This window comes from Streptomyces sp. NPDC004609 (assembly GCF_042873655.1).
Taxonomy (GTDB): Bacteria; Actinomycetota; Actinomycetes; order Streptomycetales; family Streptomycetaceae; genus Streptomyces.
This window is the reverse complement of the sequence record NZ_JBIALS010000002.1, coordinates 56,799-287,484: the sequence shown is the minus strand read 5'-3', so window position 1 is coordinate 287,484 and position 230,686 is coordinate 56,799. Positions and strand designations below refer to the sequence as shown.

The following is a 230,686-nucleotide window of genomic DNA, read 5'->3' as shown; positions in this document are numbered from 1 at the left end:
CTCAGGTCGGCCGCCCGGATGAGGTAGCGGACGGCGCCGACCGCGTCGCCTCGGCGCACCGCCGCGTGCCCGGCGTCCTGCAGCAGCCGCGCCACCTGCTCGTCCGGCGCGATCGTGGCCTCGGCCAGATGCCAGGCCAGGCGCTCGGGCCGGTCCGGCAGAGCCGAGGCCAGCGCCTGGTGGGCGGCGTGGCGTTCGGGCAGGGTGGCGGCCTCGACGGCCGCGGAGCGGATCAGCGGGTGCCGGAACGCCAGTCGCCGGGTGGCGGTGTCGATCCGTACGAGACGGGCGTGCTCGGCGGAGGCCAGCGCGGACAGCGCGGCCGCGTCCTGACCGGCGGCGGAGAGCAGGACGCCGAGATCGCCGGTACCGTCGAGAGCGGCGAGCAGCAGCACGCGGCGCCCGGCCTCCGACAGAGCGGCGACGCGCCCGACGAACAGGTCCCGCAGCCGCTCGCCCAGCGGGAGCAGCTCCGGCAACTCCTCCTTCGCCGCCCGCTGCGGTCCCGTCAGCTCCGCCGAGAGCTCCAGCAGGGCCAGCGGATTGCCGCGGGACTCGGCGACCACCCGGGCCCTGACCCTGGCCGCCATTCCCGGGTCTCGGGCGGAGAGCAGCAGGTGCGCCGAGTCGTCGTCCAGCGGCCCCAGTTCGTACTTCTCCAGTCCGCCGTGGTCGAAGACGCTCTCCAGGCCGGTCCGCGAGGCGGCGAGGAAGGCGACCCTGCTGCCGTGGAGGCGCCGGGAGACGAACCCGAGGACCACGGCACTGGCCCGGTCCAGCCACGGCAGGTCGTCGACGATCAGCAGCAGCGGCGCCCCGGCCGCGGCCTGCCGCAGCAGAGCCAGCGTGGCGTTGACCAGCAGCAGGCGGTCCGGTGCGGGGCCGGTGGCGAAACCGAGGGCGACCAGGAGGGCTTCGCGGTACGCGGACGGCAGCTGCCCGGCTTCGTCCAGTACGAGCGTCAGGATCTGGTGCAGCCCGGCGAACGGGATGTCCGCCTCGAACTCGACGCCGTCGGCGCGCAGTACCCGCGTGCCGGCCTCCGCCACCGCGTCCGCCACCGCGTCGAGCAGCGTCGTCTTGCCGACGCCGGCGTCCCCGACCACGTGCAGCCCCCGGCCGCGGTCGGATCCGGCTTCGAAGAACTCGCACACCCGCCGCACGTCCTGGATCCGCCCGACGATCTGCGACCCCCGGCTCCACGGCCCGCTGCCGCTCATCACTCTCGCCCTCCTCCGCCGCCCGGCCGTGCACGCCGCCGGCTCCTGCCCGAGCGCGGTGAGCGGCAGCCGCATCGGCCAGGGTGCCCAGCCGCACCCCGGCCTCGCCCCAGTAGGAGTCCCTGGCCTCACCCCGGGTCCGCCGGGCGAGCCCGGGCCGATCGCAGTCGGATGACCGATGTCACCCCGGCCGGGAGACGGACAGGCTGGACGCGCGGCGGGATCCCCCGCCCGTTCCCGTACGACCAGACCTCCGCCCGAGGGATCGCCATGCCCTACGTCACGATCGGCCACGCGAACGGCGGGGTCGTCAACCTCTCTTACGAGGACCACGGGACCGGACAGCCCGCGGTCCTGATCCACGGCTACCCGCTCGACGGCCGCAGCTGGGACAGACAGGTCCCGGCGCTGCTGGCCGCGGGCTACCGGGTGATCACCTACGACCGCCGGGGGTTCGGACGCTCCTCGCACCCGGCGGACGGATACGACTACGACACGTTCGCGGCCGACCTGGACTCGGTCCTGGTCCAACTGGACCTGGCCGAAGCCATCCTGGTCGGCCACGCGACGGGCACCGGCGAGATAGCGCGCTACCTCGGCACCCACGGCTCGGCGCGGGTGGCCAAGGCGGTCTTCGTGGCCTCACTGCCCCCGTTCCTCCTACGGACCGACCGGACGCCGCACGGCGTCGAGTTGTCGTACTTCGACGCGCTGATCACCAAGGCCCGCCAGGACCGGCCCGCGTACCTCGCCGAGCTGTGCCGCATCCTGCTCGACGGCGACGAGCACCCCGCGCCGGGGCCCGACGCCGAGACACGGGGCAGGTTCCAGGAGATGGCCGCCGCCGCGTCCCCGCGGGCCTGCGTGGCGGTCATCCCGACCTGGATCACCGACTTCCGCGCCGACATCGCCGCGATCGACGTCCCGGTGCTGATCGTCCACGGCACCCGCGACCGGTTCATGCCGATCGACGCGACGGGCAGACAGCTGTACGGACTCCTGCCGCAGGCGTCCTACGCCGAGGTCGCCGACGCGCCGCACGGCCTGCTGTGGACGCACTCCGAGGAGATCAACCGGATCCTGCTGGCGTTCCTCGCACGCTGAACGCGGGGGACGGGGAGGAATGCGGCCACCCGTTCCTGTCGTCCTCTTCTCGCACGCGTGGGTGTCAATGAGCGTGGTTCGAGCGCCGATATGGCTGTTTGGCACGTGACTGCGGGGGTCGGGAGCGGTGGGGAATCGGCCGAAGCGTGTGCTTTCGCAGGTGGACGATGGTGACCGGGATCCGGTCGGCGGGCGTGAGCTCGGGTTTGCGGCCGCCCGAGCGACCGCACGGAGGCCCCCGGGGCCCGCTGCCGAGCCGATCGCCGTGGAGCGGTCACGGCGACCCGGCCACGGCTCCGGGCTCACCCACCGGTGGCGTGCGGGAACGCTCCCGCGCCGCACGGCGGGCCTCCGGCGACGGTACGGGGCGGGGCCTGCGCCGGTGAGAACGCTCTCATGGATCACTCACCGACGACTCACGGCACGGGCGCATGCTCCGGGCCGGGACTCCGCCCCGGAGTCCCGGCCGTCCCACCCGGACGGCGCCCCCCGACCCACGCACCGGTCCGCCGCACGGACTTCCCCCCGGGCTCACGGCCGGCCGGATGTGGTGGAAGGAACCACCTTGTCGTCTGAACGAACACGTCCCGGTGCGGGGCGTCACGCCAAACGGAGCAGCGGCGGCCCCTCCGGGAAACCCGCTGGAGCGTCCTCCCGCTCCGGGTCCATCGGTACCGACGTCGTCGCGTCGGTCGTCGTCTTCCTGGTCGCCCTGCCCCTGTGCATCGGTGTCGCGGCCGCCTCCGGCGTCTCCGTGTCCCTCGGCATCATCTCGGGCATCGTCGGCGGCCTCGTCGTCGGCTTCCTCCCCGGAAGCACCTTCCAGGTGAGCGGTCCCGCCGCCGGACTCGCCGTCCTCGTCCTGGAGTTCACCACCGAGCACTCGGTGGCGCTGCTCGGTCCCGTGGTCCTGATCTCCGGCCTGCTCCAGATGGGGCTCGGCATGCTGAAGATGGGCCGGCTGTTCCAGTCCATCTCGCTCTCCGTGGTGCAGGGCATGCTCGCGGGCATCGGTCTCCCGCTGATGCTCAGTCAGACCTACGCCCTCGTGGACTCCAAGCAGCTCGGCACGGCCACCAAGAACATCGCCGGTCTCCCCGATCTGGCCGCGGATGTCGTCGGCGATCCCCACAAGGTCGCCGCGCTCGTCCTCGGCACCATGAGCGTCGTGCTGTGCTTCCTGTGGAAGAAGGTCCCCGAGCCGCTGGGCAAGGTGCCCGCGCCCCTGCTCGCCGTGATGCTCGGCTCGATCGTCGCCGCGCTGCCGGTGTTCGACATCAACCGGGTGAAGGTCGACGACCTCACGGAGGCCATCGACTTCGTCGGTCCCGCCGACCTCGGCCATCTCCTCGACCCGGCGGTGCTGATGATGATCGTCACCTTCACCATCATCGCCTCCGCCGAGAGCCTGTTCAGCGCCGCGGCCGTCGACCGGATGCACTCCGGTGAGCGCACCGAGTACAACAAGGAACTGTTCTCCCAGGGCGTGGGCAACACCATCTGCGGATTCCTGGGCGCCCTGCCCATGACCGCCGTCATCGTCCGCAGCGCGGTCAACGTCCAGGCGGGCGCGAAGACCAAGGTCTCCCGCATCCTGCACGGCGCCTGGCTCCTCGGCTTCGGCCTGCTGCTGCCGGGGCTGCTCGGGCTCATCCCGGTGACCGTGCTGGCGGGCATCCTGCTCCACGCCGGGTGGAAGCTCTTCAACCCGCCCGCGTTCGTGCAGATGTGGAAGACGGACCGCGGCGAGGGCATCGTCATGCTGATCACCACGGGCGCCATCGTCCTCGCCAACCTCCTGGAGGGCGTGCTCGCCGGCCTCGCCGTCGCCATCGTCCTCACGGCCCTGCGCATGTCCCACATGACCATCCGCAAGACGACGGACGGAGACAGCGCCCGCCTGGTGATCAAGGGCAGCGCCACCTTCCTGAAGATGCTCAAGCTGATCGACGCCCTGGAGTCCGTCGCCGACAAGCGCCGGGTCGTGGTCGACGCCCGTGCCGTGATGCATCTGGACCTCGCCTGCAAGGCCCAGCTGGAGGAGTGGGCGGACGCCAGGCGGAAGGCCGGTGACGAGGACGTCGAGGTCCTGCTCCCCGGCCACCGGCCCGAGAAGAGCCCCGGCACCACCGCCCCGGCGGCCACGCCCGCACCCGCGCCGTCCGCCTCCGATACCACCGTGACGGCCACCGCCCAGAACCCCGCGCCGCCCGTGCCGGAGCAGCTCCAGCCGGAGACCTTCCGGCCCTATGTGCCCCAGGCGCAGCAGGGTTACGGAGTCCCGCACCTGGCGGCCCAGGGCTACGCCCACGGTCATCTGCCGCACGGCAGCCCGTACGCCCGGCAGCACCAGCACACCCAGCAGCACCAGCAGCAGTACGGCATGGGCGGACAGGTGTACGGCCGCGCCGCGTATCAGCAGCAGTCCACCCAGCAGTCCCAGGTGCACCTCCCGCACCCGGCCCACAGCCACCAGCACTTCCAGCAGTATCCGCAGTACCCGCAACCGCAGGCGTACGGCCCCGACGGCACCCCGCCCCAGGGCATCCCCGTACAGGGCCCCGGACAGCCGCAGGGCTACGGGCGGCCCCCGGGGTACGACGAGCAGCAGTACGGCCTTCAGCAGGGGTACGACCCCTCGGTGGAGGGAACCTGGGCCGCCGGGGACGACTGGGCCGTCAGGCGCTACGACCAAGGCAACCCGGGCTGATCTCCCGCGCCCTTTTCTTTTGCCCATGAATTGCAGACTTCTGCAATTCACTACATGACGGATTGGCTGTGTCCGCAAACAGTCGCGGACACAGCCGCCGGCAGGGCTTTCTCAGGCTTTCCCGAGTACCGGGCTCGGCCGCCGTGATGTCGCCACAATGGCGCGATGGCCGATGATGTCCTCGTGACAGTGGTTTCTGAGGGGATGTGGGGCATGGAGTGCGCGGGGCGGCTGACGTCCGGCCGGACGCCGGGGCGTCGGGGCGCGGGGCCGGTCCGGTGACCGCGCCGCTGTATCAATTGAAGGCCGAGTTCTTCAAGACGCTGGGGCATCCGGTGCGTATCCGGGTGCTGGAACTGCTGAGCGAACGTGAACACGCCGTGTCCGAAATGCTGGCCGAGGTGCGGGTCGAGCCCGCCAATCTCTCCCAGCAGCTCGCGGTACTGCGCCGCGCGAATCTGGTGGTGACCCGCCGGGAGGGCTCAGCGGTGCACTACGCACTGGCGAGCCCCGAGGTCGCCGAACTCCTGCGGGTCGCCCGCGGCATCCTCACCGGCGTTCTCACGGGCCAGGCCCGCCTGCTGGAGGACCTGCGCGCCACCGACCAGGAGCCCACCCCTCACCGCCGCCCCCGGTCCCGCTCGACCCCCGGCGCGTAGCGGGGCGGGGTGATGTCGCGCGGGGTGGCCTGGTGTGCGGGCCTTGCGCGGCTGCCGGTTGCTCGCGGGGCTCTGCCCCGCGCCCCGCTCCTCAATCGCCGGAGGGGCTGGATTTTTCGGCCCTGGCCCTGAAGCACCGGCCAGGCCGGGTTGTTCAGGCCTGCTCCTGAACCGCCGGAGAGGCTGAGGTGCCCGGGCCCTCGAACGAGCCCACGTGAGAGGCGGTCCTGCTCCTCCACCGCCCCCTTCACCCCGTGGTCTCGGCGGGTGACCTGATGGCTACCTGCACCTCTCCCGCTCACCCGGTGGGCCCGGTGGGTGAACGGAAGGGTTTCCTGCACCCTCCCCCTCACGCCGTGTGCCTGGTGAGTGCCCCGAAGGGCGCCGTACCTGTCGAGCCCGCCTGTCCCACCCTGGTTCCGGCCGCCTCCACCGTCCCCCTCACGCCTTGTGGCTGGTGAGTGAGCCGAAGGGGGCCGTGGGTGTCGAAAGGGAGAACGCGCGGAGGCCGCGAGGGACGAGCGGTCGAGCACGGTCGACCGTCGACGCACACTGAAGGCCCCCGGTGGGGGTCCCCCCGGACGGAGTCTGGGGGAGAACCGAACCACAAAACAAAAAACGCCCGTCGGCCTGTACGGGAGTGGCCAGGCCGACGAGCGGTCCAAGGGAGAGCCGGCGCCATGGGCCGCGACGGCTCTCTATCTCGGCAGCAATGTGGTGCCGGTTCCCAAGGATCTCCTCGACACGGCCGGGAGGCCCGGACGAGGCGGCTTGGGAACCCTGCGCCGCACCGCAGTAATCGGCGAGATTAGGAGGACGCCGACAGCCGGGTCAACGAATATGGGTGGACTGTCATGTGATGAGAGCGCTTCTCATCGTTCGACAGTCGCCCTGACCCCACCGGTACCGACGCCTCAACGCTCAGCCCCGCCCCCGACACTCCCCCCTGCCCCCGACGCTCCCCCCTGCCCCCGAGGCTCACCCCCGCCCGCGGAGCAGGCGGGTGACCGTCTGGGCCTTCGGCGCGTACGCGAGTGGCAGCCGCAGTCCGGAGTCGAGGGCGTCGACCACCCGCTTCTCCGCCCGGGTGTACTCCTCGGCGTCGGCGAGCAGCTCCGCCGCGTCGTCCATGTCCAGTGCCACCGCGCCGCCGTCGTCCAGGAGTACGGGCGAGCCGTCCGTCACCGTCACGCCGCCGATCGTCACCGGGCCGCCCAGCTCGGCGACGTGCACCCCGGTCCCCGGGCCCGCCGTGGCCTCGCCCAGGGCCCACACCGGCAGTGCCAGGCGCTCCAGAGCCGCCACATCCCGCACCTGCCCCTCGACGAGCGCCCCGACCGCACCACGGGCGAGCGCGGCCGTCGTGAGGATCTCGCCCCAGACCGCCCCGGGCACGCAGTCCGCACCGGCGATCACCAGCACCTGCCCGGGCAGGCTCTCGCCGAGCAGCGACCGCAGCGGACCCAGCCCGTGGTCCCCGGGACCGGCCGCCATCCGTACGGTACGGGCCGCACCCAGGACGGGTACGGGTCCGCCCCGGCGGAACGGGCGCAGCGGCGGCGTCAGCCAGCCCGTACCACCGCGCAGTTGCAGGACGTCGGCGAGCGCGGTCGTCGCGGGCAGCCGCTCCGGTACGGCGAGCCCGGGGAAGGGGAGGTGCGGGGGCGGGGTGGTCGTCATGCGCGGGACCTCTCGGTGAGCTGGAACTTGCGGATCTTGCCGACCGAGGTGCGCGGCAGTTCCGGCACCCGCTCGTACCGCACCGGGCGCTTGGACTTCGCCAGCCGCGCGGCGCACCAGTCGGCCAGATCGTCCAGGGCGTCCGGGGCGGCCCCGGGCGCGGGCACCACATAGGCGACGGGCACCTCGTCCCGTACGGGGTCGGGCTCGCCGACCACCGCGGCCTCCAGGACCGCCGGGTGGAGGGCGAGTACCGCCTCGATCTCGATCAGTGAGACGTTCTCGCCGGAGACCTTCAGCACGTCGCCGCGGCGGCCGGCGAAGAAGAACCTGCCCCGGGCGTCCGTGGTCGCCCGGTCGCCGGTGGCGAACCAGCCGTCGCCGAAGGGGTACGAGGCGGCCGTGGTCGCCGGATCGTCCAGGTAACCCGCGAACAGCGTGGTCCCCGGTTCGCCGTGGACGAACACCTCGCCCTCCTCGCCGGGCGGTGCCGCCCGCCCGGTCCCGGGGTCACGGACCTCGACCCGGCAGCCGAGGGTCACCACGCCCATGGAGGACGGTTCCGGGGCGACCGCGCGATTGGTGAGCACGGCGGGCACGGTCTCCGTCATCCCGTACAGCTGGCGCGGGCGGCAGCCGATGAGGCCGGCGAACCGCTCGTACTGCTCGTCGGTGATGTTCTGCGCGTACCAGCAGTGGGTGATCCGCAGTCCCGGCACTTCGGCGGCGCCCCGCGCGAGGACCATCCGGATCGGCGCGGCGAACAGACTGAGATGGGTCGCCTCGTGGCGGGCCGCCTGGGCCAGCAGGCCGCTCGCGGAGAAGCGCGGCATCAGGACGACGGCCGCGCCCACGGCGATCGCGGGCGCGAACGAGTAGTACTGGGCGTTCGCGTGGAAGAGCGGCAGGGCGACGAGCTGACGGTCCGCCGGCCGCAGTGCGCTGGCGGACGCCATGACATCGCCGGCGAAGGCGTAGTTGGCCTGGGTCACCACGACGCACTTGGGCTCGGCGGTGGTGCCGGACGTGAACATCAGCCCGGCGGGATCGTCCGGCAGGGCCCGGACACCGGACACCGGGGGGCCGCTCAGCGAGGCCAGGCCGGTGTCGGTGACCTCGACCTCGATCACCTCGGCGCCGGTCTGCGCCGCGGCGGCCCGGTACTCCGCGGCCAGGCCGGGCGCGCAGAAGCCGAGCCGTGCCCCGGTGCGGCGCAGATGGGCGGCGAGTTCGGGGGCGCGAGCGGACGGGTCGGAGCACACCATCGCGGCGCCGAGCCGGGCGAGCGCGAGCCAGAGGGCGACGTACGCCGGGCAGTTGGGCAGTGCGATGCCGACCCGGGACCCGCGGGAGACCCCGCGCTCCACCAGCGCGCCCGCCGTCCGGGCGACCAGGTCGTCGAACGCGCCGTAGGTCCAGCGGGTCACCGAGCCGTCCGGTGCCTCCCAGACGAGGAAGGCCGCCCCGGGGACGGCGGCGGCGGTGTCCGCCCAGCGGGCCGCGAAGGTGGGTGGTGGGATCGCCATGTCCTGCCTCCGAATCAGATCGGGTGCCGCGGCGGGCCGGGGGAAGTACGGCCCGCCGCGGGCGGGAGAGGGGGCTCGGGGGCAGCAAACCCCCTGTGACGGAACGTCCCGCACCGCAGCGCGCGGGCTGCCCCGCCCAGCCGCCCCGGTCGGCCGGACCAGCGCGCGGCCGCAACGGCGCGACATCCCGTCACGGAACGCCCCCTGCCGTGAGGTACACGGGTCGTAACGGTCCAGGCCCTTCCCCGGCCGGCAGGCCGCCGCACATCCGTACAGGGGGCCACAGCCCCCGGGGCAGCGGACCCTGCGCTGGACGTCCCGCACCACAGCGCGCGGGCTGCCCCGCCCAGCCGCCCCGGGGCGGGTGGGACCCGCCGCGCACGCACGCCGGGAGCTTCTCTGCGACGGAACGTCAGACCACGGCGGCCGGAGCCGCGGAGGGCTCCGGCTCGCCGTAGCCACCGCCGCCGGGGAGTTCCAGCCGTACGACATCACCCGGCTGGAGGGTGATGCGGGCCTGGGTGCGGACCGGCTCCCCGTTGACCAGGAAGCGGCCGGTCGCCCCGGCTCCGCCGCCGAAGACGCCCTGCGGGCCCCGCGCGAGACGGCTGGTCACCGCGTTGAGGACCCAGGGCGAGGGGGAGTCGACGGTGAACTCGATGGTCTGCCCCATCCCGCCCTCCTGCGCGCCCTTGCCGCCCGAGCCGCGGCGCAGTTCCTTGCGCAGGAACCGGATCGGCGCGGACGCCTCCACGACCTCCAGCGGCACGGCGGAGACCCCGGTCGGATACGAGGTGGTCGACAGCCCCGGCTTGGTCGCCCGCGCGCCCACCCCGCCCGCGTAGGTGAACATCGCCGTGATGAACGGCTTGCCCTCCGCGTCGTGCCCGCTGACCTGCATCGTCCACACGGCGGCCGAGCCCTCGGCCATCACCGCGTCCGGCAGCGCCTGGGACATCGCCTGGAGCAGCGGCATCGGCAGGAACATGCCCACCACATGGCGTGCGGTGCAGGGCGACGGCGGCACCGCGTTCACGATGCTGCCCTCCGGGGCCTCGACCAGGATCGGCGCGAGCGAGCCCGCGTTGTTCGGGATCTCCGGATTGAGCAGGCTGCGCAGGGTGAACGTCGTGTACGCGTGGGTGTAGTTCTTCACCACGTTGATGCCCCACGGGCTCGCGCCCGACGACCCCTCGTAGTCGACCAGGATCTCGCCCTTGTCGGAGTCGACGGTCACCGCGACCTCGATGGTGATCTCCGAGCCGTCCGCCAGGTCGAGCACCGACGAGGCGCGGTAGACACCGCCGGGCAGTTCACGGATCGCGCGCCGGGTGGCGTCCTCGGAGCGGCGGATCACCTCGTCCGCCAGGTCCTCGATGTCGGGCAGGTCGTACGAGTCCAGCAGAGCCTGGAGCCGCCCGGCGCCGACCTCGCCCGACGCCATCTGCGCGTGCAGATCGCCCGCCATGTGCGTGGGCTGGCGTACGTTCGCCAGGATGAAGTCCCAGACCGGCTCATTGCGCCCGCCCGCCGTCATCAGCTTGCTGATGGGGATCCACAGGCCCTCCTCGAACACATCGCGGGCGCCCGCGCCGATGCCGTACCCGCCGACGTCGGTGTGGTGGATGGTGGAGCCGAAGAACCCGATGGCCCGGCCCCCGCGCCACACGGGCACCAGCACGGTCACGTCCAGCAGCTGACCCGCCGTCTGGTACGGGTCGTTGGTGATGAGCACATCACCGGGGGACAGCGAGTCGACCGGATGGCGGTCCAGGATGTTGCGGCAGGCGATCGCGAGGGAGTTGATATGGCCGGGGGTGCCCGTGACGGCCTGGGCGACCATCCGGCCGCGCCGGTCGAAGAGCGCGTTCGCGAGGTCGCCCGCCTCCCGCACGATGGGGGAGAAGGCGGACCGCTGGAGCGCCTTGGCCTGCTCGTTGACGGTCGCGACGAGCGAGCCCCACAGGACCTCCAGCTCGATCGCGTCGAAGGTGCGGCTCTCAGGGCTCACGGGGAGACCTCCTCGGTGATGGCGGTGGCGATGATCGAGCCGTCGGCCGCGACCTCACAGCTCCAGCCGCCGGGGATGACGGATGTGGTCTCGCGCTCCTCGACCAGGGCGGGCCCCTCGAAACGGTCACCCGCGCCGAGCGCCGCCCGCCGGTACACGGGTACGGGCACGGGGTCCTGGCCCCTGCGGAAGCGGGCGTCACGGTGGCGGTCGGGCACGGGGGTGCCGCCGCCCTCGGCCACGGCCGGCACTTCAAAGCCGGGCGCGTCCGACCAGGCGGCGACCCGCCAGGTCACGACCTCGACCCCGACATCGGGAATCCGCAGGCCGTAGATCTTCTCGTACTCGCCGTGGAACAGCTCCAGCGTCTCCTCCAGCGTCGCCGGCCAGGAAGCGCCCTCGCCGACCCAGAGGGTGATCTCGTTGCCCTGGCCCTCGTAGCGGGCGTCCAGGCCGTAACGGAACCTCACATCGCCCGCGGCGGCTCCCGCGGCGGCCAGAATCCGGCGGCCCTCCTGGCGCATGTCCTCCAGCAGCACATCGCGGTCGGACGCCACCCGCCCGTCCAGGGACCGCACCATGGACCGGGCCAGGTCGATCCGTACCGGGCTGACCAGGGTGCCGAACGCGGACAGCACACTCGCGTTCACCGGGAAGATCACCCGGGGGGCCTCCAGCAGCGACGCCACCCCGCAGGCGTGCACCGGGCCCGCACCGCCGAACGCGATCAGCGACACACCGCGCAGATCGATACCGCGCTCCACGGCGTGCATCCGGGCCGACGCGGCCATGTTCTGGTTGATCACCTCGTACACCCCGACGGCGGTGTCGTCGGCCGAGGCGTCCAGAAGCTCACCCAGCGGCGCGAACGCGGCCCGGGCCCGGTCGAGGTCGAGCGGCATCTCGCCGCCGAGGAAGTACGCCGGGTCGAGCAGGCCCATCACCAGATCGGCGTCCGTGGTCGCCGGGACCGTACCGCCGCGCGCGTAGCTGACCGGACCGGGGTCGGCGCCCGCCGAGTCGGGACCGGCCTTCAGCAGACCGAGGTCGTCGACCCGGGCCAGTGAGCCGCCGCCCGCGCCGATCTCCACCAGGTCGACCGACGGGATCGAACAGGGGTAGCCCGAGCCCTTCTTGAAGCGGTAGACGCGGGCGACCTCGAACTCGTTCGTCAGCTCGGGCCGGTAGTCCTCGATGAGACAGGACTTCGCGGTCGTGCCGCCCATGTCGAAGCAGAACAGCCGCTCCTCACCCAGCCGCCGCGCATACCAGACACCGGCCAGCGCACCGGCCGCCGGGCCGGACTCGACCAGCCGGATCGGCACCCTGCGGGCGTCGTCGGCGGAGACCACGCCGCCGTTGGAGAGCATCATCAGCACCGAGGCGCCGAACCCCGTCGCCGTCAGCCAGTCCTGGAGCTCCTTGAGATACGGGCCGATGACCGGCATGGTCGCGGCGTTGCAGACCGTGGTGATCATGCGCGGGTACTCACGGATCTGCGGGGTCACCTCGTGCGAGGCGCAGACCGGCACACCGAGCCGCTTGGCGAGCCCCTCGGTGACCGTGCGCTCGTTCTCGGCGTCGGCGTAGGAGTTGAGCAGGCAGACGGCGACCGCCTCGACGTCGTGCTGCCGCAACTCGTCGGCGAGCGCGTCGAGTCCGGCCTCGCTGGGCCGGACGAGTATCTCCCCGGTCGCCGAGGTGCGCTCGTTGATCTCGAAGACCAGATCCCGGGGAATCGGCGGCGCCGGGAACTCGATCTGGAGGTCGTACATGTCGTAGCGGTGCTCGCTGCGGATCTCCAGGGTGTCGCCGAAGCCGTCGGTGGTCACCAGCGCGGCACGCCCGGTCTTGCCCTCGATGAGGGCGTTGGTGATGAGGGTGGTGGCATGGACGATGGGCCGGGTGATGTCGCCGGGGGCGATCCCGGCCTTGTCCAGTGCGGACAGCACACCGGTGCGTACGCCGCCGAGCGGCGCGGACGGAGTGGTGAGCGTCTTCTCGACGACGACACGGCCCGTGTCGGCGTCCAGGAGGACGACATCGGTGAAGGTGCCGCCGATGTCCACGGCAAGGCGCCAATCAGTCACGTCTGGCCTCTTCTCTGATCTCGGTGGGAAGGGTGGTCTCGACCGGGTACGGGGGCGCGCCGGCGGGTTCCGGGGTGCCGGGGTCATGGGGTGTCGGAGGTGACGGGCAGCCGGGCGACGTCCCGGTGGTCGGTCACCGGGCCCGCGCCGGGTTCCTCCTGGTGTCCCGCCAGCACCTCGGTGGCGGCGGTCAGATGCCACAGCCACTCCGCGGGCAGACTGTCGGCGGGGTAGATGGCCTCCACCGGGCACACCGGCTCGCAGGCGCCGCAGTCGACACAGTCGTCCGGGTGGATGTACAGCATCCGTTCGCCCTCGTAGATGCAGTCGACGGGGCATTCGGCGATACAGGTGCGGTCTTTGACGTCGACGCAGTTCGTACCGATCACATAGGTCATGGACACCTCCCGGAGGGAAACGGACAGAGGGGGCTGAGGGGAGAGGGGCTCATCCGGCGCTCCAGGTGTCGCGCCCGGTGAGCAGTGCGTCCAGATCGCCGGGCCCCCCGGTGCGGGCCGCCTCCCGCAGCTGGTCGGTGACCAGCCGGTCGTACGAGGGCCGTGCCACCGAGCGGAACACACCGATCGGGGTGGGGCCGCCGTTCTCGGGCAGCCGCGAGAGCGCGAAGGCGACGGCGGGATCGGGTGCGCCGGCGTCGTGCACGGCCTCGCCGCCGACTGCCTCGCCGCCGTGTGCCGTACCGCCGGCTGCCGGGTCGCCGTGGGCCGTACCTGCGGGTGCCGCGCCGCCGTCCGCCCTCGCACCGGCGTCCGCGTCCGCCGTGAGGGCGGGGCGCAGGGACCCGGAAGGACCGCGTACGACCGTGCGCTCGCCGTCGGCTCCGTACCGCAGCGGCCGGCCGTGTTCGAGACGGAGCAGATGTCCGTCCCGGGTGGCGGGATTCTTGAGGACCTCGAACGCGCCGTCGTTGAAGATGTTGCAGTTCTGGTAGATCTCCACCAGCGCCGTGCCCTCGTACGCGGCCGCCTCGCGCAGTACCGAGGTGAGGTGTTTGCGGTCCGAGTCGACCGTACGGGCGACGAAGCCGGCCCCGGCGCCGATGGCGAGGCTCACGGGGTTGAACGGGGTGTCGAGCGAGCCCATCGGCGTCGACTTGGTGATCTTTCCGGGCTCGGAGGTCGGGCTGTACTGGCCCTTGGTCAGGCCGTAGATCCGGTTGTTGAAGAGCAGGATCTTCAGATTGACGTTCCGCCGCAGGGCGTGGATCAGATGGTTGCCCCCGATGGAGAGCGCGTCGCCGTCGCCCGTGACCACCCACACCGACAGATCGTGCCGGGAGACCGACAGCCCGGTCGCGATGGCGGGGGCGCGGCCGTGGATGGAGTGCATCCCGTAGGTGTTCATGTAGTACGGGAAGCGGGACGAGCAGCCGATGCCGGAGACGAAGACGATGTTCTCCTTCGCCAGACCCAGCTCGGGCATGAAGCCCTGCACGGCGGCGAGGATCGCGTAGTCACCGCAGCCGGGGCACCAGCGCACCTCCTCCCCCGAGCGGAAGTCCTTCGCGGTCGGCGCCAGGGGCGCGCTCGTCACGGGCACGCCCGTCGGGGCGTCAGACATCGGAGATCACCTTCTCGATGGCGGTCCGCAGATCGGCGGCCTTGAACGGCGCTCCCCGCACCTGCGTGACGGAGACGACGTCGACCAGATAGCGGCCCCGCAGCAGCAGGGCGAGCTGACCCAGGTTCATCTCCGGGACGACCACCCGGTCGTACGCGGTCAGGAGGACGCCGAGGTCGGCCGGGAACGGGTTGAGATGCCGCAGATGGGCCCGCGCCACCGAACCCCCGGCGGCCCGCACCTGCGCACACGCGGCGGCGATCGGCCCCGCCGTGGAGCCCCAGCCCAGCACCAGCACCCGGGCGTCACCGCCCGGATCGTCGACGGCCGTCGGGGGCAGCTCCGCGGCGATGCCGTCGACCTTGGCCTGCCGGGTACGGACCATGAACTCGTGGTTGGCCGCGTCGTACGAGATGTCCCCCGTGCCGTCCGCCTTCTCCAGCCCGCCGATACGGTGTTCGAGACCCGGGGTCCCGGGCACCGCCCAGGGCCGCGCCAGGGTGACGGGATCCCGCAGATAGGGCAGAAAGCGCGGGGAGCCGTCCGCGGCCGTCCCGTTGGGGCCGGTCGCGAAGGAGAACTCGGCGGCCAGGTCGGGCAGCGAGTGCGCGCGGGGTATCCGCCAGGGCTCCGAACCGTTGGCGAGGTATCCGTCGGACAGCAGTACCACCGGGGTGCGGTACTTCAGTGCGATCCGTACCGCCTCCAGGCAGGTGTCGAAGCAGTCGGCGGGCGAACTCGCCGCGACGACGGGCACCGGCGACTCGCCGTTGCGCCCGTACAGCACCTGGAGCAGATCCGCCTGCTCGGTCTTCGTGGGCAGCCCGGTCGACGGCCCGCCGCGCTGGATGTCGACGACGACCAGCGGCAGTTCGAGGGTGACGGCGAGACCGACGGCCTCCGCCTTGAGCGCCATCCCGGGGCCCGAGGTCGTGGTCACCCCGAGCGCGCCGCCGAAGGACGCGCCCAGGGCCGCGCCGACCGCGGCGATCTCGTCCTCCGCCTGGAACGTCGTCACACCGAAGTTCTTGTGCCGGCTCAGCTCGTGCAGGATGTCGGAGGCCGGAGTGATCGGATACGACCCGAGGAACAGCGGCAGCCCGGCCCGCCGCGCGCCCGCCACCAGGCCGTACGACAGGGCGAGGTTCCCGGTGATGTTCCGGTACAGCCCGGCGGGCGCGGGGGCGGGGGCGATCTCGTACGAGACGGCGAACGCCTCGGTCGTCTCACCGAAGTTCCAGCCCGCGCGGAAGGCGGTGACATTGGCCCGCATGATGTCGGGCTTCCCGGCGAACTTCGCCGTCAGATGCGCCACCGTGTTCGCGGTCGGCCGCTGGTACATCCAGCTCAGCAGCCCGAGCGCGAACATGTTCTTGGCCCGCTCGGCGTCCTTGCGCGACAGCCCGGAGTCCTTCAGGGCGCCCACCGTCAGGGTCGTCAGCGGAACCGGCCGCAGGGTGTACGAATCCAGCGAGCCGTCCTGGAGCGGATCGGCCGTGTATCCGGCCTTCGCGAGATTCCGCGGAGTGAACTGGTCGCAGTCCACGATGATCTGGGCCGCTGCCCGCAGATGCCCGAGGTTGGCCCTGAGCGCGGCCGGGTTCATCGCGACGAGCACATCGGCGCTGTCACCGGGCGTGGAGATCCCGTGCTCCGCGAAGTGGAGCTGGAAGGCGGACACGCCCGGCAGGGTGCCCGCGGGGGCGCGGATCTCGGCGGGGAAGTCGGGGAGGGTGGCCAGGTCGTTGCCGTAGGCCGCGGTCTCGGCGGTGAACCGGTCACCGGTGAGCTGGATGCCGTCGCCGGAGTCACCGGCGAACCGGATGACCACCGAGGGAACGGCAAGGACCTGCTTGGACATGATCACGACTCCTGGTCGCAGGGGCGGCTCGCGGGCTGTGGTCCGGGTGGATGGCGGGCGGGATGCCGTTCGCAGGGATGCGCCGGACTCCGGTCGGTGGTGGGCGGGTGAGCGCGGACGGCGTTCCGGCCGCGGCTCCGGACCGTGCTCCGACCGGTGGCGGTGGACAGCGGCCCGCTCCGGGCGCCGGCCCCGGGGGCGGTGACCTCGCTGCGGTCCGGTCGAGGGCTATGGGTACTGCGGTCCCGGCGGTGGACCGTGGCACCGGTGGTGGATCGTGAACCCGCGGTGCCGGCGGGCCGTCGACCCGTGCCGGTGCCGGTGCCGGTGCCCGATCCCGGTCGGGAGCCGGGCCGTCCAGCGGGGGGTCCGATCCGGTGGGTGATCGCCGTCCGTGACCCGCCCGGTTCGTCCGGGGGACTGCGGACGCTGCTCCGGTGGCCGGCCCGCCGTGGGCCGGGCCCTGTCGGTGGCGTGGACCGCGGTCCGTCCTCCCGAGGCGCCCGCGCCCCGGTCCCGTACCGGATCGGCCGAGGGCCGGCGGGGGCCGTGCTTCGCAGGGCGTCGGGCGGCCCGTTCGGCGACCGGCCGGTGACCGTGCGGAGCCCGCCCGGTGGACGGACCCGTGCGGACGGCGGGCGCGGACCGGGCCCCGGCCGTCGGCCGGAGGCCACCCGGTCACCACCGCCGACCGGTACGCCGCCGGGAAGCGGGTCCGCCGGGAGCCGGGTACGGGGAGTGCGGAGCCCGATCGGGCCGGGCCCGCGCCCCCGTATCTTCGGCCGGTCGCCCGGGGCGCTTCCCGGGGCCGGAGCCCCGGAGGTCGCGCGCAGGCGCGCGGTGCGAACGCGGCCCGGCTCAGGCGCCGGTGCCGTGGACCGCCTCGCGGAGCCGGGCGACGAGCTTGTCCGGCTCCGGCGAACCCCACACATTGCGGCCGAACGCGACACCCGCGCCACCCGCGTCCACCACACCCTTGGCGAGCGCGACCACATCGTCCTCGCTGTCGGTCTTGGGGCCGCCCAGCGCCACCACGGGTACCGGACAGGCTGCCACGACCTCCGCGAACTCCGCGGGCGGCCCGGGGCAGACGGTCTTGATGATGTCCGCGCCGAGCTCCGCGCCGATCCGTGCGGCCCGCGCCACGTTCTGCGCGGTCCACGGCACGGCCTTGCCCCAGCCGCCCGGGATCATCTCGCCCATCACCGGGAGCCCGAGCAGCTCGCACTCCGAGGCCAGCCGCGCCAGCCGCTTCAGCGACAGATCCTCGTCGGGCGCGCCAGGGAAGGCGAGCACGACCAGACAGTCCGCGCCGATCCTCAGCGCCTGCTCCGGCAGATGCATGATCTCGTTGACATCGCTCTGAGCGAAGTCGCCGATCTCGGACGAGCCGCCGTCCACCCGCAGGACCAGGCCGGAGCCGGCGAAGACGTCGGCGTAGGCGCGGGCCAGATGCCAGGTGGCGAGCACGGCGTCAGGCCTGCCCGCCGCGATCCGCGCCATCGGCTCGCCGAGCGGCGGGCCCTCACCCATGTACGCGGCGTGGTCGATGGCGGCGAAGACGGCACGTCCGTCCTCGCCGAACATACGGCGCATCCGCCGGAGCTTGCCCGCCCCGAGGGCCGAATGGGTCTGCACAGTGGTTCCTTTCATCGCTGGCTGCGCTGCTGCTGGTCTGCTGTCGGCCGGTCGGCCGTTCGCCGGACGGCCGTTCACTGCTGTGCCGTCCCGCCGGTCTGCCGGTGGAACTCCGCGCTGTCCCAGTAGTCGGTCCGGTGCGCCACCGCCCCGTCCCTGACCCGGAACCGGAACACGCCCCGGATGTGGATCTCCGGACGGTGCGCGGCCCCCGCCCAGCGGAAGGTCATCCGGTAGGCGAGCGCCGCCCGGCCACCGTCCACCAGGAGGTCCTCGGCCGTGTACCGGAGCTCCTGGAACTCGGCGAGGAAGGCCGTCAGGCGCTCCCGGTAGGCGGATCTGCCGTGGACGCTCCGTCCCAGTGCCGAGGTGTGCTCGTTGTGGAAGTCCTCGGTCACCCGGGCGGCGATCCGGTCGGGGTCACCGCTGTTGAGCGCCGCGAGATAGCTCTCGACGGCCGCACGGGTGGCGTGCGCGGTCTCCCTGCCGTGCGTCACTGCTCCGCACCGGCTCCCCAGAGGGTGCGGACCTCCTCGAAGACCTTCTGGTTGTGGGAGATCTCGACGACATTGCCGTCCGGGTCGGTCAGGGCGCAGATGTAGCCGACCGGCGGGGGCAGCTCCATCGGCTCCCAGTGCAGACAGCCGGCCTCCCGCGCGCGGGCCGCCGTGGCGTCGACGTCCTCCCGCTCGGGCACCTCCATGCCGAGATGCGCGAACGGGCTGAGCTGCGGCTGCTTCTTGCCCTTGTCCTTGTTGAACCCGACCAGGACCAGGACGAACGGTGTCTCCACCTGCCCCTGGTTGGACAGCCAGACGTTGGCGCCGTCGGCGTCACTGTGCCGGGCGACCACCACCAGCGGGGTGAACGAGGTGTAGAACTCGATCGCCGCCTCCAGATCGCTCGTCGGCAGGGCGATATGGGTCCAGCGTGCCTCGGTGAGCTTCTTGTCGAGCACGAGTACTCCTCTCCTTCGGTTCTCGGTCAGCGCTCGACCGGGCCGTCGAACTCGTCCGGCGCCAGCGGAGTCGCCACGTCCTCGCGGATCTGCCTCATCATGTGCCGGGCCCGGCCCTCCCAGGCGCTCGGCGGGCCGACGCGGTAGAACGGCGAGCGCAGGTTCTCCATCAGGACGGTCACCATGTCGGTGTCCTCCTTGTTGGTCAGCTCCAGATTGACCAGCTCCCGCTCCTGGAGCTCGATGTCGTCGGACAGCCCGTAGATCCGGGAGACCAGCCGACTGGAGTCCGGGGCGAGCGGATCCACCCGCACCATGATCAGCTGGGCGCCGTACGGCAGGGGCGTGAGATTCGGGTAGATGAACTCGGCGTAGCTGCCGCGCAGATCCTCCTCGTTCAGGTCCGTACGGCCGAGGGAGAGGTCGAAGCTGTCGCTGTGCGGCTTGTAGCCGCTCGTGGTACGCCCCTGGAAGCGCACGACGGTGTCCATCTGCTTGCGCACCTTGTTCAGCCGGCGGTGCACGAAACGGACGTGGTAGTCGTCGTTGGAGTTCTCGACGAAGACCTTCCAGTTCATCGGATAGATCTCGTCCAGCTCGCGGTGGTAGCGGTGGTAGTCGCCGATCCGGTACGCCTCGTACCTCGGCAGCAGCGGCGCGATCCACTCCTCGAACGTCGGCGCCTTGCGCGAGAGACAGCCGAACACCAGCTTGTCGAAGGCGATGTGGATACGGATGGGGACCAGCCCGTACTCCTTCATCGGGAAGTCCGGGCCGTACATCCGGTCCTTGTCGGGGATGGACAGCAGCGTGCCGTCGAGACCGTACGTCCAGGCGTGGTACGGGCAGGCGAACGCCTTGCCGCAGTTGCCCGCGGGGTCGAAGGCCACGCCGGAGGCGCGGTGCCGGCAGTTGTTGAGGAAGCCCTTGACCGAACCGTCGCGCTGCTTGACCACCAGCACCGACTGGCTGCCTATCCTCCCCGTGATGAAGTCACCGGGTCTGCGCAGATCCTCGGTGTCCCCGAGCCACACCCAGGAACGGCCGAAGACCCTGATCATCTCCAGGTCGAACAGCTCCTGGCTCCAGACCTCCCAGGGCTGGAGCATGTCGCTCGGGAGAGGCGACTCGACGAGCCCGTCCCCCTCGCGCTCCGGCCCGGTGGCACGCAGAGCTGCGTCCCCCCGCTGGTGCAGGGCGAGTTCCGAAGCGGTCATCCGGTCCAGCACGGCTTTCCTCCCCAACACTCGAACACTCGGTTGCTTGTCGATGTGCCGAAGGTAGGTCGGCGGCGCGCACGGCCGGTATGTGCTTCAGGCACGAACATCGGCCGTCCACGCTGCGCCCCGGCCACATCGGTGCACCGGGGCGGGCGTGTCAGTCTCGGGCGATGGACTATGCGAACCTCGGTGGAACGGGCCCACGGGTCAGCCGCCTCTGCCTCGGCACGATGATGTTCGGGGCGTGGGGCAACCCGGATCACGACGCGTGTGTGCGCATGGTGCACACGGCGCTGGACGCGGGAGTCGACTTCATCGACACCGCCGATGTGTACGCCTTCGGTGAGACGGAGGAGATACTCGGCCGCGCCCTCAAGGGACGGCGGGACGGCGTGGTGCTCGCCACCAAGTTCGGCGAGCAGATGGACCACGGCGACCCCCTGACCCGGGGCGCGTCCCGGCGCTGGATCACGCGCGCGGTCGAGGACAGCCTGCGCCGCCTGGGCACCGACCGGATCGACCTCTACCAGCTGCACCGGCCCGACCCCGCGACGGACCTCGACGAGACGCTCGACGCCCTGACCGATCTGGTACGTCAGGGCAAGGTGCGGGCGATCGGCTCGTCCGCCCTCCCGGCGGACGCGATCGTCGAGGCGCGGTGGACGGCGGAGCGCCGGGGCGGGGAGCGCTTCACCACCGAGCAGCTCGCCTACTCGGCACTCGCCCGGCACGCGGAGGCCGCGGCCCTGCCGGCCTGCGAGCGGCACGGGCTCGGGGTGATGGTCTACAGCCCGCTCAACGGCGGCTGGCTCACCGGCAAGTACCGGGCGGGCACCGCCGCCCCCGCCGACTCGCGGGCCGTCCGCAACGCCGAGCACTTCGACCACGCCGAGGAAGCCGTCCGCGCGCGCAAGCACGCCGTGGTCGAGGAGATCGCCGCGCTCGCGGACGAGTCCGGTCACACCATGATCGAGCTGGCCCTCGGCTTCGTCCTCGCCCACCCGGCCGTCACCTCCGCGATCATCGGCCCCCGCACGATGGAGCAGCTCACCGCTCAGCTCGCGGCGGCGGACGTACGGCTGGGGCCCGACGTCATGGACCGGCTGGACGCCCTGGTGGCGCCGGGCACCGATGTGAATCCCGCGGACTGCCCGTACGCGCCGCCCGCGCTGGCCGACCCGGCGCTGCGCCGGCGGCCCCATGCCCGCCGCCCGGTCTGAGCACCGCCGCCCAAACGCCCGGTTTGAGCACCGCCGCCCGGACCACGGGCGAGCGGGCACACGGAAGGAAGCAGCCCCCCGGCTCCCGTCGGGGGGCTGCTGCTCGGGGGAACCCGTACGGCCTCCGGCCGCCTACGAGTTCGCGCGCCACATCACTATCTGGTTGCCCCACGGGTCCAGGAACGAGGCGTGCTGGCCGTTGAACTCCTCCCAGTAGCTCTGCTCCCACAGCGCGGTCGCGCCCAGCAGCACGGCCTTGTTCAGATAGTCGCCGGGAGGGGCGTCGACCAGGATGTAGACCCGGGTGTGCAGCCCGGAACGCGGCTGCGCGGGCAGCGGCGCCGGGTCGGGGTGCTGCTCGGTCTCGCTGAACAGACCCAGGTGCAGGCCCTCACCGGGCACGATCTGGTGGAAGACGCCCTGCGGCCGGGGGTTGACGGTCCAGCCGAACAGCTCCCGGTAGAACACGGTCGACGCCTCGACGTCGGGGCTCGGGATGTCGACGAAGACAAGGGTGTTGGTCATGACTGTTCCTCAGAGGTGGGTGGACGGCCGCCGGCGGACACGTCGGCGGGCGGGGCGGCTGGTGGGACGGAAGGCCGGAAGGCCGCGGCGGATCCGGACACCCGCGGCGGGTCTCCGGGGGCCGGTGCTACGCCTCGGGGGCGTGGCCGCTCTTGAAGTACGTGCCCTTGTCCCGCCAGAGCACGACCTCGTTGCCCCAGGGGTCACGGAAGGCCGCGTACCGGGCCTCGAACTCGGCCCAGGACTTCTCCTCCCACAGCACGGAGGCGCCGTTCGCCACGGCCTTCTCCAGATACGCGGGCGGTTCGTCGACCATGACGTAGATCCGCGGCACGGGTCCGGTGACCGGCCGTTCCTCGCGGTGGATGCCGAGATGGGGCTTCACTCCCGGCAGGACCTCGTGGAACTCACCCTCGGGCCGCCGGTTGAAGGTCCAGCCGAACAGATCGGCGTAGAAGCGCGAGGTGGCCTCCACATCCGGCGTCGGCAGGTCCATGAAGATCACGGGGTTGGGCATCTGCTCTCCTGGCTCTCGTGTCGGTCGGTCGCCGCGGGCACCGGTGCCTCCCGGCCCGGTGCCGAAGCCTCCGGTGCCCGCGGGTCCTGCGCTGTCGGTGCTTCCCTGTCCTGTGGTGTGGCCGCCGGCGCTCGCGGGTCCCGGGCCGGCGGTGCTTCCCGCCCCCGCGCCGAGGCCGCCGGCGCTCCCCGGTCCCGCGCGCGTTCGCTCAGCCGGGCGACCTCCGCGTCCCCGAGGGCCAGGAAGAGCCCGAGCCCCTCCTCGTACACCGGATCGGGCTCCGGCTCGATCACCGTCATCCGGGGGCGCGGCCAGTCGCCGCCGCGTCCGGCGCCCGGCACGGGCCACCAGCCCGCGCCCGCCCCCGCCGCCAGCGCCGCTCCGTAGGCGGCCACGTCGACCGGATCGGGGACCTCCACCCGGGCGCCGAGCACGGCGGCCTTGACCTCGCACCACAGGCGGCTGCGCGCCGGGGAACCCGCGCAGACCAGGGTGTCGAGCGGGGCTCCCCGGGCGGCCAGTTCGACGGCGATGTGGGCGAGTCCGTAGGCGGCGCCCTCCATCGCGGCCCGGGCGATCTCACCCGGGCCCGCCGCGGACGACAGCCCGTGGATCTCGCCGCGCAGATCGCGGTTCCAGCGCGGCGCCCGCTCGCCCTCCAGATAGGGGGTCACGGTCACCCCCCGCGCCCCGGGCGGCACCCGCGCGGCCAGGGCCAGCAGTTCCGGCACCGCGCGTCCGGTCAGTGTGCTCAGCCACTCCAGCATCAGCCCGTGGGCGGCCACCGGACCGCCGACGATGTCGAGGCCCGGTACGGCGCTGGGCAGCGCGTAGTGGTCGGCGGCGGGCGAACCGGCCGCGACCGCGACCGCGAGCCCGCCGGTGCGCCCGCCGGGGTCCATCGCCCGGCCCGGCCGGTCGAGCCCGCCCGCCCAGAACGCCAGATACGCGTCCTGGGCGCCCGCCACCAGGGGCGTACCGGCCCGGATGCCGTACGCCCCCGAGGCCGTCCCGGTCACCGTGCCGGTGCGGGCGACCGGGCCGTAGCCGTCGAGCAGCGGATCCCCGGCCCAGCGGGACTGGTGCCGGTCCGCGCCCAGGCGGGCCATGACCCAGTCGTACAGCTGCCAGGGTGTGCTGTCCGCCCCCGCGAGCGCGTGCTGGGCGAGGTGCTGCTCCACCGGGGAGCCCGTGGCGCCCGCCGGATGACGGCACGTCAGCGCGGTCGCCGTCCCCTCGTCCGTCACCGCGACCGTCGTCGGGCTCTGCCCGCCGAACCCGAGCGCGACCGGGGCCGAGGCGACCGGCAGTTCGGCGGCGAGCCGGCGCACGGCGGCGACCGCCCCGGCGAGCCACCCCTCGGGGTCGGCCCGGCCGGGCCGCCAGGACGACGAGCCGGGATATCCGGCGGTCGCGCTGCCCAGGGTCCGGCCGTCGGGGTCGAGGGCCAGCGCACGGGCCGAGTTGCTCCCCAGGTCGACCCCGACGACGACCGGAGACGGCGCGGGCGCCACGGTCAGCCGCCCACGAGGACGCGGTAGACCGGCGACCCGGCGGCCAGCCGCAGCGCCTCGTCCACCTCGGTGAGCGGGAACTCCGCCGTCACCAGCGCGTCCAGATCCGCGGCGAGCCGGCCGGACGCGATCAGTGCCGCCGCCTCGGTCCAGTCCTGCGGCTCATGGCTGAAGACACCCGTCACGGTCAGCTCGTGATGGTGGACCAGATCCGGGCTGATCCCGGCGGACAGCTCCTTGGGGAACGCCCCGAACAGCACCACCGTGCCACCGTCGTCGCACATCGAGACGGCGGTCTCCAGCGCACCGGGAGCGCCCGCCGTGACGAACACCAGATCTTGCTCGCCACCCGTCGTGAGGGCCTCGTCGGGGGTGGCGGTCCAGTCGGCACCGGCCGCCCGCGCCTCGGCGAGCCGCTCCTCGCTGATGTCGATCAGCCCGACCCGCGCCGCACCCCTGAGCTTCGCCAGCGCCAGATGCAGCCGCCCCATGAAGCCCGCGCCCACGACGGCCACCCGGTCCCCGGCACGCAGTCCGCCGAGCCGCACCGAGTGGGTGACACAGGCGAGCGGTTCCCCCATCGCCGCATGGCGCAGTGGAGCGGAACCCGTGCCGAACGCCTGCGCGGCGGGTACCTTCACCAGCTCCGCCAGCCCCGCGCCCATCGAGATCGTGCCGTCCGAGAGCGCACCGCCCTGCGGCTGCTTGCACAGCGCGCTGCGGCCCCGGCGGCAGGACGTACAGGTGCCGCAGCGGGTGAGCAGATCGAGGGTCACGGTGTCGCCCACCCGCGCCACACCGGGCAGCGAGGCCACCTTCGAGCCCACGGCGACGACCTCCCCGGCCACCTCGTGCCCGGCGGCGACCGGGTAGACGGGCTTGGTCCCCAGGTAGAGACGGCGTTCCATGGTGCACAGCCCGCAGGCGCCGATCCGGACCAGGACGTCCTCGGGTCCCGGCACCGGGTCCGGTTCCTCGCGCAGTCCGACCTGCTCGGCGGCGGTGATGACGGCGATCTTCATTCGGTGGACTCCCGGAGTCTCGTCGGGTGGTGCTCGTGTCGGTGGGGAAGAGGGGTCAGCGCGCGGGCAGCACCGGCCAGCGGTCACGCACCGGGACCCCGGAGCGGGACAGCAGACCGGGGGCGCGGCGGGCCGCGTCGGCCCGCAGCACCGCCTCGTCGACTCCCGTACAGGCGTGGTCGCGGACGACGATCCGCCCGCCGACGAGGACGTCGCGCACCGAGCGCCCGTCGGCGGACCACACCAGCTGATGGGCGATGTCGCCGCGCGGTGTCCACTGCGGGCCGGTCGTCTCGTGGACCACCAGGTCGGCGTACTTGCCCGGTTCGAGCGAACCGATCCGGTCGGCCATGCCGATCGCCTCCGCGCCCCGGATCGTCGCCAGCTCCAGTGCCTCGGCCGCGCCGGGACCCGTGGGGTCGGCGCGCATGTCCTTCGCCAGCCCGGCGGCGAGCGCGGCCGTGCGCAGGATGTCCGAGCTGTCACCGGCGTTGCCCGAGTCGGTGCCGAGGGCCAGCCGGCCGCCCCGCTCCAGCAGTTCGGCGTGCCGGCCCGCCCGGGTCACGCCCTGGCCGAGCCGCAGATACGCCCAGGGGCAGTACGCGACGGCGGTACGGCTGGCGAGGACCGCCTCGACCTCGGCGTCGTCCAGGTACACCGCGTGCGCCAGCAGGAGCTGCGGGCCGAGCACCCCCAGGTGCTCCAGGTGGAGTACCGGCCGCCGGCCCGTGGTGCGCAGATAGTGCTGGGGGTCGGCCGCCGACGGAGACAGGTGCATCGTCATCCGGGCGCCCGTGGAACGGGCGAGCTCCGCCGCCCCGGAGAGCAGTTCATCGGACGCGAGCCCATGGCCGACGAGAGTGACCCAGCCCTCCACCCGGCCGCCCGCCGGATAGGACTCCAGCAGTTCGCGCAGCCGCTCCAGGACCTGTGGCGCGGGCGCGGCGAACGGCGCGCCGGGCACGTCCCAGCCCCAGGCGCCGATCGTGCCCCGCACCCCGACCGCGCGCATGGCGTCCGCCACCCGGTGCGGATGGGCGACGGTGCCCGCCTCCACGACGGTCGTCACCCCGTTGCGTACGTTCTCCGCGCAGGCCAGCAGTGCGGACAGTTCGTCGTCGTCCCCGGTGTGCGCGGCGTGCAGCGGGACGGCCCAGGTGTCGACCGACGCGCCCGGCGGCAGATCGTCGGGTATCCGGGCGCGGGCCAGCGGGTCACCGGTCTGGTGCTGATGGGCGTTGACCATCCCGGGGGTGACCACACAGCCGCCGGCGGGCAGCTCCCGGGTCCCCGGCCAGCGTGCCCGCAGCTCGGAGGTGGCGCCGACCGCGATGATCCGGTCGCCCGCCACGGCCACGGTGCCGCCGGCGAGCACCTGACGGCGCGCGTTCATGGTGACCACGTCGCCGCCCGTGACCAGCAGGTCGGGAGGCGTGCCGCGGTCGGCGCTCGGGTCGTGGTCGCTCACCATGACCAGGGACATTAGGTCGGGCACGGCCGCCGGACATCGTGGCCGGGAGCACAATCCCTGGCCTTTCGTCCATGCCGGGAACACGATGCGGGCCGCCCACCGGGACGTCAACCTGACACGAATTCGTCCATGGCGTCCAGGTAGTCAGAGGGAGTAGCCGCGATGTGTGCCGCGACGTCCGAACAGGGAACCGGCGAAGTCCGAAGCCCTGGTGCCGACCCCCGGCTCCGGCCGGGCTGGCTCCGCACGGACCCCTATCCCCAGCTCATCGGCGGCCGTGAGGCCACCGGGGGCACCCCCCGGCCGATCACCGACCCGTCCACCGGTCTGCAGCCCGCCAGTTATCTCGCGGCGACCCCCGAGGAGGTGGACGCGGCGATCACCGCCGCCCGTACCTCCTTCGACACCGGGGTGTGGCGGCGGATGCCCGGGCCGCGCCGGGCCGAGGTGCTGGAGGCCGCGGCCGCCGCGATCCGGGCCGACGCCCCGAGGTTCGCCGCGCTGGAGGCGTTCGACACCGGCAAGGGGGTGTCCGGCGCGCTGGCGAACGATGTGTACGAGGCCGCCAACGCCTTCTCGTACGCGGCCGCCGTGGCCCGTACCGCCCACGGCGACGCCCGGCGGGCCACGTTCCCGCCGGAGCTGCTGCCCGGCGGCGGCCCGCGGATCCTCACCGTCCGGGAGCCGGAGCCCGCCGGGGTGGTGGCCGAACTGCTGCCGTGGAACGGTCCGCTGATGACCGGCAGCCAGCGGATCGCCTCCGCGCTCGCCGCGGGCTGCTCGATCGTCGCGAAGCCCCCGGCCGACGCGGTCGTCACCCTCGTCGAACTCGGGCGGGTGCTCGGTGAGGCAGGGCTGCCGCCGGGCGTGCTCAATCTGGTGCTCGGCTCGGGGGGCACCGTCGGCGAGCAGCTGATCACCGACCCGAGGATCGATCTGATCAGCCTGACCGGCGGTACGGAGACGGGCCGCCGGGTGATGGCCGCCGCCGCCCGCAATCTCACCCCCGTCCATCTGGAGCTGGGCGGCAAGTCGCCCGTGGTGGTCTTCGCCGACGCGGATCTGGAGCAGGCGGTCGGCTGGGCGATGATGGCGGCCTTCGTGAACATGGGCGAGGTCTGTGTCGCGGGCAGCCGGCTGCTGATCGAGGAGTCCGTGTACGAGGAGGTCCTGCACGGCGTCGCCGAGGCCGCCGCCGGGCTGCCGGTGGGGGACGCGCTCGATCCGAAGACCTTCATCGGCCCGCTGATCAGCGAAGGGCACGCGGACCGGGTACGCGGCTATGTGAGCCGCGCACTCGCCGCCGGAGACGCGGAGGTGATCGGCTCACCGGCGCTCCCGGAGGGCCTCGGCCCGGCCTTCGTCGCGCCCACCGTGCTCGGCGGGGTGCGGCGGGGCTGCGAACTCGAACAGCAGGAGGTCTTCGGCCCGGTGCTGGCCGCCATGCCCTTCGGCTCCGAGGCAGAGGCGGGGGAGATCGCCAACGGCACCAGCTACGGCCTCAACGGCACCGTGTTCACCCGCGACCTGGAGCGCGCCTTCCGCTTCGCGGACACCCTCGACTGCGGCGAGGTCAATGTGAACTGCCACTTCGCCCCGGACATGAACGGCGGGCGGGGGGAGCCGCGCAAGGCCAGCGGATTCTCCCGTACGGGCGTGGACGCCTACACCCGGGTCAAGGCCGTGAACATCCAGGTGCACAGTGGCTGAATCCCCGATTTGTGCTCCTGAAACAAAGACCCGCATGGTCCGGCGTCCCTACCTTCTGATCATCAGACCATCAGTCCGAAAATCCGGAAGGAGTTGCTGACGATGGCGATCACCGGCATGAACCACGCGGTCCTGTATGTGCGGGACGCCCGCAGGACGGCCGCGTTCTACCACGACGTACTCGGCTTCGAGACCATCATCGAGGGCCCGCCCGGCAGCTTTGTCTTCATGCGCGCCCCGGCCTCCGACAACCACCACGACATCGCCTTCTTCACCATCGGCGAGCAGGCGAAGGCATCGGAGGCGGGCGCCGCGACCGTGGGGATGTACCACATCGCCTGGGAGGTGCCGTCGCTGGAGGCCCTCGCGGAGGTACGGAACCGGCTGGTCGCCGCCGGCGCGCTGAAGGGCGCCAGCGACCACGGGGCCAACAAGAGCCTGTACGCGATGGACCCCGACGGGCTGGAGTTCGAGGTGATGTGGCTCGTCCCGCCGGAGCACTGGGGCGACGAGGAGCACCAGGCCATCGTCCGGCCGCTGGACCTCGACGCGGAGCTGCGGCGCTTTGCCGTCGCGAGCGGTTCCTAGGCACCCGTGCCGATGGACCCGCTGCAGTTCGCCCCCGTCTCCCGCGCGACGGTCTCGGAGAAGGTCCGGGACTCGCTGCTGGAGAGCATCCGTGACGGAGTGCTCGCACCCGGCGCCCGGCTCCCCGCGGAGCGGACTCTGTGCGAACAGTTCGGCGTGGCACGGACCTCGGTACGGGAGGCGGTGCAGGGGCTGGTCTTCCTGGGGTGCGTCATCAAGCGCGGCAACCGGTTCTTCGTCGCCGAGAGCCTGCCCGACGTCCCCCTGGGCGCCGACGACCAGCGCAAGCGCAACGTGTCGGAGCTGTTCGAAGTACGGCAGGTGATGGAGGTCGCCATCGCCCGGCTGGCCGCACTGCGCTCCAGCGAGGCCGAACGTGCCCACATCACCGCCCTGGCGGCCCAGTTCGGTGCCGGGATGGGGCTGGAGGACTTCCGGGATCTCGACCGGCGCTTCCATCTGGCACTGGCGCGCGCCTGCGGCAACCCCACTCTGCACGAGCTGTACCGCAAGGCACTGGACGCGGTGTTCGACTCCGGGGACTTCTCCTCGCTGCTGGACGCCGAGGACAACGCCGAGGCCGTCCGCGAGGTCATCGCGGAGGCGTGTCTCGCCCATGTACGGATCGCCGCGGGGGTGTCCGGCGGCGACGCCAAGGCCGCCGCACTCGCCGCCGCCGACCATCTCGGCGAGGTCGAGAAGCACATGATCGCCCGCATGTTCTGACGGCGGGCCCGGGCGGTCACCCCGGCCCGAAGCGGGTACGGCGGCCCGGCACGACAGAGAGGACGGACTCGCCCGTGAGCGAGGAGCAGCACATCTGGCCGTTCGACGATTCCGAGTTCAAGGAGGTCAAGCCCGGGTTCCGCAGACGCGTCTACACGGGGGACGACATGATGCTGACCTTCTGGCGCATCGAGGAGGGGCGCGGCCCCACCCCGTACGACAACCATCCGGACAACGAGCAGTGGGGCATCGTCCTCAAGGGCAAGCTGGACTTCAGGATCGGCTCGGACGAGCGCCGGACCCTCGGTCCCGGCGACGTCTACTGGGCACCCAAGGGCCATGACCACGGGGACAGCCTCTTCATCGGCGACCCGGAGCACGGCGAGACCTGGATCCTCGACATCTTCACCCCGCCGCGGGACGAGTACCGCGGCGGCTGACCGGGCCGGATCCCGGCTCCGGGCCCCGCCCCGGCGGCGGCCCTTCACCGTCCGGAACACCGGACGCACGGCCCGGCACACACCTCGTCACGCACACACCTCTTCACCGCACCGCACTTCCTGGTGCCGCACCCCGCCCCGCCCGTGGGTCTCTCCCGTCGCGTACGCCTTCCCGGCCCGGGACCTCTCGGCGCACCGGGTTCCCTCGCCACCGCCGTACCGGCTTGCGGCCGGCGGACCGGGAACCCGGCGGCGCACCCCGGCCGACGGCACGAGGCGTCGGCACCCCCCCTTCATCCAGCCCCTTCACCCCCTTCACCCCTTTCGGAGGAATCCCATGAGAATCGGCAGCCTGCTGGTCGGCTCGGACCAGGTCGAGACGATGAAGTCCTGGTACCGCGACGCGTTCGCGGTGACGGAGAACGAGGGCGGAGCGTTCCCCTTCGGGGACGTCCAGCTCTTCATCGAGGAGCACAGCGAGGTCTCCGGACCGAACAGGGACTCCGCCCGCGTGATCATCAACCTCGACGTGGACGACTGCCGTGCCGTCGAGGCCCGGCTGCTGACACAGGACGTCACCTGGGTGCGCAAGGTCGAGCAGATGCCGTTCGGTCTGATCGGCACCCTCGCCGACCCCGACGGCAACTACGTCCAGATCATCCAGTGGGGTGCCGGTGCCGACGCCGCGTCCCACCAGGGATGAACCGCACCCGCCCAGGCCCCCGGTCCCGGCGCCGCACGACACGGCGGCGCCCCCACCCCCCGATCGCGTACACAGAGCGGCACCGGTGATTTCCGGGCCGCGGTCTCCAGGGATCGAGCCGAGCCCGTGGTCGCCGTGGCTCCCCCCACTCCTGCAACTCCCGCAGCACCCCCGTACCGCCCCAGCGCCGTACGAGATGCCGAACCCGCGTTGAGTCGTCTGGAGACATGCCATGAACAAGATGCTGAGAACCGTCGCAGCCCTGGTGATAGCACCGGGACTGCTGCTGACCGCCTGCGGAGACCCCCAGACGGACAAGCCCAAGACGCCGAAGGGCAGCGGCACCGGCAGCGCGGCCGCCACCGGGACCCAGGCCGGCGGCACCCTGCCCGAGAACGAGCCCGATGTGAACCGCGACGGCAAGGTCGTCATCGGCGTCATGAGCCCCGGGGACACCAAGGACAAGGGCTACTACCAGAGCTTCGTCGACGACACCCAGAAGTTCGCCGACGAGAACGGCTGGAAGCTCACCATCGTCGACAAGATCAACCCCGCCAACGCCGTCCAGCAGGCACGCAACCTCTGCCTCCAGCGAGTCGACATGATCGCGATCGGCGCCAGCGAACTGAAGGACGCGCTCTCCGCCTCCACCGAGCCCCAGTGCAAGGGCGTCACCTGGTACATCAGCGGCGGCCAGGGGGTCAAGCAGACACCCGCCTTCACCCAGTCCCTCGACTTCATCAACGAGAGCCTGTACGCGGCCGGCTACGCCGCCGGGCTCATCCTGAAGGAGAACGGCGGCAAGAAGGCGGGCTACATCACCGGCCCCGACCTCGACTTCGCCCGGGCCGTCGCCAAGGCGTTCACGGCAGGCATCAAGTCCGTCGTCCCCGACGCCGAGGTGATCGAGAACTACACCGGTGACTTCAACGACTCCGGCAAGGCCAACGAGGCCGCCAACGCCCAGCTCTCCCAGGGCGTCAAGGTGATCTACCCCTATCTCGGCGGCGCCACCGACTCGGTCACCCGTATCGCCAACCAGAAGGGCGTCCCGGCGCTGACCCCCGGCACCGACCGCTGCGGGGCCGCGGGCGGCGGGGTGAAGTACGCGATCTCCGTCATCTTCAGCCCCGGCGCCTACTTCGCCGGAGCGCTCAAGGACTTCAAGGAGGGCACCCTGCGCATGGGCGTCGCCCGCGAGTGGCACCTCGGCAAGGACCCCGTGCCCACCGTCAAGCTCTGTGAGCCGAAGGGCGACCAGGAGGCGAAGCTCAACAAGCTCATCGAGGACATCGGCAGCGGAAGGCTGAACGTCGATGACGCCGTCGCAGGCAAGCAGTAGCAGCGTCGCACCGGACCCGGTGCCGACCGCCGCCCCCGACGCCGGCGCACCCGCGCTGCAGATGCTCGGCATCAGCAAGCGGTTCGGCCCGGTCTGCGCCTGCGGCGAGGTCGACCTCCAGGTGTCGGCGGGCGAGATCCACGGACTGCTCGGCGAGAACGGCGCGGGCAAGAGCACGCTGATGAAGATCCTCCTCGGCCTGGTCACCCCCGACGCGGGGCGGATCCTCCTGCGCGGTCGCGCCGAGGAGATCGCCGACCCGCTCATGGCCGCCGCCCGTGGCATCGCCATGGTGCACCAGCACTTCAGCCTGGTGGGCCGACTCACCGTGTGGGAGAACATCGCCCTCGGCGACCGGGGGCGCGTCGACCGCGAACGCATCCGGTCGCTGGTGCGCGAGGTCGGCGAGCGCTACGGCCTCGCGGTCGACCCCGACGCGAGGGTGGAGGACCTGTCCACCGGTGAGCGGCAGCGGGTGGAGATCGTCAAATGCCTCCGCCGGGACCCCGATGTCCTCGTCCTGGACGAGCCGACCTCGGTACTCACCCTGGAGGAGTCGCGCGACCTCTTCACCGTGCTGCGCCGGGTCGTCGCCGACGACGGCAAGGCCGTGATCCTCATCAGCCACAAGCTGGACGAGATCATCCACGCCACCGACCGGGTCACCATCATGCGCCAGGGCCGGGTCGTGGGCCGCAGGATCACCGCCGAGACCGACGAACGCTCGCTCGCCCTCGAGATGGTCGGCCGGGAACTGTCCAAGTGGACGGCCGCGACCGCGGTCGGCGCGCTGGACGCCCTCATCGAACCCGGCCGCACCGAGCCCGAGGGCGGCTCGCCGCTCGAAGTGGCCGAGGAGCGGGACGAACCGGAGGCATCCCCGCCGGGCGCCTCCGGCCCGACCCCCGCCACCGCCCCCGGGGCCGCCGACCTCCCCGGGGCCACCGGCTCCTCCGCGCCGTCCGTACGCACCACACCGGGCGGGGCGGCCGGGCCCGCCGATGCCTCCGCGACCCCCGGCACCGGGGTCGCGGGGGACGGCACCGGCCCGGCCCCGACCACACAGGGCACCGCCACCGCCGGCCCGCCGGCCGTGGCGGCGGCCCGCGACGACGCCCCGGCGCCGGACACGGCACCGGGCGGGCGGACGACCGGGCCCCCGGGAGGCGCTGCTGCTCCCGGCGGACCGGACGGCGGCGCCTCCGGTCCGGGCCGGGCGTCCGCCGCCTCGTCCCCCGCCTCGGCACCGGACGGCGGCTCCGGGTCCGGTTCCGGGTCCCGCGCCGCCCCCCGGCCGCTGCTGGTGATCCGGGACGCGCACGCCATGAGCTCCGAGCGGATCCCGCTGCTGCGGGGGCTGTCACTGGAGCTGCGGGAGGGGGAGATCCTCGGTATCGCGGGGGTCGAGGGCAATGGGCAGGCCGCCGTCGGCGATCTGTTCTCCAGCCTGCTGGCGCTCACCTCCGGCACCGTCGAGGTCGACGGCGTGACCGTGGCCGCCGGACGCCCCGGGGCCATGGGCGCCGCCGGGATCGGGGTGATCCCCGAGGACCGGCACGCCTCCGGCTGCGTCCTGGACATGAGCGTCGCCGAGAACCTCGTCATGGCCGATCTCGGAGCGGTCAGCAGACGCGGACTCCTCAGCCGGGGACGGCTCGTCGAACGGGCCCGAGGACTCATCGAGGAGTTCGAGATCGCCACCCCCTCCCCGGACACCCCCATGCGGCTGCTCTCCGGCGGCAACCAGCAGAAGGTCGTCCTCGCCAGGGAACTGTCGGGGCGCCCCCGGGTCCTGGTCGCCGCCCAGCCCACCCGCGGCCTCGACATCGGCGCCATCGAGTACATGACCGAGCGGCTGCACGCCGCCGCCGGGAGCGGGATCGCCATTCTGCTGCTCTCCACCGAACTCAGCGAGATCCTCACCCTGTCCCACCGGATCGCGGTGATCCACCGCGGCACGATCGTCGGCGAAATGGACCGCGCGGACGTCGACGTCGAACGCCTCGGCCTGATGATGGGAGGCCAGACCGCATGATCAGACTCCTTGAGGCCCCGCGGGCCGCCGGGGCCCCGGGGCCGCCGGACCCCGGCGGCCCACCGCCCCGCCCGCCGCTCGCCGCGCGGCTGCGGACCCCCGCCCTCTACACCGCCGCGCTCTCCGTGGCCTTCGGCATCGCGGCGATGCTCGTCGCCGTCGTCGGCAAGTCCCCCTGGGACGCGGCCGTGGCGATGTACGACGGCAGCCTCGGCTCCGGCGCGTCCATCGGCGAGAGCGTCGACCAGGCGGCCCCGCTGCTGCTGGTCGCCGTCGGCTCGGTCATCGCCGCCAAGGCGGGCATCTTCAACATCGGGCAGGAGGGCCAGGTCCTCATCGGGGCGGCCGTCGGCGCCGGAGTCGGCCTGTTCGTCCCCGGGCCGGGCTGGCTCGTGCTGCCGATGATCCTGCTGTGCGCCGCCGCGGGCGGCGCCCTGTGGGCGAGTGTCGCCGCGCTCCTGTACTACTGGCGCGGGGTCGACGTCGTCATCAGCACCCTGCTGTTCGTCTTCGTCGCCAATCAGGTGGTCTCCTTCGCCGTCAACCGCGACTACCTCCTGCGGGAGACCGCGGTGCCCGGCCAGACCACCACCTCCCAGTCGGACATGCTCCGCGAGTCCGTCTGGCTGCCGCGCTTCGGCGAGTTCCCCGGCTTCAACCTCGGCGCGGGCATCTTCCTCGCCGTCCTGCTGGCGATCGCCGTGTATCTGGCCCTCGGCCACAGCCGCTGGGGCTTCCGGATCCGGCTCCTCGGCCTCAACGCCAAGGCCGCGCACCGGGCCGGTGTCGGCGCGGTCGCCGTCGGCGGCGGCGCCCTGCTCGCCTCCGGTGCCTTCGCCGGGCTCGCGGGCGGCGCCATGCTCACCGGCAGCGGCTACCGCATCCAGGACGGCTTCGCGGGCAACGTGGGCTTCGAAGGACTCCTCGTCGCCCTCGTCGCCAAGGAGCAGCCGCTGCGCGCGATCCCCGTCGCCCTGTTCTTCGGCGCGCTGCGCGCGGGCGGCGGCTTCCTCGCCGCCACCGGCGTCCCCCGCTACATCGTCGCCGTCGTGACGGCCCTGCTCGTCCTCGCCGTCGTCTTCCCCACGGCCTTCGCCGCCCTCCAGCGGCGCAGGACCGGCCGTACCACGGAAGCCTGAGGAGGCACCATGATCGACGAGGCATCCGTGATCCTCGCCAGTGCCGTACGGCTCACCGTGCCCCTGGCCTTCGCCGCCTGCGGCGAGTACATCGCCGAGCGGGCAGGCACCATCAACATCTCCGTCGAGGCGATGATGCTCGGCGGCGCGTTCAACGCCGTACTGGGCGCCACCGTCACCGGCTCCGCCTCCTTCGGGCTGATCTTCGGCATGGTCGCGGGGCTCGTCATCGGCTTCGTCCACGCCGAGTTCAGCCATCGCCTCGGCGTCAACACCTATGTCGTGGGACTGGTGCTCAACGCGCTGATCCTCGGCCTCACCAGCTTCCTGCTCGACTCCGTCAGCCTCGACAAGGACAAGCAGGTCGACGCGGTCGGTATCCCCCTCCTCTCGGACATCCCGCTGCTCGGGCCCGTGCTGTTCTCCCACCGCTGGCCCGTCTATCTGCTCGTCGGACTCGTCCCGTTCGTGTGGTGGCTCGTCCAGCGCAGCCGGTTCGGCCTGGATCTGCGGGCCGCGGGGGAGAACCCGCAGTCGGCCGACGTCACCGGTATCGACGTCCGCAGGCGCCGCCGGCAGGCGCTGCTGATCTGCGGGGTGCTCTCCGGACTCGGCGGCGCCTACCTCGCGGTCGGCGAGGTCGGCATGTTCAACCAGAACATGACCGCGGGCCGCGGCTTCGTCGTCATTGCCGCCGTTATCTTCGGCGGCTGGACCCTGCGCGGCACCCTGATCGGCTGCTTCGTCTTCGGCGCCGCCGACGCCATGCGGCTCGCCCTGCCGGCCCTCGGCCTCCAGCTCAACGCCCAACTGCTCATCGCGGCGCCCTATCTGCTCGCCCTGCTCGCGATGATGTTCTTCGCCAAGAGCCACCGGGCCCCCGGCGCGCTCGGCGTCCCATTCGTCCGGGGGGTCACATGAAAGCCGTCCTGCACACCCGTCACGGCGGACCGGAAACCCTGGAGCAGGGCGAACTGCCCGATCCCCGGCCCGGCCCCGGCGAGGTACTGATCGCCGTACGCGCCGCCGGGGTCAACCGGCTCGATCTGCTCCAGCGGCGCGGCCCCGCGGTCCTGCCCGGCTTCCGGCTGCCGCATGTGCCGGGCACGGACATCGCCGGTGACATCGTCGCCCTCGGCCCCGGCACACGGGGCCGGAGCGTCGGCGACCGGGTCGTGGTCAACCCCACCGTGGCGTGCGGCGACTGCCCCAGCTGCGCCGCCGGCCACGACGCCTACTGCGAACGCGTCGCCGTCATCGGCGGCAACCGCCCCGGCGGATACGCCGAACTGGTCACCGTCCCCGCCACCCACACCCACCTCCTCCCGCCCGGCACCGGCCATGTCGCCGCCGCCTCCCTGCCCACCGCGTACGGCATGGCCTGGCAGGCCCTCGTCGTACGCGGTGAACTGCGCGCCGGGGAGACCGTGCTGGTCCACGGCGGCGGCAGCGGGGTGAGCATGGCCGCCGTCCACATCGCCCGCCGCATCGGCGCCCGTGTCCTCGTCACCTCGGGCTCGCCGCAGAAGCTGGAGCACATGGCGAGGATGGGCGCGGACGTGGTCATCAACAACCGTACGGAGGACATCGCCGCACGCGCCCGGGAGGCCACCGGGGGAGCGGGAGCCGACCTCGTACTCGACCACATCGGGCCCGCCCTCTTCCAGCCGTCGCTGCACTCGCTGCGGCTGCGCGGAAGGCTCGTCTTCTGCGGTGACACCACCGGCGCCACCGCCGCGTTCGATCTGCCGCACGCCTTCCACCGGGGCATCACCCTCCTGGGAGCCGGGTCCTGCGGGTTCGCCGACTTCGGCGCCATGATCGACTTCTGCTTCGGCGACGGAGGAGGGATCGAGGGCGACCTCGAACCTGTCGTGGACACCCTCCTGCCGCTCTCCGAGGCCACCGCGGCACACCGCAGGCTGGAGAGCGGACAGACCATGGGCAAGATCGTCCTGGTGCCCGGGATGCCGCCGTCGGCCCCCGCGTCACCGGCCTTCTCGGCGACCGGGTCGTCCGTGAAGGTGTCGACCGTCCCGTGACCGCGTTCGATATCGCCCTCGTGCTGGCCGCCGGACTGGCGGCCGGCACGCTCAACACCGTCGTCGGCTCCGGCTCGCTGCTCACCTTCCCCGTCCTGGTCGCCCTCGGATACCCGCCCGTCGTCGCCAACGTCTCCAACACCATCGGACTCACGCCCGGCTCGCTGAGCGGCGCGTACGGCTGCCGGCGCGAACTCGCCGCACAGAAGGCGCGCCTGCTCCCGCTCTCCGTCGCGGCCGTCCTCGGCGGTCTCGCGGGCGGGCTGCTGCTGCTGAACCTCCCGGCCCGGTCCTTCCGCGCCGTGGTGCCCGTACTGGTGCTGCTCGCCGCGCTGCTGATGGCCCTTCAGCCGTGGCTGACCCGGCTGGTGGCCGAGCGGCGCGAGCGTGCGCTCCCGTCCCGCGACGGGCCGGGGTCCGCTGTCCGCACCGGGACCCGGCCGCCGCGCACCACCGGCCGCGCGCTGCCGGCCGCCGTCTTCGCGGTGAGTGTGTACGGGGGCTACTTCGGCGCTGCCCAGGGCGTCCTGCTCCTCGCGCTGCTCGCGATCGCCCTCGACGACGATCTGCGTCTGCTCAACGGGCTGAAGAACCTGCTCCAGGCACTGGTCAACCTGGTCGCGGCGGTGCTGTTCACCCTCACCGCCGATGTCGCCTGGCTGCCGGTGCTCCTGGTGGCCCTGGGCTCCGTACCCGGCGGGCTGCTCGGCGCCGCGCTGGGCCGCAGGGTGCCCCCGGCGGTGCTGCGGACGGTGGTCGTCGCGGTGGGCACGGTGGCGGGGGTGGCGCTGCTGCTGACCTGAACCGCAGGCCACGGCCCGCTCGTACAACCACGGATGAACGAAGACGAAAGGCAGGAACATGCTGCGTTGGCTGACAGCGGGGGAGTCCCACGGACCCGCCCTGACCGCGGTGCTGGAGGGCATGCCCGCCGGTGTCCGGATCTCGACCGACGACCTCGCCGAGGCGCTCGCCCGGCGGCGGCTCGGCAAGGGGCGCGGGGCCCGGATGAAGCTCGAACGCGACCAGGTGGAGATCAACGGAGGCATCCGGCACGGGCGCACCATGGGCGGGCCCGTCGCCGTCCGTATCGCCAACACCGAGTGGTCCAAGTGGTCCGAGGTGATGGCCCCCGACCCGGCGGACGGTGAGGGGCGCAGATTCGACGAGCCCGGCCGCTTCCCCGACCGCGGCCGTGCCGCGTCCCTGACCCGGCCGAGACCCGGCCACGCGGACCTCGCGGGCATGCAGAAGTACGACTTCGAGGACATCCGGCCCGTCCTGGAGCGGGCCAGCGCCCGGGAGACCGCGGCACGGGTGGCGCTCGGCGAGGTGGCACGGGCCTTTCTGGACCAGGTCCTCGGCGCGGAGGTGATCAGCCATGTCGTACGGATCGGGGCGGTCGCCCTCCCCGACGGCCTGGTGCCGGTGCGCGGCTCCCGCGACGCGGTGGACGCGGATCCCGTACGGTGCCTGGATCCGGCGACCTCCGCCGCGATGGACGCGGAGATCGACGCCGCGCACAAGGACGCCGACACCCTCGGCGGTGTGGTCGAGGTCGTCGTCCACGGCCTGCCGCCGGGCCTCGGCAGCCATGTCCACTGGGACCGGCGACTGGACTCCCGGCTGGCCGGGGCGCTGATGGGCATTCAGGCCATCAAGGGCGTCGAGGTCGGCGACGGCTTCACCACGGCATCCCGCCGGGGCTCCCTCGCCCACGACGAGATCGAGGGCGTCACCGGCGCGGCCCCCGGGCGGCTCGCCGTCCGCCGTATCACCGAACGCACCGGCGGGATCGAGGGCGGTATGTCCACCGGGGAGGCGCTGCGGGTCCGGGCGGCGATGAAGCCCATCTCCACGCTGTCCCGTCCGCTGTCCACGGTGGACGTCCGCTCGGGCGACCCCGCGAAGGCCATCGCCCAGCGCAGCGACGTCTGCGCCGTCCCCGCGACGGGTGTCGTCGCCGAGGCGATGGTCGCGCTGGTCCTCGCGGACGCGGTGCTGGAGAAGTTCGGCGGCGACAGTGTGTCCGAGACACGGCGCAATGTACGGGGTTACCTGGAGGCGGCGAAGGTGGTGACCGCGGACACGGACACGGCCGCACCCGGCACGACCCCGTAACCTGCGCACCCCTGCCCGTGCCCCGGGTCCGCCCTCCACCGCCGAACGGCCTGGAAGACCCAAGTCCCCGGGCGGGTTGGAAAACCCCAAGTCGCCGGGCGGGCTGGAGAACCTGGCCTCTCCGGGCGGGTTGGAGCTCAGCCTCCCTGGACGGGTTGGACTACCCAGCCTCCCCGGACGGGTTGGAGAACCCGGTCTCTCCGGACGGGCTGGACTACCCAGCCCCTCCGGCGTTTGAGGAGCGGGGTTCGGGGTGGAGCCCCGACAAGAGGCCCGGCCCCGGCGGGAGACCCCGCCCGGCGGGAGGGACACGCTCGCAGGAGGGCGGAGAAAGACACGGCCCCGGCATGGCGTGCCGGGCCTCACGGAGTGGAAAGCAGCCGCCCCCGCTCCACCGCGTCCAGCGCCGCGTCCACCCCCGTCCACGCCATCGCGAGCCCGCCCTCCAGCAGCGCCCGGTCGGCCTCCGGCCGGGCGGCGTAGGCCGCGAAGTCCGCCTGATGGAGACCCACCGTGCCGGAGCCTATGGAGACGAGGGGCTGGATCGAGGGAAGGGCCAGGGAGACGTTCGCCATGTCCGTGGAGCCCGCCTGGCGGTCGTCCGCGGGCTCCTTGGGCGGGAACCGCCGCCCGACGGCGAGCGCGTTGCGCTCATACGCGGCGAGGAGGCCGGGGTCATGACGGAAGTGCGAGTACGCCGGGGAGTCGGAGCCGATCGTCAGCCGGGTCCGTGTCGCCACCGCGCCCGCCTCGAAGCACTCGCGGACGCGGGCCTCCAGCTCGGTGAGGTCCGCCAGCGTCGAGGACCGTACGTAGTAGGCCGCCTCCGTCAGCTCGGGGATCACATTGGGCACCTGGCCGCCGACCGTGGTGATCCCGTGGATCCGCTGGTCAGGGGTCATGTGCTGGCGCAGCAGGCCGAGCGCCACCTGGGCGACGGTCAGCGCGTCGGCGGCGTTGAGGCCGTCCTCGGGGCAGGCGGACGCATGCGCGGCCCGGCCCTCGTACCGGACACGGAGCTGCGCACGGGCCAGGCACACCGGATCGAGGCGCTCGCGCGGCGCGGGGTGCACCATCATCGCCGCGTGGACGCCGGTGAAGGCGCCGCGCTCCAGCATCAGGACCTTTCCGCCGCCGTTCTCCTCGGCGGGGGTGCCCAGGACCTTCACCGTGATGCCCAGTTCGTCGGCGACCGCTCCCAGCGCCAGGCCCGCGGCGACGGCGGCCGAGGCGATCACATTGTGCCCGCAGGCGTGGCCGATCCCGGGCAGGGCGTCGTACTCCGCGCAGATGCCGACGACCAGCGGCCCGCTGCCGCGCTCGGCGACGAACGCCGTGGGGAGTCCGCAGACGCCCGGGGTCACGGCGAAGCCGTTCGCGGTGAGCAGTTCGCCGATCCAGTCACGGGCGCGCTCCTCCTCGAAGCCGAGCTCGGGGTGGGCGTGCAGACGGTGGCTGAGCGCGACCAGTTCGGGCGCGGCCCGGTCGACTGCGGCCTGAGCAGCGGCTTTGGCCTCCGGGGCGCCCTTCACCACATGGTCACTAAATATCTCGCCATAAGAAGACATTTCGGCATCGTGCCACGCGCACCGCGCCATCCGCGATACCCGTGCCCGTCCGAATTCGGGAAGGCGGCCGTCCGTTCTGCCACGGCCACGGCCCGCCCTCTCGTCATTCAGGAGGTGAAGGGCGTAGCGAAAGTCGATCGCCACGGGATACGTTCCCGGTACCAACACCTCCGAGTCGGGGATTTCGGTATATCGGGGATATCGGCGATCACGGGCATCACCTGGGGAAACGGCAACCGCGGTGACCGGCTGGACGATCCGCCGACCGAGTAGTGCGGAGCACCATGAGCCAGACCGTCGGGAGAGAAGTCCGTCAGAGCCTCGCCACCACGGGGGCCGAAGCACTTGAGCGCAGGCTCAACACTCTCGCCCTGTCGGGCGACGGCTGGTCGGCCGTTCTCCGTGCCGTCGCCCACCACACCGGGCGGCCGGTCCGCCTGGTCGGGGTGCACGGCGGAGTGCTCGCCGCCACCGACGACGGCACGGCGTCCATGACCCCCGTGAGCGTCGCGCAGGTCTTCGCGGCGGACGGCCCGGCCACGGTGACCTGCGAGCCCGGCTGGCACGCCACCGCCCAGGCGGTGCGCGCGGGTGAGCGCCGGGTCGGTCTGCTCCTGCTCGGCAGGTCCGCACGGCCCGCCGCCCCCGAGGACGAGGTCATCCTGCGGGCGGCGTCGACCGCCGTCGCCATCGAGGCGATCCGCCGCGACGCCGTCGCGGCGGCCACCACCGAGACCGCCGGACGGCTGATCGACGAGCTGCGGTACGGCGCCCTGCGCAACCACCTGGAGGTCCTGCGCACGGCCGCCCGGTTCGGCCTGCATCTGGACCGTCCGCACGCGGCGGTCGTCTTCGCCTACACGGGCCCCAACCAGCGCACCTGGTCCACCGCCCTGTCCTGGCTGGAGATGCCGGTCCGGCAGGACGGCCAGTTCGGTCTCGCCGTCCTGGAGGGGGACATCGACCGTGAGATCACCCGGATACGCGTCCGGCTCCAGGGCATGGTCGGCGAGGGCCCGGTGCTGGCGGCCGCGGGGCCCGTCGTCTCCGACGTACGGGAGACGGCGCGCTCCTTCCGCGACGCGGAGACCGTGCTCGGTCTGCTCCGCAGACGCCCCGGTGAGGTGGAGCTGAAGTTCGCGTCACTGGGCCTCGCGCAACTGCTCTTCGGTGTTTCCCCGGAGCGTCTCCAGGCCTTCGTCGAGCAGCATCTCGGCCCGATACTGGAGCGGGAGGAGTGGGTGAACACGCTCAGCGCGTGGCTGGCGACCAAGGGCAGCCGCGCCGCCGTCGCGGAACTCCTCCATCTGCACCGGAACTCCGTCGGCTACCGGGTGGGCCAGATCCGCGAACTCCTGGACGCCAACCCCCTCGACCCGGAGGTCACCCTGCGCCTCCAGGCCGCCCTGACGGCTCGTGAGCTGCTGTCCGTCATGCGGGAGGACGGTACCCGCCGGCCCGCGTGAGCCCCGGACCGGCCGGCGGTCCGCCCCGGGCGCCGGGGCGCCGCTCCCGCCGTCCCCGGAGGGCGGGCATGGGGCGGGATCCGGTACGGAGCCCGCCGGCCGTGTTCCGTCCACCGTCCGGCACCGGGCCTTGGCCGATGTCAGTGGTCACTGGCATGCTGCCCCGGTCCTGACGGATACGTGACAAAGGGGCCCGTACCATGGCCAGTTACCGAGACGACCGACCCGAGATCCCCGGCGTTCCCCCGCCACTTCCCGTCCGCCCACGACGACGCCGGTGGCCGCGCACAGCCGTCGTGGTGGGCGTGATCCTGGTGCTCGCCGTGGCGGGCGTGGCCGCGTGGGGCGAGCTCATGCCTCGCTGGCAGGGCAGGGACGACGCGTACGGCATGGTCCCGGCGGCCCGTACGGCGCTCGAATCCGACGACCCGGAGATCGGGCGGCTCTCCAGGATCCTCGCACTGGAGAGGGAGGGCGGACATGTGCGCACCTCCGGCGGTTACACGTCCGTTTCGGACGCGCGCTGGGCCGCCGGGGAAACGGGGAGTGTGACGGTCGACGTCTCGTACTACCGGCACAAGGCCACCACCGGCAGGTCCGGTACGGACGCGGCGCGGGCGCAGATGGACTCCGCGGTCGCCGTCCTGGAGGACCGCGGCACCGACTTCCGTACGCCGGAGGGCATCGGGGACGAGGCCGTGGAGACGATCAGCTCGGCCGGCGCCGAGGTACAGGCCCGCGCGGGGAATGTGATGATCACGGTCCAGTACTACGTGGCGGGCGCCGGGGGAGTGAAGGCCGCCGGCCAACTCCGGAGTGTCGCCCGGAACATGGCCGCAGCAGCCGTCGACCGCCTCAGGGAGGCGAACGCCGGGAAGGAGTGACCCACGGCCCACTGCTCACGGGCAGCGTTCGGCCCCATCGCCGGCGGCCTCGGTCCGGGCGACGGGTCCGTCCGCCCGCGCGCGGGCGCTCACGCGGCGACCGGCAGCCCCGGCCTGATGTTGTGATTGAGCCGGAACACGTTGTCGGGGTCGTACCGCGCCTTCACGGCGGCCAGCCTGTGGTAGTTCCTCTCGCCGAAGGAGGCGACGACCCGTTCCTCGCCTTCGAACCCGATGAAGTTCAGATAGACGGAGTCGATCGCCCACGGCCGCATCGCGGCCCGTACGCCGCGCACCCACCCCCTGGCGCGCCCGTCGTCCGCGGGGTTCTCCCAGACCCCGAAGGGATGCGCCGCCCACGGCGATGTGCGCCAGGGCAGCGGGTAGTCGTCGGCGCCGCCCGCCACCGCGCCGCCCATCGGGAACATGATGTGCTGTGAGGCCGTCGGTACCGGCATGGTGTCGGCCATCGAGCGGAAGACCTCCACCGCGTCGTCCGGGAAGCCCGTCAGATACTCGGCCGACCAGTAGTTTCGCAGGCCGGAGGGGTCGTCGAGCATGCACTGCAGCTCCGCGTACGGCACTTCGGTGATGACCTCCGCCTCGTGCGGGAGCGCGATCAGCGGCGCGGCGGTCTCGCGGGCCCCGGCCTCCGTACCGGTGTACGTGACCAGCGTCGCGCAGACCAGCCTGCCGACCAGATGCTCGGGCACGAACGGCTCGGGCGGCGCGGTGAGATAGATCAGCGCGCCGCCCGCCTCGTCGGGCGCCGCGTCCATGAGGTCGCGGTAGGCGTGGACGGCATCCGCCGACTTCTCGGGCAGGAACAGCAGCAGCACCATCGAGAACACGGGCAGCGGGTGCAGCCGCAGGGTGATGGCGGTGGCGACCCCGAAGTTGCCGCCGCCGCCGTGCAGCGCCCAGAACAGGTCGGGGTCGTCGTCCCCGTCCGTGTGCACGGTGGTGCCGTCGGCGGTCACCAGCTCGGCGGAGACCAGATTGTCGCAGGCGAGTCCGAACTTGCGCTCCAGCCAGCCCGATCCGCCGCCGAGCGTGAAGCCGCCGACACCCGTGGTGGAGGCCCGGCCACCCGTGGTCGCGAGACCGTACGGCGAAGTCGCCCGGTCCAGATGGCTCATGGTCGCACCGCCGCCGACACGGGCCGTACGCTCCTCGGGGTTGACGACCACCCTGTGCATACGGCGCAGATCGACGACCATGCCGTCGTCGACGACGGCCATGCCCGCGACGCTGTGTCCGCCGCCGCGTACCGCGATCTCCAGATCGTGGTCACGGCCGAAGCGGACGGCGTGCGCGACATCGGCTCCCGTCTCGCACTGGACGACGAGCGCCGGACGCCGATCGATCACGCCGTTGTAGATGGTGCGGGCCTCGTCGTACCCCGCGTCCGCGGGGGCGAAGACCTCACCGGTCAGTTCCTGCCGGAGGCCGGTCAGCGCCGCCTCCGCGATGTTCCGGGGCGCCATGGCGGGCCCCCTTCCCGGGCTGCGAGGGGACCTTCTCATCGTAGTCCCGATCGGCGCGCCACGAGGGGTCGAACGCCCGCCCGGCGCACGGGTGTGCGGCCCTCCGGTCGCCCCCGGACGGCCGGCGGGGGCAGCCCGCCGGCCGGTCCCGGTGCTGCCCGCCGCCCGCCCGGCCCGTCGGTTGCGTGTCATGGGCGCCGCCGGGCGGCAGACCGGCCGGGCACGGTCATTCGGGCCAGTCGGAGTCCAGGATGACGTCGACGAAGTTCTCCCGCTGGTACCCGGGCGCATACCGTTCCAGCACATCGGCCTTGACATTGCCGAACGCCGTCGCCGGGCGGTGGGCGATGCCCCGGGTGAACTCCTGGAGGATCCGCCGCTTGAAGTCGGGCCTCGGATGCACGGCGACGACTTCGGTGAGCGCCGCCGGCTCGATCTCGTCGAGGCCGATACCGAGGACGTCGACCTCCACCCCGGCGGTGACGAGGGCGACTTCGGGGGCCATGTGCCAGGGGATCTCCGGGGTGGTGTGCAGGGCGATCCCCTGCCAGACCAGGTCCGCCGACGCCTCGGGGACGCCGTGCCGCCGCAGGAGGCGGCGGGCCTCGTCCGCGCCGTCGATCTCGAATCGCTGCTCGCTCTCGCCGAAGCGGCCGGTGAGCCCGAGGTCGTGGAAGAGGGCGCCGACGTAGAGGAGTTCGGGGTCCGCGTGCAGACCGCGGGAGAGCCCGCGCAGGGAGCCCCAGAAGAAGACGCGCCGGGAGTGGTGGAAGACGGTGGGGGAGGCCGCCTCCCGCACGAGTTCGGTGGCCTCGCGGGCCAGTTCGCCGTCGGGGACGGTGATTCCCGCGATCGTCGCCGGGGTGGTGTCCATGCGTCGCTCCTCTGCCGTGCCGGTGCCGGTGCTGTACGGGCGGGGCTGTGCCCGGCCGTTCAGCGTGTCCTGTTCACCATGGTCGCTCGCGCGGCCGGCGGCGGGCGGCGCGGGCGCCGGGACGGCGAGTCGTCCGGATGGCGCCGACCGGGGCAAGAGCCGGGAGCGCCGTGAGCATCCCGGCCACCGCGGGCGACTCCCTCCGGTCGTGCCCGGTCCACGTGTCGGTGCCGCGGATCCCCTTCCGGGAACGGGCTCGGATTCCTTTCCGGCCACTCGTTGAAAACCCGCCAGCCAGTCGGCTGTGAACATGAAGGACGTCTCATGTGGACATGAAAGCCGTCTCATTACCTCTTTTGCGTAAACGGAAATTTCCTTGCCCATTTCTTTGCTCTCTGTTCGTTTAGGATTTCCAGAAATCTGAATCCAGCTTCATGATTCTGTGTAGGAGGTGCATCCATGGAGTCTCTGAGACAACTCGCCCTTCACCTCGCTCTCGACCTGACCGCCGTGGCTCTCTTGACGTTCGCCGTGTACTACCCACGGCATCGCCGCAGGGATCTGCTTCCGGCTTATCTCGCCCTCAATGCCGCGCTCTTCACGGTAGTGGCGGCGCTTGCGGAAGTCGGCAATGGCGGCGGTACGGCGCTCGGTTTCGGCCTTTTCGGCGTGTTGTCGATTATCAGGCTCCGTTCGGATTCCATCCAGCATGAGGAGGTCGCCTATTACTTCACCACTTTGGTCATCGGTCTCATCTGTGGGCTGCCGCAGCTGGAGCTCAGCCAGGCAGGCGCACTGACCGGCCTGCTGCTCGCGGTGGTCTACGCGTCCGATCACCCCAAGCTGTTCGCCCGGTCGCGGCGCGCGATCGTCACGCTCGACGCCGTCTACGGCAACCCCGACGATCTCCGCGCCGACCTGGACCTGCGCCTGGGAGAGCCCCTCAACTGGACTGTCATGGAGGTCGACTTCGTCCGCGATCTGACGGTGGTCGATGTCCGGTACCGGGTGGCGAAGGAGCCCGGCAAGGACATCGAGCCCAAGAAGGCCGCCAAGGCGGGCGGGGCCGACCGCACCACCGAGCCTTCGCTGGAGGCCGTGTGACCACCCTCGTCGCGCCCGGGGCGGCTCGCGCCGCCCAGGTCGCCTCGGAACAGGGTCGGATCAAACCGCCGCTCGCGGCCTGGAACGCCGAACAGCTCTGCCTGCCCGAACTGGACACCACGGCCGAGTCCGTGCTCGCGGCGAGGTCCATCTCCCTCGCCGAAGTACAGGAACGAGCCGAGCTCATGGCCCGCTTCGACCAGGCGTATCTCGTTCCCGCTCCCGTCTTCACGGCACTCGTCGCGCATATGACCAACCCCCGGCGCCCCCAGGGGCCGTTCCGGGTGCTGGCCATCGACGGACGCCGCTGGTTCCGTTACCACTCCGTCTACTACGACACACCGGAGCTGCGCTGCTTCCATGAACACCGCCAGGGCCGCCGCCTGAGGTTCAAGATCCGTGAGCGGGTCTACCAGGACTCCGGGCTGCGGCAGTTCGAGATCAAACTGAAGAGCGGTCGCGGTGAGACGGTCAAGCACCGCCGTCAGCTGACCGGCGGGGACACTCCGCTCGACGCCCCCTACCAGGGCTTCCTCGCGGATCATCTGCGTGAGGCGTACGGCCTTGAGCCGCCCGCCTCGCTGAAACCGTCGATCATCACCGACTACCAGCGGGCCACCCTGGTCTCCGACGGAGAGCGGATCACGTGCGACATGGGCCTGCGCTGCCATGACGTACGGGCCGGTGCCGCTGTCCGCTGCGATCCGGGGCTGGTCCTGGTCGAGACGAAGACCACGGGCCACCTCACCGAGGCGGATCTCTTCCTGCACGCCCACGGGGTAAGGCCCGCGGTGTTCACGAAGTACTGCGCGGCGATCGCGGCCCTGCACCCGAGGATGCCCGCCAACCGCTGGCGCCGGGCCGCCCGGCTGGCCTTCACCCGCGGTGGGTAGTCGCGGCCGGCCACCGGCACAGTGGGTTCCATCCGGATGATCGCATCCGATTCGGCGAGGTCAAGAGCGACGAAGGCGGGCACCAGGCCGCGCCGGACGCGCCCGGGACCTCGCCGAAGCCGTCGACTGCCGCCCTGCCCGACGGCCGCCGGAGTGCTCTGCCGGGACGTGTGACCCCGCCCGCCCCCGGGCGCCTCAGGGCTTGCGCCCGACGCCTCCCCGCGCGATGACCTCGCCGTCGGTGGCCGTCCCGGGCGCGGGCCGCCACCGGGCCAGCGGCACCACACCCGGCTCCAGCAGTTCCAGGCCCTCGAAGAACCCGCTGATCTGCTCGTGACTGCGCAGATGGTAGGGCGCCGCCCCGCTCTCGTTGTACAGCCGGGTGGCCTCCGCGTTGCCCTCGTGGGTGTCGACGCTGTCGTTCAGTACGAGATGGCTGCCCGAAGGCAGGGCGGCCATCAGGCGGTTCACGATCGACCGCGCCCTGTCGTAGGGCGCGATATGACCGACCACCTGCATCAGGGTGAGGGCGACCGGCTCGGCCGGATCGAGGGTGTTCCACGCCTCGCGGACAACGGCCGCGGGGTCGTTCAGGTCGGCGTCGATGTAGTGGGTGGCTCCTTCCGGGGTACCGACCAGCAGGGTACGGGCGTGCGCGAGCACCAGCGGGTCGTTGTCCACGTAGACGATGCGGGAGCCGGGGGCGACCCGCTGGGCGATCTGATGGGTGTTGTCCGCCGTGGGCAGTCCGGCGCCGACGTCCAGGAACTGACGGATCCCCACCTCCCCGGCCAGATGGCTCACGGCACGGGACAGGAAGGCCCGGGAGTCACGGGCGAGATCGACGATCCCGGGGAACGACGACCGGAAGGTCTCGCCGACCTCCCGGTCGGCGGGGTAGTTGTCCCTGCCGCCCAGCCAGTAGTTCCACACCCGGGCCGAATGCGGCGCTCCCGTGTCGAACTCCGCCCGTCCCGGGGCCGGTTCCGGCATTCCTGCTGTCATGGAGCAAACCCCCTGGCGTGTCGCACGTCGCTGTCGGGCGTCGGCCTGGTGCCGAACCACCGTACGGCACCTCCCGATCGGCGGACCAGGCATGCGGGTGATCCGCCCCCGGTGCGACGGCCGGGGAGCGGAGGCGTCTTCGGGTGGTGATCGCGGGAGCATTGACAGACCGGGAGGCGTAAGTGAATAGTCACTCGGGGATACGAAGGGGGTGTCGGGCATGTCGGAGAAGCCGGCTCAGGGGTTCCGTGAGGGGGCCACCGGTGATCCGCTGGGCTCACTCGCCGGATGTGCTCAGGCCATTCGCACCGGCGCGGCCTCCCCGCTCGATGTCGTACGGGAGGCCCTGGCGCGTATCGAAGCCGGGGACCCAGCCCTCAACTCCCTGGTGACGGTGAACGACCGTGCGGAGGCGGAAGCGCACACGGCCACCGAGGAGATCCGCGGCGGACGGCTGCGCGGCCCCCTGCACGGTGTACCCGTCGTCGTCAAGGACGTCATCGACACCGCCGGTATGCGGACGACCATGGGCACCGTGGCCTTCACCGGCCACCGCCCCGAGGCGGACGCCGAGGTGGTGCGCCGGCTGAAGGAGGCGGGCGCGGTGATCGTGGGGAAGGCCAACACCGACGCCTTCGCCGCGCACGCGACCGGCACGATGTCCTTCGGCGGGCCTGTGCGCAACCCGGCGGACCCCTCCCGGATCACCGGCGGCTCCAGCGGCGGGACCGCGGCCGCGCTGGCCGCCGGGTTCTGCGTGGCCGGCATCGGTACCGACACCGGGGGCTCGATCCGCATCCCGGCCGCCCTGTGCGGAGTCGTCGGGATGAAGCCGACGTACGGCCTGGTCGGCAGCGGCGGCCTCTACCCGCTGGCGCCGACGCTCGACCATGTGGGCCCGATGTCCCGCACCGTGGAGGACAACGCCCTCGTACTGAACGTGATCGCCGGCCACGACAGCGGCGATCCGGTCTCCGCCCGGCGTCCGCCCGAGGACTACACCCGCCTGCTCGGCCGCGGAGTGCGCGGCGGCGGGGTGGCGGTGCTGTCGGGCGGTGCCTACGACGAGACGGACCCGGCGGTGGGCGAGGCCGTCGCCGCGGTGTCGGCCGCGCTCACGGCCGCGGGCGCGTCCTTGTCGTACCCCGACCCGTCACCGGTGGACGGCGCGCTGGACCACTTCTTCGCGATCGTCGCCGCCGAGGTCTCGGACACCCACGCACAGCAACTGGCGCGGATGCCCGCGGTCTACCCGCCCGCCGTACGCGACGGACTGCGGGCCTACGCATCGATGCCCCGCGACCGGTACGCGGTCGCGCTCCGGGAGCGCGACCGCGTCCGCGCCGCATACGTCCGGCTGCTCGCCGATGCGGACGTGCTGCTCTGCCCCACGGTTCCGGTCCCCGCGCCCCCGCAGGACGCGAGGACCGTCGCGCTCGGCGGCGCCGACGTACCGGTCGGCCGGGCCCTGATCCGGTTCACCGGACAGCACAACCTCACCGGACTGCCGTGCCTGACCGTGCCGTTCCCCGGCCGGCCCGGGGAGCTTCCGGTGGGCGTACAGCTCATCGGGAGGCCGTTCGACGAAGCCGCGCTGTACCGCTACGGACACGCGGTCGAGCGTGAGCTCACCCCGCCCGGGGGCGGCGGGGGACCCGCGATGGCCGCCCTCCAGGGGCGGACGTAGTCTCGATCAGGAGGAACCGTCGCGGCGGGACAGGGAGCCGTCGACGGTTTTGTGCACCTCGCCGACCGGGGGATACAGGGAGAACCATCATGAAGGCACTGCAGTACCGCACCGTCGGCTCGGCCCCGGAGGTCGTCGACATCCCCGCCCCCGAGCCGGGGCCCGGGCAGATCCTCCTCAGGGTCACGGCGGCCGGGGTGTGCCACTCCGACATCGCGCTGATGTCCATACCCGCCGAGCGGCTGCCGTTCCCGCTGCCGCTCACCCTCGGCCACGAGGGCGCGGGCACCGTCGCCGCGCTGGGCGACGGAGTCTCCGGTGTGGCGGTCGGCGACGCGGTCGTGGTGTACGGCCCGTGGGGCTGCGGTGCCTGTCCGGTCTGTGCGTCGGGCAGGGAGAACTACTGCCCGCACGCGGCCCGGCTCGGCATCCGCCCGCCCGGCCTCGGCTCGCCGGGCGCCATGGCGGAGTACATGCTGGTCGACGACGTGCGCCATCTGGTGCCGATCGGGGATCTGGACCCGGTGTCCGCCGTACCGCTGACCGACGCCGGACTGACCCCGTACCACGCGGTGCGGCGCGCCCTGCCGAAGCTCGTACCCGGCTCCACCGCCGTCGTCATCGGTACGGGCGGACTCGGCCATCTCGCCATCCAGTTGCTCCGGGCCCTCACCCCCGCCCGTGTGGTGGCCCTCGACGTCTCCGAGGACAAGCTGGAACTGGCCCGGGGCGTCGGTGCGCACGAGGCGATCCTGTCGGACGCCGACGCGGCGGCGAGCGTGCGGGAGCTGACCGGCGGCCTCGGCGCGCAGGCCGTCTTCGACTTCGTCGGTGTCGACGCCACCGGCGCCTCGGCGGTCGCCATGGCCGCCTTGGACGCCGACGTCCAGCTCGTCGGCCTCGGCGGCGGCGCCGTCCGCGTCGGCTTCGCCCAGGTCCCGTACGGGATGTCGGTCACCGCGCCCTACTGGGGCAGCCGCACCGAGCTGGCCGATGTGACCGCCCTCGCCCGCTCCGGGGTGCTGTCCGTGCACACGGAGACCTACAGCCTCGACGACGCCCCGCTCGCCTACGAGCGGCTGCACGCGGGCAAGGTCTCCGGCCGCGCGGTCATCCTCCCCAACGGCTGAGGCGGCGGGCCGCGGGAGCCTTCGGGCCCGGGGCCTTCCGAGGTACGGTCCGGACACCGCCCGCCGCCCGGCACCCCGCCCGGTGCCGGGGCGGTGGGGTCTCCCGTGCCGCCGTACGGAGACCTGTGGCACCGCTCGGCGCGCGCGGGGTGCCGGCCCGGTCGGTGCGGTCTACTCGCACCACGCGCGGTGGAACACATAGCCCCGTGCCTTGAGCGTGGTGATGATCCTGGGCAGCGCTGCCACCGTCTGGCTGCGGTCGCCGCCGCCGTCGTGGAGCAGGACGGTCGCTCCGGGCCGGACGCCGTTCAGCACCCGGTTCTCGATGGTCCGGGTCCCCGGCCGGGCCCAGTCCTGCGGGTCGGACCGTCCACAGCCGCAGCTTCTTGCCGAGCGCCGCCGCCCGTGCCGTCACGGTGCCGTCGTACGCGCCGTACGGCGGCCGCAGGCAGCGCGGGGTGTAGCCGGTCCGGGCCCGTATCGCCCGGTCGGTCCCGGTGATCTCGCTGCGGAACCGGGCCGCGGAGACCCGGGTGAGCCGGGGGTGCGACCAGGTGTGGTTCTGCACGGAGTGCCCCTGCAGATGTATCCGGCGGGTGATGTCCGGATGCGCCTTGACCTGGGCGCCGGTCACGAAGAACGTCGCCTGTATCCCGTGGGCGGCGAGCACCTTGAGTATCTGCTCGGTGTACCCGGCCTTCGGGCCGTCGTCGAAGGTCAGATAGACGATCTTCGGGCGCGCCGCGGCCGGGACCGGCACCGCCGAGGGCACGGCCGAGGGCGGGGCGGTGCGCTGGGTGACCCGCCCGGCGGCGGACGGCGCGGTGCCCGCGGCGGGCGGTACGGGCCGGGTGATGGCCTCGGCCGGTGCCGTGGCGTCCACCGGTATCAGCGGGACCACGGCCAGACTCATGGCCAGGACGGACAGCTGGAGCTTCCGGAGCGATCGCGAGCGCATGAAGAGCCTTCCGCACGAAGTGACGTGGCCATTGGGCTGCGGCAACCGGCCCCGGTCAAGAGCCTGTTCACGTCATCTGCGGAATGTTCCCCGGACGGATGCGTTCCGCCACGAGAGGGGCAACTGCCTTTCACCGGACAGGTGTTGAAAACTGCGGCGGGAGCCTCGGGAGGGGCTGTGGCCCGAGGGCTCCCGGCTACCGCGGGGCTTCCGGGCCCGGCGCGTCTCCCGGCTGGTAGATCGCGTCGGGGCCGTGGGTGGAGCGCCACTCCTCGTAGCGGGTGACCAGGCGGGGGATCTCCGCCCACAGGAACGAGTAGAGATTGCGCATCTCGCGGAGCTTGGCGCGCGCGTGGTCGCCGAGGTCGTCCCCGTCGAGACGCCGGTCGATCGCGACGACGATCTCGGAGATGTAGCGCTCGCCGTCCCGGTAGACGCCGACCCAGGCGTTGTCCGCCAGGCTGAACAGATCGCGCCGGGTCTCGGGGGAGACCGTCCGCCGCACCAGTCCGAGGCCGATGAGCAGCCTGCCCATGGTGGAGACCGTCGCGGAGCTGGCATCCAGCCGGGCGACCAGGTCCTTGCTCGACAGATGCGGCTCCTCGGTGATCACGAGCAGCCCCAGCATCCGGCCCGCCATGCGCGGCACCTGTCCGGTGAACAGCTCGGCCAGTTCGTCGGCGAACTCCAGCTCGTACTGAGCCTTTCGATCCACGTGAGCCATGGAGGGAAGGTTACCAGCGAACATCGTTCATTTTGAATTGAATGACAATTTCTCTTGACCGAACATCGCTCGCTCTCCAATAATCTCGGCATCGCACATGTCGGACACCGGGAGCGACCGTGGTTCAGCGGCACCACCATGCGGAACTGGAGAACCTGGCCGAGGAGTACTTCGCCGGGGAGATGGCGTACGACCCCTTCGCGGCCTCGTTGCTGGGAGTCACCGGGCACGCCCACCGCGTGCCGGACCCGTCGCGGGAGGCGGCCGAAAAGCACCGTTCCCGGCTGCGGGCGCTCGGGGAACGGCTGGCCGCCCTGCCGGCCGAGGGGCTCACGGGCGAGGAACGGATCAGCCACCGGGTCCTGGAGGAGCTCGTCCGCGGCGGCGCCGAAGAGCTCCGTCACGCGCTGGACGACGTCGCCGTCGGCGCGACCGTCACCTCACCGCAGGCCCAGGTGTTCCAGGCGCTGGCGATGACTCCGGTGGACGAGGAGGGCCCGGCGGCCCATCTGGAGCGGCTGGCCGGGCTGCCCGGCTACTTCGACGCCACCCTCGACCGGTATCTGTCGGCCGCGGGGGAGGGGCGGTGGCCGGTCCGCAGCGGAGTCGAGAGCGCGATCGCCCAACTGGACGACTACCTCGCCGGTGATCTCGCGGCGGATCCCCTGGTGCGGCCCGTGCGGGGACGCGAGACCGAGGAGCGCGCCCGCGCCCTGGTCGGCGACGCGGTCCGGCCGGCGGTGGCGCGGTTCCGTGAGGGCCTGGCGGGACTCGCCGACGGTGCGCGGCCGGACAGCCGGGCGGGGGTGTGTCATGTGCCCGGTGGTGTGGAGGGGTATGCGGACGCGCTGGCCCGTCATACGCGGCCGGGGCTGGGCGCGGAGGAGATTCACGCGGTCGGTCTGGAGGCGGTGGCGGCGCTGCGGGAGGAGTTCGCGGAGCTGGGCGGCCGGGTGCTGGGCACGGGAACCGCCGAGGAGACGCTCGTCGCGCTGCGGGAGGATCCGGTGCTGCGGTTCGACGAGTCGGCCGAGATCGTGGCGCTCGTCGAGGACGCTCTGGAGCGGGCCCGGGACGCGGTGCCCGGCTGGTTCCGCCCGTATGAGATCGCCGGCTGTGTGGTCCGGGAGGTCGATCCGCTGGAGGCGGAGACCGCGCCGCTGGCGTACTACCAGCCCCCGGGGCCCGGGGGCCGGCCGGGCACCCACTGGATCAACACCCTGAACCCGCGGACGCGGTTCCGGTTCGAGTACGAGGCGCTCGCGTTCCACGAGAGCGTTCCCGGTCATCATGTGCAGATCGCGCTGGCGCAGACGCTGACCGGGCTGCCGCTGTTCCGCCGCAAGGCGGTCCGGCTGACGGCGCATGTGGAGGGGTGGGGGCTGTACACGGAGCGGCTGGCGGACGAGATGGGGCTGTACAGCTCGGACCTGGCCCGGCTGGGGATGCTGTCGCTGGACGCGGTGCGTGCGTGCCGGCTGGTGGTGGACACCGGGATGCACCATCGGGGGTGGTCGCGGGAGCAGGCGGTCGCGTTCATGCGGGACAACACCGCGACGACGGAGGCGAACGTCCGCAACGAGATCGACCGTTACCTCGCCTGGCCCGGTCAGGCGACCGCGTATCTGATCGGCCGCCGCGAGATCCTGCGCCAGCGTGAGCGCGCCCGCCGGGAACTCGGCGGCCGGTTCGACATCAGGGACTTCCACCACGAGGTCATCGGACACGGCAGCCTTCCCCTGGCCGTCCTCGACGATCTCATCACCGACTGGACCACCGCCGGCTGAGCGGACCGCCGGACCGCGCACGGCCCCGGCGGCCGGACCGGAACCCGGGAACGTGCGCACCGGGATCCGGGGGCGGGCGGCCCCGGCCGTCCGTCACCGGGCGCGAGGGCCCGGGCCGTGTTCGTACGGTGCCGGCGGTGAACCGGCGACCCGCGCTCCCCGCTCCGGGCCGATCCGGCGGCCGGGCCCCCGCCCCTGAGCGCCCGCCCCTCGCCGTCTCCGGCGCACGGCCCCGGGGAGCCGCCGGCTGGCCGACCCCGGCCCCGGCCTCCGCCTCCCGCCCAGTGTCTCCCGTCCCCATCACCGTCCCCCAGCCTCGCGGCCGGCGGGAACACGGGCCCGGCGTCACCCCGCCCCGCCCGCAAGCCGCTCCACCCCGTCCGCTCCACCCACACCCCTTTCCGTGGAGGACCCATGTCCGAGAGACCCTCGACAGACGAGGCCGTACCGCCCCGAAGCAACCCCGTGGTCATCGGCCTGATCGGGCTGCTCACGGTCGTCATCGGCGCCCTGGAGAGCATGACCATCCCCGTCCTGCCGCTCCTGCGGGCCGATCTGTCCCTGAGTACCGCCCAGGCCGCGCTGATCCCCAGCACCCTGGTCATCACCGGTGCGCTGGCCACCCCGGTGGTGGGCTCCCTCGCCGACCGCTACGGCGGCCGGGTCCTCCTGCTGGGCGTGAGCGGTGTCGTGGTCGCCGGCGCCGCCACCTCCGCGCTGGCCGGCACCTTCCCGCTGCTGGTCGCCGGGCAGGCGCTCCAGGGCATCGGCGTGGCCTTCCTGCCGCTGGGTCTCGTGCTTCTGCGGGAACGTTTCCCCGCGGAGAAGCGGACCGTGGCCGTCGGTCTCGTCGCCGGGCTGTTCACCCTCGGCGGCGGAACCGGTGTGATCACGGCGGGGCCGATCGCCGAGAATCTGTCCTGGCGGTGGATGTTCGCCCTGCCGGCCCTCGTCATCACCGTCGTCGCCCTGGTCGCCGCCTGGGTGCTCCCCGGGGCCGCTCCCCGGTCCGGCGCGGCGCCCGGGAAGGTCGACTGGGCGGGCGGGGTCCTGCTCGCCGCCACCCTCTTCTCCCTGATGCTCGCCCTCACCGAACTGCCCTCCGAGGGCTGGTCGTCCCCGATGGTGCTGTCGTTCCTCGCCGCCGCACTGGTCCTCGGAACGGTGTTCGTGCTGGTCGAAAGCCGGGTGAGCGACCCCTTCGTCGATGTCGCGATGCTCAGGCGCCCGGTCATGATCGGTACCACACTGGTCGCCATCGTGCTCGGCATGGGGTACGCCGTCGCCTACATGGCGATCCCCCAACTGGTCGTCATGCCGAAGGAGACCGGCTTCGGACTCGGCGGAACCGTCTCCGACGTCGGCCTCTACCTGTTCCCCGGCGCCGCCGTCGCGGCCCTCGCCGGTCCGCTGGCCGGTGCCGCCGGCCGCCGTGCCGGCACCCGGGCGGTGCTCATCGGCGGGCTCGTGATCGCCGCGGCCGGCTCGCTCGTCGGCGCCTGGATGCACGATTCGGCCTGGCAGTTGATCCTGCTCTTCGTGCTCATCGGCATCGGAGTGGGCGCCGGCCTCACCGCTCTCTACAACGGAATTCTGGACTCGGTCGGTCCGGACGCCGCGGGAGCCGCGACCGGCCTGAACACCGTCGCGCGCTCCGTCGGTCTCTCCCTCGGATTCCAGGTCTCCGCGGCGGTCATCTCCCGCTCGGCGGAGGGATCGCCGGTGCCGGTGCCGACGGAGGCGGGCTACACCAACAGCTTCCTCGTCGCCGCAGCGATCACCGCCCTCGCCGTCCTCGGCACCTGGGGCGTCCCGGGCAGGCGGGCGGCCACCCCGCCGACGGTGGCCACCGAGGACCGGGCACCCACCGTCCCGGCCTGACCGGCCCCGCCCGCATTCGGCGGTGCCGGTGACCCCGGCACCGCCCCACCCCGATGGCAGGGCACGTCCCGCCACCGGCACGAGGGCACCGCCCCACCACCGACACCAGAGCACCGCCCCCACCACCGACAGCAGAAAGGGAAGTCCATGACCGTGGACACCTCAGTGACCGGCAGCCGGGCCGGCCGGCTCCTCGGCGCGATCGCCGCGGGCGAGGACGGAGCGCTCCGAGCGCTCGAAGAAGCGCTCCGGGAGGCGGGCGGCCCCCTGCTCGACCCGCTCCCCGGCGGCGGTCACCTCGTCACCTTCGTCCACATCGGGCCCGCCGGCCATGTCGAGGTCGCCTCGCAGCTCACCATGGACGCCGAGGGCAGATCCGCCTCCATGGAACGGATCGCGGACACCGACGTCTGGCATCTGTCCGTCCCCGTCGCCGACGACCGGATCTCGGTCGTCTACAGCTTCTCCGCCGACAACCGGTACGCGCTGCTGCCGCTCTCCGAGATCATGGAGCTGATGCAGGCCGGCCGGTATCTCGACATCCTGAACGAGACGGCCGCCACGGCGCACGCCGACCCGTTCAACCCCGACCGGATCGTCTCGGGGGTCTCCTCCATGAATCCGCGTGCCGGGAAGGCCGTCCACGACTCCGTACTGACGCTCCCGGGTGCCGGCACCGTGACATGGTTCGGACCGAGCCGTGCCCCCGGCACCCTCACCGATCACCGCGTACGGTCCGAGGTGTTCGGCGACGAGCGGACCGTCACCGTGTACACGCCCGCCGGATACGAGCCCGGGCGCGGCGGCTACCCGCTGGTGATGCTGCTCGACGGCGAGTACCACGTGGACCACTACCCGGCCGTCTTCGACAATCTCATCGAGGCCGGGGCCATCCCGCCGACCGTCGTCGCCTACGTCCGCAACAAGGACGAGGAGTCGCGGATGGTCGAGATGTGCTGCAACCCCGATCTCGTCACGCAGTACGGCGGCGAACTCCTCCCCTGGCTGCGCTGGGCGTTCGGTGCGGGCGAGGACCCTACCCGTACCCTCGTCAGCGGAGCCAGCTACGGCGGGCTCGGCTCCGCCTGGCTCGCCCACAGCAGGCCGGACCTCTTCGGTCTCGTCCTGTCCCTCTCCGGCTCGTTCTGGTGGGGCCAGAAGGAGATCTTCGGCGCGCAGGACGGCCCGTACGCGATGGGGCGCGACGGCGAACCCCAGTGGCTGGCCCGGCAGTTCGCCTCCGGCCCGCCGCGGTCCACCCGGTTCTGGGTCGCCGCCGGGACCCTGGAGACGCAGCCCCTGCCCGGCGGCATCACCCTGCTGAGCGCCAACCGGCATCTGCGCGACGTGCTGATCGCCAAGGGGTGCGACGTGCGCTACGACGAGTTCCCCGGCGCACACGAACAGGCGGGCTGGCGGCGGACGTTCGCCGACGGGCTCTGCCACCTGCTGGGCGGTGAGCCGGGGGGCGGCCGGTTCCCGGGCGGCACCGGGCAGTGAGGCGGCCCGGTGCGGCGTTCCCGGCCGCGCGGTCCGGTGTTCCCGGCCGCGCGGTCCGGTGTTCCGGAGCGTGTCCGGTGTTCCGGAGCGTGTCCGGTGTTCCTGGGCGTGAGCCGCCCGCGCCGTGACGTGCTCTGTACGGGCCGCGGCCGGGAAACGCCCGTGGGAACCCGCAGGTGGTGAGGCGGCGGCGCGTCCGGTGAGCCGGGCGCGTCCGCCGTGCCTCAGTTCGCGGGACGGTCCGGCGCGCCGTCGTCCAGGGCGTGATGACGTGCCTTGGCGGCGGACTCGAAGGCGGTGCAGCCGACCGCCCACGCGGTGTCCAGATCCGCGTCCGGCGGGAACCGGCCGTCGAGTTCCAGCATCACCATCCCGTGCGCGAACGCCCAGGTCGCGCGGGCGATGTCGGGGTCTCCGTGGACCGCCCGGAACAGCGGCGCCGCGGCCCGTTCCTCCAGGCCCTCGGGAAGGGCGTGGCGGGGGAGGGGCTGCGCCGCGGTGAGACGGTACATGTGCGGATGGCTCAACGCGTGGGCGCGGTACGCGCGGGCCAGGTGCAGCAGCCCCGGTTCGGCCGCCTCGGCCGCCTCCAGATGGTCGGCGGTCTCGGCCATACCGGCGACGATCAGCGCGGTCTCGACGGCGGCCTTGTCGGGGAAGTGCTTGTAGAGCGAGGGTGCCCGGATCCCGACCCGGTCGGCGATCGCCCGCATGGACATCGCCTCGGCGCCGTCCCGCTCCAGGATCTCCAGCGCCGCGGACACGATCTGCTCGGCGCGGTCAGCCACGGCGCAGCATCTGTGCGATGACGACGCGGGTTTCCCAGGCGAGTGCGGCGGTGAAGAGGGGCGGCCAGATGAGGGGGCCGAAGGCGTAGAAGACCATGACGGCGAGGGGGATCCAGCCGTTGAGGGCGATGCGTCCGGCGGTGCTGCGGGTGCCGGTGGTGCGGGTGATGAGGTCGGGTCCGAGGAAGAACAGGACGGCGGCGGTGGTGGTCGGCAGGCCGTACTTGACGGACTCGAAGATCGCGAAGGCGGTGAGCGCGACCGCGAGGGCGCCCCATCCGACGACCCGCCCGAGCGGACGCGGCCCCCTGCCCGGCGCGGCGCCGTCCGTGCCCCCGCCTGTGTCTCCGGTCGCGCCGGCACCGTCCGTGCCGTCGGCCATCCGGAGTGTTCCGATGGTGTCAACGCTCATCGCGGTCTCCCTGTCCAAGATGTGGCTAACGTCGTTAGCCGACAGGGAAGACTATAGGGCTAACGGCGTTAGCCGTCCAGGGGGGAGAGGGAAGGACCGGTAACTCCTCCCCGGCGCGCGGAACCGGACCGGGTGACGGTCCGCACCGACCGGGTCACAGTATGAAGACAACCGTCTCCTCCGCCACCGTGACCGGCACCATGGTCGCCATGGTGCGCAGGGGGCGCGGGGGGACCGCGATCGGTGTCGTCGTCAGTGCGGTCGTCGTGGTGGTGGGCGGGGCCCTGACCTGGTGGATGCTTCCGCAGGTGAAGGTCGCCGAAGCCGACACGGCCGGCGTCCTGTCCTTCGGTGTCAGCGTGATCGGTACGGTGGCCGGGGTCTGGGGGCTCAAGGTCGCCCTGCGGTCCGGACGGGAGCAGCGGACCCCCGACATGATCGCGGAGGTCCTGGCCCGCTCGGTCCTGCGGCTGGAAGGCGCCGAGTACCGCCAGCTGCTGGGCGGCGGGCGCTCCGCGCTCAACGGCCGTATCGACCTGCCCTTCCGGGTGGTCGCCGCGCCCGGCGTCGAGGGGGTGGACCCGGGCGGCACCCTGGAGGGCGTGGGGGACTTCTTTCTGCGGCTGCGGCCCGGACGTCTGGTGATCACGGGCACCGCGGCGCCCGCGGCCGGCCACCAGGAGGACGCGGGCACGGGCAAGACGGTGCTGGCGCTCGCCCTGGTTCTCCAGCTCGCCGAGCGCTGGGAGCCGGGTGCGCGGGTCCCGGTGCGGATGACCGCCGCGACCTGGCCGGGCGGCCCGCTGTCCCGGTGGCTGGAGGAGCACCTCGTCGACGTCTACCGGCTGTCCCGGCGCGACGCGCACGCGCTCGTGAGGAGCGATCTGCTGCTGCCGGTCGTCGACGGTCTGGACGAACTCGATCCCTCCCTGTCGCGGCCCGGGGACTCCCGCGCCGCCGGTCTGATGCGCGAGGTCGAGCGCTATGAATCGGGCGGCGGGCGGGCGCCGGTCGTCATGACCTGCCGCGGCTGGGCGTACGCGGCGCTGACCGACGCGGAGGCACAGCCCCAGATCACGGCGCATGTGTCCCTCGACCGGGTCGACGGCGCGCGGGCCCGCCGCTATCTGGAGGCCCGGGTCTGCTACTCGTCACGCAACCGGGCGCGCTGGCAACCGGTGCTCGACGCCCTCGACCCGCCGCCGGGCTCCCCCGCGTCAGCGGCGGATCCCGAGGTCCGGCGGGCGCTGAGCACCCCCTGGCGCCTCACACTCGCCGCCGTCGTGTACGAGGAACGCGCCGCCGGTGTCCGCGACTTCTGCCGCCGGCCGCAGGATCTCCTCACGCTCGCCCGGTCCGGGGCGCTCTACACCTATCTGCTCGACCACTATGTGGCGGCGGCCGTGCACAGCGGCCGCGCCGACGAGAGCGAGTCGGAGGCCGAACGGGAGGCCCGCACCAAGGAGTACGGGTCGGAGCGGCTGCCGCGGCTCGACCCCCGCTCCACCTGGCGCCATCTGGCGGTGCTCGCCGGCTATCTGCACGGCAACACGGCCGGCTCCCGCCACCGCGCGGGCCGCCAGCTGTCCGGGGTCGACCTCGTCCTGCACGAGCTGTGGCCGCTGGCCCCCAGGTCGCGTGCCGTGGGCGGTGCCCTCACGGCCGCTCTGATCCTCGGCGGACTGGCCACCGCCCTCGGGGTGATGGGGAAGGTGTACGGCGAGCCGGCCGCCGCAGGACCGGCCGTCATATCCGGCTTCGTTGCTCTGGCGGCGCTCGGTGCGATCGGCAGGAGCTGGCCGGTTCCGCTCCAGTTGGAGCTCAGGTCCCTGGGCACCTGGTCCCGGCGCCTACGTGCCCTGGCCAGGGTGGTGGTCGCCACGGCCGCGGGAGCGGGGCTCGGCGGCCTCGGCGGGATGGTCGCCTTCGTGCTCGTCGGGTTCTGGGTGGGACTCCTGCTCGCGTTCGTCGCCCTGCTGGAGGCGTTGGCCGGCGGGGACGCGGACAAGCAGGTCGAGGCGTTCGGCCGGCTCTTCACGGCCGTTCTCGTGTCCGGTGTGGCGCTGGGGCTCCTGGTGGGGCTGGTGGCCGGAGCGGCGACCGCGCTGCTGCGGCGCAGAAGCGAGCCGACGGGCGACCCGCGCACCGTCGTCCGTACGGACGCCCTGAGCGCGCTCGGGGTCGCGCTGGCGACCGTGACGGCGGCGGCGCTGATCCTCGGTCTCACCGCGTACACGGCCGGCGATCTCGGGAACATTCCCGGGCGCGGCCCGGCCCGGCCGATGGTGCTGGGCGGTGTCTTCGGTCTCGCCGCGGTGGCGTTCGCCCTCGCCATCGGCCGCTCGGGCGCGGTGACGGTCCGGTATCTGGCCTTCCTCATCTGTACGCGGGGCCTGCTGCCGTGGCGGCTGAGCCGGTTCCTGTACGTCTGCTACCGGCTGGGACTGCTGCGTGTCGCGGGCATCGGCTACCAGTTCCGCCACCGGGAACTCCAGCAGCACCTGGCCGCCCGGCCCATGGCCCCGCCGGGCCCCTGACCCCGGGTGCCGGGACCCCCGGCCCATCGACCACCGTCCGGCCGCCCGGTCCCGTACAGGCCGACAACGGACCCGCCCTCCCGCGTGCCGTCGCGCCGGGGTCCTTCGTTCCGGATCGGGCTGGGTCCAAGGGCTGTGGGGGCCGTCGGCGACCCACGAGAACGCGGGGGCACCACCCAAGCCCGCAGGGCTGCGGGGAAGGGGCACGGCGCCGGGGCACGCGGGCGCGGCACGGTCCGAACGAGCAGCCCTCAGGCGCCGTTGCGGCGTGAACCCAGGATCATCAGGGCTTTGGTGCCGATCACATTGCCGTTGCGGCGCATCCTGTCGATCGTCCGACGCAGGTGCTGGACGTTGTCCACCCGTACCCGCGCGAGCGCGTCGGGGTCCCCCGCCACGGTGAACACCTCCACCACCTCCGGCAGGTCGATCACCGACCTCGGGATCGAGTCCACATCCGCGTCGCCCGCGAACCGCAGCTCGATGAAGGCCTCGATGCTGTCGCCGAGACGGCTGTGGTCGAGGATCGCGGTGTACCCCGCGATGACGCCCGACCGCTCCAGCCGGTCGATGCGCCGCTTCACCGGGGCGGGCGACAGATTCACCTGTTCCGCGATGTTGAGGATGGTCCGGCGCCCGTCCTGGACGAGCAGGTCGAGGATCCTGCGATCCACACTGTCGAGTTCCACCGAGTCGGCCATGCCCGCAACGTACGCCCCACGCAGGATTCCTTCAAGAAAAGGCCCTTCGACTTGTCTTTCCCTGCGTGAAGAGCAAGATCTGAGCCACTTCTTTGCGCCGGACGGAGGGCAGCAGATCGAATATGAGCCATCCCGGCGACAACGCCCCCTGGAGAAAGGGGAATCATGACCGTTGAACGTGAACTCCCGAGCGACGAAGCCCACGACCTCATCGATCTGGTGGCCGACATCGCGGACAAGGAACTGGCGCCGCGCGCCGCCGGGTTCGAAGAGGCCGAGACCTTCCCGCGCGAGCTGTTCACCCTGCTCGGCGAGGCCGGGCTGCTGTCCCTGCCGTTCGCCGAGGACATCGGAGGCGGGGGCCAGCCCTACAGCGTCTACCTCCAGGTCCTGGAGGAGATCGCGATCCGCTGGGCGGCCGTCGCCGTCGGCGTCAGCGTCCACACCCTGTCGTGCCACCCCGTCGTCGCCTACGGCACCCCCGCCCAGCGGCGTGATCTGCTGCCGGCCATGCTCGGCGGCGAAACCCTCGGCGCCTACTGCCTGTCCGAGGCCCACGCGGGATCCGATCCGTCGGCCCTGCGCGCACGGGCCACCGAGACCCCCGAAGGGTGGCGGGCCGCCGGCAGCAAGAGCTGGATCACCCACGGTGGCTGGGCGGACTACTACACCTCGTTCCTGCGCACCGGCGACGACCCCCGCGGCGGAATCTCCTGCTTCCACGTCGACGGCCGTTCCCCGGGGCTCTCCGCGGGCGCGCCGGAACGCAAGATGGGCCTGCGCAGTTCGGCGACGACCACCATGCACTACGACGAGGTCCCCATCGGCGCCGACCGGCTGATCGGCCGCCCCGGCCAGGGCCTCGCGATCGCCCTGACCGCGCTGGACGCGGGCCGCCTCGGCATCGCCGCCGTCGCGGTCGGCATCGCCCAGTCCGCCCTCGACTACGCGGTCCGCTACGCCTGCGAGCGCGAGACCTTCGGCACCCGGATCGTGGACCACCAGGGAGTGGGCTTCCTGCTCGCCGACATGGCCGCCGCCACCGAGGCCGCCCGAGCCACCTATCTCACCGCCGCCCGGCGCAAGGACGCGGGCCGCGACTACCGCAAGCAGGCCAGCATCGCCAAGCTCGTCGCCACCGACACCGCGATGTCCGTCACCACCCAGGCCGTCCAGGTCCTCGGCGGGGCGGGCTATGTGCGCGACCACCCCGTCGAACGCCATATGCGCGAGGCCAAGGTGACCCAGATCTTCGAGGGCACCAACCAGATCCAGCGCCTGGTCATCAGCCGTCACCTCGCCCGTACCGCGCGCTGAGCCGCGCATCACCCAGGAGACATCCCCATGCAGCACCCGGAATCCGTGGCGGTCGTCTTCGGCGGCGCGTCGGGACTCGGCCGCGCCGTCGCCGGCAGACTGCTGCGGCACGGCACGACCACCGTCGTGGCCGACCTGCCGGACGCGCCCGGCAGCGCGTCCGTGACCTCGCTCGGCGACCGCGCCCACTTCTTCGCCGCCGATGTCACCGACGCGGACCAGGTCCGCAAGGCGTTCGCGTACGCCCGCGCCTTCGGTCCCGTACGCACCACCGTCACCTGCGCCGGTGTCGCCACGCCCGGCCGGGTCCTCGGCCGGGGCGGAGTCCTCCCGGCCGAGCAGTTCCGCCGGGTCGTCGACGTGAACCTCGTCGGCACCTTCGTCGTCCTCGGCCACGCCGCCGAGGCCATGGCGGACAACGACCCCGTCGACGGCGAACGCGGCGTCATCGTCTGCACGTCCTCGATCGCGGCCTACGACGGACAGATCGGCCAGGCCGCGTACGCGGCCAGCAAGGGCGGAGTCGCCTCCCTGACCCTCTCCGCGGCGCGTGACCTCGCCGAACGGGGGATCCGTGTGATGACCGTGGCGCCCGGCCTGTTCGACACCCCGCTGCTGGCCGGGCTCCCCGAACCGGCCCGGCGCGGACTCGGCGGGGCGGTACCGCACCCTTCCCGGCTGGGCGCGCCCGAGGAGTTCGCCGCGCTCGTCGAGCACATCCTCGCCAACCCGATGCTCAACGGCGAGGTGATCCGCCTCGACGGCGCACTCCGCATGGCCCCGCGCTGACCCCCGCCCACCCGACCCGAATCGAGGCACCCGTGGCCGACACCTCCGGTACCCCCGACAGCGTTCCAGGCGCCCACGCCGACACGCCCCTACAACTGCTCTCCCCCGCCGGGGAACTGCGCACCGACGACCGGCTGCCGCTCGACCTCTCCACCGTCGACCTGCCCGGCCTGTACCGCGACATGGTGCTCGGCCGCCGGGTGGACACGGAGGCCATCGCCCTCCAGCGCCAGGGCGAGCTGGGCATGTGGCCCTCCATGCTGGGCCAGGAGGGCGCCCAGGTCGGAGCCGGACGGGCCCTGCGCGACCAGGACATGGCCTTCCCCACCTACCGCGAACACGCCGTGGCCCGGTGCCGGGGCGTCCCCGCGGCGAGCCTTCTCGGACTGTTCCGCGGCACCACCCTCGGCGGCTGGCGGCCCCGGGACACCAACTTCAACCTCTACACCCTCGTCATCGGCGCCCAGACCCTGCACGCGACCGGCTACGCCATGGGGGTCGTACGCGACGGGCTCGTCGGCACCGGTGATCTCGAACGGGACACCGCCGTCCTGTGCTTCCACGGCGACGGCGCGCTCAGCGAGGGCGAGACGAACGAGGCGTTCATCTGGGCGGCCACCCGGAACCTGCCGATCGTGTTCTTCTGCCAGAACAACCAGTGGGCGATCTCGGCGCCGTACGCGACCCAGAGCCGTGTCCCCGTCGCCCGGCGCGCCTCCGGCTTCGGGTTCCCCGGGGTCCGGGTCGACGGCAACGACGTCCTCGCCTGCCTCGCGGCCACCCGCGAGGCGCTCGACCGGGCCCGCCGGGGCGAGGGCCCCACACTGATCGAGGCGTTCACCTACCGGCTCAACCCGCACACCACCTCGGACGACTCGACCCGCTACCGGTCGGCCGCCGAGGACGACCAGTGGCGTGAACGCGACCCGGTCACCCGGCTGCGCCGCCATCTGGAGACCACCGGCGCCGTGTCCGGTGACTGGTTCGCGGACCTGGACGCCCGGTCCCGGCACCTCGCCGAGGATCTGCGCGCCGCGTGCCGCGCCCTGCCCGATCCCGACCCCGGTGTGCCCTTCGAGCACACCTACGCGGAGATGCCCGAGGCCCTGCGCGCGCAGCTCGCCGAGCACCGCGCCTTCGTCGCCTCCCTGACCGCCGAGGAGGTCCCGGCATGACGATGACGCTCGCCCGCGCCCTCAACGAGGGGCTGCGCACGGCCATGCGGCGGGACGACAAGGTCATGCTGCTCGGCGAGGACATCGGACGGCTCGGCGGTGTCTTCCGCGTCACCGACGGGCTGTACGAGGAGTTCGGCGGCCCGCGGGTGGTGGACGCCCCGCTCGGGGAGGCCGGCATCATCGGCACCGCGATCGGGCTGGCCATGCGCGGCTACCGCCCGGTCTGCGAGATCCAGTTCGACGGGTTCGTCTTCCCCGGCGTCAACCAGATCGTCACCCAGCTGGCCAAGTACCGGCACCGCTCCGAGGGCAGCGTCACCCTGCCCGTCGTGATCCGGATCCCCTACGGCGGCGGCATCGGCGCCGTCGAGCACCACTCCGAGTCGCCCGAGAGCTACTTCGCCCACACCCCGGGACTGAAGGTCGTCACCTGCGCCACCCCGCAGGACGGCTACGACATGATCGGCCAGGCCATCGCCTGTGACGACCCCGTCGTCCTCCTGGAGCCCAAGCGCCGCTACTGGGACAAGGGCGACGTCGAGGCGGACGCCGAGCGCGCCACCCCCCTGCACACCGCCCGGGTGCTCCGCGACGGTGACGATCTCACGCTGGTGACCTACGGCCCCCTGGTCAGGACCGCCCTGGAGTGCGCGGCCGTCGCCGCCGAGGAGGGCCGGGGCATCGAGGTCGTCGATCTGCGCTCGCTCGCCCCGATCGATCTGACGACCGTGTACGCCTCCGTCCGGCGGACCGGCCGCCTGGTCGTGGCGCACGAGGCGTCCCTGTCCCACGGGCTCGGCGCGGAGATCGCCGCGAGCGTGCAGGACCACGCCTTCTTCGCCCTGGAGGCGCCGGTGATCCGGGTGACGGGCTACGACACCCCGTATCCGCCGAGCCGGCTGGAAGAGAACTGGCTGCCGGGCGTCGAGCGCATCCTCGACGCCGTCGACCGCAGCCTGAGCTACTGAAAGGGCCCTGGAAGCACATGTCGTCACAGCAGTTCTGCCTCCCCGACGTGGGGGAGGGCCTCACCGAGGCGGACATCCTCGCGTGGCACGTCCGGCCCGGTGACACCGTCGAGGTCAACCAGATCGTCGTCGAGATCGAGACGGCGAAGGCGGCCGTGGAGCTCCCGAGCCCGTACGCCGGAGTCGTCGCGGAGCTGCACGCGGCGGAGGGCGAGACGGTGGCGGTCGGCAGGCCGATCATCACCGTCGCCACCGCCACCGCCACCGCCGCCGGGGCGCCCGGCTCCGGGGCGCCCGCGCCCGCTCCGGTCCCGGCCCCCGTTCCCGAACCGCGGCCGTCGTCGGCCGGGACGGCCACGATGCTCGTCGGCTACGGTCCCCGCGAGACGACGGCGGTACGGCGCCGGCGGCGTCCCCTGCCGCCGCCGGGCAGGCCCGACGGGCACCGGCCGCCGCCGGTCCCGGTCACGGCGTCCGCGACGGCCGTGATCCCGGCCCCGGGCGACGGACAGGTGCCCGCCCGGCCGTCGGCCAAGCCGCCCGTACGCAAGCTGGCGAAGGACCTCGGTGTCTCCCTGTACTCCGTCGTCCCCACCGGCCCCGGCGGCACCGTCACCCGCGAGGACGTCCACCGGGCCGCCACCGCCGCGGCCCCGACCCACCCCACCGCGACCGTGACGGCGACGGCGGAACGCGAGACGCGTATCCGGATCAGGGGCGTCCGCAAGCACACCGCCCGCGCCATGTCCGAGTCGGCCTTCACCGCACCGCACGTCACCGAGTTCGTCACCGCCGACGTCACCGAGACCATGCGACTGCGCGACACCGTCTCGGCCCGCCGCGAGTTCCGCGAGCTGCGCCCGTCCCCGCTGGTCTTCGTGGCACGGGCGCTGCTGCTCGCCCTCGGCCGTACCCCCGAGGCCAACTCCTCCTGGGACGAGGAGGCCCAGGAGATCGTCCTCAAGCACTATGTGAACCTCGGTATCGCCGCCGCGACCGACCGGGGGCTGATCGTCCCCAACATCAAGGACGCCCACGAGCTGTCCCTGCTCGGACTCGCCGGCGCGATCGCGGAGCTGGCCACGACCGCGCGCGCCGGCCGGACGGCGCCCGGGGACATGGCGGGCGGCACGATCACCATCACCAACGTGGGTGTCTTCGGCGTCGACACCGGTACGCCGATCCTCAACCCGGGGGAGGCGGCGATCCTGGCGGTGGGGACGGTGCGGCGGATGCCGTGGGTCGTCGGTACGGGAGCGGACGAGCGGATCGAGCCGCGCTCGGTCCTGCAACTCGCGCTCTCCTTCGACCACCGGCTGGTCGACGGCCGGCAGGGCTCCCGCCTCCTCGCGGACACCGCGGAGATCCTCTCGACCCCGGGCCTGGCCCTGCTCTGACCCCTCACCGTCCCCCGTTCCGTCCGGCGTTCACGGGCGGTCGGGGCGGCCGGGCACGGCTTCCCGGCACGGTGTACGGGGGCAAGCCCCGTGTCCCCGGGCCGTCCCGCGCCCCGGGAAGGACCCGGCGCCGGCGGGCGCCCGCAACCGCCCCGCCGCCACACGCGGCGGTTACCGCCCGTCCGGCGAAGCGGCGCTCACCCGGACGGGTGGTCGCAGCGCGCGTACACCCGTCCCCCGCGCTCCAATTGCCAGATGACGGCGACACCCGACGACTGCCTCGCACGCAATGAGTGGATCTGCGGCGAGTATCTCTCGACCCGCCGCGAGATCCTCTGGGACGCGGTCCTCCAGCACCTCCAGCTCACCGCCGTCTCCGTGTTCCTGGGGCTCGTCATCGCGGTCCCCCTCGCCGTCGCGGCCCGCCGCTGGCGGTGGTCCGCGGCGCCGGTGCTGGGGGTGACGACGATCCTCTACACGATCCCGTCGCTGGCGATGTTCTCGCTGCTGCTGCCGGTGTACGGGCTGTCCGCGTCGCTGGTCGTCGCGGGACTGGTCCTCTACTCGCTGACCCTGCTTGTCCGGAACATCCTCGCCGGGCTGCGCGCGGTCCCCGAGGAGACCCGGCAGGCCGCGCGGGGCATGGGGTACGGACCCGTACGGCTGCTGCTCGCCGTCGAGCTGCCGCTCGCGCTGCCCGCGGCGATGGCGGGGCTGCGGATCGCCACCGTGTCGGCGGTCTCCCTGGTCACCATCGGCGCGATCGTGGGCTACGGCGGTCTCGGCAACCTCATCTACTCCGGCATGAACACCTACTTCAAGGCCCAGGTGCTCACCGCGTCCCTGCTCTGTGTGGTCATCGCCGTCGCCGCGGACGTCCTGCTGCTGCTCGTGCAGCGGCTCGCCACACCCTGGACACGGGGGACGAGGGGAGCGGCGGCGTGAACACCCTCACCGACGCGTGGAGCTGGCTCACCAGCGCCGCGAACTGGTCCGGCGACAACGGCGCCTGGAACCGGCTCGGCGAGCATCTGTTCCTCACGGCGGTGTGCCTCGGTCTGAGCTGTCTTCTCGCGCTGCCCGTCGCGCTCGTCCTCGGACACCTCGGCCGGGGCGGCGCGCTCGCCGTCAACATCTCCAACGCGGGCCGCGCCGTCCCCACCTTCGCCGTCCTCGTCCTGCTGCTGCTCAGCCCCCTTGGCGACCACGGCTCCTGGCCGACCGTCATCGCGCTGGTGCTGTTCGCCGTCCCGCCGCTGCTCACCAACGCGTACGTCGGGATGCGGGGGGTCGACCAGGACGTCGTACGGGCCGCGCGCGGCATGGGGATGACGGGCCCGCAGCTGATGTTCGGCGTGGAGATCCCGCTCGCCCTGCCGCTGATCCTGACGGGTGTGCGGATCGCCGCCGTGCAACTGGTGGCCACCGCGACCATCGCCGCGCTCGCGGGCGGCGGAGGACTCGGCCGGATCATCACCGCGGGATTCAATCTGGCCTCGACCTCGCAGGTCGTCGCGGGCGCGGTCCTGGTGGCCGCCTTCGCACTGGTCGTGGAGGGGCTGTTCGAGCTGGTGCAGCGGCTCGCGCCCGGCGGGGTGAGGGGGAGCGGCCGATGAGGGCCCGGCGCGCTCCCGGCGCGGCGGTCAGGGCCGCGCTGGCGGCGTGGGCCGTCCTGCTGGCGCTGACGTCCTGCACCACCGGACCGTCCCTGGAGAACCGGGGCGAGGTCACCGCGCCGCCCGGCGACAGCAGGCATCTGACGATCGGTTCGGCGGGCTTCACCGAGTCCGATCTGCTCGCCCAGATGTACGCCCTCCTCCTGGGCCGTGCCGGATACGGCACGGAGATCCTCTCGGTCACCAACCGGGAGATCTACGAACCCGCCCTGGAAGGCGGCCAGATCGACGTGGTCCCCGAGTACGCGGCGACCTTCGCGGACTGGCTGAACGCCAGGACCAACGGCCCCGAGGCGCCTCCCGTCGGCTCGCCCGACCTCACCACGACGATGACCGCGCTGCGCGCCCTCGCCGCGCCCCGGGGACTGACCGTGCTCGATCCGGGCAGAGCCGTCGACCAGAACGCGTTCGCCGTCACCCGCCGGTACGCCGAACGGCACCGCCTCAGGACACTCAGCGACCTGGGCCGCGCCAAGCTTCCCGTACGGCTCGCCGCGGGCGACGAGTGCGTCCAGCGGCCGTACTGCGAGCCGGGGCTGAGGAAGACGTACGGCATCGACATCACCGCCGTCGACCCCAAGGGCGTCGGCACCACCCAGGCCAAGCAGGCCGTTCAAAGTGGCCGGGACCAGATGGTGCTGACGACGACCACCGACGCCACGCTCGACCAGTTCGGTCTGGTGCTCCTCGCCGACGACAGGCATCTGCAGAACGCGGACTACATCGTGCCCGTCGTCAACCGCGCGCGGGCCGGCGGCGAAGGGGTCACCAGGGCGCTGGCCCGGCTCAACACCGTGCTGACGACCGCGGATCTGGCGTCGATGAACGAACAGGTGGACAGTTGGCGCCGGCTTCCGCAGGACGTCGCGAGAAAGTACCTGGAGTCGAAGAACCTGCTCTGAAGCTCTCCTGCCGCCCCGGTACCGAACGGTGTCCCGCCTCGATCGAGGGCCCCCGGGACGCCCGGGAACGAGCCGAGGGGACGCCATGGCCATGGACGGCGGGAGCGAGGAGCGCCGTCCGCGCGCGGGGCCGACGTCCGGAGCGCACGGACCGCCACCCGGGGGTCGGTCACCTGCGCGGCTCGCTGCCGCGCCGCCCCGGTGAGGTCCCGCGAGCAGCCGGGCCCGCGGCGCTCCCGTGGGGCGCCCCGGGCGCGCGGCGCCCCACGGGAGCCGCGCTATGCGGGGTGCGCCGAGTGCAGGCTCTCCAGCCGTCGCTCCAGGACCCGCAGCGCTCCGGGCTGCCGTCCCGGGACACGGCGGCGCAGCGCCACGAGTCGCGGGGCCAGTTCGCGGGCTCCGACGGGGTCGGGGATCTGCTCCCACTGGTGGTGGGCCCGGTCGACCGCGCCCTCGACGTCGGGGTCGTCGGTCGCCTGCCGCCGCGTCAGCCGGGCATCGGCCGCGGACATCCACAAGGCGCAGCTGAGCGCCGGTTCCCGTGCCAGCCGCGCCAGATCGGCCCGTACCTCCAGCCAGTGGATCGCCGGGAGGGAGCCGGGGCCGTGAGCCCGTGACTCCCGCTGCTCCCAGTCGGCGGCGGCAGCCGAGGCCTCCCGGTGCCTCCCGGCCCGCGCGGCGGCGAGGATCGCGGGATGGGGGTCGTCCCCGGCGGGGAGCCGAGCGGGCGGAGCCGGGGGCCCGGGCGCGACCGGTGGGCGCGGTGGCCCGCCCTGCGAAGGCGCGGTCGGCACGGTCCCCGGGCGCGGCGGAACGGGCGCGTATCCGTCGGGCAGCCCGATCCCGCCCGCGACGGTACCGAGTACGGGTACGGATCCGGGCGGGGGCGGGGCCCCCGGGACCGCCACGGGCGCGGCGCCGGGGCCGGCCGCCACGGGCTCCGGCACCGCGGCCGGCGGAACCCACGCCGGCGTCAGCAGCAGCGCTCCCTCCGTCTCCGTCTGCGCCGCCGCCTGCTCGTGGAGCGCCGCCGGATCCGGCCGGGCGCCGCTGCGCCAGATCGACGCACAGGAGCGGAGGTACTCGGGGGCCGCCGTCTCCCGGCGGTCGGCCGGAGGCACGACCCGCCCGTACAGCCGGACCGCCGGTCCGAACCCGAGCCCTTCGCGGACCACCCGCGGCCAGGCGTCCGCCGCGGCCACCAGATCGACGACCACGGTGGTCGTACCGGGGCGCCGGACGGCCAGTTCGGAGACCAGCCAGTGCCAGGGCAGCGCGGTGTAGCGCATCGTCGCCGGCGTCGTGCGGGCGAGCGCCAGATGCGGCAGGCGCTGCTTGCGGTCGAGGTGCACCTGCCCGGCGAGGTAGAGGAACAGCGGCCCCTCGGCCGTCGCCGCGGCCCGGACCCGGGTCAGCACCGTCTGCGGATCGAGGGGGTCGGCGAGTTCGACGACCGTCGCCGCCGGTGTGCCCGTCAGCGCGCTCGGCGGCACGGCGGCGAGCGCGGACAGCACCGAACCGGCGTCGATCAGGCGCCCTCTGCCGACCGGCGCCGCCGCGATGAGCAGCGCGGTTCCCGGCGCCCCCGTGTCCCCTCCGGTGATCAGCACACCCAGCACCGTAGCCGACGCGGCCGACGGCGGGAGTGCCGTACGGCGTTCGGTCACGGGACCGTACGGCGTTCGGGTGCGGTCCCGGGCCACCGGCGCCCCAGAGGTCCCGTGGTTCACCTCCGGCTCTCCCGTCCGGGACGATCGCGGTCCGGTGGCGCGTGCCTACGCGTCCGACACCGAGTCGAACTCCACCGCGCCCCGCGCGACACCCTGCGCGTCCGCGTCCACCGACCGGCGCAGCGCCTCGTGCAGCTTCGCGGGGGTGAGCACCCCCGCGAAGCGCGCACCGTCCACGACCGCGACCCACCCCGCGTCGTGCTGGAGCATCTCGCTGAACGCCTGTTTGAGCGGTGCCCCGAGCGGCACCCATGCCTCCATGCGCCGGGCCAGATCGCCGACCGTGCCCGCCTCCCCGGCGATCGCCAGGGCCTCCGCGGAGACCCAGCCGTGCAGATCGCCGCCGGGGCCGAGCACCACGGCCCAGCGCGCGTCCTGTTCGCGCAGCCTGACCGCCGCCGCTCTCGCGGTCTCGTCGAGCCGGGCGACCGGCGGCTGCTCCAGGTCGTCCGCCTCGATCGCGGTGACCGAGAGCCGCTTCAGCCCCCGGTCCGCGCCGACGAACCGGGCCACATAGTCCGTCGCGGGCGCGCCCAGCACGGCCGCCGGGGTGTCGAACTGCTCGATGCGCCCCTGCCCGTACACGGCGATACGGTCCCCCATCCGCACCGCCTCCTCGATGTCGTGGGTCACCAGGAGCACGGTCTTGCGCACGGTGTCCTGGAGGCGCAGGAACTCGTTCTGGAGGCGTTCGCGCACCACCGGGTCGACCGCGCCGAAGGGCTCGTCCATCAGCAGCACCGGCGGATCGGCGGCCAGCGCGCGGGCCACCCCCACCCGCTGGCGCTGGCCCCCGGACAACTGCGCCGGATAGCGGGGGCCGTACGTCTTCGGGTCCAGGCCCACCAGTTCGAGCAGTTCGGCCGCCCGCTCGCGCGCCCGGGCCTTCTTCCAGCCGATCAGCGAGGGCACGGTCGCGGTGTTGTCGAGGACCGTGCGGTGGGGGAACAGCCCGGCCTGCTGGATGACGTAGCCGATCCGGCGGCGGAGTTCGACCGGGTCGGCGGCGGAGATGTCCTCGCCGTCCACGAGGATACGGCCCGAGGTCGGTTCGATGAGGCGGTTGACCATCATCATCGTGGTCGTCTTGCCGCAGCCGGACGGGCCCACCAGGGTGACCAGTTCGCCCTCTCCGACCTCGAACGAGAGGCCGTCGACGGCCGTCGTGCCGTCCGGATAGACCTTGCCGACCTGCTCGAACCGGATCATGACCTCACGCTAGGAGCGACCGGGGAAGCGCGCACACGGGTGGCGGCCGTCCGTGTGACCCGGAGCAAGGACGGGGCCGTACGGCGTACCGGCGATCCGGCCCGGCCCGGGAGCCGGCGCCGGCGGACACCGCCCAGGGCTCGGACCGGATCGGCCCCCCACGGTCGCCGCGCGCCGCTGACCTCGGGCTTCATACCCGCACCCCCGCCTGCCACCCGGATCGGCATGTGATCCCATGGGCGGGCCAGACGCAAGGAACAGGAGCACCAGTGACCCGCTACCGCCAGCCCGGGACCGTCCTCACCGACCGGCACTTCACCGTTCCGCTCGACCACGACAACCCCGGCGGAGAGCAGCTGGAGCTGTACGGACGGGAGATCGTCGCCGGGGCGCGGGTGGCCGACGACCTGCCGTGGCTCGTCTATCTGGAGGGCGGCCCCGGTTTCGGCGCCCGCCGCTTCACCGGACGGCAGGGCTGGCTGGGCCGCGCTCTCCAGGAGTACCGGGTCCTCCTGCTCGACCATCGCGGAACCGGACGCTCCACCCCGCAGAACCGCCAGACCCTGCCCGGGCGCGGCGGACCGGCGGCCCAGGCCGGCCATCTCGCCCGCTTCCGCGCCGACAGCATCGTGCGCGACTGCGAGACGGTCCGGAAACAGCTCACCGCCGGAGCCCCCTGGAGCGTGCTGGGCCAGAGCTTCGGCGGCTTCTGCGCCACCCACTACCTCTCCGCGGCGCCCGCGGGACTGCGCGAGGTGTTCATCACGGGCGGTCTGCCCTCGCTCGACGCCCACGCCGACGACGTCTACCGGGCCGCGTACCCCCGCGTCCGGCGCAAGAACGAGGCGCACTACGCCCGCTATCCGCAGGACGTGGCACGGGCCCGCCGCATCGCCGCCCATCTCGCCGAGCACCGGACCGTCCTGCCCACGGGCTACGTCCTGACCCCCGAGGCCTTCCAGTCCCTCGGGATCCTCCTCGGCGGCACGGACGGCAGCCATCTGCTCCACTACCTCCTGGAGGACGCCTTCATCCGGGTCGGCGGGCGGCACGAACTCTCCGACGCCTTCCAGGAGGCAGTGCTCACCACCCTCTCCTTCGCGGGTCATCCCCTCTACGCCGTCCTCCACGAGGCCATCTACGGCCAGGGCGACGAGCCGACCGCCTGGGCCGCCGAGCGCGTACGGGCCGAGTTCCCGTGGTTCGACCCCGCCGCCACCCTCGACGGGGACGCCCCGCTGCTGTTCACCGGCGAGTCCGTCCACCCCTGGCACTTCGAGGTCGATCCCGCCCTGCGGCCCCTGCGCGAGGCCGCCGAACTGCTCGCCGCGCGTACCGACTGGGCCCCGCTGTACGACGCCGGGCGTCTGGCCGCCAACGAGGTACCGGTGACGGCCGCCGTCTACCACGACGACATGTACGTCGACACCGGTCACTCCCTGAGCACCGCCCGCGCGATCCGGGGACTGCGCACCTGGGTCACCGACGAGTTCGAGCACGACGGGGTGCGGACGGGCGGCCCCCGTGTCCTGGACCGGCTGATCGCGCTCACCCGGGGGGACGTCTGAGCCGCAACCACCGCCGTATCCTGCGCGTATGACCGATCCGACGGACAAGAGCGATCAGCTGCGACCGATGCCCGACGACTGGCGGCGCGCGCTGGCGGTCGTCGCGCACCCCGACGACCTGGAGTACGGCTGTGCCGCCGCCATCGCCGGATGGACCGACGGCGGACGGGAGATCGCCTATCTCCTCGCCACGCGCGGTGAGGCCGGCATCGACACCGTCGCCCCGGCCGAGTGCGCCCCGCTGCGCGAACGCGAGCAGCGGGCGAGCGCGGCCGTCGTCGGTGTCTCGACGGTGGAGTTCCTGGACCACAGCGACGGGGTGGTCGAGTACGGCACCGCGCTGCGCCGGGACATCGCGGCGGCCGTCCGCCGCCACCGGCCCGAACTCGTCATCACGCTCAACCACCGGGACACCTGGGGCGGCACGGTCTGGAACACCCCCGACCACCGGGCCGTCGGCCTGGCGGCACTGGACGCGGCGGCCGACGCGGGGAACCGCTGGATCTTCCCCGAGCTGATCTCCGAGCAGGGGCTCGAACCGTGGAACGGCGTCCGCTGGGTGGCGGTCGCGGGCTCCTCGACACCGACGCACGCCGTCGACGCGGCCGCGGGACTGGAGCGCTCCGTCCGGTCGCTGCTGGAACACCGCACCTATATCGAGGCGCTGACGCGGGAGGACCCGGAGCAGTACTGCCGCTCCTTCCTGACCGGCAGCGCCGAGGCGGCCGGCGCGCGCTTCGGCGGCCGGCCCGCCGTCACCTTCGAGCTGTTCCCCCGCTGACGGCGGGGGTACGCTGCCCTGGTTTCTGATGAAGCGTCAGAAGTCTTCGGGAGGGGTGGCGATGATCGACACACTGGACCGGGAGATCGCCGGGGGTGAGGAGCGCATCCGGCTCGACGTCGAGGACGGCATCGGCCTCCTCACCCTCTGCCGTCCCGGCAAACTCAACGGCTGGAGCTGGGAGTCCACCCGCCAGCTGGGTCTGATGGCCGACCGTATCCGCTTCGACGACTCGATCCGGGCCGTCCTGCTGCGCGCCGAGGGGCGCGCGTTCTGCGCCGGTATCGATGTGACCGCCCCCGGCGGGGGGATCACCGGCCGCTCGCCCGCCGAGCGCGTCCACCGCTACCAGGAGGGCATCCGCTGGGCGCACGAGCGGTTCGCCGCCTTCGCGGGGCTGCCCCAGCCGGTGGTGGCCGCGGTGCAGGGCTACTGCCTCGGCTTCGGTTTCGAACTGGCGCTGATGGCGGACATCCGGGTGGCGGCCGGTGACGCCGTCTTCGCCCTGCCCGAGACCGGGCTCGGGGTCGCCGTCGACGCGGGCGGCGATCTGCGGATCGCGCGCGAGGCGGGGGCGGGCTGGGCCAAGTACCTCGCGCTCACGGGCCGCCGTATCGACGCGGCCACCGCCGAGCGCCTCGGCCTGGTCCAGCGGGTCGTCCCCGCCGCCGAACTGCCCGCGGTCTCCCGCGCGGTGGCCGAGGACATCGCCGCGAACGCGCCGCTGGCGGTACGGGCCGTCAAGCGGGACATCGACGCCTTCGCCGACACGGGACTGGCCGAGGCACTCGACCGTACGGCGATGAGCGCCGCGCTCACCCTGACGTCCGACGACTGCCACGAGGGCTACACCGCCAAGGCGGCACGGCGGCCGCCGCACTTCGGGGGACGCTGAGCCGCGGGGCCCGGCGGACACCGTCCCCGTGCTCCGGGACACCGTCCCCCGGGCTCCGGGACACACCGGCCGGGCCGTGGGGGTTCTCCGCCCCGGGCCCGGCTTCCGCCCCGTGCCCCGGTCCCGGACGGCTTCCCCGTGCCTCAACCCTCGAACGGCCCCCGCCCGAGCTGTTCGCGCACGGTCACCACCGGCTCGTTCACCAGTGTGCGCCGCTGCCAGTTCGCGCCGTCCACCACCAGGGTGTGGCCCGTGATGAACCGCGCGTACGGCGAGGCGAGGAAGGTCGCCGCCCAGCCGATCTCCCGGGGCTGTCCCACCCGCAGCGCGGGCTGCCGCACATCCGTGTCCCCGGCCCGGTCGAGCCCGCCGCGCAGCTCCGCGGTCATGTCCTCGTGCGGCACCAGCCCCGGCACGAGGGCGTTGATCTGAATGCCGTACGGCCCCCACTCCACGGCGAGCGTCTCCACCATGCTCCGCACCCCCGCCTTGGCGGCGGCCGAGTGCACGTATCCCGGGCCGCCCGTCCAGGCGTACGACGCGCCCAGACTGACGACCGACGCCGGGGTGCCCGCGAGAAGATGCCGGCGGCCGAACTCCCCGGTCATGAACCAGGTACCGCTCAGCGTGATGTCCACGACCGCCCGCCAGCCGCGCTCGGACAGATCCTCGGCGGGGACGGGGAAGTTGCCGGCCGCGTTGTTCACCAGCACATCGGGCAGTCCGAACGCGGCCTCGGCGGCGTCGAACACCTCCGCGATCCTGCCGGGTTCACGGATGTCGCACACGGCGGCGACGACCTGCCCGCCGAACTCCGACAGCTCCTCACGGGCGGCCGTGAGCCGGTCCGCTCTGCGTCCCACGAGCATCAGATTCGCGCCGAGCCGGGCGAACTCCCGCGCGATGGCCCGGCCCAGCCCGGACCCCCCTCCGGTGACGAGGACGTTCCGTCCCTCGAACGTGCCGGCGGGCAGGGCGGCGGCACCGAGCGGCGGGGGCGCGGGAAGGCCGGAGGGATCGGTCATGCCCGCATGCGTAGCCGGTCCGCGCGCAAACGTCCATGCCCGTGCACCGGATTCCGTGCGCCGGTCCTCGAAGGCGCCGCCGAGCGGCCCCAACCCCCCCCGCGCTTCGGGGCCGGTGCCCGGCGGCCGGAGCTCAGGGGCCGGGGAGTTCCTCCGCCGTGGGATACGCGCTCTGCGCACCCCTCCTCGTCACGGCCGCGGCCCCGGCCCGTACCGCGTACGAGGCGGCCGTCTCCAGGTCCTCGCCCAGCCCGAGGCGCCACCCCAGCGCGGCGGCGAACGCGTCCCCCGCGCCGGTGGTGTCGACCGCCTCGACGCGCGGGCTCGGCACGCGGACACACGTCCGGCTGCGGCCGTCGGCCACGATCGCCCCCGCCGCCCCCAGGGTGACCACCACCGACCGGGGACCGCGCGACAGCAGCCCGAGCGCCCAGTCCCGCGGCTCCAGCCCGGCCCCGGTCCCGAGGAGGAACCTGGCCTCGTGCTCGTTGACGATCAGCGGGTCGCAGGCCACCAGCACCTCGGCGGGCAGTGCGGCCGGGGGAGAGGGGTTGAGGACGAACCGGCTGCCGGAGGACAGCGTGCGGACGATCTCGACGACCGTCTCCAGGGGAATCTCCAGCTGCGCCGAGACCACCCGGGCCGTCCGCACCAGATCCCAGGCGGCGCGGATGTCGGCGGGTGACAGACGGTGGTTGGCGCCGGGGAAGACCACGACGCTGTTGTCACCCGACGGGTCCACCGTGATCAGCGCGACCCCGGTCGGCGCGCCGCCCACCAGCACCCCCGCGACGTCGACTCCGGCGGCGTGCTGGGACTCCAGCAGCATCCGGCCGTGACCGTCGTCACCGACCCTCGCCAGCAGGGCGGTACGGGCTCCGAGGCGCGCGGCGGCGAACGCCTGGTTGGCGCCCTTGCCGCCCGGGTGGACCGCGAGGTCGGTGCCGAACACCGTCTCGCCGGGGCGGGGCCGGCGTTCGACGCCGACCAGGAGGTCCGCGTGGGCCGATCCGACGACGAGCAGGTCGTGGTCACGCATCCGCTGTTTCCCTTTCTGACGGAGCGACGGGCGGTTCACCGCGGGAGCGGCGCAGACGGGCGGCCGGCGCCCGCGACCGGGCGGGCTGGGCCCCCGCGTGGGCGCCCTGCCCTTCGGGGTGAGGAGCCGGGCCGTCGCGGCGGGCGGGGAGCAGGGGAGCGGCGCGGGGCGCATCCGGGGCTGCCGTCGAAGGCCGCCGGTGCGCAGGTACACGGAAGGCGCCCGGCGTACGGACGGCGGCGGTCCCGCGGCCGCGGCGGCCCGCCGGTGGTCTGGCTGATGACGCTGTGGCCCCTCCGGTGCGCGTCGGTCCCCGCGCACATTGGAGTCGATGACCCGCCGGCGGGGCAAGTGTCCTGACGGGAACCCGCCGACGGTCCGTTCTCGGTCACCGCAGGGGTGCCGGATTGACACATCGCCTTGCCGAATCTGCAATGGAGCCATGCCCGACGAGGACAAGCCCCTGGACACGCGCGCGGACCGGCTCCCGGAAGGGCGCGCGGACGGACCCGGTGGCGGGAGCGGCGGCGAGCGCCGCCCCGGCCGGCGCACGGCGGGCGGCCGGGCCACCGGCGGGACCGCCGACCGGGCCACCGACACCGGACCGGACGACCCGGACGCGCAGCTCGACACCGTACTGAACGAGGTCGGCCCCCGGCTGCGCAGGATCAGAAGGGAGCGCGGCGCCACCCTGGAGTCGCTCTCCGAGGTGACCCGGATCTCCGTGAGCACCCTGTCCCGGCTGGAGTCCGGGCAGCGCCGCCCCAGCCTCGAACTGCTGCTGCCCATCGCACGGGCCCACCGGCTCCCACTGGACGAACTGGTCGGCGCGCCGCCCGTCGGGGACCCGAGGGTGAAGACGCGTCCGATCGTCCGGTACGGCCGTACCCTGCTGCCGCTCACCCGCAGGCCCGGCGGGCTCCAGGCGTACAAGATCGTGCAGCAGCCCGGCGGCCCCGGGCCCGAACCCCGGACGCACGAGGGGTACGAGTGGCTGTTCGTGCTCTCCGGGCGGCTGCGGCTCGTCCTCGCGGAGCACGATGTCGTGCTCGGGCCGGGGGAGGCCGCGGAGTTCGACACCCGGGTTCCGCACTGGTTCGGCCCCGCCGGTGACACGCCCGTGGAGTTCCTGAGCCTCTTCGGCCCGCAGGGGGAGCGGATGCACGTCCGGGCCCGGCCCCGGCGCGCCTGACCCGCCGTCGTCCGGCCCGGAGGGCTTCCCCGTTCGTCAAGCGCCTGCTTAGCATGCGTCGCGAGCACAGTACGACGACGGTACGTGGAGGCCCCGGACATGCAGGCATGGCAAGTGCACCGGCACGGCGAGCCGGCCGAGGTGATGCGGCTCGAAGAGGTGGAGAAGCCGCGGCCCGGCGAGGGACAGCTGCTGCTGAAGGTCCGGGCCGCGAACATCAACTTCCCCGACGCCCTGCTGTGCCGGGGCCAGTACCAGGTACGGCCGCCGCTGCCGTTCACCCCCGGTCTGGAGATCTGCGGCGAGACCGAGGACGGCCGCCGGGTCGTCGCCGGCCCCGCACTGCCGCGCGGCGGACTCGCCGAGTACGTCGTCGCCGACGAGGCCGCCGTCCTGCCCGCCCCCGAGTCACTCGACGACGCCGAGGCCGCGGCACTCCACATCGGCTACCAGACCGGCTGGTTCGGGCTCCACCGCCGTGCCGCACTCCGGCCGGGCGAGACTCTGCTCGTGCACGCGGCCGCCGGAGGCGTCGGCAGTGCCGCCGTCCAGCTCGGCAGTGCCGCCGGGGCCCGTGTCATCGGCGTCGTCGGCGGCCGGGACAAGGCCCGCACCGCCCGCGAGCTGGGCTGCGATCTTGTCGTCGACCGCCGTGCGGACGACGTCGTCGCCGCCGTCACGGAGGCCACCGGCGGCCGGGGCGCCGATGTGATCTACGACCCGGTCGGCGGGGACGCCTACGCCCAGTCCGCCAAGTGCGTCGCCTTCGAGGGCCGGATCGTCGTCGTCGGCTTCGCCAGCGGGGTGATCCCCACCCCCGCGCTCAACCACGCCCTGGTGAAGAACTACTCCGTCCTCGGGCTCCACTGGGGCCTGTACCGGCACCGGGACCCGGCCGCCGTCCTCGACTGTCACGAGAAGCTGACCGAACTCGCCGCCAAGGGGGAGATCAAGCCGCTGATCAGCGGGCGGTTCGCCATGAAGGACGCTCCCGACGCCGTACAGCGGGTGGCCGACGGAGTGACCACCGGCCGTGTCGTGGTCCTCCCGGAAGGCGTCTGACGGCGCCCCGGGGCCGACGAACCGCGCGACCGCACCCGGTTGGTTCCCCACCCGGCACCGGCCTGCCCCGCATTCATCGGGGCAGGCACCGGTTTCGCGTGAGGACCGGCCACCCCATATCCGTCGGTCCCGCACCCGCCGTCCCGTACCGGCCCCCCGCGCACCCACCGGCCCGCCCCCGCCGCGCCGAGTCCCCGGGCCCGCTCCGGAACCCGGCCCGCCCGCGCGGCGGCCGGGAACACGGCGGACGCCCCCACCACGACCGCGCCACCGGCACCCCGCGAGCGGCCGTCCCCGGCCGGGGAGTGCCCTTCCCGGGGCCCGGAGCGCGGGCCACGGACCCGGTGCGCGCCGGGACGGCGGTCCCACGGGCAGATGCGCGGAGTGTGTCCCATCCCACGCGGGCACCGGCACGGGCCGGGAGGACCCCGCGGATCCGACTCCGGGGCGCGCCACATCCGCCGAGGTCACGCACGGTTCACCCGGCGGCCACCGGCACGTCCCGGTGGAGCCGCCCGGCCTCCCGCCGCCCGGGCCGGGGCGACACCCACCGGACCGAGTCCCATGTATTCAGCACTCATTTCATGCTGTTTAATTGCGACGCGTTCGCAATAACGGTTGATCTTCATGAGGGGTGTGGGTGCAGTGTCCGCTCGATCCGGCCGATCGGCCCGTCCGAGCCGTCGTATACGGGGGCTGGCCGCCGGCGCGCTGGCCGTCACGCTGACCGCGGGCGCCACGGCCTGCTCCAACCCGGGCAGCGGCACGGCCGGCGAGAACGGCGCCGGAGACTCGGCGGTCGTCGGAATCGCCACCGAGCCCGAGAGCCTGAGCCCGCTGCTCGGCTTCGGCAAGGACGGCAACTCGAAGATCTTCGACGGGCTCCTCGCCCTCGACACCGGGATGAAGCTCAAGCCCGCGCTCGCCGCCGCGCTCCCCGAGATCAGCGCCGACGGCCTGACCTACACGTACCGGCTCCGCGAGGGCGTCACCTTCAGCGACGGCAAGCCGTTCGGCGCCAAGGACGTCGTCTACACCTACCGGACCGTGCTGGACGCGAAGACCAACAACGCCTCCAAGTCCGAACTCGACGCGATCAAGGACGTGAAGGCGACCGGCGACGACACCGTCGTCTTCACCCTCAAGTACCCCTACGCGCCCTTCGCCCAGCGCACCGTGCACCCCATCGTCCCCGAGCACATCGCCTCGAAGCAGGACGTCAACACCGGATCCTTCACCACACGGCCCGTCGGCACCGGCCCCTACGTCCTCACGGGCTGGTCCAAGGGAGAGAAGCTCACCTTCAAGGCCAACCCCACGTACTGGGACGGCGAGCCCGAGGTGAAGAAGTTCACCATGGCCGTCATCAAGGACGACGACGTCCGCGCCACCCGGCTGCGCGCGGGGGACCTCGACGGGGCGATCCTGCCGCCCAACCTCGCCGAGGGCTTCAAGAGCGACGAGTCCAAGAAGACCCACGCGGCCACGACCTACGACTACCGGACCGTGACGCTGCCGACGAACAACAAGGTCACGGGCGACCTCGCGATCCGGCAGGCGCTCGACGTCGCCGTCGACCGCGAGGCCATGGTCGACAAGATCCTCGAAGGCGCCGGAAAGCCCGCCTACGGACCCGTGCCCACCGACAGCGAGTGGTTCGCCGAGGGCACCGAGCGCACCCACGACCTCGGCCGGGCCGAGGAGATCCTCGACGCGGCCGGCTGGAAGCCCGGCGGCGACGGGATCCGGGTGAAGAACGGCGTACGGGCCGAGTTCCCGCTCTGGTACCCCTCCGGCGACAAGCTCCGCCAGGACCACGCACTCGCCTACGCCTCCGACGCCAAGAAGGCCGGCATCTCCATCAAGACCCAGGCCGGCACCTGGGAGGTCATCGAACCCCGGATGAAGAGCGACGCCGTCCTCGCCGGCGGCGGCTCCCCCGGCGACCCCGACTTCGACCAGTACCTCCTGCTCACCTCCTCCGTCGCGGGCGACGGCTTCAACAACATGGCCTGGTACAGCAACCCGGCCGTCGACAAGGCCCTCGTCGAAGGCCGCCAGAGCGGTGACAAGGCCGAGCGCAAGGCCGCGTACGACACCGTCCAGCGCGAACTGGCCAAGAACCCCGGCTACACCTTCCTCACCCACATCGACCATCTGTACGTCGTCGACGACAGCTGGGACGGACTGTCCACCCAGGTCGAGCCGCACGAGCACGGACTCGCCTCCGGCCCCTGGTGGAACGTCGAGGACTGGTCCCCGAAGAAGTGACCACCGCCCCCACCGAGCAGCGGGCGGCACCCCCGCACCGGCGCCGCCCGCCCTGGGGCCCGATGGCCCGCATGGCGGGCCGCCGGGCCCTCTTCGCCGTCCCCGTCCTGCTGACCGTGACCTTCGGGGTCTTCGCCGCCGCCGCCGCCTCGCCCTTCGACCCGGTCAAGGCGTACACCGGCGCGGCCGGGATGACCGCCACCCAGGAGAACCTCGACCAGATCCGCGCCAACCTCGGTGTCGACCAGCCGCTCGTCACCCGCTGGTGGAACTGGCTGACCTCCGCGCTCCAGGGCGATCTCGGCGACTCCACCGTGCTGCGCCAGCCCGTCGCCGATGTCATCGGCGAACGCGTCGGCTGGTCCGTGCTCCTCGCCACCACCGCGTTCGCCGTCGCGATCCTGCTGGGCACCGCCCTCGGGGTGCTGGCCGCCCGCCGCCGGGGCGGCTGGCTCGACCGGGCGGTCAGCTCGGCCGCGTACACCCTCGAAGCCGCGCCCGCCTTCTGGCTCGGACTGCTCGCCATCTGGTTCTTCGCGCTCGAACTCGGCGTCCTGCCCGCCGGCGGGCTCACCGACACCGGCAGCGATACCGTCACCTTCGGCCAGGTGGCCTCCCATCTGGTGCTGCCCGCCGCCGTCCTCGGGACCACCCAGCTGCCCTGGTTCTTCCTCTACGTACGGCACGGCGTCGCCGACGCCCTCGACGAGGACCCCGTGCGCGGGGCACGCGCCAGGGGCATCGGTGAGCGTTCCGTACTGCTCGGCCACGCCCTGCGCTCCGGGATGCTGCCGATGCTCACCCTCATCGGCTCCCGTGTTCCCGAACTGATCACCGGCGCGCTGCTCGTGGAGACCGTCTTCAGCTGGCCCGGCATCGCCGCCGCCACCGTCGAGGCCGCCACCTCGGTCGACTTCTCCCTGCTGGCGGCGCTCACCGTCCTCGCGACCGCCGCCGTCCTCGCCGGCAATCTCCTGTCCGACCTGCTGTACGGACTCGCCGACCCGAGAGTGGGCTTCGATGGCTGACGTCGCCGACCGCGTCTGGCACTCGCGCGGGCGCACCCGCCGCTCCACCCGCACGGTACGGCTCGGCGTCTCCGCCGTGATCGTGGCCGCCGTCGTCCTCGCCGTCCTGGTCGTGCCACCGATCGTGCAGCTCGACGAGCAGGCCGTCGATCTCTCGCAGAAGCTCCAGCCGCCCTCCCTCGCCCACCCCTTCGGCACCGACGACGTCGGCCGGGACCTGCTGCTGCGCTGTGTGTACGGCCTGCGGATCTCCCTCCTCGTCGGACTGGTCGCCGCGCTCGTCGCGACCGTCGTCGGTACGCTCGTCGGCGCGGCCGCCGCCGCCTTCGGCGGCTGGACCGACCGGATCGTGATGCGGCTGGTCGACACCTTCTCGTCCGTGCCGCACCTGCTGCTCGGCATCTTCATCGTGGCGATGTTCCGCCCCGGGGTGTGGCCGGTGATCGCCTCCGTGGCGCTCACCCACTGGCTCTCCACCGCCAGGATCGTCCGCTCGGAAGTGCTCTCCCTGCGCTCACGTCCCTATGTCGACGCGGCCGTCTCCGGCGGCGCCTCCCGGCTGCGGGTCACCGCCCGCCACCTCCTGCCGGGCGTCCTTCCGCAGGCGGGCCTCGCGGCCGTGCTGATGGTGCCGCACGCCATGTGGCACGAGTCGGCGCTCTCCTTCCTCGGCCTCGGCCTGCCGACCCACCAGGCGAGCCTCGGCAACCTCGTCCAGTCCGCGCGCGGCTCCCTCCTCGCCGGGGACTGGTGGCCCACCCTCTTCCCCGGGCTGTTCCTGATCATCCCGACCCTCGCGATCGCGGGCCTCGCCGGAGTGTGGCGGGAACGGATCAATCCGCGCCGCCGATCGGAGCTGATGCTGTGAGCACCGTGCTGTCGGTACGGGACCTCTCCGTACGCTTCCGGATGCGCGGCGGACGCCATGTCGCCGCGGTCACCTCGGCGGACTTCGACCTCGCGGCGGGCCAGTGCCTCGCCCTCGTCGGCGAGAGCGGCTGCGGAAAGTCCGTCCTCGCCTCCGCGCTCCTCGGGCTGCTGCCCGGCAACGCCCAGACCTCGGGCACCGCCACCGTCGGCGGCACCGAACTCCTCGCCGCCGACGAACGCACCCTCGCCCGCACCGTGCGCGGCCGGCTCATCGGACTCGTACCGCAGAGCCCGGCGGCCCATCTGACACCCGTACGGACCGTGGGCGCCCAGATCGAGGAGACCCTGCGCACCCTCGCCGGCACCCCGCGCAAGGAGGCGCGCGAGGCCGCCGTCGCGGCGGCCGAGCGGGCCGCGTTCCCCGCCGACCACCTCGACCGCTACCCCCACGAACTGTCCGGCGGTCTCGCCCAGCGGGCCGCCACCGCGCTCGCCCTCATCGGCGGCGCGCCCCTCCTGCTCGCCGACGAGCCGACGACCGGGCTCGACCGCGACCTCGTCGACCGCACCGTCGACGAGCTGCGCCGGCACACCGATGACGGCCCGACCGGCCGCGCCCTGCTGATGATCACCCACGATCTGGCGGCGGCGGAACGCATCGCCGACCGGGTGGCCGTGATGTACGCGGGCCGCATCGTCGAACTCGCCGACGCCCGCGACTTCTTCGGCGAGCCCGGCCCCCGCCACCCGTACGCCCGCGGCCTCCTGAACGCCCTCCCGGAACGGGACTTCACCCCGATACCCGGGCTGCCGCCCGAACTGGGCGATCTGCCGGAGGGCTGCGCCTTCGCCGCGCGCTGCGACCGCGCGACCGGGCGCTGCGGCACGCTCCCCGCCTTCGACGCCGGCGTCGCCTGCCACCATCCGGTCGCCCTGCTGGAGAAGGAGGCCGGGCGTGCTTGAACTCCAGGCGATCACCGCCGGTTACGAACCGGGCCGTCCGGTCGTACGCGATGTCTCCCTCACCCTCGCACCCGGCGAGGCGGTCGGGCTGCTCGGCCCCAGCGGCTGCGGCAAGTCCACCCTCGCGCGCGTCGCCGCGCTGCTGCACCGCCCCTTCTCCGGCCGGGTCGTCATCGACGGTGAACCCGCCCGCGGCTGGCGGCACACCGCCCCCCGCGCACAGCGCACCGCCTTCGGTGTCGTCTTCCAGCAGCCCCGGCTCTCCGCGGACCCCCGGCTGTCGCTGCGCGATCTGATCGCCGAGCCCCTGCGGGCGACCGGACGGCGCGCGGAGGCCGGCGCCCGTACGGACGAGTTGGCCGACGCGGTGGGCCTCACCGGCGAACTCCTCGGCCGCCGCCCCCACGAGGTCAGCGACGGCCAGCTCCAACGCGCCTGTCTGGCCCGGGCCCTGGCGCTGCGCCCGCGCTGGCTCATCTGCGACGAGATGACCGCGATGCTCGACGCGTCGACCACGGCGGCGCTGGTGCAGGTCGTCGAGACCTACCGCCGTGACGAGGGCGCGGGCCTGCTGGCCGTCGGCCACGACAGGGTCCTCCTCGAACGCTGGTGCACCCGCACGATCCACTGGCCCCCGTAGGGCCCCTTGTTGGGATCTCGCCGGGCCCGCGTGCCCGTAGCCCTGTGGGCACGGGTGGTGCCCCCCTGCGTCGTCGTCGGTCGCGGACCCGTGGGCCCACCCGGCGGGAGCGGGGCTCCCTTCGCACCGGCGGGGCGTGCGGGCGAGGGGGAGCCGGGGCGGGCGAACGGCCTCAACGCCACCCGTACGGCGCACGCGCCGTGCGACCGCCCGGCCGCTCCGCTGCGCCAGACTGACCGCCGAATGCCGCATTTCCGGCGCGGCCGAGGAGGTTGGCGATGGCTGTCTCGATTTCGGTGCTGCTGCTTCTGGTGGTGCTCGCCGTGGTCTTTCTGCGCAGCGGCGGCCTGAAGTTCTCCCACGCCCTCGTCTGCCTGCTGCTCGGCTTCTTCCTCGCGGGCACCAGCATGGCGCCCACCATCTACGAGGGCGTGGCGGTCACCGCGGAGGTCGTGGGCCATCTCAAGCCCTGAATCACCCGCCGCGGCTCAGGGCGTTGCCCGTCCCGCGGGTGCGGCCGACCCCGCGGCGGACCGGTCACCGCGGGAGCGGAGCACCGCGGAGGTTGCAACGCCGTTGCGGCGTGCCCGTATCGCCACGCGCGGTGACCGGCCCCGGGGCGGGCGGGCTCCGCGCCCGCGCACCGGACGGGCGGCGGGGCGGGACCTCCGCGCGGCACCGATCACGTGCGAGACTCGGTCGCGGACCGACGCGACAGACTCCGGCGACGGAAGGGATGGCCATGCCACTTGAGGGCGAGTACGTACCGAGTCCGGCGACCTGGGTACGGAACCAGGTCGAGCTGTTCGAGAGCTCCGGCGGCACCAAGGGCACGACGATCATGGGGATGCCCGTGGTCATCCTGACCACCCGGGGCGCCAGGAGCGGCAGCGTCCGCAAGTCCCCGCTGATGAGGGTGGAGCACGAGGGCCGCTACGCGGTCGTCGCGTCCGCGGGCGGCTCGGACAGCCACCCCGTCTGGTACCACAACGTGGTCGCCGACCCCCGCGTGGAACTCCAGGACGGCCCGGTCCGCCGTGACATGAGGGCGCGTGAGGTGACCGGCGAGGAGAGGGCCGAGTGGTGGGCCCGCGCGGTCGAGGCGTTCCCGGACTACGCCGAGTACCAGAAGAAGACCGACCGCCGGATCCCCGTCTTCGTCGTGGAGCCGGTCGACGGCGAGCACTGAACGCCGGGCGGGAGACAGGGGGCTGCGGCGCCCCGTCCCTGAACGCGCCGGGGCCCCGGAGCGGCGCCGACTCCGCTCCGAGACCCTGGCCCGTTCGCTGGTGACCGCCCCGGAGGTTGTGGGCGCCCGCCAGCCTGCACCCTCCGCGGGGCTAACGCCCGCCCGGCGGAGGGCTGCCGGTGGGAAGAAGCGTGGCTTCTTCGGGGGATGGCTCGCCGGCGGGGGGCTCCGCCGACCGTCTGTACACGTGTCGCCCCTCGCCGATCAGCCCTTCTGTCTGCCGTTTCCCCGGCGGCGGCGAACCTCCCGGGAACGGATTCCGCCCGGGGGCAGCGCACCGCCGGTGTCGCGGTCCCTCAGTCAACACGCCGCTACGTTGCGAGTACGTTGCAGGCCACAGGACCGGCGGCGGGCGTCACGGCCCGAAGCGGGGGGCTCCCCGGGGACGATGGGCGTCCCTGCCTCAGATGTCCTGTGTCCAGCGGGCGTTGGCGAGGTCGTCACGGGCTTCCCGGGTCTCGGGGTGGCCCGGGCCCAGCAGCCGTACGGAGTCGGCGAGCGCGCGTTCGTACAGGGCGATCGCGCGGTTCGTGTCGCCCGACGCCTCGACGAAGGAGGCGAGGATCCTGCGCGCCATGAGCGTATCGGCGTGGTCCTCGCCGAGGGCCCGCGCGGTGGAGGTGAGCGTGTCCTCGAACAGGGTCACCGCCCGTTCCAGATCACCGGCCTCGGCAACGGCGGTGGCGAGGCTCATCCGGGCCGTGAGGGTATCGGTGTCGTCCTCGCCCAGCACGCGTACGCAGTCGGCGAGGACGCTCTCGAAGAGGGGGATCGCCCGCGCGGGATCGCCCGCCTCCAGACGGGCCTGGGCGAGACCGATCCGGACGGACAGGGTGTCGGGGGCGTCGTGGCCGAGGATCCGTACCGAGTCGGCGAGTGTGCTCTCGAACAGCGCGATCGCCCGGGCCGGATCGCCGGACTCCTTGCAGGCGTAGGCCAGGAGGCTCCGGATGGCGAGGGTGTCGGGGTGGTCGTCGCCGAAGGCGCTCCGGGACATCCGCAGGACACGCTCGTACCGGACGACCGCCCGGGCGGGGTCGTCGTCGTCCTCCAGCGCCGCGGCGAGTTCGTCGTCGATCGCGGCGGCTTCGGTCCGGTCCTCGCCCGGAGGGGCGTGACGGCGCCCGATGAGCCGTTCCATCAGAGGAAGGACCTCGGGACCGCCGAGAGGGCCCAAGGCGCCCGGGGTGAAGGGGACACCCGCGGGCTCGGATTCCGTACCGCTGCCGCTCCCGGCCGCCGAGGGGTCGCCCTCGCGGTGGACGGACGCGGCGGCGCGCCGCCACTGATTCATCACCCCATCATGGGGCCACCGGTGTGATCGGGTCCACCGCCCGGACGGGACGGACACGGTCGACCGCCCGGCCGGTGCTGCACGCGGAACGGCCCGTGTCCGGTCCGCCGCACCCTCCGGGCCGGGGCGCACGCCGCGGCACCGGCACCCGCCTGCCAGCGGGTGGGTACCGGGGAACGTATTCGGAGCCCGTCGAACCCCGGCGCCCGGCCGACGCGGGCTGGCCGGGCGGACCGGAATCCCGGGGCGCGGGACACCCGCCGCCCGGCGCGGCCTCAGACGCGGACGCCGAGCGCGGGAAGCACCGTCTCGGCGACCCGGTACGCCTCCTCCAGCAGCGGGTTGCCCGACAGGATGAAGGTGTCGATGCCCAGGGACTCGTACTCCCGGAGCCGGTCGGTCACCTGCGCCGTGGAGCCGACGACCGCCGTCCCCGGGCCGGGCCGGAACAGGCTCATGCCGGGCCAGAGGTTCGGGTGCTCCTCCAGTTCGCGGGCGCGGTCCGGGACCCGGCCGCCGTGCCCGCCGAACTGGCGCTGCCAGCCGACGCCGTCCTCCGCCGCCTTCGCACCCAGCTGACGGGCGTAGGTGGCCTCGCTGGTGACCCGCAGCAGACGGTCGGCCGCGGCCCAGGCCTCGTCCTCCGTGTCGCGCACGATCAGATGGACACGCAGGCCGAACCGGAGGCGGCGGCCGTGCGCCGCGGCCCGCTCGCGCACCCGGTCCAGCTTCTCCTTGAGCAGATGCGGCGGCTCGGCCCAGGTGAGATACACATCGACCTGCTCCGCCGCCATCTCGATGCCGGCGGGTGACGAGCCGCCGAACCACAGCGGGATGTAGGGCTCCTGAACGGGCGTGAGCTCGCGGAGGCTCGCGCCCGCGTTCTCCAGCCGGTAGAAGCGGCCGTGGTGGTCGAAGACCTCGCCCGCCGTGAGGCGCTTGACGATCGACCAGTACTCGGCGCTCAGCGCGTACCGCTCGTCGTGCTCCAGGTGCAGGCCGTACTCCTTGAGCGCCCGTGTGGAACCGTTGACGACGTTGAAGCGCAGCCGCCCGCCGAAGAGGGCGTCGAAGGTCAGAGCCGTCTTGGCCAGCAGAGTGGGGGAGATGAGCCCCGGGTGGACGGCCAGCAGCGGCTTGAAACGCGGGCTCGTGGAGGCGGCCAGCGCACTGCCCAGCGGCCAGACGTCGTACAGATCGGTGGCGAGGAGCGCGCCGCTGAACCCGAGCCGGTCGACGGCTCCCGCGAGCTGCCGGAGATAGCCGAGATCGACCGGGCGGCGGCCCTCCGGCTCCCAGGGGTAGGCGCCCTCGCGGGGGATGACGTACCAGAGGAATTCGGATGCCATGGCGCTCAGACCGCCTTGCGCGCGACGGCGTCGGCGGTGGTGACCGCGCGGGGGATGAAGCCGACCCCGTGCAGGATGTCGGCGGCCTCCTGCTGCTCGGCGAGGAAGGCGCCGGACACCGCCTCGACACGCCAGGGCAGGGCGCGCAGCGCGGTCTCCCAGTCCTCCACCGTGCCGCCGATGTCGCCGGCGGCGATCCGGGCCGCCTCGGCCGGGTGCGCGGCCGCCCAGTCGTCGGCCCGCTGAAGCGCGGTGACGAGCGCGGCGACCACCTCCGGGCGGCGCTCCGCGAAGTCGCGGCGCGCGAAGAAGACGGAGCGGTCCGTGATGACGTCCCCCGACTCCAGCAGGGTGCGCACGCCGCCGGTCCGGCGGGCGGCCGCCAGTTCCGCGCCCTGGGCGATCCAGGCGGTGATCGACCCGTCCCGGAGGAGCCGCGCGCTGTCGGGCCCGCCGGGCGCGGGCGTGATGTCGGCCGCGTAGGAGAGCCCGGCCCGGCGCAGTGCCTTGGCCAGCAGATGGGTCTGCCAGGAGCCGATGCCGAGGTGCACGGTGCCGCCCTTGAGATCGGCGACCTCGCGGACCGGTCCGTCCTCGGCGACCAGGAGCGCGCCGTGCCCGGGCCGGGGTGCCGAGACGGCCGTGTAGACGATGTCGTGGCCCTCGGACTGGGCGCTGACGGGCGGGGTGGACCCGGTGCCGCCGAAGTCGAACGCGCCCTCGCTCAGCAGCGCGCCGGTGCGCACGCCGTTCGTGTAGTGGTGCCAGACCACGTCCTCGCCGAGCGGGGCGAGGGCCTCCTGCGCGTAGTCGAGACGGGAGAGGTAGTACAGGGTCGGATTGTTGGCGTGGACGCCGATGGTGACGGTCATGGACGCTTCGCTCCGGGGTGGTCGGGGTCGGTCGTGTGGACGCCGAGGTCGGCGAGGAGGCGGCGGCGCAGCGCCGCGAAGGCGGGGTCGGCGGGATCGCGGGGGCGGCCGACGGCGACGCGTTCGTCGGTGACGAGGCGTCCGCCGCGCAGGACGGTGACCCGGTCGGCGAGTCGGACGGCCTCGTCCACGTCATGGGTGACGAGCAGGACGGCCGGGCGGTGGCGCCGGCACAGTTCCCCGACGAGGTCCTGCATCCGCAGCCGGGTGAGCGCGTCGAGTGCGGCGAACGGCTCGTCCAGCAGCAGGAGTTCGGGTTCCCGTACCAGGGCCCGGGCGAGCGCCACCCGCTGGGCCTCGCCCCCGGACAGGGTGCCGGGCCAGGACCCGGCACGCCTGTCGAGTCCGACCTCGCGCAGCGCGCGCAGCCCCGTCTCGCGGGTCGCGGGGCCCCGTGGCATCGCGACGGTGACATTGGCCAGGACCCTCTTGGAGGGCACCAGCCTCGGTTCCTGGAAGACGATCGTACGGACGGGCGGAACGAGGACTTCGCAGCCCTCGCCGCCGTCGGAGCGGTCCAGCGCACCGAGGATCCGCAGCAGCGTGGTCTTGCCGCTGCCGCTCGCGCCCAGCAGGGCGACGAACTCCCCCCGGCCGATGGTGAGATCGAGGCCGTCCAGGACCGCCCGGTCGCCGAAGACCCGGCGCAGACCCCTGACGTGCACGGCGGTGTCGCTCATCGGACCGACCCCCGGGCGCGCCAGGGCATGAGGACCCGCTCCAGCAGCCGGACGACGCCGTCGGCGGTGAGCCCGAGCAGGGCGTAGACGAGGATGCAGACGGCCAGGACGTCGGTCCGGGCGTACGCCTGCGCCTGGGCCATCAGATAGCCGATGCCCGCCGTGGCGTTGATCTCCTCGGCGGCGACCAGCGCGACCACACTCAGGGTCATCGACAGCCGCAGCCCGGACAGCAGTGACGGCAGCGCGCTCGGGAGGACGACCTCACGGACGAGGGCGAGCCGGCCCATGCCGAAGGAGCGGAGCGCCTCCAGAAGTTTGCGGTCGGTGTTGCGGACCCCGCCCGTGGTGCTGACGTACATGGGGAAGGTGGTGGCGAACGCGATCAGCAGGATCTTCGCCGCCTCGGTGATCCCGAACCAGACCATGAACAGCGGCACGAGCGCGAGGAAGGGCACGGTCCGCATCGCCTGGAGCGAGGAGTCGAAGAGTTCGTCGCCCAGCCGGCTGAAACCGGTGGCCACGCCCAGGACGATGCCCGCGGTCACGCCCAGCAGCAGCCCGGTCCCGGACCGCGCCAGGGAGGTGGCCAGCGCGTCGGGCAGCTCGCCGCTGCCCCACAGCTCCCCGATCGCGGCGGCGACGTCCGGCGGCCCGGCCAGCACATCGGGGGTGAGCAGCCCGGTCGCGGAGGCGGTCCACCACACGCCGATCAGCAGCAGCGGGCCGAGGGTGCGTACCGTGAGGGAGACGGACCGGGCCCGCTCGCGGGGCAGGTCGGGCCGTGGCGTGACCAGGCCGTCCGGAGGGCCGGCGGCCCCGGGGAGCCGCGAACGTCGTGTGGTGTCACTCGTCGTGGTGTCACTCGTCGCCGTGCTCATCCGAGAGCCTCGATGTCGAGTATGTGCGGCGTGATGTCGACCGGCCGGGCGAGGACCTTCCGCTCCAGATAGAACCGGGCGACGGACTCGAATCGCCTGATGTCCTCGGCACCGATCGGGTCGACCGTGCCTGAGCCGCGCAGGATGCCCGCCTGGATCTCCTTGGCCTCACCGGTGACGGCGGTCGGCCCCCGGTCCGTGAAGACGTTGATGTACTTCTCGGGGGCGGCCCGCTGGTCCGTGCTCTTGGTGTGCAGATACGTGGAGAGCGCCTTGAGTACCTTCGGGTGCTTCTCGGCGAATCCGGTACGGGCCGCGTAGAAGCTGTAGTTGTCCGAACCGAGGTCGCCTCCGGTGGCCACGAACCGCGAGGCTCCGCTGCCGAGTTCGGCGACCGAGTACGCCGCCCAGGAGGCCCAGGCGTCCACCTGGCCGGTCTTGTAGACGGAGGCGGTCTGGTCGGGGCGCAGATACACCCGTTTCACGTCGTCGGCCGCGAGCCCGTTCTCCGCGAGCGCCTTGAGCAGCAGATACTCACCGGTGCCGCCCTTGTTCACGGCGACCTTGCGGCCCTTGAGATCCTTGACGGTCGTGATGCCCGAGTCCTTCTTGACGAGGATGCCCTCGCCCGTCCGGTCGGGGTCGGTGGCGGTGAAGAGTTTGAATCCGGGTTTCTGGGTGAGGGCGGTGACCCCCGAGGTGATCGAGCCGGTCGCGATGTCCAGCTGACCGGCGTTGAGCGCCTGCGCGGCCGGGGCGAACGGGCCGGTGGTGCCCGTCCACCGGACCTTCGCGCCGACCGCCGCGAGGGCCTTGTCCAGGCTGCCGTCCTTCTTGCCGCGGGCGAGGATGCCGGAGTTCCGGGGGTCGGGGATGCGGACGAGGACCGTTCCCCCCGATTCCTCGGCGGCCTCGGACTCCGTCGAGGCGCAGGCGGTGAGCGAGAAGAGCCCCGCGGCGGCCGCGGCGACGGCGGTACGGGCGGCCCGGTTGGTGAGGAGATTCACGGTGGCGTCCTTCAGGGGGTGAGAGGGCGGATGGCGTACCCGGCCGCCCGGCGGAGGGGTTCGGGATCGGCCCAGGCCCGTACGTCGACGGGTGCGGCCAGGAACCCGAGGCCGCGCAGGGCGTGTTCCTGCCGGGCGAGCAGGCCGAGGCGCTCGTCGGACAGATCGATGCGGAGGTCGCGACGGGTACGCGCCCGGTAGGCGCCCGCGACTGCCGCGGGGCCCGCGCCCGTCTCCGCGCTGAGGATCCGGGCGAGGTCGCCGGGCCGGTCGGCGGCCCAGGCGGCCGCTCTGAGCAGCACGGAGAGGAACCGGGCGACCAGGTCGGGGTGTTCCGCGAGCAGGCTCTCGCGGACGGTGATCGGGCGGGGCGTCCCGTTGTTGACGCGGGTCCCGGGGTCGCCGTGGGCGTCGAGTTCCACGGCGACGCGGGCGCGGTGCCGGACGGCTGCCTCGACGGCCGGGGCGCCCTTGGCGTACACGGCGTCGACCCTGCCCGCGTCCAGAGCGGCGAGTTCCGCGGCCCACTGCCCCTCGTGCCCGTCGGCGGGCACGTCCACGAGCTCGGCGTCGGCCAGGGTGAGGCCCGCCGTGGCGAGCGCGCCCTCGAATCCGCGCAGCGCCATGGCCCGCCAGAAGTCGATGGCCAGGGGGTGCCGGGGAACGGCGAGCCGCCGCCCGCGCAACTGCCGCGCCTCGTGGATGCCGGAGTCCGCCGGTACGAGGACGACCTGGCGCTCCTCGATCCAGGTCAGGCCCACGAGCCGGGTCGGCTCGCCCCGGGACCGGGCCCACAGGGCCGGCACATTGCCGCCCTCACGGAAGAGACCCTCCAGCGCGTGGGTGTAGTGATGGTCGCGGGCCGACTCGGCGGGAGCGTCCTGGAGCGACCGTACGGTGATCTCGTCACGGGCGAACTCGTGCTCCAGCCAGCCCAGATCGGAGGCGATCCCGGTCGCGGTGGGGACGGGACACCGGGTGAACCAGATGGTTTCGGGCAGGGCGGAGTGCGTGAGGGCAGGGGAGCGCGTCATGGGCTCATCTCTGACAGGCGGAGGAGAACGGGAACGTGCCGGCGGGCGGGACACGGAAGAGTCCGTCAACGGTGACGGCGGGCTCGGTGGACCGAGCGGGAGAAGGGCGAAGTCAGCGGCGGAGCACCGCGGTTCGGCGTCAGCGACAGCAGGCGCCGGCGACACGCACCAGATCGATGTGACGGCGGCTGCTCAGGGCAGGCGTCACGGAGGGCACCAGGGGGGCGAAGGTCCGGCGGACAGCCACGGCGGTGCTCCTCTCGGCGATCGGTGGGGCCAGTGCGCCGCACTCTGTCACGGCCCTTGCCCGACGGACAAGTTCCTTCCCACATCGTGGGATACCTCAACGCCCCGGCGTTCAGCGGCCCGGAGCCGCGGCGGAAGGCCCAACCACCGTATGTATCAAGTGAATTGAAAGGCGGGGCGGTAGGTGAGGGGGAGGAGGCCGGGCAGGTGAGCTACAAGGAACGAGGGTTGTCCGAACGGCCGCGGCAGGGAAAGATCTCACATCATGGGAAGCCCATCAGACAGCCCACAGTGCACCCCGGCGGCGCCCGCGGCCGCGTCCCCCGCGCCGGCCGGATCGCAGGCGGTGACCCGGGCCCTCGGCATCCTGCACTGCTTCCGCGACAACGGGCGGGGCCTGAGCGCCTCGGACATCGCCCGGCGTACGGCTCTGTCGGTCTCCACCGCCCATCGGCTCGCCCGCACCCTGGTCTCGGCCGGTTTTCTGGAGCAGGACCCGCGCACCTCCCGCTACAGCCTCGGACCGGCCGTCACCGAACTCGGCCAGCTCTCCTACCACCAGCGCGGACTGCATCTGACGGCACCGGAGCTGGCCGATCTCGCGGAGCGGACCGGGGCGACGGCGGACCTCGCGCTCAGGGACGGCATCCACGCGCTGATCCTCGTCGGCGGCTCCGTACGCCATGACACGGGCCTCGGCCTGCGCCGCCCCCTGCACTCCACCGCGCTCGGGAAGATCCTCCTCGCCTGGCCCCGGGACGGTGAGGACGCCGTCGGCGCGCTGCCCGGACTCGTCGCCTTCACGGATCGGACCATCGTGGAACCGGAGGAACTGCGGGCCGAGTTGGTACGTGTCCGTGAGCAGGGGTACGCGGTCAACGACGGGGAATCCGCCCTCGGGGTCCGTACCGTGGCCGTCCCGGTCTTCGACCGGTCCGGGCAGGCCCGCTTCTCCCTGGCCCTGCGCGCCGATCCCGCCGTGATCACCGACGGCCGGCTCTCCTGGTACGTCGATCAGGCGCGGGCCTGCGCCGCCGCCCTGGAGGTGCTGCTGCTGTCCCCGGCGGAGCGCCGTGACACCTCCCGGCACCCTGTGTGAACAGGTGCTCGGGGGCGGGAGCCCGAGGGAGCCGGCCGGCGGTCCGGTGGTGTCGGCTTCCGCCCCGGGGCGAACGGGACCTCGCCGCCATCCGTCAACTCGTCGCGGACGCCTTCTCCGTCAAGTTCAGCCTGTCGGTGTAGGGGACGGCGCCAAGCCTGCAGAAGGTGAGACTGCCGCGCTGACATCCTCCACTACTCGGTGATACCGTATAGTGGTACTCAGCGCTACGCAGTACCGCTGGGGCCGAGGAGGACTCGCTATGGACGACCTGACGGAGATGCTGAAGGGCACGCTCGAAGGTTGCGTGCTCGAAATCATCGGCAGCGAGGAAACCTACGGGTACGCCATCACCCGTCAGCTGAACGAGCTCGGCTTCGCCGACGTCGTCGAGGGGACGGTGTACACCATCTTGCTGCGACTGGAGAGGAACAAGCTCGTCCAGGTGACGAAACGGCCATCCGGGGTCGGTCCGCCGCGCAAGTTCTACGCGCTCAACGACGCCGGACGCGAGGAACTCGCGAAGTTCTGGGCGAAATGGCAGTACGTCTCATCACGCATCGACAGGCTCAAGGAGGGCGGGAGATGAACTTCTGGGAGACCATCACAGGCAGCGATCTCACCAGGGAATGGAAGGCGTTCGAAGTCCGGGCCGCGGCCCTGCCGGACGACTACCGGGCGGCGTGGGAGCAGATCAAGGGCCACCTCTTTCCCTATGGGGACTTCACCGGCCGCAACCTGATGCCGATCCTCGACGCAGCCCTGGGGCTGCTCGAAGACACGGCGGCGGACGGGCAGAGCGTCCACGAGGTGCTCGGCGACGACATCCGAGGCTTCTGCGCGGCGCTGGCCGGTGGAGAAGGGGCTCGAACCTATCGCGACCGGTGGCGCGAGCAGTTGAACAGGAACGTCGCAAGGAAACTGAGCCGGCTGGGAGGCTGACGTGGGCATCCAGGACATCATCGAGGGCAAGAAGCAGTGGCGGGCGCACATGGCTCGGGTCAAGGCGCTCCCGCCGGACTACCGGATCGTCTACAAGGAGATGCAGAGGTACCTGTTCAAGGTCGGACCGATCGACCTGCCCGACGGGCCCCTGCTCCCCGGGATCGTCGACTTCTTCGAGGAGGGCGTCGCCGCGGGCAAGGGGGTCTTGGAACTCATCGGCCAGGACGTCGCCGCGTTCTGCGACGACCTGGTCAAGGACTCACGCACCTATGCGGACGTCTATCAGGAGTCCATCAGCGGGGAACCCGGCACGGCCGAGAGGTAACACCCGTCGTCTCATGCCAGTGGGCGTAGCCCGCACGCGCGGTTCGTTCGCCTCGGCGCAGCGAACAGGCGCGGATCGACCGGCCACCAGAAGCCGCCGCCGTTCCTGTCCACCGAGGTGGTCGAGCAGGCCGACGAGACCTGGCTCGGCCCTGCTGGTGCGGTGACCGGAAGGGTTTGCCGGTGAGTCTGCGGTGTCCGGTGCGGTGCGGCGCGAGGCGGAGGTCCGCAGCCCGTATTCGCCGTACTCGCGCGGTCCGACAACGCAGGGGGCACCCCCTCGTGCCCGCAGGGCTACGGGGGAGAAGTGCCGTGCCGGGCGTCGCAGGCCGGTGAACGTTCCCGGTCACCGCACCAGCGCCGGCAGCGCCCCCTCGGCGGGCGGGTCTCCGGCGGCGGGCCGCTCGACACCGTTCCCCAGGGCGACGCGACTGACGCGTAGTCACGGACAGTCACTCCATCCGCATTCCGAAACAGCTTCCCCTCCCCCTGTGTCTTCAGCCTCCGGAAGGAAGTCGCCATGCCGTCATCTGTCATGCCCACATCCAATCAGGGTGTCGATCACCCGTCGCCGACCGCCGTCTCCGCCGTCGGGCTACGCAAGTCATACGGAGACAAGACCGTCCTCGACGGCATCGATCTGCACATCCCGGCCGGGTCCGTGTTCGCGCTGCTCGGCCCGAACGGCGCCGGCAAGACCACCGCCGTGAAGATCCTGTCCACTCTCGTCACCGCCGACGCCGGTGACCTGCGCGTCGGCGGCCACGACCTGGCGGCCGACCCGCAGGCCGTGCGGGCCGCGATCGGCGTCACCGGGCAGTTCTCCGCCGTCGACGGTCTGATCACCGGTGAGGAGAACATGCTCCTGATGGCCGACCTGCACCACCTGCCCCGCGCCGAGGGGCGGCGCACCGCCGCCGAACTCCTCGAACGCTTCGACCTCACCGAGGCGGCAAAGAAGCCCGCCTCCACCTACTCCGGCGGCATGAAGCGCCGCCTCGACCTCGCCATGACCCTCGTCGGCTCCCCGCGGATCATCTTCCTCGACGAGCCCACCACCGGACTCGACCCCCGCTCCCGCCACAACATGTGGGGCATCATCCGCGAACTCGTCTCCGACGGCGTGACCGTCCTCCTCACCACCCAGTACCTCGAAGAGGCCGATCAGCTCGCCGACCGCATCGCCGTGTTGAACGACGGCAAGATCGCCGCCGAGGGCACCGCCGAGGAGCTCAAGCGGCTCATCCCGGGCGGGCACGTCCGGCTCCGCTTCACCGACCCGGTCGCGTACCAGTCCGCCGCTGACGCCCTGCGCGAGGTCACCCGGGACGACGAGGCACTGTCGCTGTCCATCCCCAGCGACGGCAGCCAGCGCGAACTGCGCTCCCTCCTCGACTGGCTCGACTCCGCCGGCGTCGAAGCCGACGAACTCACCGTCCACACCCCCGACCTCGACGACGTCTTCTTCGCCCTGACCGGCCCGGCCAACGTCCCCGACCAGCCCAAGGAGTCCCTCCGATGAGCTCCCTCTCTCTCGCTGTACGCGACTCGAACACGATGCTGCGCCGCAATCTGCTGCACGCATGGCGCTACCCGTCCGGGACCCTGAACCTGCTGCTCACGCCGATCATGATGCTGCTGCTCTTCGTCTACATCTTCGGCGACGTGATGAGCGCGGGCATCGGTGGCGGTGGCGCGGACCGCTCCGACTACATCGCCTACATCGTCCCCGGCCTGCTGCTGATGACCGTCGGCAGCACCGTGATCGGGGCCGCGGTGTCCGTCTGCGTGGACATGACCCAGGGCCTCACCGCCCGCTTCCGCACGATGGCGATCTACCGGGGCTCCCTGCTCGTCGGACATGTCGTCGGCGGCGTGCTGCAGTGCGTGATGAGCGTGGTCCTCGTCGGCGCCGTCGGGGTGGCGATGGGCTTCCGCTCCACGGACGCCACCGCCCTGGAGTGGATCGCGGCGTTCGGGCTGATCACGCTGTTCGCCCTGGCACTCACCTGGATCGCGGTCGGCATGGGCGCGGCCAGTCCGAACCCCGAGGCGGCCGGCAACATGGCCATGCCGCTGATCCTCCTGCCACTCATCTCCAGCGCCTTCATCCCGGCCGGTACGATGCCGGGCTGGTTCCGGCCGATCGCCGAGTACCAGCCCTTCACCCCCGCCATCGAAACCCTCCGCGGCCTCCTTCTCGGCACCGAGATCGGCAACAACGGCTGGATCGCGATCGCCTGGTGCGTCGGCCTGATCGTGCTCGGCCACCGCTGGTCGACGGCGCAGTTCAACCGCGACCCGAAGTAACCGGGACGACCGCGCGGGCCGCCTCCCGCGACTCGTCCCGCCCTGTCCGCGTGCAGGTCTGCACCCGTATGCCCGGCCGGTGGCGGGGCTGATCGCCACAGAGGGATGTCGCGGGCCTGCCGCGGTGTGCGGAGGGAGCCGGCGAAGGCCGGTGCCCGGGCTGCGGCCCGGATGGCCCGGCGCGCGGCCTGCGTGCCGACCGTTGCATCGGCGTGGTCGGTCAGGCGCCGGCTCTCCGCCCACGCGGCGAGGATGTCGTGGGCGAAGCCGTCGACCGTCCGCAGTGCCCAGATGAGCAGCGGTCCCATGATGGCCGGGGGCATCGGCTCCGTCACGTACTCTCCCCGGGGCGTCTGGGCGGGCAGGCAGTCGTCCACGCCCTCCCTGGGCCAGGGAGGGCGTGGCGACGCCCAGCGCGGTGGGGCTGACCGCCGGGTGCCCTCCTCGCCGCGCGCGGGTCCGGGCCACGGGCTCCGGCGCCGCCCGGGTCGTGCCGCGGCGGGGGAGTCCGCGCCCGCCGGCTGCGAGCCCCTGTCGTCGCCGGCCCGGCGTGCGGCGGATGTGCTGCCGGTCGCACAGGTCACACACGGTCAGACAGCCACCCGGGGCCTGCCGGTGGCCGACAGGAGTTCCTGCCGGTACGCGGCGAGGCGGCCCGTACGGCCGGCGGTGAGGGCTCCGATCAGGCGGCCGTCGCGGTGGTAGACGACCTCCAGGCGCCGTGCGGCGACGTCCTGTTCGACGACGCGGGCCGTGTCCGCCAGCGAGGGCAGTCCGACGGACCGGATCCGGGCGCCGTGCAGGTCCGACCAGAAGGAGGGTACGCCGCCGAACGGCGTCGGCTCCTCGGGCCGCAGCAGGGTCCGGGCGGCCGCCTCGCCCTGCTCGACCGCGTTGCTCCAGTGCCCGAGCAGCACAGGGGTGTCCTCCGCGAGAGGGTGCGGAGCCCGGACGACGTCTCCCGCCGCGACGACGTCGGGGACGACCGTCCCGTCGGGCCGCAGGGCGCGCAGATACGTGTCGCAGCGCAGCCCTTCCCCGATGTCGAGCCCCGACGCGGCGAGCCAGTCGGTGGCCGGCCGCGCCCCGAGCGCCGCCACCACGGTGTCGGCCCGGAGGCGGGATCCGTCGGACAGCCGGACCCCGGTGATCCGGCCGTCCCGTGAGTCGAGCGCGGTGACCGTGCGGCCGGTGCGCAGATCGATGCCCGCCGCACGGTGCAGCGCGGCGACGAAGGCCCCCGCCTCCATGCCGATCGCTCCGGCCAGTGGCTGGGCGGCGGCCTCCACCAGGGTGACGACCGCGCCCCGGGCGCGGGCCGCCGCCGCGATCTCACCGCCGAGGAATCCGGCTCCGACGACCACCACCCGGTGTCCGGGGCGGAGCCGGGCCCGCAGTCTCACGGCGTCGTCCCGGCCCCTCAGGGTGAGGACCCCGGCCGGGGGCGGTGACGGCGGGCCGGGCCAGGCGCGGGCGATCGCGCCGGTGGCGACGACCAGCCCGTCGTACGGGAGCCGGGTGCCGTCGGCGAGGGTGACGAGGTGCTCGTCCGGGCTGAGCCCGGTCGCGGGACGGCCGAGGAGCCAGCGCGCGCCGAGAGTGTCCGGCACCGGCAGTTCGGTGCCGGGGGACAGTTGTTCCCCCGAGGTGAGGACCGCCTTCGACAGGGGCGGCCGGTCGTACGGGAGATACGGTTCGCCGCCGATGAGCGTCAGGGCGCCCGTGAAGCCCCCGGCGCGCAGCGCCTGTGCCGCACGCAGCCCGGCGAGCGACGCGCCGACGATCACCACCCGTTCGCGGACCGCTCTCACCGGACGGCCGGGGCGGCGGCGACGGTGATGGCGCGCACGGGGCAGGACGCCGCGGCCTGTTCGGCCTGGTCGCGCTGGGAGTCGGAGGGTTCGGCGTCGTACAGGAGGTAGTCCTCGTCGTCGAACGAGAACACCTCGGGGGCCGCGAAGACGCACTGCCCGTGGCTCTCGCAGAGGTTCATGTCCACGGTGATCTGCATGGGTGCTCCGTAGGGAGGGGTCGGACGGGACCGGCCCGGCGGCGGGGTTCAGCGCACCGGGGGGTTGAAGCGGGAGTAGGCGGGGGCGCTCCAGCGCAGCGGAGAGGCGGCCGTGACCTCCCGTACGGCTTCGACGGAGAACTCGACCAGACGCTGTGCGCCGGGGACGCGGGCGGTCTCCTCGGGGTCCCACAGGGTGCGGGCCGTGCCCGACAGATGCAGGGAGGAACCCGACCGCCACAGCGGCAGCACGATTCCGGCCGCGGGGTTGAGCGCCAGATTGCCGAGGGTGAGGAACATGGCGTTGCCCGTGTAGTCGGGCCAGCGCAGCAGGGTCGGGGAGAGCACCTCGACGAAGCCGGGGTTGCCCCCTCGATGCGAGGCGTCCGTGTCCCCGCGGTCCGACGCGGTGGCGATGAAGAAGGTGTCGGCCGCGCGGACGGCACGCTGCTGGGCCTCGTCGAGGGCGGTGCCGTCGGTGACGGCGGGGCCGCCGGGACCGTCGTCCCCGTCGGTGCCGTCGTCCGCGTCGGCGAAGCGGTGGTCCCGTTTCTGGATGTACTTGGGGCAGTTGGCGATGACCTGGTCGAGTTCGACGCGCAGTCCGTCGCCGTCCCGGACCGCCCTGCCGTTGAGCCGCATTCTGCGCCGGGTCGCGGGTTCCATGGCGATCATGCCGAGCGGGAAGGGCGCACCGGCCGTCGCCGCTCCGGACAGCAGGTCCGCCAGCGGGTCATGGGGCGCGGGCAGCGTCGCGATGGTCAGGACCCGGGGGGTGTCGGCCCGCAGAAAGCCGGGCCGCCCCGTCAGCTGTGTCGCCCAGATACGGCCGGCGGAGTCGGCGCCCCCGAGCACGATCATCGGCTGTTCGGCGAGGAACGCCGCGGCGATGCCGGGAATCGTGTCACCGATGCCGCCGAGTGAGAACTCCGCCTGGTCGGCGAGCCCGGCACGCCGCTGCACCGCTGTTTCGCCCTGGTGGTAGGCGGCCACGGCATTCCTCCTCCGATGTGTGTGGTCCGATGCGGCCCAGCGGCCCCGGGGGCGCCGGGAGGCGACGCGGAACGCCCTAGAAGAAGCCGCAGGTGGGGGCGCCCGGGGTGGGGGCCGCGGCAGGGTCGGCCCCGGTAGGCGCGTAGATCTCCAGCCGGATTCCGTCGGGGTCGGTGAAGAAGATGCCGCCGGAGGTACCGGCCTCGCCGTGCGGGACCACTCCGTCGTAGGTGAACTCGGCTCCGAGACCGCGCAGGACCTCGGCGGTGGCCTCGACCGCCTCGATGCTCTCGACCTGGAAGGAGAGATGGTGCAGTCCGGGGGAGCCGGTACGGAAGCTGCCCTCGCTCTGCTGCCAGAGGGTGACGAGCAACCGGTTGTCGCGGCCGAGGAAGGCCCAGCGCCTGCCGTCCTCCTTGCCCTCGGCCATCACCGTGAATCCGAAGACCTCGCGGTAGAAGGCGAGTGAGCGGTCCAGTTCGGTGACGTTCAGCCCGATGTGACCGGTCTCCAGCGTCTGCGCCCTGCTCATGTTCATCCCGTGCCTCGGTAGGGGTCACGGGACATCCCCGTAACCGATGAAAATGACTTTAGGGGTTAGAGCATCGGAGTGCAACCGGTCATCTTCGCGTAAGCGGTTAGAATGGAGGAGGGAGCGCGAAAGCCGCGGCCTCCCGCCCAGGAAGGACGGCTCCCGTGTCGCGACCCCTTGAGGCGGACCCCCGTCCGCTGACCGGTGAGCCGCTCGCGATCGATCTGCTCAACACCCGCTGGATCGACGCCGCGGGGCCCCACGACCTGCTGGATTCCGTCGAGGGCCTCGCGATCTGGCTCGACGGAGCGCCCGTGCGTGAGGCGCTGAGCGACCACACCGTCACGGCCGACGCCGCGACCCTCGGGCATCTGCTGCGGACCCGGGCCGCCCTCGACGCCTTGGTGGCCGCGCCCGCCCCGTACGAACCCGAGGTGCGCGGCGCGCTCAACGCCGTCCTCGCGCACGGGCGCGTCCGGCGCGCGCTCGGCCCCGACACACCCGTCACCACGGTCGAGTGGGACGAGCCGTCCTGGGCCCCGGCCTGGGCGGCCGCCGACAACTGGCTGCGCCTGCTCGCCGACCGCCCCGACCGCATCCGTCCCTGCGCGAACCCCCGGTGCATCCTGCACTTCTACGACGTGTCCAAGAACGGCACCCGGCGCTGGTGCTCCATGTCGGGCTGCGGCAACCGCGCCAAGGCGCTCCGGCACTACGCGCGCCACAGCCAGGACTGAGAGCCGCCGTCGCGGCGTCCGCCGGAGTGGGGCAGGAGCCGACGCCGCCGGAGGGCGAAGAGCGCAGCCCCGAAGCGGTCGGGGCGATGACGACACGGTTCACCGCCACTGCCACCGTCGCCGCCGTCCGAACCGTACGGCACCGCCACAGGTCCGATGCCGCGCTCGGCGTGGCCCTGGGCCGGTCCTGGAGCTCCCGGTGTGTTCATGACCGCGCGACCCGGGATTCATGTCAATCTCGGGCGAATGGTTGTTTGTCGGTCAATGCCTGACATGGATACGGATGATCCGGGTGAAGAGGTTTCATGGTTGACGCTGTGTACTTCGGCGGGGACATCGTCACCGTCGACGACGGCCGCCCCACCGCGGAAGCCGTCGCGGTCCAGGACGGACGGATCGCCGCCGTCGGCCCACTGGCAGAGGTGCGCGGGCTGGCGGTCGCCGGTACGCGGATGGTGGATCTGGAGGGGCGGGCCCTGCTGCCCGGGTTCGTCGACGCGCACAGCCATCTCGGTCTGGTGGGATTCCAGGCGGGCGCCGCGAATCTGCTGCCCGCGCCCGACGGCACGGTCGGCGGTCTCGCGGAGATGACCGTACGGCTGACCGAGTGGGCCGACAGTGAGGCGGGGCGCCGCTGGGAGTGGATCGTCGGGTTCGGCTACGACGACGCGCAGTTGCGGGAGCGGGAGCACCCCACGCGCGACGACCTCGACAAGGTCTCACACGACCGGCCGGTGCTGGTCATCCACCAGTCGAGCCACCTGGGGGCGGTCAACAGCAAGGGACTCGAACTGCTCGGCTACGGCGCCGGTACGGCCGATCCGCCCGGTGGGGTGATCCGCCGGCGGCCCGGAACGGCCGAGCCCGACGGGGTGCTGGAAGAGGCCGCCTTCTTCCCGGTCTGGGGCGCGGTCACGGCCGGCTTCGACACGGCCGAGCGGCTTCGGCTGGTCTCCCTCGGCCAGCAAGCGATGGCGTCCTTCGGGTACACCACCGCGCAGGACGGACGGGTCATGGCGCTGCCCGACCTGGAGATCCTGGAGGAGGCGGCGCGCCTCGGGCGGCTGGATCTGGACGTCGTCGCCTATGTGGACTCCTCCCTGGTCCCCCTGCTCGGCGAGCGCTCGGACCGGGTCTCCCGGTCCGGATACCGCGACCGCCTGCGCATCGGTGGTGTGAAGCTGGGCCTCGACGGCTCGCCCCAGGGCCGTACGGCCTGGCTCACCGAGCCCTATCTGACGCCTCCGCAGGGCCGCCCGGACGGGTACCGGGGATACCGGGCGCTCCCCGACGAGGTGGTGAACGCCACGGTCCGGCAGGCGTACGGGCAGGGGTGGCAGGTCCTCGCGCACACGAACGGCGACGCGGCCCTCGACCAGTTCCTCACCGCGGTCCGGCAGGCGACCCGCGCCCATGGGCCGGGCGACCGGCGTCCCGTCGCGATCCACGCCCAGACCGCCCGGGAGGATCAGCTCGACACGATGCGGGAGCTGGGGGTGATCCCCTCCTTCTTCTCGATGCACACCTACTACTGGGGCGACTGGTACGTGGACACCGTGCTCGGTCCGGAGCGCGCGCTGAGGATCTCGCCCGCCGGGTCCGCACTGGCCCGGGGCATGGTCTACACGTCCCACCACGACGCGCCGGTGGTCCTGCCCAACTCGATGGCGGTCCTGGCGAGCCAGGTGACACGGGTGACCCGTAGCGGCCGTGTCCTCGGGGAGGACCAGCGCGTCTCGCGGCTCGACGCGGTCAGGGCCACCACCGCACACGCCGCCCACCAGTACTTCGAGGAGTCCGCCAAGGGGTCCATCGAGGCCGGGAAGCTCGCCGACTTCGTGATTCTCAGCGACAACCCGGTGACGGCCGAGCCCGGGGCGATCAACGGGATCACGGTCACCGAGACGGTCAAGGAGGGGCGCACCGTCTTCCCCGGGCCGTCCTGACGGCGTTCCCGGCGTCCTGCTCCGAAGTGCGGGTCCGACACGCCGCCTTGGGGCTTGGGGCCGCCGCGGCGGCCTCACCCGGCGGCGGACCGCCAGGAGTCGAGGCGGAAGGGGAGTTCGTCACCGGGGCCGGTCAGCTCCTGGGACTCACCCAGGGGCCGCAGCCCCGTTCCGTTCCCCGTCATCGCGCGGACCCGGACGCGCTCTCCCGGAAAGAGGGCGACGACGGCGGCCTGGGAAACCGGCGACCGCCACGCCCCGGCAGTGGCCGTATCCGCGCCCGGTGAGGTGTCCTCGATGTCCAGGAGTTCGACCTGCGGGTCCACCAGGAACTCGTAGATGCGCACGGATTCGCAGCCGTCCTCGTCCGCCTGGTCGCGGCCGGTGAACAGCAGCGTCTCGGACTCGCTGAACACGGCCATCGCCTCACCGCGCAGAACGCCGGCGACCTGGCGGGCATCGGTCAGCTCGATTCCCACGAGGCCCCCGGACAGATGGTCGGCGGCCGCCCAGGATCCGTCGCCCTCCCGGGTCGAGCAGTAGATCTCCTCGCCGACGAGACCGTCGTCCCGCCGGTGCAGCAGCAGGATGAACCCGAGCCCGTCGCGTATGCACAGATCCGCGACGGCCGCCTCGGTGCCGCTGTCGAACCGGGTGGGCACGGAAGGCGCCGGGCCGGTGTCCGGGGCGGACCTCGCCATGAGGGCTTCGTGGGCGAGGCCGGCCAGATTCTTGCGCATCGGGGTCCTTGTCCGGAGTCGGTGGTGCACGGGGGTTCGGCGGGCACGGTCGGCCGTCCGCGTGTCCGTGTGCCGATGGGCCACCCGCGGTGCCGGTGGTCCTCCCCGGCCGTGACTCCGCGGACCGTCGTGATCATGGTAGGCACTCGCGGGCCCACTCAGTGCCGCACTTTCCGGCCGGTATTCCGGTACCCAGAGGGGAGGGCCGGACCTGGTCATCCCACCCGGGTGAGCGGCGGCCCGGCGCCGCTTCGGGCGGGTGTACGCCGACGCCACGAGGTGAATGCCGCGTTGTCGTGCCCGCGGTCGGCGCCGTTGCTCCGGAGCCGTGCGCATGCCGCCGCGCAACCCGGGCGAGGGCGCCGTCGGGTCGTATCACTGCCCCGGGCCGCCCGGCGAAGGTGCCGCACGAGGTGCGGGGCAGAGCCGCCACTCTGCCGACCGGCGCGGGCGGCAGTGCCACCGGAGGCGGATCTGCCCACCCGACCCCCACCCTTACCGCTAAGCAGCTTAGCGGTAAGATGGCTCCTGAGCCTTTCATGCGTGACCGCGCATCGAGGGCGATATGTCTATTTATTGCCATCCTATTTACCTCTTGGTAGCGTCACCCGGACGTGTCACCGGCCGGGCCGCGCCCGGCCCTCTTCATGTCTGTCGTCTTCTGGGAGTCTCATGCGCCGCCGAATACATCCCGCAGCTGTGGCGGGCGGCTCCCTGGTCGTCGGCGTGGGCGCGCTCTACCTCGCCGGGCTGCTGCTGACCGGCGAGGAAGTGCCGGACGGCACCCGCGTACGGGGTGTGGACATCGGGGGCATGAGCCAGTCCGAGGCCCGCGAGAAGCTGGAGAGGGACCTCGGCCCCGCCGCCTCTGCGCCGCTGGCGGTGACCATCGGCGGCCGGGCCGACACCGTCGACCCGCGCACCGCCGGACTCGGCTTCGACGCCGCGGAGACCGCCTCCCGGGCCGTCCGGGCCGGAGCCGACCCCTTCACCGTGATCGGCGGCCTCTTCGCCTCCGGTGGCGATGATGTCGAACCGGTGATCCGCTTGGACGAGGCGAAGGCCCGGAGCGCCCTCGGCCCGCTGGCGGAGAAGCACCGGCTCCAGGTCCGCGACGGGGCGATCACCTTCGACAAGGGCCGGCCCAAGCAGGTGCAGGCCCGCGGCGGACAGTCCCTGAACATCGACGCCTCGGTCGGCGCCCTGCGCGGCGCGTATCTCGCCGTGGAGCCCCGCGCCGTGAGTCTTCCGGTACGCCGGACGGCACCGCGCATCGGTGCGGCGGAGACCGAGCGGGCCATGGAGGAGTTCGCCCGGCCCGCGATGTCCGGACCGGTCGGGCTCACCACCGGCGGCAAGCGCGTCACGATCACCCCGGACGTCCTCGGGGACCATCTGACGATGCGTCCCGAGAGCGGCCGGCTGGTGCCCGCGCTCGACGGCGCGGCCCTGCTGGACGACCCCGCAGTGGCGGGCCAGGTGGCCGAGGTCACCACCGAGGCCACCGAGGCCCGGCTGCGGCTCGACGGCGAGCGCGTCGACGTGGTGGCCGACGGCAATCCGGGCCAGGAGATCACCGCCAAGACGCTCACGGACGCGGTGCTGCCGCTGCTGACGAAGTCGGGGCAAGCCCGGACCGGCGAGGTGGCCACCAAGAAGACACAGCCCGAGCTGACCCGTGAGTCCGCGGCACGCCTGGGCCTGACCGAGAAGGTCTCCTCCTTCACCGCGAACTTCCCGGCGTCCGACTACCGCAGGACGAACATCGGCCGCGCCGCCGACCTGATCAACGGGTCGCTCGTCATGCCCGGCGAGACCTGGAGCTTCAACGACACGGTCGGGGAACGCACCAAGGAGAACGGATTCGTCGACGGGATCATCATCCTGAACGACAAGTACACCAAGGCGGCCGGCGGCGGGGTCTCCACCGTGGCGACCGCCATGTTCAACGCCGTCTTCTTCGCCGGGGTGAAGCCCGTGGAGTACGGCGCCCACTCCTTCTACATCGAGCGCTACCCGGAGGGCCGCGAGGCGACGGTGGCCTGGGGCAGCCTCGACCTGAAGTTCGCCAACGACTCCGGCAACGCCATCTACATCCTGGCCGACTCCACGGACACCTCGGTCACGGTCACCTTCCTCGGCACCAAGAAGTACGACGCGGTGGAAGCCAGCAAGGGTCCGCGCACGAATGTGAAGCAGCCCGGCACCCGCCCCGGGGCCGCGAAGGACTGCCAGCCGCAGACCCCGCTGGAGGGCTTCGACGTCACGGTCGAGCGCATCTTCGTCTCCAACGGCCAGGAAGTGAAGCGCGAGCCCTTCCGCACGCGGTACACCCCGCGCGACAGCGTCACCTGCGACTGAGCCGGCCCGCGCCCGACCTCACCGTCGCGCGGGCCCGACCCACCGGCCCCGGGGCGGTCACGCGGCCCCGGGGTCGGGAAACACGTCAGCGCGGCCCGGGACCCGGGCGTTTCACCCGGGCCGCGGGCCCTGCCTCACCGCCGCCGGTCGGTGCTTCCGCCCGTCCGGTGGGCCGGTGACACGGACGGTACGGTCTCGTCATTCCTGCAGTACGGACAGCACATTCCCCGCGGGGTCGGTGAACCACGCGATGAGCGGCCCGCCGCCCCGGAAGATGCCCTTCTCGTCGACCTCGATCTCGTCGTAGCGCAGGAACTCCACGCCGCGGTCGGTCAGTTGCCCGACCGTCTCCTCGATGTCGGCCACGGGGAAGTTGAGGATGGTGTACGTCGCCGGGGTGTGGTCGGGCTTCGGATAGACCAGCGTGTCCCGGTCGCCCGCCAGATGCAGGGTCAGCATCCCGTTCTCCTCGGACACCCGCAGGCCGAGGGTCTGTCCGTAGAACTTCTTCGCGGCCGCGATGTCGTCCACCGCGAAGCCGCTGAACGCCTTTGCCGTGCCGAGCATGTCGATCCACACTCCTTCGCCGTCGTGTGCTCCGTCTCTCCGAGGGATGACCCGGCGGCGGACGGAAACTCATCGTCCGCCCGGCGCCGTCCCCCGGGCCCCGTCCCACCCCTGGTTGTCCTCCGTGAACAGCTCCAGCTCCGACCAGACCTCGAGCGTCCGCTCCGCCGCCGGGCGGTCCCGTGCCGGGCCGGTCGCCGTCAGCTCGGCGAGCAGACCGTACGCCACGCTGGTCGCCACCGTCATCGACTGGACGCTCGCCACCCCCTCGGTCGGGACGACCAGGACGTGCGCGGCCTCACGCGCCGGCGGGGAGTGCCGGGTGTCCGTGATCACACAGGTCACCGCGCCCGCCGCACGGGCCACCCGCAGCGCCGCCACGGTCTGGCGGTAGTGCCGCCAGAAACTCCAGGCCACCACGCAGTCGCCCGCGCCCAGGCCCGCGAGGGCGTTGGCGAGATGAGGCCCGCCCCGGTCCTCGTACACGATGGGGAAGCCGTGGGCCGCCCCCTCCATCGCCAGCGCGTTCGCCGCGACGGCATGGGTGCCGGAGGCGACGACGACGGTACGGCGCGCCGCGCGGACGGCCCGCACCACGGTACGGGCGGCCTCGAAGTCGAAGGAGCGCTCCAGCTCCCGCAGATTCTGCGCGTCGCGTGCGAAGGAGGCCGCCAGCAGGCCGCCCCCGGCGGCCGGGGACCGCCCCGGACCGGACCGCCGGGCGAGATAGACCGCCCGTAAACCCGCCTGGAACCGCGGCCATCCCGAATGACCCACGCTCTGGGCGAACCGGATCACCGTCGCGCGGTTGACCCCGGCGCGGGAGGCGACCTCGGCCGCGGTGGCGTACGAGCAGAAGGCGGGCTGCGTGGTCAGCACCTGGCGGACACGCGCTGCCTTCGGCCCCACGCGGACGCCCGCCAGGAGCCCGTCGAGCCACTCCGCCACCGTTCCCGTACCGCCGCCGAGCGCCGGAACGCCGTCGGGTACCGGGCCGTCGTCAACACCGTCGTCGATCACGCCACCCATTGTCTCCCTGCACGAATTTGTGCACTAGCTGTTGTATGCACCTTCACGTGCGATTATCGTCCTGGCCATCGCGCACCGGGCCCGGCACCGCGCAACCGCATCAACTCCAGCCACACCCTCAAGGAGCCGTGTCCATGTGCAATGACCCCAACACTCCGCCTCCGTCCCCCCGGGTGACACGCCGCGGGATCATGGCCGGTGCGGCCGTGCTCGCCGGGGCGACGGCGCTGACCGGGGCCGCTACGGGCACCGCCACCGCGCACCAGAGCGGCCGCAAGGGCGCCCCCGGGGGAGGCTCCTCCCGTCCGCCGCGCGGCGGCACGCTGATCATCGACGGCGGCACGCTCCTCGATCCGCTGACGGGCCGGGTCACCGAGGACGCGGTGGTCGTCATCGAGGACGGCGTCGTCCGCGCCGCCGGCACGCGCAGGGAGACCCGCAACGACGTCGCCGCCGTCGGCAAGGCGGCGAAGGTCGTACGGGCGAACGGCCGCTGGGTGCTCCCTGGCCTCGTCGACGCCCATATCCACCTCAGCAACCTGACCGACGCGCACAAGGCCGTCCGCCTCGGCGCGACCAGCATCCGCAGCGGAACCACCGCCTTCTACCAGGACATCGCCCTGCGCGAGCTGGCCCGGTGGACCCCCCAGCGCATCCCGAGGATCAGGGCGGCGGGCATCTTCGTCACCCCGAGGCTCGGCGACACGATCCTCGCCGACCCCGACCTCGCGCCGCTGTCCCTCCTCAAGGACGGCGTCCGTACACCGGAGGCCCTGCGCCGGGTGGTCGAGGTCAACCTCTCCCGGGGCGTCGACGTCATCAAGACCCGTGTCAACGAACGCGCGGGCTCGCCCACCGAGAACCCGCTCACCCAGGTGTACGACCGGGAGCAGCTCTCGGCCACCGTCGCGGCGGCGCGGCGCGGCGGGGCGACGGTGCTGTGCCACAGCTACAGCGAGAAGGGCATCCACGACGCGGTGATGGCGGGCGTCGACAGCATCGAGCACGGGGTGTACCTCGGCGAGCGCACGATGGGGGAGATGCGGCGACGGGGTACGTACTTCACGCCCACCCTCGCCGCGATGGCGAGCCTGGCCGCCGACCCGGACCCGGTTCTCGCCGAGCGGGGCCGTACCTTCCTGCCCATCGCCCAGCGCGCCGTCCGCAGGGCCCATGAGACGGGTGTCCGTATCGCCGCCGGAACCGACTCCTCCAGCGGTGCCGTCGACCCCATCGGCCGGGAGATCGAGCTGATGAGGGAGGCCGGCCTGTCCGCGCTCGACGCGATCCGCACCGCCACCACGAACGCCGCGCGCCTGATCGGTCTGGAGCGCACCGCCGGCCGGCTGGCCCGGGGCTTCCGGGGCGACGCCGTCCTGGTCGACGGCGACCCGCTGCGCGACGTCTCCGTCCTCAGCTCACCGAGCACGGTGGTCAGCTACGGCTTCACGGTCGACGCCTGACCCTCCGTCACCACCAACGTGGTGCGCCCGGCTCCGGTGGCGCGGCGCAACCGTGGGCCCGGCCGACCGGGCCCACGGGGGCACCGCCCGTCCGGTGAACGTACGGCGGCGCCGCCCGTCCACTGCCGTACGTTCACCGCCCACCGTCCCGGGGCGAGGCCCTCGCCCGCCCCGGGCGGTCGAGCGGTGTGGATCTACAGGTTGTCGCCCCAGCCGCCCTGGATCATCGTCTGGAACGCCCAGACGCCGCCCCGCTTCACCAGGACGTCGGCGTAGCGCAGCTGCTGGGAGTTGCCGTCCATGGTCATGGTCGAGTCCGTGAAGACCACGGCCATGGCGGCGGACAGGAAGACCGGGGTACGTACCGACTCGAAGGTGATGTTCTGGTCTCCGTCGCCCATCACGCCGGTCATGATCTCGATGAACTGCTCTCGGCTCCACTGTGCCGAGCGGCCGTTGCCCGCGGAGTCGTCGCTGACGAGGTTGAGCGGGAACACCGCCATGTCGGCCATGCGCTCGACGGCGCGCTGGGCGCTCTGTGCGTCGTACTCGGTGAACCACGCGTCGAGGCTCTCCCGGTCTTCGGCGGTGGGGATGTAGCCGGTGTCGGGCAGAACGACGGGCATGCGCACTCCTTACCGGGATCCGCGCGGATCCAGTAGTCAAAGTTGACTATAGGGTACTGCCCTGAAAGTTATTAGTCAAACTTAACTAGATGCTCTGACGGGGCGGGCGGCCGCCTGCCGGGCCGCGCCCTCTGCGCCGTGAGGACCGGCGGCAGTTGGGCGCGGAGGTGACCCGGAGACCTCCGCGGAGGTCGCGGAATAGTTCCGTGGACCGATGAGTTCTTCTGTTTCCCGTGGTCACCACAGGCGACAACACGGCCGCCCGGGACGACGGGCACCCCGCCCGGCCCGACCGGGCACGGGGAGTCGACGACGTCCGGACCGATGGATGGAGAGCGCACGATGACCGGTACCGAGAATGGCCCCGCCGCCTACTTCCCGTCGATCGAGAAGAAGTACGGCCGCCCCGTGGCCGAGTGGAAACAACTGATCCGTACCTCGCCCCTGACCAAGCACATGGACCTGGTCGGCTGGCTCAAGGCGGAACACGGCCTGGGCCACGGGCACGCCAACGCCCTGGTGGCACACACCCTGGCCGAGGACAGCGGGAAGTGAGGGGTTCCGCCCGCTGCCGGGGCGGGACAGCGCCGCGACCACGGCCCGTGCCGAAGTGAGGGTCCCGGCCGGTCGGCCGGCCGGGACCCTCGTGTCGCCTGTCCCGACAACCTAAACCCAGCCGCCCACGATCGGCCGGGCGGCGGTCAGGACGAGGCTGCTGGGGGTGTGTTGCGGTGGCGGGGCGTCGCCTGGCGCGGTGGCCGCGTCAGGGTGATCTGGCGGACGATCTGCTGGAAGCAGGCCAGGGCGGCCAGGGCGGGCAGAGCCGCGGTCGCCGCGTCGGTGAAGGTCCTGGGCGCCTGGGCCACACACAGCAGTATCGCGACGGTGGAGAACAGCAGAACGACCGCCCACGAGTGCACGGCCCGGCGCTGGTGCAGCGCGGCCCGCAGGATGGACAGCGAGGCGACCATCCAGGGGCCGTAGACCAGCAGCGGCCACCAGTGGACGACATCGCCGTGGGTGCGGGGTTCGGCGATATGGCGCAGGGGATCGTAGGCCACCATGCCTCCGAAGACGCTCACCATGGAGACGATGACGGCGGCGAGCGCGGCGATGAAGAAGCTGGCCGTCTGCAGCAGGGTGAACGCCGGTCTGCGGACCCGGGCCCTGCGGCGCCGCGGGTGAGGCGCCCGGCGATACGGCGGGTCGGCCGGGAGGTGGTCCGTGCCGGGCCATGTGTCGGGGCCGGGCTCCGCCGGGGCGGTCTCGCCCCGGCGGGGGGCCGGGGGAGTGATGGTGTGCTCGGCCTCGGTGGCGTCGTGGAGAAGGAAGGCCAGTTCCTCGGCCGGGTCCCACGATGCGTCGAGCGGTCCGAGCGGGGGGTATTGCTGAGGGATGACGGAGCGGTGGCGGCCGTGCCCCGGGGCCACCCATGACGCGGTGTCGTCCGGGTGGAGAGGGGAGCCCTCGTAGGAGCGGCGGCCGTGTCCGTCATGCATGGACGTTCTGGCCGATCCGTCCGATACCGTGGCCGTGGCCGCTCGGGCGGCCGATGGCGTTCCACAGGCGGATGAAGTCGTCCTCCAGCCGGACCATCACCGCGAGGAAGTCCTCCACCGCGGAGGCTGAGCAGCGCAGTTCGATATGGGTACCGTCCCGATGGAGCGTGCTGGTTGCGCCGGCCGGGGTGCGGGCCCAGCCCGGCGTGAAGATGAACTCTCCCATCGCGACCGCCGAGGGGAGGCGCGGGCCGGGCGCGGACATCTCGCGCCGGGGGCCAGCGGAATACTGTGCTGCTGTCATATTCCAGATAACGCACGGGGTATGCCCTCGGATGCGCGGCAAAGGAGTGGGTGGCCGGAGAGTTCTGGTTGACCAGGCCGCTTATCGGTTCTCGGTACGACCGGCGGATACGAGTTCGGGGCGCCGTGGGTGAGCGGGCGACCCGCACCGCCCGGACCGTACCAGCACCCGGCCCGCGCGGACACCGCACCCGGCACCCGCGAAGTCGCCCAGGGCCCGGCGAATCTCCTGCTGTCCTTGCGCGGAGGGCCGGAGCGGTCGGTGCATGCGGCGGTCGGCCGTTTCCCCTCGGGTGCCGTCGCCCAGGAGCGCGTCCGGCCTGGCCGGTGGCCGGTCTGCCATGCCTCCTGCCCGCGACGGGCGGACGGCACCACGGGCCCTCCGCCGGGGTGATCGAACCGGCGAAGCCGTCCGAGAACATGCCCTCATCGTTGACGCCTACGAGCTGACGGACCGGGAGACCGAGGTCATCGAGCGCATCACCCGCGGACTCCCCAGGGGCGGGTTCGCCCGGCGACTGCGTCTGTCGCCCCACGCGGTCCGTGACCACACCAAGGCATCTTCGAGAAGACGGGCGTCTCCAACCGGGGCGAACCGGTATCGGCAGGCCGTTCACCGACACTGCGGGCCGGTTCGCCGAGAAAGGCATGCTCCGGATCACCTCGCGGAATGACACCCGCCGGATGCTCGGGGCGTGCTCCCGCCCGACGGAGCGCCGCGCGAGCGCCCCCCCCCGGGCGCGGCCCTGGGGCGGGCGGCCTCCGCGCGGCGCACGGCCGCCGACCCCGCGGGCTCTCCCGCGGGGCCGGTCACCCCCTCCCGTACGATACGAGTCCCTGTGTAGGGGTCACCCCTTCCGGGCGACCCCCACGTACAGGGGGACCGGGTCGCCGCCGCCGGGATCGGCGACGGGGTGCCAGTGCGTGCCCAGTTCGACACCGGGATCGACCAGGTCGAGGGAGTCGAAGAAGGCGGTGAACTCGTCGCGCGAGCGCACCTGCGCCTCGACGCCGTTGCCCCGGTATATCCCGATGACACGCTCCCAGGTCTCGGGGTCGAAGTCCCCCGTCACATGGGAGAGCATCAGATGGCTCCCGGGGGCCATCGGCCCGAAGAGCTGCCGGACCAGTTCGAACGGCCGGTGCTCATCGGGGATGAAGTGGAGCAGCGCCACCAGGGACAGGGCGATCGGCTGGTCGAAGTCCAGGGTTCTGCGGGCCTTCCCGAGGATCGTCTCCGGGTCCCTGGCATCGGCCTGGATGTAGTCCGTACTGCCCTGCGAGGTGCCGGTGAGCAGCGCCTCGGCGTGTGCCAGCACGATGGGGTCGTTGTCCACGTACACCACCCGGGCGTCCGGGACGACCTTCTGCACCACCGTGTGCAGGTTGGGCTCGGTGGGGATTCCGGTACCGATGTCGAGGAACTGGCGGATTCCCCGCTCGGCGAGGAGCTTGGCGGCGCGGTTCATGAAGGCGCGGTTCTCCCGTGCCAGGGTTCTTCCCGCGGGGAAGGCGGCGAGGGCCTTTTCGGCCGTCTCGCGGTCGACGGGGTAGTAGTCCTTTCCGCCGAGGTAGTAGTCGTACATACGGGCCGGGTGCGGCTTGGTGGTGTCGATCAGGGCCGGTGGATCACCGGTGTCCGCCATGGGGCGTCCTCCATCGTCGCTGTGGTGTGGGTGTGCCGGGTCGGCGCGCGGCCGGACGCGTCGTCACGGAAGCAGGAAGTCGGCCTCGCCCCGCTTCGCCGCCGTGATGAACCGGCTGAATTCCTCCGGGGTCCAGATCAGTGCGGGGCCTTCGGGGTCGGTGGACTGGCGCAGCGCGATCCTGCCGTCGGGCAGATGCTTGGTCTCCATGCAGGAGGCCCCGTTGGGCCCGCTCCACGGCTTGCGCCAGTCTTCCGTGCCCAGCTCGGCGTCGGCATTGCGGATTCGTGTGATCATGACATTCCTTTGCGGATGTCCACGGGGACATCTTCAGTGCTTCTCGGTCGCGTCGCGATGACGGGGGTCCGGTCGGGGAAACTCGCGGTGGACGGGGTCCCGCCAGGGTGGAGCGGGTCGGGCTCGCGCCGTGGCGGGCACGGGGAAAATCGATTCGGCCGAACAGGGCGTACGGTCCCTCGCCACCGGAGCGCACCCGGTGCCGGAGCGGGCGGTCCGAAGCGGGGATCCCGGCCGCAGGGGTGCCGGAGGCGACCGGTCCGTCCGGGGGCGGCTGACGGGCCGTCGACCGGGCGGCGCGGCATGGCGTGGCCGGATGTGTGCCGTACCCGGCAGGCGGCCGTCCTGGCGGCCCGTCACGCCCGCTCCCGCCGGAGGTACTGGCGCCCTCGGCCGGACACCGGTCGCGGGACGCCCGGCGCGGATCGTGACGCACACACCCCCGCCTCCCCGTCCTGTGGTCCGGCCGTCGGGTGCAGTGTGCCATGGTGCGCGGCCGGTGCGCAGAACGGCCTGATAACTGTGCACTGTGCAGAGTGCGGGTTGTCAACACGCTTGGGGCAAGCCATAGTTGGCGTGACTCAGCTCACGTCACTCGGGTTTCACCGGCATCCGTGCCGGCCGCCGTCATGACCACCGGCGGGACCCCGGCGACCGAGCTCGTCCAGGACCGGGTGGGGCTGGAGCCAGGTGCACCGTTCCGTCCGGCCATGACCGTGAGGATTCGCCGTGACCATCGCCGCCCCCCGCACTGCCGGACTCACCTGCCCCGCCGCCACCTGCGTATTCGACTTGCCGGCGGAAGGACCTTCGGTGGGCGTGGCACGCCGGATGGTCCGGGCCTACCTCCGTGCCCACCGGCACGGCGACGACGTCCTGGAGTCCGCCTCCCTGGTGATCAGCGAGCTGGTCACCAACGCGATCCGCCACGCGAGGGGTGTACGGGTGACGTGCAGCATCCAGACGCGGGCGCGCGCGGTCCGTATAGAGGTGGGGGACGACGGGGTGACCGAACCCCCGGTCAGGGTGCGTCACGGCGGGGTGGACGAACCCGGCGGCCGGGGGCTGCTGTTGGTCGACGCCCTGTCGGAGGACTGGGGAGCCTTCCGGCGGGAGGCGGACGAGGGGCCCGGCACGGTGGTGTGGGCGGTCGTCGGAGCGGGGGGCCGGGACGGATGGGGCCGCTTATGACGACCGTGCGGTTCGGCAGCACATCGGCGGTTCCACCGGGCGGGCGCCGCCCGGATCGACGGGTTCCGCCCGCACGACGCTCTCCGAACGGCGGTACGGGGCAAGGCCTCTGGGCCAGGGAACGGCTCCTCGCTCGCGGCGGCCGGAACACCACCGGCCGGTCCACGGACGGACCGGGCCGGGACGACCGCGGGCCGGGGCGCGGAGATCTCCCGGAGAGGGCGGAAGCCCTGGCATACGGGGGGAGCGGCACCCGGCGCCGTACGTCCGGTGCCGACCGCCCGGGAAGCCGTACCGTCAGCGCCGGTGTGCCGTGACCTCGGTGGGCGCCCGGAAGGACAGCAGCCCCAGCAGGGGAGGCTCCGCACCGGCCGAGGCCATGAGACCGGGCAGGGACCGCGCGGCCGTGCGCAGGGCGATCGCCGCCTCCGTACGGGCCAGCAGCGCGCCCGGACAGCGGTGCCGTCCGGCGCCGAAGGACAGATGGAGCCGGGCGTTCGGCCGGTGCGGGCACAGCCGCGCCGGCTCGTCGAACACCTCGGGGTCGGAACCCGTGCCCATGAGCATCAGCAGCAGCGGCGCGCCCGCCGGGACCTGTACTCCGCCGATGCTCACGTCCCGGGCCGCCCGCCGGCGCCAGGTCGTCACCGGCGGCTCACGCCGCAGCACCTCCTCCGACCACGCCTCCGCGAAGCCCTCCTCGGCCGCGGCGCGCTCCCAGGCGGCTCCGTCGTCGAGCGCCCGGCGCAGCACGGTGGCGATCAGCTGGCCGGTGGTGGCCTGGCCGGCGATGAGGACGAAGTAGCACACCGCCACGGCCGTCGCGGTGTCCGGGGCCTCGTCCCGCAGCGCGGCCATCAGGCTCCCCGGCGCCGCGGATCCGGTGCAGCGTTCGGTCAGCCAGGTGTGGAACTCGCCCGCCAGTACCGCCAGTTGCACCTGCCGCTCCGGCGAGGGGCGGCCCCAGAACAGTTCCAGCGAGGCATCGCTCCAGCGCGCCAGCGTGAGCGGGTCCGCCCCCTCCACACCGAGCAGTTCGATCATCACCCGGCACGGCAGGACCCGGGCGAAGTCGGCCACGAGGTCGCAGTGGCCCCGGCCGTCGAGCCGTTCGCGTACGGGGGACAGCAGCTCCAGCGCCGTCCGTTCGATCAGCGGTACGGCCTCCGCCACCCGCTGCGCGTTGAAGAAGCGGGTGACCAGCCGCCGCAGTCCGTGGTGTGTCGGACCGCCGTTGTCGGCCAGCGCGGGCGGCAGCGAGAAGCCGGACCGGACGAGCGGCCGGAGCGCGGCCACCGTCAGGGGCGTCACCGCCTGCTGGGCGTTGTCGGGCAGGAACGCCACCGGATCGAGCAGCACCTCCCGCACATCCCGGTACCGGCTCACCAGCCACAGCCCGGTATCGGGGTGATGGTGCACCGGCGCGGACTCGCGCAGCAGATCCAGCGTCGGATACGGGTCCCGGACGAACGACTCCCCGAACAGGTCCAGGGAGTCGAGCGCGACCGGTGAGCTGTTCATGCGGTGAATCCCCGATCCCTGTTCCCCGGCGGTGCGTGCCTTCGGCGGCCTTGATCAGCAGCCCCACGGTACGCGGCGGCCTTCGCACCCGCGCCACCCGTCCCCGGGGGAGCCTCCGGAGGGGTCGGCGGACGGTCCGCCGGTGGTCTCCGTCGTGGACCGCCGGCACTCCGGAACCGGTTCCGAGGGGCGTGTCCGGACAGGCCGACCCGCCGTCGGAACGTACGCGGCGACGGGGGTGACCGCCGCCCCGGGCGGCTCAGCTCCTCACCCTCCCCGAACTCCGGTTTCACGGGAGCCGCCGGTCTGGCCGTGGGCGGGGCGATCAGGCCAGGAACTCGGTCAGACGGCCGTTGAGCAGGGCCGGGTCCTCGGTGGGGATGGTGTGGTGGGACGCGTCCGGCAGCATGGCGATCTCCGCCCGGGGCATGCGGCGCCGGGCGGCGGCGGCCGTGCGCAGCGGGTGGTGGGCCCGGCTGCGTTCGGCCAGGAGCACCAGGGTGGGCACGGTGCAGGACCTCAGCGCCTCCGTCTTCGGGCGGCGCATGACGAGGATCTTGGACCGAGGGGCCGTGACGGTGCTGTCGAGGAAGGACTGCCACGCCGGATCCCCCGAAGCGCGTCCGGTCTCCCAGCGGAGGAAGCTCCGGTGCCGTGCGACGGAGGGCTTCAGCAGGGCGGGCAGCGCCCGCAGGAAGTAGCGCACACTCATGCCGGCGAAGCAGTTGGTCGGGTCGAGGAGGACGATCCGGCCGACCCTGCCGGGCGCGTGCAGTGCGTAGTTCAGGGTGATCCAGGCGCCGTAGGAGTGGCCGCAGAGGTGTGCGCCGTCCAGATCGAGGCCGTCGAAGACGTCGTCCATCCAGGCCGTCAGATCGCCGATGCCGCGCAGCGGCGCCCCGTTGTGCACGCTGCGGCCGATGTCGCCCATCACGTCGACGGCGTAGACGCGGTGATCGCGGGCCAGTTCCGCGACATTGGCGAACCAGACCATCGAGGTCGTCCCGCCGCCGGGCAGTAGGACGAGGCGGGCGCCGTGCTCCGGGCCGCTGATGTGGACGCGTGTGCTGCCGAAGCGGGAAGGCACGTCGACGCTTTCCACCTCCACCGGCCAGCGGCTCAGAGCGGCGTCGTAGGCTGCATCGAAATCGGTGCCGTGAGACATGGCTCCGCTCCATGATTGCTCGTTCAGCGATAATCTCGACTATCGAGATATTGTTTCGGAGCACCTGCGGGGATGACAAGGGACACCGGGACCCCGAGGTCCATCCGCCGCGTGCCGCCACCGTGGAACGGCCTGTCGCCGCCGCGCCGCACAGATCGACGATCAAGCTAGACTCGCCGGATGGCGAAGTACTTCGACGTACACCCCGAGAACCCTCAGCGGCGCACCATCACCGGTGTCGCCGACACCATCCGGTCGGGCGGGCTCATCGCCTACCCGACCGACTCGTGTTACGCGCTGGGGTGTCAGCTGGGCAGCAGGGACGGCATCGGCCGGATCCGGTCGATCCGGAATCTCGACGATCGTCACCACTTCACGCTGGTCTGCCAGAACTTCGCACAGCTGGGCCAGTTCGTGCACATCGACAACGACGTCTTCCGCGCCATCAAGGCCGCGACCCCAGGCAGTTACACGTTTATCCTCCCCGCGACGAAGGAGGTGCCGCGCCAGCTGCTCCACCCGAAGAAGAAGACGGTGGGCGTCCGCATCCCCGACCACGCCGTGGCGCAGGCCCTGGTCGCCGAACTCGGGGAGCCGCTGCTCTCCAGCACCCTGCTCCTGCCCGGCGAGGACGAACCGCTCACCCAGGGCTGGGAGATCAAGGAACGGCTCGACCATGTCGTGGACGCCGTGATCGACTCGGGCGACTGCGGCACCGAGCCGACCACGGTCATCGACTTCTCCGGCGGCGAGCCCGAGATCGTACGCCGGGGGGCGGGCGACCCCGACCGGTTCGAGTAGCCCGTCCCGGGGCCGGGGGCCGGGCCACCGCCCGCGCGGGCCTGTCCCGCCGCGGCAGCGGCGACGGCGGCGAACTGCCCGGGAACGACCGGCGGCGCCGGCTAGGACGCGGTTCCCACCCTCACGGCGATCACGTCGTAGTGGGAGTAGGAGTTGATGTCGTCGGTGCGCTCCAGGACAACCACTCCGGCCTTCCGGTCCCACCGCTCCCAGCGCTCGTCCATCTCGGCGGACCCGGTCTCGTCCGGCTCACCCAGTTCCGCACGGATCAGCTCCCCCAAGCGGCGGAATTCGGCGTGGAAGTCGGTGCGCTCGGCCTCCGGCCGCCGTATCCAGGCCGGCCCGTAGTCGTCGTCGAGGTCGTCCTGCCCGGCGTCCTCGACGTCCTCCGGTTCGTCGCCGAAAGCGGGCCAGAACAGCGCGCACGGCAGCCGGGCGAACCAAGCCCCCGGCACCTCCCCGGGCGCGTCGCCGAGTTCCAGCCGCCATCCCACGCCCTCGCCACCGCCGCCGGTGATCTCGTGAGGGCTTGCCGCCCCGCCGCCCCACTCGATCTCCGGTCGCCCTTCCGGGCCGGGGCGCGCCCAGCCGTACCGCAGGAACGCCGCCTCCAGCCCGGAGGTGTTCTGGGGCTGGTCCGCCAGGGCAGTGAGCCGACGTACCCAGACGGCGTCGACCTGCAAGCTTTTCCACGTCATCCGCTCATCCTAGATTCAGGCGCGCGGAACCCGCGGGGTGAACGCCTCGCCCCACAACCCGGCCGGAACCCGCGGTCGAACCGCGGCTGTGACCGGAACCCCGGCCGGAACCGAACCCCAACCGGAACCCCAACCGAACCCCAACCGGAACCGCGGTCGTGACCGGAACCGCGATCGGTCCGCGACCTGCCCGGTGCGGCGGGCGGCCGACACCCCGTCGGGGCGCGGCTGAACCCTCCGCCGTCGAACCACTGCCACAATCTTCGCGAGCTGTGACCGACGAGGGAGTACGTCCATGTCCGAGAGCTACACACCCGAGGCCCCGGTCCTGGAGCAGGCCGCCGCCGAATTCGCGGCCGCGACCTCCGGTCCGCCGTACCTGTTCGACCTCGGCCCCGCCGAGGGCCGCAAGGCGGTCGACGAAGTCCAGTCGGGCGACATCAGCGGACCCGAAGTCGAGGAGGAGTGGGTCAGCGTCGGCGGCGGTCCCACCGGGAGTGTGCGGACCCGGGTCGTCAGGCCGGCCGGCGCCACCGGGAAGCTGCCGGTGATCCTCTACATCCACGGCGCCGGCTGGGTCTTCGGCAATGCCCATACCCATGACCGGCTGGTCCGCGAGCTGGCCGTCGGGACCCGGGCCGCCGTGGTGTTCCCCGAGTACGACCTGTCACCCGAGGCCCGCTATCCGGTGGCGATCGAGCAGATCCACACCGTCGCCCGCTGGGTCGTCACCGACGGGGCGAGCCGTGGTCTCGACGCCGGCCGGATCGCGGTCTGCGGCGACTCCGTCGGCGGGAACATGTCGGCGGCCCTCACCCTCATGGCGAAGGAACGGGGTGATGTTCCGCTGGTCCACCAGGTGCTGTTCTACCCCGTGACCGACGCCTCGTTCGACACGGACTCCTATCACCGTTTCGCGACCGGCTACTTCCTGCGCCGCGACGCCATGCAGTGGTTCTGGGACCAGTACACGACCGATCCGGCCCAGCGTGCCGAGATCACCGCCTCGCCTCTGCGCGCCACCACCGAACAGCTCGCCGGTCTGCCGCCCGCCCTGGTCATCACCGCCGAGGCCGACGTCCTGCGCGACGAGGGAGAGGCGTACGCCAACAAGCTCCGCCAGGCCGGCGTCCCCGTCACCGCCATCCGCTGCCAGGGCGTCATCCACGACTTCGTCATGCTCAACGCCCTGCGGGGCACCCATGCGGCCGAGACCGCGATCACCCAGGCCGTCACCACCCTGCGCGGGGCCTTCGGCGAACAGGGCTGACCTCGCGCCGGACCCGGGACGACATGCGCCACCCGACGTACCGGGCCCCGGCGGCGACGGAAGCGGCCCGAACCGGAGGACGCCTCGCGCGGACCAACCGCCACGCGCCCTCGATCACGCCCCGCCGCTGGCGGCTCCTCGCGAGAGAAGAGCGATATCCGCGCCGAAGGCGACGGCGAGGCGTCCGCCGGGGGGCAGGGCGACGGCGCCGATCTCCTCGGGGACGGTGAGGGGGGAACCCTCCTGCCGGTACGTTGCGGCGTCCCGCAGCCCGACGGTTCGCCGGTAGCCCCCGATGGCCACCCGGGGCCGTCCGTCGATCGCGGCGGACATCGCGCGTACGGTGTCGCCGGTGTCGACAGACCCAGGTCTTCCGCGGTTGCCAGATCCCGGACGTGGAGTGTGCGGCCGAGTGCGGTGACCGGTGGTGGGAGCGTCCAGGTCCACGACGAACGTGTGCTGGTACGTGACGGCGATGGTGAGCGCGCCGGGCCCGCGAGGTCTTCGCTGTTGCTTTCATGCCCGCACACTCTGCCGGGTCGGGTCGGCCGCGCCCATGGCGACAGCCTCAGGAAAGGGGGGTATCTCAAGGGCCCGCGTCGGGCCGGTCGGCCGAACAGTGACCGCGGAGGGCGTACGGTGCTCGGCGCACCGGCCGGGCAAGGTGGTGACGGGCGCTCAGGGGCCCTCGTGCACGGCGTTCCGCGGTCAGGTGTCGTTGCCCGGTACGACCAGGCCGGACTCGTACGCCACGATCACCGCCTGTGTCCTGTTCCGCGCCCCCAGCTTCATCAGCACATTGCTCACATGGGTCTTGACCGTCTCCAGACTGACCGTCAGCCGGTCCGCGATGGCCGGATTGGACAGCCCCTTCGCCATCAGACGCAGGGTCTCCGTCTCCCGGCCGGTCAGGGGGAGCGGCGGCAACGGGCCCGGCGGGGACGGCCGTGCCGTCACCAGACGGCGGACCGCGTCCGGGAACAGCAGCGAGTCGCCCGTCGCGACCAGATGGACGGCGCGGGCGATCCGGTCGGCGGGGGCGCGCTTGAGGACGAAGCCGTCCGCACCCGCCCGCAGCGCGTCGTAGACGTGGTCGTCGCTCTCGAAGGTGGTGATCACAACGACCTTCGGCGGGTCGTCCAGCGCGGCCCGCAGCCGCCGGGTCGCCTCGATGCCGTCCATCCCCGGCATCCGTACGTCCATGAGCACCACATCCGGCCGCAGCCGGGTCACCAGCGGAAGCACCTCCGTACCGTCGGCCGCCTCGCCGACCACATCCAGATAGGGCCTGGCCGACAGCAGGGTCCGCAGGCCGGTACGCGTCAACTCCTCGTCGTCGGCGATGAGAACGGTCACGGGCGAGGCCGGGGGCGGGTCACCGGGCGAGGCCGGGGGCGGGTGCACACTCACCGGGCCAACCGTAGCGGGATGCGCGCCGCCAGCCTCCACCGTCCGTCGGGCGTGGGACCGGAGGCGAGCTCGCCGTGCAGCAGGCGTACGCGCTCCTCGACACCGGCCAGGCCGTACCCGGTACGTACACCGTGCTCGGCAGATCCGGTGTGTCCGACGCGTTCGGGGTGTTCCGGGTGCTCGGGAGCACGGACGGCGGGCAGCGGATTGGACAGTTCCGCCTCCAGCCAGTCCGCCGACACGGCGAGCCGCAGCGTCACCTCGGGCCGGCCCGCGTGCCGCAACGCGTTCGTGAGGCCCTCCTGGACGATGCGGTACGCCTCCCGGGACACGGCGGCCGGCACCCGCGCCGGCTCCCCGGTGATGTCCGTACGCACCTCGGTGCCGGCCCGCCGGACCCGGTCCAGCAGTCCTGGCAGATCGGCCAGCGTGTGCCGTACGGCCGACGGCGCGCCCTCTCCCCTCCGCAGCACCCCCAGCACATGGTCCAGATCGTCCAGCGCGCTGCGGGAGGTCTCCTCGATGCTGCTGAGCGCCCGCCGCGCGCCCTCGGGATCGCTCTCCATCAGCTCGCTCGCCACCGCGGCCTGGATGGTGGAGGCCGTGAGGGTGTGGCCGATGGAGTCGTGCAGCTCCTGTGCGAGCCGGTTGCTCTGTGCCAGGGCGCGCATCCTCTCCTCCAGCGCGGCCACGCGCTCCGCCCGGCCCGGGCCGAGCAGCACCGGTGCGAGGCGCCGGAACAGCGCGGTGGATCCGGCGGCCACCGCCGTTGCCGTCAGCAGGGCGGCGACGGCGACCGGTACGGCCCACGCGCCGCGCAGGCCGCCCCGCACATCGACCGTCAGGATGAGGAACTGCACCCGGTCGCCGCCGCCCAGCCACACTGCGCCCATCGTCACCGCCATCAGCGCCAGCACCCCGGTCACCACCGTGACCAGCCAGCCCAGGCCGATGTGCAGCAGCAGCCACGCCGAGGCACGCCACCGGTCCCGGCCGCCGCCTCCCCGCCCCCGCACGGCCGACGGCGGAGAGGGCGAGGACAGCACGGATGAGGGCAATGCGAGTGAGGACAGGGAGGACGAGGACAGCGCGGGTGATGGCAGGGCGGTGCCGAGGAAGGAGTTGGCGAGCCGCACGGAGCGCGCGCGGACGGTCCGCGGCAGTCCGGCGGCCACGATCAGGGCCGCCGTCACGGCCAGGACGAACAGCGGGCGCAGGCCCTCGGGCCAGGTCCGCGCCACCCCGCCCGCCAGGATGACCGCCACCGTCAGCGGCGGCAGTCCGAGGGCCGCGCCGACCAGCGCGTAACCACAGCCCCGCCAGGTGCCCCGGCGGATCGGCGGACGCGGCAGCACACGCTTCAGCGGGCGGACCGTCCGGCGGACCGGCGGGTGAATCGGCTTCCACACCCGATCGAGTGTCGCAGCCTGTCCGCCCGTCCGCCTCCCCCGCGGGAGCGAGGCGCACCCGGCCCGGTCGGGGGAGACCCGGATTCCCCCCTGGCCGCGATGCGATGGCGCCCCCGCCTCGCGGACAGTGGCCCGCATGCTCGAACTCATTGATGTCAGCAAGGTCTACCGGGGCGGCAAACGGGCCGTCGACGGTCTGACGATGCGGCTCGAACCCGGAATGCTGGGGCTGTTGGGGCCCAACGGCGCGGGCAAGTCGTCCCTGATGCGGATCATGGCGACCGTCACCCGGCCCACCGGGGGCCGTGTCCTGTTCCAGGGCGAGGACGTGGTCGCCCGGCCCGGGCCGCTGCGCCGCGCCCTCGGCTATCTGCCGCAGGACTTCGGCGTCTATCCGCATCTCACCGCGCGTGAGTTCCTCGGTTACCTCGCCGCCGCCAAGGGAGTCTCCGGGCGGTCCGCCCGTGCCCGTATCGACGAACTCCTCGAACTCGTCAACCTCACGGAGGCCGCCCGGCGCCCCCTCGGCACGTTCTCCGGCGGCATGCTGCGCCGTGTCGGCATCGCGCAGAGCCTGCTCACCGATCCCCGGGTCCTCGTCGTCGACGAGCCCACCGCCGGGCTCGATCCCCAGGAGCGGGTGCGGTTCCGGAATCTGCTCAGCGAACTGGCGGCCGACCGGGTGGTCATGCTCTCCACCCATATCGTCTCCGACATCGAATCGGTCGCCTCCGACATCGCGGTCCTCGCCGGGGGACGCCTGCGCAGGCGCGGCTCGCCCGGCGAACTGCTCCGGGACGTCGAGGGCCGGGTGTGGGAGGCGACCGTCGCCCCGCAGGACGTCCAGGCCGCCCAGTCGCGGTATCTCGTGAGCCGGATGGTGCGCACGGGGTCGGGGGCGGGGGCCGGAGTCCGGCTGCGGATGCTGGCCGCGTCCGCGCCGTTCCCGGGCGCGGCGCCCGTGCCCCCGGATCTGGAGGACGCGTATCTGGCGATCGTCCACGGCGCCCATCCGCACGAGCCGGCTCAGGGTCCCCCGGCGGGGTGGCAGGGGTGGCCGCAGGGGTCCGGCACACCGGGTCCCCGACCCGGGCCGCGGGGTTCGGCGCAGGGTGGCTGGTCCCGGCAGGGTTCGCCGGGCGTACAGGGTCCTCCGGTACCGGGGCCCGGGGGCGGGGGTTCGCGGGCGGGGTCACCCGGGGCGTCCGGATGGCCGGCGCAAGAGCATCCCGGAGCGCCCGGGCCCTCCGGGATGCCGGGCCCGGTGCGGGGCGCCTGGTCCCCGCCGGGTTCGCCCGGGGTGCCGGGGCCTCCCGGAGCGCCCGGCCCGGTGCAGGGTGCTCCCCGCATGCCCGGCTCCGGGCAGGGGCCTCCCGGAACGGGGCCGAAGCCGCCTCCCCCGGGGACGGGGTGGCGGTGACCGTGGGCGCTCTTCTCCGGCTCGCCGTCGCCGACTTCCTCGACCGGGCCCGTCGGCCCGCGTACGGCGCGACGCTGGCGACCGCCGTCGGGCTCGGCTGGCTCGCCGTGCCCGCCGCCGACGCGCGGTGGGTCGTCATCCAGATCGGCGACCACCGAGGCGTCTACAACAGCGCCTACACGGGGACGGCGATCGCGCTCGCGGGCGCGCTCTGGCTGATGCTCATCGGCTTCTACGTCGTACGCAACGGGATCTCCCGGGACCACACCACCGGTGTCGGCCGTCTGCTGGCGGCGACCCCTGTGAGCCGCGCCCGCTATCTCGGGGCGAAGTTCCTGAGCAATGTGCTGGTGCTCGGCTCCATGGTGGGTGTGCTGGCCGTCACCGCGCTCGTGCTGCAGCTCGCGCGCGGCGAGGACACGGCCGTCGACCCGGTCGCGCTGCTGACGCCGTTCGGCGTCATCACCCTTCCCTCGGTGATCCTCACGGCCGCGTGCGCGCTGCTCTTCGAGGCGGTGCCGCCGCTCGGCGCGGGACTGGGCAACGTGGTGTGGTTCTTCGTCTGGATGGTGCTCGCCCTGGGCGGACAGGGAGCGAACGCGCCGCTCGGCGGGATCGGCGTCCATGACGTCGTACGGTCGATGCGGGACGACGTCCTCGCCGGGAAGGTGACGGTGTCGGGGGAGTTCAGCCTGGGTCTGACGCTGATCGACGAGCCGCTGCGGACGTTCGTCTGGGACGGATACGTGCCCGACGGGGCCTTTCTGCTGGACCGGGCGGGCCTCGTCCTCGTGGCGGTCGCCCTCGCGCTCCTGCCGGCGCTCTGGTTCCACCGGTTCGACCCGGACCGGGTCGGGGTGAAGCGGATCGGAGCCCTCCTGGAGGACGCGCGGTCCCGGCCGGCCGAGGTGTCACGGGCCGCCGGCCCGTCCCCGTACGACGAGGGCATCGGCGGCGACACCGGTGGATTCCGGGACCTGCCCGCCACGGCGATCGCGCGCACGCCGGCCACGGAGGTCCGGGTCCTGCCCGTCGCGGAGGTGCGGGCCGGCCGTTCCGCCCGCTCCCTCGGCGCGGTGCTCGCGGGTGAACTGCGAGTCCTCCTGCGGGGCGTGGCCTGGTGGTGGTGGCTGGGCCTCGCGGGGATCACGGCGGCAGCCCTGACCGTGACACCGGTCTCCGGAGTGACCCGTATGGTCCTGCCCGCCGCCTGGATCTGGCCCGTGCTGATCTGGTCCCGGCTCGGCACCCAGCGGTACGAGCACGGTGTCGACGCGCTCCTCGGGGCATATCCCGCACCGCGCCGCAGGCTGCTCGCCGAATGGCTCTCCGGACTGGCCTTCACCGCGCTGGCCGGGGTGGGGCCGCTGATCCGGATGACGGGTCAGGGGGACTGGCCGGGTGTGGCCGCGTGGTCCGGGGGAGTGCTCTTCATCCCGTCCCTCGCCCTGGCCGTCGGCACGCTCAGCCGCAGCCACCGGCTCTTCCAGGCGGGCTATCTCCCGCTCTGGTACGCGGCGGCCAACGGCGTTCCCCTGGGTGATTTCATGGGCGCGGTCCGGGAGAACGGCGTGCCGGCAGGGCCCGGTCCGGCCGTGTTCGCGGGCCTCGCCGCGGTGCTGCTGACCGCCGCCTTCGCGGTCGAGTCCTTCCGTGGGCGCCCCCGGAGATGACACCCGGAGCACGAACCACGGACACGAGCACGAACTCCGGGGAAGGCTTCCGTGACCGAGGACACCCCCGCTGATTCGTCGCATGGCTCGGCCCCTCGCCCTCGCCGCGGCGGCTCCTGTCACCGTGGCCCCGCTCGGGCCGCGGGGACGGGGATCTGTCGGCCGCGGGTCCCGACCGGACCGCCGTGACGCTGCTGCCGGCCGTGCCCCCCGGTTCTGGCCCGCGCCCGGATTCATGACCTTCCAGGGCGCCTGTCCCCACTGCGCCAAGCCATCACCCCACCCCGGGAAGGACCCGCCACCATTCCCCCGGTGACGGGCCCTTCGGCTGTGCTGCCGGACGGGAAGGGCGGGCACGAACCACCCGCGGACCCCCACACGAACCGCCCACGGGCGGCACCTGTGGACTCACTCTCTCCACGAGAACCCACACAACCCACGACAGGCATCACGTAAAACCCCTTCCCGAATCTGACGGATCGTCATATCGTCACGAGCGCCCACCCCCCGAACACCCTCCGCTGAGGAGACACCGTGGGAGAGCCGCACCCGATGCCCACAGCACCACCGAAACTCCGAGCCACCGACCTGACCCGCGCCTTCGGCCGCGGCACCACCGCGGTGAACGCCCTGGGCCCCGTGGACCTGTCCATCGCCCCGGGTGAGTTCACCTGTGTCGTGGGGCCCTCCGGCTGCGGGAAATCCACCCTGCTCAGAATCGCCGCGGGGCTCCTGCGCCCCTCCACGGGCGAGCTGGAGATCCGTACCGCGTCCCCGAGTCCGGCCGCGATGATCTTCCAGGACTACGGCATCTACGACTGGAAGACGGTCCTCGCCAACGTCCGCTTCGGCCTGGACATGCAACGCGTGCCCCGCCGCGAGGCCAATAGCCGCGCCGCCGACTGGCTGGCCCGGATGGGCCTCGCCGACTTCGCGGACGCCTACCCCGCCGCCCTCTCCGGCGGTATGCGCCAGCGTGTGGCCATCGCCCGAGCGCTCGCCGTGGAGCCGGAGATCCTGCTCATGGACGAGCCGTTCGCGGCGCTGGACGCCCAGCTCCGCACCATCCTCCAGGACGAACTCCTGGAGCTGACCCAGACCACCAGAACGACCACCCTGTTCATCACGCACAGCCTGGAGGAGGCCATCGTGCTGGGCGACCGGGTCCTGGTGATGTCGGCGCGACCGGGCCGCATCATCGCCGAGCGCCACCCCCCGTTCGACCGCCCGCGTTCCGGCGAGGTCCGTTCGGCACCCGAGTTCACCTCGCTGAAGAGCGAGTTGTGGGAGCTGCTGCGCGGCGAGGTACGCGGAGAGGCGGTGGCCGCGTGAGCACCGACCTGCACAAGAAGTCCGCCGCCGGGGGGACCGGCCCGGGGGCGGCCCCGGACCGGTCGGAGGCCGGCGTCGGCGCCTCTGAGGCCGAACAGCTCCTGGTCCGCCGGCCCGGCCCCCAGGAACTCCATCCCGTCCGCACCCACCGCAGACGCCGCGCCCTGGAACTCTCCCTGGCCGTGGCCGTCCCCCTGTTCCTCGTCCTGATCTGGCAACTCGCCGCCGTCCAGGGCTGGATCGACGACCGGGTCTACCCCGCGCCGAGCACGATCCTCGCCGACGGCTGGGAGCGCGCGGGCGACGGCGAGCTGTGGCCGGACGTCTGGGCGACCCTGAAGCGGGTTCTCGGGGGCTACGCCATCGGTACCGGCGCCGGATATCTGCTGGGCCTGCTGATGGGCTCGCTGTCCCTGGTCAGGGCGGCGCTGGAACCACTCCTCGACGCTCTGTACGTCGTACCCAAGCTGGCGCTGCTGCCGGTCTTCCTGAACATGTTCGGACTGGGCGAGGGCCCCCAGATAGCACTGGTCGCGGCCACGGTGTTCTTCTTCGTCTGGATCTCCACGATGGCGGCCGTGATCGCGGTGCCGGACGGACACCGGGACGCGGGCCGGGTCTTCGGGGCGTCCCCCTGGCAGATGTTCCGCCATGTGCTCCTGCCCGCTTCGCTGCCGGCCGTCCTGGTGGGCGCGCGGATCGCGGCCGGTGTCGCGGTCCTGGTGATCGTCGCCTCCGAGCAGATCGCGGCCACCAACGGCCTCGGTCATCTGATCTTCGACTCCCGGGCGCTGTTCCAGAACGACGTCATGTTCGTGGGCATCGTCTGCGTCGCCCTTCTCGGCGTCATTTTCTCCGAAGTGGTACGGATCGCCGGCCGGCTGCTCACCCCATGGGCCCCACGTGACCGCGGCCGCGGCCAGTCATGACCCACCTGTTCATGTACGGAGGCAGTATGCGCACGCGCACCACCGTGCTCGGTCTGCTGACCGCGGGCTCCTTGCTCGCGTCGGCGGGCTGCGCGCAGCAGGACGACACCCCCTCCGGTACGGCGAAGCCCCGTACCGTGAAGGAGGTCGCCGGATGCACGTCCGGCTGGACCGACCCGGCCGACCTGGCGGCCGACCGGAAGCCCGCGCGCTGCGACAAGGGCGCGCCCGCCCCGCAGCCGCTGGCCAAGAAGAAGAAGCTCACGATCGTCTCCGGAACGCTCAGCGCCGAGTACGTGGCACCCCTGGTGGTGGCCGCCGAGAAGGGCGAGTTCGCGAAGGAGAACCTGGACGTCGAGCTGAAGGTGCTGCCGACCCCGGACGCGGTGCCGCTGCTCGCCCAGGGCGATATCGACGCACAGTGGGCGGCGCCCGAGGTCGCCGTGATGAACGGCATCAACGGCGGCTTCGACATCCGCTGGGTGGCCGGCAACTTCTCCCCCGACCCCGCGTCCAAGAGCGGCATGTGGGTACGTCTCAAGGACGGTGAGAGCGCCGACCACGTACCGATGGCCGGCCGCACGATGGGCACGATGATCGGCAAGGGATCGGTCATCGCGTATCCGATGAACACGACCCTGAAGAAGCACGGCGGCGGCCTCGACAAGATCCAGTTCCAGCAGCTCGGTTCCGCCGATGTCCTCACCGCCATGAAGAACGGCGGTGTGGACTCCGCGTGGCTGCTGGACCCGGTGTGGCGCAAGGTCGACGGCGACCCGAAGTACGCCTTCCTGGGCGGCCAGCCCCTCGGCGAGCCCCTGGGCGGCCTGCTCTTCGGCCCGAAGCTCCTGAACGACGACGTGGACGCGGGCGTGGCCCTGCTGCGGGCGTACATCCGCACCGTGAACACCTACTTCGCGGGCGACTACAAGAAGGACGAAGCCTTCCTCGACGAGCTCTCCCGGCTCCTCAAGACCGACAAGGCGGTCCTGAAATCCACGCCGTCCCTCCGGATGGACTGGGAGATCCGCGGCGGCACCATCGACCGCCTCCAGAAGGCGTACCGCGACGCGGGTGTCTCGAAGGGCGACCCGATCCCGGAGTCCAGGTCCGTGAATCGCTCCCTGTACGAGGAAGCCGTGGGCCACAAGAAATAGCCAGGGGCCACGGGCAGTCATCGCGAAGAAGCAGTCGCACACACGACACAGGCCCGCAAGCCAAGCCCGAACTCATCGAACGGGGGCTCGTTGCGATGTCCACCGCTGGTCACGGGCGCCCTCACGGGCGCTGGGCGGCTACGCGTGGGTGAACCGGAACTCCGGGCCGTAGGTCCGGCCGCTGCCGTCGGGCAGCGGCCGTTCCATCAGCGTCCGCGCCGGGCTCGGGAGGTCGAACATCTTGCCGATGGCCTGGTTCAGCGACTCCTTGGCCGTGGCCGGAAGGTCGGCCTGCCAAGCCTTCTCAAGGAACCGCAGCATGTCGCTGTAGGAGGCGTTGGCCTCGTCGAGGAGGTCCCTGGTCTCCGGGTCGGGCGGCGGGGTGCCCGCCCCTCCCCAGCCACCCGGCGGCACCGTCCCCATGGGGAAGGTCTGGGGCATCGGGATCGTGTCGCCGGTGAACTCCCACCGGTCCGGATTCTCGGAGGTTTTGACCAGTTTCCGGCCGTGGAAGAGTTGCCGGAAGAGGTAGTAATGGGCAAGCTCGCCCAGCTCTCCGGGATGGGGATTCTCCGGTGACGCCGAGGTGCCTTCGCCCTGTTCCTTGATGATGTCGACGGCCTTCTCGACGTCCGCGAAGGAGGTGAGCGCCACGATGCTGTTGCCCTTGCCGTGGTGTGCCATGTTCCGGGTCAGCTGCCGGGTGCCGGTGATGAGGTCCGTGTGGTTGCGGAACGCGTCGAGGATCGCGGTGTAGAAGGCTCCGATCGAGGTGTTCGACCTGACTGCCGCGATCGGGTCGTCGGGCTCCTCGATCCGGGAGAACAGGTCCAGGGACTCCTTCGTCAGCCCGCTCAGGTAGACGGTCAGCCCCGGTCGGACACCCCCGGGCAGCGCACCGGGGTACTTCGGCACCGTCATGTCGTCGGCAAGGCGGACGACTCCGCCGATGGTGGTGAGCAGGTTCCCGGCGAGGCCGAGATGTGACATCTCGTCGAAGACGACCTCGCGTAGGGCCGCGGCCACGTCCCCGTCCTGGTCCTCGACGGACCACAGAGCACACAAATACGGTGGGAGTGTGGCGAGTTCCAGGAGTACGGCCTGCTGGAGCGACTCCTTCAGCCAGTCTCCGCCCCGGCTTTCGGCAGGCTCGTCCATCAATTCGACGATCCTGTTGCTCCGGTAGTCGACAAGCGCCGTCATGGGAGTTCCTTCCATCGGTCCTGAGACTGTGCGGGCCCGTCGCCGGAACCGCCGTCCCGCCGTCGCCCCGCCACCGGTGCCCGGGCGGGACGACAGCAGGCGGTGGGCCGCCCCCGATCAGATCCTTCCGCCGAGTGCGTCCATCCCATCCCCGCGTGCCCCGACCGTCGAGTCCTGCCACGGTCGGCAGTCAGCGCCGCACACTCCGGCCGGCCAGACACCTGCGGGCGTGTCACCGTCTCGCCACCGCGGTGCGTCGCCGCATGGCGACCGTGGCAGGACTCGTCCCGCTGTGCCCGACAGGTCAAGGGGCAGATCGGCGGCCCTTTGCGGCCGTGTGACGAGTCCGGCCATTTCGGGGATACGGGCATCACCGTGGTCCATCGCTTGTCCCCGCGGCCCATCACTCGATGTATCCCACGCCGGGATGCGTCCGGCAACTCGAAAGGGTGAGAATGAATGAAGGACCGGGCGGAGAAGGCGGGCCCGGATCGCGAATGCCGTGCAGGGATCTGGCGGTGCGGCTCATATGCAGTCGTTCATGGCGTTGTCGAGGGCGGTCTGGTGCTCCTCGGACGCCTTGTGGACGGACGGGACGAGGCCCCCGGCCCCGCCCGCGTCCGCCCGCCGTCCCGCACCCGCACGTCGGCACCGGCCGCGGTGTCACGCCATGTGGGCCCGGCCCTTTGCCGCCTCCGTCTGCGCACGGTGTTCTGGCTGTGTCCACGAGGACAGGCGGCGGATGTTCAGCTCCCTGGACCCGGCACGTCAGCGCGTTGCGCGTCAGTCAGCGACGGCCGCCGGCCGTCGCTGACCTGGCACCACAAGTGGAGGCCCTCAGGGTGTGGGCACGCTGAATGACTCCGGCGGGGTGCCCACAGCTCCACCCGTCCGGCACCGGATGGTCGGTACCCGTACCGCCGTGGGACCGTCATCCAGGTACGGGACGCTCCCGGGGTGCTGCTGCCCGGTGCCCAGGAGGCCGCGTACACAAGCCGTAGAGAGCCCGACGCGGGTGAAACCCAACGGTCGGCCGGGCTGTCGGCCGGAGATCACTCCACGAAGAGATCGGACCGTTCGCTGACTCTGATCGAGTTCACCAGAGTCTTGCCTGCATGGGACACGAACCGCAGATTGAGCTGGCCGTCCGTGACCCGGACGGTGATGTAGCGGTTGTGCGCCACCCGGACGCCCGCCTCCAGGGCCAGATCCAGATTGGGCACGAACTCGGCGCCTTCGGCCATGACGTCGAAGACGCGTTTTGCCGGCCGTTTGGCGGCCAGTTCGGCGAAGCCCAGCTCGATCCGGTAGGTCCCCGCGGGCAGCCCGTCGAAGCGGTACTCGTACATGCCTTGCCGGGCGGTCCGGTACAGGGCCGGAGCGCTCTCCGCCGGCACGCCGGATATCGGCTTCGAGGTGGTCACCCGGGAGGCGTTGCCGAGATAGCCGTGGCCGCCCGCGGTGTACGGCCTGTCGGCGGTCCACGGATCACCGACGGAATCCGTGAGCGCGCTGTTCCCGCCGGTATCGACCGCCACCTGGTACGCGGTGACGACGACGATCACCGTGACGTTGAACTCGGGTGCCCGGCCGCTGTGCGAGGTGACGCGCAGGGTGGTGCCGAGAGTGGAGCCGGCCGTCGCACCGGTGGTGTCGATGCCCAGCGTCACCGCCTGACCGGCGCCGGAGGCGAGAACACCGCTCGCGGGTGTCAGGGTGAGCCACCCCTGAACGTCCATCTCCGCGATCGAGAACGAGGAGGCCAAGCCGGTGTTGGTGAGGTTCACCGTGCGCGTGCGCTGTTGCCCGGCGGGCACGACGACGGTCACGGCAGTGGTGTCGGCCGTGACCCGGCCCGTTTTCAGGGCCGCGTTCGCGACCGCGACACCGCCCGGCGCCACCGTGCGCTGAACGCTCTCCGAGGTGTACTCGGACGCGGAGAAGGCGAGATCGTACGTGCCCGGCGCGGGCACTTGGAGGAGGTAGGCGCCGTCGTTGACGGTGATGTCCGAGCCGGTGCCGCCGGTCACAGCGGCCGACGCACGCGCGATCGGCAGGCCGTCATTGGCATCGGTCACCACGCCGGTTATGACCGCGGTCTTCGTCGTACGGAAGTTGATGCTCATGCCGTCGCGGAGGGTCGCCTCGTCGAACGAGTAGAGCAGCGCATCGGTGCCGGTGTGGTTCTCGACGCCGACGGTCGCGCTCGCCCCGCTCTTCCTGGGGCTTCCCTGGACGTCCCGGTAGTGGAAGGAGGCCGCGCCGTCCTCGCTGAGCACCGCCGCGAAGGAGACCCGCTCGCCGGTGCCCTGGATCAGCGCGTCGCGCCATTCGACGATGAGCTTCCGGTGCGGAGCCGTACCGGTGGCGGACCAGTAGACGCCCGCGCCGGAATCAATGGTGAGGTCGTCCCAGAACGGGTAGAGAGACCCGTTCGGGACATGGCCGGTCGGCAGGGTGCTGTTGTTCCCGCTCGTGGTCGAATCACCGAAAGTGACGACGCCGTCGACGGAGACGGACACGCCCCGGTACGTGTGCCCGTAGAGGGGCACCGGGAAGGGGAGGGGAAAACCGGCGAGCCCGCTGTGCGGTGTACGGAACCTCAGCTTCTCCGTCCCCTGGGGGAACGGGGCGCCTGCGACCACCTCGCAGACGGTCCCGAAGGTGTCCGTCTTGTCCGGCAGGGTGACGTTCTGGGTGACGTCCCCGGTGACCTCGACCGGCACACTGGCCGCGGAGGCGCAGCGCTGGGCGGGGCCGACGGCGATGTTGTAGGTCCCCGGCGGCAGGGTCAGGCTGTACGTGCCGTCGGCAGCGGACGTGGTGGATACGGCTGTGCCCTCGACGGTGATGAGGGCGTTCGCCTCGACCCCGGCGCTGCTGGTGATCGTTCCCGAGATGACGGCCGAGGCGGCTTCGCCGGCCGAACCTGTCCGGTTCTGCTTCTTGCGGGCGTTGGGGGCCTCTGCCTTCGGCGGCACGGAAGCCGAAGGAGCCGCCGTGCTCGGGGTATCGGGCCGGGTGAGAGTGCCGGTTTCGGTGGTCGGCCGGTGCAGGGAGGAGGCCGAGGCTCTGGCCCCGTCAGCGCCCACCGCCGCCGGTAATGCCTGGGTGGGGGCCGCCCCGACAGCCAGGGAGAACGCCAGGACCCCCGTGGTGAGGGTGGCGAGAATGCCCCGCCGTCCGGATATGGCTCCGATCACGTAATCTCCTTTTATATGGAGTCAGTTCACATGAACACACGCATCGTGAAGGGGTTAGTGGGTTTGTGTGAAGACCATTTCGGGAGCGTTTTCAAGCCATTCCCGTCACGCCGTCAGGGGCGCGGGCGTGGGGTGCGGCTGAACGCCCTAGACCAGGCCGATCGAACCGATGCGGTCCGAGATCGCCTCGTTCACCGTGGGCGGTGGCCCGCCCCCTGACCGCTCGACGGACGGGCCACCGCGAGGCACCGACCACGGTCAGGAACGGGCCTCCAGAGGACGCTCCGCCGAAGGGCTCCCTTTGCCGTTCCCGCTGTCGATCGCCCGGACCGCGCCGCCGAGCACCAACGCGGCGGCCACGAGCACGGCGCTCACCACCAGCGGCGACCGGAAACCGAAGTTCGCGCCCAGGGCGACACCGCCCAGGGCCGGGCCGGCCGCCGCGCCGACGTTCATCGCGGCGGTGGCGAAACCGCCGGCCAACGTGGGTGCCTCCGAGGCTGTGTAGAGGGCCTGCGCGATCAGGGTGGAGCCCACCCCGAACGAGAGCACCCCCTGGACGAATACGAGGGTCAGAGCCACGACCGGGCTGGCGGCTGTGAGGGCCGACAGCAGCCAGCCCACCAGCAGCGCCGTGCCACCGACCGCCAGTACCTGTCCGGATCGGTTGTCCGCCAGCCGGCCGCCCAGGTTGACCCCGATGAAGGACCCGATGCCGAAGAGCGCCAGCGCGGCGGGCACCCACCCGGTGCTCAGACCCGTGACATGCGTGAGGACAGGCGTGAGGTACGTGAACGAGCAGAACGTCGCTCCGTTCACCAGCGCACCGAGCACCAGCGTCAGGATCAGCCGAGGCGTGCGCAGCGCCCGCAACTCGTGGCGGACGCTCGGAGCATCGGGGTCGACGGGCGTCGCCGGCACGGACCGCAGGACCGCGAAGACAGCGGGCGTGGAGATGAGCGCGACGCCCCAGAACGCCGAGCGCCAGCCCCAGAACTCGCCCACTACGGCACCGAGGGGAACACCCGCGATACAGGCGAGGGTCACACCGCTCAGCAGCACTGACGTCGCCCGGCCCTTGGCCTGGGGACCGACCATGCCTGCCGCGGTCGCGAGGCCGACGGCGAGGAAGCCGGCGTTGGCCAGCGCGGCGATGACCCGCGTGACGAACAGGACCTCGAAGCTGTGGGTGAGGGCGCCGACGACGTGCGCGAGAAGGAAGGTGATGAGGAAGGTGAGCAGCGCTCGACGGCGCGGCCGGCGCAGACTCAGCATCGCGAACAGCGGCGCGCCGACGATCATGCCGACGGCGAAGGCGGAGGTGAGTGAGCCGACGGCCGGGATGGACACGCCGAAATCGGCGGCGATGTTCTCCACCAGACCGGACAGCATGAATTCCGACGTCCCCTGGGCGAAGACGGCCAGCCCGAGAACGTAGATGGCGAAAGGCATGAAAAAGCTCCAACTACATCGCAGATCAGGGAGACGCGACACATGGACAGAAGGACATGCGGTCGCGTGGGAGGCTGCCCGGAGAGACTTCCGGGCGCGATCCCGCGATGCGGTTGATCCGTGGCGGATTCGCGACGCTCTGCTCGGCGATTTCGCCGAAGAAAGCAGAGTCGTCAGAGAGTTACGCGATCAGCCACCGGACAACCGGTGGCTGGCTTCTTTCCGCCTCAGGACTGGACATATTTCCCAACATAGCAGCGCCCGGATCACCGTGTCTCACGAATGGACCCCCGCCCTGCCCGGCCGGGACCTGCGGGGGGTGAATGTGGTGCTCCAGCTGGATCAGCGGATGCCTTTCGGCGTTACGGGCCGACGGCCGTCGGGGAAGGTGTGATCCGGGCCACATCGCGATCGCCGTCGGTGCGGTCCGCCCGAGGCGAGCGAGAGGAGGCGGGCGATGGAGCGGATCAGCAGGTTACCGGTGACACCGGTCGCCCGCACCGGGCTCCGGTACGCGTGCCGCGCGTACCCGAGGGGCTGAGCCAGTGATGACCACGCTGCTCATCCACGACACCACACGGCCCTGGACGTCCACCGATCCCGCCCTGGACGTGTCCGTCGGCAGCCGGGCCCTCTTCGGCCGGCAGATCACCGTCAACCGGCTGCGCTACGACGGCGGGGCACCTGCGGCGGCGGACTTCCTTCCCGGGAACCCGATCGACCTCACCGACTGGGAGGAGCTGGGACTGTGGGTCCGGGCGGACACCCCCGCCGACGGAACCCGGGCCCGGCCGTTCTATCTCGCCCTGTCCTACGCGGACGCCCAGGACACCCCGGGGGAGGAGCACCGCTGGTTCATCCCCGTCAACGCCGCGCACGGCTGGGAGCAGTGCCCCATCGGCATCGGGGCGGACCGCAGGGCGCGGATCGTGAAGTTCCGGCTGGAGACCGTCGGCGGCATTCCGTTCGCGGTGGAGCTGTACCGGCTGCGAGCCGTCCGCGAGGAGATGCTGAAGGACGTCGAACAGGCGCTGACCGACGCGCTGTCGGGGATGACCCCACCCGGACTCACCGGGGTGCCGCTGCGCGCCGGGGCCGCCCCCGGCGACTCGGCGGTGCAGACGGCGCACACGCCGGGCCTCGCCCCCGGCAACCGGATCCTGCTGCGGGGCAGCCCGTCGGGGGACGAGGAACACGATGTCGACCGGGTGGAACAGGACCCCGCGGGCGACCGCACCCGGCTCACCCTCGCGGCCTCCTCACCGGTCCGCGGCACGTTCCCGGCAGGTGACTCCTCCGTGTCCGTGGTGGTGCCGGTCGCGTTCGGGACGGCCGCCGCGCTCCCCGGCGCGGCCACCCCCCGGGTGGAGGTCTCCACCACCGATGTCCGGGAGGACCCGGACCGGACCGGCTGTGTCGCCCAGCGCGACAGCTTCCGGCCCAGGGGACCTCTCACCCTGTGCACGGTCCGCCCGCCCGCCCGCGCGTACACCGCCGACTACCGGATCACCGCCGTCGGCCAGGGCGCGGGCCAGCAGACCTGGGTGCACAACGAGGTGCTGACCCGGCTGGCCGCCGACCGGCCGCTGTGGATCAACGACGCCCCCGCGCCCGTCCGGATGCTCCCCCCGCCCTGCCGGGACGAGCGGGAGGGACAGGAGCCCGTGCCGGTGCGGGTGCACCTGCGGGTGGGTTCCCACATGCAGACCGGTCCGCGCGAGGCACTGCCCTGGGTGCGGCGCACCGAAGTCCGGGCCGGCCGGCCGGACACAGCGGGGGACGACGAAGGGATGGCACCGAGGCCATGAAGCGACAGCGAGGGGACGGTGCGCCGTGTTCCCCAATGTAGGAGTGAACGTCGTCGAGGTCGACGGCACCGCAAGTCCGGTGATCGCCGGAGCGCCGACGTCCGTCGCCGCCTTCGTCGGCCCCACCGAGCGCGGCCCCGTCAACCGGCCCGTACGCCTCACCGGTCCCGCGCAGTTCCGGGACCGGTTCGGCAGGACGCGCGAGGACGGGATCCTCGGATACGCGCTGGAGGGGTTCTTCCTCAACGGCGGGACGACCGCCTATGTCTCCCGCGTGGTCGGCGCCGGCAGCTCACCGGCCTCACGGACGCTCGACGACCGCCAGCCGGCACCCGAGGCCGTCCTGCGGGTGTCGGCCGGCCACCGGGGTGAGAGCGACCCCGGGCCGTGGGGCAGGCGGCTGCGGGTCGACGTGGTGGACGAGCCGCGTACCAGCACCACCCTCGCGTCCGCCACCGCGGCCAACGCGACCACGGCCACGCTCCAGTCCACCGAGGGAATCACGGTGGGATCGGTCCTCCGGTTCACCTCCGGTGACAGACATGAGTACCGCAGGCTCACCGGGGTGAACACCGCGGCCGGGTCCGTCACCTGGACCACGCCCGTCACCGCCGCCATGACCAAGGCGGCCACCACGGTGAACACGCCCGAGTTCCGGCTCGCGGTGCACTACCGCGCGGACCCCTCCGGCGGCTTCGCCCAGGTCGAGGTCTGGACCGGTCTGACCATGGAACCGGGCTCGCCCGACCACGCCGCCACCCGGCTCAACCACCCGCTCAGCGGCTCGCGCTATGTGACGCTGACCGACCTGTCGGCCGGAACCGCCGGTGCCGGACTCCGCTACCCGGCCGCCGTCACCGGCCGTGAACTCAGCGACGCGGGAGCGGAGAACGCCTGCATCGCCGCCGACTACGCGGGCGACGCCGCGGACCGCTCGGGACTCTACGCCCTGGACACCGCCGAGGTGCAGCTGCTCGCCGTGCCGGACGCCCACACACTGTCCGGGGACGGACGCCGCACCGTGGTCCGCGCGGCCCTGGACTACTGCGCCGGGCGCGGTGACGTCTGCTTCGTCGGCTCGTCCCCCGACCGCGCCACGCGCGCCGGTGCCACCGTCCCGCGGGCCCCGGCCGACTACGCCGAACTCGAAAGCGACTACCTGGAGGGTGTGGTGACCGACGCCGCGGACTTCACCGCGGCCAAGGTGTACGGCGCGCTGTACGCACCGTGGGTCCAGGTCGCCGATCCGCTGGCGACCGGCCCCGCCGCCACCCGCTTCGTACCGGCGGACGGTCATGTGATGGGCGTGTACGCCAGGACCGACCGCGAACGGGGCATCTGGAAGGCTCCCGCCGGCACATCGGCACAGCTGCGGGGCGTGCTCGACACGGCCGCGCGGTTCACCGACGCCCAGCACACCCATATGGTGCGCGACGGGCGGGTCAACGGAGTACGTCCGGAACGGGCCGCGGGAATCGTCGTGGCGGCCTCCCGGACGCTGTCCACGGACAGCCGCTGGGCGTTCGTCAACATCCGGCTGCTGTTCAACTATGTCAAGGTCTCGCTCCGGGACGGCCTGCGCTTCGTACGGCAGGAACCCCACACGGAAGCGCTCCGGCGGTCGGTGCGGCTCAATGTGGTGACGCCGTTTCTGACCGGGCTGTGGCGCCGGGGCGCGTTCGGGGCCGATCCGCCGGAGCAGGTCTTCAGCGTCAAATGCGATGCGGAGAACAACCCCGCCTCCGAGGTCGACCTGGGCAACTTCCGCCTGGAGGTCTACTTCTACCCGGTCCGGCCGGCCGAGACCGTCACCATCGTCGTCGGCCAGCAGCCCAGCGGCGGCTCGGCCGCCGAGGCGTAAGGGGACCAGAGATGACTGTGAACATCGGAGTGAATGTCGTCGAGGTCGACGGACGGGCGTCGCCGGCGATCGCCGGAGCGCCCATCTCGGTGGCCGGCTTCCTGCTGCGCGCCGAACGGGGTGTGCCGGACGTCCCGGTGGCGCTGCGGGGGATGAACGACTTCGCCGCGAACTTCGGCGGGGTCGTCCGGGAGATCCACGGTGCTCACGCGGTCCGGGGCTTCTTCGACAACGGCGGTACCGAGGCGTACGCCGTACGGGTCGTGGACCGGGCCAAGGGCAAGGCCGCCCAGGTGATGCTCCCGGACTCCGCGGACGCGAACACCCTTCAGGTGAGCGCGGGCAACCGCGGACGGGAGGACCCGGGAGTCTGGGGAAACCGGCTGTCGGTGCGGATCGTCCACCATCCGCGGGCCACCCCCGCCGTTCCGGCCCAGCTGCGGGGGAACAAGGCCGGGCCGTTCGCCCTCGCGGCCGGGCAGAGCATCGAGGTCGACGCCAACGGCGAGGCCGTCAACGTCCCCTTCCGGGCGGAGGACTTCGTCGCGATCCAGGCTGCTTCGGCGGCGGAGGTGTCCGCGGTCGTGGCCCGGTACACCACCGGGTTCCGCTCGGTCGCCGCCCCCGACGGGTCCCTGCTGCTGGTGAGTTCCGAGTCCGGTACCCGGTCCCGGCTCACCGTGACCGGCAGCGCGGCCGAGGCCCTCGGCTTCAAGAGCCCCAACAACGACAGCGGTGTGTCGCTGGCCGCGCAGAGCACCCTCGCGGCCCTGTCGTCCGTCGCCGGACTGGCCGTCGGGTCCGCCGTACGCCTGGAGAGCCGGGGCGTGGTCATCGGACCCAAGGACATCGAGACGAGCATCGCGGCCGACGCCGCCATCAAGGTCACCGTCGACGGGGCGGCGAACGGCGTCGACGTGAAGTTCGTCAAGGGCGACTTCGCGGGCGGGCTCGGGAAGGTCACACCCGAAGAGGTGGTCACGGCGGTCAACCGTCAGGCCCATGGCTTCTCCGCGGTCCTGGACGCCCGCAGGCGCCTCGTGCTGATGTCGGACAGCTACGGCCCCGACTCCTCCGTCGCCCTCGCGGCCGGCAGCCCGACCGACGCCACCAACGCCCTCGGACTGACGTCCGCCGTGCCGGTGAAGGGAACCCGGGAGACCCGGACCCTCGAAGGGGTCTTCGAGGACGGGCGGTTCGTCACCTGGAGCGGGGGACTGGGCTCCCAGGTGCCCACCCAGGCGGCCCGGTTCCGCTCCGCGGAGTTCGATCTGGCGGTCGTCGACGGTGAGCTGGAGGTGGAGCGCTTCACCTCACTGTCCATGCAGAACGGACTGCCGTGGTCCGCCGACACCGTGATCAACGATCAGCGCTCGGGCTCCCGGTTCATCACCGTCGTCGACCAGGACAGTGCCACCGGGCCCGCCGACGACCTGCCGAAGGCCGGAACCCACCTGGTCGGCAGCACCAGGGCCGGGGACGACGGCGATCCGCCCGGCGATCTCGACTTCATCGGCGACCCGGCCCGCCGCTCCGGCCTGTTCGCCTTCGACACCGTCGACATCCAGCTGCTGGCCTGCCCCGACTCGACCGCACCCGGGGTGGTGAACGCGGCCCTGGGCTATGTCGAGCGGCGCGGTGACGCGATGTTCGTCGGCTCGCCTCCCCCGAAGCTGGACCTGGAGGGAGCCAAGACGTACGCGGCGGCCTTCAGGGGCCGGAAGGTCTACGGAGCGATGTACGCCCCCTGGATCACCATCGTCAACCCGCAGGACCGCGACGGAAAGGACCCCCTGCTGCTGGTCCCTCCCGCCGGCCACATTCTCGGGATGTACGCCCGCGTCGCCGCGGCGCGCGGAGTGTGGAAGGCACCGGCCGGGGACGAGGCGATGCTGGCCTCCGCGCTCGGTGTGGAGTACGACATGACCGACGCCGACCACACCGACCTGGTCAGGAACGGAAGTGTCAACGGTGTCCGGGCCGTTCCGGGATCGGGTGTGATCGTCGACGCCTCGCGGACCCTGAGCACCGACACCCGATGGCTCTACGTCAATGTCCGGCGCCTCTTCAACTATGTGAAGTCCTCCCTGCGCGAGGGACTGCGCTGGGTGGCCCAGGAACCGCACTCGGAGGAGCTCCGCCGAAGCGTCCGGCTCAATGTCGTGACGCCGTTCCTGCTCGGACTGTGGCGGCAGGGCGCCTTCGGGTCCGACCCCGCGGAGCAGGCCTTCACCGTGAAATGTGATGCGGAGAACAATCCTCCATCGGAGGTGAACAGCGGGAACTTCACGGTGGAAGTTCTCTTCTATCCGGCAAAGCCCGCCGAGACGGTGCTGATCGTCGTCGGCCAGCAGGACAGCGGCTCCGCGACGGCGGAGACCTGAGGGAAGTGATGGGAACATGGCGGAGTTGACATTCCATGAGTCCTACCGGACTCATGGGTTCGCGCTGGAGATCGAGGGCACGGGATGCCCGGTGACCAAGGTGACCGGGCTCAGCGAAGGCACGGCGGAAACCATCGAGCAACCCGAAGGGGGCTCCCCGGTGGTGCGGAAGATCGCCAGCGGTGTCGTGAAGTTCGAGACGCTCGTCATCGAGCGCAATATGGACGGCAGTCCGTTCGACAAACTGTTCCGGGACTGGTTCCGGGAGATGTTCCAGCTCAACGGAACCAGCGGCGGATCCTCGGTACGGCGCAACGGCGCGGTGCTCAAACTGGAGAACGGCGAGGAAGTGCTGCGCTTCGCCTTCTACGAGGGCTGGGTCAAATCCTCGAAGTTCGCGGATCTGGAAGCCGGGACGACCAATTTGTTCAAGCAGACCGTGGAGATCGAGCACAACGGCCTGGAAAGGGTGTCCTGACGATGGGCCACGAGAGCGCACAGCCGCGCAGACGTGAATTCGAGTTCGAGCTGCCCATCGGCTACGAGGACGCCGACAGCCAGATCCACCGGACCGCCGTACTCAGGAAGATGACCGGGCGCGACGAGGCGGTCATGGCCGACAGGCGCCACCGCTCGAACAGCGCCCGCATGATCTCGGAACTCCTCGGCAGCTGTCTGGTCCGGCTCGGCGGCATCGAGAACCCCGGGGTGCGGGCGGCCCAGAATCTCTTCTCGGCCGACCGGCACTTCCTGCTGGTGAAACTGAGGGAGATCACCTTCGGCGCCGAGATGCAGGCCACGTACTCCTGCCCCACCTGCCAGGAGGCGACCGTACTCGTCGAGGACCTGGCCGGGCTCGACGTGGTCCGGCTGGGCGGCGGCGAGGTCCCGGAGGACCTCGTGGTGCAGCTGGAGGACGGATACGTCGACCGTGCGGGCACCGTCTTCGACGTCCTGGTCTTCCGCCGTCCCACCGGCGCGGACGAGGAGCGCATCGCCGGCGCGGTCCGGGAGAACGCCGCGCACGGCAAGAACGCGCTGCTGGCCCGCTGTCTGAAGTCCATGGGCGACATGCCCCGGCCCCGGATGGAGGCGCTGGGCAGCGCGGTCTTCAACGACCTGACGCTCTCCGACCGCCGCCTCATCGACCAGGCCATGAACAACGGAGGCCCCGGTATCAATCTGCGCCGGCCGGTGAACTGCGGAGGCTGCGGCCGCGAATACGGGGCGACGCTCGACATGTCGAATTTCTTGGCAGTTTCGTAGGAGAGGAGGACAGGCTGCGCCACGAGGTCTTCTTCCTCGCCTACCACCTGCACTGGGGGGCGGAGGAGATTCTCGGCCTCCCGACCGAGGAGCGCTGGCACTACGTACGCCGGCTCGTCGAGCAACTGGAATACGAGCAGAAGCAGATCGAACGCGGCACCGCGACCCGATGATTCCCCGAGGAGGTGAGGACATGGGCCTGAACGAACTCCTGGCCGCCATCGGCCAGCTGAACCAGTTGGTGCGTGAGCAGGGGATCGTGTCCGGGAGCATTCCGCACACCCTCCTCCAGCTTGAGGACTTCATCAGGGCGACCATCGCGGGGCAGGAGGTCCAGCTGGAGCAGCGGGTCCGGCTCACGATCAGCGAGACCAACGCCAACCTCGCCGGGCAGCTCCAGGAGAGCGTCCGGGAACTGAGCCGCACCGTGGACGTGGCGAACCACACCCTCGCCGCCAACACCGAGGAGAAGACCACGGTCTTCTCGAACAAGATCCTCAACGAGGAGCAGATCACCCGGGACGTGCTCATCAACGCGCTCGGGCGTATCACCACGCTGCGCACCGAGAACGTGGCCTTGACCCCCGACGTGGTCAAAGGAGTGCAGACCCAGCTCGAAGGGCTCTTCCAGCGCATGGCCAGGGAGGGCTTTCAGCCCTCGATGCTGAAAGAGGGCTTCGAGCGGCTGCATTTCGTGGACGCCATGCAGCAGGCGTTCCAGCCGGCCATCGAGGTGCTCTTCGCCCCGGACGGCCCGATGGCCAAGATCACCCTCCGGGCGGTCAGCAGCAGCCCCGACTTCCGGCCGGCCATGGACGTGCTCTTCGGGCCGAGCGGCAAGATGGCCGACACCGCTCATGACGCCGCGCTGGGCGTCAACCTCGGCCCCGCCGAGAAGACGTTCGGCAAGAAACTGGAGGACGGCGTCGGGGCCGCGCTGGACCAGGCGGGCGACAAGGCGGCGGCGAAGGCGACGGAGTCCCTGGGACAGAAGATCTCCTCGGGAGCGACCGCTCTCGGCACCGCGATGACCTCGATCCCGCAGCTGTACGACTCGGTGACCAAGCTGGGAGAGGCCTGGGACAAGCCCAACAAGTCGACGAAGGACTACATGGACCTGCTCGGCGCGGCCGGCGGCGCCGTCGGCCAGGCGGGGCAGGTACTGCAGGCGCTCTCCGGGGTCACCCAGATCGCGACCGCGGCGCAGGCGGTCTTCAACGCCGTGATGGCGATGAACCCCATCGTCCTGGTGGTGATCGCCGTGGTCGCCCTGATCGCCGCGATCGTCCTCCTGATCGTCTACTGGGACCAGGTCAGCGCCGCCCTGCGCGACAACCCCTGGCTCGCCGTCGTCGCGGTCATGCTCGGAGTCATCGGCATCATCATCGTGATCATCGCCTACTGGGACGAGATCAAGCTGGCGGTCCTGATCGCCGCCAACTTCATCAGCATCCAGGTGCAGACGATCGGTCAGATGTTCGCCGGGCTCGGTGCCCTGGTCGGCCAGGTGTGGGCCTGGATCGTGGCGACGGCGCAGAACGCGGGGATCGGCGTCATCAACACCTTCATCGCGGCCGGGACCGCCGTCCAGAACTTCTTCGTCGGACTGATCAACGGTGTCCTCGGCATGTACAACCAGCTGGCCGACAGCGCCGCGGGCCAGCTGGCCGGACTGACCCGCGCCAACCTCATCCCGCAGGCGGAGGTACAGGCCCGGCTGATTCCGCCCAAGGACGTGCCCCCCATCAATGTCACCGCCACCCTGACCCCCAAGCCGGTGAAGGGAGGTCTCGAAGGGCAGATCGCGGCCCAGGAGGAGGCCGTGGCCAAGGCAAGACAGGCGGACGAGGAACGCCGTGCCAAGGCGGCGGCACCCGCACCCGCCCCGGCCGCCGGACCGCCTCCGGCGGGCGGTCCCCACGCCCCCGCCGCAACCCCCGCGGCCGGGCCGGCCGGCGGGCTGCCGGGTGCTCCGCTGCCGGGTGCCCTGCCGGGCGCCGTACCCGCCGGGCCGCCCGCCCTGCCCGCCGCCGGCCCTCCGGGAGCCGCGGCCCCCGGGGGCCCGGGAGCCGCCGGTGCCCGGCCCGTGCTGCCCCCGGCGATGGCCGCACCCGCCGCCGCGGCCGCCGCACCGGACCAGTCCGTCCACGTGGAGGGCGGCATCACCGTGAACATCAACGCCGAACGCCTGGAGGCGGACGCGGCCCGGCTGCTCTCCGACGAGATCATCCAGCGGATCCAGGAGCGGCTCGGCGCGCTCCGGTCCGAACAGGACTTCCGTACCGGAACGCGCGCCCCGGCGCCCGCCTGAAGGTGAGTCCGATGCTGACACTCCAGAACCCCGCGCGGGGCTTTCTGTCCGGCCGGATCCCCGACCCCTCGGTGCCCGACGTCCTGATCCAGTTCCAGTACAACCCCACCCAGCTCTCCGACAAGCGGTCCGTCGGCTACGCCACCATGAACGCGCCCGGCCGGCTGCTGCCACTGCGCCAGTACACACAGGGCGGCGACCGCACGATCAGCTTCACGGTCCGGGTCGACGGACTCTTCGCCGGCCCGGCGGACGACCAGATCCCGATCAGCAAGGACCCCGAGGGTGGCATCGGTCCCGAGCTGAACAAGTACCGGGCCCTGGTGTGGCCCGCCAACCGCGACTGGCCGAGCGCCGGCGGCAGCTTCGCCGGACTGTACGCCGACACCGACCGGTTCGTCTGCCCGCCGGACTGCGTGTTCGGCTTCGGGGACCGGGCCATCGACTGTGTGGTGACCGAGATCGGCATCACCGAGCTGCTGTTCACCCCCGGGCTGGCACCCCTGCGGGCCGATGTCGCCGTGACACTCGTCGAGCGGACACCGTACGACGACGTGGTCAGCCCCGCGCCGCTGAGGGGAGCGGGCTGATGACACCTGCGGCCGGTTCCCGCTTCACCGGACTTCCCACACTGACCGTCACCGCACCCGACGGCACCACCCGCAGGGTCGTCGCACTCCGTATCGAAAGGCGCCTGGAGGACACCGCGAGCCCGTACCGGCTGGCCGACGGCGAAGGGCTGGATCTGCTGGCCCGGCGCTTCTACGGCACGGAGAGCCTGTGGTGGCGGATCCTCGACGCCAACCCGATCGTCTTTCCCCTGGACCTGCGCGCCGGCGATGTGCTGAACATGCCGAATCCGGCACCCGCCACCCGCACCACCCGGGCCAGGGACTTCTGACATGGGCACCCGGGTCCCCTTCATCAAGGTCCGGCTCGAAGGGCAGGACATCACCGACTGGGTCGAATCGGTCTCGGTCACCGAGGACGACCGGCAGGCCGACAGTGTCAGCCTCTCCCTGTCCGACCCGCTGCTGGTCTATGCCGACGGCCTGTTCGAGGGCAGCAGCGTCGAGGTCGACCTCGGCTACGCCGAGCCCGACCAGCACGCCATGCTGATCAGAGCGACCGTCACCAAGGTCGAGGTGAGCTACCCCGACAGCGGGGTGCCGTCGGTCTCCCTGAAGGGCGAGGACCGGTCCATCCACATGGGACTCGTCGAACGGAAGAAGGTGTGGCGCGACCGCACCGTCACCGACATCGTGCGCGCCGTCGCCGACCCGTACGGCTTCGCACGGGTGGAGGCCTCGCTCAGCTCCGACCCGCTGATCAGCAGCCGCCCGATCACCCAGGACGGAAAGACGGATCTGGCGTTCCTCCAGGAACTGGCCAAGACCTACCACGCCAAATGCTTCGTCGAGCTGGACGACGAGGAAAACGAAGTCCTGTACTTCATCCCCGAGCGCCGTGTGGTGCGGCTGCGCCGTCCCGACACACTGGTCCTGCGCTACCGCGAAGGACCCGACAGCAATCTGGTCACCTTCTCACCCGGATTCGACAGCAGCTATATCGACCGGCTCAAGGAAACCACGGACATCGACCAGCAGGGACGGCAGATCGAATCCCAGCCCAAGGCACCGGAGGACATCGTGCTGTGGGAGCTGGACGAAGCCCGTCTCTCCCAGGTCCGGGAAGCCGACCGCGTGCGTCTGCGGGCCCTCTACGAAAAGGGCGCGGAGCGCAAACGCGAGTTCCAGCGGACACTGTCCGCCCGCCGCGTGACCGTCGGCCTGGTCGTGCCGGACAAGGGAGACCTGGAGGCGGCCAACGACTCCCTGGAATCGCGCCGGCTCGGCATGTCCGCGAACGGCAGCACGGTGGGCACGATCTGGCTCCGCGCGAAATCCCATGTGATCGTGCACGGTGTCAACGACCGGTTCAACGGCGAATGGTACGTGTCCTCGGTGACGCACAAAGTCGACGGCGGAGGATACAAGACCGATTTCAAGTGCGTGCGCTGAAAGAGCGAAAGGAGGAGGAAATGCCGGACCAGTACTTCGGGAAGTACACGGGGATCGTGAAGGACAACCGCGACGACACGAATCTCGGCCAGGTGAAGGTGTCCGTGCCGGCCGTGTTCCCGCCCGACGAACTCATGTCGGCCCGCCCGGCGCTGCCGTACGGCTACCACTTCGTACCGGAGAACGGGGCCAAGGTCTGGGTCGAATTCGAGGGCGGGGACCCGGGACTGGCGCTGTGGAGCGGCATCCAGTACGTGTCCGGGGAGTGGCCCGCCGAGGCGCGGGCGAACCCCCCGCACTTCCGGGTGATGCGATCGGCCACCGGGCACGTCCTGCTCCTCGACGACAAGGGCGGTCAGGAGAAGATCCGCATCAGCGACGGGGTGCACCAGCACACCGTGACCCTCGACGCCGACGGCATCACGCTCAAGGAGGGAAAGGCCGGGCACCGCATCACGATCACCTCGCAGGGCATCCGGGCCGAGCTGGCGAGCGGCGCCGCCATCGACATGACCTCCGCCGGCACCAAGGTCGACGGCGGTGCGGGCACGGTGGAGGTCAAGGGCTCGGTGATCAAGCTCAGCGCCGCCACGGTGGAGGCGGGCACGACCGTCAGGCTCGGCGCGGGGACCAGCCCGGTGATCCGGGTGGGCGACTCCGGCATCGGCAACCTGGGCGCGCCCGTGATCATGACCGTGACCACCAACACCCAAGTGACGGCCTGAGGAGCAGCCATGGGACTCGGACCCGACCAGACCGTCACCGCCGGGGAATTCGTGGAGGCCATGCGCCCCATCGCCGGGGACAACGTCGACCTCGCGCAGGTCCAGGCCAACCTCGGGGCCCTCGGGCTGGCCGTCTACCGCACCCTCACCGTCAACGCGGACGCGTCGTCCGACCCGGCCTGCGACACCGCCTTCTGGCAGTGGGTCACCGAGGTGCAGACCTGGATCGACGGGGTGACCGCGGCCATCGACACCTGGGCCGCGGTCACGGCGCCCGAGGCCGCCCTGAAAGCCGCTCTCGCCGCCGTACCCGCGCCCTCCGGGGCCCCGGCCCGGCTGAATGTGCGGATCGCATGAGCGCCCGGCTGATGGGGCTGCGCTTTCCCTTCCGGATCCGGCCCGGCGGCGGGACCGAGCGGGCCGAGTACGGCGAGAAGATCGACGCCGACCTCCGCCATCTGCTGACCAGCCGCACCGGTGACCGGGTCATGATGCGCGCGTACGGCGCCGGAATCGGCCAACGGCTCCAGGAACCCAACACCGCGGCGATGCACGCTCTGTTACGCCATGACATCGAGCGGTCGCTGCGCCGCCATCTGCCCGAGGTACGGCTGACCGCCCCGCTGGAGCTGTCGCCGGCGGGCGGCGAACTGACCGTCACCATCGAGTACACCGTCGCCTCGCTGGACACCGTACGCAGGCTCACCCTTCCGCTGCGGCCACCGGAGGAGCGGCCGTGACCGGAGCGCCGATCGACTACACCAACATCGGCTTCGACGCGCTGCGGACCGCGATGCTGGAACTCGCCCGCGAACGCCTCCCGGAGTGGACCGACCAGAGCGAGAACGATCTCGGTGTGCTGCTCATCGAGCTGTTCGCCTACGCCGCCGACCTCACTCTCTACTACCAGACGCGTATCGCCGCCAACCTGCTGCCGGAGACCTCCGACGAACCCGGGGCCCTGCTCCAGCTCCTGCGGCTCATCGGTTACGAACCCCTGCCGCCGGCACCGGCCACCGTCGACCTGGAGATCGCCTTCGAGGAGAGTGTCGGCCTGCCCCTCACGGTCCCCGCCCGTACCCGCTTCACCCTCGCCGAGCCCGGCCGGACACAGCTCACGTACGAGACCCCCGCGGACGTGCAGATCAAGGCACTGCCGCCCGCGGACTCCGACGGGCTCCGGCGGTTCCACCCGCTGGTCGCCGTCGAAGGGCTCACCGTCGCCGACGAACCGGTGGGTGTCTCCGACGGCAGCGGCAACCAGGTCTACCCGCTGGAGAAGCGACCGGTGATCCAGGACTCCATCGTCGTGACGGTCAGCGAGCCCGGGGGCCCGACCCGCTGGACCGAGGTGCCCACGCTGGCCGCCAGCACCCCGGCCGACCGGCACTTCATGAGCAGACGCGACGCGTCGGGACGTGCCGTCATCCGGTTCGGCGACGGCGTCAACGGCATGGCCCCGCCGAGCGCGGACGACGTCTCACCCGTACGGATCACGGCCGGCTACCGGATCGGGGGCGGTCCGGAGGGAAACGTGGGGCCGAATCTGTCGTTCGCCCCGAGCTGGCCGACCATCAAGCAGGCGGTCAATCCGAAGGCGGCTGCGGGCGGCACCGCGGCCGAGGACCTGGACCGTGCCCGCTCGCTCGCGCCCCGGCTCTTCCGGGCGCAGGACCGGGCGGTCACACTCGACGACCACATCGATCTGGCACGGCGGGTCCCCGGGGTCGGCAAGGTCAGGGCCGTGGCGACCAGCTGGAACGACATCACCCTGTATGTGGCACCCACCGGACGTGTCGCTCAGCCGTCCGAGTTGCTGAAGCGCGATCTGCTGGCGCACTTCGAACAGCACCGGATGGCGTCGGTCAATCTCTCCCTCGTGGGCCCGTCCCCGTGCGACGTCTACCTCGGCGCGAGGATCTGGGCACAGCCCTACTTCGCCCGGTCCGCCGTCCAACGGGCCGTCGAGGACACCATCGTCTCCTATCTGGCCTTCGACAACGTCGACTTCGGCGGGCGGATCTATCTGAGCCGGGTCTACGACCTGCTGCAGGAACTGGAGCAGGTGCTGTCCCTGACCGTGTTCAAGTTCGGACGTGATCCCGTGCTGCCCGCCGACATCGTCACCAACCCCCGGGTGGAACCCTCCGGCGTGATCGTCCCGGAGCCCCATGAACTGCCCCGGGCCGGCTACCGGGAAGGCCCCCTGGGCGTGTCCGACTTCGACCTCACGGACCGGCCGGCGATCTTCACGATCATCGAGGGCGGCATTCCGTCCGACGCCGGCGGCACACCATGAGGGCCGTCAGGGCCGTCCGTGCCGTCCCGCATCTGACGGGTGGGCGGATCGACCTGTCCTGGCGCAACCCGCCGGCGGCGGAGTTCGCCGCCGGGCGGCCGTTCGCCGGGATCCGGATCGTACGCCGCGAACGCACCTTCCCCCTCGACCCGGACGACGGAGACGTCGTTTACCAGGGACCGGTGGTCTCCTCCGTCTCCGATCACGGGGCCCGGCCGCTGACCACGCACTACTACACCGTCTTCACCGTGACCTCGGGCACCCCGCCGGATGTCACCGCCGACGAGGGGGCGTGCGCCGCCGCCTTCGCCACCACCGCGGAGTACCGCCTCGGGGACGCCCTCTACCGGATGCTGCCCGCCGTACACCGTCGTCTGGATCTGCCGCTGTCCGCGGCGGACCTCGGCGGCGAGCCGTCGATCGCGTCCGCGCTCGACCGGCTGCCCGCCGGGCTCCGCGACCGCGGACAGCTGTACCGGTTTCTCTCCGTGGCCGGCTCCGCGCTCGATCTGACCCGCAGTCTCGCGGAAGGGCTCGCCCATCTGCACGACCCGGACACCGCACGTCCCGAGTTCCTCACCGCGCTCGCCCGGATGATCGGCTGGGAACTGAACCAGACCGTTCCGGTGAGTGTCCGGCGCAACGAGATCGCGGCGGCTCCCCATCTGTACCGCGGTGTCGGGACCGTGCCCAATCTGCGGGCCATCGTGAACCGCTACACCCGCTGGTATGTGCAGGTCGCCGAGATGGCCCAGTCGATCGCGCGCTCCAACTCCGCGCCCGAATACCATGTGTTCGCCGTCGCCGCCCGCCCCCAGGGATGGCGCGGCACCGACGACGCGGGACCGCTGCTGGGATTCCGGGCGGGTGCGAGCGCCGCAGGGGCCGAGGGCGTCGCCGCACAGCTGACCGGCGACACCGTCGGCCCCTTCCCGCTGCGTCCGGGGACCCACCTCACGGTCACCGCGGACGACCGCGTTCCCACCAAGGTGGTCTTCGCGCCCGACGACTTCGAGGACATCACGGCCGCGACCGCCCACGAGGTCGCCTCCGTACTCGGCCGGACCCTGTCGGAGGTGACCGCCGTCGCCCACCCGTCCGGGAAGCTGGTCCTCACCTCCAACATGGTGGGCACGCGCTCCGCCGTCCGCGTGGAGGAGTCCCGCGCCGACCTGGTGACACTGGAAGGAGCCCCCGGCGGCCGGCTGAGCGTGTTCGGCTCCGACCGGCCACGGCTGTGCTACGAGACCACAGAGGTGCCGGGCGGCCCCGGAGCCATCCGGATGAAGACCTTCCGGCAGGGGTCCTGGAGCGAGTCGAGCGCCGTGCCCACCGGTTCCGGACCGGCCGGGGATCCCGCCGGCGCGGAACTGCCCGCATCCGGCGGCACACTCTTCCTGGCGTGGGTGGACCGGCCGGGTACCGCCGACTCCCGCCTGCGGTACGCGAAGGCGGCACCCCGGCAACCGGGACCCGCGATCCTGGAGAGCGGGCATGCCGGTCACTACACCATCCGCCCCGGATCCCGTCTGGTGGTCCGGTCCGGGCGGCACCGGCAGGGGGTGCGCTTCACCGCGGACGACTTCGTCGACCCGAACAGGGCCACCGAGGCCGAGGTGAAGGCCGTGCTGTCGGCGAGGCTCACCGGGATCACGGTGACCGTCACGGCCGACGGATCCCTCCGGCTCATCACCCCGGCCGACGGCGGCGACCAGCGGCTGGAGATCGAACTGGACACCTCCGACGCGGCGGAGGCACTGGGCTTTGACCGCTCCAATGCCTCGGCCACCGGGACGTGGGGCGACGACCCCGAGTGGTCGGCCTCCCGGGATGTGACCGCCGCCGCCCCGGGACGGGTGGCGGAGCCCTTCGCAGTGGCGGACGGCCCCGGGCACGTACGGCTGTTCTGGTCGGCGCACGACGAAGGCCGCTGGAGGACCGTGACCGCCCGGTGGGACGGCACCGCCTGGAGCGCCCCGTACGTCTTCCCGAGCGACGGCGGCGGCGACCGGGAACCGTCCGCGGTCGTCGTCCCCGGCGCCACCGGCGACCAGCTGTGGCTGTTCTGGTCCAGGCGCCAGGGGACCGGCACCATCGACAACGTATGGACGCTCATGTACCGGGTGCTGGACCCGGGCACGGGCGACTGGGGTCCGGAGCAATACGTGACCATGGCCCTGGACGCTCCGGACAGCTCGGCCGACCGTGAGCCGATGCCGGTCCTGCTGCCCGGCGGAGACCTGCGGGTGTACTTCAGCTCCGACCGCCCCGGTGGTTCGGGCGTGTGGTTCATCGACATCTCGCCGGGCGGGACGGCCGGGGCACCCGCGACCCCGGTGCTCTCCGGGCCCGCCCGGGACCGGACCCCCGTCCCGTTCAGAGTGCCCGGGAAGCAGGCCGACTGGCTGCTGTTCCGCAGCGACCGGGGCGTCGCGCTGTCCGGCCTGGCCACCCGCCCGCTGCCTCCCGCGGACAACCGGGTGACCTCCCGGCCGGCCCCCGCGAACGCGATGACCGCCCCCCTCGCCGGCGTACGGGCACCCGACACAGGCACCCTGCGGCGGTACGCCGGCAGCACCACCGTCGTCCGGGCCGCCGCGGACCGCAACGGACGGCGCAGACAGTGGGACGACATGCTCGCCTACACCCCGTGCAAACCGCGCGGCGCGCAGTTCGGCGAGTACCTGGACAACGCGGACCTCTACACCCGGGGCACCCTTGCCCTCTTCCTCAGCCCCCTGGTGCCGGACGACCCGCTGTCGGGACAACTGGAGGAGCAACTCCGGCCCCTGCTGGAGAAGTTCCTGCCGATCGGTACCCGCGCCGTGCTGGTCTTCACCCCCCGGCCGAGGATCGAGTACGTCTACCCGCCGGGCCGCGACATCAAAGAGAAGTACGACGACGACTACCCCTACGTCGAGTTCGTCCCCGCCCCCGGCGAGACCACCGAGGCGGCCCTGCCCGACTGGGTGACGCTGCTCGCCACCAAGGCCGGACACACGTCGGTACGACCGGACGACCTCACCACCTTCCGGCGGCGGACCTGGTACCCGCCGCCCAGCTGACCGGAGGAAACGGGCATGACCACGAGCGGAAGATCCCCCACCGAAACACTCACCGGCGAGTACCGGGACGTACTCCTCGATCCCTCCGGGCGCGTCACCTGGGACAGCGGTGTGCGCCGCAACACGATCGTCGCGGACTGCAAGCGACTGCTGTGCGGATTCGTCCAGGGCAGTACCACCACCCACGGCATCACCGGACTGCAGGTCGGCCAGGGCCACGACACCTGGGACCGCCCACCCGGACCACCCCCCGCCCTGCCGACCGACACCCGCCTCGCCGACCCGAAACCCTTCACCGTCGCCGCCGGCTCGCTGCAGATCGACTACGTCATCGGCCCCAACGTCGTCGCCACACCCTCGAACCAGCTCCAGATCGTGGCCACTCTGGGGCCCAATGAACCGCCCTGGCCGGACAACGACCACCCCAACCGCACACTGCGCGAATTCGGTCTCGCCGGCACCCTCGGCACGGACACCGTGCTGATCGACTACGTGACCCATCCGGCGATTCCCCGCGACCCCGAGAGCACCTTGAAACGCACCATCAGGCTCGTCTTCTGAAACCCCCAGGGAGACCACCATGGCCGTGATCTCGGCCGACACCTTCGACCCGATGCGCCGCTTCGTCCGGGTCAGGCTGCAACAGGGCGTCCCGATCGTGGACGCGGACGTCAACGAACGCGAGGACATCCAGAAATTCGAAATGCGGGCGTTCCTCAAGTGGTTCGTGGGCGACGGAGTACCGGAGGGCAACGACGGCTTCCGGATCGTCGGCACCGGTCAGCCGAACGACTTCGAGATCCGGTCCGGGGTGAACGGAGCGGCCGACCCGCTGCACCAGATCGGCCGGTATCTGGCCGAGGGTCTCGATGTGATGATCGAGGCGGACAAGCTCTACACGGCGCAGGACCTTCACGAGGACAAGGGCGCCTCGGCGAAAGCGCTGGCGGCTGCCTGGGACGTGCCGGTCATCCCGAAACTGGAATCGGTCGCCGGGCCTGTGATCCTGGTCTTCCTCGACGTGTGGGAGCGCCTGGTCACTCCGGACGAGGATCCCCGCCTCATCTTCGCCGGGCTGGGCACCGAGAGCTGCGCCCGGCACAAGCGCGAGTGGGCCGTCCGGGCCCGGACCGGCACGGACCTGCCCAAGAAGGGGGACCTCGACTTCAAGGGCAAGCACGCGTACACCCCGCTGGCTCTCGTCGAACGGCGCGCGAACGATCCGCAGGTCCGGCCGACCGACGTCACCGACCAGCGCCAGCAGCGGCTGCTCGTCCCCCCGGCGAGCCTGATCCAGGATGTGCTGGGCACCAGTCCGGCCGACTACCGCCGGGGGGAAGGCAGACCACCGGTCAGTCTGCGGAATGCGATCAACGCCCTGCTGCGGGGGGAACTGCCCAGCACACCGGACGCCCCCGTCTCCGCCTCCAACCTCTCCCAGGTCATGAACCGCGCGTTTGTCATCGAGCCGAACGGCGGGCTGGTCGCCTCCTGGTACGGCGAGGAAGCGGGCGGTGTGGAGCAGGTCTTCGTCGCCCGTCTCGATCTGGCCGGGATCCAGGCAGGGTTCGTCGGCCCGTCCCACCCCCTGCAACAGGTGACCTCGGGCGGGACCCATGTGGATCCGCACCTGGTGGCGCTGCCGGGCGGGGAACTGCTGATCGCCTACCGGTCGGGGCTGGTGGGTTCGGCCTCCGTCACCATGAAGCAGGCGCCACTGGGCCAGCTGAGCGCCACGGCGGAGATCCCCGTGGCGGACACGTCCGGTGTCGACGAGACCCTGCCTTTCGTGACGCTGACCGGTGAGGTGGCGACGGTCTTCTTCCACCACTCGGCGACGAACCGCTGGCACTACCGCCGCTGGCGCCACACCAACAGAACCTGGGTCGACGCCGCGGGCGCGGTCAAGCTGTCGGACTCTCCCGCCGCCGCCGGCCGCGGGTTCCATGCCGCCGTCGACCCGGGGAACAAGATCTGGACGGGCTTCGCGATCAGTGACGGTGTCCAGGCCATGCGCTTCAACCCGGACACCGGAGTGTCGGACCACGAACACGAGTTCCCCGCCACCGGCGCCGACGACCCGTTCATGCTGGCCACCAGGGAAGGAGACGCCTGGCTGTTCTGGGTGGACAACGGCGGGAATCTGCACGCGGTCAGATTCCACGGCACCGACTGGGAGGAGGAGAACATCGTCGTGCTCGCCGACTCCGCAGGAGCCAAGGTGCGCAGTCCCTGCGCCGTGGAGGACCCGGACGGCGGGGTCTGGCTGTTCTGGAGCCGGGGGCAGGTCGGCGAGGGCGACCTCTTCGTGATGCGGCGCGATCCGGTCAGCGGCGGCTGGGGCGGTGTCCGGCAGCTCACCACCACCCCGGGCGACGACGTCGCCCCGTTCACGCTGATCGCCCCGGACAACACCATCTGGATCTTCTGGACCAGTGTCCGGTCCGGCACCCCCAACGTCTACTACAAGCGGCTCGTCACGGCCGTGTAGCGAGGCTGTGGGAGATCGCCGGGAGAGAAAGGAGAAGAACGATGGCCGTGCCGAGCATCAGCCCCGCCACCACCGGATCGCCGGTCTACACCGTCCACGACTCGAAGGGTCTGGTCGCCGATCTCCGCCTGGACATGAGCACCGCGGTGGTCTCCGCCTTCACGGTACGCCTCCCGGCCACCGCGGACGCGCGGGTGACCCTGATCCAGGGCGCCACGTCGCTCCCGCTGCTGCCCGGGCCGATCGGGGACAACACGACGTTCCCCGGCCGCCGGGTCCATGCCGAAGCGGTGGCGGACGGCACGGACACCGTGCTGGGGGTCGAGCTGAGGGCCACCGCGGCCGCGGCCGCGAGGGAGGTGTGGTCCGTCCGGGCCCAAGCGGACACCCCTCAGCCGATGTGGCAGTTCACCCAGCCGGACAACGACCCCGGCGATCTCACGGTCACCCGGCTCATGTGTGACCCGGTGGCCGGCTTCACCGCCAGCGCCCCGACGCTCGTGGGCGGAGCGGTGAGTGAGGGTGACGGGGTGACCCTGGCCGCCGACCTCGCGACGGGCACCGCGGCCCGGCCCACCGTCGTCGGCGGTCCCGCACCCGCACCCGCGTACCGGTGGAGCGCCACCGGGGAGGTGCCGATCCCCGGATTCCCCTCGTGCTCGGCCGCGCCCCAGGCCGTGTTCCCCACGCCGTACGTGAACGTCCCGAGAAGCATCGAGATCACCGAGGAGGTGTGGTTCGAGACCGGCTGCGCGGGCCCGGCCGGAATGCTCCACACCACCTCCGCCCCCCTGCCGCTGATCATCCGCCCCCGGCCGCAGCATCTCGCCCTGGTCCTCGACCGCTCGGGCAGCATGAGCGGCGACCGCTGGGACCACGCCAGGACCGCCGCCCAGATCCTCGGCAACCTCTATACGGCCGTACGCCGGGGCGCCTGTCCCGACGACCGGATCGAACAGCTGGTGTTCGAGGACACCTCCGCCACCTGGCACCCGGTGGCCGATCCACTGATCCAGCCCGTCCTCGCGGCCTCCGACATCGGTTCCGCCGAGGCGTCGATCTGCCAGGTGAACTTCGGGTCCGCCGGGTCGTGTACGCCCATCGGCGACGGACTGGTCCGGGGCATCGACGACCTGGCCCTGATGCCGGGCCAGGCCGATGCCCGGTACACCGTCGTCCTGCTCACGGACGGATACGAGAACAGCGGCTCCGTACGGGTGTCGCCCAGCACCCCGCTGCCCGCCGGGGTGTCCGGGATCCAGCTGTTCTCGGTCGCCCGGCAGACCGGTGCGGCACGCCAGCGGGTGAACCAGCGGCTGTCGCTCTACACGATCGGACTGGGGGCGACCGTCCAGGAGGATGTTCTCGACGCGCTGGCCACCCAGTCGAAGGGGGTGTACCGGAAGGTCTCGACCGGGCCGGAGGTCCTGGACGCCCTGGCGCAGACGGTCTCCTTCTCCCAGGGCGCCGAGCGCGTACCGACCGCACCCGGCGCCGGGCCGGAGGAGCGCCTCGTCACACTCGAACCGCGTGTGGGCCGGCTCGCGGTCGCCGTGCTGTGGTCGGACCCCCAGGACACCGTCGAACTCGCCTGGCGCGATCCGGGCTCCGGCGGCGCGTTCACCACCGTCGCCATGGACGTCAAGCGGTGTCCGACCCACGGCTTCACCACGGCCGACCTCGCCGCGCTGTTCGGCGGCGAGGACTCCGTACCCGCCACCGAGTGGCGGATCAGGCATCTGGACGTCAATGGTGACCCCTTGCCCCTGCCCGCCACCGACCTCCTGGTCTTCGTCGACCTGCCCGTCGCCGTCGACGTCGTATTCGACCGGGAGACGTACGGCACCGGGGACCCGATGGTCATCACCGCTCGTGTCGCGGCGGCCGACGGGCCCGTCACCTCGGCGAGCGTCACCGCCGAACTGGCCCGCCCGGGAGAGTCACTGGGCACCTTCCTGTCCGTCAACGGGAGCGAGTACCAGCCCTCGCAGCCGAGCGGTACCGATCCGCACGCCCCCAAGGCACAGATGCTGACGGACCTGCTGAGACGGTACGGGTGGGAGGACGGACTGCCCGTCGTCGAACCGGGCTCGATCTTCGAGGACGGTACGAACGAACTGTTCGACGACGGAGCGCACCACGACGGCGAGGCGGGCGACGGCAGCTTCGCCAACCGATATACGGAGCTGGACAAGGAAGGCACCTACACCTGGCGTGTGGTCGTCTGGGGCGAGACCCCCGACGGCAGCGCCTTCTCCCGGGTGCTGACCGTCTCCAGATGGGTCGGCGTCACGCCCGACCCGGACCACTGCGAGGTGCGCGTGGACGAGGTCACCTCCGGGCAGGGCCCGCGTACCCGGATCACGGTCTGGCCCAGGGACCGCAACGGTGAATTCCTCGGCCCCTTCCGGCCGACGGACGTGATCTTCAGATCCAGCAACTGCCCCTTCCAGCAGACGACAGAGAACGACGGGGAACCCGACCCGCACGGAGTCCGCTATCCGTGCCGGGACGGCGGTACCGTCCTCAGCCGCTACGACGGCGGGTACAGCCGAGTCCTGGACTGCGAGAAGGGGACGCCCAACACCGTGTCCATCACGGTCAGGGGAGTGGAACTGCCGCCGGTCGACACCGGACACCGGAGCGAGTCGAGGAGCAGCGCATGACACGGATGGCACGGCTGATCAGTTCGCACAGAGTCCCCGACCGAGGCGTGGGCAACGTCTCCTGGAGTCCGGACAGCCGGTGGGTCGCGACCTACTTCGGCGATCGCTCCGTACGGGTCTTCAACGGCCGTACGGGCGAGGAGCGCTGCCGGTACACCAGTGACGAGACCCCGAACCTCCTCGCCTTCAGCCCGGACGGTCAGTGGGTGGCGGCCGGATACGACGAGCGGAGAGCCGTGGTCATCAACGCGGCTACCGGCGCCGAACGCTGCCGCATGGTGCAGGGGCCCATGAGCAGCGGCGACGTCGATGTGAGGGTGTTCCATCTGGCGTGGAGCTCGGACAGCACCCGCCTGGCGACCGCCTCGGACGATGCCGCCCTGGTGTTCAACGCCGCCACCGGCGCACTGCTGCTGCCGCTGCCCGCCGAACGGCTGCCCTGGTATCCGGTGCGCCGGGTGGCGTGGAGCCCGGATTCCGGGTCGGGCAGACTGGCGGTCGGTATCGGCACGAACTACGGGACCGTCAACTACGGCGACCTGAGGGTGTTCGACTCCGGGACGGGCACTCAGCTGTGCCGCGCCGCGCAGACGGGCTTCGTGAACGCCGTGGCGTGGAGCAGGGACGGGCTCTGGCTCGCGACCGCGTGCAGCGACGGAAGCGTCGCCGTGCTGGACGCGGGCAACGGAGCGCTGCGGACACAGCTGGTCTCGGCCGCCGACGCCACGGAACAGGCACAGACGGTCCAGTTCACCCGGGACGGTGTCTGGGCGGTGACGGGCTCCCGGGACTACACCGTCCGGGTGATCAACACGACCACCGGGGTGGAACGATGCCGGGTGACACACGGGTTCGAGGTGTACCACGTCTCGTTGAGCCCGGACGACCGCAGAATCGCCACCTCGTCCTCGGGCATCATCGCGTCCCCTCCGCCGGGCGCGGAGCCCGGCGGGGTCGTGTTCGACGCGGAGAACGGCAACAAGCTCTGTCTGCTGGGCAATACCTCGTCGGTGGCGTTCAGCCCGGACGGCAAGCTGGTCGCCACCTCCCTCGGCTACGACGGGGCCGCCCGGGTGTACGACCCCGACGTGGACCAGGAACGGAGTCGGCTCGTGCACGGCGGCCCGGTGAACGCCGTCGCCTTCAGCCTGGACGGACAGCGGGTGGCGACCGCCAGCACGGACGGGACGGCCCGTGTCTTCGACGCCGACAGCGCGGTCGAGGACCACCGTCATACGCACGACAGCCCCGTGCTCGCCGTGGCCTATTCCCGGCAGGGCGCCCTGGCCAGTGGCGACAGAAACGGCCTCGTCCTGCTCCACGGACCCGAGGACGGCGCGCAGGAGAAACAACTGCGCCACGACGGCCCTGTCTCGGCCGTCGCGTTCAGCGCGGACGGGCTGTCGCTGGCGACCGGCAGCGCCGACGGCACGGCCCGGGTGTTCAAGGTCGCGACGGGCGGACAGCGCTTCCGACTGGTCCACAACGGTGAGGTGGCGTCGGTCGCCCACTCCGCGGACAGCAAGCGGCTGGCCACCGGTTGCGCGGACGGCACTGCCCGGATCTTCGACGCCCAGACCGGCGCCGAACTCGTGGAGCTGGCCCACGAGGGACCGGTGCGGGCGGTCGTCTTCAGCCCCGACGGAGCGCTCCTGGCGACCGCGAGCGCCGACGGCACGGCCCGGGTCTTCACCACGGCAACCGGTGGCGAGCGATTCCGGCTCAGCCATGGGGGAGCGGTACGGGCCGTCGCGTTCACCCATGACCGACTGCTGGCGACGGGCAGCGAGGACGGTACGGCGCGCCTGTTCGACATGGACGACGGCTCCGAGCTCCTCCAGCTCGAACACGACGGTGCGGTGCGGGCGGTCGCCTTCAGCCCGGACGGGGCGTGGCTGGCGACGGCGAGCGCGGAAGGCGTGGCCCGGATCCACGACACGCTCACCGGTGCCGAGGGGCTGGTGCTCGCACACGGCGGGCCGGTGGGAGCCGTGGTGTTCAGCTCCGACGGAAAGTGGATCGCCACCGGCTGCGACGACGGCATCGCCCGCGTCCTGGCCGCCGTGCCGGGTTCATGACGGCAGCGTTCGTACGGCGCGGGCGGGGACCCACAGCAGCGGACCCCGCTCCCCGCCCCAGCCTGATCCGGACGAAAGCCCCAGCCGGCCAGGAGGTGCGTGAAGGCTGCTGATCAGTACCCCGGCGCCGGGCTGTCGGGCCCCATCTCTTCGTACGGGGGAGGTTCCTCGGGAAGGCTCGCGGCCCGCCGGCCGAGCTCGGCGGGCTTGCCGTGGACCTCCGGATGGAGATAGCGGCCCTTCTCCTCGGATGTCTTCCCCCGGTCCCCGGCGAGCCGGTGGACGCGGGACCAGGCATCGTGCCGTACGCCGGTGATCTGCCAGCACACCTCCAGCTCCGGGGGGCCACCGGCGATCACGAAGTACTTGTCGGCGAGGGGACGGCTCACATGCAGATCGGGGGCGGGCCCACCGACGGCCGTGAGCTGGTAGCGGAAGTCCTCGTTGAGCTCTTCGAACCACTCGGGCAGTTCGACCACGGCCCGGCCCTCATCGTCGAGACTCGCCGTGCCGTCATAGATGTTCTTGCGCTCCGACGACTCCACGACGGAGTGTTCGAGGCACCGGCCCTCGGGGTCGAGGGGATGGTCGATCGTGAATCCGGCGCCGCCGTACATGAGCCTTTCGCCCACATAGACATCGCCGAAGAGTTCCGCCGCGAGAGCACCACCCTCGGCAACGACCCCGCGAGCCCCACGGCCGAAAACTCCGATTCCCGGGGTGCACTGACCCCACACACCGGTGTGCTGGTCGCTGAAGCCCATGACTCCAGGGGCGATCCCGCCCAAAGCCTGCATGGCTTGATAGCCGTTGCCGCCCTGGGCGATCATGCCGATGTAGTTCACGCTCACCGCGTTCACGGCCACGGCGTTCCGGCTGATGCCCTCCACGCCGGGGCTGTATCCGGTGGCTTCGCCCTTGACGGCGGCGGTGAAGTTGTCCCCGCCTGTTGTGGCCAGGACCCCGAAGCTCCGACCGCTGGACGCTCTGACCCCGGGTCCACTGAAACTGGACCCGTTGACCCCGGGTCCGCTGGAACAGTTGCCGGCGACTCCGGCGAAGTCGCCGCTGCCTTGTCCGAGTATGCCGGCGCTTCCGCTGCTGGTTCCGCTGATGCCCGGGCCGTTGGTGCCCGTGCCGAGGACGCCGGGGTTGGTTGAGCCGCCTGTGGCGGTGATGCCGGGGCCTTGGGTGCTGGTGGCTTTGATGCCGGGTCCGGTGGTGCCGGTGCCGGTGATTCCGGGGTTGTTGCCGTTGCCTTGTCCGAGTATTCCGGTGTTTCCGGTGCTGGTTCCGGTGACGCCCGGTCCGTTGGTGGCGGTGCCGGAGACACCGGGGGAGCTGCCGCCGCCTGTGGCGGTGATGCCGGGGCCCTGGGTGCTGGTGGTGGTGATGCCGGGGGCGTTGGTGGCGTCGGCCTTGATGGCGGGGCTGGTGTTGGCGGTGGTGGCCCACAGCCCGCTGCTCTGGCTGCTGGTGGCTCTGACGCCCGGGCCTGAGCTGCTGGTTCCGGTGATGCCCGGGCCCGATGTGCTGGAACCGGAGATACCTGGTCCGTTGGTGCCGCTGCCGAGGATGCCGGGGTTGGTGCCGCCGCCTGTGCCGGTGACGCCGGGCCCGCCGGTGCTGGTGCCGCTGACACCGGCCGCGCTGGTGCTGGTTCCGGTGATGCCGGGCCCGCCTGTGCCGGTGCCGAGGACGCCGGAATAGACGCTGCTGGCTCTGGCCCAGACGCCGTCCCCGCCGGTGCTGGTGGCTTTGATGGCGGGTGAGTCGGTGGCTTCGGCTTTGACGGCCGGGCTGGAGTTGGTGGTGGTGGCCCAGAGTCCGGTGCCTTGGGCGCTGGTTGCTTTGATGCCGGGTCCGTTGGTTCCGGTGCCCTGGATGCCGGGGTTGGTGCCGCCGCCTGTGCCGGTGACGCCGGGCCCGCCGGTGCTGGTGCCGCTGACGCCTGGTCCGTTGGTTCCGGTGCCGAGGACGCCGGGGTTGCTGCCGCCGCCTTGTCCCAGCACGCCCGCGTTCCCGCTGCTTGTGCCCATCACCCCCGGGCCCTGATCGCCCGTTCCCGCCACACCGGCCTTGTCGCCCCCGCCGAACCCGGCGACACCCACGTCGCCGCCGCTCGTCCCCGTCACCCCCGGCCCCTGTGTGCCCGCTCCCACCACGCCCGGACGCGTGCCGCCGCTCCTGCCGGTCACCCCCGTACCGAGCTTGCTGGTCCCCAGCAACCCCGTCCCGGTCTCCGCGTCGGCCCTGCCGAACACACCGACGCCCTGGAACTGGTGGTTGAGCCCCAGGACCCCCGGGGCTCCGGCGGTCACCGTTCCCGCGGCGTTCGTTCCGGCCAGGCTGGAGCTGCCGATGACTCCGCTGCCCCGTGAACTGTCGCCCCAGACACCGAACTTGATCTCGGGAACTTCCTGGCCCGGGTTGTATCCGCTGGAACCGTCCTGCGACTGCGGCGGCTTGACTACCATGGCTCGCTCCCATCCTGTTGGGCGCTCATGGATGAATCCGGCGTGGCTCGACCCCCACCACGTCGTGGCCGCCCGGGCGGGCACGACAGCGAGGGGAGCGATGTCGAGGTCCTGTCGATCGGCCGGCTCGGCCGGACCGGACAGGATGCGCTCCTTCTGTGATGGTAAGCCGATGGGGTGAATCGGGCACGCCGGTACGACGGGACCCGTCCGTCCGGGGCGGGCACGACGGCCGGGAAGCCGGCCGGCGTGCGGGGCGGTACCGGGGAGGGCAGAGTGAGGAGAAGCGGGGTATGTCCCGCGGCCCGGCGGACGAGGCCGCGGCCCGGTACAACCGGGCACGTGGTCGGCGCAGGGGCGCGTGAGGCCACGCGCCCGTGCCGTGCCGCCGCCGGAACCGCCCGGCCCGCGGGTGGTGGCCGTATCCCGGTCATCAGGGTCAGAAGGTGAGTTTCCAGCTGTTGATGTAGGCCCCGGGGTTGGGGAACGTACCGGCACGGATGGGCCCCGTAGGCGGCGTCGACGAGCGGACCGCCGCGCCCCGATCCGGCTGCCGACGGCACGATCCGTCAGGAGCTGGGACGGCCGCGATGCGTGCGGGAGGAGTGCGCACCGCGGCGGCCGGGAGACAGTTGCTGCGTGAGCCGGTGTCCGACGGAGGAATTGGCCGACTCCCGGTGGTGTTCGCGCTGGTGGCGGGCCGTCCGGTGGCGTCACTGACCGGGTGGCGGTGCTCGGGGTGCCGCTCAGCCACGTGATGAGTGCCCCGGTGATCCAGGTGCCCGGCGCGGTCACGATGACGGCGGCACCCACGGGCTCAGCGGTCGACCACCCAGGCCGCATCGGAGGGCGGGGCGCCCGTGGTGAGGACGCCCGCGACGATCCGGAACGCCTCCTCGATCGGCACGGTGTCATGGTCCGGATACTCGTCGTCCTGCCCGTTGGCCAGGACGAAGCCGTCGCTCCAGCCGTCGGCGCCCGGATCCACGGCATGCTCGCCGGGATCGCCCACGCCGTCGAGCAGCATCACCATCGCACGCTCGGTGTTGGTCACGAAGGCGAGCAGCCTCCCGCGCGAACTGGTCAGCCATGTCTCCAGCGCGCCCTCGGCCATCCTCGTCCGGAGGGTCTCCAGCGCCACCTCGCACGACACCGGTGCGGCGCCGTCCTTGAACACCCACGATTCACTCACGCGCACGAGGATCTCACTCTCGTGTCCGGCAGACGGATCGCGGGCAACGGTAGAAGGGCAAGGGGCCGTGTATCCCGGCCCAGCCCGGGGGCAGCTCCGGTGGGAGCAACACACCCACCGCCGTTCCCGGGTGATCCGGCGCGGGGTCACACGCCCCGTGACTCTGCACGGTGCACAGTCGTGCGTGTGTTCTGTTCAGGCCCTCCGCTCCATGGCAGACTGCTTCTCGACAAGCCGCCGCGGAAGGGACGTCACGAGCCGTGAGTGAGCCGCGATCCGCTCCCACGGTTCTGCAGCTGGTGCTGGCCAGGCGGCTTCAGAAGCTGCGCAAGGCCGCGGGGATGACGGCGCAGGACGTCGGACGGCGGTTGCGTCTGGCCCATACGACGGTGACGCGGATCGAGCGCGCCGAAGTCGCGCTGAAGTACGTGACGGTGTCGGCGCTGCTGGAGGTCTACGGCGTCGACGGCGCCGAGAAGCAGGACTTCCTCGATCTGAGCGAAAAGGCGAACATCTCCGGCTGGTGGCAGGACTACCGCGACGTGCTGCCGGACATCTTCAGCCTGTACGTCAGCCTGGAGGCCTCGGCCGCCCAGATCCGTACCTATGAACCGCACTTCGTCCCGGGACTTCTCCAGACCGAGGACTACGCCCGCTCCGTCCTGCGGCTCGGCTTCCCCCGCGTCGAGCGGGAGGAACTGGACCGGCGCACCGCCCTCCGCCTGGAACGGCAGCTCGTTCTCACCCGGCAGGACGCGCCACGGCTGTGGGTCGTCATGGACGAGACCGTGCTGCGCAGGCCCGTCGGCGGCCCCGAGGTGATGCGGGCCCAGATCGACCGGCTCATGGAAGCCTGCGATCTGCCGAACGTCGCCCTGCAGATCGCGGAGTTCCGCGGAGGAGCCCACCCCGGCGCCTACGGCCCCTTCGCCCTCTTCCGGTTCGACGGCATCGACTTTCCCGATGTCCTCTACTGCGAGAGCCTGACCCGCTCGGCCTACATCGAAGGACCGGACGAGATCAGCGTCTACCGGGAGGTCCTCGACCAGATGATCGTCAGGGCGACATCGCCGCGGAAGACCCGGGCCGTCCTGTCGGCCATCCGCGAGGAGACGTGACGACCGGGCGTCCGACGGGCTCCGAGCGACGGGATTCCTGAGGCTCACCCACGGAAGAATGCGCTTTTGTCTCCCCCTCCCAGGGCCGAGGATGGCTGTGCAACCGGCCACGGGGAGGAACCATGTCAAGCGCCATCACTCCGGACCTGCTGCCCCTCACCGCCCAGGACGGTCCCCAGGGGCTGGCCGTCGGCGGGATTCCGCTCGTCGAGCTGGGGCGCAGGTTCGGAACACCGCTGTTCGTCTACGACGAGGAGCATCTGCGCCGGCGGTGCCGGGAGGCCGTCGCCGCCTTCGGCGCGGACAGCGTCGCCTACGCCTCCAAGGCGTTCCTGTGCACGGCGATGGCCCGGCTCGCCCACGAGGAAGGACTGCTGCTGGACGTCGCGTCCGGCGGGGAGCTGCGGGTGGCGCTGCGGGCGGGGGTACCGGGCGGGCGGATCGTGCTGCACGGCAACAACAAGGACGACGCCGAGCTCCGGACGGCGGTCGCCGCGGGCGTCCGGCACGTCGTGGTCGACAGCTTCGACGAGATGGACAGGATCGAGCGGCTGCACGCGGCGGAAGGGCTGCCCCCGGTGCCGGTGAAGCTGCGGGTGGCGCCCGGTGTCGCCGCCGGGGCGCACCAGGCCATCCGTACCGGGGGCAGCGACTCCAAGTTCGGCTTCGGGCTCGCCGGCGGTGTCGCCGCGGCGGCCGTCCGGCGGGCGGGGGAGTCCCGGGCCATGGTCCTGGAGGGGGTCCACGCCCATGTGGGTTCCCAGGTGCTGGACGCGGCCGAGCTCGCCGAGGGCGCGGGCGCCGTCGCCCGGTTCGCCGTCGAGAGCGGGGTGCGCGGGCTCACCGTGGGAGGCGGGCTCGGCGTCGCGTACGAGGCGGGGCAGTCCGTCCCGTCGATGGCCGACTGGGCCGCCCGGGTGCGCACGGCCGCGCGCGGCGCGGGCTGGACCGGCGAACTGACCGTCGAGCCCGGCCGTTCGATCGTGGCCCGCGCCGGTATGACCCTCTACCGGGTCGGTACGATCAAGCGGATCGAGGGCGTACGGACGTATGTCAGCGTCGACGGCGGGATGAGCGACAATCTGCGCCCCGCCCTGTACGCCAGCCGCTACGAGGCCTTCCTGCCGCGCGATCCCCGCGCGCCCCGCCCGCTGCGCGCCCGGGTGGTGGGCAAGCACTGCGAGAGCGGCGACGTGATCATCGACGACGCCGCCCTGCCCGCGGATCTGCGGGTGTCCGATCTGCTCGCGACCCCGGTCACCGGTGCCTACGGCTACGCCATGGCCTCCAACTACAACAAGCTGCCGCGACCCGCCGTGGTCTTCGTGCGCGACGGCGACGCCCGTGTCGTCGTACGCCGCGAGAACGAGGAGGACCTGCTGCGGCTGGATGTCACCGAACCGGCGGACCCGGGCCCCGGGGCGGCCCGGGCCGACTCCGCCGACCTGGTGGCGGCCCGGCAGCCCGCCACCGCCTAACCTGGCGCGATGCTGAACAGTGCGCGTCTGCTCGTCCTGCTGGAGATCGCCCGCAAGGGCACCATCGTGGCGGCGGCCCAAGCGCTGCATCTGAGCCCCTCGGCGATCTCCCACCAGCTCGCGCGGCTGGAGCAGGAGGTCGGGGTGGCGCTGGTGGAGCGGGCCCCGCAGAGTCTGCGGCTGACGGCCGCGGGGCGGCGGCTGGCCGAGCACGCCCAGGCCGTGGCCGATCTGATGGCCGTGGCGGAGGACGACCTGCGCGGGCACTCGGCCGGCGAGGCCGGGGTGCTGCGGCTCGGGTTCTTCGCGTCGTCGGGTCTGGAGCTGCTGCCCCGGGCCCTCGCCGCGTTCGCCGCGACCCGGCCCCATGTGGAGCTGGAGCTGATCCTGGGGCAGCCGCACGAACTGGTGCCCGATCTGGAGGCGGGACGGCTGGACGCCGTGGTCGTGTTCGAGCATCCGCTGGATCCGTGGTGCCGCCAGGCGACCGTGGACGTCGAGATGTTCTTCGACGAGCCGCAGCTGATCGTGGTGCCGCTGCGGCACCGGCTCGGCCGCCGCAGTGTGGTCCGGCTGGCCGCGCTGGAGGGCGAGAGCTGGATCGGCACCCGCGGCAGCCACACCGGCGAACCGGTGCTGGAACGCGCCTGCGCGGCCGAGGGATTCCTGCCGCGCGTCCGCTGCCGCAGCGACCACTACCAGGTCACCATCAACCTCGCCCGCGCGGGCATGGGTATCGCCCTGGTGCCCGCACTGGGCCTCGGTGACACCGCGGGTGTGCACGTCTGCCGTCTCGACCACCCCCAGCTGCACCGGCGGATCGGCGTCGCGACCCGTCCCACGAACGAGAACCCCCTGCTGCGGGCCTTTCTGACGGACTTGCGGGCGGCGGCCGAGGAGGTCGGGGCGCTGCTGGGGACCCAGTGGGCGTGACGGCGCCGGGCGTGCGGCCCCCGCCGCATACGCCGACCCCCGCCGTACGCGCCGGTCCGCGCACCGGATTGACGGGCCCGGCACACCGCAGGTCCGGTCCGCCTCCGCCCTGCCCGCCGCCGCCCGCTGCCGGGCAGGCGCCCGGGCGAAGCGGACCGCCCCCGTTGATCCATGAGCCCGTGTGCGGCCGACCGGTGGCTGGCCACCGCACCGGGAGCCGCCCCCGGGAGCCGGACGGAGACCGGTGAGCGGGCCGTGCGGGCACCCGCGCGATGAGGGCCGCCCGGCCGCGGCCCGTGTCCACCACCCCGCCCGGTGCGGCCGGGCGCCGTCGTCAGTGAGTCCGGTCGGCCCTCCGGGGGTGCGGCCGCGCCCCTTCGCGGCGGCCGGCTGTTCCGGACCCCGGGGCCGGTGGCACCGTATGCCTCCGGCGGACCGGCCGGCTCCCGCCGCCGCGGACACCGTGAGCCGGTCCGTCCCCCCATGGGGCACGAACCGGCTCACCTCGGGTCCGACCGTGGCTCAGCCCGGCCCCGGGCGGGCGGCGTAGTCCGCCAGGGTGCGGCCGACGTCCCGGATCGCGTGCACCGCGGCCCGTTCCGTACTGCTGCCCAGGGCCGTGTCCCAGTGCGCCACCACCGCGTACGCGAGCCGGCGCTCCCCGATGACGACCCCCGCGTCGGCACGGACCCCCGAGTCGGTGCCGGTCTTGTTGGCCACGAGCAGACCGCCGGGCAGGGGAGCGGGGAAGCAGGTCGCATACGGGTCGTGGGGCACCAGCGCGGGGACCAGACCGTGATCCGTGTTCGACCGCATCCAGCGCAGCAGCCGTGCGGACGCCTCCGGTGAGGTCATCGTGCCCCGTACGGCATGGGCCACCAGCCCCGCCAGCGCGCGGGCGGTGCCCGTCGCGAACACGGGCGGGACGTCCGGCCCCCTGGTGTCGCGGACGTAGTCGTGGAGGGTCAGCCCGCCGAGACCGAGGCTCTCCTCCAGCCGGGCCGGCGCGTCCAGGCCCACCAGCCGGAGCAGCGCGTTGGTCGCGGTGTTGTCGCTGACGGCCGCCGTGAGCCAGCACAGGTCCTCGACCGTCCAGCCGCGCCGGCTCAGCCGGCCCAGCAGGCCCGTGCCGCCCGCCGTGTCGGCGGAGCCGACCGTGACGGGCTGGTCGGGGCGCAGCTCTCCGGTGTCCAGACGACGGGAGACCTCCGCGAGCAGCAGGAGCTTGGAGGCGGAGGCGACCGGGAGTACGGCCGTGTCGTCGACGCCGACGCTCGCCCCGCCGTCCACATCGACGGCGGAGACGGCGAGGACCAGCGGCAGCGCGGCCGAACGCCGTGCCGCGGCCGCCACCCGGGCCAGCGTCATCGCACCCTCACCACCACTCCCGCGCGCTCCTCGGTCGGGCGGCCGGCCCGTACCGCGATCCGCCCGGCCACCACGACCGTACCGATGCCCTCCGGGGCGAGCAGCGGACGGTCGAAGGTGGCGGTGTCGCGCACCGCGTCCGGATCGAGGACGACCAGGTCCGCGTGCGCCCCGTCGTGAACCGTCCCGCGCCCGGTGAGAGCGAACCGCCGGGCGGGCAGACCGGTCATCTTGTGCACGGCGCTCTCCAGGCTCAGCAGCCCCTCGTCGCGCCCGTAGTGCCCGAGCACCCGGGCGAAGCTGCCCGCCCAGCGCGGATGCGGACGGCCCGGCTTGGGCACGCCGTCCGAACCGATCATCGCGAGGGGGCTGGTGAGCACCCGGCGGACGTCGTCCTCGCGCATGGAGTGGCTGATGATGGTCACCTCGCCGCCTTCCGCGAGCAGCAGGTCGCACACGTAGTCGACCGGGTCGGCGCCCGCCGCCGCGGCCAGATCCGCGATCCGGTGCCCCTCGGCCCCCGGGTGGGTGGGGGCGGCGGCGACGGCGATGAGGTCCCAGCCGCCGTTGCCGACGGTGTTCTCCCAGCCCTCGACGCCTTGTGCGATGGAGGTACGGATGCGGTCGCGCACCTCCGGCAGACGCAGCCGCGCCAGCAGGGCGCCGACGCCGCCCTCGTTCGCCCAGGGGGGCAGCAGGGCGTGCAGGACGGTGCTGCCCGCGGTGTAGGGGTAGACGTCGCAGAGCACGTCCACGCCCTCGGCCCGGGCGCGCTCCAGCCGGGGCAGCGTGCGCAGGGTGGCGCCCCAGGCGTGGCGCCCGGCGGTCTTGTGGTGGGAGACCTGGAGCGGGGCGCCGGAGCGCCGGGCTATCTCCAGGGCCTCCTCCAGCGCGGACTCCACCTGGGACATCTCGTCGCGCAGATGGGTCACATACGGTTTGCCGTGCCGGGCCGCGACCTCGGCGAGGGCGACGATCTCCTCGGTGCCTGCGTAGCCGCCCGGCGGGTAGATCAGCCCGGTCGACAGTCCGGCCGCGCCCCGGGTGAGGGCCCGGTCCAGCAGCGCGCACATCGCGCCCAGTTCGTCCGCCGTCGGCGGGCGGTCCTCGAAGCCCATCACCCCGGCGCGGAGGGTCCCGTGGCCGACGAGCGAGGCGATGTGGGTACGGCGCAGCGCCGGGTCCTGTCCCGCGGCGAAGGCGTCGAAGTCCTCGGCGGGCCTGATGGGTCCGAGGCCGAACGTCACCCGCAGGTGCTCGGCGAGCCCGGGCAGCCGCTCCGGCAGCGCGGGGAAGAGGCTGGTGCCGCAGTTGCCGCTGATCTCGGTGGTGACGCCCTGGAGCAGCGGCGCGAGGCGCAGCTCCTCGACCTCCGCGTGTGCCGCGCCGTCCTGCCGGGGTACGGCGAGCGCGTCGGAGTGGGTGTGCACATCGATGAAGCCGGGCGTGACGATCTGCCCGGTCGCGTCCACGACCTCGGCCGCCTCGTACCGCCCGCCCGGAGGCAGGACGGTGACACGGCCGCCGGCGACGGCGATGTCGGCCTCGCGGCGCGGCGCGCCGGTTCCGTCGACGAGGGTGCCGCCGCGCAGAAGGAGATCGCAGGTCCGCCGTGTTCCGGAGCGGGGTGCCCGGTCCGCCGCGGCGTCGGGGGTCGCCCGTGGAGCCTCGGGTCCGCCGGCCGCCGGGCCGGGGGCGGGACGGCCCATCACAGCACCGTCGACAGAAAGGCCCGCGTGCGCTCGTGCCGCGGATCGGAGAACACCCGGTCGGGGCGGCCCTCCTCGACGGCGGCCCCCTGGTCCATGAAGAGGACACGGTCGCCGACCTCGCGGGCGAACCCCATCTCGTGGGTGACCACGATCATCGTCATGCCGCTGCGCGCGAGATCGCGCATGACACCGAGGACCTCGCCGACGAGCTCGGGGTCGAGCGCCGACGTCGGCTCGTCGAAGAGCATGAGGGTCGGTTCCATCGCCAGGGCGCGGGCGATCGCCACCCGTTGCTGCTGGCCGCCGGAGAGCTGGGCCGGATAGTGGTCCGAGCGGTCTCCCAGCCCGACGCGGTCGAGGAGTTCACGGGCCTGCCGCTCGGCCCGGGCGCGCGGGCGGCCCTTGACCACGAGCGGGCCCTCCATCACGTTCTGGACCGCGGTCCGGTGCGGGAACAGATGGAAGCGCTGGAAGACCATGCCGATCCGCTCCCGCTGTTTGCGGATGTCGCGCGGGCGGCGCTCGCGCAGGACGGTCCCCGACGAGCCGTGCTGCTCGTAGCCGACGAGTTCGCCGTCGATCCAGATACGGCCGGCGTCGATCTTCTCCAGGTGGTTGAAGCAGCGCAGCAGCGTGGACTTGCCGGAGCCGGACGGGCCGATGACGCAGAGCACCTCGCCGGTCGCGACCTCCAGGTCGATGCCCTTGAGCACCTCGGTCTCGCCGAACCGCTTCCGGACCCCGCGGGCCCTGAGGACGATGTCGTTCACGCTGCGGCTCCCTTGCCGGTGCGGCCGGGTACGAGGTTGGCCAGCATCCGCCGCCGCAGCGGCGAGGCGCCGGGGCTGTAGTGGCGTTCGATGAAGTGCTGCGCGACGCTGGCGACCGTGGTGAGCACGAGATACCAGATCGACGCCACCATCAGAAGTGCGATGACCTCGAAGTTGGCGAGGTACAGATGCTGGGAGACGGTCATCAGATCGGCTCCGGCGATGACCGACACCAGGGAGGTCGTCTTGAGCATGGAGATGAACTGGTTGCCGAACGGCGGGATGATCACGCGCATCGCCTGGGGGAGGACGACACGGGTGAGGATCCGCCGGTTCGACATGCCGATGGACGCGCCCGCCTCGCGCTGCCCGGGATCCACGCTCTGGATGCCGGCGCGCACGATCTCGGCCATGTAGGCGCCCTCGTTGATCGACAGCCCGAGGAGGGCCGCGACGAAGCTGGTGATCACCGCGTTGGTCTGCCACTCGACGAGCTTGGGCCCGTCGAAGGGGAGACCGATGCTGATCACCGGGAACAGCAGCGCCAGGTTGAACCAGAAGATGAGCTGGACCAGCAGGGGAGTGCCCCGGAAGAACCACGTGTAGGCGCTGGCGATCAGGCGCAGTACAGGGCTCTCGGACAGCTGCATCACCGCCACCAGCACGCCGATGGCGATGCCGACGGCCATCGAGATCAGGGTGAGCTGGACCGTCACCCACAGACCCCCGAGGATCACGCCGTCGAACTGGTAGTCGGCGATGACGTCCCAGTGGAGGTTGGGGTTCACGATGACGGTGTACGCGAGCCACACCGCGACGAACAGGGCGGCGGCGACGGCGAGCCAGCGCCCGGGCCGGGGACGGCCGGTCACCTTGAGGGTGAGTCCGTCGTCCCCTGCGGGCGCCGTGGCCTTCTCCTTCGGGATCCCGGTGGCCGCCGCGGCCCCGGCCGTGGCGGGCCCGCCGGGCGGTACGGCACCGCTCTCTGGTGAATCGTTTTTGCTGAGGCGGGTCATATCGGTGCTCCCCTGCCTCACGTGCCGTCGTTGACGGTGGCCTTGGGCACGGCGCTGCCGCCGACGCCGTACGAGTCGAGGATCTTCTTGTAGCCGCCGTTGTCGATGAGCTTCTGGAGCGACAGCTGGACGGCGTCGCGCAGCCCGTTCCGGTTCTTCGCGACGGCGATGCCCCAGGGGGCGGCACCGTACTGGGTGGGAAGGGCCTCGTAGGTCCCCTTCTCCTTCACGAACATCGCCGCGACCGGGTAGTCGACGATGGTCGCGACGGCGCGCTTGGTGTCGAGCTGGAGCAGCCCGGACGGGGCGTCCTCGCTCTGCGAGATCTTCATCTTGTCGGCGCACTTGGCGTTCTGCTGCTGGCCGATGTCGAGGTTCGAACTGCCCTTGGCGAGGACGACGGCCTTGCCGCAGAGGTCCTCCAGGGTCTTGATGCCCTGCGGATTGCCCTTCTGCGTCATGATCACTCCGCCGGTACGGAAGTAGTCGACGAAGTCCACGGCCTGGCGCCGCTGGGGGCTGTCGGTCATGGAGGACATGACCAGGTCGAACCGGCCCGAGGTGAGACCGGGGATCAGCCCGTCGAAGGCCGCGTTGGTGAGTTCGAGCTTCAGCCCGAGGTCGTCGGCGACGGCCTGGGCCAGGTCGGGGTCCACTCCGGTCAGCTCGGTGGTGCCCGGCTTGTACATCTCCATGGGCGGATAGCCGACCGCGGTGGCGACCCTCAGCACGCCCTTCTTCTTGAGATCGGCCGGGAGCAGCTCGGTCGCCGTCTTGCCCCCGGCGGCGGACTCGCCGGCCGGGGAGGTGCCGCCGCCCTGGTCCGAGCGCCCGCAGGAGACGGTCACGAGAGCGGCGAGGGCCAGGGCCGCCAGGGAGCCTGCCCGTCTGCGGATTGTCATTGTTTCTCCTTGTTTCCCCTTGCGCGGTGACTTGCGCAGATGCTGGCAGCAGGGCGGCACGGAACGGAAGATGATGAAGCTATTCATGGCTGAGCATCGAAATCGGTATGGCTCGGTCGTTCTGCCGCAGGTCACCCGAGGGGCCGCACCGGTGTACGGGGGATTCCGCCCGCCGCTCCCTGACTCCCGGAAGCCGCCGGTGCGCCGGACGGACGCTCCCGTCACCCGCGGCGGGACGTGGCGCGGGCGGTCCGTCGCCTGCCCGGTCACGGTCATAGCCACGAGGCAGGAGCCCGGGCACGCGGGCCCGGCGTTCGCGCTTGGCGGGCGTGCGGACCGGCCGCGCGAACACCACCGGGACGGCGTCCGGGAAGGTGTTCCGGCCCCGCTCCCGGCCCGCGAGCACCGCCGGGCCCGAAGGGTGCGGCACCGCTCGGGCGGCACCGTATGCAGGGTCAAAAAGGTGGCGGGTTAGCATATGAGCGCTCCCTAGCTCGAAAGATGGACCTGTGACTGTCAACGAGGACTCGTTCACCAACTGGAAGAACCGCGAGGAGATCGCGGAGTCGATGATCCCCCTAGTGGGGAAGCTCCACCGGGAGCGGGACGTCACGGTCCTGCTCCACAGCCGCTCCTTGGTGAACAAGTCGGTGGTCAGCATCCTCAAGACCCATCGGTTCGCCCGGCAGATCGCGGGTGAGGAACTCTCGGTCACCGACACGCTGCCGTTCCTCGAAGCTCTGACCACGCTCGATCTCGGCCCGTCCCAGATCGACATCGGCATGCTCGCCGCGACGTACCGGACCGACGGCCGCGGTCTCTCCGTGGCGGAGTTCACCGCCGAGGCCGTCGCCGGCGCCACCGGTGCCGGCAAGATCGAGCGCCGCGAGCCGCGTGACGTCGTCCTCTACGGGTTCGGACGCATCGGCCGTCTCGTCGCCCGCCTGCTCATCGAGAAGGCCGGCTCCGGCAACGGTCTGCGGCTGCGCGCCATCGTCGTCCGCAAGGGGGCGGGCCAGGACATCGTGAAGCGCGCCTCGCTGCTGCGCCGCGACTCCATTCACGGCCAGTTCCAGGGCACGATCGCCGTCGACGAGGCCAACAGCAGGATCATCGCCAACGGCAACGAGATCAAGGTGATCTACTCCGACGACCCGACGTCGGTGGACTACACGGCGTACGGCATCAAGGACGCCATCCTCATCGACAACACCGGCAGGTGGCGCGACCGCGAGGGTCTCTCGAAGCACCTGCGCCCCGGTATCGCCAAGGTCGTCCTGACCGCGCCGGGCAAGGGCGACGTCCCCAACGTCGTCCACGGCGTCAACCACGACATGATCAAGCCGGACGAGCAGATCCTGTCCTGCGCCTCCTGCACCACCAACGCGATCGTCCCGCCGCTGAAGGCGATGGCGGACGAGTACGGCGTCCTGCGCGGCCACGTGGAGACCGTCCACTCGTTCACCAACGACCAGAATCTGCTGGACAACTACCACTCGTCCGACCGCCGCGGCCGCTCGGCGCCGCTCAACATGGTCATCACCGAGACCGGTGCCGCCTCCGCCGTCGCCAAGGCGCTGCCCGATCTCAAGGCGAGGATCACCGGCAGCTCGATCCGCGTACCGGTGCCGAACGTCTCGATCGCGATCCTCAACCTGCGGCTCGCGCGCGAGACCACCCGCGAGGAGGTCCTCGACTACCTCCGCAATGTGTCCCTCACCTCGCCGCTCAAGCGCCAGATCGACTTCATCAGCGCCCCCGACGCGGTCTCCAGCGACTTCATCGGCTCGCGCCACGCCTCGATCGTCGACGCGGGCGCCACCAAGGTCGAGGGCGACGACGCGATCCTCTACCTGTGGTACGACAACGAGTTCGGCTACTCCTGCCAGGTCATCCGGGTCGTCCAGCATGTGTCCGGAGTGGAGTACCCGACCTACCCGGCGCCCGCGGTCTGATCCGGGCGGACGGCCCGGTCCGGTGCCCGGGTGGGCAGGGCGTCCCGGCCGGGCACCGGGTCGCTCTCCCGCCGCCACCGGCCCGACCGGTGCCCACGCCGGAGCGGGCCCGTACGTACCGGTACGCCGCACCGGCCCGGCACCGGCATCCGCCGTTCGGCGGAGGCCGCCGTGCCCACTGCGCGCGCGGCCCATGGAACGCGGTCGTACATCGGTTGTCGCCCCCGCCCCTCGCCCTGTACCGGGCGAGGGGCGGGGGCGGCTCCGCAGGGTCGCACCCGGGCAGGGGCGTCGGCGGCGGGGTCGTGCTACTGGAGGGCGAGTGCCCGTGCGCCGGGGGCGCACTGGTCCCTCAGCACGGCGAGGCGCTCCGGCGGCAGCCGCCGGGAGGCTCCCCGGCGGCCGGCGTCGAGGAGGGCGGATCCGGTGTCCAGCCACCGGGGGTCGGGGGCGACGCCGATGAACTCCGCGAGGCGGGCCAGCTCGGTGCGGGGATGGTCGAGCAGACTCTCGTAGGCGAGAGTGGTACGCCGGTCCGGCGGCACCGCGCCGAGGAGTTCGACGCCCTGGACGACGAGTTCGGACCACAGGGCGCCGAAGGCTCCGATCGGCAGGTCGCGGTCGTTGACCAGTGCGGGATCGATGGGGTCGGCGAGCACTCCCGACAGTTCGGGGGGCAGTGACCGGATGTCGTCCTCGGTCAGGTCGGCCGGGTTGGTGACACCCGTGCGGGCGGTGATCTCCCGGAGGAGCAGAATCAGCCGGAATCCCGTGTGGCGGCTCATCGACAGAGCGCAGTCGGGGCCGTCCCGGAAGAGGTGGACGAACTTCGCCCGGGGGAAGGCCGCCCGCAGCCGGGGGATCCAGTGCGTGGAGTATCCCGAGCGTTCGACCACGGCGCTGCGGCCGAACCGCGCGCACAGGGTGCCGAACAGCGCCTCGTAATGTCGGGCGGCGGTCCGGACCGGCCACCTCGTGACCTCTTCCCGGAGGTCGTCGAAGAGTGCGTCGGGCGCGTCGGTGAGGTGCGGAAGCACCGTCAGACAGAGCGCGGGGATACCCGTGGTCCGTGCCGAGAACCGCCCGGGCCGCAGCGGATAGAGGAACTCCGGCAGGGGCAGCCCGCTGCGGATCATGGTGTCGAAGAGCGGGTTCGGCCGGGCGAGCAGCTGCCAGAACCGCGTGCCGCCGAGCCGGCCCGGGGGGAGGCCCGCCCCGCCCACCGTGGCCAGCAGCTCATTGAGGCTGAGGACGTCCGGATGCTCGTTGACGATCCGGGACAGAGCGGTCGACCCGCTGCGCCCCGTACCGACGACAAAGGTCAGGCTCCGCAAACCGTTCTCCTTCGCACGACTCGGTGAGGACCCTCCCGACCGCGGACCGCCGACCGCTGGGCCACCGGCGGACCGGAGTCCGCCCCCCACTCCCGGCGCCCCGTGCTTCCGGTGACACCACCGGGCCCGGCGGTCCCCGTTCCCGGGATCCCCCGGAGGGCCAGGATGCCCCTGGGAAGCCCGCCGTTGTCCAGGAGCCGGACAGAAAGGACCGTACGGGTGATACCGCCTCCGGGAAGGGCTCCGTACACCAGCGCGAGAGGCACCCGACACACCTGCGGGAGGCACGCGGACGTGCCCCGCCCCTGGGGGGCGTCCAGCGCGCAGGGGGATCGAATGTTCCCGCGGGCACTTCGCACACCGGTCTGCTCACCGTGTCCGCCGGCGGTCATCCGCTACGGGCACGACCGGGTCGGCGCCCTGCTGCGGAGGAGCCGCAGAACTCCGCCTCCAGCACCGCGTCCTCCAGTTTCTGGTCTCCCCGGTCTCCGTTTCGGTTGAGGGTGAGGACATGGTCGCCGCCACGGGTCGCCGCGGTCCTGGACAGGGAACCGGGGACCTGACCGCCGTGACCCCAGACGGTCACCCCGCAGGACAGCGTGCCGGAGCGGAAACCGAGGCCGTAGGAGGAGGCGGAGGCGGCGGTCCTGCCATCGCCGGGTCCGGCCGGCCGGGTGTGCTCCGGCCCGTTGCCGTCCGGGACTCCGTTGAGCATCGCTGCGAGCTGCCGGGCGGGGAGGACCCGGCCTGCGAGAAGTGCCCCGAAGAAGTGGTTCAGGTCGCCCGCGGTGGAGATGATCTCTCCCGCTGCCCCGGCGACGGAGGGGTTGAACCCGGTGACGTCGTGGATCGCCGCGTCCGGATCGTCGAGGTAGAGGCGAAGGCGGCCTGGAAGGAGATCGCGTCGGCGAGGACACCCATGACGGGCGGAGCGACCATGCCGGCGACCTGGCCGCCGAAGACGATCACGGCGCTGCCCACGCCCACGTGCTCGGGCGCGAGACCGCGCAGCGGCACGGCGAACAGCGGCATGTAGCAGAGCGAGGCGCAGACGACGGCGAGCGTCCCGAAGACGGCGAAGCAGGGACGTTGCAGCGGGGTTGCGCGCCCGGAACACCGGACGCGATCTCGCCGGCGGATCAGCCCGTACGGATCATGTCCGCGCACTTCTCGCCGATCATCATCGTCGTGATGCACGGGTTGACCGCCGGCAGAAACGGCATCACCGACGCGTCCGCCACCCGCAGCCCCCGTACCCCCTTCACCCGCAGCTGCGGGTCGAGCGGGGAGTCGGTGTCGTCGGCCGCGCCCATCCGCACGGTTCCCGCCGGGTGATAGACCGTGTTGTGGGTCTCCCGGATGTACGAGAACAGCTCGTCGTCCGACCGGAGCGCCGGCCCCGGGGCCAGCTCCCGGCCCGCCCACCCCGCCATCGGGGACTGTGCCACGATCTCGCGTGCCAGCCGCAGCCCGTGGGTCATCACCCGGATGTCGTGCTCATGGGTGAAGTAGCGGGGATCGACCTTCGGCTTGTCGCGGAAGTCCCGCGTCCGCAGCCGTACCGTGCCCGTCGAGCGCGCCCGGGTCACATTCGGAGTGAGACAGAACGCGTTGTCGGAGGTCGGATAGCCGCGTCGGTAGGTGTTCATGTCGAACGGCACCGAGCCGTAGTGGAACATCAGATCCGGCCGGTCGAGACCCGGTTCGGTCCCGGTGAAGATGCCGATCTCCCACCACTGGGTGGACGAGGTGACCATGGGGCGCTTCGCCTCCCACATGATCACCCCCTCCGGGTGGTCCTGGAGATGGGAGCCGACGCCGGGGGAGTCCACCCGGACTTCCACGCCCGTCTCGCGCAGATGCCCGGCCGGTCCGATGCCCGACAGCATCAGCAGCTTCGGTGAGTCGATGGCCCCGCAGCAGACGATCACCTCGCGCCGTGCCCGTACCGAACCGCTGTGAATGGTGTCCGGCTCCAGATACTCCACACCCTCGCACCGCCCGTCGGCGGAGAACAGCAGCCGCTTGGCCTGGAGCCCGGTCCGTACGTCGAGGCGGGGCCGGCTGCCCATGACGGGATGCAGATAGGCGACCGACGCCGAGCAGCGGGTGCCGTCGGGCAGCGCGTTGATCTGGAACCAGTGGGCGCCCCGCACCACCGTCGTACCGCTGTTGAACGGTGTGGTCGGGATGCCCGCCGCCGCGCACGCCTCCAGCAGCGCGGCGCCGCACGGGTCGTCCGGCGGTACGGTACGGATGGTGACCGGGCCCGAGCGGCCGTGGTGCGCGCCCGGCGCGTCATTGGTCTCCAGGCGCCGGTAGAGCGGGAAGCAGTCCTCGGCGCTCCAGCCGGTCGCGCCCAGGGCCGCCCACTCGTCGAGATCCTCGGCCGGGGCCCAGAACGCGATACAGGAGTTGTGCGACGAGCAGCCGCCGAGGACCTTGGCGCGGGCGTGCCGCATGAAGCTGTTGCCGCGCTCCTGCGGTTCGACGGGGTAGTCCCAGTCGTAGCCCGACTCCAGCAGCTCCATCCACCGGTCGAGCCGCAGGACGCTCTCGTCGCCGACGTCGGACGGCCCCGCCTCCAGGACGCACACGCTGACCCCGGGGTCCTCGGACAGGCGGGCGGCGATGACGGCTCCCGCCGTACCGCCGCCGACCACCACGTAGTCGTACTCGTCGGCAGGGCTGCTGCTGTGTGCGGGCATCGTGTCTCCAGGACGGGATCGTGGAAGTCCGGTGAAAGGGGCCGGAGGGCGGGGGAAACGCCTCAGACGGAGGGCAGGGGGGATTCGGGGGATCCCGGGGACGCGGGGGGCTCCGGCGCGAGCGCGCGGTGCTCCTCCAGTACGCCGGTACGGTGCCGCTGCACGAACCAGTAGTAGGCGAAGCCGCCGAGCGCGACGACGCCGATGAACAGGAAGGCGCCCCAGCGCAGATACCAGTGCTGGGGACCCGTCGCGTTGTAGACCTCGGCGCGCGGCCAGGCCAGGTTGAGCGACATCGCCGCCCCCCACACCACCGCGAGAACGTTGACGGGCAGCCCGAAGCGGCCGAGTGAGAACTTCCCCTCGGCGGGCCGCCAGGTGCCGCGCAGCCGCCGGATCAGCATCGGCGCGGTGACCAGCAGATAGGCCAGATAGATCATGATGATGGCGATGCTGGTGATCACCGAGAAGATCTGCGGCTGATTGACGTTGATCACCAGGATGACGACACCCACGACGCCTATCACCACGGCGGGCACGACCGGGGTCCGGAAGCGGGGGCTGACCCGGGCGAGATGCGATCCGGCCGGAAGGTTGTTGTCGCGGGCCATCGCGAACATCAGCCGGATGCCCGCGGCCTGGACCGCCAGCACACAGACCGTGATCGCGACGACGACGCACCACAGCACGATCTCGCCGACCGTCGAGCCGAGGGTCTCCAGGACGACGTACTGGAGGCCGCCCGTCGACAGCTCCTTCGCGGCCAGATCCGGCACCGCCATCAGGGCGAACAGCAGAATCAGCCCGCCGATGAGGAACGACGCGATCAGCGCGCGCAGAATGGCCCGGGGGGCGTTGCGGCTCGGGTCGTGCGATTCTTCGCCCAGCGAGGACGCCGTGTCGAACCCGTACATCACATACGCCGAGGCCAGCGACGCCGTCAGGAACGCGCCGAAGTAGCCGAGGTCGTAGTCGCCGCCGAGCCCGTAGGTGTCGGTGAGGACCTCGCTCGGGCCGCGGGTGATGTGCGCCGCCAGCAGGATCACCAGGGTGACAGCGGCGATCAGCTCGACGAACACGCCCGCCGAGTTGATCCGGGCCATCAGTTTGACCCCGAAGGCGTTGACCAGCGTGGAGAAGAGGATCAGGACCGAGCCGAGGAGGACGGCGTTCTCGGCGGCGGAGGCACCCGAGCCGTCCCCGACGAACTGGAACCAGTCGTCGATCCGCGGCAGCGTGACCTGGTACGCGAGTGCCACGGCCGCCAGCGTCACCATGGTGGCCGTCAGCATCATCCAGCCGCCGAGCCACCCCACGTGGGGGCCGCCCATGCTCTTGGCCCAGTTGTAGACCGATCCGGCGACCGGATAGCGGGCGGCCAGCTCACAAAAACAGAGCGCCACCATCAGCTGACCGCCGAACACCAGCGGCCACGACCACCAGTAGGCGGGCCCGCCGAACGCGACGCCGAAGTAGAACAGCTGGAACGTGCCCGTCAGGATGGAGATGTAGCTGATCCCGGCGGCGAAGGTGTGGAAATTGCCGAGGGTGCGTTTCAGCTCCGGCCGGTAGCCGAGCGCGCCGAGCGCCTCGTCGTCCTCCCGGCCCCGGTGCTCCCGGGCTCCCGCGTTCCCGGGGCCGGTGGTGTCCCGGGTGCCCGCGCCGTCCCGGTCGGTCATGAGAACCACCGCTGGGGACGCGGGGCGAGATTACGCCAGATGTGTTTCGACTCCTGGTACTCGGCCAGTCCCGAGGGGCCCAGCTCCCGCCCGAAGCCGGACTGCTTCATCCCGCCCCACTCGGCCTGCGGGACGTACGGATGGAAGTCGTTGATCCATACGGTGCCTGCCCGCAGCCGGGACGCCACCCGGTGGGCACGGCCCACGTCCTGGGACCAGACCGCCCCGGCCAGCCCGTACACAGTGTCGTTGGCGAGCGCGACGGCCTCCTCCTCGTCCCGGAACCGCTCGACCGTCAGCACCGGGCCGAACGACTCGTCCTGCACCACCGACATGTCCGGGGTGCACTCGTCGAGCACGGTCGGCAGATAGTAGAAGCCGTCGCGCAGACCGGGATCGTCCGGGCGCCCGCCGCCGCAGCGCAGCACCGCGCCCTCGGCGAGCCCGGCCGCCACATACGCCTCGACCTTCTCGCGGTGCGCCGCGGAGATCAGCGGCCCGGACCTGGCGTTGCGGTCGAACGGGCCGCCGAGCCGGATCTCCCGCGCCCCCGCCACCACCGCCTCCACGAACCGGTCGTGCAGCTCGTCCTGGACGAGCAGCCGCGCGCCCGCCGAGCAGACCTGGCCCGAGTGGAGGAAGACGGCGGTGAGGGCGTAGTCGACCGCGGTGTCGAAGTCGGCGTCCGCGAAGACGATGTTCGGGTTCTTCCCGCCCAGCTCCAGCGCGACCTTCTTCACGGTCGGCGCCGCCGCCGCCATGATCCGGCGGCCCGTGAGCAGCCCGCCCGTGAAGGACACCAGGTCCACGCGCGGGTCCTCGGTGAGCGGGGCACCCGCCGTGGGGCCCGCGCCCAGGACCAGATTGGCGACCCCGCCGGGCAGCCCCGCCTCGGTCAGCGTCCGCATCAGCAGCACGGCGGTGTGCGGGGTCAGCTCGCTGGGCTTGAGGACGAAGGTGTTGCCGGCGCCCAGCGCCGGGGCGACCTTCCACGCCGTCTGCAGCAGCGGATAGTTCCACGGGGTGATCAGCGCGCAGACGCCCACCGGCTCGTGCACCACCCGGCTGTCCGCCTCCGGGTTCCCCGTGTCGACGATCCGGCCACCGCCGCCCGACGCTGTCAGATCGCCGAAGTAGCGGAAGCACTTCGCGATGTCGTCCATGTCGTACTCGCTCTCGACGAGCCGCTTCCCCGTGTCCAGGGACTCCGCCCGCGCGAACACGTCCTTGTCCCGCTCCAGCAGTTCCGCCACCCGCAGCAGCAGCCTCCCGCGCTCGGCGGCCGGGGTGTGCGGCCACGGCCCGCGGTCGAACGCGTCACGGGCGGCGGCGATCGCGGCGGCCGCGTCCTTCGGCCCGGCCTCGTCGACGGCCGCGACGAGCGTGCCGTCCGCGGGGCAGCGGATCTCCCGCACCTGCCCGTCGAGCGCGGAGGTCCAGCGGCCTCCGATGAACAGCTCCGGCATGGGTGACTCCTCCGGTCTCGGACACTCGGGCACCCGGACTCCTCACCCGGAAGGCCCCCGGTACTCCACCAGCCGACAGTAAGTACTCCGAGCGCCGCGCGCAGTGCGGGAGAGGTCGTCCGGGCGGTCCGCCGCCTCCGCAACGCCCGGACGCCGCGCCGTCCCGCGGCGCCGGACGGCCATGACGACCCCGCGTGGGGCCGTGCCGCCGGCCAGCGCGCACCAGAGCGTCACCCGCCCTGCCAGGCATCGATCTCCCGCACCCGTGCCAGCGCGGCCGGACGCTGGGAGGCGGGGAGCACGGACGCCAGGGCACGCCAGACCCGCAGATCGTCCTCGCCCCAGGGGCTGTACGCCCAGTCCGCCAGCAGTCCGGGGTCGCCGCGGGCGATTAGGGCCGCCCTGAGCTGGTCTTCCAGACGGCGGCGCAGCCGTACGACCGCGGGGGCGCCCGAGGCGGGCAGCAGCGGGCCGGTGTACGCGCTGAGCGCGCCCGTGACGGCTCCGGACGCCAGCCTCCGCGCCACCGTGTCGAAGTCCGTGTCGACCTGGGCGGCGATCCGGTACGGCCGGGAGCGCAGCAGCTCGGAGCCGAGGAGGCCGCGCAGCCGGGACAGCTCCGCCCGCAGGGTGACCGGGGTGACCGACTCGTCCTCGTACAGCTCCGTCAGCAGTTCGTCACCGCCGACGCCCTCCGGGCGGTGCGCGAGGAGGACCAGTATCTCGCTGTGGCGCCGGCTCAGACGCACTTTGCGCCCGTCGACGACCAGCAGCGCCTCGTCCCGGCCCAGTGCGGATAATTGCACGCTCCCCGCCGTGGGCGCGGGCGCGAGCAGCGCGAGCTGGGACTCGGCGGCCCGTGCGACCGCCCCCACGAAGGCGAGGCTGTGCGGATGGGCGAGCCGGTCACCGCCCGTGATGTCCACCGCGCCGAGGACCCGCCCGGTCGCCGGATCGTGGATCGGGGCGGCCGCGCAGGTCCACGCCTGCACCGGTCGGCAGAAGTGCTCGGCCGCGAACACCTGTACGGGCCGGTCCACGGTGATCGCCGTACCGGGCGCGTTCGTCCCGGCGACCGTCTCGGCCCAGCGGGCACCGGGCACGAAGTTCATCGCGTCGGCCTTGCGGCGCGTGGCGAGCGGACCCTCCACCCACAGCAGCCGGCCGTGCGCGTCGCAGAGTGCCACCAGATGTTCGCCGTCCGTCGCATAGGCGCCCATCAGCTCCCTGACCAGCGGCATCACCCGCGCCAGAGGATGGCTCTCGCGGTAGGCGGTGAGCGCGTCGGCGTCCAGTTCGACGGCCACCGTGGTCTCCGGGCTCACCCGCGCCCGGGCCGACCGGCGCCAGGAGTCGGCCACCACGGAACGCACCGGCCGCTCGACCCTGCCCGCGGTCAGATACGCGTCGTGCGCCCGGCGGAGCGCGGCGATCCGCTCCGCCGGGTCCGCGCCCGGCTCCAGAGCCACCCATGCGTCGCTCAACTCGGCCTCCCAGGCCCATATCGTGACCCAGGCGGGCGGGCGCGACAAGCGTTTGAGGAACCTTCAGAAACGTTTCGGGTGACGCTGCGCGCAGGATCCGGCGATCAGGAGGCGTTCACGAGACGGAGGTGGCGCTCCCAGTCCCAGTGCGGGCCGGGGTCGGTGTGCGTGGAACCGGGCACCTCGGTGGCCGATGATGTGCGCACGGTCCCTGGGAATCGCGTACCGGTCGCAGATCGCGGCGGTGAGCGCCGCCGACTTCTCGTAGAGCGCGTCGGTGAAAGAGGCGGGCCGGTCGGTCCAGCCCTCGTGCTCGATGCCGACGCTGCGCGTGTTGTAGTCCCAGTTGCCCGCGTGCCAGCCGATGTTCCGCTCCCGTACGCACTGGGCGATCTGCCCGTCCGCCGAGCGGACCACGTAGTGCGCGGACACCCCTCGCGCCGGGTCCCGGAAGACGGCGACGGTGTCGGCGAAGGTCTCCTGGGCGACATGGACCACGACGAGGTCGACGGGATACCCGGAAGGGCGTTCGGCCTCCGTGTAGTTGTCCGCAGCGGCCGGCATCCAGAGGGCGGAGGGGTGGTCGACATCCGCCCCGGCGGACACCGTGGTCCGGGCGTCGGCGCGCCCGGGACGGCGGCGGGCGGTGGCGGCCCGCGCGCGGACCGCAGGCAGCAGCGCACCGGCGGCGGCGGTCACGGCGGCACCCCGGAGCAGTCTTCTGCGGTCCATCGGGCGTCTCCTGGTGCGGACTCGGAAGCGGGGGAGGGGGGAAGGGCCCTCCGCATCGGCGCGGAGGCCGTCCCGAGGATCTCCCGTCGGCTGCCTCTCCCCGCGATACCGCGGGCGGGACGACGGCGGTGTCGCACGCCGGGGCCGGGCTTTCGCCCGACCGGCCCAGAAGGACCCGGAGCCACGAAGGTGGTCGGCCAGGGGGCGTACGGCTCTCCGGGCGACGGCTTTCCTGTCCCGGGCGGTCGGGCGGTCGGGCGGTCCGGCTTCCGGGGCCGCGCGCGGTCTGGTCCCGGGCCGGTCCGGCGGGAGGCGTGAGCCGGTCCCGACCGGTCCGGCCCGAGCGGGGTCCACGGTACGACTGTGACGCGCCCTGGGGAAGCCCGGGGAAAGGTTTGATGACACATCAATCCACCGGAGACGGGGCCGAGTTGGGGCGCGGTTGGGCCCCCGGGGCCCTGCCCGTGGGCCGTTGGCGGCGCGGGTGTGACCGTCGACCCGCCCGTGGGCCGGGTACGGCCGGGATCCGTCCGGGGGCCGGAGCCCGTCGGGCCCCGGGGCGCCGGGCCCCGGGGTGGACCGCTGCTCCCGCGACCAGGGAGCGGGCCGGGCCCTCCAGACGGCGCCTCCCCGGACCGTGAGCCCCTGTAGCCCGTGTCTCCCCCGCCCCGCGACCGCACCTGCCACTGCGGCATCAGCGGCTTCGCGATGTCCCACAGCCCGTCCGGAACAGTCCGACCCCACGTACCCGCTCCCTGCCACGGCCTGAAGATCGCCTCTCACCACGACAGACGCGGTCTCAGAGGTTCCGACGGCACGACGGCAGGACGGCACGGCAGAGCCGGGCAGCCGCGCACTCGGTGCTCCGGTGCCGGCACAGGGGGCGCCCGGAGCGCGCCCGAGGGCGCGCTCCTCGGCCGCGCGCGGTCAGTCGCTCCCGGCCACCACGCCCGCCAGCGCGGCCGCCGGATCGTGGTCGGCCGGACCGGCCGGGGCCCAGCGGCCCTTCTCCTTGCGGTACGGCCACCAGCGGCCGTCGCCTCCGAGGCGCAACTGGGCGTCCGCTCCCACGACCGTCCAGCGGCCCGCGCCCGACGCCCGCAGCCGCGGCCGGTCCGCCGCTTCCCACGCGCCGTCCAGTACCGCCGACGCGCGCGCGAGCGCCTGCGGCCCGGGCGTCCATGTGTCGTCGAGCACGGTGAGCGCCGCCGGGCCGCCCGTGTTCCAGGCGCGTACGGCCAGCTCCAGCTCGGCCCGCTGCCGCCGGGTGCCCGCCGCGAGACGGCCCGCGATCACCGGCCCGGGAACCGAAGCCGCCATCCGTACCGCGTCCTCATCCGGCGTCAGCCCGGCTTCCACCGGCTGCCGGCCGTGACCCGGCGCGAGCGCCTTGGCGAGCATCCGGTGGGCCCGTACGGCCGCGTCCGAGGCCAGGAACTCCAGCGCGTCCGGATCGACGCCCGGAGCCGGGTCGGCCTCCGTGTGCAGCGACGGCGGCTGCCCCGGCGCGTCGGGCAGCGGCGGCGGAAGGGGCAGCGGAGGCAGGACGCCCGCTGCCGCGAAGACCTCGCCGGCAGGCACCCCTTCCGGCTCCGGCGCCTCCTCGGGCATGCCGGCGGCCGCCCGCGAGACACTGCGCGCCTGGAGCTCGTCCAGCAGCCGCCGTTCGCCGCGCCCCCGCATCAGCAGCAGGACGAACGGATCCTGGTCGAGCAGGCGCGCCACCGCGTAGCACAGGGCCGCCGTGTGCGGACACAGGTCCCAGGCCCCGCAGCCGCACTCGGGCTCCAGGTCCCCGATCCCCGGCAGCAGTTCGACCCCGGCGGCCGCCGCGTCCTCGACCAGATGCGGTGGCATCTCGCGGTCCAGCAGCGCGGCGATGTGCTCCGCCCGGTCGACCGCCATGTCGAGGAAGCGGTCCCACTCCGCGTCGCTCAGCTCCTGGAGCAGCACATCGCCGCGCTGCCCGGTGCCGTCCCGGTCCCGGACGACCGCGGTGATCCGGCCCGGACGTACCGACACCGCTCCGACCGAGCCCTCCCGCGCGTGCCGGCGGCCCTTCTTCAGCTGCTCCGAGTCGAGAGCCGTGTCCTCCAGTGCCTTCAGCCAGGTCTGGCCCCACCACGACCGGGCGAAACCCCGGCCGTGGACGGGGGGCAGCGCGGCGAACGTCTTCTCGCCGTCATCACGGCTCCCGTCCGGCCCTTCGGGTCCGCCGAACCCCTCGCGGCCGTCGTGCTCGCTCTGTTCGCCGTCCTCGTCGAAGTGATCGTTCATCGGGCCCCGCCCCCTCGCAGTTCCACCAGCTCCGCCAGCTCCGCGTCCGTCAGCTCCGTCAGGGCCGCCTCGCCGGAGCCGAGCACCGAGTCCGCCAGCTCCCGTTTGCGCGCCAGCATGCCGGCGATCCGGTCCTCGATCGTCCCCTCGGCGATCAGCCGGTGGACCTGCACCGGCTGGGTCTGGCCGATGCGGTACGCCCGGTCGGTGGCCTGTGCCTCGACGGCCGGATTCCACCAGCGGTCGAAGTGCACGACATGACCGGCACGGGTGAGATTGAGCCCGGTGCCCGCGGCCTTCAGCGACAGCAGGAAGACCGGAACCTCACCGTCCTGGAACCGGTTCACCATCGCCTCGCGCTCCGCGACCGGCGTACCGCCGTGCAGCAGCTGCGTCCGGACACCGCGTGCCGCCAGATGCCGCTCCAGCAGCCGTGCCATCTGCACGTACTGGGTGAAGACGAGCACACTCGCCTCCTCGGCCAGGATGGTGTCGAGGAGTTCGTCCAGCAGCTCCAGCTTGCCCGAGCGGTCCGGGATCCTCGGCCGCTCCTCCTTCAGGTACTGCGCCGGGTGGTTGCAGATCTGCTTGAGCGCGGTGAGCAGCTTCATCACGAGACCGCGCCGTTCCATCCCGTCGGCCGCCGAGATGGCGTCCAGGGTCTCCCGTACCACCGCCTCGTACAGGCCGGTCTGTTCGACGGTGAGGGAGACGGTCCGGTCGGTCTCCGTCTTCGGCGGCAGTTCGGGCGCGATGCCCGGATCGGACTTGCGCCGGCGCAGGAGGAACGGCCGCACCAAGGCGGCCAGCCGCTGGGCCGCCGCGGGATCCCCGCCGCCCTCGACCGCCCGGGCGTATCGCGCGCGGAAGCCGGCGAGGCGGCCGAGCAGCCCGGGAGTGGTCCAGTCGAGGATCGCCCACAGCTCGGAGAGATTGTTCTCCACCGGCGTTCCGGTCAGTGCCACGCGCGCCCTGGCGCCGATGGTGCGCAGCTGCCGGGCCGTCGCGGAGTACGGGTTCTTGACGTGCTGCGCCTCGTCGGCGACGACCATGCCCCACGCGACCTCACCGAGCCGGTCGGCGTCGAGCCGCATGGTGCCGTACGTGGTGAGCACGAACTCGCCGGGCGACCCTTCGCCGAGCCCCTCCAGATCGCGGGACGCGCCGTGGAATCGGCGTACGGCCGTCCCGGGCGCGAACTTCTCGATCTCCCGCTGCCAGTTGCCCATCAGCGACGTCGGGCAGACGACCAGGGTGGGGCCCGCGGCCGACGGGTCGGTCTGCCGGTGCAGATGGAGCGCAATGAGCGTGATCGTCTTGCCGAGTCCCATGTCGTCGGCGAGGCAGCCGCCGAGGCCGAGGGAGGTCATCCGGTTCAGCCAGTTCAGCCCGCGCAGCTGGTAGTCGCGCAGGGTGGCGGCGAGTGCCGCGGGCGGGCCGATCTCCTGGGCACCGCCCTCGGGGTTGGCGAGCCGGTCGCGCAGGCGGGCCACCCAGCCCGACGCCCCGACGTCGACCCGCCGGCCGTCGACCTCGGCCGAGCCGGTGAGTACGGCACCCAGCGCCTCCACCGGGGACAGCTTGCGGTCCTGGCTCGCGCGGGCGCGCCCGACCTCCTCCGGGTCGACGAGGACCCACTGGTCACGCAGCCGGACGAGGGGGCGGTTCGCCTGGGCGAGCCGGTCCAGTTCCTCACGGGACAGCTGCCGGCCGCCCAGTGCGAACGACCAGTTGAAGGCCAGCAGCGCGTCCGCCGACAGGAACGACGGCAGCCCCGACTCGTCGACGGTGCCGGAGTCTTCGTCCGGCGGGCCGATCACGGCACGCGCGGTGAGCCGGTGCGCGAGCTGCTTCGGCCAGTGCACCTGCATACCGCTCGTCGCGAGGGCGCGGGCGGCGTCGCCGAGCAGCTCGGCGATCTCCTCGTCGGCGAGTTCGATCGTGTCGGGAACCGCGGCGTGGAGCAGGGGGGTGAGCGGAGTCCACGCCCGCGCGGCACGGCGCAGCGCGAGGAGCGCGTCCATCCGGGCGCGCGGCCCGAAACCGGCTCCCGGGGCCGCCTTCTGGTCGCCGCTCGCCCAGACGTCCGCGGCGTCGGCGACAACGGCGGGATCGCTGACGCTGTGCATCTGGAGGACGGCCCGGAAGCCCGGAGCCGCTTCGCCGGGGGCGTCGTGTGCGGCCCCGGTGTCCGGGTCCCCGGCATCGGCGTCCACCGCCCCGGCCCCGATGAGTTCGATACGCAGCGAGAGCCGGACACCGGCGTCGTGACCGGCGGCGATGTCGGCCGCCCAGGTCCGCCCGGCGGGCAGGTGCAGCGGCTCCCGGGCCGCGAAGGCGGGGCCGCCCGCCGCGATCGCGGCCGCGGGCGAACGCGGCAGACCGTCCGCGACGGCGTCCAGGAACGACCGCAGCAGACGCTCCGGCTCCGGCAGCAGTACGGGTCCGTCCCGTTCGGCCTCGGTCCCGGCGGCGGCCCCCGGGCCCGGAGAGATGACCGGCGGCGCGCCGAGCGGTACGGCGTGGGCCGCGGGCGGCATCGACGCGGCGAGCGTACGGATCCGCTCCACGTCCTCGGGCGTCAGCGGCCCGACCCGCCAGGCGTCGTGATCGGAGGCGCTCAGTCCGGGCAACAGCAGCCCCCGGGCCACCAGGTGCAGTGCGAGGACGGCCGCGGAGCCCCAGAACGCGACGGCGGGCGAAGCGTCCGTGTCCAACCGTGCCCTGGTCAGCAGCGGCAGGGCGTCCCCCACCGGCAGCACCACGGCGGACACCGTGTGCGGGCGGGCGTCGTCCGCGACCACGGTCAGCGACTCGGTGGCTCCACCGGGGAGTTCGGGTGGGGTCGCCCCGGGGTGCCAGAACGCCATCCGGCCGGACCGGGCGGGATCGCCCGGCAGGAAAACGGCGGGGCAGCGGGCGAGAGCGGCCGTAGAGCCGTCGGCGGCCGGGCGGGGGCTGCCGGGGGTGGTGTGAGGTCCGCCGGAAGCGGCGGGAGAGTCGGCGCGGGGGCCGGGGCGGGCGGTGCGGGAGGTGTCGGACGGCGAGGGGGCAAGAGGGGATCCGGCGGCCGGGAAGGTGGATGCCGCGGAGGGTCTGTGCACAGCGATGACCGAGTTCCTCAAATTTGACTACTGGAGCAACTGAGAGTCGCCGAGGGTACTCGACGACTCGCTCTGGCGTGACCTTCAGTGCTGTGATTCGACTCACAAATCCCTGGGTATCGGCTCGCGCATGCCCGCGCGGCGGGGCGGGTGTACTCAGCACCACCCCCGGCAGTGGGATTGCCCCCGGTGGGGCCCGGGGGGTGGCGTCATTCCCCGGAAAGGCCCCGCAAACCTACGTTTGCTCAGGTCAGAGCAGTCGCGCGAGCACCGCGCACGGCCCACAGACCGGAGACTTCCATGCCTCAGGCCACCGCCGCCTCCGCCAGGGAACCGCGGGCGGTCCCGACCGCCCCGGAGACGTCGACCGCGCGGAACACCGGCAGTGAGTTCGCACCCCTTCTGCGGGTCGTCAGGGAACAGGGACTTCTGGAGCACCGCACCGGTTGGTACATACGCGGTATCACCGTCAATCTGCTCGCCCTCGCCGCCGTCGTCAGCGGGATCGCCCTCGCCGGAGGTTCCTGGTGGGTGATCCTGCTCGCGCCGCTACTGGCTCTGTTCTCCACCCGGGCCGCCTTCTTCGGCCATGACGCGGGGCACGCGCAGATCACCGGGAACCGCCGCAGGAGCCGGATGACCCAGCTCGTCCACGCCAATCTGCTGCTCGGGATGAGTCAGGAGTGGTGGAACGACAAGCACAACCGCCACCACGCCAACCCGAACCACATCGACAAGGACCCCGATGTCGTTGCGGACATCCTCGTCTTCACCCAGAAGCAGGCCGTCGGGCGCACCGGGTTCCGCGGCTGGCTCACCCGCCATCAGGCCTGGCTGTTCTTCCCGCTCACGACTCTCGAAGGCATCGCGCTCAAGGTCTACGGCTTCCGCGCGGTGTTCTCCCGGGGCACGGCGGGGCAGGGGAGCGGATCGAGCCGGGCGGCCCGGAGCCGGGGCGTGGAGGCCGTACTCCTCCTCGTCCATGTCGCTGCGTACGCCGTGCTGCTGCTGAGCACCATGACCCTCGGCCGGGCACTGGTCTTCGCCCTCGTCCACCAGATGCTGCTCGGGCTCCATCTGGGCATGGCCTTCGCGCCGAACCACAAGGGGATGGAGATGCCCGACGAGGAGAGCGGCGAGCGCTGGGGTCATCTGCGCCGACAGGTCCTGACCTCGCGCAACGTCCGGGGCGGCCCGGTCACCGACTGGCTGCTGGGCGGTCTGAACTACCAGATCGAGCACCACCTCTTCCCGAGCATGCCCCGCCCCCACCTCAGGCTCGCCCAGCCGCTCGTACGCGCCCACTGCCGGTCGCTCTCCATCCCGTACACGGAAACGGGGCTCGCCGAGTCCTACCGGCAGGCGCTGAACCACATGCACGAGGTCGGCGAACCGCTGCGGTCCGACGCATAGTGGAACTGTGCGGTATTCCCGTACGTTCCACCGGCAGGAACGGCCCCTGGGCCGCGCGAGGAGGCGTCGAGATGTCGACACGTACGAAGCTCGTCATCGGGGGAGTGGCCGTCGGCCTTCTTCTGATGCCGTTGATCGGGTTCTGGTTCTCCCTGCTGGTCGTGCTCGGAGTGCCCACCGTGGCGTATCTGGCGCTCGACCCCGGGCAGCGCCGCAGGCTGCGCAGGATCTCCCGCAAGGAGATCGGCCGCTGAACGCACCACGCAGACCGGCCGGCTTTCCCTGTCCGCCCGCCGCGGGACCTGCCCGCGCCGGGCGGCGTCCGGGTCGGTCCGGGTGAGGCGCGTACGGCACCGGGGGTGAAGCCGTTGCCCGGCCGCCGAGGAGGCGGCCGGGCCGCTGTGCCCGGCGTCCGGGCCCTCCCGGGGCCCCGAGGAACAGGTCGCCCGTCGGGTGACGATCCGCAGGCGGGCCCGACCCGGACCCGGACGGGGAAGCACGACACAAGCGAGCCCTGGATCGCGGAAGCGGTACGGGCGCCGGGCGCGGTGGGGACGGGACCTTACGAGCGCGTGTGGCGGTCGTGGTCCGGAAGCGTGGGCGACGCGCCCGGCCCACACGGCCGGAGTGAGCGTGTACCGTGACGACTCCGGACGGCAGGGCGCAACCGGGCTCGGGCCGCCTCCGGAGCGCGGCGGGTGAGCCGTACATGGCCGTGGGGGCGCAGGCCCGGCGGTCGCTCGGGCGACACGCGGGGGCGAGGGCAGGGCCCCAGGACGACGGTACGGACCGGCCCGCCCTCCGCGCCGAGCCTCCGGCTCCCCGGAAATCTGTCCTGCGGACCGTCTCGTCCGTCCGGGACTTCGGCGGCAACGGCGCTCTAAGCTGCCGATGCCCGTCTCCCGGACGGGAGGAAGTCGGCGAACATTTTCGGTCCGGCACTCCTCGGCGCGAGGGCTAGTACGGCCGGACGGCCATCGCTTCGAGTGCTTCGAGGAGCCCCGGCAGCTCGGGCCCCCGGCCCAGCGGGAGCACCTCGCCGGGCTCCTCGTCGAGCAGGAAGAAGGCGATGTCGTCGGTTCTGGCGACCATGGACCAGCCCGGTCCGTCGGCGCGCAGGGTACGCGCGCCGCCGGGCGCGAAGCCGGAGCGGATCCGCCCCACGGGCGGCGGCGACTCCACATATCCGCGAGCCGACTCCAGCGCCCGCCTCAGCCCGGGATGAGGCTGCCCCGACTCCTCCTGGACGTCCTCCCCGTCCTGTCCCTCGGACGCTCCGGCCGGGGGAAGAGCGACATCATCGGCGATCTGCCGACGCCACTCGGCCCACTGGAGCGCGATCTCGTCGGCACCGAGCCGCCGCTGCGCCGGCCCCCATGCCTCACTGTCCGGCGGGGCGAGGGGAGTCAGGCCGTCGCACTCCCCGGGCGCCGGGTCATGCGGCTCCGGCAGCCCCGGCGCGGCGACCGCGAGAGCCAGCGGCCAGCCGGGCAGGGCGCTGACCACCGTGCGCTCGTCGGGGGACAGGTCGTGGTCCATACCGCAGTCCCACGACGCGATGGCGACGGCGACCATCGAGACATCGTCGATCGCCACGGTCCAGCGCGCACCACCGTAGTCCTGGCCCAGCACCAGCCCGTATCCATCGGCGTACGCCTCAAGGCCGAGTGCGGCGCACGCGGCGGGGAAGTCGTCACCGAGCACGCTCGGGAACTGCGCCGGCGTCAGAAGCACGGCGGTCAGCACATACAGCGCGTCGTCGTCGACGGTTTCCTCCGGCCCGGTCACATCACTTCTCCCTGCCCGATCGTGCCTGTCCGATCGCTCGTCGGCGCACCTTAACCAGTGAGTAACCCGGACGTCGAGACCTCTTGTACGGCGAAAAGGGCACAACCACCCGGGTGGGGCGGGTGCTTCAGCCGGCGGGCAGGCCGAGGAGGTTGCGGGCGACCTCCTGGGGGGACTCGTCCCGCTCCCGGGCGAGCACGATGACCGCACGGCACGCCAGCTCGTTTATCCCGAAGGACAGCGCCTCCGGCGACACCCAGGTCATGGCCGTGTCCATCTGGTCCTGATCGTCTTCGGCGCATCCCGACACATACGACGCGGCGGCCTCGAAGACATTGTGCCGCCGCGAGGGGGACGGGGTGACCGGTCCCGTCTCCGGGCGCCGTACGAGGGACCTGCGGAACCTGCGGAGTCTCCTGAACACCCGGACCACCTTCCCCAGGGGCGGCGGCCGCCGCCACCGATCTTTCACCTCTTCCATCCCCGCGCAGCGGTGGCTCCACGCCCATTAGGAGTAAACGGCTCCGGCGCGCGGTGCCTCACCGGCAGCGGGCGGGGCGCCCTCCGGACAGAGAACCCGCCCGGTCCGGGTCCCTGCCTCCCCTGCGACCGCCCCCGGTTGGGTCGGCACATCGGGCGATGAAACCGGGTTCAGCCCTTCGCATCGCCGGCTTCAGCCCCGGCGGACCGCCAGCACGAGAAACAGCGTGCCCTCGTCCGTGTAGGAGGTCATCCGCCAACCCGAACCGCCGAGCAGCCCTCGGAGGTTCGGCTCGGTCCGAAGGTCGTCCGCCGTGAGCTGCCGTCCCTGACGTGCGGCGAGGGCGGCCCGGCCGATCGGATGGAACAGGGCGAGCCTCCCTCCCGGCCGCACCACCCGCGCCAACTCCTCCAGATTCACCTCCGGCCTCGGCAGGTGAGCGATCAGGCCCGCGGCGAAGACCGCGTCGAGCACGCCGTCGCGCAATGGCAGCCGGGTCACATCCGCCAGCAGCAGTCGCCCTTCGCCGTCACGCCCCGCCCGCACGGCGGCTGCGAGCATGGCGGACGTCAGATCGACTCCGAGTACCGTGCCCCGGGGTCCGACCACCGCCCTCAGCGCCGGGAGCGCCCGCCCGGTGCCGCAGCCCGCGTCCAGTACCGTGTCCCCCTCGTGGAGCCCCAGCCGGCCCACGGCGGCCGCGTAGGCCGGTCCGTCGCCCCGGAACCGGGCGTCCCAGCCGGCGGCTCGGGCGGTGAAGAACTCCTGGACACGTGTGTGCTCGTCGGACATGGGGTCATGATCCCTCAGTGCCGCACCCGGCCGCGCGGTGCACACGTTCGACCTCGGCACGATCGTTCAGGAACGTATCTCTGTCATATTCCATCACCTTTCGAAATGCACCCCCGGCATGTGCCCCTACCAGGGCTAGCGTCCCTGAGCCATGGGACACTTGGACCACGCATCTTTCGGCTTGCTGACTCCTGTGCTGTCGTACGCGATGGCCGTGATCGGCGCTGCCCTGGGACTGCGCTGCACCGTACGCGCGCTCGCCGCGAGCGGCTCCTCACGGCGCAACTGGCTTCTGACAGCGGCCTCCGCGATCGGTACCGGCATCTGGACGATGCACTTCGTCGCGATGCTCGGCTTCTCCGTCCGCGGGACAGACATCCGATACAACGTTCCCCTCACCATCCTCAGTCTGGTCGTCGCGATGCTGGTCGTCGGCATCGGTGTGTTCTGTGTGGGCTACGGCCGCAACCGCGCCGGTGCCCTGCTGATCGGCGGACTCACCACCGGCCTGGGCGTGGCGAGCATGCACTACCTCGGCATGGCCGCCCTGCGGCTGCACGGCACGGTGCACTACGACCCGATGCTCGTCGCACTCTCCGTCGTCATCGCGGTGGTCGCCGCGACCGCGGCTCTCTGGGCCGCCATCAACATCAAGTCGCCGGTCGCGGTCGCCGTCGCCTCGCTGGTGATGGGTGCGGCGGTCAGCAGCATGCACTACACCGGTATGCGTGCCGTCAGCGTACGGACGGAGTCCACTGATATCGCCCTCTCCGGGGCCACCGCCATGCAGTTCATCTTTCCCCTCGCTGTCGGTCTCGGTTCCTACCTCTTCGTCACCGCGGCATTCGTCGCTCTCTCTCCGACGGCGCGGGAGCACTCCGTCCACCTCTCCGCCGAGCGGCCGACCGATCCCCGCGATCCCCTGGTCGCCGATCCGCCCGCGCCCGCCTCCGCAGCCACCGTCTGACCCCGATCCCGCCTGCCCGACCGGGCCGTCCGCCGGACCGCGCAACCCACCGAGCGGACCCGGCATCCGGACCGAACGCCGGGCTCCGGACAAACCGCCCCCACCCATCCGTCCGCCCACGACCCTGCCGTCACCCCAGTCCCGCATCCGGAACGAGGAGGCCATGCGCACACCCCGCAGGAACCAGGGCGCCGCCCCCGCGCCGCCACCGCCTGCCCCGGCCCCGCAACCGGTCCGCGGGCGACGCGCACACGCCGGGCGCCCCGCGGTCGAACACACCGGCCAGGAACCGCACGACCGCACCGCACGGCTGAGCGGCATTCCCCCGCGATCCGCCCTCTCGCACCGGCTCCGCCTGCCCCGCGCCCGGACCGTCCGGGCCAAAGTCATCTCCCTTCTGATGGTGCCTGTCATCTCCCTGCTGGCCCTCTGGGGATTCGCCACCGTCTCCACCGCACAGGACGTGTCGAGGCTGCGCCAGCTCCAGAGCCTCGAAGCCCAGGTGCGCGCACCCGTCTCCACCACCGTCACCGCCCTCCAGGCCGAACGGAGGGCGGCTGTCCGCCAGGTCGCCGCACCCTCCGAAGAGCGGGCCACCGCGCTCCGGCAGGAAGCCCGGCGAACCGACGAAGCCCTGCGGGAACTCCGCCTCGACACCGCCACGACGGTCGCTGCCGCGGACGGCATTCCGCCCGCCGTCGCGGCACGCGTCGAGCGCTTCGTCACGCGCGCAGAGAAGCTGCGGACTCTGCGCACCGCCGTCCTCGGCCGCACGGCGGACTGGGACGCCACCTTCGAGCAGTACACCTCTGTCGTCACCGACGCCTTCGACGTCTCGGGCGCGGTCGCCGGAGTCCATGACGCCGGTTCCGCCTCCGACGCCCGTGTCCTCCTGGAATTCGCCCGAGCCGGCGAAATGCTCGCCCAGGAGGACGCCCTCCTCGGCTCGGCACATCTCAGCAAGTCGATCACCACACAACGGCTCCGGCTCTACATCGGAGCCGTGGCAACCCGTAGGACTCTCACCGTATCCGCCGCAACCGATCTGCGGGGCCCCGAGCGGACAGCCTGGCGAGACCTCGCCAACCGGGGTGACTACAGCAGGCTCCAGGCGGCCGAGGACAAGGCGGTCGCGGCCGGCGCGGGCCGCAGGCGCGCCGCGGCCGTCCCCGCCGCCGACTGGGACAGGGCCCACATCGCGGTCGCCGAGGGCATGCGGGCCATCGAGACCACCGCCCACCGCAGTGCCGCCCACCGCACCGACCCCGTCCAGGACGGCCTTCTCACGCCGGCGGGAGCCGCCGTACTCCTGGGACTCGCCGCCGTCGTGGCGTCCCTGGTCATCTCCGTACGCATCGGCCGGGGCCTCGTCATCGAGCTCACCAGCCTCCGCAACACCGCCCTCGGCATCGCCCGCCAGAGGCTGCCCCAGGCCATGCGCCGACTGCGTACCGGCCAGGAGATCGACATCAGAGCCGAAGCACCGCTGGGACCACCGGCCGAGGACGAGATCGGACAGGTCGGCGAGGCGCTCGGCACCGTGCACCGGGCCGCCCTGCGAGCCGCGGTCGAGCGTGCCGAACTCGCGGGCAGCATCTCCGGCGTCTTCGTCAACCTCGCCCGCCGCAGCCAGGTCCTGGTACACCGTCAGCTCGCCCTGCTCGACACCATGGAGCGCCGTGCCGAGGACCCGGGCGAACTCGGTGACCTGTTCCGGCTCGACCATCTCACCACCCGGATGCGGCGGCACGCGGAGAGTCTGATCATCCTCTCGGGCGCCGCGCCGGGGCGGGCCTGGCGCATGCCCGTCCCGCTCACCAGCGTCGTGCGGGCAGCGGTCTCCGAAATCGAGGACTACGCGCGCGTGGAGGTCCGCCGGCTCTCCGAGACATCGGTGGCCGGAGCGGCGGTCGCCGACGTCACCCATATGCTGGCCGAGCTCGTCGAGAACGCCGCGCAGTTCTCGCCGCCGCACACCAAGGTGAGCGTCAGCGGTGAACCGGTCGGCAACGGCTACGCCCTGGAGATCGAGGACCGCGGTCTGGGGATGGGACCGGAGGTGCTCGCCGAGGCCAACCGCAGGCTGGGGGAGTCGGAGTCCCCCGACTTCTTCGACAGCGAGCGACTGGGCCTCTTCGTCGTCAGCAGGCTCGCACTGCGCCGGGACATCAAGGTCCATCTCCGGACCTCTCCTTACGGCGGCACAACCGCCGTGGTGCTGCTGCCGACCTCACTGCTCCAGAGCGCGCTCCCGGCACCCGAGGGCTCGCAGGCGCAGGCGCAGGCGGCCCGGGGCGCGGCACCCTCCGTACCGCCGTTCCCCGGCCCCGTCCCTGAGCCCGAGGGGCCCGCGGTACCCGCGCAGGCGCACCGGCCTGCCCTGGGGTCGCCGACCCCTGCTCGGCCGCAGCCCGCGGGCGTCACCGCCATGAGGCTGCGCAGCGCACCCCCGCTGCCCGACGAGGCCGAACTCCCGCGGCGGGTCAGGCAGGCGAATCTCGTCCCTCAGCTGAGGGACGGCCGCCCGGCTGAGAGGCCACCGGGCACCTCCGGCGGACCCGGGGACGACCCGGAGCGCACCCCCGAACACGTACGGGACCGGATGACGGCGTACCGCAACGGATGGGCGCGAGGCGGCGGCGCCCCGCCGGGCGCCCCCGTCCCGGACGGCCGTCCCCGGGGCGGTCCCCCTCAGGGCCCGCCCGCACCCGGCACCACCACCCACGGCACAGAAGGAGACAGCGCATGATCGACCACGACACGGTCCGGCGGGCCACGACGGGCCACCTCACCGGTGACCTGGACTGGCTCCTCGACGACCTCGTTCTCCGTATGGGCGAAGTCCGGCACGCGGTGGTGCTCTCCAACGACGGACTGGCGGTGGGTGCCTCGCAGCGGCTCTCCCGCGAGGACGCCGAGCACCTCGCGGCCGTCGCCTCCGGATTCCACAGCCTCGCCAAAGGGGCGGGACGGCATTTCGGAGCCGACGGCGTCCGCCAGACGATGGTGGAGATGGACGACGGCTTCCTCTTCGTCGCCGCGGCGGGAGAGGGCTCCTGCCTCGCCGTACTCACCTCCGTCGTCGCCGACATAGGGCTGATCGCCTACGAGATGGCCCGGCTCGTCGCCCGTGTCGGCGAGCATCTGCGCACCCCGCCGCGCGTCACCGCGACCTGAGAGATCACCGAGGCGACAGACCATGACCGAGCCGACAGGCACCGGCGCCCCCGGCAGCCACTGGTACGACGCGGAAGCCGGCCCGCTCGTCCGCCCCTATGCGATGACCGGAGGGCGGACCAGACCGGGGCCCGGCAACGTACGGTTCGACCTCATCGCGCTCGTCGACATCGCGGCCGACGGTCCCGGCCAGGCGGAGGAGAGCCTGCTGGGCCCCGAACACCGTGCCCTGCTGGAGCTGTGCCGCCATGAGACCCAGTCCGTGGCGGAACTGGCCGCCGACGCCGACCTGCCGGTGGGCGTCGTACGCGTACTCCTCGGGGACCTCCTGGAGGCAGGGCACGTCCGGGTCCGGCGCCCTGTGCCGCCCGCGCAGCTGCCCGACGAGCGCCTCCTCAGGGAGGTGATCGCGGGCCTGAGGGCGCTGTAGCCCCTTCCTGCCGACCCGGCACCGGGTGCCCCGGCCGGTCCTGGCGACGGGGCCCTCCGCCCGCGGCGGCCGCCCTACGCCCCGCCTACTCGCCGCCAGTCGTTTTCGGCCAGGGAGTACTCGACATCTCCGGACTCGGAGCCCTCGATGATATCCGGCCAGTCCTCGAAGAAGGTGCGGACATAGCGCATTCCCGCTTTTTCCATGACGCGCCGCGAACGGGTGTTGACCGCCATCGTCTTCGCGGTGACGAGCCGTACGCCGAGTTCGGTGAATCCCGTGCGGATGAGCGCGCGTGCCCCCTCCGTGGCATAGCCACGGCCCCAGAACTCCCTGCCCAGCCGGTATCCGAGTTCGACCACCTCCGCGCTGTCGTGTGCCGACGGCCGGAACTCGAACCAGCCGAGGAACCTCCCCGTGGCCCGTTCCTCGGCCGCCCAGTGACCGGGGCCGCCGATGCACGCGTAGTGCCGCAGCAGCCGGGGGAGGGACTCCGCCCGCACGGCCCGGCGTGTGGTGGGCCGTCCGCCGTTGAGGAAGCGTATGACCTCCGGGTCGTTCTCCAAGGCGAACAACTGGTCGAGATCGGCCTCGCCGAGGGCGCGCAGGGTCAGGCGTGCGGTTGTGAGGAGGACGGTCATGGCCCGATCCTCCGCACCCATGGGCACCACCCACCAGCGAATATCCGGGCGGCTCGGCGGGACGGACCCGGATCCGCCGGAAATGGCGGCGCCCGGCCCGTCCGGCGCCCGTGCCGGATGCCGTTCTCACAAGCGAAACCGGCCCGATTCAGAGAGAAGTGACAGATGGTCCAGAAAAGCTCTCAGCCGGATGGCGGCGAGACCGGCTCCCTCGCCTTGAAAATCCTGATTGCAGGCGGTTTCGGCGTAGGGAAGACAACGCTCGTCGGCGCCGTGAGCGAAATACGGCCCCTGCGCACCGAGGAACAACTCAGCCAGGTGGGCAGTGCGGTGGACGACACAGGCGGTGTCGACCACAAGACGACGACAACCGTCGCCATGGATTTCGGGCGTATCACCATTCGCTCCGGCCTGTCCCTCTATCTTTTCGGCACGCCCGGGCAGGACCGCTTCTGGTTTCTGTGGGACGACCTGTCCGAGGGAGCCCTCGGCGCGATCGTTCTCGCCGACACCCGGCGTCTCGTCGACTGCTTTCCCGCCGTCGACTACTTCGAGCACCGCGGGATCCCATTCGTTGTCGCAGTCAACTGTTTCTCCGGAGCGCGCGCATTCGGAGCCGAGGACGTTTCCCGGGCACTCGATCTGGACGGCGGAACACCGGTTGTCCTGTGCGATGCCCGGGATCGTGACTCCGGGAAGGAGGTACTTGTTCGCCTTGTTGGATATGCCGGTCGGATGTACACCGCAAGACTGCTTGATTCCGTCGGCTAACAACACCTTGCCCTGTGGTCTTCTGTACGAAAGGCTTACGGGCAACACGGGGAACGCGTGCGCGCGGGGAGGGATCAACCATGCCGATGGACAAAGGACTTGACTGGCTGCTCGACGATCTGACGAAGAGGATCGAGCACATCAGGCACGCGCTGGTGCTGTCCAACGACGGTCTGGTGACAGGGGCGAGTACCGGGCTGGCACGGGAGGACGCCGAGCACCTCGCCGCGGTCTCCTCCGGCCTGCACTCCCTCGCCCGCGGCTCCGGACGCCACTTCCGCGCGGGCAGGGCCCGCCAGACCATGGTCGAGTTCGACGAGGCGCTGCTGTTCGTCACCGCGGCCGGGGACGGCAGCTGCCTCTGTGTCCTCGGCGAGGCCGAGGCGGACGTCGGTCAGATCGCCTACGAGATGACCCTGATGGTCAACCGGGTCGGGGAACATCTCAGCGTCGAGGCCAGGCATCCCGGCGGAAGTACGGTCTGACCTGCGGATACTGCCTTGTCGGCCATCGGCGCCGGGGTCGTCTCGCGGAGTTTTCCACAGGCCGGGCGGGAGATCGCCGCGTCCGGCTATGGTCGTCACCGAGAGTATTCGTCGACTCACGGGGGAGACCGATCGTCATGGCAGGACAGGGAACACGGCAGGGGGAGACTCCGGGAGAGCGGGGAGCGCCGGACGCCTCGGAGGCTCCGGCGAAAGCGGCCGGGCGTGCGCCGCTGACACCGGGTCGCGCCGCTCACGCGCTCGATCTGAAGCGGGGGGAGTTCGATCTCGCCCTTCAGCTGGGGTACATCCGGACGGTCCCGGGTGCGAGTGGCGGTCCACCGGGAGTCGCTCACGAGGAGATCGACCGGCTGCGCCGCGCCGATTACCATCCCGACGCGCTACGGGAGCGGGTACGCACCGTGGGCACCGTGGAAGGCGCGGCACTGGTCACGATCAGTCCGGCGCGCTTCACCCGGCTCGCCCGCACCGGCCATTTCCCACCGATCCGCTTCTATCTGAACCGCTACCGCGCCGTTGTCTGGCTCTATCTCGCCGAGGAGCTGAGGGGCTTCGCGCTGACCCGCCCCGATCTGCTGACCGGAAGAGCACCGCAGGAGCTGCGGGCGATGCTGGAGGAGGGCGAGGACCGGCGCGCCCGCAACTGGCGCAGCAGACGCCTCGGATCGTATCTGCGGATGACGGAAGACCCCTGGGCGCGAGCGGCGGCCATCGCCTCCCTGCTCGATCCGGCCACTGTCGCCGATGCGGTGCCCGACGCCGATGAGCGGTCGCATCTGCGGGCTCTGCGGCCCGAGTTCGTTCCCGCCCGCCCGCAGTCGCCCGCTGCCCATGACGTGGTCGAGCGGCTGCTGCTGGCGGACCATCCGGACGAGATCCTGTGGCATCGGGTAAGCCTGGCGCAGGAGTTGCACGAGGCGCGGCGGGCTCGCCGCGCGCCCGGGCCCGCCGGAAGGCCCGCCGCCGTGAGTGCCGGGGTTCCCGCCCGGGACCGGGTTCCCGGTCCGGTCGGCCCCGACCCGGTCGGTGCTGATCCTGTCCCCGGCCCGGTGGGACCCGATCCGGTCCCGCCCCTGGCCGGCTCGGAACCGGTCTCCGGCCCGGCACGCTCGCTACCGGGCCTTCGCCCGGCCGGGCGCGGCACCGGCATCGGCACCGGGAAGGATCCGGGTGCGGACCCCACGACCTGTCGGCGTACGCCTCGGATTCCTCCGGATGTGCTCACGGGCGCGAATTCGGGGACCTTTCCGGGAGCGACATGGACCGCCGGTCCGCGGACGGTGTCCCGATGCGACCGGCGCACCCCCTCGCGCCGCCCGTGGCGCGGGCTCGGGCTCCTCGGGCGGCTGCGCTTCCGAAAGACGAGACCGCTGGTTTGAGGGCGAGACCGCTGGCTTGAGGTTCCGCTGTACCCCTCTGTGCCGGGCTGCGATCCGACCCGCACCCGTATGGCGGGTGGACCCGCTCCGGATCCCGTCGTTACGGCGATCGCCCGTGCATGCTTCCGGTGGCACCCCCACCGTCGGGCGTCAGGGCCTCCAGGCCCCGTATGCCGGCCGGACTGTTCCGGGGTTCCGGGATTCCGGGTTCGACTCCGTCACCGGGACGGCCGCCGGTCCCATGGAGACGGCCGGGCTCGCGGCTCGGAGGCCGCACCGAGGGCGTGCCAGGACCCCGACCGGGTGCCCGGGAGTGCCGTGACACGCCCGATACCCGCCCGGGCGGGAAGCCGGGCGGGCGACGGTGACAGCGCGGCTGGGCCTAGGAAGCGGCGTGCGGTACCGCCGGGACGGTGGCGCCGCCGCCCTCCTCCACCGCCTGCACCACGGCCTGGTGCAGTGCCCGGCTGTCGTCCTCCGAAGAGCAGGGCGTGGGACTGCCCGACATGGTGAACCAGTCGGACGCGCCGCTGTACTGAACAGCGACGCGCGCCTCACCACCGGCCCAGGTGGTGTGCACAGTCAGATCCCCGGTCAGTACGCCGACCTCGTCGGTGAGCACTCCTCCACGACCGGAATACACTCCGGTGGTCGTCCATGATGCCCAGCTCATCCTCCCAGGCTCGCACCGCTAGGCCATATGCGCGACTGATGTGCCGTGCCCAAATCGAAAATCCGGTCTCCCGGGCTTCCTCACGTTGTCCCCGCTGCCCTCACCGCACCGGCCCACGAGCATCACGGCGGCCCGTGGGCCCGGCCTTTCCCGTCCGTCGTGAAGCTGCGCTGTGGGCCCGCTTAAGAAATCCTCGATGGACTCCCCGGACCATGGTCGGCAGATTGGTGCAGGTCCGCCGACCGGCGCTGTCACGGTTTGCGGGGTCAGCTGTAGCTGTCCAGCCTGGCCGTACTCGTCCTTGGCCGTCCGACACCATGCCTGGAGCCGCCCTGATGAAGGCACTTGTCAAGCAGCATGCCGAGCCCGGCCTGTGGCTCATGGATGTGCCGGAGCCGGAGACCGGCCCGGGGGAAGTACTGATCAAGGTGCTGCGCACCGGGATCTGCGGCACCGATCTGCACATCCGTTCGTGGGACGCCTGGGCCCGCCGGGCGGTGAGCACCCCACGGATCCTGGGCCATGAGTTCGTCGGCGAGGTCGCGGCCGTCGGCCCGGACGCCGGGGACATCGCGGTGGGCGATGTGGTGAGCGGTGAGGGACACCTCGTCTGCGGCAAGTGTCGCAACTGCCTCGCGGGCCGCCGCCATCTGTGCCGCAGCACGGTCGGTCTCGGGGTCGGCCGGGACGGCGCGTTCGCGGAGTACGTCACACTGCCCGCGTCGAACGTCTGGGTCCACCGCACCCGGGTGGACCTGGACATCGCCGCGATCTTCGACCCTTTCGGGAACGCCGTGCACACCGCGCTCACCTTCCCGCTGGTCGGCGAGGACGTTCTGATCACCGGCGCCGGTCCGATCGGCATCATGGCCGCCGCCGTCGCCCGGCACGCCGGCGCGCGCAACGTCGTGATCACGGATGTGAGCGAGTCCCGCCTGGAGATCGCCCGGAAGGCGGGAGCCACCCTCGCGCTGAACGTCTCCGAGCACACCGTCGCCGACGCCCAGCATCTGCTCGCACTCAAGGAGGGGTTCGACATCGGCCTGGAGATGTCCGGCCGGCCCGAGGCCATGCGGGACATGGTCGACAACATGACCCACGGCGGCCGTATCGCCATGCTGGGCCTGCCCGCGCAGGAGTTCGCCGTCGACTGGTCCAGGATCGTCACGTCGATGATCACGGTCAAGGGCATCTACGGCCGTGAGATGTACGAGACCTGGTACGCCATGACCGTGCTCCTGGAAGCCGGGCTCGACCTCGGCCCGGTGATCACCGGCAGCTACGACTTCCGGGACTTCGACACCGCCTTCGACGAGGCCGCCACCGCGCGGAGCGGAAAGATCATCCTCGACTGGACCAGATGACACCGCCCCTCGACCCGCGCCCCCTCAACCCCCGACCCCCGACCCTTGAACCGCGGACCCGCCAACCCGCCCCGCGCGCTCGGCGCCCGGGCACCGCCCCGCCGACCGCCCCCCGCCACCCGCCGACCCCCGGCTCGCAACCACCCCAAGGGAGCACTCACCCATGTACGCGTCCGTCCGCGACGACCTCCGCGACACTCTCGACGAGATCCGCGAAGCCGGTCTCCACAAGCCCGAGCGGGTCATCGGCACCCCGCAGAGCGCCACCGTGTCCGTCGCCTCGGGCGAGGTGCTCAACTTCTGCGCCAACAACTACCTCGGCCTCGCCGACCACCCCCGGGTCATCGCCGCCGCGAAGGAGGCCCTGGACCGCTGGGGATACGGCATGGCCTCCGTACGATTCATCTGCGGCACCCAGGACGTGCACAAGGAGCTGGAGGCCCGGCTCTCCGCGTTCCTCGGCCAGGAGGACACGATCCTCTACTCCTCCTGCTTCGACGCCAACGGCGGTGTCTTCGAGACCCTCCTCGGTCCCGAGGACGCCGTCATCTCCGACGCCCTGAACCACGCCTCCATCATCGACGGCATCCGGCTCTCCAAAGCCCGCCGCCACCGATACGCCAACCGCGATCTGGACGAACTGGAGCAGCAGCTCAAGGAGACCCAGGACGCGCGCCGCAGGCTCGTCGTCACCGACGGCGTGTTCTCCATGGACGGCTATGTCGCGCCCCTCGCGGAGATCTGCGACCTCGCCGACCGCTATGACGCCCTGGTCATGGTCGACGACTCCCACGCCGTGGGCTTCGTGGGGCCCGGTGGCCGGGGCACTCCCGAGCTGGCCGGTGTCATGGACCGCGTCGACATCGTCACCGGCACCCTCGGCAAGGCCCTCGGCGGCGCGTCGGGCGGCTATGTCGCCGCGCGCGCCGAGATCGTCGCGCTCCTGCGCCAGCGCTCCCGTCCGTATCTCTTCTCCAACTCGCTCGCCCCGGTGATCGCCGCCGCCTCCCTCACGGTGCTCGACCTGCTGGAAACGGCCGATGACCTGCGCGAACGTCTGATCGAGAACACTGCCCTCTTCCGTCGCAGGATGACGGACGCCGGCTTCGAGATCCTGCCCGGCGACCACCCCATCGCCCCCGTCATGATCGGCGACGCGGCCGAAGCCGGCCGGATGGCCGAACTGCTCCTGGAACGCGGGGTCTACGTCATCGGCTTCTCCTACCCCGTCGTTCCCATGGGGCGGGCCCGGATCCGCGTCCAGCTCTCCGCCGCGCACTCACCGGACGACGTGGAGAAGGCCGTCGCCGCGTTCATCGACGCACGGAGGGAGCTGGGATAGATCCGGACGGGTACGGCTCAGTGCCCGCTGGCAGAATGACCACGTGATCGACCCCCGACGGCTGCGCATCCTGAGGGCCGTGGCGGACCACCGTACGGTGACCGCCGCGGCCTCCGCCCTCTACCTCACCCCCTCGGCCGTCTCCCAGCAGCTCAACACCCTCGAACAGGAGACCGGCCACGCCCTGCTCATCCGCAGCGGCAGAGGCGTTCGGCTGACGGCGGCGGGGGAGATCCTCCTCGCCCACACCCACACCGTGCTGGCCCAGCTGGAACAGGCCGAGGCCGAGCTGGCGGCGTACGCGGGCGGCACCTCCGGAGACGTCACCGTCGCGGCCTTCGCCACCGGCATCGCCGAGGTCGTCGCCCCGGCGATCGGCATCCTGGCCGAGGGCCACCCCGGGATCCGGATCCGCGTCCGGGACGCCGAGGGCGACGAGAGCCTTCCTCTGGTCCTCGACGGCGAGGCGGATCTCGCGGTCGCCGTCGAGTACCGCGGGGCACCCGGCGCCGACGATCCGCGGCTGGCCCGCGTCCCGCTCCACGCGGAGCCCTTCGACGCGGTCCTCCGTGCCGGCCACCCGCTCGGTGTGAACGACCGGATCGAACTCGCCGCCCTCGCCGACAGCGACTGGATCGGTCCCTACCCCGGCAACCCCTGCCACGACATGGTGCTGCTGGCCTGCGAGCTGGCCGGCTTCCAGCCCCGTCTGGTCCACTCCTCCGACGACTTCCGCGCGGTGGTGGCGCTCGCCGGGGCGGGCGCGGGGGTGGCGCTCGTACCCCGTTCGGCGCTGCGGGGTATGGAGCTGAAGGGCGCCGTCGTACGCCCGGTGTCCGGCCCGGCGACGACCCGCAGGGTGTTCGCGGCGGTGCGCCGGGGAGCGGAACGGCATCCCCTGATCGGCCCGGTCCTGTCGGCCCTCTCCCGTTCGGCGTCCGACCTGGCCCCGGCACCCGCCTGAGCCAGTGCGACAACCGCGTGCCACGCGCGGACGGGTCCCGCTCGGCGGGATCGCCACCCGGACGGACGCCCACCACGCGAATCGCTCACCCACCGGGCCGAACCGCCCGGCCTTGCGGACCGCCCGACGTCCCGAACGGCTCGACCGGCCGAACACTCAACCGCCCGGCGGAAGCAGGGCGGCGCGCAGCCCCGTGTCGAGGTCCGTGGTCGCGCCCTCCCGGTACGCGCGCTCGTAGACCGCGTCGCCGACCCCGGCCCGCGCCGCCCGTTCACATGCCTCGCGCACCGCCTGCAGCTCCGGGGTGCCGCGCTGGGGGTGGCCGACGGTGCTCCAGAACGCCTGGCCCGTTCCGTACACCCGGCCCGCCCGTCTGCCGTCGCCGCCCGCGGCGATCGCCGCGGCGAGGACGTCCAGACCGAGCGCGATGCCGAAACTGTCCCCGAGGCCCTTCTTGCATGCGAGCATGGCCCGCGCGTACTCGGCCGCCTCCCGCGGTTCTCCCGCGAAGAGCGTGATCAGGCTCAGCTGGTAGTCGAGATAGGCACGCGTCCAGGACTCGCCGCGGGTCACACAGCCGTGCCGCAGTCGCAGCGCGTGCTCACGCGCCTCGGGCAGCCGGCCGAGACCCGTCAGCGCGAAGACCCGGACGAGATGGCAGCGCAGCCGTGACGGCGAGTCGAACGGGCGGCCCCCCGCCGCGTCCAGCGCCCGCGCCGCCGTCTGCTCCGCTTCGAGGGGACGGCCCGTCAGCAGGGCGATGAGGCCACTGAGATACGCCGCCGAGAGCGCGCCCTCCGCGCTGTCGTCGAGTTGGGCGGAACGGGTGCAGGCGTCGCTGACACGCTGAGCCGTCCCGTACTCGCCCTGCAGTGTGATCGTGACCCCGAGGGCCCAGAGCGCCCGGGTCCGGTCGGGCCCCTGCCCGGTGTGGGCGGTCAGCGTCCGCTCCAGATAGTCACGGGCCTCGTGCAGATGGCCGCAGCAGCTCCAGAAGAACCCGAGCAGCCCGGCGAGCCGGAGGGCGTGCCGGGGCGAGTCGGTGAGGAAGTGGTCGAGCGCCGCGCACAGCTCGGTGTGGGCGGCGCTGATCCTGCGGTACCAGCGGGCCTGTCCGGGGCCCAGCCACTCACTCTCGGCCCGGAGCACGAGACGCAGATGATGGGCGGCGTGGCGCCGCGCCACCATGGTCTCCTCCTCCAGCGCGCACAGCCACAGCCGGCCGTACTCCCGGATCGTGCCGAGCATGCGGAAGCGGATGGCGTCACCGGCCCGCACGGACCTCAGCACCGACACGGAGACCAGCCGTTCCAGCAGCGGGCCGATCAGTGCGGCGTCCAGGGGTCCACCCGCGCACACGGACCGCGCGGACGCCTCGTCGAAGTCCCCTCGGAACACGGTCAGGCGCGCCCACAGCAGCCGTTCGAGCGGTGCGCACAGTTCATGGCTCCAGCCGATGGCCGTCCGCATCGTCCGGTGGCGCTCCGGTCGTACATCGACGTCCTCGGCGGCCTCCAGCACGTCGAAGCGTGAGACGAGCCGGTCGGCGACCTCCTCGACACCCGTACGAGCTGCCTGGGCCGCGGCCAGTTCCAGTGCCAGCGGGATGCCTTCGAGCCGTTGGCAGATCCGTGCCGACGCGGCCACGATCCGTCCCGCGTCGCGCGTCCCCGGGCCGGGGGAGTCCGCACCACCGGAACCATCCGTGTCCGGACCACCCGGTCCTTCGGCCGCGCCTGTGCCCGTGTCCGCGTCCGTGCCCGTGTCCGGTGAACCGCCGGCACCCGACCGCCCCGGGCCGGACGCGCCCCCGCCCGTATCCGCCCGCTCCTTCGAACCCGCCGGATCCGTACCGCGCCCGTCCGCACGACGTACATCCGCCTCCCGGCCGGGCGCGGCCGGATCCGGCCCCGGCGGATCGGGCAGATCCGGTCCGGGCGCATCCGCCACCGGCGCGCCGCCACCGGTCCTCCGCGCCGAGGCCAGCCGCTGGGTGAACAGCTCCAGCGCGTCCGGCCCGTGCACGGACAGGGGTTCCACGTCGATCAGGCGCTCGGCGTCCAGTCCCAGGGGCTCTCGGCTCGTGGTGAGCACGGTCAGTCCCGGAACCGTGGTGAGCAGATCCCCGAGCAGCGCCCGGCACGCCGCGACGAGGTGCTCACAGGAGTCCAGCACCAGCAGCAGCCTCTTCTCCGCGAGCCACTCGCACAGGGCGTCGACCGGCATCCGGGGGGTGTGGTCGAAGAGGGCGCACGCTTCCGAGACGGTGGTCAGCAGCAGCCGGTCCCCCTGCAGCGGGGAGAGTTCCACCCACGCCACTCCCTGGGGATAGCGGTCGGCCGCCCGCCGCGCTGCGCGCAGCGCCAGCCGTGACTTGCCCACTCCGCCGCTGCCGACGAGAGTGATCAGACGGTGCTTCTCCAGTGCGCGGTCGAGGCGGAACAGCTCCCATTCGCGTCCGACGAAACTGGTCGATTCCTCGGGTAAGTTGCCCAGCATCCGCCCAGTCTCGCGTATTTCGTGCACACTTGGCCTACTCACGGGACTGGCGCTCGCGCACCGGTATGGGCCCGTCGACAGGTGTGCCCCTGGCATCAGGGGCGCTCCGCGCGGGCGTCCGTCAGGATCGCGCCGCCACGGCCTCGTCGTCGACCTGCGGCCGGTTGCCGGTGCCCGAGCCGTGATCTGGTGGAGATGACACCCCGCCGGGCTCACCAGGTCTTGCCGGCCTGCTCCCGGGTCGTGTGGTTGATCCGGTTGAAGAAGTTGGTCATCGCGATGTTCAGGATGATCGCGGACAACTGCTTCTCGTCGAAGTGAGCAGCGGCGGCTTCCCAGATGTCGTCCGTCACGCCCGGCGCGCCGTCCTGGATACGGGTGGCGGCCTCGGCCAGCGCGAGCGCCGCCCGCTCCTTCTCGGTGAAGAGGGCCGTCTCGCGCCATGTCACCACGCTGTGCAGCCGCTCCTCTGTCTCTCCGTGTTTCTTCGCCGAATGAACCCCGGCATATACGCACGGGCTGCAACCGTTGATCTGGCTGGCGCGGAGGTGGACCAGCTCAAGCACGAGCGGGTCGACGCCACCGGCGTGAATCGCTTTGTTGAGGTGGTGAATTGCTGTGAATATGTCGGGACTACCCGAGCTCTTCATGCGTGCTTCCAACAGTCCTGCTCCTTCATCGGTTACCTGGGCCGGTCCGGGCCCGTCATTACCCATGACGGAGCAGATCCGAGGAAGGTAACAACATGTCCGACACCAGCCCTGCGGACCCGGTGGCCGAGGCTTTCGAGGTCCAGCGCGACCGTCTGCGCGCGGTCGCCTACCGCATGCTCGGATCGCACGCCGACGCCGAGGACGTGGTCCAGGAGGCCTGGCTGCGGCTCTCCCGCCAGGACACGGAGACCATCCACAACCTCGCGGGCTGGCTGACCACGGTGGTCGGCCGGATCAGCCTCGACGTCCTGCGATCGCGCCAGGCCCACCCTGAGGCGTCCTACGACGACCGGCTGCCCGAGCTCGTCGTGACGGTCGACGACGGCCCTGCGCCGGAGGACGACGTGGCGCTCGCCGACTCGGTCGGGCTCGCGCTCCTCGTCGTTCTTGAGTCGCTCCGGCCGAGCGAGCGGCTGGCGTTCGTGCTGCACGACCTGTTCGCGGTGCCGTTCGACGAGATCGGCCGGATCCTCGGCAAGTCCACCGACGCAACCAAGATGCTCGCCAGCCGCGCCCGCAGGAAGGTTCAGGCGACCGAGCGGCCTCCGGTCGTCGGACGGGAGCAGCGAGAGGTGGCCCAGGCCTTCCTGAACGCGGCTCGCCACGGCGACTTCGAAGAGTTGCTGCGCGTGCTCGACCCCGAGGTGAGGCTGACCGTCCACACCTCCGATGGCGTGGTCGTCACCCTCGGCGCCACCAAGGTCGCCGCCGGCGCGCAACTGTCCGCCGGCGCAGCCGCACGGGGGCAAGCGGTACTCGTCAACGGCCTTCCCGGGTTCGCGTCCTGGCGCGAGGACGGCACCCCGCTCTCGGTCATCGCGTTCACCGTCGTCGACGGTCGGATCACCGGCATCACGGTGGTGACCGACCCGGCCAGGCTCGCGTCGATGGACCTGCCGGATCCGGCGTGAGCCACTGCCGAGGCGGTCGCCGCGGTGCGGGTGGGCGGCGCTCGTCACATGGCTTCAGGCGGCGCGTGAAGCGTCGGCGAGTCCACGCGGCAGCGCTGCCAGGACGGAGCAGACACCTACGAGGTCCAGGCGTGGGGCGCGCCCTACATGCGTGCCGGATGGGGCGGCGGACTGGTGGTCGGCACGCTGCCCCGTGCCCTGGCGCCGACGTCAGGGGCTGCGGGTGGCGTTCTCGTACGCGGCGATCGGGCTGGTGCGGCCCAGGCCGGCGACCACGTGGTCGTGGCCGTCGCGGTCGGTGCCGTAGACGAGGACGCCGGCGTTGCCGAGGTTGTCGTACGGCTCGACTCAGGTAGCCGGCAGGTGCGTAGCAGGGGGAACGACGGTGGAGCGCCGTACGGGCGCGGGCCGGAGCCGGATCGTGGTCGCCGCGGTCTCCTGGCGGCAGCGTCAGCGCCCCGGGCGGTGTCCGCCGACACTCGCCGGGAGTGAACCGCCCACCGCCGACGGGCCCGTTGAGGGCCCGCCGTATGCGGTGGTGTCCGACGAGCCGGCCGCCCCGTCAGGTCAGGGGAGTGGCGGAGCAGTCGGGACGGACGGGACCGTGGGCACGGTCGGGGTGCCGGGCACGGCGGCGTCGACCGGCACGGCCGGGACCGCCGGGACCTGGGGCACCCCGAGACCCGAGACCGTGTTCAGCAGCGTGCCGACCAGCCCGGTCACGGTCGAGCCCACCGAGCCGATCAGCCCGGTGAGACCGGACGTCGCCGCCTCGACCAGTTCGGTGAGCGTCGTCCGGAGCGCGGCCAGCACGCCGTCCACGGCCGCGGTGTCCCCGGTCTTCGCGACATCGGCCTCCAGGGCGTCGAGCGCTGCCTCGGCCTCGGCCTGGTGACGGGCGGCCGTGGCGGGGGACAACTGCCCGTCGCCGGCGGCCAGTACCTCGTCGAGCAGCCCGGTCACGGCGGACGGGGCGCCCTCGGTTCCGCGCAGGGCCTCGATCTGAGCACTCAGCCGCGCGGCACCGGGAATCGAGGATTCCGCCCCGGTCGCCGTGGGGGTCGCCGCGGCGACGGGCGCGGGTGCGGGCGTGGAGAGCGCGGCCGTGGGACCGATCGCCGTGAGAACGAGACCGGCACACAGTGCCGACGGCACGAGTACGCGAGTCACCGGTGCAAGACGCATGCGGGTGTTCCTTCCGAGAGGGGTCGGTGCCCACCCACGGTGGGAATGTGGTCCACACGGCGCAACCGCTCGGGACTCCGCCACTCCGGTGGTCTGCTTCCGGTGGACACCCTCTGACCAGGCATTCTGTTCGCGTGAGTCACCGGCGGCCGGATGCGGCAACCGGGTGAGGGCGACACGCCGGAACGACGCCGGCCGGATCCGTACCCCTGTGGGGCGCATCCGTACTGATCAGGCGCGTCCGGCCTCGTGTTCCCGCCGCACCCCGCACCCGTAGCGGAACCTACTCGTCCGGATCGCTATCCATAAGGAACAGATAAGAGCAAAATGAAAGAGCGCGGCTCTGTACGCGCAGTGCGGTCAGACTTGCAGCGCACAGAAGGAGGCGAGTCGTATGGCCGACGTCTCACACAGGGGAGATCTGGCGGGTCATCCCGACATCACAGAAATGCGGGACCGCTACGCCCGTGTGCTCGGAGGGCGCGATGTCGCCCTGGTGGACGGCCCGGTGTTCCTGGTCGGCCTGGCATGCGCGGTGTCCCCGTGGATAGTCCACTTCTCGGGCAGCCAGCCCGCCCTCGCGGCACACAACCTGATCATGGGTGCCGCGATCGTTGTGCTCGCGCTCGGATTCACCGTCATGCCCCAGCGCATGTACGGCCTGAGCTGGGCCATGTGCGTCATGGGCGCGTGGATGATCATCGCGCCGTGGGTCGTGGGCAGCAGCCCGGACAAGGGAGTCATCTGGACCAATGCCGTCATCGGCGGCCTCACCTTCCTGCTGGGGCTGGCCTGCACGGTGGCGTCCATGAGAAGCGGCAGGAGCAGTCGCGCCTCCTGACCCGGGCGGTGCCCCGAAGGGCTGCCCGCGTCCGCGAAGGGACGCGCGGGAAGAACAGGGCCGGTCCACCGGACGGTGGACCGGCCCGCGCTGTTCGTCCCGCCGACCGCGCCGTAGGCCAGGTTGTCCCCGCCCCACGGCCCCGTCGGGGGGTGCGGGGACGCGTGGCCCGTACGGAACGCGGGTGCGGATCGGCCGTACGGATCGGCAGGCAGGGAACGGCGGACAGGGAGTCAGGGGGCCTCGACCACCGCCTTGATACGCCGGCCGAAGGCGTCCGCGTCCTTGCGGGCCGCGCTCAGGGCGAGGCCCGCGACGACCTTGCCGACCCCATGTCCCTCCAGAAGGTTGAAGATACGGAGCCTGGTGGTGCCGGGACCGGTGGACTCCAGGTCGTAGCCGCCCTCCTTGGCCGTGACGAGATTCTTCGAGACCTCCGCCCAGCGGATCCTGGTGGGTGTCACGAACTCGGTGATCCGGAACTCCCGGTGGGTCGTGAGTCCGGCGTCCTTGACCGTGCTGGCGTACACGGTGCCCACCCCGGTGGGGCCCTCCGTCTTCTTCGCCATCGCGATGACGCGTGGGCTGAACTTGGGATCGTTCTCGCCGTCGGCGAGGAAGGCGAAGACCTCCTCGACGGGGCGGTTGATCTCGACGGTCGCCTCGAACCGGCCGGCCATGACTCCTCCAGTGATCATTCGGTCGCCCGCCGCGGGAGCGGGCGGTGGTCCACACGGTGTGCAGGGCGTTGCCAGGTCGTACGGGTGGTACCTGGTCGTCCGTGACGGCTCCGGCGGTGCTGGGGCGGTACGGACCGTACGCCGAGCACGCCGGGCGCTCATGAGGAGTGTCCCAGGGGCGGCGCGGGCCGTCGCCGTGGCCGGAACGCCCCTCCGCCGCAGGGGTGAACGCTCACCCTCGCATGCCCGTACTACACGGCAGGCCGCCCGGCCGACAAGGAGGCCCTCCGGAATGACCGCCCGCCGCCGCACCGCAGCCGCCCTCGTCGGGGCCGTACCGCTGGTGCTCACCCTGCTCGCACCGCACGTCGCGTACGGGCACGGTGCGCCGACCGATCCCGTCAGCCGGGCAGCCGCGTGCGGACCCGAGGGAGCGGAGCGCGGTTCGGCGGCCTGCCGTGCCGCCGTGGCGGCCAACGGGGGAGTGCCCCTGGGCGCCTGGGACAATCTGAGAGTGGCCGACGTCGGGGGCCGGGACCGGGAGATCATCCCCGACGGACAACTGTGCAGCGCGGGCCTGCCCGCGTACAGGGGACTGGACACACCCCGCGCGGACTGGCCGTCGACTCCGCTGAAGGCCGGTGGCGAACTCGATCTCACCTACCGCTCCACGATCCCGCACCAGGGGTCGTTCAGCCTGTATCTCACCCGGGAGGGGTACGACCCGGCCGAGCCGCTGCGCTGGGCCGATCTGGCGCCCGAGCCCTTCGCGACCGTGACCGACCCCGTGCCGGAGGACGGTGCGTACCGCATCGCGGGCAGGCTCCCGGCCGGACTGACCGGCCGTCATGTGCTCTATACGATCTGGCGGAACACGGACACCCCGGACACGTACTACTCCTGCTCGGATCTCCTCCTGACCGCAGCCGACCCCGGATCCCCGGCCGATACCGATACCGGTGCGGCTTCCCAGGGCGTGTCCGAGGGCGCGGCGGCGGCCCCGCGGACGCCCGCGCCGCTGCCGCCCGACGGGCAGCGCGCCGGGCCCGGCGGCAGCGCCCGGGCCGTGGCGGACACGGACGGCGACAGCACCGCGCTGCTCGTCGGCGGCTCGGCCGCGGTCCTGCTCCTGCTGGCGTTCGGTACGTCCGTGGTGGTCCGTCGGCGCGGGCGATGACCGCGTGGCCCTCGTCGGGTCCACCCCGCGTCCCGGTGCCGCGCGGGACCGGCCGTGGTTCAGGAGTCGCTCAGCAGCCGGCTCCGGGGTGAGCGGTGTCGGGCGGAGGCGACGAGGGCGTGGATACGGGCCCCGGCCTGGTCGACGTCCTTGATCGGGGAGGGGAAGGGGAGCCGGGCGTCCTCGTGGGAACGCGCGTACTCAAGGCGCAGGGTGATGCCGTACCGGTCGATGGCGAGGGGGAGCGCGCGCCGCGCGCCCACGGTGAGCCGGGGCTTCACCAGGCGCAGCAGCAGGCCGACGATGTCACGGTGGTCGTCGACCATATGGGTGAGCATGCCCGCCTCACAGGTCGCCAGGGGATCGGTCTCGGCCTCCATCAGTTCGTCGAGCCCGACCGCCGTCCGCTCGCCGGCCCGTTCGAGGACGGCGCGGTCGAACTCCATACAGCGGCTGCCCCCGGGGCCGGAGTGCTCCGACGCGGGCAGCAGCCATCCCGCCAGCAGCACCCGGGCCCGTACCCGGTCGCGGACCGGAGTGGGGGCGATGTCGGTGAACTCCAGCGTGGCGCGCACGGGTCCGTCCGGTGAGGCGTCGGCGTCCGACGGGCGGGGCGCCGCCGGGTGCAGATGGATGTGCTCCGTGATGCCGGGGCCGTGCAGCCGGGAGATCTCGGTGCGTCCCTCGTCGGTGACGACGGTCATGGAATCGGCAGCCATGAGGATGGACCGGATCCGCTCCGCGGTCGTCGGCAGAGCGATGGGGGTGTTGAACAGACGCATCCAGGACTCCACACTCCGAGAAGGTTAGGTTTGCCTAACCTAAACCCGAAGGGGTGCCCCCGCCAAGCCCGCACATACGATCGCCGCCTCCCGCCCGTCCTTTCCGGCCCGCCCGTGTCCGAATGGCCGGATGCCCGCCCCCGGAACCCGCCGGGCGCGGACGGCCGCTCCGGCGGGGGAGCCGCGGGAGCCAGGGGCCGGGGGAGCCGGGGGAGCCGGGGGAGTTCTCCCGCTCCGGGACCGTACGCTCCCGGCCCGGCCGGCGCCGGGAGCCGGGCCCTACCCCTGTCCGGCGCCGACCCGCCGTACCACCTTCAGCAGATACTCCTTCCGGTCCAGCGGGTCGTGGTCCGTCCGGGGCCGGGAGGGAGCCCTCCCGGTGACCGGCCGGTGGCCCGCGAAGGAGGTCTCCAGCACCCCCTCGCCACGGCTCAGGGAGGGAAGCCGCTGCTGGAGCCGGTGCACCCGGGCCGCCGGGATCTCGCCCTCCAGTACGCAGGACGGCCCGTGCGGCACGGGTGCCTCCACCGTCGCGCCCAGTCGGCCCAGCGCGGGCAGCAGGGTGCCGAGGGTGTCGGCCGGGACATCGAGGTGGAAGCGGTGTACCGGCTCCATGACCCTGGTGCCCGCCCGCCGCAGCGCGTCCATCAGGACCAGGGGCGTGAGAGCGCGGAAGTCCCCGGCCGTGCTCGACATGCTCTTGTCGAAGGTGCCGTGGGCATGGCTCTGCCGCGGCCAGTAGCCGGAATGCGTCATGACGACCGCGCAGTCGACGACCTCCCAGCCCCGGAGCCCTTGCCGCAGGGTCTCCTTCACGGTCTCCTCGACCGCCGCGAAGAACGCGTACGGCATCGAACCCAGTTCGACCCCCAGCCGGAACTCCACTCCCGCACCGGCCGGCGCGGGCTCCACCCGCAGCCCGACCGTGGCGAGGAACGGATGGGGTTCCTTGTCGATGAACTCCACCGCCGCGCCGGTGCCGACGCCCTCTTCCCTGCAGATCGTCGTCTCCCGGAAGACGACGTCCACGCCGAAGTCGTCCGCCAGCGTGGCCTGGATGACCTCCTTCTGGACCTCCCCGTATACGCGGTCAGCAGCGTGTCGTCCTGTCCGGCCAGGAGATCCGTCAGCCGTTCGGTGAAGACGGGATCGGTCTGCTCGTACGGCACCGAGGAGGCGTCTCGGGTGCCCTGCTGGACCGCGCGGTCCAGAGGTACGACGGCCGGGGTCAGTTTCCCGGCGACGGCCCGCACTACACGGTCGGCGTCGGCTCCCTCGCGATCGATCTTGTTGACGAACAGGAGCGTGGGCAGGCGGAGCCGCCGCAGGGCCCGCATCAGCACCCGTGTCTGCGCCTGGACACCCTCCACGGCGGACAGCACCAGGACGGCGCCGTCGAGCACCCCGAGCACCCGCTCCACCTCGGCGATGAAGTCCGGGTGGCCGGGGGTGTCGATCAGATTGACCGTGATGTCCCCGACGGTGAAGGAGGCGACCGCCGATTTGATGGTGATCCCGCGCTGCCGCTCCAGTGCCAGGGAATCGGTCCGGGTGCTGCCGTCGTCGACACGTCCGATCGCGTCGACGACTCCGGCGGTGTACAGCAGCCGCTCGGTCAGACTCGTCTTACCGGCGTCGACATGCGCCAGAATTCCCAGATTCAACGTTCGCACGAACCCTCATGTCCTCCACGTGGATGGAAAAGTCCTTCTCGATGGACATGAGAGTTCCTCGCATCGCCGGCACTCCTCGGGTCGGTGGGATGAGCTGCCGTCGCAGAGTCCAACAGCGGGCCGTCCGTGAAGGCAACCGAATTACTCGGGGGACGTCGGGATCCGCCCGGGTCCGCTCCGATTCGCGGGACCCGCTCCGATCCGCCCGACCGGCCCGCTGCCGAGCCCGGCAGTAGGCCGGTTCCGCCGATTCGGAACCGGTGAAACCCGCAGGCACACGTGATGCGGGCCCGTGCCGCCGGTCCCGTCCGCGGTCCGACGGCGTCGCCCGTCCGGGGAAGGCGTGTACGCAGCAAGCGGTCCTCGACCCGGACCGCCGCCGAGGCGGTGCGGCGCTCATCCCCGCGGCCTCAGGGCGCCGACCGGCCCGCCTTCCGTGACCGCGTGCCGCACCCACCCGCCTCTCCCCGCCGCCCGGGCCGTGCCGCTTGCCGGGGCGTGCACACGGCTGTGCAGCCAACCGGGTCAGAGCGTCGGCGCAGGCCCGGTCACGGCGTCAGCGGACGGACGGTGACCGGCATGCCCGGTACCTGGTGGCCCCCGCTGGCGAGCATCCGCACCTCGCCGCGGTCGCTGATCTCCGCGCGTACGATGCCGGTGTCGTCCTCGTAGATGGGGGAGCCGCCCGCGCCCGCCCGGTCCGTGCGCCGGACGACCACCACGTCGTCCTCCACGGCCGCCGCCTGGAACACCAGCTCATAGCTCTCTGCGTACGTCATGGGGCCTCCTGACGGGCCTGCCCCCTGTCCATCCTTACTCGGATGTGTACCGAGCGCACGCAGTGCGGCCTCACCCCGGGGGGAGAGCCGGTAGCCGGCCTCCAGGCTCTCGGTCAGGCCCAGCTCCTTCAGTTTGCGGACGTCCGCCTTGAACAGGGGCCGCTCGCGCCCGGCACGCGGTGCCAGAGCGGCGGAGCCGGTGCCGGGGTTCTCGGCGATCAGCGTCAGGACCTTCAGGGTCCAGGCACCGTGACGGGAGGCCGCGTCGAGCCGGCCGAGCCGCCGCCGCAGCTCGTCGGCATCCTGCGGGCCGAGCGTGTCGTCGGCCCGCAGCCCGACCCGCGGATCGTCGCCGGCGCGGCGCAGCTCGATCCGGTAGACGGTCCCCTCGCGCTCCGCCAGGACCGCCCGGAGCGTGTCGGCGGAGGCGAAGCCGGCCCGGCGGGCGTCCCGCGCGGAGATGCGGGCGGCGTCGGCGGGCTCGACCGACACCGCCTCCAGCACTCCGATCGCGGTACGCATCCGGGATCCGGCCCTCACCCGGGGGGCCCGCCAGGTCCGGTAGGCGAGATCGACCTCTCCCCGTGCGATCGCGTCCAGCACGGCCTGCTTGAAGAGCACGGCGACCTCCGTCCCGGGGCGTCGGCCGGGCTCAGCCCGCCGCCACCTCCTCGTCCACCAACGCGACGACCTCCATCATGGCGTCGAAGTCCATGGTGAGCCGGTTCTTCGTCACCGCGCAGGCGATGCCCGTGGCGGTGTCCCCGTAGGCGTAGCTGCCGCCCGCGCCGGCCATGCCGAAGACGCCGGCGCGCTTCTCCTCGGCCCCGGGCAGGCCCAGGGAGAATCCGAGTCCCCAGGTGGCGTCGTTCCCGAAGACCTGGTCGGGGCCCCCGAAGGAGACGGCGGTGGCCTCCCGCAGCCGCTCGGGGGAGATCAGCTGTGTCCCGGGCAGCCCGCCCAGCAGCGCCGCGTACATCCGTGCGATGGCGCGGGCCGAGGTCTTGGCGCCGGCCGGGATGTCCGCGGCGAGGACGTCGGTGCGATTGCCGAGGGAGGCCGTCGGGAACAGCGACATCGGACCGGCCTTGAACATGGGCAGGTCCTGGGGCATCTGCGCCATCATATCGGCCGCGCCCTCCTGGTCCTCCAGCACGGCCAGCCGGCCGTGCTCGGCGACCGGCATCCCGAAGTACAGCTCGTCGGCGACCCCCAGCGGCCCGGTGACCTCTTCGGCGAGGACCTGGGAGATGCGCTTGCCGGTGGCCCGGCGGGCGATCTCACCGAGGATGTATCCGAAGGTGTAGGCGTGATAGCCCATGGCCGTGCCCGGCTTCCACCACAGCTCGGAGTCGGCGATCGTGGCGCAGATCCACGTCCAGTCGCAGATGTCGTCGACCGTGGTGTCGAGCGGCAGCCCCGGCACTCCTGCGGTGTGGTTCAGCACCTGCCGTACGGTCACGGCCTCCTTGCCGCGCGCGGCGAACTCGGGCCATAGTTCGGCGACGGGCGTGTCGTATCCGAAGAGGCCGCGCTCGACGAGGACATGGACGACCGTCGCGGTCGCGGCCTTGCCGATCGAGTAGTTGTAGAACACGGTCCCAGGAGTCACCGGCCGCCCGGTCGCGGGGTCGGCCACCCCGGCCACCGCGTCGACGAGCAACTCGCCGTGCCGGTAGACCGCGACCTGGAGGCCGCGCTCCGCACCCGACTCCACCCGCCGGTCGAGGGCCGCCTGAACCTGCTTCTGAATGTCGCCCACCGCTGTCTCCTCGTTCATGTGCGCCGGTGTGTGTCCCGGTGTATCCCACGACAGTCGGACCGGTCACCTGGCCCGAACTCATCGGCCGGGCGCCGGCGGGTTCAGGTTCAGGACCAGTGTCCCGGACACACCGACAAGGTCCGCGCCCCCGCCCGCTCGACGGTGCAGGACACCTCGACGGGCAGGATCCACGTCGGGCACGCGTGGTGGATCCGGAAGACCATGGTGCGCCCGACCACGTCGCCGGGCACCCGGAGCCTCTCCCCGCACCGCTCGTCCGCGATCCGCCGGCACACGGTGATCACGTCGTCGGCCGCCCTGCCGGGGTACGGCGGCAGGGAGGACGGTCGCGGGCACGGTGCCGTCCGGAGCGGTGCCCGGGGACGAGCCGGTGACCTCGTCCACGCTCGGCGCGGGCAGTTGACCGTCCATCACCTTTCCCCTCCGAGCCGTGGAGTCACCCGCTGCGACCACGGGCGTGTCCGCCGGGCCCGTGGTCCCGCGCGGCCGGGCGTACCTCCCGGCCGGGGAGCCGGTCCTCACCAGGACTCCGATCCGATGCCCCGCCTGGCGGAGGCCGCCGCCTCGCCCTCCCCGGCGCGCAGCCGCAGCGCCAGCAGCGGGAAGGCGAGCACGGACACCATGGCCGCGCCCACGAGTGCCGCCGCCTCCCCGGTGGAGATGAACTTCCCGTCCAGCCCGATGGTGGTGATCGCGACGACCAGCGGCAGACAGGTGGAGGCGTACAGCGTGAGGGCCCTGCGGTCCGTGCCGTGGAGATCGCGCGGTGCCAGGGCGTACACCGGAAGGCCGCGTACGACGAGGAAGAGGACCAGGAACAGAGGCAGCAGGGCCAGTGCCCGGCCGCCGCCGAGCAGTGCGTCCAGATCGAACTGGATACCCGTGACGACGAAAAAGACGGGTACCAGGAAGCCGAACCCCATCGCCTCGATCCGCCCGAGGATCTGGGCGCTGCTCTCGGGGGCGGCGCCGTTGAGCACGAGCCGGGTGAGCAGCCCGGCGGCGAACGCGCCGAGCAGGGTGTCGAGGCCGAAGACGGCCGACAGCGCCAGCATCGACACCAGCAGCAGCATCACGAACCGTACGGCGAACTGGCCGCTGCTGTGCAGGGTCTTCGCGATCACACGGGAGAACCACGGCGGGTGGGGCCGCAGCGCCCAGAAGACCGCCGCCGCCGTGACGGCCATGAACGCGATCAGCAGCGCCAGCGACTCACCGGGTGCCCGGCCGCTCAGCAGCAGCGCCATCGCGATGATCGGGCCGAACTCGCCCACCGCGCCGAAGGCCAGCACCACGGTCCCGAAACGCCCGCGCAGATCGCCGCTGTCCCGCAGGATGGGCAGCACGGTACCCAGCGCGGTGCTGATCAGCGCGGTGCCGATGACCAGACTCCGGCTCAGCTCCGCTTCCGTGAGCGCCAGCGCGATCCCCAGGCCGAGCCCGAGGGAGATCAGCCAGGCCCAGACCGCGCGGCGCAGGGTGTCGCCGCGGATGGTGTCGAACTCGATCTCGTACCCGGCGAGGAAGATGAGCATCGCGAGACCCAGATGGGACAGCGTGTCGATGGCGGCGTCCTGCCGGGCCCAGCCGAGGACGTCGGGTCCGATGACGATGCCGAGCAGAATCTCGAAGATCACCAGGGGGATCCGGATCCAGTGGCCGAATCCGTAGGCGAGCAGAGGGGCGAGTACAGCGGCGGCCATGATCAGGATGAGCGTTCCCGAATGCGTGATCATGAAGTGTATTTATCAGGAATTGTCCAAATGGGGGAAGGCGGTCCGGGCCGCCGTCGGCGGTCTCCTACCGCTCGGGTCCCTCAAGTCGCCGCAGGCGCTCGCTGTCGCACGTCCGGGGGCATGTCGCACACGCCTCGGCAGGCCGGATGGTGTAGAAGAGGCAGCACCCCATGCGGGTCCGCGTGGGATACGACCGCCCCTCGCGTCCCGTGAGCCGCCGGAAGCCGGCGCCGCCGAGGAAGGGCGCGACCGGCCCCGGCAGCAGCTCGCCGGCCTCGGCGACCGCGCGCTCCTCCTCGCCGAGCATCCGTCCGACGTACCAGATCGCGGAGACCAGATCGTCGCCGACCATGCCCCACAGGGCGCGCGGTCCCCGGCGCAGCCGGGGGCCCATCGCCGCCAGCAGCGGCCGCACATGGGCGGCGACGGCGGCCCGCAGTTCGGCGCGCAGGGCCTCCTCGTCCGCGACGACCCGTACCCCGGGCAGTCCCGCGGCCGGGTCCTCGGGGAGGCAGGTGAAGCCGCCCGGGACGACGGCGAGCGCGTCGGTCGTCCGGCTGACCCGCACATCCGCGGGGCCGAGCGCCGGCACCCTGCGGTCCAGGTACCAGGGGCCGGCGATCAGCAGACAGGCCGCCCAGAGATATCCGTGGAGCGCGCGGGAGGCGACGACATCGGGCCGTGCGGTGTGGTCGTAGCGCTCCCGGATGCGTCCCCGTTCGGCCTCCAGGTAGGCGTCGAGCAGCCCCGGGTGGTACGCCAGCTCCGCGCCGTCGATCCAGCCCTGCCCGGCAGGTGTCCGTGGCCGCGCCACCTCGATGCGCGGGGTCGTGCCGCAGTGCGCGGCGAGCCGGTGGTGGGTGGAGGCCAGCAGGGTGGAGCAGCTGAGGGCAGCTCCGGCCGGCGCCGGCGCCGGGGCCAGGGACAACACGTACTCCTCGCGGAACGGAACAATCAAGAGGAAGGTAAGGCTCACCTTAACCACATCGAGCGACTGTTCGCGAACTGACGGCGCGGCGCGCCTCATTGGCATGTTTAGGGATGCCTAACCTAAGCTCCGGGGTGATGATCCGAAACAAACGGGCCGCCCCCACCAGGCAGTTCATTTCCGGCCCGAGTTCCGGGCCGGTTCGGCCACCCGGCCTTTGTTTCTGCTTGTCCCATGCCCGGTAAATGTGCGCGCGGAAGTATTTCACCCATGCAGACCACGCAGACCACGCAGAACATGCAGAACGTGCAGTTGTATGTCCTCGCCCTCAATCCCACCGACTCGGTGACCGAGGGATTCCTGCCCGCCGCACAACGGCTCGGCCTGCGGACGACACTCCTCACCGATCAGCCCGGGGCGCATCGCGACCGCCATCCCGACCTGGAGATCCTGGAGTGCGATGTGCGCGACCACCACGCGGTGATCACCCGGATCTCCACCCACCGGCCGCCCGGCGCTGTGTTCAGCAACAGCGACCACCTCCAGGCCCAGACCGCGCTCGCCGCCGCCTACTTCGGCCTGCCCGCCAAGGACTGGCGGGCCGCGCTCCGCACCAAGGACAAGGCCGAGATGCGCCGTCACCTCGCCGCCCACGGCACCGGTGACGACGCCGTCCGCTCGGTGGAGCTGGCCCCCGGGCTGGAGCCTTCGGCGCTGGCCGCCCTCGACATCCCCTTTCCCTGTGTGCTCAAACCCCGCGAGGGGGTCGCCAGCGAGGACGTCGTACGGGCCGGAGGGCCCGCGGAGCTGATACGGCACTACGAGCGCATCCGGGCCCGCCGTCCCGCGGCGGCGCTGGTCGCCGAGGAGTATCTGCCGGGCGAACTGCACACCCTGGAGACACTCGGGGACGGCCGGCGCCTCCATGTCCTCGGCGGCTTCCGCACCGAGCTGTCACCCCTGCCGTACTTCATCGAGGAGCGGCTGTCGTACGTGCCCGCCCTTCCCGGGCCGGTCGTGGCCCAGGTCCTGGACCGGCTCGCCGCACTCGGCGTCGGCTTCGGCGCCTGCCACACCGAGTTCGTCCTGCACGAGGGCCGCGCGCGCATCGTCGAGGTCAACTACCGGGCCATCGGCGACCAGTGCGACCTGCTGCTCGCCGAACTGCTCGGCATCCCCCTGTTCGAGCACATCCTCCGCACCCACCTCGGCGAGCCGCTCCCGGCGGACCTGGGGGCACGCAGGGACGGCGCGGCGCGGCTCGACTACCCCTGCGCCGACCGCGCGGGCACCCTGACCGCCGCCCCCGGACCCGCCGATCTGACCTCCGGAGGCGTCCGGCTGACCTACCGTCCGGTGCGCCCGGTCGGCGAGCGGCACGAGCTGTACCACACCAACCGCGACTTCCTCGGTGTCGTCCGGGCCACCGGACGGGACCGGGAGTCCGTGGACCGGGCCGTGAACGGCTTTCTCGCCGGGCAGAGCTGGGAGATCACACCATGACGGCCGCATCCGCAGCACACACAGGATCCGCAGCACACGCCGCGTCCGCAGCACACGCAGAATCCACAGCGCGGGCGGAACCGACAGCACACACCGAACCTCCGGAGCCCGCGGAATCCGCCGAACCCCCTCTCCTGCTCGACGTGCTCAGCACCCTGCTCCGCGAGGACACCGTCGGTCTGCGTACCCGCAGCACCCCCCTGGACCTGCCCGACGGCACCTGGCTCCGCCGGGCCACCCGGGGCGGGGACGCCCTGCTGCTCCCGGTCCGCACCGCCGAGCCCGGCTTCCAGTGCGAGACGGAGGCCCGGCTGCCTCTGCTGCGCAGGGAGTCCGACGGCACCGAACTGACCACCTGCGACGCCGTCCTGACGGCACTCGCCGATCTCACCGACCACCCGGGGGACCGTGACGGCTTCGACGCCTTCGCCGCCGAGTGCCGGCGGACGCTGGCGGCCCGGCGCCTGCACAGCACGACCTGCGAGGAGATCACCGGGCGCCTCACCACCCGGTACGGGCGGCGCCCGGCCGACTGGACCGGTCCCGCGGCCGGCCTCGCCTTCGACACGCTCGCCGCCCGGCTCGACCACCCCGTCTACCCCACCGGGCGCGGGCGGCCCGGATTCACGGACGCCGATCTGCGGGCGTACGCACCGGAGTTCCACCCCCGCTTCCGCCTCCGCTGGCTCGCCCTCCCCAGGGACGCCGTCACCATGTCCGGCACCGGGCCCGCCGGCCCGCCGTCACCGGCCGCCGGACCGCCGGCGATCGCGGACCCGGGGCCGGGCCGGGCGCTCGGCGCAGGACCGGAGGCGCCCTCGGCCCTGGGCCTGCCCGCGGAACTCGACGCGAGCCACCTCCTCCTGCCCGTCCACCCGCTCACCGCGGCCGGCCCACTGCGCCGGGCCCTGGACGCAGCCGGGCTCACCGGCCGCGCGCTGCTCGCCGACCGGCCGTATCTGGAGGTCGTACCGACCCTGTCCACGCGGACCGTGGCCCTCGCCGGCGACCCCGGCGTCCATCTCAAACTGCCCCTGGCCACCGCCACCCTGGGCAGACTCAACCGCCGCACCATCAAACCCGGCAGTCTCACCGACGGCGCGGCCGGACAGCGGCTCGTCGAGGCCGTGATCGCCCGGGAACCCCGCTTCCGGGGCACCGTCCTGCACACCGACGAGACCCGGTTCGCCCACGCCGGACACGAACTCCTCGCGGCACTGGTGCGCCGCTGCCCCCCGGGACTCGACGACACCGCCGTCGTCCCCATGGCGGCCCTGCTCAGCCCTGCGCCGGGCGGCGGGCTCATCGCCGACGCGCTCGCCGACCGCCACTTCGGCGGCGATCCGCTCGCGCTCCTCGACGCCGTGCTGACCCTGCTGTTCGACTGGGGCACCACGCTCCTGCGGTACGGCGTGGCCCTGGAGTCCCACCAGCAGAACATCTCGCTGCTCCTGGACGAGCGGCACGGCCTGCGGCTGCTCCTCAAGGACAACGACGGTCCGCGCGTCCACGCCGCGCGGTTCCGCGACGCCCTCGGAACCGACCCGCCCGCGTTCGCGGACCGGCGGATCGTCACCGGCGACGACGGCCCGGTCCTGGACCTGTTCACCACCATCACCGTCCACCTCTGCGCGGGGGCGTACGCCTTCGGGCTCGCCCGGCACGGGCGCGCACCGTTGGACCGGCTGCTCACCCTGGTGCGCGACCGGCTCGGCGAGGCCGCCGAACGCCTCGGCACCGGCCCAGGAGAGCCCGGCGCCCTCCTGCGCACCCATGTCCTGGACGCGGCCCGGCTGCCCGTCAAGGCCATGGTCACGGCGGGCACCCTGCTCGCCAAGGAGAGATCAGGCGCATTGGACATCAACAAGCACTACACCACCGGTCCCAACTATCTGCTCCGGGGGAGTGACCCGCGATGACGAGCACCACCCCCGACCGCCCCACCCCCGCGGCGGGCCCGCCGCGGGGGCTGCCCTCCGCCGACGACGCCGTGGCGCACACCCTCCTCAACTGCCTTCTGCGAGAGGTGTCGGGACCCGAGCACCAGACCGCCGTCATCGACGGGCGTCTCCTGCTGCGGCTGCCGCGCCGCGGGGTGCTGCTCAGGGTCGCCCTGCGCCGTACCTCGCTGCTGGGCGCGCACCGGTTCACCGGACCGGTCACCGAACAGTCCGGTGACGGCTGGGCCGACGTCGGGTGGCGGCGGCTCGCCGAGTACGCCCACGCCGAACTGTCCCTGCGCACCGGCGCGCACAACGACGAGTTCCTGGCCCAGATCGACGCCAGCCACCAGGGCGTGTCCGCGGCCCTCACGGCACTGCTGCACCGCCCGTGGCCGGCGGACCGGACGCATCCGGCACCGGCCCCGCTCGACACCTACCTCGCGTCCGAGCAGTCCCTCGCGCTCGGCCACCGCTTCCACCCCACCCCGAAGGCGCACAGCGGCGACCCCGCCGCCTGGTCCTCGTACGCCCCCGAGGCCGGGGTCTCCTTCCCGCTCCGGCTGCTCGCCGTGCGCGAGGACCTCGTGGCCCAGGAGTGCGCCGAACCGGGAGCCGCCGAACCGCTGGACCGGCTGGCGGCCGTCCCCGACGGCTACCGGCTGCTGCCCGCGCACCCCTGGCAGTACAGCAGGCTGCTCCCCGCCCTGCTCCCCGCCCTGGGGCGCGGTGACGTCCTGGACCTCGGCCCCGGGCAGCGGCACTTCACCCCCACCGCCTCCGTGCGGACCCTCTACGACGGCGAGACCTTCCTCAAGTTCAGCCTCGACGTGCGCATCACCAACTGCGTGCGCAAGAACGCCTTCTACGAACTCTCCGGCGCCGTCGCCCTCACCCGGCTGCTCGCCCCCGCCCTCGCCGAACTGGCCGTCCGCTTCCCGGGCACCGGAATGCTCCGCGAGCCCGCCTACCGCGGCATCGCGGTCCCCGGCCCC

At 72.3% G+C, this 230,686-nt stretch carries 192 protein-coding genes and 3 pseudogenes (2 of these 195 only partly in view); 105 read left to right on the top strand and 90 right to left on the bottom strand.

The genetic code is table 11. The annotated features are described in order from the left end of the window. Positions 1-1,220: the 5' portion of an ATP-binding protein gene (locus ACFYT4_RS03090; protein ID WP_389264672.1), read on the bottom strand. 1,558 nt of this gene lie to the left of the window's left edge; only the first 1,220 of its 2,778 coding nucleotides appear in the window; its start codon is at positions 1,218-1,220; its stop codon lies off the left edge, out of view. Positions 1,221-1,490: 270 nt separating this feature from the next. Between ACFYT4_RS03090 and ACFYT4_RS03085 the strand changes: the two genes are divergently transcribed. The 3 genes from ACFYT4_RS03085 to ACFYT4_RS03075 all read left to right on the top strand — a co-directional run bounded on the left by ACFYT4_RS03085 (position 1,491) and on the right by ACFYT4_RS03075 (position 5,693). Beyond that, positions 1,491-2,324 (top strand): alpha/beta fold hydrolase, encoded by an 834-nt coding sequence (locus ACFYT4_RS03085; RefSeq protein WP_389264670.1) that lies wholly within the window; start codon positions 1,491-1,493, stop codon positions 2,322-2,324. Positions 2,325-2,889: 565 nt separating this feature from the next. Further along, positions 2,890-5,034: a SulP family inorganic anion transporter gene (locus tag ACFYT4_RS03080; RefSeq protein ID WP_389264669.1), complete on the top strand. Its 2,145-nt coding sequence runs from the start codon at positions 2,890-2,892 to the stop codon at positions 5,032-5,034. A gap of 278 nt (positions 5,035-5,312) precedes the next feature. Beyond that, positions 5,313-5,693, top strand: a complete 381-nt coding sequence (locus ACFYT4_RS03075; RefSeq protein ID WP_389264667.1) for an ArsR/SmtB family transcription factor — start codon at positions 5,313-5,315, stop codon at positions 5,691-5,693. Positions 5,694-6,671: 978 nt separating this feature from the next. Here the strand turns inward: ACFYT4_RS03075 and ACFYT4_RS03070 are convergent. From ACFYT4_RS03070 to ACFYT4_RS03020, 11 genes are all read right to left on the bottom strand, one after another. Continuing rightward, positions 6,672-7,373 carry an RraA family protein gene (locus tag ACFYT4_RS03070; RefSeq protein WP_389264665.1) on the bottom strand — a complete coding sequence of 234 codons (702 nt, stop codon included), beginning with the start codon at positions 7,371-7,373 and terminating at the stop codon, positions 6,672-6,674. After that, the gene (locus ACFYT4_RS03065; RefSeq protein WP_389264663.1) at positions 7,370-8,899 is read right to left on the bottom strand and encodes a class I adenylate-forming enzyme family protein; all 1,530 of its coding nucleotides are present in this window, start codon (positions 8,897-8,899) and stop codon (positions 7,370-7,372) included. Before ACFYT4_RS03065 ends, ACFYT4_RS03070 begins: the two co-directional genes overlap by 4 nt. A 412-nt stretch (positions 8,900-9,311) precedes the next feature. After that, entirely contained in the window at positions 9,312-10,910 is a 1,599-nt protein-coding gene (locus ACFYT4_RS03060) for a hydantoinase B/oxoprolinase family protein (RefSeq protein WP_389264662.1), read from the bottom strand. After that, positions 10,907-13,000, bottom strand: coding sequence for a hydantoinase/oxoprolinase family protein (locus tag ACFYT4_RS03055; protein ID WP_389264660.1), 2,094 nt, complete (start codon positions 12,998-13,000; stop codon positions 10,907-10,909). Before ACFYT4_RS03055 ends, ACFYT4_RS03060 begins: the two co-directional genes overlap by 4 nt. Positions 13,001-13,083: 83 nt before the next feature. Beyond that, positions 13,084-13,398: a ferredoxin gene (gene fdxA / locus ACFYT4_RS03050; protein WP_389264658.1), complete on the bottom strand. Its 315-nt coding sequence runs from the start codon at positions 13,396-13,398 to the stop codon at positions 13,084-13,086. Positions 13,399-13,447: 49 nt separating this feature from the next. Continuing rightward, positions 13,448-14,581, bottom strand: a complete 1,134-nt coding sequence (locus ACFYT4_RS03045; protein WP_389264656.1) for a 2-oxoacid:ferredoxin oxidoreductase subunit beta — start codon at positions 14,579-14,581, stop codon at positions 13,448-13,450. Then, the gene (locus ACFYT4_RS03040) at positions 14,574-16,442 is read right to left on the bottom strand and encodes a 2-oxoacid:acceptor oxidoreductase subunit alpha (RefSeq protein ID WP_389264654.1); all 1,869 of its coding nucleotides are present in this window, start codon (positions 16,440-16,442) and stop codon (positions 14,574-14,576) included. Before ACFYT4_RS03040 ends, ACFYT4_RS03045 begins: the two co-directional genes overlap by 8 nt. An 858-nt stretch (positions 16,443-17,300) precedes the next feature. Further along, positions 17,301-18,080 (bottom strand): class I fructose-bisphosphate aldolase, encoded by a 780-nt coding sequence (locus tag ACFYT4_RS03035; protein WP_389264652.1) that lies wholly within the window; start codon positions 18,078-18,080, stop codon positions 17,301-17,303. A 74-nt stretch (positions 18,081-18,154) separates the two neighbouring features. Beyond that, positions 18,155-18,577 carry a nuclear transport factor 2 family protein gene (locus tag ACFYT4_RS03030; protein WP_389264650.1) on the bottom strand — a complete coding sequence of 141 codons (423 nt, stop codon included), beginning with the start codon at positions 18,575-18,577 and terminating at the stop codon, positions 18,155-18,157. Then, positions 18,574-19,038 carry a VOC family protein gene (locus tag ACFYT4_RS03025; protein ID WP_389264648.1) on the bottom strand — a complete coding sequence of 155 codons (465 nt, stop codon included), beginning with the start codon at positions 19,036-19,038 and terminating at the stop codon, positions 18,574-18,576. The genes ACFYT4_RS03030 and ACFYT4_RS03025 overlap by 4 nt, the downstream gene beginning before the upstream one ends. A gap of 26 nt (positions 19,039-19,064) precedes the next feature. After that, a complete protein-coding gene (locus ACFYT4_RS03020) occupies positions 19,065-20,255 on the bottom strand; it encodes an aromatic ring-hydroxylating dioxygenase subunit alpha (protein WP_389264646.1) in 1,191 nt (396 codons plus the stop codon). Between the two features lie 173 nt (positions 20,256-20,428). On the opposite strand from ACFYT4_RS03020, the gene ACFYT4_RS03015 reads away from it, so the two are divergent. After that, positions 20,429-21,478, top strand: a complete 1,050-nt coding sequence (locus ACFYT4_RS03015) for an aldo/keto reductase (RefSeq protein ID WP_389264644.1) — start codon at positions 20,429-20,431, stop codon at positions 21,476-21,478. Positions 21,479-21,610: 132 nt separating this feature from the next. Here the strand turns inward: ACFYT4_RS03015 and ACFYT4_RS03010 are convergent, their stop codons facing one another. From ACFYT4_RS03010 to ACFYT4_RS02990, 5 genes are all read right to left on the bottom strand, one after another. Beyond that, entirely contained in the window at positions 21,611-22,003 is a 393-nt protein-coding gene (locus ACFYT4_RS03010) for a VOC family protein (protein ID WP_389264643.1), read from the bottom strand. A 127-nt stretch (positions 22,004-22,130) separates the two neighbouring features. Beyond that, a complete protein-coding gene (locus tag ACFYT4_RS03005) occupies positions 22,131-22,520 on the bottom strand; it encodes a VOC family protein (protein ID WP_389264642.1) in 390 nt (129 codons plus the stop codon). After that, the gene (locus tag ACFYT4_RS03000; protein ID WP_389264640.1) at positions 22,505-24,034 is read right to left on the bottom strand and encodes an FGGY-family carbohydrate kinase; all 1,530 of its coding nucleotides are present in this window, start codon (positions 24,032-24,034) and stop codon (positions 22,505-22,507) included. The genes ACFYT4_RS03005 and ACFYT4_RS03000 overlap by 16 nt, the downstream gene beginning before the upstream one ends. Positions 24,035-24,036: 2 nt before the next feature. Next, the gene (locus tag ACFYT4_RS02995) at positions 24,037-25,056 is read right to left on the bottom strand and encodes a zinc-binding dehydrogenase (RefSeq protein ID WP_389264638.1); all 1,020 of its coding nucleotides are present in this window, start codon (positions 25,054-25,056) and stop codon (positions 24,037-24,039) included. Between the two features lie 55 nt (positions 25,057-25,111). After that, complete coding sequence (locus ACFYT4_RS02990; RefSeq protein WP_389264636.1) at positions 25,112-26,551, bottom strand: amidohydrolase family protein; 1,440 nt, start codon at positions 26,549-26,551, stop codon at positions 25,112-25,114. Positions 26,552-26,689: 138 nt separating this feature from the next. Here ACFYT4_RS02990 and ACFYT4_RS02985 point away from each other — a divergent pair, with 138 nt between their 5' ends. The 12 genes from ACFYT4_RS02985 (at position 26,690) to aroC (ending at position 39,373) form a co-directional block, all read left to right on the top strand. Next, positions 26,690-28,237 carry an aldehyde dehydrogenase family protein gene (locus ACFYT4_RS02985; protein ID WP_389264635.1) on the top strand — a complete coding sequence of 516 codons (1,548 nt, stop codon included), beginning with the start codon at positions 26,690-26,692 and terminating at the stop codon, positions 28,235-28,237. 102 nt (positions 28,238-28,339) lie between these two features. Beyond that, complete coding sequence (locus tag ACFYT4_RS02980; RefSeq protein WP_389264633.1) at positions 28,340-28,825, top strand: VOC family protein; 486 nt, start codon at positions 28,340-28,342, stop codon at positions 28,823-28,825. 12 nt (positions 28,826-28,837) lie between these two features. Then, complete coding sequence (locus ACFYT4_RS02975; protein WP_389264632.1) at positions 28,838-29,551, top strand: FadR/GntR family transcriptional regulator; 714 nt, start codon at positions 28,838-28,840, stop codon at positions 29,549-29,551. A gap of 74 nt (positions 29,552-29,625) precedes the next feature. Continuing rightward, a complete protein-coding gene (locus ACFYT4_RS02970; protein WP_389264631.1) occupies positions 29,626-29,991 on the top strand; it encodes a cupin domain-containing protein in 366 nt (121 codons plus the stop codon). Positions 29,992-30,328: 337 nt separating this feature from the next. Further along, the gene (locus tag ACFYT4_RS02965) at positions 30,329-30,694 is read left to right on the top strand and encodes a VOC family protein (RefSeq protein ID WP_389264629.1); all 366 of its coding nucleotides are present in this window, start codon (positions 30,329-30,331) and stop codon (positions 30,692-30,694) included. 232 nt (positions 30,695-30,926) lie between these two features. After that, entirely contained in the window at positions 30,927-32,036 is a 1,110-nt protein-coding gene (locus ACFYT4_RS02960) for a BMP family ABC transporter substrate-binding protein (RefSeq protein WP_389264627.1), read from the top strand. Next, positions 32,011-34,071, top strand: coding sequence for an ATP-binding cassette domain-containing protein (locus ACFYT4_RS02955; protein WP_389264625.1), 2,061 nt, complete (start codon positions 32,011-32,013; stop codon positions 34,069-34,071). Before ACFYT4_RS02960 ends, ACFYT4_RS02955 begins: the two co-directional genes overlap by 26 nt. After that, complete coding sequence (locus tag ACFYT4_RS02950; protein WP_389264623.1) at positions 34,068-35,210, top strand: ABC transporter permease; 1,143 nt, start codon at positions 34,068-34,070, stop codon at positions 35,208-35,210. Before ACFYT4_RS02955 ends, ACFYT4_RS02950 begins: the two co-directional genes overlap by 4 nt. Positions 35,211-35,219: 9 nt before the next feature. Continuing rightward, positions 35,220-36,131 carry an ABC transporter permease gene (locus tag ACFYT4_RS02945; RefSeq protein WP_389264621.1) on the top strand — a complete coding sequence of 304 codons (912 nt, stop codon included), beginning with the start codon at positions 35,220-35,222 and terminating at the stop codon, positions 36,129-36,131. Beyond that, a complete protein-coding gene (locus ACFYT4_RS02940) occupies positions 36,128-37,252 on the top strand; it encodes a zinc-binding dehydrogenase (RefSeq protein WP_389264620.1) in 1,125 nt (374 codons plus the stop codon). Before ACFYT4_RS02945 ends, ACFYT4_RS02940 begins: the two co-directional genes overlap by 4 nt. Next, positions 37,249-38,055 (top strand): sulfite exporter TauE/SafE family protein, encoded by an 807-nt coding sequence (locus ACFYT4_RS02935; protein WP_389264618.1) that lies wholly within the window; start codon positions 37,249-37,251, stop codon positions 38,053-38,055. Before ACFYT4_RS02940 ends, ACFYT4_RS02935 begins: the two co-directional genes overlap by 4 nt. Before the next feature lie 58 nt (positions 38,056-38,113). After that, positions 38,114-39,373 carry a chorismate synthase gene (gene aroC / locus ACFYT4_RS02930; protein WP_389264616.1) on the top strand — a complete coding sequence of 420 codons (1,260 nt, stop codon included), beginning with the start codon at positions 38,114-38,116 and terminating at the stop codon, positions 39,371-39,373. 362 nt (positions 39,374-39,735) lie between these two features. Here aroC and ACFYT4_RS02925 read toward each other — a convergent pair whose 3' ends face one another. Continuing rightward, positions 39,736-40,941, bottom strand: a complete 1,206-nt coding sequence (locus ACFYT4_RS02925; protein WP_389264614.1) for a M20 family metallopeptidase — start codon at positions 40,939-40,941, stop codon at positions 39,736-39,738. A 284-nt stretch (positions 40,942-41,225) separates the two neighbouring features. Here ACFYT4_RS02925 and ACFYT4_RS02920 point away from each other — a divergent pair, with 284 nt between their 5' ends. Both ACFYT4_RS02920 and ACFYT4_RS02915 read left to right on the top strand, forming a co-directional pair. Further along, a complete protein-coding gene (locus tag ACFYT4_RS02920) occupies positions 41,226-42,407 on the top strand; it encodes a PucR family transcriptional regulator (RefSeq protein ID WP_389264612.1) in 1,182 nt (393 codons plus the stop codon). A gap of 200 nt (positions 42,408-42,607) precedes the next feature. After that, positions 42,608-43,291, top strand: a complete 684-nt coding sequence (locus ACFYT4_RS02915; RefSeq protein ID WP_389264610.1) for a hypothetical protein — start codon at positions 42,608-42,610, stop codon at positions 43,289-43,291. Positions 43,292-43,380: 89 nt separating this feature from the next. Here ACFYT4_RS02915 and ACFYT4_RS02910 read toward each other — a convergent pair whose 3' ends face one another. Next, complete coding sequence (locus ACFYT4_RS02910; protein WP_389264609.1) at positions 43,381-44,778, bottom strand: FAD-binding oxidoreductase; 1,398 nt, start codon at positions 44,776-44,778, stop codon at positions 43,381-43,383. 226 nt (positions 44,779-45,004) lie between these two features. Beyond that, positions 45,005-45,652, bottom strand: a complete 648-nt coding sequence (locus ACFYT4_RS02905) for an HD domain-containing protein (RefSeq protein ID WP_389264607.1) — start codon at positions 45,650-45,652, stop codon at positions 45,005-45,007. Between the two features lie 459 nt (positions 45,653-46,111). Between ACFYT4_RS02905 and ACFYT4_RS02900 the strand changes: the two genes are divergently transcribed. Continuing rightward, complete coding sequence (locus tag ACFYT4_RS02900; RefSeq protein WP_389264606.1) at positions 46,112-46,756, top strand: DUF4956 domain-containing protein; 645 nt, start codon at positions 46,112-46,114, stop codon at positions 46,754-46,756. After that, a complete protein-coding gene (locus ACFYT4_RS02895; RefSeq protein ID WP_389264604.1) occupies positions 46,753-47,649 on the top strand; it encodes a polyphosphate polymerase domain-containing protein in 897 nt (298 codons plus the stop codon). Before ACFYT4_RS02900 ends, ACFYT4_RS02895 begins: the two co-directional genes overlap by 4 nt. 195 nt (positions 47,650-47,844) lie before the next feature. Here ACFYT4_RS02895 and ACFYT4_RS02890 read toward each other — a convergent pair whose 3' ends face one another. After that, positions 47,845-48,654, bottom strand: a complete 810-nt coding sequence (locus tag ACFYT4_RS02890) for an SAM-dependent methyltransferase (RefSeq protein ID WP_389264602.1) — start codon at positions 48,652-48,654, stop codon at positions 47,845-47,847. Between the two features lie 220 nt (positions 48,655-48,874). On the opposite strand from ACFYT4_RS02890, the gene ACFYT4_RS02885 reads away from it, so the two are divergent. Next, positions 48,875-50,341 (top strand): amidase, encoded by a 1,467-nt coding sequence (locus ACFYT4_RS02885; RefSeq protein ID WP_389264600.1) that lies wholly within the window; start codon positions 48,875-48,877, stop codon positions 50,339-50,341. Between the two features lie 89 nt (positions 50,342-50,430). Beyond that, positions 50,431-51,471: an NAD(P)-dependent alcohol dehydrogenase gene (locus ACFYT4_RS02880; protein ID WP_389264598.1), complete on the top strand. Its 1,041-nt coding sequence runs from the start codon at positions 50,431-50,433 to the stop codon at positions 51,469-51,471. On the opposite strand, the gene ACFYT4_RS02875 is transcribed toward ACFYT4_RS02880, so the two are convergent. Beyond that, positions 51,452-52,429 (bottom strand): polysaccharide deacetylase family protein, encoded by a 978-nt coding sequence (locus tag ACFYT4_RS02875; protein WP_389264596.1) that lies wholly within the window; start codon positions 52,427-52,429, stop codon positions 51,452-51,454. The genes ACFYT4_RS02880 and ACFYT4_RS02875 overlap by 20 nt on opposite strands. A 196-nt stretch (positions 52,430-52,625) precedes the next feature. Next, positions 52,626-53,153 (bottom strand): GbsR/MarR family transcriptional regulator, encoded by a 528-nt coding sequence (locus ACFYT4_RS02870; protein ID WP_389264594.1) that lies wholly within the window; start codon positions 53,151-53,153, stop codon positions 52,626-52,628. Positions 53,154-53,272: 119 nt separating this feature from the next. Here ACFYT4_RS02870 and ACFYT4_RS02865 point away from each other — a divergent pair, with 119 nt between their 5' ends. The 3 genes from ACFYT4_RS02865 (at position 53,273) to ACFYT4_RS02855 (ending at position 58,321) form a co-directional block, all read left to right on the top strand. Continuing rightward, positions 53,273-54,940, top strand: a complete 1,668-nt coding sequence (locus tag ACFYT4_RS02865) for a DUF885 domain-containing protein (RefSeq protein WP_389264592.1) — start codon at positions 53,273-53,275, stop codon at positions 54,938-54,940. Positions 54,941-55,354: 414 nt separating this feature from the next. Further along, positions 55,355-56,821, top strand: coding sequence for an MFS transporter (locus tag ACFYT4_RS02860; RefSeq protein WP_389264590.1), 1,467 nt, complete (start codon positions 55,355-55,357; stop codon positions 56,819-56,821). Between the two features lie 153 nt (positions 56,822-56,974). Beyond that, positions 56,975-58,321, top strand: a complete 1,347-nt coding sequence (locus ACFYT4_RS02855; protein ID WP_389264588.1) for an alpha/beta hydrolase-fold protein — start codon at positions 56,975-56,977, stop codon at positions 58,319-58,321. Positions 58,322-58,545: 224 nt separating this feature from the next. Here the strand turns inward: ACFYT4_RS02855 and ACFYT4_RS02850 are convergent, their stop codons facing one another. Continuing rightward, positions 58,546-59,109 carry a TetR/AcrR family transcriptional regulator gene (locus ACFYT4_RS02850; protein ID WP_389264586.1) on the bottom strand — a complete coding sequence of 188 codons (564 nt, stop codon included), beginning with the start codon at positions 59,107-59,109 and terminating at the stop codon, positions 58,546-58,548. After that, a complete protein-coding gene (locus tag ACFYT4_RS02845) occupies positions 59,102-59,521 on the bottom strand; it encodes a hypothetical protein (RefSeq protein WP_389264585.1) in 420 nt (139 codons plus the stop codon). Before ACFYT4_RS02845 ends, ACFYT4_RS02850 begins: the two co-directional genes overlap by 8 nt. A gap of 161 nt (positions 59,522-59,682) precedes the next feature. On the opposite strand from ACFYT4_RS02845, the gene ACFYT4_RS02840 reads away from it, so the two are divergent. Next, entirely contained in the window at positions 59,683-62,058 is a 2,376-nt protein-coding gene (locus ACFYT4_RS02840) for a hypothetical protein (RefSeq protein ID WP_389264583.1), read from the top strand. Between the two features lie 251 nt (positions 62,059-62,309). Here the strand turns inward: ACFYT4_RS02840 and ACFYT4_RS02835 are convergent, their stop codons facing one another. Beyond that, the gene (locus ACFYT4_RS02835; RefSeq protein ID WP_389264581.1) at positions 62,310-62,759 is read right to left on the bottom strand and encodes an Lrp/AsnC family transcriptional regulator; all 450 of its coding nucleotides are present in this window, start codon (positions 62,757-62,759) and stop codon (positions 62,310-62,312) included. A 165-nt stretch (positions 62,760-62,924) separates the two neighbouring features. Between ACFYT4_RS02835 and ACFYT4_RS02830 the strand changes: the two genes are divergently transcribed. The 8 genes from ACFYT4_RS02830 (at position 62,925) to ACFYT4_RS02795 (ending at position 70,986) form a co-directional block, all read left to right on the top strand. Then, positions 62,925-64,076: an acyl-CoA dehydrogenase family protein gene (locus ACFYT4_RS02830; protein WP_389264580.1), complete on the top strand. Its 1,152-nt coding sequence runs from the start codon at positions 62,925-62,927 to the stop codon at positions 64,074-64,076. Positions 64,077-64,103: 27 nt separating this feature from the next. Then, the gene (locus tag ACFYT4_RS02825; protein WP_389264578.1) at positions 64,104-64,865 is read left to right on the top strand and encodes an SDR family NAD(P)-dependent oxidoreductase; all 762 of its coding nucleotides are present in this window, start codon (positions 64,104-64,106) and stop codon (positions 64,863-64,865) included. Between the two features lie 32 nt (positions 64,866-64,897). Further along, on the top strand, positions 64,898-66,040 hold the full coding sequence (locus tag ACFYT4_RS02820; RefSeq protein WP_389264576.1) for a thiamine pyrophosphate-dependent dehydrogenase E1 component subunit alpha: 1,143 nt from the start codon (positions 64,898-64,900) through the stop codon (positions 66,038-66,040). Then, positions 66,037-67,011, top strand: a complete 975-nt coding sequence (locus ACFYT4_RS02815) for an alpha-ketoacid dehydrogenase subunit beta (protein ID WP_389264575.1) — start codon at positions 66,037-66,039, stop codon at positions 67,009-67,011. The genes ACFYT4_RS02820 and ACFYT4_RS02815 overlap by 4 nt, the downstream gene beginning before the upstream one ends. 17 nt (positions 67,012-67,028) lie before the next feature. Then, complete coding sequence (locus ACFYT4_RS02810; protein ID WP_389264574.1) at positions 67,029-68,408, top strand: dihydrolipoamide acetyltransferase family protein; 1,380 nt, start codon at positions 67,029-67,031, stop codon at positions 68,406-68,408. 255 nt (positions 68,409-68,663) lie between these two features. Beyond that, positions 68,664-69,353 carry an ABC transporter permease gene (locus tag ACFYT4_RS02805; protein ID WP_389264573.1) on the top strand — a complete coding sequence of 230 codons (690 nt, stop codon included), beginning with the start codon at positions 68,664-68,666 and terminating at the stop codon, positions 69,351-69,353. Beyond that, positions 69,350-70,024 (top strand): ABC transporter permease, encoded by a 675-nt coding sequence (locus ACFYT4_RS02800; RefSeq protein WP_389264572.1) that lies wholly within the window; start codon positions 69,350-69,352, stop codon positions 70,022-70,024. Before ACFYT4_RS02805 ends, ACFYT4_RS02800 begins: the two co-directional genes overlap by 4 nt. Then, positions 70,021-70,986 carry an ABC transporter substrate-binding protein gene (locus ACFYT4_RS02795; protein WP_389264570.1) on the top strand — a complete coding sequence of 322 codons (966 nt, stop codon included), beginning with the start codon at positions 70,021-70,023 and terminating at the stop codon, positions 70,984-70,986. The genes ACFYT4_RS02800 and ACFYT4_RS02795 overlap by 4 nt, the downstream gene beginning before the upstream one ends. Positions 70,987-71,264: 278 nt before the next feature. Here ACFYT4_RS02795 and ACFYT4_RS02790 read toward each other — a convergent pair whose 3' ends face one another. Together ACFYT4_RS02790 and ACFYT4_RS02785 are read right to left on the bottom strand one after the other, a co-directional pair. After that, on the bottom strand, positions 71,265-72,605 hold the full coding sequence (locus tag ACFYT4_RS02790) for a hypothetical protein (RefSeq protein WP_389264782.1): 1,341 nt from the start codon (positions 72,603-72,605) through the stop codon (positions 71,265-71,267). 156 nt (positions 72,606-72,761) lie between these two features. Continuing rightward, entirely contained in the window at positions 72,762-73,925 is a 1,164-nt protein-coding gene (locus ACFYT4_RS02785; protein ID WP_389264568.1) for an ABC transporter ATP-binding protein, read from the bottom strand. 269 nt (positions 73,926-74,194) lie between these two features. Here ACFYT4_RS02785 and ACFYT4_RS02780 point away from each other — a divergent pair, with 269 nt between their 5' ends. Genes ACFYT4_RS02780 through ACFYT4_RS02770 form a run of 3 tightly spaced genes read left to right on the top strand, consistent with a single transcriptional unit; the run spans position 74,195 to position 77,169 of the window. Next, the gene (locus ACFYT4_RS02780; RefSeq protein WP_389264566.1) at positions 74,195-75,493 is read left to right on the top strand and encodes an alpha/beta fold hydrolase; all 1,299 of its coding nucleotides are present in this window, start codon (positions 74,195-74,197) and stop codon (positions 75,491-75,493) included. 28 nt (positions 75,494-75,521) lie between these two features. Further along, on the top strand, positions 75,522-76,274 hold the full coding sequence (locus ACFYT4_RS02775; RefSeq protein WP_389264564.1) for a PIG-L deacetylase family protein: 753 nt from the start codon (positions 75,522-75,524) through the stop codon (positions 76,272-76,274). Between the two features lie 28 nt (positions 76,275-76,302). Continuing rightward, positions 76,303-77,169, top strand: a complete 867-nt coding sequence (locus ACFYT4_RS02770) for an enoyl-CoA hydratase/isomerase family protein (RefSeq protein ID WP_389264562.1) — start codon at positions 76,303-76,305, stop codon at positions 77,167-77,169. A gap of 143 nt (positions 77,170-77,312) precedes the next feature. On the opposite strand, the gene ACFYT4_RS02765 is transcribed toward ACFYT4_RS02770, so the two are convergent. Both ACFYT4_RS02765 and ACFYT4_RS02760 read right to left on the bottom strand, forming a co-directional pair. Next, positions 77,313-78,194, bottom strand: coding sequence for an SDR family oxidoreductase (locus ACFYT4_RS02765; protein WP_389264561.1), 882 nt, complete (start codon positions 78,192-78,194; stop codon positions 77,313-77,315). 133 nt (positions 78,195-78,327) lie between these two features. Next, a complete protein-coding gene (locus ACFYT4_RS02760) occupies positions 78,328-79,233 on the bottom strand; it encodes a ribokinase (protein ID WP_389264559.1) in 906 nt (301 codons plus the stop codon). Between the two features lie 637 nt (positions 79,234-79,870). Here ACFYT4_RS02760 and ACFYT4_RS02755 point away from each other — a divergent pair. The 9 genes from ACFYT4_RS02755 (at position 79,871) to ACFYT4_RS02715 (ending at position 88,448) form a co-directional block, all read left to right on the top strand. Next, a complete protein-coding gene (locus tag ACFYT4_RS02755) occupies positions 79,871-80,425 on the top strand; it encodes a helix-turn-helix domain-containing protein (RefSeq protein WP_389264780.1) in 555 nt (184 codons plus the stop codon). Positions 80,426-80,524: 99 nt separating this feature from the next. Continuing rightward, entirely contained in the window at positions 80,525-81,487 is a 963-nt protein-coding gene (locus tag ACFYT4_RS02750) for an NADPH:quinone oxidoreductase family protein (RefSeq protein ID WP_389264558.1), read from the top strand. 627 nt (positions 81,488-82,114) lie between these two features. Continuing rightward, positions 82,115-83,758 (top strand): ABC transporter substrate-binding protein, encoded by a 1,644-nt coding sequence (locus ACFYT4_RS02745; RefSeq protein WP_389264556.1) that lies wholly within the window; start codon positions 82,115-82,117, stop codon positions 83,756-83,758. A gap of 62 nt (positions 83,759-83,820) precedes the next feature. After that, positions 83,821-84,786, top strand: a complete 966-nt coding sequence (locus ACFYT4_RS02740) for an ABC transporter permease (RefSeq protein ID WP_389264779.1) — start codon at positions 83,821-83,823, stop codon at positions 84,784-84,786. Beyond that, positions 84,779-85,654, top strand: coding sequence for an ABC transporter permease (locus ACFYT4_RS02735; RefSeq protein WP_389264554.1), 876 nt, complete (start codon positions 84,779-84,781; stop codon positions 85,652-85,654). Before ACFYT4_RS02740 ends, ACFYT4_RS02735 begins: the two co-directional genes overlap by 8 nt. A 41-nt stretch (positions 85,655-85,695) precedes the next feature. Then, positions 85,696-86,619, top strand: a complete 924-nt coding sequence (locus ACFYT4_RS02730) for an ABC transporter ATP-binding protein (protein WP_389264777.1) — start codon at positions 85,696-85,698, stop codon at positions 86,617-86,619. Then, on the top strand, positions 86,612-87,259 hold the full coding sequence (locus tag ACFYT4_RS02725; RefSeq protein WP_389264552.1) for an ABC transporter ATP-binding protein: 648 nt from the start codon (positions 86,612-86,614) through the stop codon (positions 87,257-87,259). The genes ACFYT4_RS02730 and ACFYT4_RS02725 overlap by 8 nt, the downstream gene beginning before the upstream one ends. 278 nt (positions 87,260-87,537) lie before the next feature. Then, complete coding sequence (locus tag ACFYT4_RS02720) at positions 87,538-87,732, top strand: hypothetical protein (protein WP_389264550.1); 195 nt, start codon at positions 87,538-87,540, stop codon at positions 87,730-87,732. 269 nt (positions 87,733-88,001) lie between these two features. Further along, positions 88,002-88,448: a nitroreductase family deazaflavin-dependent oxidoreductase gene (locus ACFYT4_RS02715; protein ID WP_389264775.1), complete on the top strand. Its 447-nt coding sequence runs from the start codon at positions 88,002-88,004 to the stop codon at positions 88,446-88,448. 463 nt (positions 88,449-88,911) lie between these two features. On the opposite strand, the gene ACFYT4_RS02710 is transcribed toward ACFYT4_RS02715, so the two are convergent. From ACFYT4_RS02710 to ACFYT4_RS02675, 8 genes are all read right to left on the bottom strand, one after another. After that, complete coding sequence (locus ACFYT4_RS02710) at positions 88,912-89,802, bottom strand: tetratricopeptide repeat protein (RefSeq protein WP_389264549.1); 891 nt, start codon at positions 89,800-89,802, stop codon at positions 88,912-88,914. A gap of 275 nt (positions 89,803-90,077) precedes the next feature. Continuing rightward, positions 90,078-91,151, bottom strand: coding sequence for an LLM class flavin-dependent oxidoreductase (locus ACFYT4_RS02705; RefSeq protein ID WP_389264547.1), 1,074 nt, complete (start codon positions 91,149-91,151; stop codon positions 90,078-90,080). Between the two features lie 5 nt (positions 91,152-91,156). Further along, entirely contained in the window at positions 91,157-92,023 is an 867-nt protein-coding gene (locus ACFYT4_RS02700) for an ABC transporter substrate-binding protein (RefSeq protein WP_389264545.1), read from the bottom strand. After that, positions 92,020-92,763: an ABC transporter ATP-binding protein gene (locus ACFYT4_RS02695; protein WP_389264544.1), complete on the bottom strand. Its 744-nt coding sequence runs from the start codon at positions 92,761-92,763 to the stop codon at positions 92,020-92,022. Before ACFYT4_RS02695 ends, ACFYT4_RS02700 begins: the two co-directional genes overlap by 4 nt. Further along, positions 92,760-93,644, bottom strand: coding sequence for an ABC transporter permease (locus ACFYT4_RS02690; RefSeq protein ID WP_389264542.1), 885 nt, complete (start codon positions 93,642-93,644; stop codon positions 92,760-92,762). The genes ACFYT4_RS02695 and ACFYT4_RS02690 overlap by 4 nt, the downstream gene beginning before the upstream one ends. After that, entirely contained in the window at positions 93,641-94,651 is a 1,011-nt protein-coding gene (locus ACFYT4_RS02685; RefSeq protein ID WP_389264540.1) for an NrtA/SsuA/CpmA family ABC transporter substrate-binding protein, read from the bottom strand. The genes ACFYT4_RS02690 and ACFYT4_RS02685 overlap by 4 nt, the downstream gene beginning before the upstream one ends. An 11-nt stretch (positions 94,652-94,662) precedes the next feature. Further along, positions 94,663-95,685 (bottom strand): ABC transporter substrate-binding protein, encoded by a 1,023-nt coding sequence (locus tag ACFYT4_RS02680; protein WP_389264539.1) that lies wholly within the window; start codon positions 95,683-95,685, stop codon positions 94,663-94,665. Between the two features lie 139 nt (positions 95,686-95,824). Further along, the gene (locus tag ACFYT4_RS02675) at positions 95,825-95,893 is read right to left on the bottom strand and encodes a putative leader peptide (RefSeq protein ID WP_389264774.1); all 69 of its coding nucleotides are present in this window, start codon (positions 95,891-95,893) and stop codon (positions 95,825-95,827) included. Between the two features lie 303 nt (positions 95,894-96,196). On the opposite strand from ACFYT4_RS02675, the gene ACFYT4_RS02670 reads away from it, so the two are divergent. From ACFYT4_RS02670 to ACFYT4_RS02645, 6 genes are all read left to right on the top strand, one after another. Beyond that, positions 96,197-97,030, top strand: coding sequence for an IclR family transcriptional regulator (locus ACFYT4_RS02670; protein ID WP_389264537.1), 834 nt, complete (start codon positions 96,197-96,199; stop codon positions 97,028-97,030). Positions 97,031-97,292: 262 nt separating this feature from the next. Then, complete coding sequence (locus ACFYT4_RS02665) at positions 97,293-97,619, top strand: PadR family transcriptional regulator (RefSeq protein WP_248511387.1); 327 nt, start codon at positions 97,293-97,295, stop codon at positions 97,617-97,619. Next, entirely contained in the window at positions 97,616-97,972 is a 357-nt protein-coding gene (locus ACFYT4_RS02660) for a DUF1048 domain-containing protein (protein WP_389264536.1), read from the top strand. Before ACFYT4_RS02665 ends, ACFYT4_RS02660 begins: the two co-directional genes overlap by 4 nt. A 1-nt stretch (position 97,973) precedes the next feature. Next, positions 97,974-98,300: a DUF1048 domain-containing protein gene (locus tag ACFYT4_RS02655; RefSeq protein WP_389264535.1), complete on the top strand. Its 327-nt coding sequence runs from the start codon at positions 97,974-97,976 to the stop codon at positions 98,298-98,300. 519 nt (positions 98,301-98,819) lie between these two features. Beyond that, entirely contained in the window at positions 98,820-99,821 is a 1,002-nt protein-coding gene (locus ACFYT4_RS02650) for an ATP-binding cassette domain-containing protein (RefSeq protein WP_389264533.1), read from the top strand. After that, positions 99,818-100,609, top strand: a complete 792-nt coding sequence (locus ACFYT4_RS02645; protein ID WP_389264531.1) for an ABC transporter permease — start codon at positions 99,818-99,820, stop codon at positions 100,607-100,609. The genes ACFYT4_RS02650 and ACFYT4_RS02645 overlap by 4 nt, the downstream gene beginning before the upstream one ends. A gap of 590 nt (positions 100,610-101,199) precedes the next feature. On the opposite strand, the gene ACFYT4_RS02640 is transcribed toward ACFYT4_RS02645, so the two are convergent. The 4 genes from ACFYT4_RS02640 to ACFYT4_RS02625 form a co-directional block, all read right to left on the bottom strand. Further along, positions 101,200-102,420 carry an NAD(P)/FAD-dependent oxidoreductase gene (locus tag ACFYT4_RS02640; protein WP_389264530.1) on the bottom strand — a complete coding sequence of 407 codons (1,221 nt, stop codon included), beginning with the start codon at positions 102,418-102,420 and terminating at the stop codon, positions 101,200-101,202. Beyond that, on the bottom strand, positions 102,417-102,620 hold the full coding sequence (locus ACFYT4_RS02635; RefSeq protein ID WP_389264528.1) for a ferredoxin: 204 nt from the start codon (positions 102,618-102,620) through the stop codon (positions 102,417-102,419). The genes ACFYT4_RS02640 and ACFYT4_RS02635 overlap by 4 nt, the downstream gene beginning before the upstream one ends. Positions 102,621-102,668: 48 nt before the next feature. Next, entirely contained in the window at positions 102,669-103,613 is a 945-nt protein-coding gene (locus ACFYT4_RS02630; RefSeq protein ID WP_389264526.1) for a pyridoxamine 5'-phosphate oxidase family protein, read from the bottom strand. Positions 103,614-103,689: 76 nt separating this feature from the next. Next, a complete protein-coding gene (locus ACFYT4_RS02625; protein WP_389264773.1) occupies positions 103,690-104,145 on the bottom strand; it encodes a VOC family protein in 456 nt (151 codons plus the stop codon). 164 nt (positions 104,146-104,309) lie between these two features. Here ACFYT4_RS02625 and ACFYT4_RS02620 point away from each other — a divergent pair, with 164 nt between their 5' ends. Both ACFYT4_RS02620 and ACFYT4_RS02615 read left to right on the top strand, forming a co-directional pair. After that, positions 104,310-104,882 (top strand): CGNR zinc finger domain-containing protein, encoded by a 573-nt coding sequence (locus tag ACFYT4_RS02620; RefSeq protein ID WP_389264524.1) that lies wholly within the window; start codon positions 104,310-104,312, stop codon positions 104,880-104,882. A 305-nt stretch (positions 104,883-105,187) separates the two neighbouring features. Then, entirely contained in the window at positions 105,188-106,828 is a 1,641-nt protein-coding gene (locus ACFYT4_RS02615) for an amidohydrolase (RefSeq protein WP_389264522.1), read from the top strand. Positions 106,829-106,902: 74 nt separating this feature from the next. Here ACFYT4_RS02615 and ACFYT4_RS02610 read toward each other — a convergent pair whose 3' ends face one another. Further along, positions 106,903-107,568, bottom strand: coding sequence for a hypothetical protein (locus ACFYT4_RS02610; RefSeq protein ID WP_389264520.1), 666 nt, complete (start codon positions 107,566-107,568; stop codon positions 106,903-106,905). A 672-nt stretch (positions 107,569-108,240) separates the two neighbouring features. On the opposite strand from ACFYT4_RS02610, the gene ACFYT4_RS02605 reads away from it, so the two are divergent. Beyond that, positions 108,241-109,929, top strand: a complete 1,689-nt coding sequence (locus ACFYT4_RS02605; protein WP_389264518.1) for a VanW family protein — start codon at positions 108,241-108,243, stop codon at positions 109,927-109,929. Positions 109,930-110,127: 198 nt separating this feature from the next. Here ACFYT4_RS02605 and ACFYT4_RS02600 read toward each other — a convergent pair whose 3' ends face one another. Together ACFYT4_RS02600 and ACFYT4_RS02595 are read right to left on the bottom strand one after the other, a co-directional pair. After that, entirely contained in the window at positions 110,128-110,496 is a 369-nt protein-coding gene (locus ACFYT4_RS02600; RefSeq protein ID WP_389264517.1) for a VOC family protein, read from the bottom strand. Between the two features lie 69 nt (positions 110,497-110,565). Continuing rightward, a complete protein-coding gene (locus tag ACFYT4_RS02595; protein WP_389264515.1) occupies positions 110,566-111,516 on the bottom strand; it encodes a MurR/RpiR family transcriptional regulator in 951 nt (316 codons plus the stop codon). Between the two features lie 143 nt (positions 111,517-111,659). On the opposite strand from ACFYT4_RS02595, the gene ACFYT4_RS02590 reads away from it, so the two are divergent. Then, positions 111,660-112,988: an amidohydrolase family protein gene (locus tag ACFYT4_RS02590; protein WP_389264513.1), complete on the top strand. Its 1,329-nt coding sequence runs from the start codon at positions 111,660-111,662 to the stop codon at positions 112,986-112,988. A gap of 194 nt (positions 112,989-113,182) precedes the next feature. On the opposite strand, the gene ACFYT4_RS02585 is transcribed toward ACFYT4_RS02590, so the two are convergent. After that, a complete protein-coding gene (locus ACFYT4_RS02585) occupies positions 113,183-113,614 on the bottom strand; it encodes a nuclear transport factor 2 family protein (RefSeq protein ID WP_389264511.1) in 432 nt (143 codons plus the stop codon). Between the two features lie 342 nt (positions 113,615-113,956). Here ACFYT4_RS02585 and ACFYT4_RS02580 point away from each other — a divergent pair, with 342 nt between their 5' ends. After that, positions 113,957-114,169, top strand: a complete 213-nt coding sequence (locus ACFYT4_RS02580; RefSeq protein WP_389264509.1) for a DUF4287 domain-containing protein — start codon at positions 113,957-113,959, stop codon at positions 114,167-114,169. Between the two features lie 146 nt (positions 114,170-114,315). On the opposite strand, the gene ACFYT4_RS02575 is transcribed toward ACFYT4_RS02580, so the two are convergent. The 4 genes from ACFYT4_RS02575 to ACFYT4_RS02560 all read right to left on the bottom strand — a co-directional run bounded on the left by ACFYT4_RS02575 (position 114,316) and on the right by ACFYT4_RS02560 (position 117,359). Next, positions 114,316-115,113, bottom strand: coding sequence for a DUF2637 domain-containing protein (locus tag ACFYT4_RS02575; RefSeq protein ID WP_389264507.1), 798 nt, complete (start codon positions 115,111-115,113; stop codon positions 114,316-114,318). Next, the gene (locus tag ACFYT4_RS02570) at positions 115,106-115,417 is read right to left on the bottom strand and encodes a hypothetical protein (RefSeq protein ID WP_389264506.1); all 312 of its coding nucleotides are present in this window, start codon (positions 115,415-115,417) and stop codon (positions 115,106-115,108) included. Before ACFYT4_RS02570 ends, ACFYT4_RS02575 begins: the two co-directional genes overlap by 8 nt. Before the next feature lie 847 nt (positions 115,418-116,264). Further along, entirely contained in the window at positions 116,265-117,062 is a 798-nt protein-coding gene (locus tag ACFYT4_RS02565; RefSeq protein ID WP_389264504.1) for an SAM-dependent methyltransferase, read from the bottom strand. A gap of 63 nt (positions 117,063-117,125) precedes the next feature. Then, positions 117,126-117,359, bottom strand: coding sequence for a DUF397 domain-containing protein (locus ACFYT4_RS02560; protein WP_389264502.1), 234 nt, complete (start codon positions 117,357-117,359; stop codon positions 117,126-117,128). 729 nt (positions 117,360-118,088) lie between these two features. On the opposite strand from ACFYT4_RS02560, the gene ACFYT4_RS02555 reads away from it, so the two are divergent. Then, positions 118,089-118,550 carry an ATP-binding protein gene (locus ACFYT4_RS02555; protein ID WP_389264501.1) on the top strand — a complete coding sequence of 154 codons (462 nt, stop codon included), beginning with the start codon at positions 118,089-118,091 and terminating at the stop codon, positions 118,548-118,550. Between the two features lie 297 nt (positions 118,551-118,847). Here the strand turns inward: ACFYT4_RS02555 and ACFYT4_RS02550 are convergent, their stop codons facing one another. Both ACFYT4_RS02550 and ACFYT4_RS02545 read right to left on the bottom strand, forming a co-directional pair. Further along, positions 118,848-120,071, bottom strand: a complete 1,224-nt coding sequence (locus ACFYT4_RS02550; RefSeq protein WP_389264499.1) for a cytochrome P450 — start codon at positions 120,069-120,071, stop codon at positions 118,848-118,850. 325 nt (positions 120,072-120,396) lie between these two features. Continuing rightward, positions 120,397-121,236 (bottom strand): alpha/beta fold hydrolase, encoded by an 840-nt coding sequence (locus ACFYT4_RS02545; protein ID WP_389264497.1) that lies wholly within the window; start codon positions 121,234-121,236, stop codon positions 120,397-120,399. Positions 121,237-121,416: 180 nt separating this feature from the next. On the opposite strand from ACFYT4_RS02545, the gene ACFYT4_RS02540 reads away from it, so the two are divergent. Then, positions 121,417-122,037 (top strand): L-threonylcarbamoyladenylate synthase, encoded by a 621-nt coding sequence (locus ACFYT4_RS02540; protein ID WP_389264495.1) that lies wholly within the window; start codon positions 121,417-121,419, stop codon positions 122,035-122,037. A gap of 101 nt (positions 122,038-122,138) precedes the next feature. On the opposite strand, the gene ACFYT4_RS02535 is transcribed toward ACFYT4_RS02540, so the two are convergent. Beyond that, positions 122,139-122,735: a hypothetical protein gene (locus ACFYT4_RS02535; RefSeq protein WP_389264493.1), complete on the bottom strand. Its 597-nt coding sequence runs from the start codon at positions 122,733-122,735 to the stop codon at positions 122,139-122,141. A 295-nt stretch (positions 122,736-123,030) separates the two neighbouring features. On the opposite strand from ACFYT4_RS02535, the gene ACFYT4_RS02530 reads away from it, so the two are divergent. Then, positions 123,031-124,005 (top strand): alpha/beta hydrolase, encoded by a 975-nt coding sequence (locus ACFYT4_RS02530; RefSeq protein ID WP_389264492.1) that lies wholly within the window; start codon positions 123,031-123,033, stop codon positions 124,003-124,005. Between the two features lie 114 nt (positions 124,006-124,119). On the opposite strand, the gene ACFYT4_RS02525 is transcribed toward ACFYT4_RS02530, so the two are convergent. The 3 genes from ACFYT4_RS02525 to ACFYT4_RS02515 form a co-directional block, all read right to left on the bottom strand. Further along, on the bottom strand, positions 124,120-124,338 hold the full coding sequence (locus ACFYT4_RS02525; protein ID WP_389264490.1) for a hypothetical protein: 219 nt from the start codon (positions 124,336-124,338) through the stop codon (positions 124,120-124,122). A 375-nt stretch (positions 124,339-124,713) separates the two neighbouring features. Continuing rightward, positions 124,714-125,415, bottom strand: a complete 702-nt coding sequence (locus ACFYT4_RS02520) for a response regulator (protein WP_389264488.1) — start codon at positions 125,413-125,415, stop codon at positions 124,714-124,716. Beyond that, positions 125,412-126,824: a sensor histidine kinase gene (locus tag ACFYT4_RS02515; protein ID WP_389264487.1), complete on the bottom strand. Its 1,413-nt coding sequence runs from the start codon at positions 126,822-126,824 to the stop codon at positions 125,412-125,414. The genes ACFYT4_RS02520 and ACFYT4_RS02515 overlap by 4 nt, the downstream gene beginning before the upstream one ends. 136 nt (positions 126,825-126,960) lie before the next feature. Here ACFYT4_RS02515 and ACFYT4_RS02510 point away from each other — a divergent pair. From ACFYT4_RS02510 to ACFYT4_RS02490, 5 genes and pseudogenes are all read left to right on the top strand, one after another. Beyond that, a pseudogene (locus tag ACFYT4_RS02510) lies at positions 126,961-127,833 on the top strand (ABC transporter ATP-binding protein); the annotation flags it as partial. A 413-nt stretch (positions 127,834-128,246) separates the two neighbouring features. Continuing rightward, complete coding sequence (locus ACFYT4_RS02505) at positions 128,247-129,917, top strand: ABC transporter permease (protein WP_389264485.1); 1,671 nt, start codon at positions 128,247-128,249, stop codon at positions 129,915-129,917. A gap of 552 nt (positions 129,918-130,469) precedes the next feature. Beyond that, on the top strand, positions 130,470-131,249 hold the full coding sequence (locus ACFYT4_RS02500) for an ABC transporter ATP-binding protein (protein WP_389264483.1): 780 nt from the start codon (positions 130,470-130,472) through the stop codon (positions 131,247-131,249). Positions 131,250-131,350: 101 nt separating this feature from the next. Next, the gene (locus ACFYT4_RS02495; RefSeq protein WP_389264771.1) at positions 131,351-132,178 is read left to right on the top strand and encodes an ABC transporter permease; all 828 of its coding nucleotides are present in this window, start codon (positions 131,351-131,353) and stop codon (positions 132,176-132,178) included. Between the two features lie 26 nt (positions 132,179-132,204). Further along, complete coding sequence (locus tag ACFYT4_RS02490) at positions 132,205-133,335, top strand: ABC transporter substrate-binding protein (protein ID WP_389264481.1); 1,131 nt, start codon at positions 132,205-132,207, stop codon at positions 133,333-133,335. A gap of 138 nt (positions 133,336-133,473) precedes the next feature. Here the strand turns inward: ACFYT4_RS02490 and ACFYT4_RS02485 are convergent, their stop codons facing one another. From ACFYT4_RS02485 to ACFYT4_RS02475, 3 genes are all read right to left on the bottom strand, one after another. Beyond that, positions 133,474-134,538: a ferritin-like protein gene (locus ACFYT4_RS02485; RefSeq protein WP_389264479.1), complete on the bottom strand. Its 1,065-nt coding sequence runs from the start codon at positions 134,536-134,538 to the stop codon at positions 133,474-133,476. 1,052 nt (positions 134,539-135,590) lie between these two features. Beyond that, on the bottom strand, positions 135,591-137,741 hold the full coding sequence (locus ACFYT4_RS02480; protein WP_389264477.1) for a malectin domain-containing carbohydrate-binding protein: 2,151 nt from the start codon (positions 137,739-137,741) through the stop codon (positions 135,591-135,593). Positions 137,742-137,999: 258 nt separating this feature from the next. Further along, the gene (locus ACFYT4_RS02475; RefSeq protein WP_389264475.1) at positions 138,000-139,193 is read right to left on the bottom strand and encodes a Cmx/CmrA family chloramphenicol efflux MFS transporter; all 1,194 of its coding nucleotides are present in this window, start codon (positions 139,191-139,193) and stop codon (positions 138,000-138,002) included. A gap of 548 nt (positions 139,194-139,741) precedes the next feature. On the opposite strand from ACFYT4_RS02475, the gene ACFYT4_RS02470 reads away from it, so the two are divergent. The 18 genes from ACFYT4_RS02470 to ACFYT4_RS02385 all read left to right on the top strand — a co-directional run bounded on the left by ACFYT4_RS02470 (position 139,742) and on the right by ACFYT4_RS02385 (position 164,168). Beyond that, complete coding sequence (locus tag ACFYT4_RS02470; RefSeq protein WP_389264473.1) at positions 139,742-141,001, top strand: hypothetical protein; 1,260 nt, start codon at positions 139,742-139,744, stop codon at positions 140,999-141,001. A gap of 25 nt (positions 141,002-141,026) precedes the next feature. After that, a complete protein-coding gene (locus tag ACFYT4_RS02465) occupies positions 141,027-142,862 on the top strand; it encodes a phage tail sheath family protein (protein WP_389264471.1) in 1,836 nt (611 codons plus the stop codon). A gap of 11 nt (positions 142,863-142,873) precedes the next feature. Further along, positions 142,874-145,246 (top strand): phage tail sheath family protein, encoded by a 2,373-nt coding sequence (locus ACFYT4_RS02460; protein ID WP_389264470.1) that lies wholly within the window; start codon positions 142,874-142,876, stop codon positions 145,244-145,246. Between the two features lie 16 nt (positions 145,247-145,262). Continuing rightward, positions 145,263-145,724, top strand: coding sequence for a phage tail protein (locus tag ACFYT4_RS02455; protein WP_389264468.1), 462 nt, complete (start codon positions 145,263-145,265; stop codon positions 145,722-145,724). A gap of 2 nt (positions 145,725-145,726) precedes the next feature. Beyond that, positions 145,727-146,512 carry a hypothetical protein gene (locus ACFYT4_RS02450; protein WP_389264466.1) on the top strand — a complete coding sequence of 262 codons (786 nt, stop codon included), beginning with the start codon at positions 145,727-145,729 and terminating at the stop codon, positions 146,510-146,512. Positions 146,513-146,705: 193 nt separating this feature from the next. After that, on the top strand, positions 146,706-148,823 hold the full coding sequence (locus ACFYT4_RS02445) for a hypothetical protein (protein WP_389264465.1): 2,118 nt from the start codon (positions 146,706-146,708) through the stop codon (positions 148,821-148,823). Positions 148,824-148,834: 11 nt separating this feature from the next. After that, positions 148,835-149,413 (top strand): hypothetical protein, encoded by a 579-nt coding sequence (locus ACFYT4_RS02440; RefSeq protein WP_389264463.1) that lies wholly within the window; start codon positions 148,835-148,837, stop codon positions 149,411-149,413. Continuing rightward, positions 149,413-149,724, top strand: coding sequence for a tail protein X (locus ACFYT4_RS02435; RefSeq protein ID WP_389264461.1), 312 nt, complete (start codon positions 149,413-149,415; stop codon positions 149,722-149,724). The genes ACFYT4_RS02440 and ACFYT4_RS02435 overlap by 1 nt, the downstream gene beginning before the upstream one ends. A 1-nt stretch (position 149,725) precedes the next feature. Beyond that, a complete protein-coding gene (locus ACFYT4_RS02430; protein ID WP_389264459.1) occupies positions 149,726-150,844 on the top strand; it encodes a phage late control D family protein in 1,119 nt (372 codons plus the stop codon). A 20-nt stretch (positions 150,845-150,864) separates the two neighbouring features. Continuing rightward, the gene (locus ACFYT4_RS02425) at positions 150,865-151,569 is read left to right on the top strand and encodes a phage baseplate assembly protein V (protein WP_389264457.1); all 705 of its coding nucleotides are present in this window, start codon (positions 150,865-150,867) and stop codon (positions 151,567-151,569) included. 9 nt (positions 151,570-151,578) lie between these two features. Next, positions 151,579-151,926, top strand: a complete 348-nt coding sequence (locus ACFYT4_RS02420; RefSeq protein WP_389264455.1) for a hypothetical protein — start codon at positions 151,579-151,581, stop codon at positions 151,924-151,926. Continuing rightward, positions 151,923-152,309 carry a GPW/gp25 family protein gene (locus ACFYT4_RS02415; RefSeq protein ID WP_389264453.1) on the top strand — a complete coding sequence of 129 codons (387 nt, stop codon included), beginning with the start codon at positions 151,923-151,925 and terminating at the stop codon, positions 152,307-152,309. Before ACFYT4_RS02420 ends, ACFYT4_RS02415 begins: the two co-directional genes overlap by 4 nt. Further along, entirely contained in the window at positions 152,306-153,868 is a 1,563-nt protein-coding gene (locus ACFYT4_RS02410; protein ID WP_389264451.1) for a baseplate J/gp47 family protein, read from the top strand. The genes ACFYT4_RS02415 and ACFYT4_RS02410 overlap by 4 nt, the downstream gene beginning before the upstream one ends. Then, positions 153,865-156,933 carry a hypothetical protein gene (locus ACFYT4_RS02405; protein WP_389264449.1) on the top strand — a complete coding sequence of 1,023 codons (3,069 nt, stop codon included), beginning with the start codon at positions 153,865-153,867 and terminating at the stop codon, positions 156,931-156,933. The genes ACFYT4_RS02410 and ACFYT4_RS02405 overlap by 4 nt, the downstream gene beginning before the upstream one ends. A 15-nt stretch (positions 156,934-156,948) precedes the next feature. Then, positions 156,949-157,494 carry a hypothetical protein gene (locus tag ACFYT4_RS02400; RefSeq protein WP_389264447.1) on the top strand — a complete coding sequence of 182 codons (546 nt, stop codon included), beginning with the start codon at positions 156,949-156,951 and terminating at the stop codon, positions 157,492-157,494. A gap of 19 nt (positions 157,495-157,513) precedes the next feature. Next, positions 157,514-159,424 (top strand): DUF6519 domain-containing protein, encoded by a 1,911-nt coding sequence (locus tag ACFYT4_RS02395; protein ID WP_389264445.1) that lies wholly within the window; start codon positions 157,514-157,516, stop codon positions 159,422-159,424. A 41-nt stretch (positions 159,425-159,465) separates the two neighbouring features. Beyond that, on the top strand, positions 159,466-162,090 hold the full coding sequence (locus tag ACFYT4_RS02390) for a choice-of-anchor X domain-containing protein (protein ID WP_389264444.1): 2,625 nt from the start codon (positions 159,466-159,468) through the stop codon (positions 162,088-162,090). Continuing rightward, positions 162,087-164,168 (top strand): WD40 repeat domain-containing protein, encoded by a 2,082-nt coding sequence (locus ACFYT4_RS02385; protein ID WP_389264442.1) that lies wholly within the window; start codon positions 162,087-162,089, stop codon positions 164,166-164,168. The genes ACFYT4_RS02390 and ACFYT4_RS02385 overlap by 4 nt, the downstream gene beginning before the upstream one ends. A 113-nt stretch (positions 164,169-164,281) precedes the next feature. Here ACFYT4_RS02385 and ACFYT4_RS02380 read toward each other — a convergent pair whose 3' ends face one another. Further along, on the bottom strand, positions 164,282-166,645 hold the full coding sequence (locus tag ACFYT4_RS02380; protein ID WP_389264440.1) for a beta strand repeat-containing protein: 2,364 nt from the start codon (positions 166,643-166,645) through the stop codon (positions 164,282-164,284). Between the two features lie 817 nt (positions 166,646-167,462). Beyond that, entirely contained in the window at positions 167,463-167,837 is a 375-nt protein-coding gene (locus ACFYT4_RS02375; protein WP_389264438.1) for a hypothetical protein, read from the bottom strand. 260 nt (positions 167,838-168,097) lie between these two features. Here ACFYT4_RS02375 and ACFYT4_RS02370 point away from each other — a divergent pair, with 260 nt between their 5' ends. From ACFYT4_RS02370 to ACFYT4_RS02360, 3 genes are all read left to right on the top strand, one after another. Then, positions 168,098-168,955 carry a helix-turn-helix domain-containing protein gene (locus ACFYT4_RS02370; RefSeq protein WP_389264436.1) on the top strand — a complete coding sequence of 286 codons (858 nt, stop codon included), beginning with the start codon at positions 168,098-168,100 and terminating at the stop codon, positions 168,953-168,955. Positions 168,956-169,077: 122 nt separating this feature from the next. Then, complete coding sequence (gene lysA / locus ACFYT4_RS02365) at positions 169,078-170,433, top strand: diaminopimelate decarboxylase (protein ID WP_389264434.1); 1,356 nt, start codon at positions 169,078-169,080, stop codon at positions 170,431-170,433. 9 nt (positions 170,434-170,442) lie between these two features. Beyond that, positions 170,443-171,366, top strand: a complete 924-nt coding sequence (locus ACFYT4_RS02360; protein WP_389264432.1) for a LysR family transcriptional regulator — start codon at positions 170,443-170,445, stop codon at positions 171,364-171,366. Between the two features lie 522 nt (positions 171,367-171,888). On the opposite strand, the gene ACFYT4_RS02355 is transcribed toward ACFYT4_RS02360, so the two are convergent. Genes ACFYT4_RS02355 through ACFYT4_RS02335 form a run of 5 tightly spaced genes read right to left on the bottom strand, consistent with a single transcriptional unit; the run spans position 171,889 to position 177,134 of the window. Next, positions 171,889-172,734, bottom strand: a complete 846-nt coding sequence (locus tag ACFYT4_RS02355; protein WP_389264431.1) for a serine hydrolase — start codon at positions 172,732-172,734, stop codon at positions 171,889-171,891. After that, positions 172,731-174,443, bottom strand: a complete 1,713-nt coding sequence (locus ACFYT4_RS02350) for an amidohydrolase family protein (protein ID WP_389264429.1) — start codon at positions 174,441-174,443, stop codon at positions 172,731-172,733. Before ACFYT4_RS02350 ends, ACFYT4_RS02355 begins: the two co-directional genes overlap by 4 nt. Continuing rightward, positions 174,443-175,216, bottom strand: coding sequence for an amino acid ABC transporter ATP-binding protein (locus ACFYT4_RS02345; protein WP_389264427.1), 774 nt, complete (start codon positions 175,214-175,216; stop codon positions 174,443-174,445). Before ACFYT4_RS02345 ends, ACFYT4_RS02350 begins: the two co-directional genes overlap by 1 nt. After that, positions 175,213-176,232 (bottom strand): amino acid ABC transporter permease, encoded by a 1,020-nt coding sequence (locus ACFYT4_RS02340; RefSeq protein WP_389264425.1) that lies wholly within the window; start codon positions 176,230-176,232, stop codon positions 175,213-175,215. The genes ACFYT4_RS02345 and ACFYT4_RS02340 overlap by 4 nt, the downstream gene beginning before the upstream one ends. Before the next feature lie 17 nt (positions 176,233-176,249). Next, positions 176,250-177,134 (bottom strand): ABC transporter substrate-binding protein, encoded by an 885-nt coding sequence (locus ACFYT4_RS02335; RefSeq protein ID WP_389264423.1) that lies wholly within the window; start codon positions 177,132-177,134, stop codon positions 176,250-176,252. Between the two features lie 509 nt (positions 177,135-177,643). Here ACFYT4_RS02335 and ACFYT4_RS02330 point away from each other — a divergent pair. Continuing rightward, complete coding sequence (locus ACFYT4_RS02330) at positions 177,644-179,089, top strand: glyceraldehyde-3-phosphate dehydrogenase (protein WP_389264421.1); 1,446 nt, start codon at positions 177,644-177,646, stop codon at positions 179,087-179,089. A 308-nt stretch (positions 179,090-179,397) separates the two neighbouring features. Here the strand turns inward: ACFYT4_RS02330 and ACFYT4_RS02325 are convergent, their stop codons facing one another. The 9 genes and pseudogenes from ACFYT4_RS02325 to ACFYT4_RS02285 form a co-directional block, all read right to left on the bottom strand. Further along, positions 179,398-180,423 carry a sulfotransferase gene (locus tag ACFYT4_RS02325; RefSeq protein WP_389264419.1) on the bottom strand — a complete coding sequence of 342 codons (1,026 nt, stop codon included), beginning with the start codon at positions 180,421-180,423 and terminating at the stop codon, positions 179,398-179,400. 388 nt (positions 180,424-180,811) lie between these two features. Then, complete coding sequence (locus ACFYT4_RS02320; protein ID WP_389264418.1) at positions 180,812-181,540, bottom strand: serine hydrolase; 729 nt, start codon at positions 181,538-181,540, stop codon at positions 180,812-180,814. A gap of 22 nt (positions 181,541-181,562) precedes the next feature. Then, entirely contained in the window at positions 181,563-183,131 is a 1,569-nt protein-coding gene (locus tag ACFYT4_RS02315) for a GMC family oxidoreductase (RefSeq protein WP_389264416.1), read from the bottom strand. Positions 183,132-183,193: 62 nt separating this feature from the next. Continuing rightward, positions 183,194-184,810: an APC family permease gene (locus ACFYT4_RS02310; protein WP_389264414.1), complete on the bottom strand. Its 1,617-nt coding sequence runs from the start codon at positions 184,808-184,810 to the stop codon at positions 183,194-183,196. Beyond that, positions 184,807-186,276, bottom strand: coding sequence for an aldehyde dehydrogenase family protein (locus ACFYT4_RS02305; protein WP_389264412.1), 1,470 nt, complete (start codon positions 186,274-186,276; stop codon positions 184,807-184,809). Before ACFYT4_RS02305 ends, ACFYT4_RS02310 begins: the two co-directional genes overlap by 4 nt. A gap of 230 nt (positions 186,277-186,506) precedes the next feature. Then, entirely contained in the window at positions 186,507-187,760 is a 1,254-nt protein-coding gene (locus ACFYT4_RS02300) for a GAF domain-containing protein (RefSeq protein ID WP_389264411.1), read from the bottom strand. A 104-nt stretch (positions 187,761-187,864) separates the two neighbouring features. Further along, positions 187,865-188,492 (bottom strand): annotated as a pseudogene (locus ACFYT4_RS02295) (N-acetylmuramoyl-L-alanine amidase). 927 nt (positions 188,493-189,419) lie between these two features. Then, a complete protein-coding gene (locus ACFYT4_RS02290) occupies positions 189,420-190,769 on the bottom strand; it encodes an SWF or SNF family helicase (protein ID WP_389264410.1) in 1,350 nt (449 codons plus the stop codon). Then, positions 190,766-193,669, bottom strand: a complete 2,904-nt coding sequence (locus ACFYT4_RS02285) for a DEAD/DEAH box helicase (RefSeq protein ID WP_389264769.1) — start codon at positions 193,667-193,669, stop codon at positions 190,766-190,768. Before ACFYT4_RS02285 ends, ACFYT4_RS02290 begins: the two co-directional genes overlap by 4 nt. A 504-nt stretch (positions 193,670-194,173) precedes the next feature. Here ACFYT4_RS02285 and ACFYT4_RS02280 point away from each other — a divergent pair. Both ACFYT4_RS02280 and ACFYT4_RS02275 read left to right on the top strand, forming a co-directional pair. Next, complete coding sequence (locus ACFYT4_RS02280; protein WP_389264408.1) at positions 194,174-195,286, top strand: fatty acid desaturase family protein; 1,113 nt, start codon at positions 194,174-194,176, stop codon at positions 195,284-195,286. A 71-nt stretch (positions 195,287-195,357) separates the two neighbouring features. Further along, a complete protein-coding gene (locus tag ACFYT4_RS02275; protein ID WP_389264406.1) occupies positions 195,358-195,540 on the top strand; it encodes a hypothetical protein in 183 nt (60 codons plus the stop codon). Positions 195,541-196,243: 703 nt separating this feature from the next. Here the strand turns inward: ACFYT4_RS02275 and ACFYT4_RS02270 are convergent. The 3 genes from ACFYT4_RS02270 to ACFYT4_RS02260 all read right to left on the bottom strand — a co-directional run bounded on the left by ACFYT4_RS02270 (position 196,244) and on the right by ACFYT4_RS02260 (position 198,347). Continuing rightward, entirely contained in the window at positions 196,244-197,074 is an 831-nt protein-coding gene (locus ACFYT4_RS02270; RefSeq protein ID WP_389264404.1) for a hypothetical protein, read from the bottom strand. A 127-nt stretch (positions 197,075-197,201) separates the two neighbouring features. Then, positions 197,202-197,498 carry a hypothetical protein gene (locus ACFYT4_RS02265; protein WP_389264402.1) on the bottom strand — a complete coding sequence of 99 codons (297 nt, stop codon included), beginning with the start codon at positions 197,496-197,498 and terminating at the stop codon, positions 197,202-197,204. 249 nt (positions 197,499-197,747) lie between these two features. After that, the gene (locus ACFYT4_RS02260; protein WP_389264400.1) at positions 197,748-198,347 is read right to left on the bottom strand and encodes a class I SAM-dependent methyltransferase; all 600 of its coding nucleotides are present in this window, start codon (positions 198,345-198,347) and stop codon (positions 197,748-197,750) included. A 151-nt stretch (positions 198,348-198,498) separates the two neighbouring features. On the opposite strand from ACFYT4_RS02260, the gene ACFYT4_RS02255 reads away from it, so the two are divergent. The 4 genes from ACFYT4_RS02255 (at position 198,499) to ACFYT4_RS02240 (ending at position 202,921) form a co-directional block, all read left to right on the top strand. After that, the gene (locus ACFYT4_RS02255) at positions 198,499-199,314 is read left to right on the top strand and encodes an MHYT domain-containing protein (RefSeq protein ID WP_389264398.1); all 816 of its coding nucleotides are present in this window, start codon (positions 198,499-198,501) and stop codon (positions 199,312-199,314) included. Between the two features lie 163 nt (positions 199,315-199,477). Then, positions 199,478-202,063, top strand: a complete 2,586-nt coding sequence (locus ACFYT4_RS02250; RefSeq protein ID WP_389264396.1) for a nitrate- and nitrite sensing domain-containing protein — start codon at positions 199,478-199,480, stop codon at positions 202,061-202,063. Continuing rightward, the gene (locus tag ACFYT4_RS02245; protein ID WP_389264395.1) at positions 202,060-202,491 is read left to right on the top strand and encodes a roadblock/LC7 domain-containing protein; all 432 of its coding nucleotides are present in this window, start codon (positions 202,060-202,062) and stop codon (positions 202,489-202,491) included. The genes ACFYT4_RS02250 and ACFYT4_RS02245 overlap by 4 nt, the downstream gene beginning before the upstream one ends. A 22-nt stretch (positions 202,492-202,513) precedes the next feature. Beyond that, the gene (locus ACFYT4_RS02240) at positions 202,514-202,921 is read left to right on the top strand and encodes a DUF742 domain-containing protein (protein WP_389264393.1); all 408 of its coding nucleotides are present in this window, start codon (positions 202,514-202,516) and stop codon (positions 202,919-202,921) included. A 74-nt stretch (positions 202,922-202,995) separates the two neighbouring features. Here ACFYT4_RS02240 and ACFYT4_RS02235 read toward each other — a convergent pair whose 3' ends face one another. Next, the gene (locus tag ACFYT4_RS02235) at positions 202,996-203,562 is read right to left on the bottom strand and encodes a GNAT family N-acetyltransferase (protein ID WP_389264391.1); all 567 of its coding nucleotides are present in this window, start codon (positions 203,560-203,562) and stop codon (positions 202,996-202,998) included. Between the two features lie 165 nt (positions 203,563-203,727). On the opposite strand from ACFYT4_RS02235, the gene ACFYT4_RS02230 reads away from it, so the two are divergent. From ACFYT4_RS02230 to ACFYT4_RS02220, 3 genes are all read left to right on the top strand, one after another. Continuing rightward, positions 203,728-204,333 (top strand): ATP/GTP-binding protein, encoded by a 606-nt coding sequence (locus ACFYT4_RS02230; protein WP_389264389.1) that lies wholly within the window; start codon positions 203,728-203,730, stop codon positions 204,331-204,333. A gap of 80 nt (positions 204,334-204,413) precedes the next feature. Then, complete coding sequence (locus ACFYT4_RS02225) at positions 204,414-204,818, top strand: roadblock/LC7 domain-containing protein (RefSeq protein ID WP_389264387.1); 405 nt, start codon at positions 204,414-204,416, stop codon at positions 204,816-204,818. A 137-nt stretch (positions 204,819-204,955) separates the two neighbouring features. Continuing rightward, a complete protein-coding gene (locus tag ACFYT4_RS02220; RefSeq protein WP_389264385.1) occupies positions 204,956-206,218 on the top strand; it encodes a DUF6397 family protein in 1,263 nt (420 codons plus the stop codon). A 382-nt stretch (positions 206,219-206,600) separates the two neighbouring features. On the opposite strand, the gene ACFYT4_RS02215 is transcribed toward ACFYT4_RS02220, so the two are convergent. After that, the gene (locus tag ACFYT4_RS02215) at positions 206,601-206,891 is read right to left on the bottom strand and encodes a hypothetical protein (protein ID WP_389264383.1); all 291 of its coding nucleotides are present in this window, start codon (positions 206,889-206,891) and stop codon (positions 206,601-206,603) included. Positions 206,892-207,226: 335 nt separating this feature from the next. Between ACFYT4_RS02215 and tdh the strand changes: the two genes are divergently transcribed. The 3 genes from tdh to ACFYT4_RS02200 all read left to right on the top strand — a co-directional run bounded on the left by tdh (position 207,227) and on the right by ACFYT4_RS02200 (position 210,561). Then, on the top strand, positions 207,227-208,255 hold the full coding sequence (gene tdh / locus ACFYT4_RS02210) for an L-threonine 3-dehydrogenase (RefSeq protein ID WP_389264381.1): 1,029 nt from the start codon (positions 207,227-207,229) through the stop codon (positions 208,253-208,255). A 163-nt stretch (positions 208,256-208,418) separates the two neighbouring features. After that, positions 208,419-209,597, top strand: a complete 1,179-nt coding sequence (locus tag ACFYT4_RS02205) for a glycine C-acetyltransferase (protein WP_389264379.1) — start codon at positions 208,419-208,421, stop codon at positions 209,595-209,597. A gap of 43 nt (positions 209,598-209,640) precedes the next feature. Continuing rightward, complete coding sequence (locus tag ACFYT4_RS02200; RefSeq protein WP_389264377.1) at positions 209,641-210,561, top strand: LysR family transcriptional regulator; 921 nt, start codon at positions 209,641-209,643, stop codon at positions 210,559-210,561. Positions 210,562-210,717: 156 nt separating this feature from the next. Here the strand turns inward: ACFYT4_RS02200 and ACFYT4_RS02195 are convergent, their stop codons facing one another. Together ACFYT4_RS02195 and ACFYT4_RS02190 are read right to left on the bottom strand one after the other, a co-directional pair. Beyond that, positions 210,718-213,060, bottom strand: a complete 2,343-nt coding sequence (locus tag ACFYT4_RS02195; protein ID WP_389264376.1) for an NB-ARC domain-containing protein — start codon at positions 213,058-213,060, stop codon at positions 210,718-210,720. 212 nt (positions 213,061-213,272) lie between these two features. After that, positions 213,273-213,722: a carboxymuconolactone decarboxylase family protein gene (locus ACFYT4_RS02190; RefSeq protein ID WP_389264375.1), complete on the bottom strand. Its 450-nt coding sequence runs from the start codon at positions 213,720-213,722 to the stop codon at positions 213,273-213,275. Between the two features lie 83 nt (positions 213,723-213,805). On the opposite strand from ACFYT4_RS02190, the gene ACFYT4_RS02185 reads away from it, so the two are divergent. Then, positions 213,806-214,684 (top strand): sigma-70 family RNA polymerase sigma factor, encoded by an 879-nt coding sequence (locus ACFYT4_RS02185; RefSeq protein WP_389264374.1) that lies wholly within the window; start codon positions 213,806-213,808, stop codon positions 214,682-214,684. A gap of 567 nt (positions 214,685-215,251) precedes the next feature. Here ACFYT4_RS02185 and ACFYT4_RS02180 read toward each other — a convergent pair. After that, positions 215,252-215,869 carry a hypothetical protein gene (locus ACFYT4_RS02180; protein WP_389264373.1) on the bottom strand — a complete coding sequence of 206 codons (618 nt, stop codon included), beginning with the start codon at positions 215,867-215,869 and terminating at the stop codon, positions 215,252-215,254. Between the two features lie 394 nt (positions 215,870-216,263). On the opposite strand from ACFYT4_RS02180, the gene ACFYT4_RS02175 reads away from it, so the two are divergent. Beyond that, complete coding sequence (locus tag ACFYT4_RS02175; RefSeq protein WP_389264372.1) at positions 216,264-216,710, top strand: SPW repeat protein; 447 nt, start codon at positions 216,264-216,266, stop codon at positions 216,708-216,710. 233 nt (positions 216,711-216,943) lie between these two features. On the opposite strand, the gene ACFYT4_RS02170 is transcribed toward ACFYT4_RS02175, so the two are convergent. Then, positions 216,944-217,390 (bottom strand): SRPBCC family protein, encoded by a 447-nt coding sequence (locus ACFYT4_RS02170; RefSeq protein ID WP_389264370.1) that lies wholly within the window; start codon positions 217,388-217,390, stop codon positions 216,944-216,946. A gap of 292 nt (positions 217,391-217,682) precedes the next feature. Here ACFYT4_RS02170 and ACFYT4_RS02165 point away from each other — a divergent pair, with 292 nt between their 5' ends. Beyond that, on the top strand, positions 217,683-218,567 hold the full coding sequence (locus tag ACFYT4_RS02165) for a lytic polysaccharide monooxygenase (protein ID WP_389264368.1): 885 nt from the start codon (positions 217,683-217,685) through the stop codon (positions 218,565-218,567). Between the two features lie 59 nt (positions 218,568-218,626). On the opposite strand, the gene ACFYT4_RS02160 is transcribed toward ACFYT4_RS02165, so the two are convergent. From ACFYT4_RS02160 to ACFYT4_RS02135, 6 genes and pseudogenes are all read right to left on the bottom strand, one after another. Beyond that, a complete protein-coding gene (locus tag ACFYT4_RS02160; protein WP_389264366.1) occupies positions 218,627-219,349 on the bottom strand; it encodes a DUF2470 domain-containing protein in 723 nt (240 codons plus the stop codon). 279 nt (positions 219,350-219,628) lie between these two features. Next, a pseudogene (locus ACFYT4_RS02155) lies at positions 219,629-220,968 on the bottom strand (GTP-binding protein). Between the two features lie 602 nt (positions 220,969-221,570). Further along, entirely contained in the window at positions 221,571-221,801 is a 231-nt protein-coding gene (locus ACFYT4_RS02150) for a DUF6296 family protein (RefSeq protein WP_389264767.1), read from the bottom strand. 652 nt (positions 221,802-222,453) lie between these two features. Continuing rightward, on the bottom strand, positions 222,454-223,581 hold the full coding sequence (locus ACFYT4_RS02145) for a serine hydrolase domain-containing protein (protein ID WP_389264364.1): 1,128 nt from the start codon (positions 223,579-223,581) through the stop codon (positions 222,454-222,456). Between the two features lie 521 nt (positions 223,582-224,102). Then, entirely contained in the window at positions 224,103-225,317 is a 1,215-nt protein-coding gene (locus ACFYT4_RS02140; protein WP_389264765.1) for a cation:proton antiporter, read from the bottom strand. Between the two features lie 67 nt (positions 225,318-225,384). Next, positions 225,385-226,248 (bottom strand): (2Fe-2S)-binding protein, encoded by an 864-nt coding sequence (locus ACFYT4_RS02135; protein WP_389264763.1) that lies wholly within the window; start codon positions 226,246-226,248, stop codon positions 225,385-225,387. Positions 226,249-226,554: 306 nt separating this feature from the next. Between ACFYT4_RS02135 and ACFYT4_RS02130 the strand changes: the two genes are divergently transcribed. The 3 genes in view from ACFYT4_RS02130 to ACFYT4_RS02120 are tightly spaced (each overlapping or abutting the next) and all read left to right on the top strand, a layout consistent with a single transcriptional unit that may run on beyond the window. Continuing rightward, positions 226,555-227,751, top strand: a complete 1,197-nt coding sequence (locus ACFYT4_RS02130) for an acetyl-CoA carboxylase biotin carboxylase subunit family protein (RefSeq protein ID WP_389264761.1) — start codon at positions 226,555-226,557, stop codon at positions 227,749-227,751. Continuing rightward, on the top strand, positions 227,748-229,670 hold the full coding sequence (locus ACFYT4_RS02125) for an IucA/IucC family protein (protein WP_389264362.1): 1,923 nt from the start codon (positions 227,748-227,750) through the stop codon (positions 229,668-229,670). Before ACFYT4_RS02130 ends, ACFYT4_RS02125 begins: the two co-directional genes overlap by 4 nt. Then, positions 229,667-230,686, top strand: partial view of an IucA/IucC family protein gene (locus tag ACFYT4_RS02120; RefSeq protein WP_389264360.1) — the 5' portion only. 744 nt of this gene lie beyond the right edge of the window; 1,020 of the gene's 1,764 nt are visible here — the first part of the coding sequence; it begins with the start codon at positions 229,667-229,669; the stop codon falls past the right edge of the window. The genes ACFYT4_RS02125 and ACFYT4_RS02120 overlap by 4 nt, the downstream gene beginning before the upstream one ends.

Coding starts and splice junctions, on each gene's coding strand:
- ACFYT4_RS03085 (WP_389264670.1), top strand. CDS start 1,491: ATGCCCTACGTCACGATCGGCCACGCGAACGGCGGGGTCGTCAACCTC.
- ACFYT4_RS03070 (WP_389264665.1), bottom strand. CDS start 7,373: ATGACGACCACCCCGCCCCCGCACCTCCCCTTCCCCGGGCTCGCCGTA.
- ACFYT4_RS03065 (WP_389264663.1), bottom strand. CDS start 8,899: ATGGCGATCCCACCACCCACCTTCGCGGCCCGCTGGGCGGACACCGCC.
- fdxA (WP_389264658.1), bottom strand. CDS start 13,398: ATGACCTATGTGATCGGTACGAACTGCGTCGACGTCAAAGACCGCACC.
- ACFYT4_RS03045 (WP_389264656.1), bottom strand. CDS start 14,581: ATGTCTGACGCCCCGACGGGCGTGCCCGTGACGAGCGCGCCCCTGGCG.
- ACFYT4_RS03040 (WP_389264654.1), bottom strand. CDS start 16,442: ATGTCCAAGCAGGTCCTTGCCGTTCCCTCGGTGGTCATCCGGTTCGCC.
- ACFYT4_RS03020 (WP_389264646.1), bottom strand. CDS start 20,255: ATGACCGCTTCGGAACTCGCCCTGCACCAGCGGGGGGACGCAGCTCTG.
- ACFYT4_RS03015 (WP_389264644.1), top strand. CDS start 20,429: ATGGACTATGCGAACCTCGGTGGAACGGGCCCACGGGTCAGCCGCCTC.
- ACFYT4_RS03010 (WP_389264643.1), bottom strand. CDS start 22,003: ATGACCAACACCCTTGTCTTCGTCGACATCCCGAGCCCCGACGTCGAG.
- ACFYT4_RS03005 (WP_389264642.1), bottom strand. CDS start 22,520: ATGCCCAACCCCGTGATCTTCATGGACCTGCCGACGCCGGATGTGGAG.
- ACFYT4_RS02995 (WP_389264638.1), bottom strand. CDS start 25,056: ATGAAGATCGCCGTCATCACCGCCGCCGAGCAGGTCGGACTGCGCGAG.
- ACFYT4_RS02985 (WP_389264635.1), top strand. CDS start 26,690: ATGTGTGCCGCGACGTCCGAACAGGGAACCGGCGAAGTCCGAAGCCCT.
- ACFYT4_RS02980 (WP_389264633.1), top strand. CDS start 28,340: ATGGCGATCACCGGCATGAACCACGCGGTCCTGTATGTGCGGGACGCC.
- ACFYT4_RS02975 (WP_389264632.1), top strand. CDS start 28,838: ATGGACCCGCTGCAGTTCGCCCCCGTCTCCCGCGCGACGGTCTCGGAG.
- ACFYT4_RS02965 (WP_389264629.1), top strand. CDS start 30,329: ATGAGAATCGGCAGCCTGCTGGTCGGCTCGGACCAGGTCGAGACGATG.
- ACFYT4_RS02960 (WP_389264627.1), top strand. CDS start 30,927: ATGAACAAGATGCTGAGAACCGTCGCAGCCCTGGTGATAGCACCGGGA.
- ACFYT4_RS02955 (WP_389264625.1), top strand. CDS start 32,011: ATGACGCCGTCGCAGGCAAGCAGTAGCAGCGTCGCACCGGACCCGGTG.
- ACFYT4_RS02950 (WP_389264623.1), top strand. CDS start 34,068: ATGATCAGACTCCTTGAGGCCCCGCGGGCCGCCGGGGCCCCGGGGCCG.
- ACFYT4_RS02945 (WP_389264621.1), top strand. CDS start 35,220: ATGATCGACGAGGCATCCGTGATCCTCGCCAGTGCCGTACGGCTCACC.
- ACFYT4_RS02940 (WP_389264620.1), top strand. CDS start 36,128: ATGAAAGCCGTCCTGCACACCCGTCACGGCGGACCGGAAACCCTGGAG.
- aroC (WP_389264616.1), top strand. CDS start 38,114: ATGCTGCGTTGGCTGACAGCGGGGGAGTCCCACGGACCCGCCCTGACC.
- ACFYT4_RS02925 (WP_389264614.1), bottom strand. CDS start 40,941: ATGTCTTCTTATGGCGAGATATTTAGTGACCATGTGGTGAAGGGCGCC.
- ACFYT4_RS02920 (WP_389264612.1), top strand. CDS start 41,226: ATGAGCCAGACCGTCGGGAGAGAAGTCCGTCAGAGCCTCGCCACCACG.
- ACFYT4_RS02915 (WP_389264610.1), top strand. CDS start 42,608: ATGGCCAGTTACCGAGACGACCGACCCGAGATCCCCGGCGTTCCCCCG.
- ACFYT4_RS02910 (WP_389264609.1), bottom strand. CDS start 44,778: ATGGCGCCCCGGAACATCGCGGAGGCGGCGCTGACCGGCCTCCGGCAG.
- ACFYT4_RS02905 (WP_389264607.1), bottom strand. CDS start 45,652: ATGGACACCACCCCGGCGACGATCGCGGGAATCACCGTCCCCGACGGC.
- ACFYT4_RS02900 (WP_389264606.1), top strand. CDS start 46,112: ATGGAGTCTCTGAGACAACTCGCCCTTCACCTCGCTCTCGACCTGACC.
- ACFYT4_RS02890 (WP_389264602.1), bottom strand. CDS start 48,654: ATGACAGCAGGAATGCCGGAACCGGCCCCGGGACGGGCGGAGTTCGAC.
- ACFYT4_RS02885 (WP_389264600.1), top strand. CDS start 48,875: ATGTCGGAGAAGCCGGCTCAGGGGTTCCGTGAGGGGGCCACCGGTGAT.
- ACFYT4_RS02880 (WP_389264598.1), top strand. CDS start 50,431: ATGAAGGCACTGCAGTACCGCACCGTCGGCTCGGCCCCGGAGGTCGTC.
- ACFYT4_RS02875 (WP_389264596.1), bottom strand. CDS start 52,429: ATGCGCTCGCGATCGCTCCGGAAGCTCCAGCTGTCCGTCCTGGCCATG.
- ACFYT4_RS02870 (WP_389264594.1), bottom strand. CDS start 53,153: ATGGCTCACGTGGATCGAAAGGCTCAGTACGAGCTGGAGTTCGCCGAC.
- ACFYT4_RS02860 (WP_389264590.1), top strand. CDS start 55,355: ATGTCCGAGAGACCCTCGACAGACGAGGCCGTACCGCCCCGAAGCAAC.
- ACFYT4_RS02845 (WP_389264585.1), bottom strand. CDS start 59,521: ATGAGCGTTGACACCATCGGAACACTCCGGATGGCCGACGGCACGGAC.
- ACFYT4_RS02840 (WP_389264583.1), top strand. CDS start 59,683: ATGAAGACAACCGTCTCCTCCGCCACCGTGACCGGCACCATGGTCGCC.
- ACFYT4_RS02835 (WP_389264581.1), bottom strand. CDS start 62,759: ATGGCCGACTCGGTGGAACTCGACAGTGTGGATCGCAGGATCCTCGAC.
- ACFYT4_RS02830 (WP_389264580.1), top strand. CDS start 62,925: ATGACCGTTGAACGTGAACTCCCGAGCGACGAAGCCCACGACCTCATC.
- ACFYT4_RS02825 (WP_389264578.1), top strand. CDS start 64,104: ATGCAGCACCCGGAATCCGTGGCGGTCGTCTTCGGCGGCGCGTCGGGA.
- ACFYT4_RS02815 (WP_389264575.1), top strand. CDS start 66,037: ATGACGATGACGCTCGCCCGCGCCCTCAACGAGGGGCTGCGCACGGCC.
- ACFYT4_RS02810 (WP_389264574.1), top strand. CDS start 67,029: ATGTCGTCACAGCAGTTCTGCCTCCCCGACGTGGGGGAGGGCCTCACC.
- ACFYT4_RS02805 (WP_389264573.1), top strand. CDS start 68,664: ATGACGGCGACACCCGACGACTGCCTCGCACGCAATGAGTGGATCTGC.
- ACFYT4_RS02795 (WP_389264570.1), top strand. CDS start 70,021: ATGAGGGCCCGGCGCGCTCCCGGCGCGGCGGTCAGGGCCGCGCTGGCG.
- ACFYT4_RS02785 (WP_389264568.1), bottom strand. CDS start 73,925: ATGATCCGGTTCGAGCAGGTCGGCAAGGTCTATCCGGACGGCACGACG.
- ACFYT4_RS02775 (WP_389264564.1), top strand. CDS start 75,522: ATGACCGATCCGACGGACAAGAGCGATCAGCTGCGACCGATGCCCGAC.
- ACFYT4_RS02770 (WP_389264562.1), top strand. CDS start 76,303: ATGAAGCGTCAGAAGTCTTCGGGAGGGGTGGCGATGATCGACACACTG.
- ACFYT4_RS02765 (WP_389264561.1), bottom strand. CDS start 78,194: ATGACCGATCCCTCCGGCCTTCCCGCGCCCCCGCCGCTCGGTGCCGCC.
- ACFYT4_RS02760 (WP_389264559.1), bottom strand. CDS start 79,233: ATGCGTGACCACGACCTGCTCGTCGTCGGATCGGCCCACGCGGACCTC.
- ACFYT4_RS02750 (WP_389264558.1), top strand. CDS start 80,525: ATGCAGGCATGGCAAGTGCACCGGCACGGCGAGCCGGCCGAGGTGATG.
- ACFYT4_RS02745 (WP_389264556.1), top strand. CDS start 82,115: ATGAGGGGTGTGGGTGCAGTGTCCGCTCGATCCGGCCGATCGGCCCGT.
- ACFYT4_RS02740 (WP_389264779.1), top strand. CDS start 83,821: ATGGCCCGCATGGCGGGCCGCCGGGCCCTCTTCGCCGTCCCCGTCCTG.
- ACFYT4_RS02735 (WP_389264554.1), top strand. CDS start 84,779: ATGGCTGACGTCGCCGACCGCGTCTGGCACTCGCGCGGGCGCACCCGC.
- ACFYT4_RS02730 (WP_389264777.1), top strand. CDS start 85,696: ATGCGCGGCGGACGCCATGTCGCCGCGGTCACCTCGGCGGACTTCGAC.
- ACFYT4_RS02720 (WP_389264550.1), top strand. CDS start 87,538: ATGGCTGTCTCGATTTCGGTGCTGCTGCTTCTGGTGGTGCTCGCCGTG.
- ACFYT4_RS02715 (WP_389264775.1), top strand. CDS start 88,002: ATGCCACTTGAGGGCGAGTACGTACCGAGTCCGGCGACCTGGGTACGG.
- ACFYT4_RS02710 (WP_389264549.1), bottom strand. CDS start 89,802: ATGAATCAGTGGCGGCGCGCCGCCGCGTCCGTCCACCGCGAGGGCGAC.
- ACFYT4_RS02705 (WP_389264547.1), bottom strand. CDS start 91,151: ATGGCATCCGAATTCCTCTGGTACGTCATCCCCCGCGAGGGCGCCTAC.
- ACFYT4_RS02700 (WP_389264545.1), bottom strand. CDS start 92,023: ATGACCGTCACCATCGGCGTCCACGCCAACAATCCGACCCTGTACTAC.
- ACFYT4_RS02695 (WP_389264544.1), bottom strand. CDS start 92,763: ATGAGCGACACCGCCGTGCACGTCAGGGGTCTGCGCCGGGTCTTCGGC.
- ACFYT4_RS02690 (WP_389264542.1), bottom strand. CDS start 93,644: ATGAGCACGGCGACGAGTGACACCACGACGAGTGACACCACACGACGT.
- ACFYT4_RS02680 (WP_389264539.1), bottom strand. CDS start 95,685: ATGACGCGCTCCCCTGCCCTCACGCACTCCGCCCTGCCCGAAACCATC.
- ACFYT4_RS02670 (WP_389264537.1), top strand. CDS start 96,197: ATGGGAAGCCCATCAGACAGCCCACAGTGCACCCCGGCGGCGCCCGCG.
- ACFYT4_RS02665 (WP_248511387.1), top strand. CDS start 97,293: ATGGACGACCTGACGGAGATGCTGAAGGGCACGCTCGAAGGTTGCGTG.
- ACFYT4_RS02660 (WP_389264536.1), top strand. CDS start 97,616: ATGAACTTCTGGGAGACCATCACAGGCAGCGATCTCACCAGGGAATGG.
- ACFYT4_RS02650 (WP_389264533.1), top strand. CDS start 98,820: ATGCCGTCATCTGTCATGCCCACATCCAATCAGGGTGTCGATCACCCG.
- ACFYT4_RS02645 (WP_389264531.1), top strand. CDS start 99,818: ATGAGCTCCCTCTCTCTCGCTGTACGCGACTCGAACACGATGCTGCGC.
- ACFYT4_RS02635 (WP_389264528.1), bottom strand. CDS start 102,620: ATGCAGATCACCGTGGACATGAACCTCTGCGAGAGCCACGGGCAGTGC.
- ACFYT4_RS02625 (WP_389264773.1), bottom strand. CDS start 104,145: ATGAGCAGGGCGCAGACGCTGGAGACCGGTCACATCGGGCTGAACGTC.
- ACFYT4_RS02615 (WP_389264522.1), top strand. CDS start 105,188: ATGGTTGACGCTGTGTACTTCGGCGGGGACATCGTCACCGTCGACGAC.
- ACFYT4_RS02610 (WP_389264520.1), bottom strand. CDS start 107,568: ATGCGCAAGAATCTGGCCGGCCTCGCCCACGAAGCCCTCATGGCGAGG.
- ACFYT4_RS02605 (WP_389264518.1), top strand. CDS start 108,241: ATGCGCCGCCGAATACATCCCGCAGCTGTGGCGGGCGGCTCCCTGGTC.
- ACFYT4_RS02600 (WP_389264517.1), bottom strand. CDS start 110,496: ATGCTCGGCACGGCAAAGGCGTTCAGCGGCTTCGCGGTGGACGACATC.
- ACFYT4_RS02590 (WP_389264513.1), top strand. CDS start 111,660: ATGTGCAATGACCCCAACACTCCGCCTCCGTCCCCCCGGGTGACACGC.
- ACFYT4_RS02585 (WP_389264511.1), bottom strand. CDS start 113,614: ATGCCCGTCGTTCTGCCCGACACCGGCTACATCCCCACCGCCGAAGAC.
- ACFYT4_RS02580 (WP_389264509.1), top strand. CDS start 113,957: ATGACCGGTACCGAGAATGGCCCCGCCGCCTACTTCCCGTCGATCGAG.
- ACFYT4_RS02575 (WP_389264507.1), bottom strand. CDS start 115,113: ATGCATGACGGACACGGCCGCCGCTCCTACGAGGGCTCCCCTCTCCAC.
- ACFYT4_RS02570 (WP_389264506.1), bottom strand. CDS start 115,417: ATGACAGCAGCACAGTATTCCGCTGGCCCCCGGCGCGAGATGTCCGCG.
- ACFYT4_RS02565 (WP_389264504.1), bottom strand. CDS start 117,062: ATGGCGGACACCGGTGATCCACCGGCCCTGATCGACACCACCAAGCCG.
- ACFYT4_RS02560 (WP_389264502.1), bottom strand. CDS start 117,359: ATGATCACACGAATCCGCAATGCCGACGCCGAGCTGGGCACGGAAGAC.
- ACFYT4_RS02550 (WP_389264499.1), bottom strand. CDS start 120,071: ATGAACAGCTCACCGGTCGCGCTCGACTCCCTGGACCTGTTCGGGGAG.
- ACFYT4_RS02545 (WP_389264497.1), bottom strand. CDS start 121,236: ATGTCTCACGGCACCGATTTCGATGCAGCCTACGACGCCGCTCTGAGC.
- ACFYT4_RS02540 (WP_389264495.1), top strand. CDS start 121,417: ATGGCGAAGTACTTCGACGTACACCCCGAGAACCCTCAGCGGCGCACC.
- ACFYT4_RS02535 (WP_389264493.1), bottom strand. CDS start 122,735: ATGACGTGGAAAAGCTTGCAGGTCGACGCCGTCTGGGTACGTCGGCTC.
- ACFYT4_RS02530 (WP_389264492.1), top strand. CDS start 123,031: ATGTCCGAGAGCTACACACCCGAGGCCCCGGTCCTGGAGCAGGCCGCC.
- ACFYT4_RS02525 (WP_389264490.1), bottom strand. CDS start 124,338: ATGTCCGCCGCGATCGACGGACGGCCCCGGGTGGCCATCGGGGGCTAC.
- ACFYT4_RS02500 (WP_389264483.1), top strand. CDS start 130,470: ATGCCCACAGCACCACCGAAACTCCGAGCCACCGACCTGACCCGCGCC.
- ACFYT4_RS02490 (WP_389264481.1), top strand. CDS start 132,205: ATGCGCACGCGCACCACCGTGCTCGGTCTGCTGACCGCGGGCTCCTTG.
- ACFYT4_RS02485 (WP_389264479.1), bottom strand. CDS start 134,538: ATGACGGCGCTTGTCGACTACCGGAGCAACAGGATCGTCGAATTGATG.
- ACFYT4_RS02475 (WP_389264475.1), bottom strand. CDS start 139,193: ATGCCTTTCGCCATCTACGTTCTCGGGCTGGCCGTCTTCGCCCAGGGG.
- ACFYT4_RS02470 (WP_389264473.1), top strand. CDS start 139,742: ATGACCACGCTGCTCATCCACGACACCACACGGCCCTGGACGTCCACC.
- ACFYT4_RS02460 (WP_389264470.1), top strand. CDS start 142,874: ATGACTGTGAACATCGGAGTGAATGTCGTCGAGGTCGACGGACGGGCG.
- ACFYT4_RS02455 (WP_389264468.1), top strand. CDS start 145,263: ATGGCGGAGTTGACATTCCATGAGTCCTACCGGACTCATGGGTTCGCG.
- ACFYT4_RS02450 (WP_389264466.1), top strand. CDS start 145,727: ATGGGCCACGAGAGCGCACAGCCGCGCAGACGTGAATTCGAGTTCGAG.
- ACFYT4_RS02445 (WP_389264465.1), top strand. CDS start 146,706: ATGGGCCTGAACGAACTCCTGGCCGCCATCGGCCAGCTGAACCAGTTG.
- ACFYT4_RS02440 (WP_389264463.1), top strand. CDS start 148,835: ATGCTGACACTCCAGAACCCCGCGCGGGGCTTTCTGTCCGGCCGGATC.
- ACFYT4_RS02435 (WP_389264461.1), top strand. CDS start 149,413: ATGACACCTGCGGCCGGTTCCCGCTTCACCGGACTTCCCACACTGACC.
- ACFYT4_RS02430 (WP_389264459.1), top strand. CDS start 149,726: ATGGGCACCCGGGTCCCCTTCATCAAGGTCCGGCTCGAAGGGCAGGAC.
- ACFYT4_RS02425 (WP_389264457.1), top strand. CDS start 150,865: ATGCCGGACCAGTACTTCGGGAAGTACACGGGGATCGTGAAGGACAAC.
- ACFYT4_RS02420 (WP_389264455.1), top strand. CDS start 151,579: ATGGGACTCGGACCCGACCAGACCGTCACCGCCGGGGAATTCGTGGAG.
- ACFYT4_RS02415 (WP_389264453.1), top strand. CDS start 151,923: ATGAGCGCCCGGCTGATGGGGCTGCGCTTTCCCTTCCGGATCCGGCCC.
- ACFYT4_RS02405 (WP_389264449.1), top strand. CDS start 153,865: ATGAGGGCCGTCAGGGCCGTCCGTGCCGTCCCGCATCTGACGGGTGGG.
- ACFYT4_RS02400 (WP_389264447.1), top strand. CDS start 156,949: ATGACCACGAGCGGAAGATCCCCCACCGAAACACTCACCGGCGAGTAC.
- ACFYT4_RS02395 (WP_389264445.1), top strand. CDS start 157,514: ATGGCCGTGATCTCGGCCGACACCTTCGACCCGATGCGCCGCTTCGTC.
- ACFYT4_RS02390 (WP_389264444.1), top strand. CDS start 159,466: ATGGCCGTGCCGAGCATCAGCCCCGCCACCACCGGATCGCCGGTCTAC.
- ACFYT4_RS02385 (WP_389264442.1), top strand. CDS start 162,087: ATGACACGGATGGCACGGCTGATCAGTTCGCACAGAGTCCCCGACCGA.
- ACFYT4_RS02380 (WP_389264440.1), bottom strand. CDS start 166,645: ATGGTAGTCAAGCCGCCGCAGTCGCAGGACGGTTCCAGCGGATACAAC.
- lysA (WP_389264434.1), top strand. CDS start 169,078: ATGTCAAGCGCCATCACTCCGGACCTGCTGCCCCTCACCGCCCAGGAC.
- ACFYT4_RS02360 (WP_389264432.1), top strand. CDS start 170,443: ATGCTGAACAGTGCGCGTCTGCTCGTCCTGCTGGAGATCGCCCGCAAG.
- ACFYT4_RS02355 (WP_389264431.1), bottom strand. CDS start 172,734: ATGACGCTGGCCCGGGTGGCGGCCGCGGCACGGCGTTCGGCCGCGCTG.
- ACFYT4_RS02350 (WP_389264429.1), bottom strand. CDS start 174,443: ATGGGCCGTCCCGCCCCCGGCCCGGCGGCCGGCGGACCCGAGGCTCCA.
- ACFYT4_RS02340 (WP_389264425.1), bottom strand. CDS start 176,232: ATGACCCGCCTCAGCAAAAACGATTCACCAGAGAGCGGTGCCGTACCG.
- ACFYT4_RS02335 (WP_389264423.1), bottom strand. CDS start 177,134: ATGACAATCCGCAGACGGGCAGGCTCCCTGGCGGCCCTGGCCCTCGCC.
- ACFYT4_RS02315 (WP_389264416.1), bottom strand. CDS start 183,131: ATGCCCGCACACAGCAGCAGCCCTGCCGACGAGTACGACTACGTGGTG.
- ACFYT4_RS02310 (WP_389264414.1), bottom strand. CDS start 184,810: ATGACCGACCGGGACGGCGCGGGCACCCGGGACACCACCGGCCCCGGG.
- ACFYT4_RS02305 (WP_389264412.1), bottom strand. CDS start 186,276: ATGCCGGAGCTGTTCATCGGAGGCCGCTGGACCTCCGCGCTCGACGGG.
- ACFYT4_RS02290 (WP_389264410.1), bottom strand. CDS start 190,769: ATGAACGATCACTTCGACGAGGACGGCGAACAGAGCGAGCACGACGGC.
- ACFYT4_RS02280 (WP_389264408.1), top strand. CDS start 194,174: ATGCCTCAGGCCACCGCCGCCTCCGCCAGGGAACCGCGGGCGGTCCCG.
- ACFYT4_RS02275 (WP_389264406.1), top strand. CDS start 195,358: ATGTCGACACGTACGAAGCTCGTCATCGGGGGAGTGGCCGTCGGCCTT.
- ACFYT4_RS02260 (WP_389264400.1), bottom strand. CDS start 198,347: ATGTCCGACGAGCACACACGTGTCCAGGAGTTCTTCACCGCCCGAGCC.
- ACFYT4_RS02255 (WP_389264398.1), top strand. CDS start 198,499: ATGGGACACTTGGACCACGCATCTTTCGGCTTGCTGACTCCTGTGCTG.
- ACFYT4_RS02250 (WP_389264396.1), top strand. CDS start 199,478: ATGCGCACACCCCGCAGGAACCAGGGCGCCGCCCCCGCGCCGCCACCG.
- ACFYT4_RS02245 (WP_389264395.1), top strand. CDS start 202,060: ATGATCGACCACGACACGGTCCGGCGGGCCACGACGGGCCACCTCACC.
- ACFYT4_RS02240 (WP_389264393.1), top strand. CDS start 202,514: ATGACCGAGCCGACAGGCACCGGCGCCCCCGGCAGCCACTGGTACGAC.
- ACFYT4_RS02235 (WP_389264391.1), bottom strand. CDS start 203,562: ATGACCGTCCTCCTCACAACCGCACGCCTGACCCTGCGCGCCCTCGGC.
- ACFYT4_RS02230 (WP_389264389.1), top strand. CDS start 203,728: ATGGTCCAGAAAAGCTCTCAGCCGGATGGCGGCGAGACCGGCTCCCTC.
- ACFYT4_RS02225 (WP_389264387.1), top strand. CDS start 204,414: ATGCCGATGGACAAAGGACTTGACTGGCTGCTCGACGATCTGACGAAG.
- ACFYT4_RS02220 (WP_389264385.1), top strand. CDS start 204,956: ATGGCAGGACAGGGAACACGGCAGGGGGAGACTCCGGGAGAGCGGGGA.
- ACFYT4_RS02215 (WP_389264383.1), bottom strand. CDS start 206,891: ATGAGCTGGGCATCATGGACGACCACCGGAGTGTATTCCGGTCGTGGA.
- tdh (WP_389264381.1), top strand. CDS start 207,227: ATGAAGGCACTTGTCAAGCAGCATGCCGAGCCCGGCCTGTGGCTCATG.
- ACFYT4_RS02205 (WP_389264379.1), top strand. CDS start 208,419: ATGTACGCGTCCGTCCGCGACGACCTCCGCGACACTCTCGACGAGATC.
- ACFYT4_RS02195 (WP_389264376.1), bottom strand. CDS start 213,060: ATGCTGGGCAACTTACCCGAGGAATCGACCAGTTTCGTCGGACGCGAA.
- ACFYT4_RS02185 (WP_389264374.1), top strand. CDS start 213,806: ATGTCCGACACCAGCCCTGCGGACCCGGTGGCCGAGGCTTTCGAGGTC.
- ACFYT4_RS02180 (WP_389264373.1), bottom strand. CDS start 215,869: ATGCGTCTTGCACCGGTGACTCGCGTACTCGTGCCGTCGGCACTGTGT.
- ACFYT4_RS02175 (WP_389264372.1), top strand. CDS start 216,264: ATGGCCGACGTCTCACACAGGGGAGATCTGGCGGGTCATCCCGACATC.
- ACFYT4_RS02170 (WP_389264370.1), bottom strand. CDS start 217,390: ATGGCCGGCCGGTTCGAGGCGACCGTCGAGATCAACCGCCCCGTCGAG.
- ACFYT4_RS02165 (WP_389264368.1), top strand. CDS start 217,683: ATGACCGCCCGCCGCCGCACCGCAGCCGCCCTCGTCGGGGCCGTACCG.
- ACFYT4_RS02160 (WP_389264366.1), bottom strand. CDS start 219,349: ATGCGTCTGTTCAACACCCCCATCGCTCTGCCGACGACCGCGGAGCGG.
- ACFYT4_RS02150 (WP_389264767.1), bottom strand. CDS start 221,801: ATGACGTACGCAGAGAGCTATGAGCTGGTGTTCCAGGCGGCGGCCGTG.
- ACFYT4_RS02145 (WP_389264364.1), bottom strand. CDS start 223,581: ATGAACGAGGAGACAGCGGTGGGCGACATTCAGAAGCAGGTTCAGGCG.
- ACFYT4_RS02125 (WP_389264362.1), top strand. CDS start 227,748: ATGACGGCCGCATCCGCAGCACACACAGGATCCGCAGCACACGCCGCG.